This window comes from Joostella sp., from assembly GCF_048266025.1.
Lineage (GTDB): Bacteria > Bacteroidota > Bacteroidia > Flavobacteriales > Flavobacteriaceae > Galbibacter > Galbibacter atrarenae.
In genome coordinates this window covers 57,672-288,357 of the sequence record NZ_JBLXAF010000002.1, presented here as the reverse complement: position 1 = coordinate 288,357, position 230,686 = coordinate 57,672, and the positions used below count along the sequence as shown (strand labels likewise).

The following is a 230,686-nucleotide window of genomic DNA, read 5'->3' as shown; positions in this document are numbered from 1 at the left end:
AGTATTTAAAAATCCTTTAGCCTCGTTTTTATAACCTTCTACAGCGGCATTCTTTAGATTTATAAAGGCATTGGTATTTCTTCCAATTTCAGATCGCCATGTAGAAGTCCCTGGGCAAACGTAAAAATCTAGGCCCGCTTCTTTAAATTTGGGAAGGTTTTTATCAAAAGGGTAAACGTCATCGTAACCCCAAACAACAGCGGTCATGTTTTTTGGAATGTCTTTTATTAACTCAGGATGATTTAATATTATATCTCCCCAAAACTGAGCTTTAAACCCTTGTTTATTAACTTCCGTATTTAGCTTTTTTAAGTAGTTTAAATACACTTGTCCTTTGCCAATTTTCTCGCATTCTTCTTTTGATCTACCTTCGCATAATTCTACGGTTTCGTCTCCACCAATATTAAAATATTCACTAGAAAAATTAGGGAGTAATTCTTCATAGAGGCTTTTCATTAGCTCTAAGGAGGCAGGATCTGTAGGATTTAAACTTGTACGATTTCTATTTCCCCATATAGTTTTACAGTCGGTTGGACACTCTGCAAGGTCTAAGTATTCATCATGCTTCAACCAGTTCTCCATATGCCCAAAAGAGTTCTGGTTAGGAACTAGGTCTATGTGTCTTTCTTTACAATATGCATCTAAGAGCTGGATTTCTTCAGCAGTAAGAGGGCTAGCATCTTTCCATACTTCCTTATGATCTTTATACGCAAAAGTATGTTCTATATATAATTGGAGTTCATTTTGCTTCCAAAAAGCAAGTTTGTCGATTAACTGATACAAAGTTTCCATAGTTGGAACTTTATCGCGACTTACATCAAGCATAACACCACGACGAACAAAATTTGGCCAATCGTTTATTTCTAGACAAGGAAGCGCCTTCTTTTCTGTAGTTGAATAAGAGAGAAGTTGTAAAAGTGTTTGTTTTCCGTAATAAAGACCTGCGGTATTCTGTCCAGTAATAGAGATAACACCTGGTTTAATTTTTAGAGTATATCCTTGAGGCTTTATATTAAGAGAATCAATTGTAAAATCTAAATCTAACTTTGGAGCTCCTACTTTAGGGAATAGCTTTAGATTTCCAGTAAAATCTTGATGCTCCAAGAGAGTTACTATTTTTGATATATAATGAGAGTTACTATCAGAATACGCAGCACAAGTATCACTAATTGTTATTTCTTGAGGCGGATTGATAAGATACTTTTCTAAATCTTGTGAAGAACCATAGAAAAAAGTAAAACAGATAAAAAAACTTAGTAAGATGCTTTTCATAATTTTAAATAAACATTGAGGTTAGTAAGATACTAATTAAACATAAAAGTAGTAATAGTATGACTCTTTTGTAGTAAGATATTCTATTTTTGACTTTTAATTATGGCACGAGAATTGACTATACAGAGTGAAATAAACGATCTCGGCTTTAGTTTGAACACGAACTCGCAGAGTTTTAAGGCAATGAGATACTACTGAAAACAAGAATCGAACTCATTCTGAATGACAGAATGACTTATAAAGAACTATGAGTAAAAACAAATTTATAAATATGGACAGTTTGTCATTGCAAAATATTGATGATGATGCTGAGTTAATCCCATTGATGACTCCAGAAGATGAAGAAGAGATAAACAATGAGACGCTACCTGAAACACTACCTATTTTACCATTAAGGAATACCGTACTTTTTCCAGGGGTTGTAATCCCAATTACAGCTGGAAGAGATAAATCTATAAAGCTAATAAAAGACGCTTCTAATGGTAGTAAAGTTATAGGAGTTGTTTCTCAAAAGGACGAAAATGTTGAAGATCCAGAAATTGGAGATCTTAATACTACAGGAACAGTAGCTAGAATACTACGTGTTTTAAAAATGCCTGATGGGAATACTACTGTTATAATTCAAGGGAAAAAGCGTTTTGAAATAGAGGAGGTTACAAGTACGGAACCTTATTTTACAGCTAAAATAACAGGGTTGCCAGAGGAAAAGCCTGAAGCTGATAATAAGGAGTTTGCAACAATAATAGATTCTATAAAAGAACTAGCATTGCAAATTATTAAGGAAAGTCCAAATATCCCTTCAGAAGCTTCATTTGCTATAAAAAATATTGAAAGCGATTCGTTTTTGATCAACTTTATTTCTTCAAATATGAATTTGGAGGTAAGTGATAAGCAAAAGCTCCTTGAAAATAAAAACTTACATGAAAGAGCGCTTGCGACTTTAAAATTTATGAATGTTGAGTTTCAGAAATTAAATTTAAGAAACGATATTCAGTCAAAAGTACGTTCTGATTTAGATCAGCAACAACGTGAGTATTTTCTTCAGCAACAAATGAAAACCATCCAAGAAGAATTAGGAGGGGGATCTTATGAAGAAGAAGTGGAGCAAATGCGTGTTAGAGCTAAGAAAAAGAAATGGGACGCAAAAGTAAAAGAGCATTTCGATAAGGAGCTAGCAAAGTTACAGCGCATGAATCCGCAGGTAGCAGAATATTCTATTCAGCGTAATTATTTAGATTTATTTTTAGATCTTCCTTGGAATAAATTCTCTAAGGATAAATTCGACTTAAAAAGAGCTGAAAAAATACTAGAAAAAGATCATTACGGATTAGAAGACGTTAAAAAACGTATCATAGAATACTTAGCTGTATTAAAGTTAAGAAACGATATGAAATCTCCAATATTATGTCTTTACGGACCTCCAGGAGTTGGTAAAACATCATTAGGGAGATCTATAGCAGAGGCCTTGGGGAGAGAATATGTGCGTATTTCTTTAGGAGGATTGAGAGATGAAGCAGAAATAAGAGGACATAGAAAAACGTATATTGGAGCAATGCCAGGAAGGATTATTCAATCCCTAAAAAAGGCAGGGACTTCAAATCCTGTATTTATTTTAGATGAAATAGATAAACTTTCTTCAAGTCATAATGGTGATCCTTCTTCTGCAATGTTAGAAGTTTTAGATCCAGAGCAGAACAAGGAATTTTATGATAATTTCTTGGAAATGGGATACGATCTATCTAAGGTTATGTTTATTGCTACTGCAAATAATCTTGGAGGGATTCAGCCAGCATTAAGAGATCGTATGGAGATCATTAATGTTACTGGTTATACTATCGAAGAAAAGGTTGAGATTGGTAAACGTCATTTACTTCCTAAACAATTGGAAGAGCATGGACTTACTAAAACAGACCTTAAAGTAGGGAAGAAAGAGCTTGAAAAAATAGTTGAAGGATATACTAGAGAATCTGGAGTTAGAGGTTTAGAAAAGCAGATCGCTAAGATGGTACGTTATGCTGCTAAATCTATTGCGATGGAAGAGGAGTATGATGTTAAAGTAAGTGTTGAAGATGTAGAGAAAGTATTAGGTGCTGCTCGTTTAGAAAGAGATAAATATGAGAATAATGATGTTGCAGGAGTTGTTACAGGACTAGCTTGGACAAGTGTTGGTGGTGATATTCTCTTTATAGAATCTATACTTTCTAAAGGTAAAGGAACGCTTTCTATTACTGGGAATTTAGGAAAAGTAATGAAAGAATCGGCTACCCTTGCCATGGAATACATTAAATCGAATGCAGAAAGTTTAGGAATAGATCCAGAAGTTTTTAGCAAATACAATGTACATATCCATGTTCCGGAAGGGGCAACTCCAAAAGACGGACCTAGTGCTGGGGTGACGATGTTAACTTCTTTAGTTTCGTTATTTACTCAGAAAAAAGTTAAGAAGAGCATTGCAATGACTGGAGAGATAACACTTAGAGGTAAAGTGTTGCCAGTAGGTGGAATCAAAGAAAAAATCCTTGCAGCAAAAAGAGCTCGTATTAAAGAGTTAATTTTGTGTAATGAGAATAAACGTGACATTTTAGAGATCAAAGAAGAGTATTTAAAAGGACTTACCTTTCATTATGTAAATGAAATGAGTGAAGTTATTGATCTTGCAATCACGAATCAGAAAGTTAAAAATGCCAAAGAATTATAATAGGTATTAAGACAACTCCATTGGGTAGTATCCATTTACTATCCAATGGAGTTTTCAAAATAATAAAGCTCAACAGATGAAAAAGATAACCATTGCCATAGACGGATTTTCATCCACAGGTAAAAGTACAATAGCAAAACAATTAGCTAAAAAGTTGAACTATGTGTATGTAGATACAGGAGCAATGTATCGTGCGGTAGCATTATACGCGCTTAATAATGGTTATATTGATGAAAAGGGGAAAGATCTAACTGGATTGCTAGTAAATCTCTCAAATATTACCTTAAATTTTAAGCTTAATGAAGCTACAGGTAATGCAGATATGTATCTTAATGGTGAGAATGTTGAAAAAGAAATACGCACGTTAAGAATTTCTAATGTTGTGAGTATTGTAGCTGCAGTTTCTGAAGTCCGTAAAAAGTTGGTAGAACAGCAAAAGAAAATGGGAGCAGAAAAAGGAGTTGTAATGGATGGAAGAGATATTGGAACTGTTGTTTTTCCTGATGCTGAATTAAAATTATTTATGACAGCTTCTGCTGAAACTAGAGCTCATAGACGTTATAAAGAGCTTGTTGATAGAGGAGAAGATGTGAGCTTTAAAGATGTTTTAAAAAATGTTCAAGAGCGAGATCATATAGATTCTACACGAGAAGATTCTCCGCTTTTAAAAGCAGATGATGCTATTGAGTTTGATAATAGTGATATGGGATTGGAAGAGCAATTTGAACGTGTTTATAATTTCTCTCTTCGTATTATAGAGAAGCAGTAGTCTAGGTTCTTCTTGATATCTGGCAAGGAATGTTTATGGATCAAAATCAGAAATTACCTAAATCTTTGCTCTATTTGATGGCCTTTGGAGCCGGGCTCATCGTTGCAAATAATTATTACAATCAACCTTTATTAGGTTTAATAGCTAAAAGTTTTCAGGTTTCAGAATCCGAAGTAAGTAATATTCCTCTATTTACTCAAGTTGGATATGCTTTTGGATTACTATTTCTAATTCCGTTAGGAGATAAATTCAACAGAAAGAAACTAATGTTAGTAGATTTTCTACTGATCATAGTTTCATTGATTATTGCTGCCACTTCATCTTCGCTAATAATTCTGATAATAGCCAGTTTTATGATTGGTTTTTCTTCAGTTATTCCTCAATTTTTTGTTCCTATGGCTGCGCAGCTAGCTAATCCTAATGAGCGAGGAAAAGCGATAGGAATTGTTATGAGTGGTTTATTAATTGGGATACTTGGGAGTCGCTTTATTAGTGGCTTTGTTGGAGAATATTTTGGTTGGCGTGCTATGTATTATATAGCAGCTGTAGCAGTATCACTATATGGTATTTTGATTTATTTTAAGCTCCCTGCTATTACTTCAGAATTTAAAGGAACTTATAAGGAGTTGATGAAATCTATTTGGTTTTATTTTAAATCTGATAGCACTTTACGTTTAGCTTCTTTACGTGGAGCTTTAGGTTTTGCTGGATTTAGTGCTTTTTGGACCACTCTTGTTTTTTTATTAGAAGATGTGTTTAATTATGGTAGTGGCGTAGCTGGAGCTTTTGGCGCCTTGGGTATCTGTGGAGCTTTAGCAGCGAATGTAATGGGGAAATTGAGCGACCGAATGAATAAGAATAAAGTAATCCTTATTGCTATTATAATTATGATATTCGCATGGTTGGTATTTTACTTTTCTACGGCATCTATTATAGGTTTGGTAATTGGCGTTATTTTACTTGATATGGGACTACAATCATTGCACATTACGAATCAAAGTATCATTTTATCTGGTAGCCCTGAAGCAGGAAATCGGATCAATACAATATATATGGTAATCTACTTTATTGGTGGAGCACTTGGCACCATAACTGGAGCTCAGATATGGGAAATGTTCCATTGGAAAGGAGTAGCAGTGCTAGGAATGACCTATACCGTATTCATATTGTTTTTTCATGTATTGTATAAAAAACCAATCAATACACAGTCTTAAGATGATAAAGATTGATTTTTGTCTTCCTAATTATTTGAATATCAAAAATTAAGTTGTAAATTTGCACTCCTTTTTAGCAAACCAAAGAGAAAAAAAGGGTTTTTAAATAATTTATATATAAACATCTTCTGTGTTTAAATTTTGCTAATCTCTTGATTTAATACAGAATACAAATCTTAATCAGCAAACATGGCTGAATCTAAAGAAACACAAAAAGAGCAAGTTGCAGAAACTAAATCTGCAGAAGCTACACAAGAAGTAAAAGAAACAGTTTCTCAGGAAGAGTTTCTTAAAAACTTTAACTGGCACAATTACCAAGAAGGTATTGACCAAGTTGAAGATTCTAAATTACAAGAATTCGAAAACTTAGTTGCAGAAAACTTCGTAGACACCGCTGATGAAGAGGTTGTTGAAGGAACTGTAGTTCACTTAACAGACAGAGAAGCGATTATTGATATCAATGCGAAGTCTGAAGGAGTTATTTCTTTAAATGAGTTTCGTTACAATCCAAACTTAAAAGTAGGAGACAAGGTTGAAGTTTTAATCGACGTTCGCGAAGATAAAACTGGACAATTAATATTATCTCACCGTAAGGCTAGAACTATCAAGGCTTGGGATAGAGTTAATGCAGCTCACGATAAAGCTGAAATCGTTAATGGTTTTGTTAAGTGCAGAACTAAAGGTGGTATGATTGTAGACGTATTCGGAATCGAAGCGTTCTTACCTGGATCTCAAATTGATGTGAAGCCAATTCGTGATTACGATGCTTATGTTGGTAAAACAATGGAATTCAAAGTGGTTAAAATTAACCATGAGTTCAAAAACGTTGTTGTATCTCACAAAGCTCTAATCGAGGCAGATATCGAAGAACAGAAAAAAGAAATCATCGGGCAGCTTGAAAAAGGTCAAGTTCTTGAAGGAACCGTTAAGAATATTACATCTTACGGGGTATTCATCGATCTTGGTGGCGTAGATGGTCTTATCCATATTACAGATCTTTCTTGGTCTCGTATCAACCATCCAAATGAGGTTGTTGAATTAGATCAGAAATTAAATGTTGTAATCTTAGACTTTGATGATAACAAGTCTAGAATTCAATTAGGTCTTAAACAATTACAGAAACACCCATGGGAAGCTTTAGGTGATGAAGTAAAAGTTGGTGATCAAGTTAAAGGTAAAGTAGTTGTTATTGCAGATTACGGTGCGTTTATCGAAGTAGCTGACGGTGTTGAAGGTCTTATCCACGTTTCTGAAATGTCTTGGTCTACACACTTACGTTCGGCTCAAGATTTCGTGAAAGTTGGAGATGAAGTACAAGCAGTAGTGCTTACTTTAGATCGTGAAGATCGTAAAATGTCTCTTGGTATCAAGCAATTAACGCCAGATCCATGGACAGATATTACAACTAAATATCCTGTAGGTTCTAAGCACACAGGAATCGTTCGTAACTTTACAAACTTTGGAGTTTTTGTTGAGTTAGAAGAAGGAATTGACGGATTGATTTATATCTCTGATCTTTCTTGGACTAAGAAAATCAAACACCCATCTGAATTTGTAAATGTTGGTGATAAGTTAGAAGTTGAAGTTCTTGAACTAGATGTTGATGGACGTAAACTAAGCCTTGGTCACAAACAAACTACTGAAAACCCATGGGATAAGTACGAAACAGAATTTGCTGAAGGTACTATTCACAATGCGGAAATCGGAGAGATTGTAGATAAAGGTGCTACTATCGATTTCAATGAAGATATCGTTGCTTTCGTTCCTTCTCGTCATTTAGAGAAAGAGGATGGTAAGAAGTTGAAAAAAGGAGATACTGCTGATTTCAAAATCATTGAGTTCAATAAAGAATTCAAAAGAGTAGTTGCTTCTCATACAGCTATCTTCAAAGAAGAAGAAGAGAAAAATGTAAAAGCTGCTACAAAACGTAGTAACCAAGCAGAGAAAACAACTCTTGGTGATGCTAATGCAGAGCTTCAAGCATTGAAAGATAAAATGGAAGGGAAATAATAATTTTCAATTCATTTAAAAATTAAACCCTCCAATTTGGAGGGTTTTTTTATGCTTAAACTTTAAATTAAAGTCTGAATATTCACTTGATAATTAATTTCTGTTTCGTTGTGTAGTTATTAACTCACTGCTTCTTTGTATACTTTTAAGCAGCGTTCTCTCGCTTCTTTATGGTCCACAATAGGATCCGGATATGTAAGTTCATTTAAATCTGTCACCCATGTATTAATATATTTTAAATCTTTATCGAACTTTTTAATTTGAGTGGTAGGATTAAAAATTCTAAAATAAGGAGCAGCATCAACGCCACTTCCTGCGGCCCATTGCCAATTACCAACATTACTAGAAAGTTCGTAATCTAAGAGCTTTTCTGCGAAATAAGCTTCTCCCCATCGCCAATCGATTAGCAAATGTTTGCACAGAAAACTAGCAACAACCATTCTAACTCTATTATGCATGTATCCAGTGGTATTCAATTCTCGCATTCCAGCATCCACTAATGGATAGCCAGTTTTCCCTTCACACCACTTCTTGAATTCAGCTTCATTATTTCTCCATTCTATTCGATCATATTTCTCTCTAAAAGCATTATTAACTGTTTTAGGGAAGTGCCATAGAATCTGCATAAAAAACTCTCTCCAAATCAGTTCATTCCAAAAAGTTTGCTCTTTAGCTTCTAGCGCTTTTTTTAATATTTTTCTGATACCTACTGTCCCAAATCTTAAGTGTACACTTATGTTAGAAGTTCCATTTTCAGCAGGAAAATCTCTGTTCTCCTTGTAGTTATCAATCAGTGTAGGAGTAACATCGTAGTCTTTTACTTCAATTGTAGATTTTGTAAAACCTATTTCAGATAAACTAACCTGTGGTAAGCGTGTATTCTTAACTAAATTGTTTAAATGCTGACTCGTATAATGAACGTTTAAATTATTTTTACTGAAGTGTTTTTTCCATTTTTTCATGTAAGGAGTATATACAACATAAGGGTCTCCGTCGTCTTTTACTACTTCATCCTTTTCAAAAAATACTTGGTCTTTATAAGTTTCAAATTCTATTTTTTTACTAGCTAACAATTCCCTTATTTCTTCATCTCTTTTTTTAGCGTATGGCTCATAATCACGGTTTGTAAAAACTTTATTGATATTATATGTAGATGAAAGTTCCTTAAATATTTCTTTAGGTTCCCCGTAGAATAGTGCTAAAGAACTATCGTGCTTATCTTGTAGTTCATCTCTCATATTTTGTAGAGTTTTAAAAATAAAACTTACTCGAGCATCATTTTTTGGGAGATCTTCAAGTATTTTTTTGTCGAATATGAAGATTGGCATTACTGGATTTTCAGCTTTTAAAGCTTCCAAAAAGCCCACATTATCGTCTAATCTAAGATCTCTACGGAACCAAAAAATATTAATATTATTTTCCATCTGAATAGTTTTCCATACAAAAGTAGTATAATTTTGTTTATTATTTATTGATTTTCATTAAACAATATTGACTCTATTATTTAAGATTTTGTTAACATTTCAACTTTACTTAATACGTAAATTCGTGTGATAAAAAACTAATTAAAAACAAACAATGAAAAAATTAATCTTACTAATTTGTGCTGTTTTAGGGTCTTATACTTTAAACGCACAGGTAACAACGCCGCAGCCAAGTCCAACTTCAAAATTGGAGCAGAAAGTTGGTTTAACAGATGTTACAATAGCCTATTCAAGACCATCTATGAGAGGTAGAGCTATTTTTGGAGAATTAGTGCCTTTTGGTGAAATCTGGAGAACTGGAGCTAATCAGAATACAATAGTTACTTTTAGCGATGATGTGAAAATAGGAGGAAAGGATGTTAAAAAAGGGAGTTATGCGCTTTTTTCTAAGCCTAACAAAAATAGTTGGGATGTATACTTTTATAATGATACTAATAACTGGGGAAATCCTGAAAAATGGGATGACAGTAAAGTAGTAGCCAAAGTTACAGCTACACCTTATGAATTACCTTTTGAAGTTGAAACTTTTACTATCGATGTAGATAACTTAACTAATAATGGTGCTTCTCTAGGAATCGTTTGGGAAAATACATATGTGGGAGTTCCTTTTGAAGTTCCAACTAAAGAGAAAGCAACAGCAAGTATTAAAAAGGTAATGAATGGACCGCAATCTGGCGATTATTATGCTGCAGCTGTTTACTATTTACAAGAAGGTCAGGATTTAGATCAAGCTCAAGAATGGATGGATAAAGCTATTTCTGAACAAAAAGAAGCTCCTTTTTGGATGTTAAGACAGAAATCACTTATTCAAGCTAAACAGGGAGATACTAAAGGAGCTATTGAGACTGCGAAAAAGTCTTTGGCTGCTGCTGAAAAAGCTGGTAATAAGGACTATGTAAAGCTTAACCAAGATTCTATAGCAGAATGGGGAGCTAAATAGTTTTTATATTATAAATGAATTTGAAAAAGACTGTTTAAATGCAGTCTTTTTTGTTTTTAAATGAAATTTTTTAGTTTTTTGACAAGGTTTAATTTCCCTTCATAAGGGGCATATTTCAATGGGATATCCAACCATGTTCCTCTTCTTACAACCGACTTATGATGTGAGAAAACATCGAAAGTTAGATTTCCATGATAGGCTCCAATACCACTTTGTCCAACACCACCAAATGGGAGTCTCTTGTTTACAAAATGCACAATAGTATCGTTTATAGCACCTCCTCCATAAGAGAATTGGTTCATTACTTTATTAGAAAAGTTCTTGCGACTCGAAAATACATATAAAGAAAGGGGCTTCTCATATTTGGAAATAACATCACTAATTTCTTCTTCAGTATTATAACTGATAATCGGTAGCAATGGTCCAAAAATCTCCTCTTTCATAACATCACTATCTAAACTAGGTTCCGTTATTAAAGTTGGAGAAATATAGCAATCAGTTCGATCAATTTGACCTCCAAAAGTGACTTTTTCATAGTCGATTAAATCGGCTAGTCTGTCAAAATTACGTTGGTTTACAATTCTAGGGTAATCAGGAGAATTCTTCGGGTTATCAGAATATGCAGCGATTATTTCTTCCTTTAAAAAGGCTATCAACTTATCTTTAACTTCGGAAGCTACCAGAATATAATCTGGAGCGATACAGGTTTGTCCACCATTTAAAAACTTACCCCAAACAATTCTTCGTGCTGCTTGTTGTAACTTAGCTGTTTCATCAATAATACATGGGTTTTTTCCTCCTAATTCCAAGGTTACAGGAGTAAGGTTATTAGCTGCAGCTTGGTAAACAATTTTTCCCACTTGCGGACTCCCAGTAAAAAATATATAATCCCATCGTTCTTTAAGCAGTGCTGTAGAAACATCTTTGTCACCTTGAATAACATTTACATAGTTTTCAGGAAATACTGCACTGATAATTTCTGAAATTATATTAGCCGTATTTGGGGTTAACTCCGAAGGCTTAATCACTGCTGTATTTCCCGCTGCAATGGCTCCAATTAAAGGGGATATGGCTAATTGAAACGGATAGTTCCAAGGAGCAATAATTAATACTGTTCCATAAGGTTCTTTAATGATTTTAGCAGAGGAGGGGAAGTTGATTAGCGAAGGTGACACCGCTTTTGGCTTTGCCCAAGAATAGATCTTTTTTATGGCATCCTTGAGTTCTCCTAAAATATATTGTGTCTCACTTAATAATGATTCAAATTCTGATTTTTTAAAATCTGAATACAAAGCATTGCAAATGTCTTTCTCACGAGTTTCTATCTCAGATTTTAATTTTCTTAGAATATTTTTTCTCGCTTTTAAATCTCTTGTAGTCCCTTTGCTATAGTAAGCTTTCTGCTCTTCTAAGACCTGTTTAATTTGATTTTCCATTTGCAATTAAAGTAAAAATGTTTTTTCAAGTTAGAAATTATATCTAATATTGTAGTAATGAAAACGCAAATAATTAATATCATTTCTATTCTAGTCGCTGTGATTATTTCACGGGGATAGGAAGGAGTGTATATTATATCAATATAGCAAGCCTTCCTTTTTGGAAGGCTTTTTTAGTTTATGGCAATACCTAAAAACTATATTGTTATAGTAAAATAGCTAGCTTAAGATTGATTGATAAAGTAAATAAACGCTCTTAAAAAAGGTAAATAAAAGCGTTTGAATGTCCTAAAAATATACATTTAAACAACTGTATATCAGTAATGTAGTTATTTATTAAGGGTGTTGGATTTAAAGTTAAAAAAGAAATGCTTTAAAATTTATAAATACAATAGTATATTTTTGAATAAAATTAGATAATACTTTAAAATTTAACATATAAAGTGAATTTAAAAAAATTTAGTCACCAAGTAACACAAGACCCAACGCTTCCAGCTGCACAAGCTATGTTACACGCATTGGGCTTAACAGATGAAGATTTACAAAAACCTTTTATAGGGATTGCAAGTACAGGTTATGAGGGAAACCCTTGTAATATGCATCTTAACGACCTAGCAAAGCATGTTAAAAAAGGAACTGCTAATGCAGACACGGTAGGATTAATTTTTAATACTATAGGAGTTAGTGATGGTATTTCTAACGGAACACCAGGAATGAAGTTCTCACTACCTTCTAGAGATATTATTGCAGATTCTATGGAAACTGTAGTAGAGGCTATGAGCTATGATGGTTTGATTACAGTAGTAGGTTGTGATAAAAATATGCCAGGAGCTTTAATGGCGCAATTGAGGTTAAATAGACCGTCTATTTTAGTGTATGGAGGAACGATTGCTTCTGGATGCCATAATGGGAAAAAATTAGATATTATATCTGCATTTGAGGCTTATGGCCAAAAAGTAGCAGGAACTATAGATGAATCAGAATACAAAGAAGTGATTCATAAAGCATGTCCTGGAGCTGGAGCTTGTGGTGGGATGTATACTGCAAACACAATGGCTTCTGCAATAGAAGCTTTAGGGATGTCATTGCCTTTTAACTCTTCAAATCCTGCGATTAGTAATAATAATCTAAAAGAAGAAGAGTGTGTAAAAGCAGGAGAGGCGCTTCGTTTATTATTAGAAAAAGATATTAAGCCTTCTGATATTGTTACTAAGAAATCTTTAGAAAATGCCTTTAGATTGGTAACAGTTCTTGGAGGTTCTACGAATGCCGTTCTTCACTTTTTAGCAATTGCCAAAGCTGCTCAGGTAGAATTCACTTTAGACGATTTTAAAAAGATAAGCGATAATACTCCATTGCTAGCTGATTTAAAGCCTAGTGGTAAATATTCAATGGAAGATTTGCATGGTGTAGGAGGAATTCCTGGAGTGCTTAAATATATGTTAGATAACGATATGCTTCATGGAGATTGTCTAACCGTAACAGGTAAAACTATAGCTGATAATTTAAAAGATGTTCCAAATTTAATTGCGAATCAAGAGATTGTAAAAACTTTAGATAAGCCTATTAAAGATACAGGACATATTAGAATATTATTTGGAAATCTAGCTACAGAAGGTGCAGTTGCTAAAATTACAGGTAAAGAAGGTTTGTCTTTTAGAGGAACTGCAAATGTTTTTGATGGAGAAGATGCTGTAAATGAAGGGATAAAAACTGGAAAAGTAAAAAAAGGAGATGTCGTCATTATCCGCTACGAAGGGCCAAAAGGTGGACCAGGAATGCCGGAAATGCTAAAACCGACTTCTTCAATTATGGGAGCTGGTTTAGGTAAAGAAGTAGCTTTAATTACAGACGGGCGTTTTTCTGGAGGATCTCATGGTTTCGTAGTGGGACACGTAGCACCGGAAGCACAAGTTGGAGGTAATATCGCTTTAGTAGAAAACGGAGATATTATTGCAATCGACGCTGTTAATAATACTATTAATATCGAGATTTCTGATGAAGAGCTTGCAAAAAGAAAAGAAAAATGGAAAGCTCCAGCGTTAAAAGTACAAAGAGGAGCATTATATAAATATGCAAAAACAGTTTCATCAGCTTCAAAAGGTTGTGTAACTGACGAGTTTTAGAAAAAATCCAATACTGTTTTATTATTCAGCAATAAAAAAACTAGAATACTAAAACGTCAATTTGATAATTGCGGACTCGATTCGTAACTAATAGATTGTTACTTATGGAAGTAAAGACATTAAGAAAAGAAGAAAGTAAAACCGGAACTAAGATAAGAGTTACGGGAGCAGAAGCAGTAATCCACTGTTTACTTGCAGAAGGGGTAGATACACTTTACGGTTATCCGGGAGGAGCTATTATGCCAATTTATGATGAACTTTATAAGTTTAAAGACAAACTTCATCATGTATTAACAAGACACGAGCAGGGGGCAACTCACGCTGCTCAAGGTTACGCTAGAGTCTCTGGGAAAGTAGGTGTTGCTATGGCTACATCTGGACCTGGAGCTACAAATCTGATTACTGGTATTGCAGATGCTCAGATAGATTCAACCCCAATGGTTTGTATTACTGGGCAAGTAGCACGTCATCTTTTAGGTTCGGATGCATTTCAAGAAACAGATATTGTTGGTATTTCAACACCAGTAACAAAATGGAATTATCAGATTACAAATGCTTCGGAAATTCCGGAGGTAATGGCAAAAGCTTTTTATATAGCTAGATCTGGTCGTCCAGGACCTGTGTTAGTAGATATTACTAAAAATGCACAATTTGAGGAGTTTGATTTCGATTATCAAAAATGTACAGCTATCCGTAGTTATACTGCAAATCCAACTGTAGAAACTTCAAAAATAGAAGAGGCTGCAGCTGCTATTAATAATGCTAAAAAACCTATGATTGTATGGGGGCAAGGTATTATTTTAGGAAAAGCAGAAGCAGAATTAAAAGAATTAGTAGAGAAATCTGGTATTCCTGCTGCTTGGACAATTTTAGGAGCCTCCGCTTTACCATCTACGCATCCTTTAAATGTAGGGATGGTTGGTATGCATGGTAATTACGGCCCTAATGTTTTGACTAACGAATGTGATGTTCTTATTGCATTGGGAATGCGTTTTGATGATCGTGTTACGGGAGATTTATCTACGTATGCTAAACAAGCTAAAGTTCTTCATTTTGAAATAGATCCTGCAGAAATTAATAAAAATGTGCATGCAGATGTTCCTGTTTTAGGAGATGTAAAAGAGTCTTTAAAGCAATTGCTGCCACTTATTAAAGAAAATAAGCATGAAGCTTGGCACAATGAGTTTAAAGAAAAATATAAAGTAGAATTCGATCAAGTAATAAATGGTGACCTTAATCCGACTACGGAAGGAATTACCATGGCAGAAGTTATTGAGCAGATTAATGTTTGCTCCAATCATGATGCTGTAATAGTTTCGGATGTTGGGCAACACCAAATGATAGCTTGTAGATATGCTAAATTCAATAAGTCTAAAAGTAACATTACTTCTGGAGGATTAGGAACAATGGGATTTGCTCTTCCAGCAGCAATTGGTGCTAAAATGGGAGCTCCAGAGAGAGAAGTTGTTGCTATTATTGGAGATGGTGGTTACCAAATGACAATTCAGGAATTGGGTACCATTTTTCAGACACAAGTTCCAGTAAAAATTGTTGTTTTAAATAACGAGTTTTTAGGAATGGTACGCCAATGGCAACAGTTGTTTTTTGACAAACGTTATGCATCCACAGAAATGATAAATCCAAATTTTGTGGCTATTGCTGAAGGATATCATATTCAAGCTAAAAAGGTAACTAAGCGAGAAGATTTAGAGGACGCTATTAAAGAGATGATAGCTTCTCCAGACGCATATTTCCTTGAAGTTTGTGTAGAAAAAGAAAATAATGTGTTCCCGATGATTCCTACAGGAGCTTCGGTTTCAGATATTCGTTTGAGTTAATATAAATCAGTTTAAAAGTTGTAATGTAACTATGGATGTTATCTTTTTCAGGGGTAATAAACATTGTAAAACATTCGGATAATAGCATGTAAAATGGAAGAAAATAAATCATATACAATATCGGTTTATTCTGAAGATAATGTGGGTTTATTAAATAGAATATCAGGAATATTCTTAAAAAGACACATTAATATAGAGAGTTTAAATGTATCTAAATCAGAGATTGACGGAGTATTTAAATTCACAATAGTTATTTTTTCTACGGAAGATTGGGCTCGTAAAATTGTAGGACAGATCGAAAAACAGATCGAAGTAATTAAAGCATATTACCATACAGATGATGAGACTATTTTTCAAGAATCAGCGCTTTTTAAAATAGCATCTAATTTATTATTTGATGAGCGTAAGATTCAGAATATTATAAAAGATAACCATTCAGAAATAGTAACAGTTTCTCCAGAGTTTTTCGTGATTTCAAAATCAGGAAGACGTGAAGAAATTGAAGAAATGTACGAACAGTTAAAACCATATGGAATTATGCAATTTGTTCGTTCAGGAAGAATATCAGTATCAAAATCAGAAATGAAAATTTCGAGTCTATTAAAGGACTTCAATTAAAGAATTAAACAACTAAAATTTATAATTAAAAATGGCAAATTATTTTAATACACTTTCACTTAGACAGCAATTAGAGCAATTGGGAGTTTGTGAATTTATGGATATTTCAGAATTTAGTGACGGTGTAGAAAAGTTAAAAGGCAAAAAAGTAGTTATCGTGGGATGCGGTGCGCAGGGTCTTAACCAAGGTCTTAATATGAGAGACTCTGGATTGGATGTTTCTTATGCATTGCGTGAAGGAGCTATTAAAGAAAAAAGACAGTCGTTTGTAAATGCATCAGAAAATGGATTTACGGTAGGGACATATAAAGAATTAATTCCTACTGCAGATTTAGTTTGTAATCTTACGCCAGACAAGCAGCATACAGATGTTGTGAGTACGATTATGCCACTTATGAAAAAGGGAGCTACTTTATCTTATTCTCACGGTTTTAATATCGTTGAAGAAGGGATGAAAGTTCGTGAAGATATTACAGTTATTATGGTGGCTCCAAAATGTCCTGGTTCTGAAGTTAGAGAAGAATATAAAAGAGGATTTGGAGTACCTACACTTATAGCTGTTCACCCAGAGAATGATCCTGAAGGAAAAGGATTAGAGCAAGCTAAGGCTTATGCCGCTGCTACTGGTGGACATAGAGCTGGAGTTTTACGTTCTTCTTTTGTTGCTGAAGTAAAATCTGACCTTATGGGAGAGCAAACCATTTTATGTGGATTGTTACAAACAGGTTCTATCTTGAGTTTCGATAAGATGATAGAAAAAGGAATTGATGCTGGATATGCTTCTAAATTAATCCAATACGGATGGGAGACAATTACTGAGGCTCTTAAATATGGTGGGATCACTAATATGATGGATCGTCTATCAAATCCAGCTAAAGTAGAAGCTTTTAAAATTTCAGAAGAATTAAAAGTAATAATGCGTCCTCTTTTCCAAAAACATATGGACGATATTATGAGTGGTCACTTTTCTAAAACAATGATGGAAGATTGGGCTAACGATGATAAAAATTTACATACTTGGAGAGCTGCAACTGGAGAAACTGCTTTTGAGAAAACACCTGCAGGAGATGTTGCTATTTCTGAGCAAGAATACTTTGACAATGCGGTGTTGATGGTAGCATTTGTAAAATCTGGAGTTGAATTAGCGTTCGAAACGATGACTGAAGCTGGAATTATTGCCGAATCTGCGTATTACGAATCTTTACACGAAACACCGCTTATTGCTAATACAATTGCAAGAAAGAAATTGTTTGAAATGAATCGTGTTATTTCAGATACAGCAGAATATGGTTGTTACTTATTTGATCACGCTTGTAAGCCTTTATTAAAAGACTTCATGAAAAATGTAGATACTAATATTATAGGAAAAGCTTTTTCTGATGATAATGGTGTTGATAATAAAGAACTAATAGAAGTAAACAGTCAGATTCGTAACCACCCTGTAGAAGAGGTTGGAGCATGGCTACGTTCTTCTATGACTGCCATGAAAAAGATTGTTTAATTCTTATGGGAGGATTTTAGCCTTGTTTAATACAGGCTTTAAAATTCCTAATTCTATATAAAATTATGCAGACAAAAACAGTTTACATACCAAAATTAGAAGATGTTAGAAAAGCTGCTGCAACCCTAAATGGGGTTGCAGCAGTTACACCTTTAACCTATAGCTTGCGCTATTCTAAAGAGTTTGAGGCTAATGTTTTACTTAAAAGAGAAGATTTACAGGTAGTTCGTTCATATAAGATTCGTGGTGCTTATAATAAAATAAGTTCGCTTACCGAAGAAGAAAGAGCAAAGGGAATTGTTTGTGCTTCCGCAGGAAATCATTCCCAAGGAGTTGCATATTCTTGTAAAGAGTTAAAAATTAAAGGTACCATTTATATGCCTTCTCCAACACCAAGGCAGAAGATTGAGCAGGTAAAAATGTTTGGTGAAGATTACATAGACATTGTTTTAGAAGGTGATACTTTTGATGATGCCTATAAAGCCGCAATGAAAGAATGTACACGCGTTGGAAAGACTTTTGTTCATCCTTTTGATGATGAAAAAGTTATTGAAGGTCAGGCAACTGTTGGATTGGAAATTCTTGAGCAAACTAAAAAGAGAATCGATTATGTGTTTGTTGCCGTTGGTGGTGGCGGACTAGCTTCTGGTTTAGCGAGTGTTTTTGATGTACTTTCTCCTCAAACTAAAATAATAGGAGTGGAGCCTCAGGGAGCCCCTTCTATGAAAACATCTTTAAAGAATAAAGAAAATACGGAACTTAAAGAGATAGATAAATTTGTAGACGGCGCAGCAGTACAGCGTGTTGGAGACAGAACATTTGCTATTTGTCAGTATCTCTTGGACGAAATGGTAACCGTTCCAGAGGGTAAAGTTTGCCAGGAGATTTTAGATCTTTACAATAAAGATGCAATTGTTGTAGAACCAGCAGGTGCTTTAACATTATCTGCTTTAGAGCAATATAAAGATAAGCTTAAAGGTAAGAATGTTGTATGTGTGGTAAGTGGTAGTAACAATGATATTACTAGAACTGCGGAGATAAAAGAACGTGCATTGCTATATGCTAACCTTAAGCATTATTTTATAATCCGATTCCCGCAGCGTGCAGGAGCTTTAAAAGAGTTTGTTGCTGAAATATTAGGACCATCTGATGATATTACTCATTTTCAGTATACAAAGAAGAATGCTAAAGAAAATGCTCCAGCGGTGGTTGGAATAGAACTAAAATCGGAGGCCGATTTAGAACCGCTAATTGCACGTATGAAATCTAAAAACTTCTTTGGTGAATACTTAAATAACAAACCTGATCTTTTTCAGTATTTAGTATAAAATAAAGGATCATGTTTAACATTTTTAATTTCCCCCTAAAAATCACGTACTTTACTATTTAGTGTATAAAAATATAAAGCAGTATTTCCTGCTAAAAAAGGATACAAACTATGGAAACTAAGACTAAAAATTTTCAAGAAATACCAGAAAAATATCAAATAAAAGAGCTTGTCCATCAAAACAAGTTTTTGGTTGGGGGACAACTAAAACCGTGGACAGGAAAAACTACGGAGGTATATTCTACAATTTCATCTACAGAAGATTATAAACCTACACTTTTAGGAACGATTCCATATATGACAGAGCCAGAGGCTAACGAAGCTTTAGACGCTGCTGGAGTTGCTTTTGATAAAGGTAAAGGTTTATGGCCTACAATGAAAGTTGGAGACCGTGTTGCTTGTATGGAGAAATTTGTAAAGCAAATGGAAACCAAGCGTGATGAAGTTGTAAAACTCATTATGTGGGAGATTGGGAAAACACTTCCTGATTCTGAAAAAGAATTTGATAGAACTGTAGAGTATATCTATGACACTATCGAAGATTTTAAGCAACTGGATCGTGATTCTGCGAACTTTAAAAAGCGTGATGGTATTTATGCTCATATCCGCAGAGGACCATTAGGAATTGTTCTTTGCTTAGGACCATATAATTATCCGCTGAATGAAACTTTCGCACTTTTAATTCCCGCTTTAATTATGGGGAATACGGCTATTTTTAAGCCTGCAAAACACGGTGTTTTATTGATTACTCCTTTATTAGAAGCTTTTAAAAATAGTTTTCCAAAAGGAGTTGTTAATATTGTTTACGGCAGAGGTAGAGAAGTAGCTGCACCGATTATGAAATCTGGGAGAGTAGATGTTTTAGCTCTTATTGGAAATAGTAAATCTGCAGTAGCACTTCAAGATCAACATCCACATAAAAACAGACTTCGTTTGGTTTTAGGATTGGAGGCAAAAAATCCAGCGATAGTTTTGCGAGATGCAGACTTAGATTTGGCAATTAATGAGTGTATTGCAGGGACATTGTCATTTAATGGTCAGCGTTGTACAGCTCTAAAGCTTGTTTATGTTCATGAAGATGTTATTGAAGAATTTAATAAGCGTTTTTCTAAGCGTGTAGACGAATTAAAGTTTGGAAATCCATGGGAAGAAGGTGTGAAATTAACGCCATTACCAGAGGAAGATAAACCTAGTTATATCCAAGAGCTTATCGATGATGCGAAAGCAAATGGAGCTAATATTATAAATGCTAAAGGAGGAGAAGTTACAGATAATTATATCTTCCCTGCGGTTTTATATCCTGTAAATAAAGAGATGCGCGTGTTTAAAGAGGAGCAATTTGGACCTGTTATTCCAATCGTTCCTTTTAAAGATATTGAAGAACCTTTAAATGATGTTGCGAATTCTAATTACGGACAACAAGTAAGTCTTTTTGGAGCAGATATTAGAACGCTAGCACCGCTAATAGATACTTTGGTAAATCTTGTTTGTAGAGTTAATTTGAATAGCTCTTGCCAGCGTGGACCAGATGTGTACCCATTCACGGGGCGTAAAGATTCTGCTGTTGGTACATTAAGTGTGCACGATGCTCTGCGTTCTTTCTCTATTAGAACTTTTGTAGCTTCTAAAGATAATGAGTATAACAATCGTATTTTAAATGATTTATTGGGTAGTAAAGCCTCTAACTTTATAAGTACTGACTATATTTTATAAATTTAAATCCTGCGCCCAATAAAACGTTGGAGAAAGTAGGGTTTAAATTTCTGAAGAAGTATAAAACTATTCCAGGTTCCTTAAATTTTGAGCAAGAAGTAAATCGTTGGGTTTTAACAAAAACTAATTATATAAAGTTGAATGCTTTATAACCCAAGTGAAATTCATTGTATAAAAGAAACCCCAAAGATTTAATTTCTTTGGGGTTTCTTAAATTATAAAATAAGTCTTTATTCTTCTGAAAATTCTTTTTCTATTCCTGTTAAAATTTCTAGCGCTTTGTCATGTTCATCTTTGTGGACAAATAATTGCACCTGATTGATAACAGAAGGACCAAAACCAGCCAATCGTGCTGATTCTGTTTCATTTTTAATCACAGGACTTATAGCGACTTCTTCAAGTCTGCTTTGTAATAACCCTGCTTGAATACTACTTCCAGTAAATATTCTTATGTAATCTTTATTTTCCATTACATAAAGTTAAGCAATAAAATGCATACTTTTTCATATAGTATGGTTAAAATTCATGGTGTAATTCTGGTATCGTGATAGTTTGATTTAAATAAATAATTCTTTTCTATTGATGTTTTTTCGATTCCAATACGTGCTATTTTCCCATGATTCATTTTTTTTTGGCATTCTGAATTATAAACTGTTATTAAATTATATAGTCCAATTGATTTGATGTTAGTAGTTTATAAAAATATTTGAAATCTTTTTTCACATTAATACAATTAAAATAAAACCCTACCAGATAAACTTGCGTAAGTGATTGTATAAAACAAAAAATAGTCACTATGAAAAGTAACAGTATTAAAAACGGAATCTTAATAGCGGTTTTTGCATTAACTTCTATGTATGCTTCGGCACAAGACACAAAAATAGTTGGAGGTGCAGAAATGTATCCAACAAAAAACATTGTAGAGAATGCCGTAAACTCCAAAGACCACACGACGCTTGTAGCTGCTGTAAAAGCCGCAGGTTTGGTAGAAACTTTGCAATCGGAAGGTCCATTTACAGTATTTGCACCAGTAAATAAAGCTTTCGAAGCGTTACCAGAAGGAACGGTAGAAACATTACTAAAACCTGAAAATAAAGAACAATTACAGGCAGTTTTAACGTATCATGTAGTAGCAGGTAAAATGGATGCTGAGGCATTGATGGAAGCTGTAAAAAAAGGAATGGGGAAAGCTAAACTTAAAACTGTAAATGGAGAAGAGTTAGTGGTAATGCAAAAAGGAAAAAAACTTTGGGTAATGGATGCTAAAGGGAATAAAGCTAAAGTAACTATTGCAGATGTTTATCAATCTAATGGTGTTATCCATGTTATAGACACTGTTTTGTTACCTTAATTAGGGAATTAATTGCTAGAGAAAAAGAAAGCGCCCTTCTGTTAAAGAGGGGCGCTTTCTTTTATATTAAATTAGAGAGTGGTCTAATCTATTACAGTAACTAAATCTTCAGTACTTTTTCTAACCTTAACTAAGTTTACCAACCAGTCTTTTTCAGTTTCACGGTAACCCAATGGTAATAAAACTGCACTTCTAAGGCCTTTTTCTCTTAATCCTAAAATCTCGTCAACAGCAGTAGGATCAAACCCTTCTAAAGGAGTTGCATCTACGCCCTCAAAAGCTGCTGCAGTAATAGATTGTGAAAATGCTATATAAGCTTGTTTAGCGGCGTGATTAAAGTTTTCTTCAGCATCTTTCTGAGGATAAGAACTTAATAACATTTGTCTGTAGTTCTCCCAACCTTCATTTTTAAATCCTCTAATTTCATTGGTAAGATCAAACATCTTATTAATTCTTTCTTCAGTATAAGTGTCCCAAGCAGCAAAAACCAATAAGTGTGAGCAATCAGTAATAACCGACTGGTTCCAAGCTACAGGCTTGATTTTTTCTTTTATCTCTTGATTTGTAATTACAAAAATTTCAAAAGGTTGTAACCCACTTGATGTTGGAGCTAAGCGTGCAGCTTCAATAATTCGATCGATTTTATCTTGATCAACCTTTTTGCCATTCATTGCTTTTGCAGCATATCTCCACTTTAATTTATCTAATAATTCCATGTTTGTTATTTTATCTAATATATGTAAACTTTCATTTTGAAATCTGGTTATCTACATTAAATGCTTTACATATTTATATAAGAATCATTCTTTATAAATAACAACTAATTTCAGCCTACAAAGTTATATTATAAAATGAATGTTCATTCTCTTTTATGAATCTTTAACAAGAATATAATATAGCTTAATGCTAGGGCGATTATCACTTATTTTTTAACTTTAGCATATTCAAATTAATTTAGAAACAAAGTTGTGAAGAGCAGTACAGCGCATTTAGAAGATCATAAGATAAGACCAACGGCAATGCGAATTCTAATTTTAGACTTTCTTAAGAATAATACCTATGCAGTTAGTTTAAGAGATATTGAAGATAATTTTGAAAAATCAGAAAGAACAACTTTATATAGAACATTAAAAACATTTGAAGATAGTGGTCTAGTGCATCAAATAAACGATGGCTCTACCATTCCTAAATATGCACTTTGCGTACACGAAAATCACTTAGAAAAGCATACAGATTTGCATTTACACTTTTACTGTACTAAATGCGAGAATACAATGTGTTTAACAGAACATAAAATCCCACAAATAGCGCTTCCAAAGGGGTATATACCAGATGATGTAAATATGATTGTTAGAGGAATATGCGATGACTGTAATCAAGAATAATGCACATACTGTGCATTAGGTATTGTTTTATATTTGGGTAGTATAAAAAGCAATATTGATGAGTAAGCATGAACATAAAAACTCTTCAGAGGGATGTAACCATGAGCATAACCATGGTATCTTCGGAAGAAACACAGAATTATATTTTTCTATTTTAAGTGGGATCTTTTTAATCATTCCTTTTATAATCAGTAAAATGGTTTCTTGGGATGGGTATGTATATTTTTACATGATAGCCTATTTCTTCGGTGGCTATTTTACTTTAAAAGAAGCTATAGAAAAAATTGCTAAAAAGCAGTTTGAGATAGATTTCCTAATGATTGTTGCCGCTTTAGGAGCTGCATACATTGGGAGTTGGGCAGAGGGAGCTTTATTATTATTTTTATTCAGTTTGGGGCATTCTTTAGAGCATTATGCTATGAATAAAGCTAAAAAATCTATTGAAGCTTTGGGAGAATTATCTCCAAAAACAGCACTTTTAAAAGAAGGAAACACTACTAAAGAAGTTTCTATAGAAGCACTTAAACTGAATGACATAATTGTCGTAAAACCAAATAGTAAAGTGGCAGCAGATGGTGTTATTATCAAAGGAAATAGCAGTGTTAATCAGGCTTTTATTACTGGAGAGAGTATTCCTGTGGATAAAACAGCTATCGTCGATAATAGTCAGGAGTTAGATTTTAATACTTTGGATAATCATCATTTGGTATATACGGGATCTTTAAATGGGAATAATGTTTTAGAAGTTCAAGTTTTAAAGTTAAGTGAAGATTCTTCTATCTCTCGTTTGATAAAAATGGTTAGTGAAGTAGAAACTCAGAAATCACCAACACAACGCTTAACTAAGAAATTCGAAAAGTGGTTTGTACCTGCAGTAATTATTTTGGTAATAGCATTGTGCTTTGCATATTTAGTAATAGATGAAACTTTTAAAGAAAGTTTATACCGTGCTATTACGGTATTAATCGCAGCAAGTCCATGTGCATTAGCAATTTCTACGCCAAGTGCTGTACTTAGTGGTGTTGCAAGAGCAGCAAGAAGCGGAGTGTTGATTAAAGGAGGAAGGGCTTTGGAAGATTTAGGCAGCCTAGACACCATAGCTTTTGATAAAACAGGAACTCTTACAGAAGGGAAACCTAAACTTACAAACATCATCTCTTATAATGGTTTTGATGAACAAACTCTCAAACAATTGGTTTTAGATGTTGAGAACTTAAGTAATCATCCGTTGGCAAAAGCAATTTCAAAAGATATTATTTCTAAATATGACTTGGAGGTTAGTAACAGCGCTGCAGAGATTGGGGTCATTCAAGGAAAGGGAATCCAAGCATTATATACTTCAAAGAAAGTTTTTATAGGAAATGAAGCGTTGATGAGCGATCAAGGAATTATTCTTTCTGAAGAGGTTAAAACTAAAATGTACGATTTATTGGCTAATGGGCACACGGTTATGATAGTAGCTTTAGATAACGAGCTCATAGGATTAATTAGTGTGATGGATATTTCAAGAGAGACTGCAAAAGGCACTTTAGAAAAGTTGCAAGAAATAGGGATAAAAAATATGATAATGCTTACTGGGGACCACCAAAATGTTGGCGATGCAATAGCTAAGCAAATAGGACTTACGGAAGCTAAAGGAGGATTGTTACCAGAAGAAAAGGTAAAAGCAATTCAAGAACTAAAAAAGGGAAATAGAAAAATCGCCATGGTTGGAGATGGGGTTAACGATGCTCCTGCAATGGCAAATAGTACTGTTGGAATTGCAATGGGCGCAGCTGGAAGCGATGTTGCTCTGGAGACTGCAGATGTAGCCTTAATGTCAGATAAAATTGAAATGCTTCCTTTTGTAATAGCATTAAGTCGCGAGTCTAAACGTATTATTAAGCAAAATTTATTTATCAGTTTAGGGATGGTAGCTATATTAATTCCAGCTACATTATTCAGCTTTGCTAACATCGGTATAGCAGTGGCTATGCATGAAGGATCTACTTTAGTTGTAGTTTTAAATGCTTTAAGATTATTAGGGTTTAAACTTAAATAGGACTTACTATTTATCTATAATTAATGCCCATTTTAAGCTCATTACAACGAAATAGACGTTAATGTTTGATTTTCATACTTTATATTTAATAGATTTTTATTAAATTAATCAAAAAAGAAAGTATGCCTAATTACAAACTTAATATTAATGGGAAATCGCATAGTATAGATGTAGATGCTACTACGCCTATGTTATGGGTTTTAAGAGATCATCTTCGTTTTGTTGGAACCAAATTTGGTTGCGGGATTGCTCAATGTGGCGCTTGTACTATCCATATTGAAGGGGTCGCTGTTCGTTCTTGTCAGCTTCCAGTTTCTGCAGTTGGAGAGCAAAAAGTAACTACAATAGAAGGATTGTCGGAGAAAGGAGATCATCCAGTTCAAAAAGCATGGTTAAAACATGATGTGCCGCAATGTGGTTATTGTCAAGCAGGGCAAATTATGTCTGCGGCTTCTTTGTTGAATAACAATCCTAACCCTACAGACGATGATATAGACGATGCCATGAATGGTAATATTTGCCGTTGTGGTACTTATACTCGGATAAAAGCTGCTATTAAAACAGCTGCTACAGAGTTGTAAAAGCCTCTATTAATTAATCTCTAAAACAAAACTTGTGACTCTTATAAAAACATCATACGGTAGAAGATCATTTTTAAAAACCTCTGCATTAGCAGGAGGTGGTATCGTTATTGGCTTTAGTTGGCTTGCGTCCTGTAATCCATCTCCTGAGCAAGTAGCAGATTTACCAAAAGAATGGTTTGAAATAAACGGATATCTAAAAATTGGCGATAATGGTATGGTTACTATTATGTCTCCTAATCCTGAAATTGGGCAGAATGTAAAAACTTCTATGCCAATGATTGTTGCTGAAGAATTAGATGTAGCTTGGAAAAATGTTATCGTAGAACAGGCTCCTTTAAACACCACAATATTTACACGTCAATTGGCTGGTGGAAGTCAGTCTATTCGCCAAGCATGGGACGGTCTCAGAATGGCTGGAGCAACAGCTAGGCATATGTTAAAAGCTGCTGCAGCGCAGAAATGGGAAGTTCCTATTGAAGAAATTACTACGGAAGAAGGAATTATATATCATAAAAAAAGCGATCAATCGATAGGATATGGAGAAGTAGCTTCATTGGCTGCTACATTGGAAACTCCAGAGGAAGTAGCGCTTAAAGAGCTTGATGATTTTAAAATAATAGGAAAGCAAACTAGAAATGTAGATGGAGAGAATATTGTAACAGGAAAACCATTGTTTGGAATTGATCAATATTCCGATGATATGCTGATTGCAATGATTGTTCATCCTCCTGCTTTCGGGATGAAATTAAAATCTTTTGATGCTGCGGAAGTGAAGAAAATGCCTGGAATTAAAGATGTTTTCAGTATCAATACCTATGAAAAGGGTTATCTGAAAAATATGTTTGATGCTGATGCTTTTCCTGAACTTGTTGTGTTGGTAGGTAATTCTACTTGGGAAGTGATGAATGCTAAGAAAGCATTAAAAGTAAATTGGGAATCTTTTGAAGGTTATGACGAGGAATACACCAATTTTTCTGGAAATGGTAGTTTTAAACAATCAATTCCTGCGGGTGGGGAAAATACATCTTCTCACCTCGAAGAAATGAATAAACTTTCTGGAAAGCTTTCTAAGGAAGTCAGAAAAGATGGAAATCCCGCTGAGGCTTTTAAAAATGCAGATACAATCATAGAGCGTAGTTATACAGCTCCATTTTTAGCGCATAATACAATGGAACCTATGAATTTCTTTGCAAATGTTACTGCAGAGAAAGCCATGTTAAGTGGACCTATTCAAACTCCAGAATTTATGGAGAAATCTGTTTCTGCTAGAATCGGATTACCATTGGATAAAATAGAATTAGATATGACCCGTCAGGGTGGTGGCTTTGGAAGACGACTCTATGGACATTTTGTAGTAGAGGCTGCTGTGATTTCACAGAAAATGAAAGCTCCCATAAAATTAGTTTATACGCGCGAAGACGATATGACTTTTGGAAATTATCGTCCTGCATACCATGCTACGTATAGAGCAGCATTAGATAAAGACAAAAATTTAATAGGCTTTCATGTGAGAGCGGGAGGAATTCCAGAAAGTCCTCTATTTGCAAATAGATTCCCAGCTGGAGCAATAGATAATTACTTAGCTGAGTCTTGGGAATTAAAATCTAATATTTCAATTGGGGCATTTCGTGCACCTCGATCAAACTTTATTGCTGGAGCAGAACAGTCTTTTTTAGATGAACTTGCAGAGAGTATGGGGAAAGATCCTATTGCATTCCGTTTGGAGCTTTTAGAAAAAGCAACTAATAATCCAGTTGGAGAAAATAACGATTACGATCCTAAGCGTTATGCTGGCGTCTTAGAATTAGTGCGAGATAAATCTAATTGGTCACCTAAAGATAATAGTAACGTATTCCGTGGTTTTTCTGCTTATTTTTGTCATAATTCTTATGTAGCTAATGTATTAGAGATGGTCATGGAAGAAGAAACTCCTGTTGTTCAAAAAGTATATTGTGCTGTAGATTGCGGAATCGTAGTTAATCCTATCGCAGCAACAAATATGGTAGAAGGGGGTACTGTAGATGGAATTGGACAAGCAATGTACGGGGGATTAACATTTAAAGATGGTAAACCTCAGCAAACAAACTTCGATCGCTACAGAATGATTCGTCATAGAGAAGCACCAAAGAGTATAGACGTTCACTTTGTGCAAAATAAAGAACATCCAACTGGTTTAGGAGAGCCACCTTTCCCACCAATAATGGGTGCTCTAGCAAATGCTTTATATAAAGCTACTGGGCAAAGACATTACAATCAGCCATATATTACTCAAAAGGAAATTGTTGGCTAATAGCTTATAAATAAACAATAAAATCGTCATTAGAAATAATGGCGATTTTTGTTTTTAAGAACTTTATGATTACCACCAAACAACAAAAAATTTCTTTGTTAATCCATTCGGGAATTTGATCCAACAAAGGGGAGACATTTTCTGTTCGGTTAGTATATTTATTTGCTCAGAAAACTGTTTATAAACCATCCAATCAACTTGTAAATGTACTTCTGATAACCAGTTCTTTTTCGATGGAATATAAAACTTGCAATCGTGAAACTGATTAATGTCAGAAACGTTCACATAGAATCCCTTTAAACAGTCTTTATTTAAGTTTTCGAATCCAATGGTTTCTTTATAGGGTGTGAATAACTGTGCTTTAAATAAAACAGCTTGCGATATTTCTTCAGACTTAAGATGGAGCTTATCTAAGATTGGCTCTGTGTATTCATTATAAAGTAAAGGAAGTTGTTTTTCTTTTAGTTTGGATAATTTTTTAATAAGGGTGTCATTTCTATTAGGACCAATCCAATGTTCAATTTCTGTAGTTCCGACATTTTCATCATATAGATAGAACTTATAAACAACTTCTAAATGAATAGGCTTGTTTTCATGCAATAATATGCAATCAATCTCTCCAATAGTTTGCTTCCCATTTTGAACTTGATAATTTTCGAGTAATATTTTAATATCACTATTTTGCGATAATTCGCTGCTAACAAAGAACTCTACAAGTTTTCCTAAGCGAAGGTTCTTTGGAGTTTCACGATTAAAAACAGTTATTACTTGTTTAGGGATCTTAAATTGATGGAGCCCAAAAACAGGAACATTCTCCCATAAAATTGGCGTTTGTAAATAGCCCTCGTATTGCTGTTGGATATGTTTTGATTTTATGTCCATTACTGCTAAAATACAGTATTTAGATTTCATTATTAGAGTTCTTCTTTTGAAGCTTTATAAATTCCTTAACTACATTTCTTATCAATAAGTTTTTTAAGACTAATATATCGTAGTAATTTTGCATCCTTAAATTTCTAAAGAAACAGATGAATAAAAAGAATGAAACGCTACTGATCCTAATTCTAGGGTTAATAACGGCCATTGGTCCATTATCTATAGATATGTATTTACCAGCTTTTGCAGATATAGCGAAAAGCCTAAATACCGATGTAGCAAAAGTCTCTTTATCGTTATCTAGTTTTTTTGCTGGACTCGCAATCGGTCAGTTAATGTATGGACCATTATTAGAGCGTTTTGGGAGAAGAACCCCCATTTTTATTGGCTTAATAATTTATATGATAGCTTCCATTGGTTGTGCTTATGTAGATACTATTTTTGGACTAATACTTTTAAGATTTTTTCAAGCAATAGGCTCTTGTGCAGGATTAGTAGGGGGAAGAGCTATAGTAAGAGACTTATATAAAACAAAAGAGGTAGCGCGTAAATTTTCAATGCTGATGATGGTAGTTGCGGTATCTCCAGTTATTGCACCTACGTTGGGTTCTTTTATCACCACTTCTTTTAATTGGCAGTTTATATTTATTACCCTTACAGGATTTGCACTAGTGTTACTGGGTGTTGCCGCTGTGTTTTTACCAGAATCGGCTGCTCCTAATAAGAGCTTTTCATTAAAACCAAAAACTGTAGTTAGAAATTATATCAATATTCTTAAAGACCGTCAGTTTTTAATCTTTTCTTTTGGTGGAGCTATTGCTTATGCTGGGTTGTATGCTTATTTAAGTGGTTCTCCACATTTGTATTTAGAAATTTTCAATTTAAATGAAGCTCAATACGGAACCGTGTTTGCAATAATTGCAGCTGGGTTATTATCTGCAAGTCAGATAAACAATATAATATTAAAGAAGCATTCAGAAATGAAAATCATCTACATTGCATTAATTGCCCAATGTGTTGTTGCTACTTTGTGGGCTTTGGTAACTTATTTTGAGCTCTCAAACCTTTATATCACTACATTTTTAATCTTTAGCTATTTATTCTGTTTAGGTTTTATCTTTCCTAATGCTTCTGCATTATCATTAGAAAGATTAGGGCACACAGCAGGAAATGCTTCCGCATTAATGGGAGCTATTCAAATGCTAATGGGGTCTGTAGCCTCCAGTATGGTCGGAATTTTTCAGAATGAAACTGTTTTTCCTATGATTATTGTGATGCTTTTTTCTGCTCTTATAGCAAGTACTATTCTATTGAGAAAGAAGAATCATATTATTGCAGCCAAACTGAAGTTTAGTTAATTACATTATTTAATAGCTATACTTTTCTAATTCATAGCCATTTATAGTATTAGAAAAAGTCAGCTTTGTATTGTTAAATTAATGCTAATTTAGGCGGAATCTTTTCATCATCTAGAATAAAATGTATCTTAGAATGATAACCCATTTAACTTAAAAGTCTATGAAAAAAATAATTTATTTACTAGCCATACCAATTGTACTAGCTAGTTGTAAGGATCAAAATACGGATACTGCTGAGGCTACTCCAGATGAAGTAGCTAAAGATACAACCACTGTTGTAGAAACTGCTATTGGTAGTCTTGAGTTGCCAGCTCCTTTTTCTACAAAATCTGTAGCTAAATCTAGTACTGTAATCGATTGGCCTGAAGGTAAAACTCCTGAAGCATTGTCTGGTTTTACAGTTACAAGATATGCAGGTGATTTAAAACATCCACGTTGGACATACATTGCGGATAATGGAGATGTTTTTGTTTCTGAAGCAAATACAGGTAAAGATACAGCAAATAGAATTACTTTATTAAGAGATACTAATGGTGATGAAGAAGTAGATGAACGTCATGTTTATTTAGAAGGATTGCACCAAAACTTAGGAATTTTAGTTGTAAACGACTATTTCTATGTGGCAAATACTGACGGACTTTATAGATATCCGTATGTTGAAGGTGCAGATAAAATCACATCAGAAGGGGAGAAGATAGTAGATCTTCCTGCAGGTGGATATAATAACCATTGGACCAGAAATATAATTACGAATAAAGAAAAGAATAAAATATATATTTCTGTTGGTTCTGCAAGTAATGTAGGGGAACATGGAATGGAAGAAGAAGAAAGACGTGCGGCTATTTTAGAAGTTAATTTAGACGGTACTGGAGAAAAAATTTATGCTACAGGAATTAGAAATCCTGTTGGAATGGATTGGAATCCTGCTAACGGAGAACTTTGGACAGCTGTTAATGAGCGTGATGGACTGGGAGATAATTTAGTACCAGATTATATTACAAGCGTTAAAAGAGGAGGTTTTTATGGTTGGCCATTTAGTTATTATGGGGCTATTAACGATCCTCGTTGGGAAGAAGATCCACATCAAGAAATGGTAGATAAAACAATTATCCCAGATGTGCCAGTAGGAAGTCATACCGCTTCTTTAGGTCTTACTTTTTATACTGCAGATCAGTTTCCTGCTAAATATAAAAATGGTGCTTTTGTTGGGCAACACGGTTCATGGAATAGAGCTAAATTTGCTGGATATAAAGTAATTTTTGTTCCTTTTAGTAACGGAAAACCACAGCAACCAGAAGACTTCTTAGGTGGTTTTATTGCTAGCGATGAGAGCTCAGAAGTATACGGACGTCCTGTGGATGTTACTGTAACTCCTAAAGGATCTTTATTGGTAAATGATGATGATTCTGGAATTATCTGGAAGGTTTCTGCCGATAAATAATAATACATTTGTACTTTTAAAAGAGGTTTTCAAAAGAGTAGTATTTACTGTTTTGAATGCCTCTTTTTATATTTTAATAAATTAGTTATGAAAAAGATTGTTGTACTTTTTGCGTTCTTAATCACTACGTTTTCTTTGGTTGCGCAGAAGCATCAAAAGGCTTCCGATTTTAAAGAGTATTATCCAATTGCAGAGAGACCGTACGTAATGGGGGGAGTGGGAAACAACCCTTATGAAACCATGCTTTTTGATGCCAAACCTGTTGTGTATTATAGTATATATAATGATATCAGACGTTCGTTGAGTGCAGATACAATTACTCCTGGTTATGCTATATATGCTTCATTCCAGCCTCAATTGAGAATGTATAATGAAACTTCAAAGCCTATAAAAACACCTTCTTATAAGATATTATTTGGATGGCAACCAATTATTAAAACTGCTGAAAATAACTTCCTAACATTGGCTATTGAAAGTGGTCATTACTCAAACGGGCAGTCTAAAAGTGCCTTTAGTGAAGAGTTTGATGATGAGTCTGAAGAAAGTAAAGAGATTTACGCTACCATTACAGACGATACCGATCTGGCAGCAATGCTGAACAGAACCAGTGGAAATTACTCTACAAACTTAACTAGGCTTTCCTTTAATTACCGCATTAATGATCTCGATTTGGATGATTTCCCTCACCGAATTCACTCCTTTACTTTTACTTATCAGTTATATCACAATCGCTTTTTTGGATTGTTTGATTTTGGTGGTTACAATGATGAAGATATCGACTTATATGGGAGGCATCAGTTAGAGTTTAAATACGAATATTCTGGGTATATAAATAATAAGATTAGGTATGTAGTGGGGCAAGATTTATACCTTCATTTAGGGGCGCATCCTTCTACAGATCCCTACCGAGTGCAAACTAGAGCTATGATATTTCCTTGGGATACAGATTTAGGGTTTATAGCGCAGTTTTCTGCTGGTTTTGATGATTATAACTACCGTTTTGTAGATAGCTATGCACGGTTTTCTATCGGGGTAACTTGGGATTGGTTTACTCCTTTTGTTATCAAGCCTGTAAAAGCTAAAGCCAAGAAATAAAAAAACGTCTTACCTTTTTAAGAGTAAGACGTTTTCAGCTTAAAGTGTGTGTTAATTTTAAACTGTATTATTCGTTAGAAGCCATCAATGCAAAGAATTTATTGATATTCGGTAAAATAACAATTCTCGTTCTTCTGTTTTTAGCTCTATTTTCTTTTGTATCATTAGAAACTAATGGCTCAAAGCTACTTCTTCCTGAAGCAATTAGTTTTTCTGGACTTACATCAAATTCATTCTGAAGTTTTCTAACCACAGATGTTGCTCTTAAGACACTTAAATCCCAGTTATCTTGAACTCTCTCATTATGGATGCTTCTTGCATCTGTATGCCCTTCAACCATAACCTCAATACTAGGCTCAGAATTAATTACATCTGCAAGCTTTTGGAGAATATCATCAGCCTTGTTACTTACTCTATAACTAGCAGTGTTAAATAAAAGCTTATCAGAAATAGAAATCATAACAACAGTTTCTTCAATATTAATAGCGATGTCTTCATCTTCATTTAAGCTGCTATTATTCATTGATTTTTGTAGGTTATAAGAAACCGCCAGATTCATAGAATCTTTCAATGTCTTAGCCTCACTAAGTTTAGAAGGATCTACATTTTGAAGTGTAGTACGCATTCCTCTTTTAGTTTCTTCAGAAATTACAGCCACATCACCAACAGTTACCAATTTACTGTCGTTCTCTTCTGTTAGGCTGTTTATCTTGCTATTGTATTCATCAACACGATTTTGTATTGCAGAAAACTTTGTCTCCAATTCTTCTTTTTCTACTTGTGTTTTTTGAAGCTGACTTTGGATTTCTCCTTTTTCATGCTCTAACTCCACATACTTTTTCTTCGATACACAAGAAGTTAATAAGGCAATTGTAAATAATGTTATTGCTGTTTTTTTCATCTGTTAATAAGTTTAAATTTTTTAATTCTTATTGAAAAACCCATTTAATTTTCTGTTTCTGAAACGTACTTTTAAAAGAGGCATTTCACGATTCAATTTTAAGTGGTTTTGTATTATCTACGGACGCATTTCTGAATTAGATCATATGTAAATGTTAAAATTTTGCATTTCATCGTAAAAAATTAGCACATAATCGACTGAAATTACCTTTGGAGGATTGGTTCTCAACTGGTTGTGACTTAATTATCATTGCCGATAAAACCGTTTAAAAATTTCAGAGATATCGTTACCTTTGATTATCCATTAACAAGAATTGGATATAAAACCAACTTCAAATAATCCTACTTTGAAAAAAAACGATCCGTACGCAGCTTTACGTTTTAGAGAGTTTAATATATTTTTAATTGTACGTTTTGCCATGGTTTTTGCATGGTCTATGCAATTTGTGGTAATAGAATGGGAAGTATATAGCATTACTAAAGATCCATTATCATTGGGAATAATTGGTTTAATGGAGGTAATTCCTGCCGTTTCTTTAGCGTTATTTGCTGGTCATATTGTAGATCAGAAGGAAAAGAGAGGACTCTTATTAAAATGTATTCTTGGGTTTTCGGTAATTAGCTTCGGACTCTTTCTCTTAACGTGGCCAAGAGTTGTGGGGGCATGGTCAACAGATATTGTATTATACTGTATTTACTTTTTAGTTTTCCTTGGAGGGATTGTACGAGCTTTCCTCGGACCAACAATTTTTTCTTTATTCTCCTTAATTGTACCTAAAAAAATATATCCAAATGCTGCTACTTGGAGTAGTTCTGTTTGGCAAATGGGGGCTGTTTTAGGTCCTGCATTAGCGGGATTTAGTATTAATTGGATTGGCGTCCATTGGTCTATGTGTTTAATATTTGCCTTTTCTTTAATTGCTATCATTAATTTATTGCAAATCCCCAAGAAGCCTATTTTAAATCCTAATATAGGGGAGAATGTGTTTAAAAGTCTTCGCGAAGGTGTAAAATTTGTCTTCAATACTAAGATTATCTTAGGAGCTATTACTTTAGATATGATCGCTGTTCTTTTTGGGGGAGCAGTAGCCTTATTACCTGTTTTTGCTCAAGATATTTTGCATGTAGGTTCCCAAGGTTTTGGAGTATTAAGGGCAGCACCAGCTGTAGGTGCCTTAATAACGATGTTCACTTCTGCCTATTTTCCTCTTAATAAAAATGCGGGATTAAAACTACTTGGTGCCATCTTCGGATTTGGAGTTTGTATTATCATCTTCGGTTTATCAACATGGTTCTGGGTTTCTGTATTGGCATTATTCTTTAGCGGAATGTTGGATGGAATCTCTATGATTATCCGTCAAACAATATTACAATTACGTACGCCAGACCATATGCGTGGGCGTGTAGCTTCTGTAAATTCTATGTTTGTAGGATCTTCTAACGAGCTTGGTGCTTTTGAAAGCGGATTAACAGCAAGACTTATGGGAACTGTTACTGCCGTTGTTTTTGGTGGTACCATGACAATAATTACTGTGGTTGCTACAGGAATTATATCTCCTGCTTTTAGAAAACTAGACCTTAGAAAAGATATTGAAGAGCATGAGCAAGATAATGCTTAGTAGCTAGTATGAACTTTAATAAAAAGGTGTCATTTTTAAATATTTCCTGGACCTAATTCAGAAGAAAATATGCTTCCTCTTTGTTGTGTCTATATGTTTGCTATAATGTAAGTTATTAGTCTTATTTCCGACTATTATATTGAAAATATACTCACCTTTAAAATTGTACTATGAGAGATAAAAAACATAGTATTTTCAATAACTTAAATCGAAGATTATACAAGCATTTATTTTCTGTTTGTATACTCTTATTAGGAGGAAATATGATAGCGCAAACAAAAACCAATGTAAGTAATCAACCTGTAGAATTAGGAAAAGTAAGCTGGTTTCGAGATTATAACGAAGCTTTGCAAGAAAGTAAAAGCACCGGTAAACCTATCTTTATGCTTTTCCAAGAAGTGCCTGGTTGCAGCACTTGTGTAAATTATGGAAATCAAGTGTTGAGTTTCCCATTAATGGTAGAAGCTATAGAAAATAGTTTTGTGCCTTTGGCAATTTATAATAATAAAGGAGGTAAGGATAAGGAGATTCTAGAACGCTATAAGGAGCCGAGTTGGAACAATCCTGTGGTTCATTTTATAAATAGTAGCGGAGATGATATTATTCCAAAGGTAGCCAATACCTATCATCCTATAAGCATCTATAACGCAATGCTTAATGCGTTGGAGACTGCTCAAAAAGAGATTCCAGCTTATGTAAAAGTTTTGGGGTATGATTTGGTTCATAAATATGGCGCTACTAAAGAAGCCGTTTATACCATGTCTTGTTTCTGGACGGGGGAGTCTGTTTTGGGGCGTCATCCGGGGGTGTTGGTTACAGATCCTGGGTGGATTGGTTCTTATGAGGTGGTAAAGGTTTTGTACAATCCAGAAATGGTAACCAAAGAAGAGTTAGATGGTTATGCTTCTAAAAGGCATATAAAAACATTTAGTAAATCTGATGCCTATAAAACAGATAGAGACCCTCAATATTATCTTAAAAACAGCTACTTTAGGTATATGCCATTAAGTATGGTGCAGCGTACAAAGGTAAATGCTGCTATTGCAGATAATGAAGATCCTTCCATTTATCTAAGTCCAAAGCAATTGGAACAGTATAATGAGCTTAAAAAATCTGGAGGTTTGCCTTCTGCTGAATTATATAGCTTGCCTTTTGAAACACTTTGGAATATTAATTAGAAATAGCTCTTAAATAACGAATAGCCATCGGTATCTATAACAAAGGTGCTGATGGTTTTTTTATGTAATTAAGTCATATTTGATAGTATATTGTTTAGATACTATAATTTTTAAACTGTATTTGTATTGATTAATCTTATAATTTATTAAGTTTACTTTTTTCAATTTTAAGACACATATCCATGCACACAGGAAAACAATATACAGCAAAAGAGTTTTTAGTTTGGACACGAAGAGCCATATATTGGTTGTTTTTTATCGCCACCATTCCCACTGTTATTTATGCAGTATTCGATATTAAATGGATTGCACTCCCATGGGTTCCAATTGCTTTAATAGGTACTGCCGCCGCTTTTATTGTAGGGTTTAAGAATACGCAAACCTATAATCGACTATGGGAATCTCGGAAAATATGGGGCGCTATTGTTAATGATAGTCGCAGTTGGGGTATTATGGTGAAAGATTTTGTAAACGACCCCGCTTCAGCTTATAAAATAAATGACGATCATAAGCGATTGGTATACCGACATATTGCTTGGTTAACGGCACTTCGTTTTCAATTACGTACTCCAAAATCTTGGGAGAATATGGAAGATTATAACTCCAAGGAATATAGAAAACACTATCCTGTGCCAGAGTGGGAGAGCAATTTGGAAGAAGAATTAAGGCCTCTTTTAAGTGAAGAAGATTTAGCTTATGTTTTAAAGAAGAGCAATAGAGCAACGCAACTTTTAAGTTTACAATCGGCAGATTTAAGACGATTGAAAGCTAAAAATGAAATCGCAGATTACCCATATGTTAGTTTAGAAAGTTGTTTAAAAGATTTCTTTACACACCAAGGAAAGGCAGAACGAATAAAGAATTTTCCATATCCTAGTCAGTTCTCTAGTATCAACTTATTTTTTATACATATTTTTGTAACGTTATTACCTTTTGGACTATTGGCACCATTTGCTAACATAGGCACATATGGAGTTTGGTTTACCATACCATTTAGTGTAGTAGTAGGTTGGGTTTTTGTTTCTTTAGAACAAGTAGGGCAGCATACAGCAAATCCGTTTGAGGGTGGTCCTAATGATATCCCTATGGCAGCACTTAGTAGAACTATAGAAATAGATTTACGAGAAATGCTAGACGAAACAGATATTCCACCATCTTTAGCACCTATAAACCATGTATTAATGTAATAGGTTTAGATTTCTATATGTCTAACCTCACCAGGTTGCATACCATCTAAGGTAATTTCACCAATTCTAACTCTTACAAGTCTAAGGGTAGGAAAACCTACTGCGGAGGTCATTTTTCTTACTTGATGAAACTTTCCTTCCGTAAGGGTAATACTAACCCAGCTTGTAGGGCCATGGCGTGCATCTCTAATTTTCTTTTTACGCTCGGGGAGGTTAGGGGTGTCAATTTTTTTGGCAGCACAAGATTTGGTTTTATATTTTCCTCTATCCAAGCCTATAGAAATTCCTTGCTGAATTTTATCAATAGCCTCTTCTGAAATATCACCATCAACCAAAGCATAATATTCTTTTTCCATTCCGCTTCTGTTAATGGTATCGCTAAGCTTTCCGTCGGTAGTCATCAGTAGTAATCCTTCAGATTTTTCATCCAATCTACCAATAGGCATAATTCCTTCAGGAAAATCATAAAGTTCTTTTAGAAATCTTTTCTTTCGAGCTTGCCGTTCGTCATTACTGTGTGTCTGACTGATAATGCCGTAAGGTTTGTAAAGTTTATAATGTATCTGCTCGGTCGCCATTGCTCATTCTTTAAAGTGCGAATATAACTATTCAGATTAAAAATAGAATTTGATATGGTGTCAGTTTCATAAAAACTTCTCTAAATATTCTTTTCACCCATTCAGATACGTCTTCCACGCCAACGGATACGTCATGGCACGTATCTGGATACGTCTTTCACGCCAACGGATACGTCATGGCACGTATCTGGATACGTCTTTCACGTCAACGGATACGTTATGGCACGTATCTGGATACGTCTTTCACGTCAACGGATAGGTCATGGCACGTATCTGGATACGTCTTTCACGCCAACAGATACGTCATGGTACGTATCGGGATACGTCTTTTACGCCAACGGATACGTCATGGTACGTATCGAGATATGTTCTTAACCCCTATGGATAGGTACTTTACGTATAATTACCTATAAACAACCCCAACAGACACCCAGTGGCACCTATCTGGAGGGATATTTAACCTCTCCATATGGATGTTTACTGTATAAAGAGCGCTGTTTCACCCCGTAATACACGTATTAATTAGATTTAAGCGCATAAAAAAAGCCTTGAAACACAATTGCTTCAAGGCTTTAGTACTTAAATTGAGGGAAGGTTTTCTATTTCTCGATCTCGTTTTTACTTTTTATGAAGAACTGTTTTAGCTCATCTACTTTTTTCGAGTATCCACTAACTTTAGCATTCTTTTTGTACTGAGAATAGCTATAATCGATTAATGAATCTTGGTAATTATCAAAATCGTGAAGTGTTTTTGTACTTTCTAATTGATAGACAATGCTTTTAAGTGATTGGATTTGCTTTTCTAAAAATACCCGAGTTTGATAATCTTTTTTATACTCATTCCAATCTACCTCTGGAGCACTAAGCTCTGGATTTTCAGCGTGTATAGCGTGAGTTTTATTAACAAACAACTTATTAATCTCGTTAATAGAGCCGTATTTTTTGCGCTCACTTTCATTCAATGCAGTTACTTTTCCGCTAATAAGTCGCTCAATATCTTTAATATTCTTGGTTATAGCTTGTTCCTCTTTTGGAGTGAACTTATTCGTAATTAAGTTTTTCATATAATATGATTTAGGATTAAAGCAGTAAGATAGAGTAAAAAAGTTCAATAAGGCGCTTTAACTTGTAAACTTTAAAATATAATTTATTAATAATCAGTAAATTATATTATGAGTACCTATGGAGCAGCTACTAGCAGCCAGTCATTCAGAATAAAACATACAATTTTAATACGCGCTACTATATTTTATAGTTTACAACAGTTATGTTTGTAAAAGATATGGATTCACTCACGCAAATAGTATTAGGAGCCGCCGTTGGTGAGGCTGTTCTCGGAAAGAAGATAGGCAATAAGGCTATGTTATATGGCGCTATTGCTGGTACTATTCCAGATTTCGATGTTTTGGCAAGTAATTTTACAGATACCGTAACAGCCTTAGAAATGCATCGTGGGTTTACACATTCTATTTTATTTTCCGTCATTTTTGCTCCCATTTTCGGCTGGTTAGTTTCTAGGTACGAGTCTTATAAAGATTTTAAAGGGTGGAGTTTATTGTTTTTCTGGGGGTTTCTTACGCATCCACTTTTAGACGCATTTACCACTTGGGGAACGCAACTGTTTTGGCCTTTTGAGTATAGAGTCGCCTTTAAATCCATATTTGTAATTGATCCGCTGTATACCGTACCTTTTATAGGGTTCTTAGTACTTACGATGTTTCAGAAGAGAACCACAAAAAAACGTCGTTTTTATAATAAAATGGGACTCATTATAAGTACTAGTTACTTGGCATTATCTTTACTTTTAAAATGGGTTTCTTATGCTAAATTTAAAGAAGCTTTAGCAGAGCAAAACATAAGTTATTCAGAAATAGACACACGTCCTTCGCCTTTAAATACTATTTTATGGAACGCCAATGTAGCTACAGAAGACGCTTTTTTATTGGGAAGCTACTCTTTATTCGATTCGCAACCCATTACTTTTAATAGTCGTCCTAAAAACCATGAGTTGATTGCAACTATTATTGAAAAAGATAAGATGCAACGGATGATTAAGATCTCCAAAGGATGGTATAGTATTACAGAACACGAAAATGATTTGTTCTTTAATGACCTCCGTTTCGGATTGATGAGTATGGATCCCGATGCTCAAGATTTTGTATTTCAGTACAAAATAGAAACCGATCCCAATGGACGTTTAAAGTTCACAGAAACTGAAAAGGGAAGGGAAGATGCTCAGAAACTCATGAAAGAGCTGTGGATAAGAGTAAAAGGGAATTGATTATCATAAGGTAATTAATAGGAATTCTTCAATTATTAGGGCTTATTTAGAAGTCAATTATAAGATTTTTTCAGTTGAATAAAACACATAAGATATAGCATATATTACTTACATTGTTGTTCTGTTTTAAGGGTTATTATGCCAATTTTACATTGTTTCAAGACTTTTTTAAATGAAATTAAAGGAGGTTCGCTGAGAATATTACCACTTTCGCTGAATATGTCTTTTTTGTTTGGTTCTAATAGAGATATTTGATCCTATATAAACTTAAAAAAATTCAACAACAATGAAAAAAGCAAGCATATTATTTTTTATAGCAATGCAACTTGCCGTAGTTTTTTCTTGCTCTGATGATGATGTAGCAACAACAGAAGACGTAACTGAGGAAACAACAACAGAAGATGATTCAGATTTTGAAGCATTAGATTGGACGGAAGCAACCCATAGTAATGATGCAGATCCTAATTTTGACGAAGTATTTGAGGATGAAGCTGTAAAACGTATAGATATCGTAATTACGGAAGAGCGTTGGCAGAGTATGTTAGACGATATGACAGCTACCTATGGTTCGTTTGGAAGTTCTTCTGGTGGCGGTCCTGGAGGCGGAGGAAATAGTTTGGTAACTACAGATGAAGATCCGATTTTTGTTCCTGCCGAAGTATTTTATAATGGGATAGAATGGTACCGTGTTGGAGTACGCTTTAAAGGAAATTCTAGTTTACAATCGAGCTGGTCTTCTGGAATCTTGAAACTATCTTTTAAGTTAGATTTTGATGAGTTTGAAGATGACTACCCACAAATTGATAATCAGCGTTTCTACGGATTTAAGAAATTGAGTTTGAAAAATAACTATAATGATAAATCTATGCTTAGAGAAAAAGTAGCCGCGGATGTATTTAGAGATGCAGGTTTAGCAGTTTCGCATACAGCTTTCTATACTCTTTATGTAGATCATGGAGATGGACCAGAATATTTTGGCGTGTATACTATGGTTGAGGAAGTTGATGATACGGTGATAGATACGCAGTTCTCTGATGACGACGGGAATTTATATAAGCCAGATGGTGATGGTGCTAGTTTTGCTGAGGGGACTTTCTCTGAAGATGTATTTGTTAAGAAAACAAATGAAGACGAAGCAGATTTCTCTGATATAGAAGCTTTATTTACAGCCTTACATGCCGATAATAGAACTACAGATCCAGCAGCATGGAGAGAAGAATTGGAGACCATTTTTGATACTGATACATTCTTGAAATATTTAGCAGTGAATACGGTTATTCAGAATTGGGATACGTATGGTAGAATGACGCATAATTATTTCCTTTATAATAACCCAGATACCGATAAATTGTCGTGGATTCCTTGGGATAACAATGAAGCCTTGCAACAAGGGAATAGAGAAGGAGCAGTGGCAATGGATTTCTCTGATGTTAGCGATTCTGAATGGCCATTAATTGGATACTTATATGAAGATGAGACATATAAAGCAAAGTATGATGCTTATGTTGAAGAAGCCATAGCTAATGAGTTTAATGTTAGTACAATACAATCTAAGTATTCTACATATTCTTCTTTAGTTGAGCCTTATGCAACAACAGAAGTTTCGGGATACACTTTCTTAAACTCTAGTTCCGATTTTCTAACCGCTATTAGCGAATTAAATAGACATGTGGAAGAGCGTACTTCAACTGCAAATTCATATTTAAGTAACTAAATATTAAGTTTCCCCCTCAGAGGACTTTAATTTCTTATCACTTTATGATTGCTGTTATTTATTGAGAATTAAAGTTCTATGTATAAAAGGTTGCCTGATAAGGGCAACCTTTTTTATATCTGAATTTTTATTTTGAATTGAAACGACTAATTATCCTACATAGTTCTATTTTTTTTCGTCTGAAAAGCCTTATTTAACATGTGAAACTTATCCTAATTATATCGAAATGGGCTGTTAAAAAGGTATCTTTACAAAATAACAAAAACACAGAATATAAAGCCAATGAGCGAAGAAAAAAAGTATCCTATTGACAAAGTTACCTACCCAATTCAAAAATTTATTCAACAAGAAAAAGCAGGAGGGATCGTGCTTGGAATCAGCGTTATCATTGCACTGTTTTTGGCAAACTCCCCATGGTCGGATCAATATTTTGAATTTTTTCAACATAAAATAGGACTCCAGTTTAACGGAGAATCTTTTTTAAACTATAGTTTCATTCATTGGATTAACGATGGATTAATGGCCATTTTCTTTTTTGTACTTGGATTAGAACTGAAAAGAGAAATTGTAGGAGGAGAATTATCCAATCCAAGAAAAGCATTATTGCCCATTGCAGCTGCATTTGGAGGAGTTGTTGTTCCTGCAATTATATATTTAATATTAAATCCCACAGGAGAAGTGAGTAGTGGATGGGGAATTCCAATGGCTACAGATATAGCTTTTGCTTTGGGGGTTTTATACCTCTTAGGAAGTAAGATTCCATTATCATTGAAAATATTTTTAACAGCATTAGCGATCGTAGATGACCTGGTAGCTGTATTGGTAATCGCCTTTTTCTATACTTCAGAAATTTCATTTGTAAGCTTATCTATAGGATTAGGATTTGTTCTGATAATGTTTATCGGGAATAAAATGGGCGTACGAAGTATTTTTTTTTATGCCTTTTTTGGAATTATAGGGGTGTGGATTGCTTTTTTACTTTCAGGAGTTCATGCAACTATTGCAGCGGTTCTTGCGGCATTTACAATTCCTGCAGATATGAGAATTGGGGAGAATGCATATATAGATAAGATTCAGCATTATCTAAAGAAATTTAAAGCCATGGATGCCAATGATGAAATCCCAACTCTAACTAATGAACAGTTACATATTTTAGATAAAGCAAAAGAAGGAACAAAAGAAATCATACCTCCATTACAGCGATTGGAGCATGCAATGCATCCATTTGTAACCTTTATTGTAATTCCGCTATTTGCCTTAGCTAATGCAGGAATTTCTTTATCAATAGACATCGAGCAGTTATTTAGTACAAACGTTGCAATGGGAGTTACATTAGGACTTTTATTAGGAAAAGTAATAGGTGTTGTGGGAGTTACATTATTATTAGTTAAACTTAAAGTAGCTCCTTTCCCCGAAGGGATGAATATTAGAAACCTCTTTGGAATAGGATTGTTAGCTTCAATTGGATTCACTATGTCTTTGTTTATAACGTCGCTAGCATTCACGGAAGAAGTTTATATGACTCAAGCTAAAATCGGAATTTTTACAGCTTCATTAATAGGAGGTGTTTTAGGTTATATGCTATTAAACAAGAAAAATTAAGATAAATACATATTTTTAGTTAGGCCAGAGGAATTTTATTTCTCTGGCTTTTTTATATAAAATATTGAAGTGTTTTTATGAATTATAGCTAAATGTTGAATATAATTGAAGGAGGAATTATATCTTTTTGTATTTTAGATTGATAAGTTTGTTTTTTTTAACCCTAAAGTATGACTAGTTTAAAAGTTACTCTTCCCTCAAACTATGTTTTATTAGGAATAATTTTTATGTTTTCAATGCAGGTGTCAGCTCAAATTTCGCCAATGCATAAACGAGAACTAAAAGATAGTATAGGTAAAAGAGAGTATCCTTATCTATTTCCCATTTTTGCAGAAAAAATAGAAAGTATGGGGCATAGATTGCCCTTACCTTTTGGACTTATGTTTAATTATGTGCATCAACAAACACGTTTAGATATAACAAAATTAAAAGTAGGTTTTGGAGATTCTAATTTAGAGCAATTGGATTTTGTGGAATTTGATCCTGTCCAAAATTCAGCAAACGTTTTTAATATACGTGCCGATGCATGGATTTTTCCTTTTTTAAACCTGTATGGAATTTATGCGCATTCTGAAGGTAATGCTAATATTGATATAAGGTTTCCAGTTAATTTAAATATTGCAACAACGCCATCTGTAGATACCTATGGAGGTGGTATTGTTTTGGCATATGGAAGGAATAATTATTTTGGAGCTGCAAATTTAAACCTTTCGTCATCCCATACTTCAGCTTTAGATGAGCCTGTTTTTGGAGTGGTGTCTTCATTGAGGGTTGGTAAGGTTTTTGATTTTTATAATTCAGATAATAGTATAAGTTTTAGTGTTGGAGCTCAAAATCAATATATAGAGCGTTTGTCTGCTGGTTCTTTAAAAATTAGTGATGGTTTTGCAACGCTCGATCCCGATAAGTTGGATGATATAAAACAGCAAATTGGAGATTCAGCTCAAAATTGGTATGATGATTTATCTCGCCCCCAAAAGGTGGTTGTAGATAGATTGGTGGATTATATGGAAGATTGGTTGGATGGGAAAGATATTGGAGATACAGTAATTAGATACGAATTTGAAAAAGAAACTATAGGGGATTGGACCTTACAGCTTGGGGTACAATTTATGCAAGGGGACCATTATTGGTATCGATTAGAAGGTGGTTTTGGTAAAGGACGTACTCAATTGCTATTATCTTTTAATTACCGCTTTGGTCTGTAATTATGCTATTAAAAAACTATATACTTATATTATTCCTATTAATAGGAAGTTTTTCCTTGGCTCAAGACAAGGGTATAAAGAAATGGTTTAAAGAAAGGCAAGCTTTAAAAGCTCAAAAAATTGAAGCAGGAGAGCCTTTTTTATCACCTTTGTTAGGTCCTGGGTATACACCAGAGAATGGTTTTTTGATTGCAGGAGGAATGCTTTATACATTTAAAACAAATCCTAAGGACTCTTTAATTCAACGTTCATCGTTGCCTATCACAGCATTTATAAGTACACGGGGTAATATTGGAGTGAATGTAAAGTTACAATCGTTTTGGAGAGAAGATCGCTTTCGGTTAAATGTTGTCGCCAAATATTCTGATGCAGACGATGATTATTTTGGTGTCGGAATGGAAGAGAATCAAAATATAGAAAAAGGCGATACTACATCTCTTTATCACCGCCATCAATGGTTTTTGGCTCCTGGATTTTTGTTTAGAATAATACCCAATTTATATCTCGGAGTAAATTTCAATTTAAATAAAACAAAGGTTACAGAAGTTAATCCGTTGATGGAGCAAGATGCTAATTACCTACAGTTTGGTTCAGAAAATTTTAATAGCGCGACAGGTCTATCTCTAGCTTATGATAGTAGAGATATCACTGTAAATGCTTGGAAGGGAATGTATCTCCGCTTTGCTTCTCTTTTCTATGGAAGTTACCTCGGTAGTGATAATGATTATGAAACTTATGAGTTAGACTTTAGAACCTATCATCAAGTTTATAGAGAAGGAAATGTTATTGCCACAAAGTTATATATGAGAGCAGCTTATGGAGATGTTCCTTATGAAGAATTGGGTAGAATTGGAGGAGGAGCGGCTCTACGTGGTTATATAAAAGGACAATATCGCGATAAAACAGCTATTTATTTTATGGCAGAATGGAGACATATGTTTTTAAAATCAGATGGCTCGTTAAGTAAGCATGGCCTAGCAACTTGGTTGGGAACAGGAACAGTTGCTCCTAGTTTGAGTGATGTTTCAGAATGGGTTCCAAATCTAGGTGTTGGATATAGATTGGAAGTACAACCAAGAATGAACCTCAGAATAGATTTCGGAATCGGCCGAGAATCTTCAGGTCTTTATTTTGGTTTCAGTGAGGCTTTTTAAGAGTGGGGAAACAAAATCCTTACTTCCCCCAATACAATAAGTAACTCTTGCTTTGTATAAGGGTGTAAGAGAATAAGAGGTGAAAAATAGGTGTACTGTCTTGATGTTTTTAATCAATTTTTTACTTCCTATTTTAAAGATCAATTTATATCTTAATAGGTAATAGTATGATGCAAAAATAAATAATTATCTTCTTGTGTCAGAACCCAATTCCAATATTATTTTCTTAAGTTTTTTGCTTTTTATATGCATTTTGAATATATAATCATATTTATATATGTCATACATAATACATTTTTAAGATAATTTATTATATTAGCCATCTGTTATATCGCATCTAGAAATGTAATTTTGGAGTTAAAAGTAATTTTTGAGTATGTCTAAATTTTGGAGTTTTATTGGCTTAACTTTTATGTTTTGTAGTTTTTTTTATTCATTTGGTCAAGAAACCCCAAAACTAAATATTTCAGATCTACCTAGTTTACCAGGAGAATATCCAAGTATAGAGTCTCTAGGATACGCGGGGATGTTGGGAGGTAAAACAAATAATGTCATTTTAGCAGCTGGTGGGGCTAATTTTCCTGAAGGAAAACCTTGGCAAGGAGGTAAGAAAATATGGAGTGATAATATTTATGTATTTGAAGATGAATCGTGGAGCTTATCTAATAGCAAGTTGCCATTTAGGATAGCTTATTCTGCATCAGTAAGAATAGAAAATGGAATTTTATGTGTAGGTGGAAATAATGAGAAGAAAGCTAGCAATAAAGTATTTTCTATTAGTTATAATTCTAACTCTAAAGAGGTAGAGATTCAAAGTTATCCTGAATTGCCAGAAGCATTGGCATATGCATCAGCTGTTGTTGTTGATGATTATGTATATGTTGTAGGAGGAAAAAATAATTCGCAAACCACAAATTCATTTTATAGGTTAAGCTTGATCGCTAAACAGAGGTGGGAAAAATTAAAAGATTTCCCAGGACCTCCTAGAATGCTTCATTGTGTAGCTGTGCAAGAGACATCTACAAACAAAAAATTATTTTTATTTGGAGGAAGAAATGAAAAGAAGTATCAAAAGTCCGAAACTATTAATAGCTATTTGTCTTATGATTTAAAAAATCATACTTGGCAGGACCAAAAAGAAATAGTTGTTAATAATAGTTCCCGTGTATTGATGGGAGCTTCAGCAGAGGCTATGGGGTCTATGCATATTATGATTTATGGGGGAAGTGATCAAATTATTTTTGATGAGTTAGAAAAAATTGCATTAGAACTTAAATTAAATAAAGACACTTTATTTAAAGAATTATTAATAAAGAGACGAGATAGTATTTTAAATAATCACCCAGGTTTTTCAAAAGAGATATTAGCATTTAACACTATTACTGAAAAATGGTTTATTTATGATAAACTTGATACACAGATTCCGGTTACTGCACTTTCATTCAAAATGGATAATGATTTTATTATTATCTCTGGTGAGATATCTCCAGGTATTAGAACGCCAAAAGTAAAGGCATTTAATATGTCTAACACAGTTCGACCGTTTGGCTTTATAAACTATAGTGTATTGTTTTTTTATTTATTGATATCAGTATTAATAGGTGTTTATTTTTCAAGAAAGCAAAAGTCTACTGAAGATTATTTTGTAGGTGGTGGTCGAATACCTTGGTGGGCCTCGGGTTTAAGTGTTTTTGGGACACTATTGAGTGCAATAACATTTATGGCTATACCAGCAAAAGCATTTATAACTGATTGGTCTTTCTTTTTTTTAAATATTGCAGCAATTCTTATAACTCCATTAATAGCTTTTATTTTTATTCCTTTTTTTAATAAATTAAAAATTAAAACTGCTTACGAATATTTAGAAGATAGATTTAATTATACAGCTCGTGCTTTTGGTAGTTTGTCTTTCATCCTTTTTCAATTAGGAAGAATAGGAATTGTATTATTACTCCCTTCATTAGCAATATCAATAGTTACTGGAATTTCTGTAGAAACGAGTATTTTAATAATGGGAATTCTTTGTGTTTTCTACACAACTTTCGGAGGTATCGAAGCTGTCATATGGACTGATGTTCTTCAAGTAATAGTTCTTATGGGAGGTAGTATTTTGGCTATAGTATGGATCATGTTACATACTGAAACTTCGTTTGTAGAAATGATTTCTTATGCTTCAGATAAAGATAAGTTTAATGTTGCAAATATGGATTTTAATTTTACAGAATCTACATTTTGGGTAGTACTCATTGGAGGATTAGCCTCAGCATTAGTAACTCAAGGAACAGATCAAACGATTGTACAACGATATCTTACAAGCTCGAGTGTTAAAAGTTCTCAAAAAACACTTTATACTAATGCTGTTCTAACACTACCAGCAACAATAATTTTCTTTGGAATAGGAACACTATTATTTATTTTTTACACAGAAATGCCTAATAGATTATCACCAGGGATTTCTAATAATGATTCAATATTTCCATGGTATATAGTACGTGAACTTCCTATTGGAGTTTCAGGTTTATTAGTTGCTGGTATTTTTTCTGCAGCAATGTCTAGTATAAGTAGTAGCCTAAACTCCGTTGCAACAGCATATTGCAACGATTTTTACACACATTTTAATCCTAAAGTTTCAGATTTAAAATTATTACGAATTGCACGTTTAGTTACAATTATTACAGGAATTATAGGCGTGCTCTTTGCTCTTTGGATGTCAATTTCAGATATTAAATCATTATGGGATCAATTTTATAGATTTTTAGGCCTTTTTACAGGAGGTTTGGGCGGAATGTTTCTTTTAGGCATGTTAACAACAAAAGCCAATGCAAGAGGTACACTCTTAGGTTTGTTTGTAAGTGCCATATTGGTTTGGCTTATTAATTCCTTTACAGATATAAACTTTTTATTATTTTCATTTATTGGTGTTGTGTCTTGTTTTGGCTTTGGTTATCTCTTCAGTATTTTAATTCCTAATAAGAATATAATTTAGTATAAAGTACAATTACAATAATTATCAGTTCTTCTTAAGATTAATATTCTCTTATAATGAATGCGTTGTTTAATTAGCAATATTTCATTTTTTCTTTTTCATCAGAAAGTGATCTTTTTTCCTTTTTAGATTAATTTTCACAATGATTATATGTCTTTTTTATCAATATTATTTTGATATGTTAATTATTTGTTACAATATTGTATTATGTATTACATAATACAATAACAACAAAAACTAATCAAATGAAAAAAAAACACCTTTATGCCATAGTTATGGTTTTTATTTTGTTTTTATTTTTACCTATCCAAAGTCACGGGCAGGTAAAAACAATTACGGGAACAGTTGTTTCTAGTGAAGACAATATGCCTCTACCTGGAGCTTCGATCGTAGTTAAGGGAAGTTCGTCGGGTACAACTACAGACTTTGATGGGAAATATACAATACAAGCAAGTTCAGGAGATGTTTTATTGTTCAGTTACATCAGTTTTCTAAAGAAGGAAGTTTCTGTTACTAATAATAATGTATTAAATGTCACTCTTGAACCTGATGTTTCTATGCTTGATGAGATAGTAGTAACTGGGTATGGAAAGCAAACTAGAGCTACCTTGACAACATCGGTATCAAAACTTGATACTCAGGTATTTGAAACTTCAACGAGATCCAATGCTGCAACTGCTTTGCAAGGCTCAATTGCTGGACTTAGGGTAACAAATACTACAGGACAGCCTGGTGCTAGTCCGCAAATTGTACTTCGTGGAGGGACTAATTTTGATGGAACTGGTTCTCCCTTAATTTTGGTAGATGGTGTATCTAGTTCATTTTATGCATTAAACTCTGATGACATAGAGTCTATAGAGGTTTTGAAAGACGCTGCAGCGACCGCCATTTATGGAGCTAGATCTGCTAATGGTGTAATATTAGTAACAACAAAATCGGGAAAAGTTGGTAAATCATCTATTAATTATAAATATAAGTATAGTTTCAATAACGAAAGGGATGATCAGCAATATCTAAATGCAAAAGATTTTATAAATTATAATAGGCAGGGGCATGCATATGCTGAACAGGTACTTGATAATCCTAACTATATTCGTCAATTTTTAAATGGTGCAAATTCTTTCGCAACAGGAGGAAATACAACTGATTCTCCTTTTACAACACAGCTACTTACTAATGATAACCAATATCTACTAAACCAGCCTGGTTGGCAAGCTATTCCTGATATTTTAGACCCAACTCAGAATATTCTTTTCTATGATAATAGAAATGTTGGTGATAGAATATATCAGAGTAGTTATACAAAAGACCATTATTTGTCCTTTGATGGAGGTAATGAGAAAGGAACGTATTATTTGGGATTAGGTCTTTTAGATAATGATGGTTTAATATTAGGCTCTGGATTTGAAAGATATTCAGCTAAGTTTAGTGGATCATATAATATTAAAGAAAACTTAAGGATAAATTCTAATGTTTTGTATTCGCATTCAAATCTTAGTTTAAGCCCGTTAGGTGGTGAAGATACCGTGTTTAGAAGATTCCAAGGTCAAGCTCCAACTTCTAGAGACTATGATAATAATCCTGATGGGACTTGGTCAGATGTTTATGCAGTAGGACAAAATCAAGGATTTGGAAATCCTCTTTATTATCAAGATAAGTTTGTAAGAAATAACTTGGAACAGCGTTTATCTATGGCAATTGGACTTGATTGGGATATTATTAATGATTTAACCTTGTCAATAAAAGGAAGCCACTTTGCAATAAATAATCATAACGAAAGTTTTGATAAAGCCTATCGAACTGGTAGTACTTCTGGACCAATACAAAAGGCTAGAATAGCATCTGTGAGTTTAGACAGGACTCTTAGAAGCCAATTGACAGGAACATTAAATTATACAAAAAAGTTAGGCCTTCACAATTTTAACGCATTATTAGGAGCAGAATATTATAAAGATAATTTCTTTACTACTGCAGCTGCGACTAGAAATTCACCTTCTGATTTAATACCTACATTAAATGCAGGAGCAGAAGCAGAAGGAGTTCCTTTTAGTTTTGAATCTGAATATGTAATATCATCAATGTTTGGTAGGTTACTATATGATTTTGATAATAAGTATCTATTGAGTGCTAGTTTTAGAAACGATGGTTCTTCCAGATTAGGAAATAATAAATTTGACTTTTTTCCAAGTGTATCAGCTGGATGGAATATTCATAATGAGGAGTTTTTTATGGAATCATCATTAAGTAATATTATTAGCAAATTTAAGCCTAGGTTGAGTTATGGTGTTAATGGTAATCAAGATGTATTAGGTGGGTCGCAAACTATAAATGGATATAGTGTACCAATAAATTATAGAGTTTATGGAGCATATGGTGAGCAAGGAGTTTATGATGGACAAACTGGATATGCTAATTCTTTGTTGCAAACATTAGATCTTACTTGGGAGAAATCAACAACTTTAAATGCAGGATTAGATATTTCTTTCTTTAACGATAGACTTTCATTTATTACAGATATATACTCAAGAGACATAAAAGATAAGTTAGCAAATTTAACATTACCTTATTATACTGGGTTTAGCAGTATCTTGACTAATAATGGAACCATTAGAAATAAAGGTTTTGAGATGCAGATTAATGGTGATATTATTAGAAATGAAAACGTAACGTGGAATATTGGAGCTACATTTTCATCCAACAAAAACTATGTAATAAAGCTTCCAGACAATGAAAATGAACTTAATAGACAAGGAGGTACATTAATTTGGAATGCAAATACAGATCAAGAAGAATGGGTTGGTGGATTACAAGAAGGCATGAGATCTGGTAATGATTTAGTAGTTGCTTTTGAACAAGCAGGAATTTATGAGTCTCAAGAAGAAGCAAATATCGATAATTCTATCACAGATGATTATATGCCTCTTGCTAGTAGGAATCAACGTTGGGCAGGAGATGTAAAATGGGTTGATCAGAATGAAGATGGTGTAATCAACAGCTTAGATAGAAAGGTCATAGGTCGTACAACGCCAGATTTTGTAGGTGGTTTTACTACTAACTTTAGATACAAAAATTTTAATCTTTTTATTAAAACAGATTTTGCAACAGGACATTTGGTATGGAATCACATAAGAGCTAAGGGATACGCTCAAACACAAGGAAATTTAAATCAACCAATAGAGGTATTAGATTCTTGGACTCCTGACAATACGGACACTAATTGGCCAAGAATGGTCTTTGTTAATGCGGCTAAGAATGTATGGAGAGGAGATGAATCTGTAAGTAGTTTACAGAACTTTGGGAATGAACAATTTTGGGAAAAAGGAGACTATTTAGCTATTAGAGAAGTTACTTTGAATTATAGTATACCTACAAAATACTTTAATGAAAAGATTAGTAGATTAAATTTATTTTTAACAGGTTCTAATCTACACTATTTTAAGAGTATGAGTGGTGATACACCAGAAGTAGGAGGTGTACAGTACGGAGAATTTCCATTGCCAAAAACGATAACTATCGGTCTTAATGTAATATTTTAAATAGGTAAAAAAATGAGAAAATTTGTTATTTATATGATAGCTGTACTTGTACTAAGTGCATGTGAAAACGAACTAGAGTTGTCTAGTAGAAGTGAGTTAACATCTTCAGGATTTTGGGATAATGAAGAGGGAGCAAAAACGGCACTCACAGGGCTGTATGCTAATTTAAGATCTTCAGCTCAGAATCTATGGTTATTAGGTGAAATGAGGAGTGATATTTGGGGAGGGCGTACATACGAATCAGCTTCAAACCTTAATTTAATAGAATCTAACATAACTATATCAACAGCTCCATTTAACGGTTGGGCAGATTTATACAGTAGAATTCACCGATTAAATGATTTCTTAGAAAATGTACCAAATATTGATTTTGTTAACCCAGAAGAAAAAGATCATTTATTAGGTCAAGCATATGGCTTAAGGGCTTTTTATTACTATACACTTTTAAAAACTTGGGGAGAAGTACCTATCATATTGGAACCATTAGGCACAATTGATCCTTTAAATATAAGTAAACCAAGATCCTCAGAAGAGGAAGTAATGGGTGTTATTAAAGCAGATATTTCTCAATCGTTGACAGCTTTCGGTGGTGATGATTCATTTTGGCAAGACAGTAAGGTTTATTGGTCCAAAGCAGCAACACTAGCTCTAAAAGGAGATGTTTTTATTTGGTCAGGTAAAGTTCTAAATGGAGGACCGAATGATTTTCTAGAGGCAAAGACTGCACTCCAAAAAATAGCATCTTATGGAATAAGTTTAGAGCAAAATTTTGATGATCTCTGGGGAGTTGATAATGAAAATAATAGTGAATTTATTTTTGTAATTCAATATAATCAAGATGAAGCAGAGAATTTTTTTAACTCACTAACAGGTAGAAGTACCGAAATAAACCCTCAGTTTAATGATGATGGAGAATCTATGATTGATTTTGTTATAGCAGGAGCGAATAGATACGGTCAATCCGAAAAGACTATTTTGTTGTTAGATGATGAAAATGACGCTCGTAAAGATGCTTCATTTATAAGGTTATACACTGATGATAATAATGGGAATGGATATCTAACTTATACTGATGATAAGTACTTTGGCTCTATTTTTAATAAATTCCTAGGAGTTGTTAAGGGAACAGAAAGAATTTTTGAAAATGACTATCCAGTTTATAGATATGCAGATGTTATATTACTTATGGCTGAGGCTAAAAACCTTTTAGGGGAAGATCCATCTACAGAAGTTAATCAAATTAGAGCTCGTGCTTATGGTGCAAATTATGATTCTAATCTTCATGCTTATAGTAATAATTCAATGATGGAGAATACACGTGCTATTCTGAATGAGCGCTATAAAGAATTTATAGGAGAAGGTAAACGATGGTGGGATTTAAGAAGAGCTGGTGATAATTATGTAATAGAGAGTATAGAGTTTCTTAATACAGGGGATGAATATAAGCTTCTATTGCCTATAAGTGAGGATATGATGGGGAGAAATGTTATGTTAGAGCAAACACCAGGATATACAAATTAATTTAATTATTACGCTATTATTAGAGTTTAGTTAAAAAGAGGTGCGGAAAACCTCCCACCTCTTTTTGTTAAAAATGATAGTTAATACATACAAATAAAAATAATGAAAGAAAAAAAATTAATAGCAGCTACATATGCACCAATGCATAATGATGGATCTTTAAATTCAGAAATCATCAATGAGTATTCGAGCTTTTTAGTTAGAAATAATGTGGCGGGTGTTTTCATGAATGGATCAACTGGAGATTTTGTGTCATTATCAACAGAAGAGAGAAAAAAAATCACTTTAGGCTGGGCTAAGGTAAAATCTTCAAATCTGTATTTAATAGATCAAGTGGGGGACCCTAGTATTAATGTGGCAAAGGAGCTTGCAACATACGCATCAGATAAGGTTGATGCAATAGCAGTGTTGGCTCCGTTTTATTTTAGAATTAATACTTTAGAAAAATTAGTTGAATACTGCAAAGAAATTGCAGAATGTGCACCAAATCTTCCTTTTTATTATTATCATATCCCTGTACTAAGCGGTGCTAATTTTAAAATGTTTGACTTTTTAAAGCTAGCCCCTAAAGTGATTCCCAATTTTAAAGGAATTAAATTTACCAATAATGATTTGATAGATTACCTACATTGTAAAAATTATAACATGGGTAAGTATGATATTTTATTTGGATTTGATGAAATATTTTTGTCAAGTCTACCGCTTGGAGCTGATGGATGGGTTGGGAGTACATATAATCATTTAGCTCCTATATACCATGAAATTAGATCATTATTTGAAAAAGGAAATATGGCTGACGCAGCAACACTTCAAAGAAAAGCTATAAGTTTTGTAGAAACCTTAGATAGTTATGGAGGCTTTAATGGAGTAGCTAAAGGGTTTATGAAGTATTATGGTGTAGATTGTGGGCCAAGTAGATTTCCACATAGTACAATAAATAATGAAATATATGAGAACGTTAAAAAAGAAATGGACAATTTAGGTCTTATTCAATATTTGTGTAAATAATTTTTTTTGCAGTTTAAAACCAAGTTTAAAAATGATTAAGCTTGGTTTTGTATTGATTTAACTTTACAACAAAAATTAATATAAAATCTCATATAGTGATGTTTCTAAGTTTTACAATTATCATATCTATAAAAATAATCAAAAATTCAATTTGGATCAAAATTTTTGATTATTTAAGACGCGATTAAAATGTGGTTCTAAATGTTGAGCCATACCCTTTCTAAACCCCTTAATATTGTCTTCTTTTAAATAATTTAATAGTTCGCGATGTGTTATGAATTTTTTTGAATACATATATTTTTTAGCATCATTTAATTTATATTCATGAACATACTCGAATACAGGTAATAATAAGTTTTGAAACCTTTGTAAGGTTTTATTTCCTGACATTTCATATAGTTTTCCATGAAAAGCGATTTCATTTTCTAAACTAAAAACAGTAGACTTAGAGTCGTCTTCTTCCATTTTTGAAACTATTATATCCAATTCTTCAAGATCTTTTTTTGTTTTTCTAGCAAATAGAATATCAATCATCCCCATTTCTAAAATTAACCGAAGCTCAAAAATGTCTTTTAAAGTTTCATCTCCTAGTAAATTTGTATCTAATACCTTTTCAAAGTTGTTAATGAAATCTGGTTGAGATAATACAATTCCTTTATGTTTTTTTGACTCAATAATTCCTATTGTCTTTAACCGCGTGAGCGCTTCTCTAATTACTGTTCTACTTACACCTAAAGCTTCAGCAAATTCCATTTCTTTAGGTATAGGATCACCAACTTCAAGCTTATTTTTTTTAATAAAGTCTGTGATACGTATTTCTACCTTATCTACCAAGCTCAAATTTGATAACGGGGTTATACTTATTTGTTTTTTCATATTATTTTATTTCTTACAAATGTAATTTATAATTTTAATTTCATTAAGTTTGTATTATGTCATACATAACAAACAAAAGTACACTCTTTTTTATTATGATACTTAAATTTAAAGAAATATTTAGTAGATGAATTATAGTAAACTTTATAAAGACACATTATTGAATGATATAGTTCCATTCTGGGAAAAAAATTCGATAGATCATAAACATGGAGGTTATTACACATGTTTAGATAGAACCGGTAATGTATATGATACGGATAAGTTTATGTGGCTTCAAGGAAGACAATCTTGGACATTTGCTATGCTCTATAATAAAGTTGATGATAATGATAAATGGTTAAAAATAGCAAAACATGGTGTAGACTTTATTTTAAAATATGGTATGGATGAGAACAACGATTTTTATTTCTCAACAACTCATGACGGAAAACCATTAATTCAACCTTATAATATATTTTCTGATTGTTTTGCAGCAATGGCATTTAGTCAATATTCTAAAGCTTCGGGAGAATTTAATATTAGGGAGTTAGCTAAAAATACTTACAACAAGATTTTAAAGAAAAAGGATAACCCTAAAGGAGTTTATGAAAAGTCAACAGGGGAAAGACCTTTAATTGGTTTTGCGTTACCAATGATTCTATCAAACTTGGTATTAGAACTGGAAGATGTTATTGATGAAGAGGAAGTTAATTTAACATTAGATGAATGTATTCAACAGGTAATGGATGTTTTTCTGGATAAAGAATCTGGACTTATCTATGAAAATGTTCGTCCTAATGGTACACACGAAGACAGTTATAGTGGACGCCTTTTGAATCCAGGGCATGGTATTGAAGCTATGTGGTTTATGATTGATATAGGTGTCAAGAGAAAGGATAATGCACTTATAAAAAAAGCAACAGATACTATTTTAAAAATTTTAGAACATAGTTGGGATCCCATATACGGAGGCATATTTTATTTTATGGATGCTCAAGAAAAACCTCCATTGGAATTGGCATGGGATCAAAAGTTATGGTGGGTTCATTTAGAAACACTAGTTGCTTTGGCTAAAGCATATGAATGTACTGGAAGACAAGAATTAATGGATTGGTATGAAATAGTACATAATTATAGTTGGTCTCATTTTTCAGACCCTATAAATGGTGAATGGTACGGTTACTTGAATAGAAGGGGTGAAGTGTTAATTGATTTGAAGGGAGGTAAATGGAAAGGATGCTTTCATGTTCCTAGAGCAATGTTTCAATGTTGGAAGTCATTTGGGAAAATTGAGTCATTAGAATTATGATAGTGTAATATAGAAAAAAGCTTTTAAATAATGTGAAATTTAAAAAATGTAAAATATAGATGAAAAAATTAATTATTATAATGCTTACTTTATGCTGTTTTGGATGTGTTATTAAGAAAAATACCATTAATAAAAATGTTGATGAGCTAGTATTCCAAGACCTTTTTAATACTTCGATGAATGATACTGTAAATTGTTACCGAATTCCAGCGTTGGCAACTGCTCCAAATGGAGATTTGATAGCAGCAATAGATCAACGAGTGCCTAATTGTGGAGATTTAAAATGGAGTAAGGATATTAATATTATTATTAGAAGAAGCTCAGATAATGGAAAATCTTGGTCGAATATAGAAACAGTAGTCGATTTTCCTTATGGTAAATCAGCATCTGATCCTTCTATGATAGTTGATAAAATTACTGATAAAATATTTTTGTTCTATAACTATATGGATTTAGAATCCGAAAAGGACATTTATTATTTACATGTAGTAGAAAGTTCTGATAATGGGAAAACTTGGAGTAAACCAAGAGATATCACTGCAGAAATTACAAAACCTGAATGGCATAAGGATTTTAAGTTCATAACCTCAGGGAGAGGTATACAAACAAGTTCTGGAAGTTTATTGCATACTATTGTTAACTTGAATAGTGGACTTCATATGTTTGGTAGTGATGATCACGGTAAGAGTTGGTATTTTATTGATTCAGCTATACAACCCGCTGATGAATCTAAAATTGTAGAACTTTCAGATGGGTCACTAATGATTAACGCTCGTGTAAATAATAAAGGTGTTCGTTATAAGCATGTATCAACTGATAATGGTATTACATGGAAAACACAACCTGTACCAGAACTAATAGACCCTGGTTGTAATGCAAGTATTATTAGGTATACATCAGTAAAAGACGGTTTTGAAAAAAACCGTTTACTTTTTGCAAATGCAAAATCTGAAAAGGGTCGTGTTAATATGACTGTTAGAATTAGTTATGATGAAGGTAAGACTTGGTCAGATGGGAAAACAATTTACAAAGGACCATCAGCATATTCATCATTAACTATACTAAAGGATGGAAGTATAGGTTTATTTTTTGAACAGGATGAATATACCAAAAATCCATTTGTGAGTTTTTCTTTAAAATGGCTTACAGATGGGAAAGACATCTATAAAAGTCCAAAAACTAAAAAGACTAACCAATAATGGTATTTATTATGGGGTCTAGAACTTTATATACTACTATAGTTTTATTTTTTTTTGTAATAATAGTTTGCCAAGCAAAGAATATTAAAATAGCGTGTATTGGTGATAGTGTAACTTATGGTTTAGGATTAGAAAATAGAGAAAAAGATTCTTATCCTAGTTTACTACAAAATCTTTTAGGAACAGAATATAACGTTAGAAATTTTGGTGTATCTGGCGCTACCATGCTTAGAAATGGGCATAAACCTTATTGGGAAAGTTTCGAATATAAAGAATCATTAGAATTTAATCCTGATATTGTAATTATTCATTTGGGGTTAAATGATCAAGGTAATAATAATTGGCCATCGCTTAAAAATGAATTTGAAGGAGATTATTTAAAAATGATCTCTATTTATAGAAATTTACCTTCGAAACCATTAATTTTTATTTGCAAAATGAGTCCGACACTATCAGGTCATCATTGGTTTGAAGAAGGAATGCGGGAAAATTATCAAGAAGTACAAGCATCTATAATACAAGTAGCAAAGAAAACTGATATTAAAATTATTGATTTACACGAACAACTTTATAGATATCCTGATTTCTATATAGATGATTTACATCCAACTAAAGAGGGTACAAAGGTTATAGCAAAACATGTTTATGAAATTATAACTGGAGACTTTGGAGGATTAAAATTACCAGTTCTTTATGGTGAGAATATGGTTTTACAAAGAGATGAGTCAATAACATTTACTGGAAAAGCAAATTATAAAGAAAAGATATGGATTGAGTTCGCTAATGAAAAAAAGTTTACTAAAGCAGATTATTTGGGTAATTGGAAGATTGAATTCGATGCCAAAGAAGCTGGAGGTCCGTATTCATTAAATTTCGTTACACGTAACAAATCAGTTAAATTTAAAAGAGTATTTGTTGGAGAAGTATGGCTTGCTTCAGGCCAGTCCAATATGGAATTTCCTTTATCTCAAATGGAAAGAGGGTCAAGTGTATTAAAGGACTCTTTAGTCGAAAACATTTTTTTATATTCATTAGATGGTAAGGTTTTATCTAATAAAGAATTTGACAAGAATCAATTAGAATCATGTAGTGTAGATTCTTATTTTGATTTTTCGGGATGGTCACCCTCAATTGCTGAAAGTTCTAATGACTTTTCAGCAATTGCATATTCTTTTGCATATAATCTACAAAAAAAGCTTAAGGTTCCTGTTGGAATAATTTGTAATGCTATTGGAGGATCACCAATTCAGAGTTGGGTGAGTAGGAAGTCAATGGAGCAAGATCATGAGACAATTAGTTTGCTAAATGATATTCATTTGAACCCTTTAGTAGATTCTTGGGTGGCCAAAAGAATAGAATTGAACATGAAAAATATAGATCAAGTAGGAGTGAAGTCTAGACATCCATATCAACCTACTTTTTTATTCGATTCGGGAATCATCCCTTTAATAGATTACAATATTAAGGGGGTTATATGGTATCAAGGTGAATCAAATACAGAACATCCAGAATTATATTCTAAATTATTTGGGATGTTAGTTGAAGACTGGCGAAATAGCTTTAAGAATTTACAACTACCCTTCTATTATGTTCAATTAAGCAGCATGAACAGACCTAAATGGGGTGAATTTAGAAATGTTCAACGAAAACTCCTAAATATAAAATATACAGGAATGGCGGTTTCATATGATCATGGGAATGCAACAAATGTTCATCCTAAAGAAAAGTGGGTTATAGGAAATCGTTTATCTAAAATTGCATTAAACAAAAATTATAGTTTTAACATGGCTTATTCAGGTCCATTATTTGACTATATTAATATAAATGGAAATAAACTTGAAGTTCATTTTAAATATGGCGATGGTCTAAAAACTATAGACAACCAGTTTTTGAAAGATGTTTATATTGCAGCATCAGATAAAGTTTTTGTGCCAATAGAATCATTTAACATAGTAGATGACACACTCTTAGTATGGTCGTCAATCATTGAAAATCCAAGATACATAAGGTTTGGTTGTACATCAAATTCTGACGCAAACTTAATAAACCAATACAACTTACCTGCTTCTTCTTTCTCTAATTAGATTATTATGAATAAAATTCTAACTACGTATTTAAAATTATTTTTTATCATAACATTTATAAACAACGCTTGTTATGCACAAGAAATAATTAAAATTGAGGATAAATATCCTATTATACCAACACCAAAAGAAATCGATTTTCAAGGAGGAGAGATTTCTTTTAATTCCATAAATATAAAGGGTACATCTTTTTTTAATGAAAGAAGTTATCTAGAATCGTTTTTTTCAAATAAAGGAATTAATAATTCTGCAGAGGGACTAAAAATAGTTTTTAAAAAATCATCAAACCTAAATGAAATATCTGATGAGACATATGGTTTGATTATTAACGATGGAATTTATATTTCAGCAGCATCTCAAAAAGGAGCTTATTATGCAATTCAAACATTAAAACAGATTTTTAGAATAAATCAAGGCGAAGGGATTTTACCAGTTTTAAAAATTAAAGATTGGCCAGTATTTCAAATAAGAGGGTTTTTACATGACACTGGAAGAAACTTTCAATCTATAGAACAATTAAAAGATCAGATCGAGGTTTTGGCTCAATATAAATACAATGTTTTCCATTGGCATTTAACAGATGACCCAGGATGGCGTTTAGAGAGTAAGTTATATCCACAATTACAATCTGAAGCTTATACATCTAGAAACAAAGGTAAATATTATACCCAAGCTGAATTTAAAGATATTATATCATTTTGTAAAGAACGTAACATTACAGTAATTCCAGAGTTTGATATTCCTGGGCACTCAAAAGCATTTAGAGGAGCAATGGGCTATGACTCTATGAATAATAAGAATGCCCTTAAAGTTTTATTGGATCTTTTTGATGAATTATGCTCATTAGCAAGCCCAGAAGAGATGCCTTATATTCATATAGGAACGGATGAAGTTCGTAATAAAGAAGAATATGTTTCTGATGATTTTATTCTTAAAATAATAGAAAGAATAAAACAGAATAATAGAGATGTGATTGTATGGGAAAAGGGAGTTTCAGTCAAAGAAGATACAAGTTCTATAAATCAATTGTGGGCAATGCATGAACCAAGAAAGGGTCATCGCTTTATAGACTCTAGAGCAAATTACATCAACCATTTGGATCCCTTAGCAGGTATGGTGAGACTTTTTTTTCAACAGCCTTGTAGACAACCTCAAGGTGATTCTTTGGCTTTGGGAGGTGTTCTATGTGCTTGGCCAGACAATAGAGTTGCTAAAGAAGAAGATATCTTAATGCAAAACCCTATTTATCCTTCAATACTATTTTATTCTGATGCTATTTGGAATGGTAGAAAAGAAAATAACAAAGAATACTGGGCTAAGCTACCTTCTATTAAAACTAAGGAGTATGAAGGTTTTAAAGCTTTTGAAAAAAAGGTGCTCTTTCATAGAGACTCATTTTTTAAGAATAAATCATTTCCATATATAAAACAAAGTGAAACTTATTGGAATGTAATAGGACCATTCAATCATCAAGGTGATTTTTCTAAAAAATTTCCCATAGAAGACACCCTAAAAAATAATTACAAGATTAATGGAGATAAATATCAATGGTCTAATCCAATTGCAGGTGGTACAATTCATTTTAAACATTTTTTTGGTTTTCCAGCATTAACAGAAAAGGGTTCAGGTACCTATTATGCTGTTACGGAGATTTTTTCACCTAATGATCGTGTTCAAGATTTTTGGATTGGTTTTCAAGGCTGGTCACGTTCAGGAGGTCGGCGTGGTGGACCGTTTCCTAATCAAGGTCAGTGGCATACTACTCAGTCTAAAATTTGGGTCAATAATAATGAGATTGATCCTCCCTCTTGGAAACAACCTAATGTAAAAGAAAAGTCTGATGAAATTCCTTTTATTGATGAAGATTATTTTTACAGAGCTCCAACAAAAATACATTTAAATAAAGGCTGGAATAAAATTGTTCTGAAAGTACCACATGGTGGAAATTCATGGAAATGGATGTTTACCTGTGTTCCAATAAATTTTAAAAACAATAATATTTCTGAAGTATCAGAATTAAAATTTAGACCAATTTTTAATAGATAATGAATATTAAAATAGTTATTCTGACCCTTATTATTTACTCCAGTAAATTATTTTTTTATTATGATGAAGTAAATATGAACTTTTCATTTTTGTCAGAATCAAAAGAGCAAATAACAATAACATCTTTTCCTGAAAATTATCAATTTTTCGCAAGAGGTGACGATAATAAAGCAAATATTAATATTTCAGGTTTTGTAAATAGTTCCATTGATAGTGTAATAATCAAGGTATACCATCCTGAAGGAATTATTAGACGAAGTGCAACTCTCTCAAGAAAGAACTTTTCTATAGACATTAAAATTGAAGCTATAAAGCACAACTATACTATGGAACTATATACTAAATCAAAAAATCAACTAGGAAAAGAATGTTTGGTGAAAAAAGCTACTCACATAACAGTTGGCGATGTTTATGTAATTAATGGACAATCTAATGCATGGGCAATAGATTATGATAATATTTATAAGGATTCATTGGTATCCTCATATGCTAAATGGATTCGTACAATTGGTGCAATGCATGTTTATAACAAACCAGCCGTTAGTCCTGAGGCATCTGATACTCATTGGTATATAGCAAATGGTAAAGCCCCTGATATTCGAAATGGAGCTGAGTTAGTAGGTAAGGGAATGGTTGGTGTTTTAGGAATGAATATAGGCCTAAACCTAGTTGCCTCTCAAGGTATACCTATTGCAATTATAAATGGGGCAGGAGGAGGAGGAGGAATTTCATTTTATCAAAAAACTATAGATAATGATTTAAATACTCCTTATGGTCGACTTTATAATAGGTTAGAGGCATCAGGGTTAAAACATAAAATAAAAGCCTTTATTTGGAACCAAGGAGAGAATAATGCAGGAGATAGTGTAAATAGTTATAAAGATTCCCTTAATAAGTTGTATTCAAACTTTAAATTGGATTATACTTTTGAAAAATTTTATCTAATACAAACTCCACCTGGTTGTAATTCTAAAAGCGGACATCAAACTGTCAGAGAAGCTCAACGTCAATTCGCAGATGAAAAAATGGATGTGTGTATCTTAACACGTCATGGATTTACAGAAAATCCGCATACTAAAAATGGAAGCTATTTTTTGGATGATGGATGTCATTACCATGCACATGGGTATAAAGTTTTAGCTAGTTGGATTTCAAGTCAAGCAGAATTTGATTTTTATAAATCTAAAGTTAATTTTGAAGCCCCAAGATTAATTAATGTAAAATTAGAGTCATCAAAATCTTTAAGTATTGAGTTTGATAAGCAAATAATAGTTAAAGGAGGAGGTGTTGAAAAATATGCAATGTATTCTGCAAAAGATTATTTATTTGCATCTAATAATAAACGTTTAACTACAATAGAAGAGTTGGTTATTGACTCATTGAATCCAAGAAAATTAACATTGATATCTTCTATCCCAATTTTTAATAAAGGTGACAAAATCACCCACATATTGTCTGATAATTATCCATTAACCCAAGATGCTTATCAAGGACCATGGCTTATTAATCCAGAAACAGGAGTAGGAGCAGTAGGATTTACGGTTACAATAAAATAGTTATTGTTACTATTTTCTTAATAACTTTTTTCGTCTTGTTTGATAAGACTGGATGTAATTGCGTTTTGTTTTTTTATTGAGATAAGAAATCTTAATGAGATTTAATACTTTATCTTCATTGTCAATTACAGTATTAAATACCTTAGAAGCTTGCTTTTTAGAAACATTAGCTAATTCAGCTAATTTAAAAAATTGTTCTGTAATTTTTCCTTGTGCAATATTTAGGGGTAAAAGTCCATCCTCAAGTGCAAAATCTCTATCCTCAATATGGATTCTACTATTTAATAGATCATAAGCTGGACTTAGTTTAAAATCTCCTTGTGGTGTTTCTATCAATGAAAAGTTTTTATAATGCGCATCTCCATTAGAAATTAAATAATTGAAAAGTATTACTTTGAATAATTTTATAGCCTCAATTTGATAGGCTGGAACATATTTTTTTAATAGATCGAATAATTCTAAATAGTTACCCAAATATTAATAGTTTTCACCATGAGTTTGTGGTGTTCTTTCTGCTAGTGAGGCAAAATCTTCTTGTGCTAACTTTTCACCGTTATCCAGAACATCAAATCGTTTTGTAATGTAAGCAGGATCTCCATTTTTAAAGAACATTAAAGCATTCTATGCAATTTCTATATCAAACACCTGACTAGCAATTTGCATAGTTAAATGCTCATTAGCGGGTATCTGATCTGTATTTTTTCCTACATTGGGAATAGGTTTTAAAATATATAATCCCTGTTCATTTTTGTCTATTAATCTAATTAGGTTTTTATCTAGCGTTACCGAGAATTTTTCTTGAACTCCCGAGATAGATATTCGCTTTCTGTTATCTGTAAAAATAGAACTATCTATTGTACTTGATGGTGATTCGTAGGGGAGTAGTGGACTCACTTTTCTTCCGAAAAACATTTTTTTTAGACACAGATTACTATAGGCATCATTACTTACTTTTAATGTTCCTGGGCAATATTTAATGATAGGTTTATTCATGCAGCTTAAACTTTTTGAATCTTAATAGCTCCTATGGTATCATTTCCTGCTACTGAAAGTAAAATACCAAAATAATCATCTGGATCTAATCGTAATTCATAACAAACCACTTGTTTGTTAGAACCTTCAGGAAGCATATTATAAAAAAAAGGGAATAGATGTTTTGATGTGTATTCTTGCTCATTTTTAGAAAGGGTTAAGCTAATAGCTGGTTTACTCGAATCGTTATACCAACTATCGCTGTAACTAAATTGGAAAGCTCCATCATCTTTTTGAATTAGTAATCCAGCTACTTCATCTTTATATAATACTTCTGCTTGCCTCATTAATTATTCTATATTTTCTTAATTTGAAATGTTAATTCTAATCCAAGAGCATCTCCTAGTTTAGTTAAGGTTTGCACTGTTGGATTTCCTTTTCCACTTTCAAAAGATTTAAGCGTTCTTAATCCAACACCAGAGATATCAGAAAGAATTTCTTGAGTAACTTGTAGTGTTTCTCTTCGCTCTTTTATTATATAGATTAATTTGTCAAAGTGCATTATATGGCTCTTTTATTGTAAAAGTAATTAAATATATTTATAAAATCATAGAATAGTGCGATATATTACACTTTTCCAGTAGTTTTATTTATTGTGGGTCTTAAGGTTTATGATTAGTGTATTATATTACACTTTGGATTAGTAATGTTATAATGTTGGTTATATCATAATACTAATAAATAAAGTGATTCAGGAGTAACAGAACGTAAATACAATAAGTATAATTTCAATAAATTAAATATCAGTTAAAAGAAGGTAATGTGCGATTAAAAAAAACTACACTTACTTCCCGATACAAAAATTAGCAAAAATATTTCCTAATAGATCGTCTGTGGTTATTTCTCCTGTTATTTCTCCGAAATGGTAAAGTGCTTGTCTGATGTCGATAGCGAGAAGATCGCTTGAAATACCATTTGCCATTCCATCTTGCACGCGGTCTATTTCTTCTAGAGCTTTAAGTAGCGAGTCGTAATGGCGAGAATTAGTAATTATGGTTTCATTATTTCTTAATGCTCCTGTATTTACAAATTCTAGGAGTATATTTTTTAATTCTTCAACACCTATTCCTGTTTTTGCAGCAATAAGGAGTGCTTTAGTTTTTACATTAGCTGCAGCGATATCTTTTATTTCAGCAGCAATAAAATCTGTTAGATCCTTAGAAATAGTATCCGTTTTATTGGCGATAATCACCAATGGTTTTTGTGGAAATCTATTTTTTATCTTTTCGAGTTCTACTCTTATTTGAGAGATGTTTTCTCTATTATTAACAAGCTTAATACTGTCTATTATATAAATGACTACTTGTGCTTGCTCAATTTTTTCGAAGGTTTTTTTAATCCCGATACTTTCTACAACATCTTTAGTTTCTCTAATCCCAGCGGTATCAATAAATCTAAAACCAATGCCTCCAATACTTATTTCATCTTCAATTGTATCTCTTGTAGTTCCTGCGATATCACTTACAATTGCTCTTTCTTCATTTAAAAGGGCATTTAAAAGAGTGGATTTACCAACATTTGGCTCTCCTACAATAGCTACTGGAATTCCATTTTTAATAACGTTTCCAACGGCAAAAGAATCGATTAATCTTTTTAATACAAGCTGAATTTTGTTTAGGAGTTCTATAAACTGGGTCCTATCTGCAAATTCTACATCTTCTTCCGCAAAATCTAACTCTAATTCTATTAAAGAAGCAAAATTTAATAACTCTTCTCGAAGCTTTTTTATTTCACTACTAAAACCACCACGCATTTGTTGCATTGCTATTTGGTGACTAGCTTCATTATCTGAGGCGATTAGATCTGCAACAGCTTCTGCTTGACTAAGGTCTAATTTGCCATTTAAGAAAGCTCTAAGTGTAAATTCTCCTGCATCTGCAACTCGGCATCCATTTCTTAAAAAGAGTTGTAATATTTCTTGCTGAATAAATGGAGATCCATGGCATGATATTTCTATGACATTTTCTCCAGTATATGAGTTTGGTCCTTTAAAAATAGAAACCAATACTTCGTCTAATATTTTATTACCATCTACTATATGTCCTAAGTGGATGGTATGGGTTTTCTGCTCCGATAGTTTTTTTCCTCGAATAGATTTAAATAAAGGTTCTACAATTGTAATTGCATCTTTACCTGAAACTCTTAAAACAGAAATGGCACCAGCTCCAGATGGAGTAGCTAACGCTATAATATTATCTTGGATTTTCATACACAGAATTTGCTGCAAAAATACAAATTGTAAATGAAGATAACTTGTAAATAAAAACTTATTAATATGCTTAACAAAGAGAGTTAAACCTTGTTAAAATATTGTAGTAAGCCTACATTATTTGTACCTTTAGAATATAATCTTAAAATAAAAACTATGATTAATTATTTAAATTTAGATAAAGATAAAACAGCAGATACAGTTAAAGAACTTAATACGCTTTTAGCGGATTATCATTTATATTACCAAAAGTTAAGAAATTTCCATTGGAATATATTTGGTAAAAATTTCTTTGATTTACATGAAAAATTTGAGGAACTTTATGATGATGCTAAATTAAAGGTTGATGAGATTGCAGAGCGTATTTTAACGCTAAGACATCAACCAGTTAGTAATCTATCTGATTATCTAAAAACTTCTAATGTTAAAGAATCCGATAGTGATAAAACGGATATGGAAATGATAGAAATCTTGTTAGAAGACCACGGTATCATTTTAAAACAAATGAGAAAAGTAGTGGAAACTGCTGGAAACGGTGGAGATGAAGGTACTATCGATTTAATTGGAGCATATATTAGAGAGTTAGAAAAAACTTCATGGATGCTAGATGCTTGGAGATTAAAAACTACAGGCGGATTAAAATAATATTATAATTAATTTCACGTAATTCTATGGAAGAGAGATTAGAATCTGCGTGGGATAAAATGTTAGAACAGTTAGGCTCATGGCTAGATGCAATAGTTGTGGGCCTTCCTAATGTTATATTGGCAATTGTAGTTTTTGCCGGTTCTTTTTTTATCTCACGATATGTTAACACATTAATGTTAAGACTCCTTGCAAAATCTTCAATGCAAGGAACTGTAAAAAAGGTTACCGCTAGACTTGTTTCTATAACTGTAATATTAGCGGGACTTTTTTTAGCACTTGGAATCCTTAATCTAAATAAAGTTCTTACTTCGCTCCTTGCTGGTGCTGGAGTTGCTGGTTTAGCTATTGGTTTAGCTTTACAAGGTACTTTAGCCAATACTTTCTCTGGAATCGTACTTTCTTTTGTGAAGTATGTAAAAATGGGCGATTGGATAGAAAGTAATGACTACACAGGAGAAGTTATAGATATCGACCTTAGAACGGTAACTATAAGACAGGCCGATAATAATATGGTTTGTATTCCCAATAAAATGGTGATTGAAAATCCTGTTAAAAACTATTCTGTAACCTCACAATCTAGAGTAATGCTTACGTGTGGTGTTGCTTATAATTCTGACCTTGAATTTGTGGAAGATTTAGTAAAGCAGACAATCGCAGATAAGTTCGATGCCGTAAAAAATAAGGATAATGTCATCTTTTTTTATACTGAATTTGGTGATAGCTCTATTAATTTTGAAACTCGTTTTTGGATAGATTCTACATCTGGATTACAAATTTCTAAAGCTAAAGGGGCTGCAATTATTGCTATTAAAAAGGCTTTTGATGCGAATGATATTAATATTCCATTCCCAATCCGTACAATAGATTTTTCAAATAATTTATCGTTAAATAACGAGGGAGAAGAAAAAAATGAATAATTTCTTGTAACAAAAGTAATTTAGGCTCGTCTATATAGTATAACCATCAATCATAAAGAAATTATGCAACGAACAGACAGTCAATTATTAGTAGTTACCCATTTAAGTCAGTTATTAACTTATGTTACCGGATTTGGAGGACTTATAGCTCCGCTAATTCTTTGGTTATGTAATAAAGATAATGTGATCGATATGGATCAAAATGGAAAGAATATTATCAACTTTCAATTAAGTATTTTGATATATTCCATTTTAAGCATTCCATTAATTTTATTCTTTGGATTTGGAATCCTAACACTAATTGCAATAGGAATTATAGCTTTTATTTTTCCGATTATAAATGCAATAAAAGTAAGTAATGGAGAAGTGGCAAATTATCCACTAAGTCTACAGATTATAAAATAAGAATTGCGTAGGAGGGAGAACCCGAAAAATATAAAAACCCCGTGCTAAAATTAACACACAATTTAGACGGGGTTTAATTATATAAAATCATTAGCTCTTGCTATCTTCTTTTAGTTGTTAAGCATTACTGGCATAACAAGCATCGTAACATGTTCTCCTTCATCTAAACCATCAATAGGAGTTAAAATCCCTGCTCTATTTGGCAAGCTCATCTCCAAAGATACATTATCTGAAGTTAAATTGTTAAGCATTTCGTTTAGGAATCTAGAATTGAATCCAATTTCCATATCATCTCCTTGATAATCACAAGTAAGACGCTCTTCTGCTTTATTACTGTAATCAACATCTTCCGCAGAAATATTTAGCTCAGCACCTGCAATTTTTAAACGTATTTGATGTGTTGTTTTATTCGAAAATATAGAAACCCTTCTTACAGAACCGAAAAATTGAGAACGGTCTATTGTAAGTTTGTTTGGATTCTCTTTAGGAATTACTGCTTCGTAGTTAGGGTATTTCCCATCGATTAATCTACAAACCAATTCAATATTATCAAAAGTAAATTTTGCATTACTCTCGTTATAATCTATAGTAACGTCACTTTCGTTTCCAGCTAAAATTCCTTTCAGTAAAGTTAAAGGCTTTTTAGGCATAATAAATTCTGCAACTTGACTTGCCGTAACATCATGACGTTGGTATTTTACCAATTTATGAGCATCTGTAGCAACAAAAGTTAAATTCTCAGGAGAGAATTGAAAGAATACTCCGCTCATTACTGGACGTAAATCGTCATTTCCAGAAGCAAAGATTGTTTTACTAATAGCTGTTGCTAAAATATCTCCAAGAATAGTTGTAGAACTTGCATCTGCCAACTCTACAGAATTAGGAAATTCCGCTCCATCAGCATATGCCAACGCATATTTACCATGATTAGAGCTTATTTCTATGGTGTTATTATCTTCTATTACAAAAGTTAATGGCTGCTCAGGAAAAGTTTTTAACGTGTCTAGCAATAATTTTGCAGGCACCGCAACACTTCCTTCAGAATCTGAATCTACTTCTAGCACAGCACTCATCGTTGTCTCCAAATCTGATGCTGATACAGTAAGTTTATCTTGGTTTAATTCAAATAAAAAATTATCAAGAATTGGTAGTGTATTGCTATTATTAATAACGCCACCTAAGACTTGAAGTTGTTTTAATAAATATGAACTTGATACTATAAATTTCATTGAATTCTCAGTTTTCTAACACTTACAAAGATATCTTAATTGATTTTTTTAATGAAAATAACTTATTAACATTTATAGGGTGTATTTTTTCCTTTTAAGAGTTGTATATAACCACCCGAAAACAAGTATTAAAATTACGGGAACCACTATGTTTATTAGCTTCCATAGTGTTTTCTCTTGATACACTTTTTCTTTATTCAGAAAAGATAAAGCAATCTCTTTAGATCGAATGTTTATAAGTCCGCCATCATCTAATAGGTAATTAACGCTATTAATAAGGAAATCTTTATTTCCATACACTTGTTTTGTCCATTTGTCAATTCCGTTAATTAATGGCTTCTTATTTGCATAATTGTAATTTATAATATCACCATCTGCAATAACAATCATTTTATTTTCTTGAAGCGCTTCTTCTTTATTGTTGGCGCTTTTAAAAGGTTTAACTCTATTTTTAAATGCAGAGGCAAATTTACCTTCTAATAATACACCTAATGTTTTATTTCCATCATTAAAAGTAGCAATGTCTTGCTGTGTATCAAATTCATCTAAACTATATCCTTTTGGAACTCCAACTTCTTTAGATTGCGGCGAACTCTTTAATAGTATGGTTTTATCAATTCCATTTGGCAATGTATCGATAGTATTTGTAAACTCTAATTTTACAACATTTACGCCTTTTGTAATAGGGTGATTATTTCCTGGAGCAACCATAGGAGAATAAAACCAATTGATAGGAATCTCTCCATTCTGATCGGTTACTGTTACTGGCGTAGAAATTAAATCTTGAACTAGTTTTTTATTGATTCGCACCCCATAACGGAAAAGCATATCGTCGAGATTTAAATCTTGAGGATAGGCAAAAGATGAAAATGTTTCATTCTGTAGGCTGTCCAAATCTGCCACCACTTGGTCTACCATCCAGAGAGTCTTTCCGCCATTTACTATATATTGATCTAAGATATATTTTTCAGTTTCAGAAAAGGGCTCTGTAGGCTTAGCAATAATTGTAGCATCAAAGCGATTTAAATTTTCTAATACCTTTTCAGGATTACTAGCCAAAGAGTCCATATTAAATTCTCCGAGCTGGTAATAGTTACGTAAATTCATTATAAAATCTACCAGATATTTATCCTGAACTTCTCCATTTCCTTTAAGAATAGCGATTTTCTTTTTATCAGTAATCGTTAACTGTTTAAAGGCATCAGCAAAAGCATATTCTAATTGTTGTACCGAGTTATTAACGCGTTGCTCACTATTGGCACCCAATTTATTCTGTAAGAGAGATACTTTTACAGTTTTCTGTCCCATATTAACCAATGCCCAAGGAAAAAGCACTTCTCGAGACATACTATTACCTTCTTCAATAGTAATAGAAGCAGGGGTGAGGCCCAGTTCTTGTAACGCTTGGATATTCTCTTCTTTAGGATTATTATTATCTAATGGATCGATATAATTTACACGAATCTGGTTATTAACCGTGCCAAATTCTTCTAGAAGTTGTTTGGTTTCCGTTTGTAGTCTTTTAAATTCTGTAGGTAGGTTCCCAGAAAGTAAAACATCAATAATAATAGGTTGTGTAGCATTGCTAACGGTAGCTTTAGAAGCATCAGAAAGGGTATAGCGTTTATTTTTTGTAAGATCAAACCTTACATAAAGCTGTGAAGCTATCAAGTTAATTCCAATAAGAATTAGAATCAATACAACTATTTTTGTAGCGTTATTTTTGGGAGATTTCAAAACAGTTACTTCAATTTAAAAATGGTTACTACTAGAAAAAATGTAGAAATACTTATAAAATAGATAATATCTCTAAGGTCTATTACCCCACGGCTAATACTATCAAAATGATGTTTTAAGCTGAAGTTTTCTAAAAAAGAGAGATTTGCCATGTCTGAAAACCCCGAAAACCCATAATAAACAATAAAACAAATAAGCACAGCTCCTATAAAAGCAATAATCTGATTGTCGGTAATAGAAGAAGTAAAAACCCCTATCGATGTGTATGCAGCAATTAAAAATAAGAGTCCGAAATAAGAACCTATAATACTTCCGAGGTCGATATTTCCAATGGGATTGGCAAGTTGCCATATGGTAACTACATATAATAAAGTGGGGATAAGCGCTATAACTACTAATATAAAAGCACCAAAGAATTTCCCCAATACAATTTTAGATTTGCTAATTGGTCTGGTGAGGAGGAGCTCTAAAGTACCTGTCTTTTTTTCTTCTGAAAAGCTTTTCATAGTCACAGCAGGAATCAAGAAAAGTAGGATCCATGGTGCCAATTCAAAAAATGGATTAAGATCTGCAAATCCACTTTCTAAGATATTAAAATCACCTTCAAAAACCCAAAGGAATAGTCCGTTAAGGACTAAAAACAAGCCGATAACTAAATAGGCTATCGGAGTGGAAAAAAAACTACTGATTTCTCTTTTTATTATTGCAGTCACTTAAGTTGTTTAAATTTTAAAAGTTGTTGAATCAAGAAATATAAACATTATAATTATTTAGCATTCTTTAGGTTCAATACGTATTCATTTATAAAAAATTCACTGTAATAGTATCTCTATAACTCAATCCTAATAGGGTAGAGGCACCGCCAACAGTATCTAAATTACTTCTGTAAATTGCGAGTTCTATAAGAGAAGAGGAGTTAAAAATAGCTAGTTTCTCTCCATCTTTATTAAGAATCTCTGGTGCAGTGAAGTTAATAATATCGCTATACTTTTTATTGATTTTAGTAAATTTATGATTGCGAGCCCATAATTCAAACTCGCGACCTCTTTTATAACGATCAAATAATTGCTTAGGGATATTAGTAATTACATTGCCATAATTATCAATATAAATAACGGTTCCGGTAATTTGATTCTCCTCATTGTTAATAATTGGAGATAAACCTTTTAACATTTTCAGTTCAGAAATAGGCTTCCCAATAACCTCCAATGTTCCTCCACGAGAAATATGTCCCGCTACTTTTACAAAAACATCCATCACAGGGAAAACACTCTCAATATGGTCATGGATATTAATCTCCACCATTTTCTCAGGATTAATTTCTTTAGCAAGAAAAGAAAGGATTCCGTTATCGGCACCAATAAAATAATGACCGTCTATTTTTACAGCCACATGTTTATTTTTAGGCGTAAGCTCAGAATCTACCCCAATAATATGGATACTTCCTTCAGGAAAAGTTTTGTAAGCATTTTTTAAAATATATGCCGCTTCAACAATATTAAAAGGATTTACAAGGTGTGAGATGTCAACAATAGTAGCACTTTCTATTTCGCTAAGGATATATCCTTTTATGGCCCCTACAAAGTGATCCCGCTCTCCAAAATCTGTAGTCAAAGTAATTATAGCCATTTTATAGAAATGTTGATGTTTTTTTAATTTAAGAAAGTGTTTTTTTGTTTAAGTTTGTTAGAAATGGTAACAAACTTAGGTTTGGAAAAATGTTTAACACAAACCTACTAAAAAGTAATAGATTTTCCATTTTTATATGTACTTTTTAATGCGAATACTTTTAGATGAATAATCACTTAAAATTAAACATTTGAACGAACTGATCATAGAACTTACAGAAATCAATCCAAAAGACTTTTTTGGACCTAGTAATACGAACATAGATTTATTAAAAAAATATTTCCCGAAGCTGAAGCTTGTAGCCCGCGGAAATAAGATAAAAGCCTATGGCGATGAAGAGATGTTGGAAGAATTTGACAAGCGATTGGATATGTTGGTTACCCATTTTGGGAAATACAACAAGCTCGATGAAAATACTATAGAGCGAATTCTTACCAGTGATAACGGTCAAGATGAAATGGACGCCAAAATTAATGGCGAAGTACTTTTACACGGCGTAAATGGGCGTTTAATAAAGGCACAGACTGCAAACCAACAGCGACTCGTAGAGCTGATGCGTAAAAACGATATGGTTTTTGCCATCGGTCCAGCAGGAACAGGAAAAACATATACAGGAGTTGCGTTGGCTGTAAAAGCATTGAAAGAAAAGCAAGTAAGAAGAATTATTTTAACAAGACCAGCGGTAGAAGCAGGGGAGAACCTAGGTTTTTTGCCAGGAGATTTAAAAGAAAAATTAGATCCGTACATGCAGCCGCTTTATGATGCATTGCGAGATATGATTCCCGCAGAAAAATTGGCCAATTACATAGAGACAGGAGTAATCCAAATTGCACCGATGGCCTTTATGCGTGGGAGAACACTAGATAATGCATTCGTTATTTTAGATGAAGCACAAAATACGAGTCATGCGCAAATGAAAATGTTCCTTACCAGAATGGGGAAAAGTGCTAAGTTTATAATTACCGGAGATCCTGGGCAAATAGATTTACCACGAAGAATAACTTCTGGTCTTAAAGAAGCCATTTTGGTACTTAAAGATGTACAAGGAATTGGTATTTTACATTTAGATGATAAAGATGTAATCCGACATAGATTGGTAAAAGAAATTATTAAGTCTTACAAAAAGATAGAGCATCATACTTCTTAATATTATTTTTAAGTTTTAATACAGATTTGCAAATGCACGAATCTGCAAATCTGTATTAAATACTTATCTGTACTACTCTCACAACCACTGTAGCGCTATTTTACTCCAACCGTTGCTATATACTCTATACCCTATAAATGGGAGTCTCTCCATTGCTATGCAATTCCAAAACGTTTAGATTTTTCAGTTAAAATTTTAGGTGTTTTACAGAACAGTTTAGCAGTATTCATTAAAACTTTAGCTTTTCTGCTGATGTATTTAGGGTTATTACTAATGCTTTTAATTACCAAGTAGCAGTATTTAGCTTGTTACCTTAAACTTTTAGGTCTGGAGACCATGCTTTTAGGTGTTTTAATGATAAGCATCATTAGTATCATAAAGAGTTTAGGAGCGCTACTACAGTGTTTAGGTCTTTTAAAGATGTTTTTAGCTCCTAAGGCGCAACTTTTAGGTTCGGCACCTAAAACTTTAGGTGCCGAACCTAAAGTTTTAAGCACTTTACTTAAAGGTTGAACCATATTTATTAAAGTTTTGGATTACTTAAAGTTCCACTTGAGTGTTTTAATGATATTTATGAGTAAAAAATAGATGTGTTTAAGCTCCGACCCTAAAACTTTAGGTCTGGAGGCTAAAAAATTTAACCTTTTAAGCTAAAATTTTAGGGAGTTTGCCTAAAGTTTTAATCGATGTGTTTAAAGTTTTATTTAAAAGACCGAAAAGCATCATTAAAAGACCTAAACGGGACACCTTTTGACCTAAATGGAGGTTTATTGTGAAGTTGCTAAGTTGCAAATTTGTAAAACTGCCAATTCGCGAATCTGCGAAACTGCGAAACTGTAAAACTGCGAATCTGCCAATTCGCTAATCTGCAAATTGGCAGAAGACATTTCTCTATTCTGTACTCTTTTATCTATGCTCTTTTTTTCTTATTACGGATTCCCGTAAATATTTTATTAATTGAATTGTTATATTTGGAAGAGAAATAAACGTGAGTGCGTTTATCTAATAGTTAGCTACCATTAACAAATCCAACTTCGAATAAAACATGCTATACATAAGTAAAGAAGATGAAATCCCATTGGATAAAAAATTTCACAGAATTCATAATCTTTGCGCAATAATTTATGATCAACTTACTGAAATATTTAGTGGAGATGACTATTCGGAATTGAACAGTACCAAGTTTAATTTAGACCATGACAAGCACAAGGACATAGAAAAGTTTAATAAAGGTGAAATCCATGCTTTAGAATGGCTTAAAATCAATAATTTAAATAAAGAAATAAGTCAAGTTCTGGTTAAACATGTGACAATGTCAGTTCTGTCGGACTTTGTAAATTTCATTTATGAGTCTTTGAGTTGTGCAATGAGAGGTAAAATGACTATTGCTTATGCTCTTTTAAGGAAACCATTCACGGATGAACTCTTAATTTTTGAACAGATATTGGATAATCAAGATGACTTTGTTAATAGATTTTTTCATGATGGAGACCCTTTAACTTACGACCCAAGTGATAGAAAAATTGATAAAAGAAAAATAATAGAAAATGCGCTTAAAAAATCAAAACCAAATATTGTTTTTACTTCAGACTTAATATATGACTTGAGATATGAGAAAAGTTTAGGAAAAGGTATTAACGGAATGTCAAATCACGCACTACATATCGTAACGAGAGATAAAAATTACAAAACAACTAAACAAAATCTAAATTTCGTCTTTTCAACGAAAGAAGATATTAAGAGTTATTGGGAAAATTATTACTTCTTTGTGCCGTACCTCTTAATTTACTCTGTTTCAGTAGTTGACAATATACTTTCGCAATTCCTAACTGAAAAGAAAAATAAACACCTACTGAATACTAAAGTAATGATACGATTTATCAGTATTCTTTTATGGAGCGAATTTCAAGGTGAAAAAGAAACAAAAAACAAGAAAATATTTCAGGTTTTAACACAAAATTTGAATTTAATATGTGATAAATGTAATTCAAATGTTGAATTGGAAAGAGCAGATTTTGAATTATTTGTAGAGACAAGTACATTTCTCTGTCCAAAATGCTTTAATAGTTTAATTAATTCATCTTCAGCAATTCAAGAATTAAATCGATTTGTTGAATTATTAAAATCATAAAAAAACGGTAGCTAACAAAGTACTGTGGTAAAAAACAATCGAAATAGTAAAAGGGTTAGATAAAACATATTTAGCGAAAAACATTACTGGTAACAATGTATCCTATGAAAAGCACTAGTTCAGTTTTTCAAAGTTAATGTATAGCATTGTAAAGTTGTAAAACTGCAAAGTCGCGAATCTGCAAATTTGCAGAAGGCATTTCTTTTATCTATACTCTTTTTTTCTGATTACGGATTCCCGTAAATATTTTCTTAATTGAATTGCTATATTTGAAGGAGAAATAAACGTGAGTGCGTTTGTTTGATAGGTTGGCGGTAATTTGAAGAAACTTTGGTAGGACAAGTAAAACATATAATAATTATAGAAAGTCTTGCTAATGAAAGATTAACTGGAAAAGAAATCTACGACGACTGCGTAAGGAGAAGAATAGATTTGTATGATAAACCTATGACCCATAATTATTATAGTGTTTCTACAAAAGAAGAATTAACTGAATTACTCAAATATTATCAAATAAACGCAACTTATATGACTGGTGGAATATTGATCCACTTGGAAATGCACGGTTCTAATAAACTGGATGGATTAATATTATCAAACGGAACTTTAATAGAATGGTCTGAATTAATAGAATTATTTCGACCAATTAATTTGATAACGTGTAATAAACTATTTGTAACCATGGCTACTTGTTATGGTCGTCATCTATATAAAGGCGTTGACCCAACTCAAAAATCACCTTATTCAGGTTATATTTCAGCGAGTATAGCTGTAAATCCAATTGAGATAGTCGAAAAATACAGCTTTCTTTTTGAAAAGCTAATAGAATATGGGAATTTAGTTGCTGCTTATTTGGAAATGGAAAAAACCGAATCGAATTTTTACTACAAAGATTCTGAAGCTACTTTTAAAGAAGCCTACCAATCATTTTATGATAACCAAGCAAACAACTCAGAATTTAGAGCGAAATTTAATTTAGAAACAAAAAAACAAGCTGAACAATTAGGAAGACCTTTTAATGAAGAAATGGCTGATTACTTTTTTGAAAAATCCTTAAAAGAAATTTATGCTAAACAGAAAGAAGCATTTGATTTTTCAGGTTGCGAATAAAAAACTATTGCCAATACCGTATAAAATTAATTGCTAGTGCAAGCCTACTTACGAAAATCCTCGCGGACTTTCTATCTGTGATTTATTTGCTAAATTTAGTGCTTAAACCACGCAACTAACCATACACTAAACGTTAGGGCAAATTTGAAAGAAACTATGATAAAACCTCAAATTCTTACATTAAATCTTACAGAAAAAGCTAACAAGGCTTTAGAAGAAAAGGGTTTTAATATATATAATGGAAGTTTAGGAAAACTGATTGATACAAAAAACAAGAAGTACGAACACAAATATTGTCTATTAAATCATGATTTCCCACCAAACATTCATGAATTTGATATCGTAATTATTGACCTTTCAAATGAAGAAACGACTGAATATATAAAAGATGAAAATATTCGGGTAAAAAATAAATCAGGAAATAATACTTATTTACTTTCTAAATATCCTCAAACAATTTTTGACCCTAGAGGCTTGTCATCTCACATTTTAATAAAAGGAATAAAAGAAATTATTCATAATGAAGCTATGATAATTGTCTTTCAAAATGAAAATATTGAAATTGAATATGAAATTGTAGAAGAAAATGGAGACCATCCAAGAAGTAAAGGTTTGGAAGTCCATTCTATATATGGATTTATGCCACTTTTCCCATTTTCAAAAAACAAGTATGGTGAAATAACAGAAGTAATACTTAAACATAATGAGATAGCAAATTTTTTAAATAAATATAACGACGACTTCATTTATGAAAACATATTTTATCATCCCACAATATGGAAAGATGAAGAACAGATACCAAATCCATGTTTTCATCCAATATTAAAAAATGCAAGTGATGAGATCATTTCGTTTATTTATTTGGACCGAACTTATGGTCTTTACACTTTTCCAATTCTCAAAGACAATTCTAGCTTTATTGTGGAGTTTTTAGAAAATATAGCACCTACAATTCATCCTAGTTTATTCCCTAATTCAACTCAAAAAAAATGGACAAAGTCCAAAGAATATTCTTTACCAAATCATCAAAAATTATTAGCAGAAAAAGAAGTCATTCGTAAAGAATATGAATTAAAAATAAAACAGAAAGAAACTGAAATTTTAGACAATACAAAAAAGTATAGCTTTCTACATGATATTTTAACAGAAACTGGAGATGATTTAGTTACTTCCGTTATTAAATTTTTAAAATGGTTAGGCTTCCAAAACGTAGTAGATATGGATGAAAAAGCTGAAACTATAAAAGAAGAAGATATTCAAATTGAAAACACAAAAGGTCTCTTAGTAATTGAAGTTAAAGGAATCGGAGGAACATCAAAGGATACTGAATGTAGTCAAATATCGAAAATCAAATATAGAAGAACTAAGGAAAGAGAAAGTTTTGATGTATTCGGATTATACATAGTTAATCATCAAAGACACATTCCTGCAAAAAAAAGAGAGAATCCACCATTTACTAAAGAGCAAAAACAAGATGCAATTAATGATGAAAGAGGACTCTTAACAACTTGGCAATTATTTAATCTTTATCATGACATACAAGAGGGAATTATCACTAAAGAAGAAGCTCAAGAGTCTTTATACGAATATGGCTTAATCTCTTTTAAGCCTAAAAATATAAAGTTGTTAGGAACGATAGATGAAATCTTTTTAAAAGGAGAGGTTTTTATTCTCAATTTAGACGGAACCGAAATAAACACAGGTGATAGTATATTTATTGAAAAAAACAATAAATTCCAACAGCTTAGTATTTTAGAAATTAAATTAGATGATAAGGTTATTAATAAAATAAGTAAAGGAGAAGTAGGAATAAAAGGAAACATATTAGTTAGTAAAAAATCAAAAGTTTGGATAAAAAACTTGCCCTAACAAAGTACTGTGGTAAAAAACAATCGAAATAGTAAAAGGGTTAGATAAAACATATTTAGCGAAAAACATTACTGGTAACAATGTATCTTATGAAAAGCACTAGCCCAATTTTTCTATGTTAATATTCAGTATTGTAAAGTTGTAAAACTGCCAATTCGCGAATCTGCAATTTTGCAGAAGGCATTTCTTTTTTCTATGCTCTTTAATCTCTTCTCTTTTTTTTCTGATTACGGTTTCCCGTAAATAGTTTCTTAATTGAATTGCTATATTTGGAGGAGAAATAAACGTGAGTGCGTTTGTTTGAGAGTTGTAATTAATTTTTAGTTAATGCAATTTTTATTCCCATCAGAATAAATACTAATCCACTTAATTTATTTAACCAAAGTCCAGCACTTGGATTGTTCTTAAGTTTTTTAGAAAAAGCACTTGCAAAAATGGTTAAAATTAAAAACCAAACAATTCCAATTATCGCATAAGTAAGACCTAGTATAATAAAAGGAACAGGGTTTTCCATTTGTGTTGGGTTGATAAATTGAGGAAAAAATGCCAAGAAGAATAATGCAACTTTTGGATTTAATGTATTAGTCAAAAATCCAGACCAAAAATCATTTTTCCCCTTTTCTAGGATTTGTTTCCCATCATCTGTTGGCAAAAAAGTCTTCCTGTTTTTAAACTTCAAAAACCCCAAATAAATTAAATAGAAAGCGCCTATATATTTTATTATTGTAAATGCGTATACTGAATTAGCAATAATAACAGATAATCCCAACGCTGCAAATAGAGTATGTGTTAAAACCCCTGTATTAACGCCTAAAGTGGCGTAAATACCTGACTTCCGACCTTGAGCTATAGACTTATTCAGAACAAATATCGTGTCGATTCCTGGCGTCATTATAAAAAATAACGCCGTTACCATAAAAGTGAATATATTTTCGATTCCCATCATTTCCTTTTTTTTAAATTGTGTTAAAACTTTCAACAAATAAACTACTTGGGATTCAATTTTAAAATACATATTTTTGATTGATTAATGCAAAAAACGCATTACTCATGACGATACAACAAATTAAATACTTTTTAGAACTTGCTAAAGAACTTCATTTTTGGAATACGGCAGAGAAGGTTTTTATATCGCAGTCCTCATTGAGCAGACAAATCCAAGCTTTGGAAGATGAATTACAAATACAACTTTTTCAAAGGGACAAAAGAAATGTCAAGCTTACCAACGCAGGTAAATTTCTTCAAGAGCATTGGACAGAGAAAATCAAGGAGTTTGAACAAATAATAAGGCAGGCAAAAAAAATTGAAGATGGAAAAGTAGGAACTATTTCAATAACTTATCCAGGTTCTATCGCTTATGAGTTTTTGCCAAAATTCTTGGAGGTTTTAAGCAATAATATGCCTGATTTAAAAACAGAATTAACAGAACCAACAGACGAAAATCATGAAAAGCTTTTATTGGACTTTAAAACCGATATAGCATTTAGTAGAGATGAAATTAAGAATGCAAATATTGACACTCAAAAACTTTATTCTGAGCCAATATGTTTGGTCGTTCCTAAAAACCATAGGTTAATCAAGAAAGAGATTACTGGATTAGAGAATGAAAAGTTCATTATTTCGGGTTTGCACCAAACAACTTTTTTTGCCTCATTATTAAGGTCGTGGTTTTCAAAAAAGGGAATAGAACCTAAGACTATAATTGAATCGGATTTTGGAGGAATGATAATAAACCTCGTATCAAAAGGACTTGGAATCTCTATTTTGCCATTGTCGTTTAAATCGGCGCAAGTAGAAAATGTTGAGTTTATAGAATTAGAAGAAAAAATAGATTTATACATAAATTGGCGAAAAAAGGAACTGAATGACACAATTAAAAAAGTAATTGAACTTGCTGAAAATATTGCGGTAAAATAAAAACTGTTCTAACAACGTACTCTTTATAAAGTACTAACTTATTATTCTATTATCTAGATTTTTAAATTCATGAATGAACTAATCTGCAAATTGGTAGAACACATTTCTTCTATCTTCACTCTTTAATCTCTTCTCTTTTTTGCTGATTATGGATCCTCGTGAATATTTTCTCAATTGAATTGCTATATTTGAAGGAGAAATAAACGTGAGTGCGTTTGTTTGGGAGTTGTAAACAATTTTGCTTAAAAATAATTCGATCATAAATTAAAAAAACAAAATGAAAAAAGTTTACCTATTAATAATTGGAATTGTTCTAATTGGATGTGAAAAAGATGAAATCAATGATATTAACTCGGAAATAATTGGAACTTGGGAATGGAAAGTAAGTATATTACCTGGAGAAGTAGAGGGGTACAATGAAGATGGCTACTACAATATCAGAGAATATAAATTTAACTCCAACAAAACTTATGAAAGCAAATTATATTTCTTTAATGAGAATACTCAAGAAATTGAAGGGTACCATTCTAAAGAAATAGGAACCTATCGGATAGTAAATGATACAATTTTTAGAGAATTCGATTTATATTACTCTAATGGAACTGCAGAATATGAAGTCGTAACAGAAGATAGCTTATTATTCGAAGAAAATGTGGAATACAGGCATTACTTTAAATTAAAAGATAACGATTCAAAATTGACTTTTAAATTTAGTGTGGATTTCGAAAGACCAGATCCAACGACGGAAATAGATTTTATTAGAATAAATTAATAAAAACACTTGTTATCCTAGTTATCCTAACAGTATATAGGAATGCAAAACTTGTAAGAACAACGTTTCATTACCAATAAGAGACACCATTAGAAAGAAAATAATTAACTTGATCAACAAACAAATACTAATCAGACAAGTCCGCGTACCTTACTCTGCCAACTGGAGATAACCGATGCCGTTAGCTGCAATTAGACCATACGAATACAAATGAAGAAGAAGCAGATAAAAGAATTAACTGACGAAGAATTATTAAAAGAATCTAAAAAAATAAAATCTACCCAAATTATTGATGCAACTTTAATTGGGATTTTAATTGGTATTCTAATTTTCAGTGCCACAGCAGGTAGCTTTAATTACTTTTTTGGTATAATTATTTTGTGTGTAGTTTATAAATTGGTGAACAAGGACAAATACAAAAGATCGGAAATTTAAAGCCTTTTGAAAGAACGAAATTTAAAGTAATGACTGAGGGAATTTGTAAAAATTGTAAAACTGAAATCACTCAAAATTATTGCCCGAATTGCGGTATTCCCAAATCACTTAAACGGATTGATGGAAAATATATTGCTAACGAAATAGGAGGTGTTCTAAACTTTGACAAAGGAATACTATGCACAATTAAAGAACTGATAATAAGACCTGGAAATACAGTAAAAGAGTTTATTCTCAATGATAGAAGCAAAATTGTAAGACCAATAATTTTTATCATCATTTGTTCGCTAATATATTCGGTTTTAGAACAATTCCTGAACTTCGAGAAAGGATATATTTACTATGACGAATCCATAAAATCTACGTCAATGTCAATTTTTGGTTGGGTTAAAGAAAATTATGGATATGGAAACTTAATGATGGGAGTTTTTATTGCTTTTTGGACTAAAGTATTATTTAAAAAATATAGTTATAACTATTATGAAATCCTTATTCTTTTATGTTTTGTGATGGGGATTGGAATGTTGATTCTAGCTATTTTTGGAACAATCGAATGGATTACAAAATTAAAAATATTGCAATTTGGAGGAATGTTATTTGTAGTGTATTCTACATGGGCCACTGGACAATTTTTTGACAAAAAGAAGTTTTCAAGTTACCTAAAAGCATTTGTCTCATACTTTTTGGGTATGATAACTTTTATTATAGGAGTGTTTGTAGTAGGAAAAATAATTGATTTAATAATATAAAAATAACAGCAGCTAACCATGTATCCTATGATAAGCACTAGCTCAGTTTGCCAAAGTTAATATTTAGCATAGCAAATTCGCTAATTTTGCAAAACTGCAAATTTGCATAAGGCATTTCTTTTTTCTTCACTCTTTTTTACTGATTACTGATTCCCGTAAACAGTTTCTTAACTGAATTGTTATATTTGACTGAGAAATGAGCGTAATTGCGTTTGTTTGGGAGTACTGCATAATATGAAAAAAACGAAATTACTACTTATAACATTGAGCCTAATCGGATTAAATTCTTCCGCTCAAAAGTTAACTTGCTCTGACTTTAAAATTGGAACTTTTTATATTCCAGAAACTAAAGAAATGAGTAAATATACAATCGAAGTGAATGATAGTATAATGGAAATGACTGACAAACAAGATTTGTCAATTAAAAAATGGATTGTAGTTAGAGAAAAAAACACTCAAATTGAATGGAAAAACGGGATCGGAAATGGAATTCCTGAATATGAAATTATTGAATGGATTGACGACTGCTCTTACCGACTGACTTATGACGCTTCAAAATCGGAATTGGATGAAGAAAAAAAATGGGTAAATGATAATAACGGAATTGTTATCTCGAAAACCAAAATTGAAAATAACTGTTTGTATTATACAGCAGCAATGACAACAAATGACGGACAAAAAATTTCGCAAGATGGAATAATATGCAAGGAATAAAAATACTATGCACAAAATGTATAACCGCAATTCCGAGTGGATTCGACTACGTCCGAATCCACTCGGAATTGCTAACGTCTGTGACAAACCGAAAATTAACGCATATTTACCCGTAACTGACGGTTATACTAGACTGCTGTAGCACATTTTAAAAATGACAAATCATATATACAAAACAATAATCTAATAATATTAAATACTATAATTGAAATGAAGTTAAATATTACCTTACTTTTAAATTTATTATTCTTGTGTCTTATTTCATGCAATAAAGATGATGAGCCAACAACAGTTATTGTAGATGATTTTATAACAGAGATTAATGAGTTTCCTGAAAGCAATCAAGTCATTGGTACTATTCAAACATCACCCAGTAATGGAAATTCAACATATACCGTTACATCGCAATCTCCTGTCGATGCATTTTCTATAAATCCAAAAACAGGGGAATTAAAGGTCTTAGATAAAAGCAAATTCAATTTTGCTATTAATCCTGTAATAGTTGGAACCATTGAAGTAAGAAATGGTGATAATCTTGTTTATTCGTCTGTAACTATAAATGTAAAAGATGTAGAAAGAGTCTTCGATGGAAGTATTACCGTTGAAACTCAAACTCAGCTTGATGATTTTGGAGAAAAATATTATGATAGAATTAATGGAGATGTTTATTTATCTGGAAAGAATATAGTAAGTACAAATAGCCTTAATAGTATTAAATTTATTAATGGGTATATCTTAATTTTAGGAACTAATTTGAAAAATGTTGATGGTTTTTCTAACGCCAATCTTGCAGACGGTACAGTCATTCAAATTGTTAATAATCAACTTTTAGAGAATTTAAATGGTTTGCAAAGTGTTACAGCCAAACTAATGAATTTAGAGATTTATAATAATCCAAAAATAAATAATATCGATGGATTAGAAAATATCACGAGTGTTACTGATAAAATTGTAATTTCTGATACTGAAAACCTTGAAAATCTAAATGGACTTTCTGGAATTAACAATCCAGTCAAGATGCTTTCAATAAGAAATAATATAGGACTTATTGACACAAATGGTTTATCGAATATTCCTAAAATAACAATGAGTTTCCAGTTTACAAATAATGATTTAGTAGCTTCTTTAAATAATATGTCTAACCTTAAGGAAATTAATCGTTTTTTTCTGGATAGAAATGCTGGATTAAAAAATATCGATGGCTTATCTAAATTAGAGACTTGCTTGGAATTGGTAATACAAAATAATGTTTCCTTACAAAACCTTAACGGGCTTATTAATTTGAAAAAAGTAAATTATGGATACATGAGAATAACAGACAATACTTCTTTGAGAGATTTTTGTGGCCTTAGTTTAATTGCCTCAACTAGTACCGTTGGTTATAATATCAGGGATAATTATTATAATCCGACAAAAGATGATATTAAAAACGGTAATTGTAGTTTATAAAAAAATGTGCTACAACAAGGCGGAATTTTAACAAGTTAAGGATAGAACTGACAAACGGAATGTAAAAAACCGGCCACAACAACGTATCCTATGAAAAGCACTAGCCCAATTTTTCTATGTTAATATTTAGTATTGTAAAACTGCCAATTCGCTAATCTGCAAATTGGCAGAAGGCATTTCTCTTTCTATACTTTTTAATCTTCTCTTTTTTTCTGATTACGGTTTCCCGTAAATATTTTCTTAATTGAATTGCTATATTTGAAGGTTAAAAAGCAAGGAATTTAAAAATTCGGCTAGTGTTTAAAGACAACATTAACAAATTATTTTTAGCACTACTTTTCATATACGAGCCGTTGTAACCAATTAGAGGAATGAGTTTCCTAGTGATTTTTATTAATTATTCTGACTTTTGGAAGTTGTTCAAAATCTGAAGAGAGCCTTTTTTGGATTGCTGAAACGAATGGGCAGAATAATGATTTTCTCTTTATGGTTGAATCTGCTATTGTGGAGACCAATAACAGATAGTCTTTCTTATTACTTGACCAGTAAAGAAATTTTACAAGCAAAAAAAGTCACTTATAAAAATTTTATGGAAATTTATAAAAACACTAACTCTAAGGTGAATATCATTTTACGTACTGGTAGTAAAACTGGACGTGATTACAAATTTATAGTTAGAACTTTCAAAAATAATGGTGGAGTGATTGACTCATATGTACTTGCTAAATGAAATGAGCAAGATGGCAAGCATTGTTTTGGGGCAATAAATAAAGAGCTGATTATTAATAAAAGTTGCAAGAAAGTAAAAGATGTAAAGCAAATATCAAATGACGGGCGAATATTTGCTACCTCTTATCATGGACGATTATAATAAAAGCTTACAACACGGTATAAAAACCATAGACCATTTGTGTCTAATCGAAAGGTTTTTGAATATTGACAAAGTGCTTGAAATTAAAATTTGGTATTTTTTGAAAAAAAATAAAAGCAAGTACTTATATTTAGGTAGGTAATAAATCGAAACGAAAGTGCTTATCATTCGCCTTACGTTTTTTATACTTAAAGTTTTAGAATATTATGAAAATACTACTAATAAATATATTTTTCTTTGCAACTTTGACTTCTTATACTCAAAAAAAAGAAGTTAAAAATTTTATGTTTAATGATACAAAAATTGAATATACAAGAGTTGATTACTCGAAATACGGGATTGGACAATTCTTTATTACAATGTATGCTAGAAGTCCTGAAAATAATCTAATCGAAAAACAATCTATTAACTGCTTAACTAATAAGAACAGGCTTTATCATACGTTATATTTCTTTTTAAGTATCCCGACGGATATTAAAAATGAAAACATAAAGAATGAATTGTTTTCTAAATTTGTGACTCATCTTAAAAAAGAGGAAAATCTAGATACATTCAACTTATATTTAAATTTTGATTATGATTATTCAATTTCTTATCAAAAATCCGAAAAAAATGTTAAAAGAGTAACAACTAAAATTAGATCAAAAGAGATTTGTAAAACATTAACTGTAAGATAAAAGAGCTCTAAAAAAACTCCAATCAAAAGCACTAGCTCAGTTTACCAAAGTTAATGCTTAGCATTGCAAATTCGCGAATTCACAAATTAGCAAACAGTATCTTCAAACCTCATTTCCATATAGGGGAGGAGTCTTTCATTAATGTTACTTTCTATGTACTTAGTGGTTTTAAATCCAGATTTTATATAGAAAGGCTCGGCATTTGGATCTGCTGTTAAAAACACACGGGAGTAGTTTAATGACTTTACTCTTTCTAGAAAATGATTCATAAGTAAATGCCCATATCCTTTACCAATACAACTTTCAGAAATAAAGAAATAATCTAATTCTATGTTGTTGTTATCTCTAATTAAATAAGCATAAAAACCAAGAATAGTCCCGTTCTTTGTAAGCTTATATACGCTATTCTTTTTGAGATAATCGGAAGTAATGGTTAACTCATCTTTCCATGATTCTATTTGTGCATGAGAATAACCCCAATAAGATTTTGATTGAATAGTTAACTCCGTAATTTCCCTATTATCATCACTTGAAGCAATAATTATTTCCATTTAAAACATCAAATATTACTCGTAATAATTTAGTCCAATAATCTCTTTTACTTTATCCATGGTCTCCATCAGTTGGTGACTGAATTTATGTGTCATAATAGGACTTTCAGTTTTACCATTTCTTAGTAACTCATTAAAATGTGTTGCTTCATAATTATACCCTTCCGTAGTAACATCGAAATCTTTTGTAGTTTCTTTGCCTTCAGCATCTGTAAAAGTAACTTTTGTAGGTTTATGGAATTTAGTGTGGAGTTTTATAGTTCCTTTTTCGCATTTAATAATAGCTTCTGTTGGTGTTTCTTCTAAAAGTGTAGAACGTAGATTTGCTTTTACACCGTTTTCATAAGAGAAAACCATATGGCAAGAAGAATCGGCTCCAGTTTCGAAAAAAGTAGCATTTGCTTGAATCTCTTCTGGAACTCCCAATATAGATAGTGCAGCAAAAATTGGGTATATTCCAATGTCTAATAAACTACCGCCTCCCAATTGCTTATCAAATAGGCGAGAGGTGGCATTAAAAGTTGGATGAAACCCGAAGTCGGCATCAAGACTAATTACCTTTCCGTAGCTTCCCTTTTTAATAAAATCTAACACATATGTATAATGCGGTAAAAAATATGTCCACAAAGCCTCCATAAGAAGCACATCTTCCTTTTTCGCAATTTGTAACATTACATCAACATCTGCACTATTTAAGGCGAGTGGTTTTTCGCAAAGCACCGCTTTTTTATTCAGCATACAATCTATAGCATACGTTTTATGGAATGTATGCGGAGTAGCAATATAAATGGCATCTACATTTGGGTCTGTCATCAATTCCATATAATTACCATAGGCAACAGCAGCTCCATATTTATCTTTAAAATCTGTTGCTTTCTCCAAAGAACGCGATGCAATTGCATATAACTCTGCATCTTTTGTGGTGAGTAAATCTTTTACAAACTTAGTAGCGATATGTCCAGGAGCAAGAATACCCCATTTTATTTTTCTATTTTGTGATAGCATTCGTCGTTCTATTTAGTAATTCTAGAATAATAGCAATAATAATTACCATTGCACACCCGATAAAATTAAGCCAAAGGTAGCCTAGTTTTTCATCTCCAGCATCGTATTGGTGAATGGCAAAGTAATAGATTAGTACAATTGCTATTTGTGTGATTATTGCGCTTATAAAAACAGCATTCCCTCGGATAAATTTAATAAAGAAAGCGATTAGGAAAATCCCTAATACATTTCCGTAGAAAATAGAACCGATAATATTTACAAGCTGAATAAGATTGTCTAATAAAGAGGCAAAATTGGCAAAGAGAATGGCAATAATTCCCCACGCTAACGTAAACCAACGTGTTGCATTTAGGTAATACCTTTCGTTATGCTCTCGCTTATTATTCCTTTTAAAGAGATCGATAGTTGTAATAGTTCCCAACGCATTAAGTTCTGAAGCGGTCGAAGACATGGCCGCAGAAAATATCACTGCGAGTAATAAGCCCATAAGTCCTGTTGGAATCTTATTCAGAATAAAATGTATAAAAACGTAGTCTTTATCATTTGTTTCTAAGTCGTCATCAACTTTTTGAATTAGTTCTTTAGCTTCCAAACGACTTTGTACTTCTCTTTTATTAATCTCTTGGATGTGTTTTTTAGCAGAGACAATAAGGTTATAATCTTTTACATCTAATACCGAAGAATAACGTTCTTGAGCCATCTTCTTTTCTCTTTCTAAAGCCAGATGTTGTTTTTCTAACTTTTTATATTCATCTGCATATTCCGACTGCTCCACAGCTTCTACAGCAGCAGGATTAAAATTTAGCGGCGAGTGATTGTATTGATAAAAAACAAAAACCATAACCCCTACAAGCAGAATAAAAAACTGCATCGGCACTTTAAATAATCCGTTAAAAATAAGCCCTAACTGACTCTCACGGATAGATTTACCAGAAAGGTAACGCTGCACTTGACTTTGGTCTGTACCAAAATAGGCGAGTGCTAAAAAGAGACCTCCAGTAATACCACTCCAAAAAGTATATCTACTTTTGGGATTAAAGGAAAAGTCTAGAATATTTAATTTATCGTTGGCACCAGCTATTTTTAAAGCTTTTCCGAAAGTAATATCTTCTGGGAGGTAGCTCATTACCAAATAAAAAGCAGTGAACATTCCTGTCATTATTACAAACATTTGCTGCTTTTGGGTAACGCTAACAGCCTTTGTTCCTCCAGAAACAGTGTATATAATTACCAATATTCCGATAACTATATTCAAGGTTTTTGTTTCCCATCCTAAAACAGCAGAAAGTATAATAGAAGGGGCGTAGATGGTAATTCCAGCAGCCAATCCACGTTGTATTAAAAAGAGAATAGCAGCTAGCGATCTTGTTTTTACATCGAATCTATTTTCCAGAAATTCGTATGCTGTATATACTTTTAATCGGTGGTAAATAGGGATAAATACAATACAAATAATAATCATTGCTAATGGCAATCCAAAATAGAATTGCACAAAGCCCATACCATCATGAAAAGCCTGCCCAGGGGTAGATAAAAAGGTAATAGCACTGGCTTGTGTTGCCATTACAGACAAACCTACCGTGTACCATTTTGCTTCTTGACCTCCAAGAATGAAGTCGTTTACATTTTGACTTCCTCTGGTTTTCCAATAACCATAGGCTACAATAAATAATAACGTTCCAACTAATATAATCCAATCGATTACCTCCATAGAACTATTTGTTTGAAATCATAATTAGATAAAAAACAAAAATGTAAATAGCATTCATAATTAGTACAATAGAATACTCTCTTTTCCACACAAATTTACTCAGCATGATTATCCTTTAATGTTAGTATTGGTATTCTCCTTCTTTCCTACAGAAAGCATATTCGCAAATATTTTATAAGCTCCAGGAACTCCCGCTGGAAGTTCTCTAAAAAAACTTAAACCAGAGTAAATATAATAACCTTTTCCATAAGGTGCTATTAGTAGGCTTCCATCTTTTTTAGATTCTCCTTTATCATGCATAGAAAGCACCGATGTAAACTCATCTCCCCATGTATTTGGAAAATATAAACCTCGCTCTTGTACCCAACCTTTAAAATCACTTTGCGAAATTTTATTTGGAGTATTTAATAGCGGATTATTAGGAGCATTTAGCGTTACTTCTGCATTTTCATCGGTTACACGGTCTCTAGATAATTCTAGCTTATAAGGAGCTAAATTATCGATCCCAATTCCTCTTCTACCAGCAGTATTGTATTGTACAATTAGGTTACCGCCATTTTTAACGTAATCTAATAATATATGTTGTTTAAATTTTAATGATTCGTGGATGTTATAGGCTCTAATTCCCATAACTACAGCATCGAAATTCTTTAGATAAGCAGTATTTATATTTTCTGGTTGAATAACCGTTACTTTATAACCTATCTGACGTAAACTTGTAGGAACATCATCTCCAGCACCTGCAACATAGGCTATATTTTCTCCTGTTTTCTTGATGTTTAAACGTACCACCTTAAAATTAGCAGGCAGTAATACCGATTGTGTAGGAATATGATCGTACGCTATGGTTACCAATTCTTGATCGTATTCTTTTCCATTAACTGTTACAATTGGAGTTATATTTTCTTGATTTTCTTCTGAAGGGGGAGTTACGGTAAAAATTACTGTCTTTGTATCTCCTTTTTTAGCAATTGAAAAATCAACTTGCTGCGGACTCACTTTCCATCCGCTGTTATATTTTAAATGAATTTTTCCAGTAACGTTGTCCGTTCCAGATTTTATAGTAACAGGAATTTCCTTTGTTCTTTCATCTGAAAAAATGATGACTTTATTAGCTACCGAAACACCTACTTTAGGAAGGATTTCGAATGGTTGATAAATTTCCCCTTTATCAGGTCTTGAAAATTTATAAACTATATTTTTTTCAAAAGGAATGGTAACTCCTTCCACAGTAATATTAAAAGTTGCCTTTACGAGTCTTGGTGTTTCTGGTTTCCCTCTTAATTCTTGTGGTGCTTTGTACATTCCTAATGTGCCTTGCTCTTTTAACCAATATGGAGCTGTATAATCACTATTTTCAGGAATCTTAATTGTAGCTGTGGTATTTATAAACTCGTTATTTTCGAGTTGTTTGTTTACGCTAGCAACTTCATTTGTTGGTGTGATGGTAATGTTTTTAAGCGACATATTTGCATCTGACCTGTTTAAAACAGCACTTTTTACACTGATTTTCTCTCCAGGAACAGCAGAAGCATTTTCAGCAGTAGCCTCAATAAAGAGTCCGCTACAAGCTTCTATAATTTTCTTTATTTCTTCTAATTTTACTTCACGCCAATAATCATCTTTTAAATCGGAAATTAAAGTATATGCCTTTACTAATTGAGGAATATGTTGAGAAGGGTCTTTAAAATTAAAATTAGCTTCGATATCTAATAAAATTTCAGCAATTTCTTCTCCACCTTCTACACGTCCCCAAGTGGTATTGATCCCATCAAAAATATTATTAGTATTATCTCTTGGGAAACTCCCTTTTAGTAATTCTATATATTCTTTTTCGGAACCACGAGAAGAAATGCCTCCAAACCCTTGACTTAAATGCTGACTTCTAGCAATGGAAGCAATTTCATTATTACTCATTCCCAGAGCAGGGTAGTAGGTACCAATATCAAAGCTCATCATCTTTGATTTATCTGCTGATTCAAATTTATCTTGACTTCCGTAGAACCACCATGAGGTATTAAAAAACATACGCTCTGGTTGCCAAGGTTGTGTATATTCTAATTGCTTCGGATAGCTATTTTTATCCGCTGCAAGATCAAAAGCTTCTACACTAAGCATCGCAGAAGATGTATGATGACCATGAGTAGTACCAGGACTTCTATGGTCAAAACGATTGATAATTACATCTGGTTTAAAGTTTCTAATCACCCAAACAACATCTGCTAATACTTCTTCTTTATTCCAAATTTCTAGCGTTTCATCAGGGTGTTTTGAGTATCCAAAATCATTAGCTCTAGAAAAGAATTGTTTTCCGCCATCAATATTCCTTGCAGCAAGCAACTCTTGTGTTCTAAGTACTCCAAGAAGCTCTCTTAATTCAGAGCCAATTAAATTCTGTCCGCCATCACCTCTGGTAAGCGATAAATAGGCAGTTCTTGCTTTCACTTCATTCGACAAATAAGAAATAAGTCTAGTGTTTTCATCATCGGGATGCGCAGCGATATAGAGTGCTGTTCCTAGGAAGTTCAGCTTTTGTACTGCTTGATAAATATCTGCGGAAGGGTATGTTTTAGGCTTCTGCGCATAGATAGAAAAAGTAAATACTAATCCAATAAAAAGAGAGGATAATATTCTTTGCATACTTTAAGTTTTAGGTGTTACGTCAAATATAGAAATAAATGTTGGTTGCCGCCGATTGTTTTTATTTCTTTAACTATGTTTTTGCACGTGTTGGAACGTTTTATTAAATAGAATTTTTCTTAGATCTAGGTTTTTAATTTTTCACGAAGATATTTTTATATAGGTATAAAAAGTTCTGAAAACTAAGCTTCGTATAGTTCTATTGGGAGATTATCTGGATCAGCAAAAAATGTAAATCGCTTTTTAGTAGTGTCATCAATCCGAATAGGTTCTGTGGCAATATCAAAAGAAGAAAGTTTTTCTATTGCAACTTCAATATTATCTACCTGAAAGGCTAAATGGCGTAAACCTGTAGCTTCTGGACGAGAAACTCTTTCTAGAGGCGTAGGAAAAGAAAATAGCTCTATGATATATTCTCCATTTAATGCCAAATCTAGTTTATAAGAATTACGTTCCTTTCGGTATATTTCTTGAATAATTTCTAAGCCTAATATCGCAGTATAAAAATGTTTCGAAACCTCATAATCCGAACAGATAATAGCAATATGATGGACTTTTTTAAGCATGTTTTATAGGTTAGAGGTGCAAAATTAAAAGTGATTTTTAGTTTAGATATATTCCATTATCATCAACTGTAAACCCTTACAGAACCCGGCAACTCTTTTTCAATAGTATTAAACTCTTTCTTTAAGCCATCTTTGTAATGAATAGAAATTCTGTGGCGCTACACCGTGTCCTACAGGAAATTCCTCATAAACATGATTTATGTTAAGCGACTTCAATGCTGGAGCTGTTTTTCGAGCCCAATCTACAGGAATCACTTGATCTACACTTCCGTGGGAGCAATAAAAACTTAAATTCGAGAAATCGTTATTTTGATATCCTTCTTTAAGGATCTTTTCATTTAAATAACCACTTAAAGCGATTACATTTTTAACCTTTTCAGGATAAGAAAGAGCTACAGCATAACTTAAAATAGAACCTTGACTAAAACCTAATAAAGTAACATTATTAGCATCTAAATGATACGCTTTACAAGCCTCTTCAATGAAGTTAACAATCAATTCTCTCGATTCAATAGCTTGTTCATCATCGCTCCATTTTCCATCTTCAGCATCAAAATGAATAGCATACCAAGCGTGGCCGTAAGGAATTAAATCTTGTGGAGCCCTAACAGAAATAATACAAATATCTTCTGGTAATTCTGAAGCAAAAGAAAATAAATCTTCCTCATTGCTTCCATATCCATGTAACATGAATAACACAGGAGTGTTGTCTTTTTGTTCTTTAGCAGCTCTTATAATATGATGTAGTGAAAGCGTTTGTGTTTGCAAGTCTATGTGATTTTATTATTTAATGAATGTAAACCATTTCTGAAAATATTTTCCAACTAATGGCACTTCGATATATTTTTCTTGAAGCATTGTAACAAATGCATACGTCCAAAGGATAGAAATAAAAATATAGAAAGCAAAAGAAATCATCCAAGAATCAAAATTCCCTATAAAAATTGCGATAACAATAAACATAAGGCTTAATCCAAACCCCTGACGGATATGAAAACGAGCAAATGGATTCTGCTTTTCTAAATTCATCATAATAGCAATAAGCGATCCTACAAGCATTAAATAACCAATAATAGCTGTTGTTTTCCCTTCTCTTTCTGGTTTAATTTCCATCTTTTTTGTGTGTATTATTAAAGTATTTCTACCTGTCCGTTTGCAATAATTCCATAGGATTTACCTTTTAATTCTTCCCCTAAAAAAGCACTATTTTTAGTTGATGAAATAATGTTTTTAGTGCTAAAAACATATGCTTCTTCTGGATTAAAAAGGCTTAAATTGGTATTGCTACCTACTTTTATGGTTTCTGTAGGGATTCCGAATCTAGATTTTCCATTGGTAAGAACTTCAACAGTTTTTTCTAAATCTAATATTTTATGAAGTGCTCCAAAGGCACTCTCTAATCCAATACTTCCGTACATGGCATGGTCGAATTCTACATTTTTTTGCTCAACATCTAACGGATTATGGTCACTAGTAACAAAATCTATAGTTCCATCTTTTAATCCATTAATTAGGGCTTGCGTATCTTTTTTAGTACGTAGAGGCGGTAATAACTTATAATTAGTATCGAATTCCTCTAAAGCATCATCCGTAAGAATAAGATTGTGTATGGCAACGCTGCAACTTACATCTAGACCTTTATCTTTTGCTTCTTTTATAAGTGAAACAGATTTTTCAGTAGAAATTGTTGGGATATGAATTTTACCACCTGTATATTCTAAAATGAATAAATCTCTCGCTATTTGTAGCTCCTCAGCAAGAGCAGGAATTCCTTTTAATCCGAGTTTTGTACCGTTAGCTTCTTCATTTACAATACCTTTCCCTGCGATTTTATTTTCCTGAGGAAAAGAAAGTACCAATCCATCAAAATTCTGAGCATATTGCAATGCTATTTTTAAAAGATTAGGATTTGAAATTGGTTGCTGATAATCTCCAAAAGCTACAGCTCCTGCATTTTTCATATCGAAAAGTTCAGCAAGATCTACACTTTCACTTTTTATAGTTAAAGCGCCGATAGGGTATAGAGTAGTAGCTTTTCCAAGCGCTTTGGCCTTTAAAAATCCAATATCAGCATTGGTATCTGCAATTGGGTTTGCATTTGGATTTACTGCAATTCCTGTAAAACCACTTAATGCAGCGGTTTTCAAACCATTTTCTATGGTTTCTCGCTCTTCATAACCTGGCTCTCCAATACTAACACTGCTATCAAACCAACCTTCAGAAACATGGAGATTTTTTAAATCGATAACCTTCGTATCTTCCGAAGAAGTTATAGAATCTTCGATTTTTGAAATGATTCCATTTTCAATAAAAATGTCTTTTGTTTGCTGATGAAATTCGCTGTTTGGAGCTATTATTTTAGCTGATTTTAAAAGGATATTCATTTAAAATATTTTAAGATGAGCATTTCGATACATAAAAATATTAGTGCAAAAATAACAAACCATTTCCAAAGCTCATCGACATTGTTTTTACTTTTTACATTTTTAAATGCATCAGCAACACTGCTAAAGTTATTATTATTTACAATCGTGCTTATATCGAGATAGTTTAAGAGACTTTCACTTCTATTATAATTAAAACTAACATCGATTAAAGGTAGATTTCCTTTTGTAATATTATAAATCCCAGCATTAGTCGGCAACTCTTTGGTAGTAATACTTACCCGATTATTATATGTCTGCTGAAGAGGGATAAAAGATTCATTTTTGTTTGCAATTGTAACAATTTCATCATTTTCTAATTGTGCTTTGATGTCGAAAGTATTGCTAGTTCCTATCGTAAAATAGAGGTTAGGTAGCGCAAGACTATGCTTTGCCATATTGTAAAATGCAGGAACAATAAGTGGAGAACTCTGAAAATTACTATTTTCCTTGTTTAGCGGCGCATTAAAAAGATATATGTTATTTGTTTCCGCTAGAAAAGAAGTGTTATTAGCATACTTTATTACGCTCGTATAATTTCCCGATAAACTATAAGAAGCCTTTGTTGTTGGATATTGAAAATTGGTAACTCGCTCTTCAAAAACATTCGCAAATAGTGGGTGGTCAAAAGAAATATCTGTAATCTGTTTCACATCCTCTTTATCAAAACTTACCAAAGAAGTATTGTTGAAACTCCCTAAAAATTGATTGTAACTAGGTATTGAAATATCATTTCCGAGAATAATAATAATGCTAATTCCTCTTTTGGAAGCATCAATTAAAGCAGTTTTTAAAGCATTGGAAATCGTGTTTACTTCATTTAAAATAATGATGTTTTGCTGCTGAATACTATTAAAATCGGTTGCTTTGCTGTTTGTAGAAGTATAGTTAAACTCATCTTCAGTATAGATTTTCCTTAAGAAATTATCATCTGATTCGTTTATAGAAAGTACATTGATTTTATCTTCTTTATTGATTGAAAAAAATAGAGTATTGTCATATTGCAATCCATTATCATCAAGAGAAATAGTGCCTTTTATAGTTTCTTTAGGAATAGAGAAGCTAGCTTTCCCTTGGTTACCTTCAAAAGTGGCAGCCGTTTTTGCAATTAATTGAGTGTCGTTATGAAGAGCAATTGGAATATTATTGAGCTCGTAATTATTAGAAACTCGGACTTCAAGATTGTAATTTGAAAGATCTTTTTTACTGATAAAAACGCTGTCTATTGCGATGTTGTTTTTTGTGGCAGGAGAGAGCTTTACCAGATAAGGAGTTGTATTTTCTTCTGGGAATGTTACAGACTTACGTTGTTGGAAATCTGAAACGATAATAAAATTATGGATTGCATTTTTATCAGAAAACAAACTATTCCCTTTTAGTAAGATCTCATTGAAATCGAGCTGTTCAGCGGTGTATGGAGTCGATAGCAGCTCATTTTTAATATCAGAAATCTTTATGCTTTTATAGCTTTTAGTATTGGTAAATAAAGAGAATACTTCGTTTTCAGGAATATTTTCAATTAATTGATTTACTGCTCTTGGAAGAAGTTCACCTTCGCTACCTTGGAGCTGCATGCTAAAAGAATTATCTAAGTAAATAGTAGTCTCTTCCTTAGTGATTTCGATATTTCTATTTGCGAAATAGGGCTGCGCAAAAGCGATAATAATAGAAGCAAATGCCAATAAACGTGCTAATAAAACGAGCCACTTTTTAAGTTGAGAGCTCTTACGCGTCTTTAAATTAATCTGCTTTAGAAATTCTACGTTAGTAAAAGGGATTTCTTGAAACTTACGTAAATGGAATAAATGAATGATAATAGGAATGATAAGTAGAAAAAGAGCCCAAAGAATTTCCGGATGTTTAAACTGCATTCCTGATAGTTAATTATATAATTTCAAATATACGATTAAAGAAGTATTTTAGGTATAAATTAATTAAGAGTTATAAAAAATAAGCCGCTAATACATAAAATAAAATGTAATAGCGGCTATATATTCTAATTGGTATTACCGAGAATTAATATCAGCAATGGATAGTTTTAGTATTTAGCAGGCTTTCCTTGATTTGAAGTTGAAAGAATAAAGTTTCTTATGTCGTCGTTAGACGTTTTTAAATCTTCATTTCTTAAATACATCATGTGTCCGCTTCTATACCCTTTAAACTGGATTCTATCTTTCATTCTTCCAGAAGGATCCATTTGCCACATGCTGTACTTAGTATTAAAGTAAGTACATGCACCGTCATAATAACCAGCTTGATATAATACATTTAAATAAGGATTTTGTGCCATTGCTTGTCTTAAATTATCACGCGTATTATCTCTTTCATTATCCCAAGGATGCACATCTCCAAACATTTGGTATGGAATATCAGTTTTAAACTTCAATTCTTCTTGTAAATAGTAATTAATAGCTGGTGTAAAAGAGTGTAACCAAGAAGTAAGTTCAGCATTATAGTCTGGGCTATCTCCTGCAGCCATTTTATCAATTCCTAGGTAACGAGAGTCTAATCTTCCTACAGTATATCCTTCATCTCTTAATAACTCTTTCCAATAAAAAGAGGTAGGAACATCTAAATTATGATCTAGAATAGATTCTTTTGAAAGTCCAGAATACTTAGCCATTTTTGTAGCTACTGCTTCCTTTTCAGTATTGGAAATGCTCCCGCCTTTTGCTAGCGCAGGAATTAATGTGTTTATCGTATAGTTTTCTACCTCAGGAAGGACTTCCAAAAGGTCTTTTTGCTGTAAATCTGAGTCTAAAGCTTTTTGATGCCATGCTGCAGCTGCATAATAAGGTAAATTAAGTGCCGAAGAAACAGGTCCACCTACACGAATTACTTTATAATCTGCTGGAGAAACCATAATCACTCCATTTAAATACATCCATTCTTTATTCTGAAGAGCTAAAGATAAACCGGCAACACGTGTACCTCCATAACTTTCTCCAATGATATATTTTGGAGATTTCCAACGGTTATTTCTTGTAACGAAAGTGGTAATCCATTCTGCTAAATATTTTATGTCAGCATTAATTCCGAAGAAATTTTTTCTCTCTGGCATTTTCCCTTCTTTATCAGCCACCATTCTAGAATAACCAGTATTTACAGGATTTACATAAACGATATCTGCAACATCGAGAATAGAATTAGGATTGTCTTTTACGCCGTATGGTTGCACAGGGTATCCTTCATCATCGATGTTTAATATTTTAGGTCCGGTATACGCTAAATGCATCCAAACAGAAGCAGAACCAGGGCCGCCATTAAAAGAAATTACCAACGGACGTTCTGTATTTTTATCAACGTCAGTTCGGTAATAGTACGTATGAAAAAGAGTAGCGATAATATTTCCTTTTTTATCCCAAACAGGAAGTGTTCCCGTATTGGTATTGTAGGAAACCTTCTTTCCTTTTATAGTAACTTGGTGTGAGGAAGTAATAATGCTATCTACAGGAATCTTTCGATCTTGGGCTTGTAGAACTGTAATAGTAAGGATAAATAATAATGAGAGTAACTTTTTAAACATTTAGGTAAGGTTTTTAATTTTAAAAGGCACTAAAATAAGACAAAAAAATAGTTTTTTTATCGGATTGTAGTAGTTTAACTAAAACTTCTCGAAAACTCCTAATCCAAATAGGGCAAAGTCGTATTTAACAGGATCGCTGGCGTCTAATTTCCGTAAACTAGTATCTAATTCTGCCAATGCTTTTGCATCGTTTTGCTTTCTTTTAAGGAGGTTCAATTTTCTAGCTACATTTCCAGAATGTACATCTAACGGACAAGAAAGTAGGGAAGGAGAAATAGTCTTCCAAATTCCAAAATCTACACCACAGTCGTCGTTGCGTACCATCCAACGCAAGAACATATTTATACGCTTAGCAGAAGACCCTTTTAAAGGATTAGATACATGCTTTTGTGTTCTTGGGAGGTGCTCGATTTCAAAAAAAGTACTTTTAAATGCAGTGATTGCTGGCTGTATGGAAGTTTTACTCGCATTCTCTTGAAAGAGAATTTCCATGCCGCCATAGTTTTTATAGATATGCTGTAAACTTTTTATAAACTGAATAAAGTCGTGTCCATTGAAAGTTCTATGAACAAAGCTGAGGAGTGGTTCTAAGTCTTTCTCGGAATGATTCATGACAAAATCGTAAGGGCTATTTCCCATTAAATCCATCATTGAGTTAGCATTTTTAATAATGCTTTTACGATTTCCCCAAGCAATAGTAGCTGCGAGAAAACCAGAAATTTCTATGTCTTCTTTTTGCTGAAATAAATGAGGAATCTGAATAGGATCGCTATCTATAAAATCGGGATTGTTATAAAACTCTACTTTTTCATCTAGAAATTCTTTTAATTCTGATTGCTTCAAAGGGATTTTATTTTTTAATTATTTTATTTCGAAATAATTTAAGAGGGAGTCTAAAGCTTTATCATTATTGTTAACTAACAACATTCCCATCGACCATTGTGAGTTTTCTATCTGCCATATCTGCCAACTCTTCGTTATGGGTAACAATAACAAATGTTTGACCAAATTGCTCACGGAGCTCAAAGAATAGATTATGAAGTCGGTCGGCACTTTCTGAGTCTAAATTCCCACTAGGCTCATCAGCAAAAACAATTGAAGGGTTGTTTATTAAAGCCCTAGCCACCGCTACACGCTGTTGTTCTCCTCCAGATAATTCATTGGGTTTATGATCTATTCTATGGGATAACCCTAAGAAATCCAACAACTCTTTAGCTCTCTTTTCTGCAGCAGCTTTAGGTGTTTTTTTTATAAAAGCTGGAATACAAACGTTCTCTAATGCTGTAAATTCTGGTAACAACTGATGAAACTGAAAGATAAATCCGATATGTTCATTTCTAAACTTCGCTAAATCCTTATCATTTAGTTTACTAACTTCTGTATCATTAATATGAAGTTTTAGTTCTTTATTTTTATCAGGTTTATCCAGGGTTCCTAAAATCTGTAGTAAGGTAGTTTTCCCTGCACCAGAAGCACCAACAATAGAGATAACTTCCCCTTTATTTATTTCAACATCAACTCCTTTTAATACTTCAAGAGAACCGAATGTTTTGCGAATGTTTGTAGCTTTTATCATAAAAGATTGTAAAGTGCTAAGTTACTTATTCAGCAATTAAAACAAAAGTATATGCTAATTCTATTTTTGAGGTATAAATTCTGCTCTATGTACTTATTTTTTCTGTTAATAGCGAAGAGAATGATAAATTTTAAGTATATTTTTGAATTGAAATCAAATTTATAGACAGAATGAGTTACCATAATTTTGAAGAATATAATATAAAAGTAACCGATAAGATTCGAAACCAATATAGCAATATAATTAACGAAGTTGGAGAAGATGCTGCTAGGGAAGGTCTTGTGAAAACTCCAGAGCGTGCTGCAAAAGCTATGCAGTTTTTAACACAAGGTTATCAGCAAGATGCTGCAGAAATATTAAAGGGAGCTATGTTTAAAGAGGATTACAGTGAAATGGTAATCGTTAAAAATATAGAATTATACTCGTTATGTGAGCACCATATGTTACCTTTTTTTGGGAAGGCACATATTGCATATATTCCAAACGGACATATTGTAGGATTGAGTAAATTACCACGTGTAGTAGATGTATTTGCAAGAAGACTGCAAGTGCAAGAGCGACTTACGCACGATATTTTGGAGTGTATTAATAACACTTTAAAGCCTCAAGGTGTTGCCGTTGTTATAGAAGCTTCACATATGTGTATGATGATGCGCGGTGTTCAAAAGCAAAACTCTGTTACTACAACTTCTGGTTTTAGAGGTCAGTTTGAAAAAATAGAGACTAGAAATGAATTCCTAAAGTTAATTAGTTCTGATTTAGGATAATATTTTGGCATCCTTCTTGTTTTATAGTTATTAAAAACTACTTTATGATTCAAACAAATGATAGTAAATACAAGAAATTATTTTTAGGGTTGCTTTTTGATGCCTTAGGAATGGTCTCTTATGCTATTCCGGGAATTGGAGAGTTTTCTGATATCATCTGGGCACCAATTTCTGGCTGGTTAATGACGCGTATGTATAAAGGAAGAATAGGGCAAGGAGCTGGTGCAATCTCTTTTATCGAAGAGTTGATTCCAGGGATGGATATTATTCCCACATTTACTTTGACATGGATTTATAAGTATGTTATAAAGAAAGAAAAAGCTTCTGAAACAATTACGATTTCATAGGTTCATAATATTATTTGAGATATTAAAAGGCTAATAAAATGGCTATTACATAAAAAACCCTCGAGAAGAATTCTCGAGGGGTTTTGGTTTTATATAATTATTGGAACTAGTTCTTAAAAAGGAACGGAAACCCCAATATTTATGTTTCTTCCGATGTTATAAATTCCATCCGTTTTTAATCTTGATAAATGAGAAACATACTCTTTATCAAACACATTGTTAGCAGATAGCTTAATATCAAATGGTTGGTTACCAGCATGAATAGTAGCTCCAAGACCTAAGTTTACTAAAGAATAGCCACCTGTGCGTGTTTCAAAATCACCTACATTATTTTTATCAAATATATTCTGAAGTGTAACAAAAGCATACTTTTTCGATACGTGCTCTCCTTCAAATTCTACTCTAAAAGTATTTGAAAGTTTGTTTGCAGGAATAAGAGGAAGGTATAGATCTGAGTCATCTAATTTACCAGTAACCGTTTCAAAACTACTTTCAAAATGTAACCAATCTAATGGATGTGGATGTAAATGAAAACCAACTTCACCACCATATAAATTACTATCGTCTTGAACGTATTGATATACTGGGTCTTCATCAATAAAATCGCCTGTAGGTTGCAAATAAATATAATCGCTAACGCTATTATAAAAACCATTTACAAAGAATTCAATATGTTCATTTCCATATTCTAAAGAAAGGTCAGTTTGAAAATTTTGTTCATTTTCTAGGTTTTCATTTCCTATTTCATATCTGTTAGCGCCACTATGCCCGCCATTAGATGTAAGTTCTGCTAAATTAGGAGCTCTAAAGCCTGTAGCAAGATTTATACGTGCTATAATTCTCTTAGCAATCGTAGCTCTGTATCCTGCAGAAACATTGAAACTATTAAAACTTCTATCTAAAGCTGCTATATAAGATTCGCTATTTGGCTCGCCTGTTTCTTTAGCTTCAATATCTCTAGTGTCATATCGTAAACCGAATTGGATATCGCTATTTTCCATATGATAATGAGTTGTAACCATAGCACCAAAATCTACAGTTGTAGCATCTGGAATCAGCACTTCTTCCCCCGAGTTTTCATTGGTTTGATGCATTCCTTGAACTCCAAAAATTGTTTCGAATCCACCTAATTTTGGCATATGGTATTGGATGTTATAACTCAATGTATGAAGTTTCATATTTAGTGCAGCTTCCTCACCATGCTCATGCTCATCATGTTCGTGCTCTTCATCGTCATGATGATCTTCATCTTCATGCTCTTCGTGATCATCATGATCTTCTTCTTCTCCATGGTGATGTTCGTCTTCAAACTCTTTACGGTTATTGGCAACATACCCCAAAGTAATATCAAGGCTACTTTTATCAAAAAAGAGAGTGTTTTTAGAACTTATAATATGATTATCAATTTCTTGGTACGGAAGTAAAGGGTCACGATCTCTATTTTGTTCTTCAATTTCTTCTGGAATTCCTAAGTTTGACCTATTAAAATTATATCGTAATTCTGTTTTGAAATTAGTGTCTTGGTATCCAAAACCAGATTTTAAGTCGTATTCATTAAATCTTGAGTTTGTAGTATAAGTACCATTTCCATCTTCATAATCTGCATGAGAACCATAGGCACCGCGCACTAAAAATTTAACTTTATCACCTGAAGTTTTAAAACCACCATTAGCAGTAAACCCTTCGGTGTTTGTAAAGTAATTCATATTTACATCGCCTTCAGTACTATTTTGTGCCGCAAATTTTTCAGGATTTAAATATAAAACACCTCCAAGGGCATCAGAACCATAGAGTAGGGAAGCAGGGCCTTTTATAACCTCTACACTTTCTATACCAGCATCGTTAACACCAAGACCGTGTTCACCACCAAACTGCTGGTTTTCTAATCGAACTCCTTGTGTGTAAACCAAAACCCTATTCGAACTTAGTCCTCGGATTACAGGTTTTCCAATTCCAACACCAGTACTCACACTTTCCACTCCACTTATTTCTGTGATTCCATCGGAGAGCGTCATTGCACCTTTCGTTTTTAATTCTTCGATGCTTTGACGTTCTACTTTCATTACATTCTCACTTTGCAACTTATGGAATGGAGTAGAAACGATAACTTCTTCCATCTCTATTGCAGAAGGTGTTATTTGTATATCAAGGCGTGTGTTTTCTTTGATATAAATGTCTTTTGAAAAAGTTTTAAAGCCAACATTAGAGACCACTATTTTATAAGTTCCTTGCGGAAGATCTTCTAGTAGATAAGTCCCGTTTTCCGTTGTACTTGTACCTTTTTCTAATTGAGGGAAATATATAGTTGCAAAAGGGATAACTTCATTTGAATTTGCATCGGTTATAGTTCCGTTGATACTGTTTTGTGCGCTTATAATAGACGTTATACTCACTAAGAGTATAAGCAAGATGCTATTTTTCATAAATATAATTTATTCTATAGTAGCTCCTTTTTTTACTGAATATTCTTCAGCAGAAAAAGAAACTATTCGCTATTTTTTAAAGTAAGTTTAAATTGAATGTAATTACTACCCAGGTACTAGTGTATGCTTAAAAGCAACGCAATGGCATATGAAAATAAGGTAGTTAGCTGAAAATAAATTATACGATAGGAGGACCCCGAAGCGAGAAGTGTAAAGCTTGATATTCGCTTAAGAAATTATAGTAATTGAAATTTTGTACCGAAGGAAGGGTAATAATATTAAATGTAACTTCTTCAGGAGTAAAATTTATCTGATATGTGTGATGAAATTTAAAAAGTTGACACTCAAAATCGGATTCATGGAAGTGTGTTTTTAAATGTTCGTTACATTCAACATGACCATCTTCAATAAAAAAATGAGAAAACTTTAGCGCAGAAGGAATCAGTATTGCTGAAATAAGCAAAAATGAAAAGAAGCCAATAAGAAGATTCTTTATGGATACCACACTACTTAATTTTTATTCCCATTCTGTTGAGCATCTTTTTTTCAAATTCCCAGAAAAATTTAAATTGCCCAAATAGCCAGCCAAAGAAAACCAATAACACCTGATAAATAGGGAAGATTAACAAAATTCTAACAATCCAATATAAAACAGGATGTAGAGAATCGGGATGTAAACCAATATATTCCGTAATAGGTCCTGCAATCTTTGCTGCTGTAGATCCAGTGATCGCAAACACAATAAAGATTATAGTTAATTGAAAGTTCGAATCTATTCCCCAGCGTTTTTTTAGTTTTTCCATCTGCACGTATTATTTACAAATATAAATTAAATTTTTAGGTTGCGTAAATTGTTGAGAGTTACTTTCTCGACAGGGTATTTAAAATGGTTAAACATACAATGTACCTTTAAAATTTTTATATTTGTTTTACTTAACGATCCAATACTATGCAAAGACGAGATTTTATCAATAAAACAATCCTAGCTTCTGCAACTTTGGCAGCAGGAACTTCTATTGTTTACGGAAAGTATTTACCAAAGGACTATACGCCATTAATTTTACAAGATCCAGATCCATTTACTAAGTTTGGTAAGGATAAGGATATGATTGTTTTAAATGATAAACCTTGGAATATAGAATCTAAGGCACATTTATTAAATGATAAAATCACTCCTAATAAAGCCATGTTTATTCGTAATAATGGCTTGCTTCCAGAAAATATAGATGTAGATAATTGGACACTTACTATTGATGGAGAGTCTGCTAAAGCATCAAAAACATATAGCTTAAGCGAGTTAAAAAGTAAGTTTAAACATTATACGTACCAACTAACATTAGAATGTGGTGGTAATGGTCGTAAAGAATTTAATCCGCCTGCAAAGGGAAATCAATGGGGACTAGGAGCTGTACATTGTGCAGAATGGACTGGTGTACGTTTAAGAGATGTTTTAGAGGACGTAGGTATAAATAGCGACGCTGTGTATATTGGATATCATGCAGCAGATATTCACCTAAGTAGAAGTCCAGATAAAGAGCCTATTTCTCGTGGGTGTCCAATGGATAAAGCACTTCAAGATGAAACGCTTATAGCTTTTAAAATGAATGGCGAAGACATACCAATTGCTCACGGATATCCATTGCGTTTGGTTGCTGGTGGATGGCCAGCATCGGTATCTGGAAAATGGCTTCAAACAATTAGTATTCGTAATATAGTCCATGATGGTCCAAAAATGACAGGGCAAGCCTATCGTGTACCATGTAAACCTGTTGCTCCTGGAGAGAAGGTAAAAGATGAAGATATGTGTATTATTGAATCTATGCCTGTAAAATCTCTAATTACCTATCCTAAGACTGGTGCAACCCTTAAGTTAGGAGAAAAGCTTTCTTTTAATGGGCATGCTTGGGCAGGAGATTTGGAAGTTAAGAAGATGGAATACTCTATAGATTTTGGAGCTACATGGCATGAATGTAAGTTGGAGGCTCCAAAGAATAAATTAGCTTGGCAACATTTTTCTGGTTCTACAGATTTTCCTGAAGTTGGATATTATGAAGTATGGGCTAGAGCAACCGATAGTAATGGCAAAGCACAACCTATGGTGCTTCCAGGTTGGAATCCAAAGGGATATTTAAATAATGCATGTCATAGAATTGCGATTAAGGTAAGCTAAGATGGATAAAAAAGAGCATTTTTTAAAAGCAGTAAATGTATTTTCTCAGAGCCTAGCTTTATTTTGCGCCTGTATATTTATTTTAGGAGGTTTTTTATTGTATTTGACATTTAATCCTGATTCTGAATTATTCAAAAAATCTTTTGAAGTTGCAGAGGAGAATAGTGCAGAAGTTGTAAAGGATAAAGCTCCTGAAGAAGCAGAAGTAACTGGAATTAAAGATGGAATCCATGTGGAAACTGGATTTGTAGAAGGGAAAGGGCTTCAAGCTGTGATAAATAATTGTACCAATTGCCATTCTTCAAAGTTGGTTACTCAAAACCATATGACTAAAGAAGGTTGGCTTACTACCATACGTTGGATGCAAGAAACTCAAAATCTTTGGGATCTTGGAGATCAAGAAGACATTATTTTAGATTATTTAGCAACTAATTATGCTCCAAAAAATAAAGGGAGACGAGAAAATTTGGTTGTTGATGAATGGTATGAGTTGAATTAACCAAAATATTTTAGTTCAATCTAGGGTAGAAAGGTCCTAAACGTTGATTGTATTTTCGTTGAAAGTATAAGAAGTAATTGTAAAGTTTATAATTAACTTCATAACCGTAATCTATATTTGGACTGTAATCTATCTGCATTTCATATAAATTTGGGTCATACAACATAGGATTCATTGCCCGCTGATTCCAGTTTATAACATAGATATTATTTCTATTCTCTAAATATTCTTGAGAGTAATATCCTTCAGGATGCGCGATACTATTTAGCCAACTATAATATCCTGGATCGATAATTATTATTTCATATTCTGTCTTGTCATCTGCTATCCTAACGGTGTCTTGTGTGTCTTTTGCATTAAAAGCGTTTTTTTCCTCTTCAGAAATGTTTAAGTCCATTTCCTCTTGATTATAAGAACTTGTTTTTTGTGTTGAAGAGCAAGACAAAAATAATAGGAGTAAGGTAGTTAGTGTGATTATATATTTCATAATATCAATAGCTTTAGGTTTACTGCTTAAAAATGAGATCATAATTTAAAAATTACTCATTATGTTACTTATAAGATATAAAAAAATCCCCAATATATAATATGGGGATTTTTGTGCTATAATATTGAATTATTATGTTCTATATTTAATTTTTGGTTTAGCTATTTAAAAAGTTACCCAATAAACCTCCTAGGCCTCCTTTTTTCTTATTAGAACCTACAACCATATCGGCAACATCGTCTAAAACACTTCCGTCACCGTCACTATCTATTAAAGAAGTAATTAAACTTTGGTTGTCTTGAGACTGACCTCCAAGCATACTTCCTAGTAGGCTACTCATATCATTAGAACCACTTACATTATTTTGTTTGGTTTCTTTCCCAAGATATCCCAATATTAATGGAGCAGCCATTTTTAGGATCTGACTAACAGTACCTGCGTCTATTCCTGTTTTGCTACTAAGAGTATTTTCAACTGAAGCCTCTTTTCCTCCGAGAAGGTGACCGAGAATTCCAGCACCATCACTTATTACAGAATCATCTACGCCACCATCAAAGAATCCTCCTAAGTTATCAAGGATACTTCCATCATGTTTAGTATTTATAGCATTCATAAGTCCTTCTGCTCCTTCGGGAGTAGATGCGTTCTTTTTCATGGCTCCAGTAAGTAGTGGTAAAGCCATACTCAATAAGTTTGAAGTTTGACTTTCTGAAGTTCCAGATTGACTACTAATCCCTCCAATTATTTGACGACCCATTTCGCTATCTAATAAACTTGCTAATCCTGACATTTTTTATATTTGTTTTAAAGTTATAATTTCTTACAAGTTACAAAAAAAAGTTCTTCATTTCTGAAGAACTTTTTTAAATGTATAGAAAATATAATCTTATTACTTAAGCAATGCTGCAATTTGATCAGCTAATTCTACACCGATTCTATCTTGTGCTTCACTAGTTGCTGCACCAATATGCGGTGTAAGAGAAACGTTTGGATGCATAAGTACTTTTATTGCTGGAGTTGGTTCGTTTTCGAAAACATCGATTCCAGCAAATGCTACTTTTTTACTATCCAAAGCGTTTATAAGTGCTACTTCATCAATAACACCACCACGGGCAGCATTAACAATACCAACACCATCTTTCAACAATTCGAATTCTTTCTTACCAAGAACGTATTCTTTTTGTGCAGGAACGTGTAGCGTTATAAAGTCAGCTTGTTTAAGAAGCTCTTCTTTAGATATAGTTTTGATTTTGAAGTCTACTTTCTGACCATCAAAGAAATTAAGTCCAATAGTTACTTCATCCATAAAAGGATCAAAAACAACTACTTTCATACCTACACCTAAGGCTATTTTGGCAGTTTCCTGACCAATTCTCCCGATTCCGATAATTCCTAGTGTTTTACCTCTTAATTCTACTCCAGAAGCATATGCTTTTTTAAGTTGACCAAATTTACTTTCTCCTTCTAAAGGCATATTTCTGTTAGAGTCATATAAAAAACGAACTCCACCGTATAAATGAGCAAAAACTAACTCTGCAACAGAAGCAGAAGATGCAGCAGGAGTATTGATAACATGCAGTCCTTTTTCTTTTGCATAGGCAACATCGATATTATCCATACCAACACCACCACGACCAATAAGTTTTAGGGATGGACACGCATCAATTAATTCTTTACGTACTTTAGTGGCACTACGTACTAAAATAGCATCTATTTGGTTCTCGTTTATATAACTTTCAAGTTGTTCTTGAGCAACTTTTGTAGTGATGATATCAAAACCTTTGCTTTTTAAAGCGTCAATTCCACTTTGAGAAATACCATCGTTTGCTAATACTTTCATCTTATTTTATTTTTCAATTTGTGATAGATTCTTATCCATTATTTAATAGAAACCTATCTACTTTTATACTTTTTTCTCTAATGCTTGCATAGTATCTACAAGTACTTGTACGCTTTCAATAGGAAGCGCATTGTACATAGAAGCTCTATATCCACCAACGCTACGGTGTCCGTTTATTCCATTAAGGCCAGCTTCTTTTGCTAATGCATCAAAAGTTTCTTTATGTGCTTCGTCAACCAAATTAAAAGTAGCATTCATTGCAGAACGATCTTCTTCTTTAGCAAAACCTTTAAACAAAGGATTACGATCAATCTCGCCATAGATTAATGCTGCCTTCGCATTATTACGCTTTTCGATTTCAGCAACACCACCTAAATCTTTTAACCATTGTAGCGTCAACATAGATACATAAACAGCAAAAACAGGAGGTGTGTTAAACATACTATCTTTTTCTGCATGTACACGGTAATCTAACATAGAAGGAATAGCCCTTTCTACATTTCCTAAAACAGACTCCTTAACAACAACCAATGTAGTTCCTGCTGGACCCATATTTTTCTGTGCACCCGCATAAATAATGTCGAATTTAGAAAAATCTAATACACGAGAGAAGATATCTGAGCTCATATCGCAAACCAATGGAGCTTTTACTTCTGGGAATTCTTTTATTTGCGTTCCAAAAATGGTATTGTTGGATGTACAATGGAAATAATCAATATCCGAAGGAATCTCATATCCTTTTGGAATATAATTAAAGTTAGCGTCTTTTGAAGAAGCAACTTCTACAACTTCTCCGAACAATTTAGCTTCTTTTATTGCTTTAGAAGACCATGTTCCAGTGTTTAAATATGCTGCTTTTTTATTTAATAGGTTGTAAGCTACGTTTAAAAATTGTGAGCTTGCTCCACCTTGTAAAAATAACGCTTTGTAGCCTTTATTTTGAAGTCCTAAATGCTCTAACGCTAATTCTTGCGCTTGATCCATTACAGCAATAAAATCTTTGCTACGATGAGAAATTTCTATTAGTGATAAATCTAAACCGTTAAAGTTAACAACGGCTTCTGAAGCTTTTTTTAATACCTCTTGAGGTAAAATGCAGGGACCTGCACTAAAATTATGCTTTTTCATAAAAATAGTTAGTTGTGTTTTATGTTTACAAATTTCCAAATTTCTTATAGAAATACTGTTATCAAAAGTATAATAATTTTGTTGAAATGCTAACAAAAACAAAGGAGTTGTTAAATACTCATTGTTGTATTTGTTAAATACTTACCAAGTTGACACGTGTTTACAAATAAACATATATTTATTTTGCATTTAAATATGGTAAAAAAGCAAAATATTAAGAAGATTATATATTGAAAATATTATTTAGACCACTACAAATAGGGAGTTAAAGCTTTAATAAAAACTTAATCGTATCTACTCCATCTGCATAATCCCAAAGTTGAGGATACTGTGTTTGTCCAAAATCAACTTCATTATCAAAAAGTCCGTCGGCAACTATACATTGAATTTTTTCTTCTTCAGCATTTAGCTTTTTCTTTAATGCATCTGTTGTTTCATATTTTTCATAAAATACGGTAGCAATAGGAGAAGCATAATTTTCGTCTTCCTTCAGCATTAAAAAACCATTATCTAAAAGCTTATAGAGGCTCATTAGGTAAACAGCTTTGTTATAATCGTAATTGTTTGCATATTTATGTTCGTGGATAATATCTCCATAGCTAAAAATAGCATTGAAAAAATCATCAAAATTATAATCTTGAGGAACATAAAGTTTAGAAACACTTCTGCAACCAAGTCCATAATAGGTGAAAATATCTTTTCCGAGTGATTTTAATTGTTCTGGAGATTCATTTCCAGTAAGAACAGCAACAGAATTTCTATTTTTACGGATTATATTAGGTTTGCTTCCAAAGTAATATTCAAAATAACGAGCAGTGTTATCGCTTCCTGTTGCTATTACAGCATCAAAACCTTCCATTTTTTCATCAGTAAAGGTTATTTTTCCTTTAAAACTAGGTTCTATATGTTCTAGATATTTTGATAAATAGGGGAGTAGATGCTTATCATTTTTAGACTGTTTTATTAACACATGGTGTCCTGTAATTAATACAGATATAAAATCATGAAAACCCACTAATGGAATATTACCAGCCATTATAATAGCTACTTTTTTTGGAGACACTTCATCTATAAGATAACCTGAAAGCCATTTCTTTATGTTTGAAGTTGTCAAAGCATCAGCCCAACTTTGTAGTGAAAACTGTAAATTCTCTTTTGTAAACCAATTATTATGTTCTTGTGCTAGTTTCATTTGATGTTTAAATCCGTCGATAAATTCGGATTCTATCTCATTAGCTTTAACTTCATTCTCTTCATTAGAGGTAAATTGAGCTATAAAAGCACCAAGTTTAACAAAAGCAGTAATTCTGTTGTGAATGTCACTCATTATATTTGGTTAAGATTTTGTTTGTCTTTATTTTTGACATGGCAAATTTACACAATAGAACTGAGGAGTAGTTTTATTCTTTCTAAATTTATTTAAAATGAAAGGAAAAATATATAAATACGACCTCATAGAAAGTGCTTAACTTTGCAACTAGTGCAATTTTAATAATGAAAAAGAAGAGTTATGGCTATTATAATTACTGATGAATGTATTAATTGTGGCGCTTGTGAGCCAGAATGTCCAAATACAGCAATATATGAAGGAGCAGACGATTGGAGATATAGTGATGGTACTTCGCTTAATGGAGATGTAGTTCTTCCTGATGGAAAGGCTGTGAATGCAGATGATGCTCAAGATCCAGTAAGTGACGAAATATATTATATCGTTCCAGATAAATGTACTGAGTGTAAAGGTTTCCATGAGGAACCTCAATGTGCTGCGGTATGTCCTGTTGATTGTTGTGTACCAGATGACGATCACGTAGAAAGCGAAGAAGTATTATTAGGGAAGCAAAAATTTATGCATCCAGAAGACTAACAAAACGGTTAGTTTAAACAATAAAAAAAGGGATTCAATTTTATTGAATCCCTTTTTGTTTATAAATAGGTTATTAATTATTGTTTTGTATAAACACGCTTAATAATTTTATTTTCGTCTTTATTAAAGTATTCAATTACAAAATCTCCATTCTTGTCAAAATATCCAACACCGTTTCCGTTGTTAGTAGTTACTTTATATTGATCATCTGCCGTGTTAGAAATAACAGCTGTTAGATTTTCATCATCAGAATTTATTGTAAATCCATCTGTTTCTGGAGAAAATTCACAAGTAGTGCCATTACACATATAAGTACTTACCGAATCTAATGTAACATCTCCACTAACTACAGTTTCCTTTTTTGTAACCTTCATTGGAGATGCGGCTCTACTTTGATCAATTTTATTTTGATCTTCTTCACTTAATTCAATATTCTGTTCTTGTCTAACTTGAACTTGTTCTTTTAGCTCTTGTTCTCCTTTATTAGTTTTTACTTTAGTTGTCTTAGTAATTGTTTCTTCTAATACTTCTTTATTTTGAGCAAAAGCAAATGTAGTTGTCAAAATAAACGCTGATAACATTATTAATTTTTTCATGTCTTTTTTTGTTTTGATTATACAATAATATACGTCTTAATGCTTGCTCAGGATGTTAACAGACTACTAAGAAGTAATAAGAAACTGTTAATGATTCAGTTTTTTCGTTCATTTATGACACTTTGTCATTTTTATTTTCATGGCATAATGATTGACTTTTACAAAGCGAATAAAAAAATTGATTTTTCAAACACTATAAAAACATAAACATGAGTAAAATTATTGGAATTGACTTAGGTACTACCAACTCTTGTGTTTCCGTAATGGAAGGGAACGAGCCAGTTGTAATACCTAATGCTGAAGGAAAAAGAACAACCCCTTCTGTAATTGCTTTTGTTGAAGGCGGTGAAATTAAAGTAGGGGATCCTGCCAAGCGTCAAGCAGTAACAAACCCAAATAAAACGATTTATTCTATTAAGCGTTTTATGGGGAATAAATTTTCTGAGTCTGAAAAAGAAGCAGGAAGAGTACCATATAAAGTAGTAAAAGGAGATAACGATACACCAAGAGTAGATATTGATGGTCGTTTATATACACCTCAAGAATTATCAGCTATGATTCTTCAGAAAATGAAGAAAACTGCTGAAGATTACTTAGGACAAGATGTAACCAGAGCGGTAATTACTGTTCCTGCTTACTTCAACGATTCTCAGCGTCAAGCTACAAAAGAAGCTGGTGAGATTTCTGGATTAAAAGTAGAAAGAATTATCAATGAGCCTACTGCAGCAGCATTAGCTTATGGATTAGATAAAAAAGGAGAAGATCAAAAAATCGTTGTTTTTGACTTTGGAGGAGGAACACATGATGTTTCTATCTTAGAGTTAGGAGATGGAGTTTTTGAAGTATTGGCTACAGATGGAGATACACATTTAGGTGGTGATGATGTTGATGAAAAAATAATCGATTGGTTAGCTGATGAGTTTAAAGCAGATGAAGACATCGATTTAAGAAAAGATTCTATCGCTCTTCAACGTTTAAAAGAAGCTGCAGAGAAAGCTAAGATTGAATTATCTTCTGCAAATCAAACAGAAATCAACTTACCATATGTTACCGCTACAGCAAGTGGACCTAAGCACTTGGTAAAAACACTTTCTAAATCTAAATTTGAGCAATTAATTGCAGATTTAGTAGAGCGTACAATCAAGCCTTGTGAAAAAGCATTGAAAGGTGCAGGTCTTTCTAAGAGCGATATTGATGAAGTAATTTTAGTTGGAGGATCTACAAGAATCCCTGCAGTTCAAGAAGCTGTTGAGAAGTTCTTTGGTAAGAAACCATCTAAAGGAGTTAACCCAGACGAGGTAGTTGCTGTTGGAGCTGCAATTCAAGGTGGAGTACTTACAGGAGATGTAAAAGATGTATTATTATTAGACGTTACACCACTTTCCTTAGGTATTGAAACTATGGGTGGCGTAATGACAAAATTAATTGAAGCGAATACAACTATTCCTTCTAAGAAGTCACAAGTATTCTCTACAGCTGCAGATAATCAGCCTTCAGTAGAAATCCATGTTCTTCAAGGGGAAAGACCAATGGCTGTTGATAACAAAACAATCGGACGTTTTCATTTAGATGGAATTCCACCAGCACAAAGAGGTGTTCCACAAATTGAAGTTACTTTTGATATTGATGCAAACGGGATTATAAACGTTTCAGCAAAAGATAAAGGAACTAATAAAGAGCAGAACATTCGTATTGAAGCTTCTTCAGGATTAACAGATGAGGAAATTCAAAAAATGAAGCAAGAAGCTGAGGCAAATGCTGATGCTGATAATAAAGCCAAAGAAAAAGTAGATAAGCTTAATGAAGCTGATGGAATGATTTTCCAGACAGAAAAGCAATTGAAAGAATTTGGTGAGAAGTTACCTGCTGAAAAGAAACAGCCTATTGAAGATGCTTTAGAAGAATTGAAAAAAGCATACGAAACTAAAGAAGTTGAAACAATTCAACCAGCTTTAGATAAAATCAATGAGGCTTGGAAAGTTGCTTCTGAAGAGATGTATAAAGCGCAAGCTGAAGCTCAACAAGGAGGAGCACCTGGAGGTGATGCACAAGATAGTGCAAATGCTGAAGGTCAAGCAAAAGAAGGTGATGATGTACAAGACGTAGATTTCGAAGAAGTTAAATAATTCGGAATATCACTATAACCAAAAAAAGCCCCAAGATTTAAATCTTGGGGCTTTTTTATTGGTAAAATTTTACTTTGAGACTGTTTTGTAGATTTCGATAAATAAAAATATAATAAAACCTAAAATTGCAGAGTAATAACCAATCATGATTAACAAATCATCCATAACTCAGTACATTTATATTCTAAAACGAAATTATGTAAAGCATATTATGTAATTGTTAATTATAATACACTAATTTATTGTATTGTAGTAACCTATTATTGTATAGTGTGTAATTATAGATTTTTATTATGCTTCAAAATATAAACACCAATTTCTTTAATTAGTAAAATTATAATTCCTAAAACAGCCGCTAATTTACCTATCTGTATTAATAAAATGTCAGATTCCATATCTATTCTTTGTTTTAACATTGCAATTATATGATGATAGATACGTGCAAAGGTTGCCTCTTAGATTTGGTTTTAAATTAACTTTAACAATTATACTTTTTCTTTATTTTCTAAGATATTGAGACATAGTCGGATAGTCCAATAGTCGATTGCCTCTTCAAAATATTCAAAGTATGTTTTTAACTGAGCTGGATCGTCTAAAGTAACTTTTGCTTTTTTTACAGCCTCTAGGTCGCTTGCGTTTACAAAATCCATTAAGTCTACATCTTTTCCGTCATCATTTAGTTTCACCAAATGAGAATATATAGTTGTAAGACTAAGTTTTCTTTTTTCAGCAATCTCAGCCACCGATAGACCTTCTTTATACAAAGAGTATGTTTCTAAATGAGTTTTTCCTTTTTTAGCTCCTTTTTTTGAAGCTTTATCTTTGTTAAAAGCAATAATTTCTTTTATAAATTGATATCCATAATTTTCCATTTTTCTCCTTCCAACACCATTTATTCTCATAAAATCATCATCAGTTACAGGACGTTCTATTTCGATTTCTTTTAAGGTAGCGTCATTAAAGATCAAATATGCAGGGATGTCTTCTTCTCTAGAGATTTCTAAACGTAATTGTCTTAAACGCTCAAAGAGACTGTCTTTTACTTTTTTCTGCTTTGTAGCAGCAGTCTTCTCTGGAGTTATATTTTCTTGAGGTTTTGTAAGTGCTACTTTTTTATGATTAAATAACACTTCTTTAGCTTGTAGCGTAAGCTTTAAAACATTTTTCTGATGAAATGCTATTTCTAAGTACCCTAAATTTATCATCTGCACCAAATAATACTGCCAATCTTTCCAAGAGACATCAGTAGCAATACCATAGGTTTTCAGGTTTTGATATCCATTTTCTATTACATGTTGATTATGAGATCCTCTTAAAACATCGATAATTACACCAATATTTTCTTGCTCTTTTAATCGCGCTACACAAGACAGTGCTTTCTGCGCTAAAATAGTTCCATCAAAAAACTGAGGAGGGTTTTTACAGACATCACAATTCCCACAATCCTTTTCTATATATTCTCCAAAATAGCTAAGGAGTATTTTTCTTCTACAGGATAGCGCATCTGCATATTGCTTCATGCGCTCCAGTTTTGCTAGCTGAACCTCACTATTACCTGCGCCATCAGCAAATTTTTGTAGTTGTACAACATCGGCATAACTATGAAATAATATTGTATTAGATGGCAATCCATCTCTTCCTGCTCGTCCAATTTCTTGATAATAGCCTTCAATATTTTTTGGTAAGTTATAATGGATTACCCAACGCACATTAGATTTATCTATTCCCATTCCAAAAGCAATTGTAGCACATACAATTTGGATTCTATCATTAATAAAATCCTCCTGAATCTTAGATCGATCTTCATGGTTTTTTCCTGCGTGGTATGCTTCAGCATTAAATCCAGCTTGTTGTAATTTTTCTGAAATCGATTCTGTTGTTTTTCTACTTAAACAATAGATAATACCGCTTTCTTCAGGGCGTTTATTCAGAAATTGAATAATTTGTTTTATTCGTTCATTTCCTGGACGTACTTCAAGACTTAGGTTTTTTCGATCAAACGAAGCAACAAATTTCTTAGCATTCGGAATATTTAACTGTGTAGCAATATCCTCTCTTGTTGCTTTATCTGCAGTTGCAGTAAGTGCAATGAGTGGTGTTTTAGGAAATCTATTTTTAAGATATCCTAATTGTGTGTATGCAGGTCGGAAATCATGACCCCAAGAGGAAATACAATGCGCTTCATCTACAGCAATTAAACTAATCTCAACTGAGCTAAAAATGTTTTCGAGATAAGAAAGACTTTCAGGAGCAACATAAAGGAGTTTTACTTTTCCACTTTCAATATCTTTAAATATTGTTTGCTGTTCTTCTGCAGTCTGACTACTGTTAAGAAAGCAAGCAGGAATACCATTTACATTAAGTCCGTCAACCTGATCTTTCATTAAAGCTATAAGCGGAGAAATAACAACGGTAAGTCCCTCTTGTAATAATGCAGGTAACTGATAACAAATAGATTTACCGCCACCAGTAGGCATAATAACCAAGCAGTCTTCTCCATTGAGAACAGTATCTATAATCTCCTTTTGAAGGGGTCTAAACGTATCGTAACCAAAATATTCTTTTAGTGTACTAAAAATGGTAGTTTCTTTAATCATGATTTGCAAAGTAACAGAATACAAATCACTGTTGAAATTTAATTGTATTTTTTATTTATGAAATCGGCTCCATTCTTCTTTTAATATCCCGTAGCAGCAGGTATTTCTTTTAAAACCATCAGATAAGTATATATTTTTTCTAAGCGTTCCCTCTAATCGGGCTCCCAGTTTCTCTACAGCTCTTCGCGATTTTAAATTTCTTTCATCGATTCTAAACTCTACTTTTTCAAAACCCATTTTATAAAATGCATAATCGAGCATTAGGTATTTCATGGCAGTGTTTAGTCCGGTTCCTTGAAACTCATTTCCAATCCAAGTAGCACCAATATGTAACACTTTATTATCCCAATCAATGTTCATATAGCGAGTAGTGCCAGCATATCTTTCTGATCTTTTATCAAAAACTATAAATGGAATTGCATTATTTTCTTCCGCATTTTTAAGTGCAGTTTTTACATATGCTGTAAGTGTTTGTAGTGTAGAAATATTTGAGGGTGAATACTGTACTAAATTTTTTTCAGATGAAATCGCGTATAGATTCTTGAAATTATCAAGGCTAAGCGGCATCAATTTTACAATTTCATTTTCTAAGGTCGGGATATTCATCGTTGTTGTTGTATTTTTACACCTCAAATGTAGAGATATGAATCCTGATAAAGAAAAAATATTATCAATTATCCACGAGCGATGTAGAAATACGCTTATGGAAACCTTGAATATAGAGTATACGGAGATTGGAGATGATTATTTAATAGCTAAAATGCCTGTTACTCCTAGAGTGCATCAGCCGGATGGAGTTCTTCATGGAGGAGCAATGGTCGCTTTAGCAGAAAGTGTTGGAAGTGCAGCTTCTTATATATTTTTAAATACGGAAGATTTTTTTATCCGTGGTATTGAAATTTCTGCTAATCATTTAAAAAGTATAAAAGAAGGAGATGTTTTTGCAAAAGCTACTTTTATTCACAAAGGAAAAACAACTCAATTATGGGAAATTAAAATTACAGATGTAGAAGGTAATTTAATTTCCTTATCTAAGTTAACAACAATTGCGTTACCAAAATCTAAATAAGTAGATGGAGTGCTCTTCAGAATCTTTTTTTAGTGAAGTATTGAATCACTATAAAGAGAGAAAACCATTTGTAATATACCGTAAACCTGACGCTAGTAAAATTAGTGGTTTATTGCAAATGAACGATGTAGTTTTTTACAGCAAAGAATATAAAGAATCGGGCTTTATTTTTTCTCCTTTTGACTCTAGAAAAGAAAGTGTTCTAATCCCATTTGATAACTCAAAGAGGTTAGAATGTTTAGCAGAAATTAGTTCAGATAAAGTACAGTCGGTATCTATTTCTGAAGATGATTTAGCTCAAAACAAGCATATAAACCTTGTAGAAAAAGGAATAGAAAAAATTAAAACGTCTAGTTTAGAAAAAGTTGTACTTTCTAGAACAAAAGAGGTAGCTGTAAAAGATTTGGATTTTATTACTATCTATAAAAAGTTAGTTGATAAATATCCACAAGCATTCTGTTATGTTTGGTTTCATCCTAAAATTGGATTCTGGATGGGAGCAACGCCAGAAACATTGCTTACCATTTATAATGAATCTTTTAAAACCATGGCATTAGCAGGAACTCAAAAGTTTAAAGGGACTACAGATGTAATATGGGGAGAAAAAGAAATTATAGAACAAGAATTGGTAACTAAGTCTATATTAGTAAGTTTAAACGATATTGCTTCAACTGTTTCTGTGTCTGATGTGAAAACTGTAAAAGCTGGGTCTTTACTTCATTTAAGAACAGATATTAAAGGTGAAATAGCTAATACTTCTTCCGTAGCAAAATTTATAGAAAGCTTGCATCCAACACCTGCCGTATGTGGACTCCCGAAGATGATGGCTAAAGATTTCATATTAGAAAACGAAAACTACGATCGTGAGTTTTATACAGGATTTTTAGGGGAATTAAATAAAGAAGTAGAAGAGGACACCCGCACTGAATTGTATGTTAATTTACGATGCATGCAATATAAAGAAGATAGTTTATTATTGTATGTGGGTGGAGGAATTACAAATGCTTCAAATGCAGAATTAGAATGGCAGGAAACGGAAAATAAAACGCAAACTATGTTAGATGTACTTCTTAAATAAACATAGCTTTTAACGAGAAAGCACTCTTATTTATTTAATTTTGTACTGTTATTCATTTTGGCGTTATTCTAAGCGGAATAACACAAAGACTAAAAACACTTTTTCGGAAACTTTTATTGTATTGATTACCGATTAGTTATCATTTAAAAGGATTAATAAGCACGTTATTTTAATGAAGTATTCAGATATTCCTTTAGCTCAAACTGTAGTGGCTTTATGTAAAGCCAAGGAAATAGAACATATTATAATATCTCCAGGAAGTAGAAATGCTCCGTTAACTATTACTTTTACAGAAGACCCATATTTTAAAACATACAGTGTTGTAGACGAACGAAGCGCTGCTTTTTTTGCAATGGGAATTGCTCAGCAGTTAAAAAAGCCAACGGCTGTAGTGTGTACTTCTGGTTCTGCATTATTAAATTATTATCCAGCTATAGCAGAAGCTTTTTATAGTGATATCCCATTAATTGTACTTTCTGCGGATAGACCATCTTATAGAATAGATATTGGTGATGGGCAGACGATAAGGCAAGATGATGTTTATGCGCGTCATATTTTATATAATGCAAATCTAAAACAAGATATAAGAGGGGGGGATTTAAAGGTGTTAGGAGATGGTAAAAATCCTGCTAAGCTTGATAAATATATAGATTCTATAAAGCTTCAGCAGGGAATTCAAGAATTTAATGAACAGGAAATTAATGCTGCAATAAACACTTCTATTGAAGAAAATGGTCCTGTGCATATAAATATTCCTTTTGAAGAGCCATTGTATAATAAGGTGTCAGAACAGTTTGTTAATCCAAGTGTAATAGCTCCAAATAGTAAAAAGGAAACGTATACAAAAGAAGATTTACAGCCTTATATTGATAGATGGAATAAAGCTGAAAAGAAAATGATTTTGGTAGGTGTAAACCCTCCGAATACGATTGATAATGAGCTTTTAGAACTCTTAGCTAAAGATGAATCTGTAGTGGTGTTTACAGAGACGACTTCCAATCTTAATAATTCGAGATTTTTCCCGAATATAGATAAAATAATAGCTCCGATAGAGAAGTTAGAAAATTCAGAAGAATATTTTAAAGAATTACAGCCAACTATATTGTTGACTTTTGGAGGGATGGTGATTTCAAAAAAGATAAAAGCTTTTTTAAGATCACATCAGCCTAAAGAACACTGGCATATAGATTCTAAAAAAGCATACGACACTTTTTATTGTTTATCAAAACACTTTAAAACTACACCAACAGATTTCTTTAAGGTCTTTTTAAATGAAATGTCACCTAAGAAAAGTGATTTTCAACCGAGTTGGTTGTCTATTAAAGCACAACGAAGCAAGGCTCATAAGCAATATGTAATGCAAATTCCATTTTCTGATTTTAAAGCCTATGAGCGTATATTAAAGACAATTCCAGATAATTACCAACTTCAGTTAAGTAATAGTTCTACAATTCGTTATGCGCAATTATTTCAGCTAAACGATTCTTTAAAAGTGTATTGTAATCGAGGTACTAGCGGTATAGATGGAAGTACAAGTACAGCAATTGGAGCGTCTATAATCTCTAATAGCCCTGTGTTATTCATTACGGGTGATCTTAGTTTCTTTTATGACTCTAATGCTTTGTGGAATAACTATATAAAGAATGATTTTAGAATTATAGTTATCAATAATGGAGGAGGAGGGATCTTTAGAATTCTTCCTGGAGATAAAGATTCTAAGAATTTTGATGATTATTTTGAAACAACACACCATCTTAACGCAAAGGGGATTTGCGAGACATATAATATTAATTATCAGTCTGTAGACTCAGAAGAATCACTGGAATTAGTATTACACGAATTTTATAAAAGTAGTGGTAAGCCTTCATTATTAGAAGTATTTACGCCAAGAAAGCTAAATGATGAAATTTTACTCAATTATTTTAATTTTCTCAACAAAAATTAATAATTTTAAGACAACTTATTAAAATTAAAAAATAATTATGAGTAAAAGAGATGAATTAATAGAGAAATACGCTGCAGATCTTAAAGATAAATGCGGTGTTACTGCAGATAAAGATCTACTTACAAAAGTAGTAATTGGTTTAGGGCCATCCGTGTACAATGCTGATGCTTCTACTGTATCTGGTACCGATGAGAAAGAGTTGGCTACCGTTAAGAATAATTTTTTAATTAAGAAGTTAGGTCTTTCAGAATCTGATGATTTAGATGGAGCTATTGATTCAGTAATTGAAAAATACGGAAAATCTAACCGTAACAAGTACAGAGCTGTTGTTTACTATTTATTAGTGAAACATTTCAAGAAAGAATCTGCATATTAAGTCAATTCTTAAAACAATATCATAAAAAGGCATTCTAGGATGCCTTTTTTTTATGCAATCTATTTTGGAAGAAGTATATTTTTGCTATTATTAATGTGATAATGTAAGTAGAATGTATGCAAGCTATACATTGATAGTTTTAGAATTAAATTTGAATAGTTATTTTGAGATTAAATAACGTCCTTTGCAAATGCATTTCTGCAACATAGTTAATAGAATTTAAGATGATACAAATAGGAGAATACAATACATTAGAAATATTAAGAGAAACTTCAGTAGGGCTTTTTTTAGGAGATGAAGAGGATAATGATATTCTTTTACCTAATAAATATGTTCCCCAAGAGTATGAAATTGGAGATACAGTAGCTGTATTTTGCTATTTAGATCATGAAGAAAGACCTATTGCTACTACGTTAACACCTAAAATAACCAGGAATAAGTTCGCATTATTGCGCGTTGAAGAAGTGAATGATATTGGCGCTTTCTTGGATTGGGGATTGGAGAAACATCTTTTTGTTCCTTATAAAGAACAAGCCCGTAAGATGGAAAAGGGAAAACGTTATTTAGTTTATGCTTTTTTAGATGAGAAAACAGACCGAATGGTAGCCTCTAGTAAGACTAATCAATATCTTGATAATGAGATATTATCGGTAGATGAGAATGAGGAAGTAGAGCTAATTGTATCTCGTTTTACGGAGTTAGGTGTAGAGATGATTATTAATGAAAAGCATAAGGGTTTAGTTTATAATGATGAAATTTATAGCGATCTTAAACTAGGTCAACGTCTTGTTGGTTATATTAAAAAGATTAGAGATGATCACAAAATAGATCTTAGTTTAGAACCAATAGGATTTAAAAAAATAGAGCCTTCTTCCAAGAAAATATTAGATGCGATTCAAGCAAATGATGGATTTCTAGGCTTACATGATAAAAGTGATCCCGATGATATTAGAGATATCTTGGGGATGAGTAAAAAGAGCTTTAAAAAGGCTATCGGATTGCTTTACAAGGAGAAGCAAATTATTATAAAAGAAGACGGAATTACACTCGTTTAGGGTGTTTTTTAGCTGAAAAACATTAATAAAACTACATATTATCCAATTTTTAAACGGAAGCCTTTAAAAAAGCTTCATATTGTTTAATAATAAAAGGATATCTTTTTACTTTTGAATAAAATACATAAAACAATGAACTCACCTCAGTGGAAAACTGCCAAGGAATTTGAAGATATTACCTATAAAAAAGCAAATGGAGTTGCTAGAATTGCTTTTAATCGTCCGAATGTAAGAAATGCATTCCGCCCAAAAACTACAAGCGAATTATATCAAGCATTTTATGATGCTCAAGAAGATACAAGCATAGGTGTAGTTTTATTATCAGCAGAAGGACCTTCTACCAAAGATGGAGTGTATTCTTTTTGTAGTGGTGGAGATCAAAAGGCACGTGGAGAAAAGGGGTATGTTGGAGAAGATGGTATGCACCGATTAAATATTTTGGAAGTTCAGCGTTTAATTCGCTTTATGCCAAAAGTAGTTATTGCTGTTGTGCCAGGTTGGGCTGTAGGTGGCGGTCATAGTTTACATGTTGTTTGTGATATGACTTTAGCTAGTAAGGAACATGCTATTTTTAAACAAACAGATGCCGATGTTACAAGTTTCGACGGAGGTTATGGTTCTGCATATCTTGCCAAAATGGTAGGACAGAAAAAAGCTAGAGAGATATTTTTCCTCGGAAGAAATTATTCAGCTCAAGAAGCTTTTGAGATGGGAATGGTAAATGCTGTTATCCCACATGAAGAATTAGAAGATACTGCCTATCAATGGGCACAAGAAATTTTAGAAAAATCGCCAACTTCTATTAAGATGTTGAAATTTGCAATGAATTTAACTGATGATGGAATGGTTGGACAACAAGTTTTTGCAGGAGAAGCAACACGTTTAGCTTATATGACGGAAGAAGCTAAAGAGGGGAGGAATGCTTTTCTAGAGAAGAGGAAACCTAATTTTAAAGATATTAAATGGATTCCTTAGCAAAAGCATATATGTGTAATTAAAAAAATATATAATATGCCTTATATCGATGAAAATCATTTAGTTGGTTTACATAAAACAATAGAATCTAAGGAAATATCTGAAGCTCGTCTTTTAAGAGAGTTACAGAAATATAGAACAGAAAAAGAACAAATTTCAAAGCGTAAAAACATTTTTAAATGGACTTCACTATCATTAGTGCTTGTCTTAATGATAGGTGTTGCGCTATATTTTGTAAAACCTTCTGTTTTTGTAAATGATGATTATTTGCAGTCTGAAAATAAACTTTTAATAGATAAGAGTGAACTTCTAAATTATGAAGACCAAGTTTCGTTATTACGTACAGAAATAGAGTCGCTTTCTTCAGAAGAAATGGAAGATATCGATTTAGTAGATTTAAATTCTAAGGTTATTTATGCAGTTCAGATTGCAGCTTTAGAGAACAGAGATTTATCATTATACTCAGAAGACTTAGAAAACATCAATCAATACAAGGAAAAGGCTTTTAATAAATATTCGTTAGGTAATTTTACATCTTTAGATGATGCAAAGAGTTTTAGAAAAGAGCTTGTAGCATTAGGGTTTCAAGATGCATTTGTAGCATCTTACAAAGGAGGAAAACGATTAAAAATAGAAGAGGCCTTTTAATTTTCTTATATGACAAAAGCTAAAACGTTACTTTCGGCGGCCCGCCTAAGGACATTACCATTATCGATTTCTGGAATTATTGTAGGTACGGCGATCGCTTCTTCAGAAGGAAAATTTAATATTTATATTTTAATATTTGCGCTTATCACTACAGTTGGTTTACAGGTGCTTTCCAACTTTGCTAACGATTATGGAGATGGTGTTAAAGGTACAGATAACTTAGAGCGAGTAGGGCCGATGCGAGCTATACAAAGTGGAGTTATTTCTGACAAGGAAATGCTAAAAGCAATAATAGTAACCACTATATTAACTTTAATAGCAGCAGTTTTACTTATATATATATCTTTTGGAAAGGATAATATTTTATACTCTCTGTTTTTCTTCTTTCTAGGAATTGCTGCAGTTATAGCAGCTATAAAATATACAGTTGGAAAGTCTGCATATGGTTACAACGGATTAGGAGACGTATTTGTTTTTATTTTCTTTGGATTGGTAAGTGTAATTGGTACATATTTTTTATATAGTAAAGAATTTAATATAGAAATTCTTTTACCAGCAATTACAGTTGGATTATTAAGTGTTGGAGTTTTAAACCTTAATAATATGAGAGATGTAAATAGTGATAAAAAATCCAATAAAAATACATTAGTAGTCAAAATTGGTATTGTAAAAGCTAAACGATATCATATTTCAATTTTAATAACAGCAATGGTTTCTACTGTTTTATATGCATTGCTAAATTATCAATCTCCATTAAATTTTCTCTTTCTCATTTCATATGTCCCAATTATACTTCACATAAAAAGAGTGATTCACAATAATAACTCATCTGAGTTGGACCCTGAATTAAAAAAATTAGCCTTAAGTAGTTTTCTATTTGCGCTCTTGTTTTTGCTTAGTTATAATAATTTTTCGTAGATTTAAATCTGATTTTAACTAGTAATAATTTTGGACCAACTTATAAAGATTCTTATTGTCGAAGATAATGTGATTATTGCAGATGATATGCAGTCAATGCTTGAAGATATTGGATACAATATCGTAGCCAATGTAGTTGATTATGAAGGGGCTGCAAACGCATTAGCTACTTTAGATATCGACTTAGCTCTTGTAGATATTGTCTTAGCCTCAAAGAAAAGCGGAATAGATTTAGGAAGACACATTAGGGAAAACTATAATATTCCTTTTATTTTTGTCACCTCCAATTCAGATAAAGCAACTGTGGAGAATGCAAAGAGTGTGAAGCCTAACGGATATCTTGTAAAACCTTTTGAACAGCAAGACCTTTTTACTTCCATAGAAATAGCGTTATCTAACTTTAATGCTGAGACTGTAACGCTCACTAAAGAGGTAGAGGAGGATAAGAATGATGAAGGGAAACTTGTTTCTAATTCTGTATTAAGGAATTCAATTTTTGTAAAAAAGAATCAGCATTACTATAGAATCCCATTTGATGATATTAAATATGTGAAGGCAGATAATGTATACTTAGAGGTATACACTGTAGATAGGACTTTCTTAGTGCGTTCTGCTTTAAAGGATTATTTAGAGAAATTACCTTCTGAGCAGTTTTATAGAGCTCATAAATCATATATCGTGAATATAGATCAGATAGAAGCTATAAACACAAAAGATATTCTTGTTAACGGAAAGAACATTCCAATATCTAAAGAATTTAGAGAGTTTATATTATCTAATATGAATTCATAATATAAAAAACCACAAGACTGGTAGTTTTTACATCAATAAGTTAAGTGTTTACAACATATGTTTTTTTTGATGAGTAAAGCATTGTAAGTTTGATCTGTTGCTTATAAATGGTTGATATAGCCCCAAATATTAATCGCAGTAACAACCCCAAATTTATAATGTCCTACTACTATTGCTACCAACTTAAAATGGTATTTAAAAAGAGTTTTAAAGTAATTTAAAACTCTTTTTTCTTTTCTGAATTTTTTAAACACAAAATGCTTAGATCATAATTCATTTTTCACCATACTTACCACATAAAATAACTGTTATACAACAAAAATTTAGTTATTCAGCTTGTATACGGTAAGTTTACCTCGCTGTTAAGATGTTAATTGTATAATAATGCTTATTGGAAAATAAATTATTATATTTTTACCTAAAGCCTAAGCGTTATGTTTAGGCTTTTTTATCAGAATAATTTATGAATATATAACTGTGTTGCAATTATTAGAAAAAATCAAGTTTAGGATTATTGTATGTCTCGCGATACTGTTTTCTACAGTATTGCATTCTTCAATTCAGCATACTGCTTCATTTGGAAAGGATCCTTTGTATGAGTTTACAACCATGTCTTCTGCACAAGAGCGTTTTGACTTTTTTTTTAATACTCCAAATAGATATAAAGTAAGTTCTGTTTATAAGTGGTTAGAAGCAATAAACACTCCGTTAAAAAAAGCAGCTGAAGAAGAAGATTCTGAAAGTGTTTTTAGGTATAAAACAATATTAATGCGTTTATATTATGATATTGGAAATTATGATAAAGGTGCATTAATAGGAGAATTATTGTATTCTGATGAGAAGAAGCTAGACCAAAATGTAAAGATTAAGATTCTAGAAACACAAGATCTTATATATAAAGAGTTACAGTTGTATGATAAGCAATTGGAAGTTCGTAGGGAGCAGAAAAGTTTAGGTTTAGATGTTTCTTTGTATGATATTTATGCAGAACTAGGCTTGTATAGACAAGCGATGATGGAATATGTTATCTCTAATAAACCAGAGTTAGAAAAAGGAGATGATAAATTATATGCTGCAGAATACTATAATAATCTAGGAAGTTATTTGCTTAAAGATGGCTCTGTTTATACTGCTTATAAAGATATAAGAATAGCTAAAAGTAATATTGATCAGTATTTAAAAAATAGTGATAAAGCTTCTGTCGCAGAGTTCAATAAGGCAGTTTTTCTAAAAGGGAAAATAGAGAGTAATCTTGGAAAATGTAAAATGTTCCAAAGTAAATATGCAGAAGCAATTCCATATCTAGAATCAGGGATTTCCGCTAGTAAAGCTTTTGATAAAGGTAGGTATTCGAAAACAACGGTAGATTTATGGGGAAGCATTGCAGAATGTTACCTAGAGATAGGGAATTTAGATATTGCTGGGAAGTATCTTGACAGTATTGTAGATGATCAAAAAACGGTTAAAGCAAATGTTGTAAACTACAATAGATTGAGGGCAGATTTTTACTTGAGAGATAGTAATCCTGAAGCTGCATCATTGTTTTTTAAAAAGTATGTAAAGCTTAAGGATTCTATAGATTATAGCAGTAGAAAAAAACAGCTTTTAAGTTTACTTGTTCAGTTTGATCTTAGTAATCAAAAGGAAACAATAGAACGTCAGCGTTTAAATATTGAGAAGAGTAAAACAGAAATTTTAGAACGTGAAAAAACCATTTACCTTAGTGTTTCTGCACTAATATTATGTTTTATATCGGTATTAGGGCTAATAATTGCCTATTTAAGAAGTACAAAAAATAAGCGTCTAATTGAGAATCAGAAGAGAATAATAGAAAACTCTTTGGTGGAAAAAGATTCGTTACTTAAAGAAATTCATCACCGTGTAAAAAACAATCTTCAAGTAGTTTCTAGTCTATTAAGTATACAAACTAAAAACACCAAAAGTAAAGATGCTGTAAATGCATTAGAAGAAGGGAAGAGCAGGGTAAAAGCGATGGCTTTGATTCATCAGAAATTATATCAAAATGAAGATCTTTCAGTAATTAAAATGCAAGAATATATTGAGTCTTTATCTGCAAGTATTCAATCTGTATATAAGAAAAAAGGATTTAAAATAGATTTGCATATAAATGCAGCTACAACAGAATTGGATGTTGATAGAGCGATTCCTATTGGATTAATTCTGAATGAATTGATATCAAACTCTTTTAAGTATGCTTTTGATGACCATAAAGACGGAAATATCTATATAAATCTTATAAAAGAAGAGGAACAGGTTCTTTTTGAATATATAGATGATGGCGTTGGACTCCCTGAAGATTTTGATGTGAATGTTTCTGGATCTATGGGGATGAATCTTATTAGACGTTTAGCTAATCAACTTCGTTCAAACTTGAATATAGATCAGGATTTACAAGGAGTTCGTTTTTGGTTTTACTTCAGCTAAAAAGTTAGCAAAATGTAATATTTATTGTTGCTCTCATACTTTTATAAATTAAATTTATGGCAATCAATATAATTTAACTCTTAATACTTAAATTTGAGAGTTAGAGAAATAGATTATTGTAAAATAAAAAAATAAGAAGATGAAAATTACATTTTACGGTCACGCTACTTTAGGAATTCAAGTTGAGGATGTACATATTTTGGTAGATCCTTTTATTTCAGCAAACGAAAAAGCTTCACATATAGATATTGATGCGATTAAAGCAGATTATATATTAGTAACGCACGCTCACCAAGATCATGTTTTAGATGTAGAACGAATAGCTAAAAATACTGGTGCAGTGGTAGTTTCTAATGCAGAGATAGCAGGTCATTATAGTAAAATGGATATTGAAACGCATCCTATGAATCATGGTGGAAGCTGGGATTTTGAATTCGGATTAGTAAAATATGTAAATGCAATCCATTCCTCTTCTTTTGCGGATGGTTCTTATGGAGGTAATCCTGGTGGATTTGTGATTGAAGGTGAGCATAAAAATATTTATATCGCAGGTGATACAGCACTTACAATGGACATGAAATTTATTCCTCTTCGTACAAAGTTAGACCTAGCAATTCTACCAATTGGAGATAATTTTACAATGGGAATAGAGGATGCTATTCTGGCATCAGATTTTGTGGAGTGTGATAAAGTGTTAGGTTATCATTTCGATACCTTTGGGTATATCGAGATAGATCACGAAGAAGCAAAAAAACAATTTTATAACTCCGGAAAAGATTTAATGCTACTTGAAATCGGAGAAAGTATAGAACTGTAAATGGAGGCACATTATCAAAAATACATGCTTGAGTTTAAACGCCCTAGCGGAACCTCAAGAGGTGTATTAACAACTAAAGAAACGTGGTTTATATTTATTAAGGAAGGTGCTAACTTCGGGATTGGGGAATGTGGAATTCTTAGATCTTTAAGTATTGACGATAGAGCTGACTATGAAGAAAAACTAAAATGGGCATGTGCCAATATTAGTTTAGGAGTTGAGACCCTTTGGGAGGCATTAATTGAGTTTCCTTCTATACAGTTTGGTTTAGAACAAGCCTTTTTATCTTTAAAAAGTGAGAATCCTTTCAAACTTTTTGATTCAGCATTCATAGAAGGAAATGCTGAAATTCCTATCAATGGATTAATTTGGATGGGAGCAGAGGAGTTCATGAAAGTACAGATTAAAGAAAAAATGAATGCTGGCTTCAATTGTATTAAAATGAAAATTGGAGCTATAGAATTTGATAATGAATTTAAGTTGTTAAGTTCTATTAGAGATAAGTTTTCAGAAGAGAAAATAGAATTGCGTGTAGATGCTAATGGTGCATTTTCAGCTGAAGAAGCTATGGGGAAATTAGAAAAATTAGCAACACTAAAGTTACACTCTATAGAACAGCCAATAAAGCAAGGCAATTGGGATGAAATGGCCTTACTATGTAGGCAAAGTCCATTGCCAATAGCTTTGGATGAAGAATTAATTGGTGTTTTTTCTGTAACAAAAAAGAGGGAATTGCTACAAACAATACAACCGCAATATATTATTCTGAAACCTAGTTTGGTAGGTGGATTTCGAGGTTCTCAGGAATGGATTTCACTTTGCGAAGAATTAAATATAGGTTGGTGGGTTACAAGTGCTTTAGAGAGCAATATAGGTCTCAACGCGATTGCTCAATGGACAGCAACATTAAATAACTCGATGCCGCAAGGTCTTGGAACTGGAAGTTTATATACCAATAATATTGAAAGTCCTTTAGAAGTTGATGGTGGAGCATTACATTATAGAAATACTATAAATTGGGACTTAAGTCCTTTAAAATTATAATAATTTGAAATATATAGAACAAGGGTACAAAGGGGAATTAGGTTTATGGAAATATATAATAATTCCATTTTGCTTTATTGGTTTAATGGCTCTCAATTATTTAGCAGTTGTTTTGTTGAATATAGATGTCGAAAAGCTTATGGCTCTAGAGATAGAGAGAAAAGGTGAACTGAGGGTGTTTATAGATTTAATGTGGCCAATGGGGATTGCTTTAGTTGTATTGCTGGTTTGGGTCAAGTATATTCATAAACAAAGCATTGTTTCATTGACAACGAGTAGGGATAAAATTGATTGGAAGAGGGTATTTTTCTCATTTTCACTTTGGGCTATAATTACATCAACTTTAATTTTTGTTGATTATAAGCTTAATCCTGAAGATTATCAATGGAATTTTGAGCTTTCTTCTTTTTTAGGTTTGTTAGTAGCTGCGCTTATATTAGTGCCTCTACAAACGAGTTTTGAAGAATACCTTTTTCGAGGGTATTTAATGCAAGGTGTCGGTATAGCTACAAAAAGTAGTTTAGCAGCTCTTTTATTTACGTCCTTTCTTTTTGGAATTATGCATATTGCTAATCCAGAAGTAGAAAAGATTGGTTATGGTATTATGGTCTATTATATTGGTACAGGTTTATTTTTAGGGATTACAGCTTTAATGGATGATGGAATAGAATTATGTTTAGGTTTTCATGCAGCAAATAATTTGGTTACAGCTTTATTAGTAACTTCAACATGGACAGCTTTACAAACTCCTTCCGTATTAAAAGATACTTCAACACCAGGATTAGGTTGGGATGTATTTGTGCCTGTTTTAGTAGTTTTTCCAATATTACTATTTATATTTTCCAAAATTTATAAATGGACTGATTGGAAGGAAAAATTAACAGGGAAAATAGAGAAACCTGTTACAATTCAGTAAAAATCAGAAACTATTTACTCAGAAACTTTTTTATCAGAAGAAACCGTTTTAATTTTATATCAGATTGTTTCTTAAATTGAAAACATATTAAAATTAGCTATGGAAAATACTCCAACTTTTGATAAAGTACATTTAAAATTTAAACTCAACGGAACCTATTACAATAGGGAAGACCTAAAAGAGGTAGCTTATAGCTTTGTAAAAGAGGGAGAGCCTTTTGAGCAATCTATGGGAGATTTTTTAATGGATTGGTTGAATGATAAAGATCATTTATATGTAAGAACTTCTGGGTCTACTGGAACTCCAAAGCATATTCGTATTCAGAAGCAATTTATGGTAAATTCATCTATCGCTTCTGGAGATTTTTTCAATATTTCTGTAGGGCAAACTGCATTACATTGTTTACCGGCAGCATATATTGCAGGTAAAATGATGATGGTGCGTGCTTTAATACTTGGGTTAGAGATCGATTTGGTTGCTCCAAACTCAAATCCAATGGAAAAAATAACGAAGAGTTATGATTTCTCTGCTATGATTCCGCTTCAAGTGTCTAATTCATTGTCTAAACTGAATCAAATAAAACAGCTTATTGTTGGAGGTGCAGTTATGAAGCCAGAGTTAATAGAACAACTCAAGGATAAACCCACTTTTATATATGAAACTTATGGAATGACCGAAACGGTTACCCATATTGCAGCGAAACAAGTTAATAATTTTAAATCGGAGGCAGAGCGAGCGTCTGCTCACTTTACAACCTTGCCGAATGTTACTATTTCTGTAGATAATCGTAGTTGTTTGGTTATAGATGCTCCATATATTGCTGAAGATACTATTGTTACAAATGATATTGTTGAGTTAGTATCGGAAAATGAATTTGAATGGAAAGGTAGATATGACACCGTTATAAATTCAGGAGGTGTTAAACTTATTCCAGAACAGATTGAAAAGAAACTAGCAAAACAAATTGAAAAACGATTTTTTGTTCATGGAGTTGAGGATAATGAATTAGGAGAAAAACTTGTTTTGGTTATTGAAGGAGATAAGATTCCTAAATTAGAAGAAGTATTGAAAAAGAATACTAAACTTGAAAAGTTTGAAGTTCCTAAAGAAATATATTATACGAAAGATTTTTTAGAAACTGAAAATGGTAAAATAATAAGAGAATCTAGTTTGCAAAAAGCTATTAAAGATTCATAATTTAACTGAAATATATTTAAATAAATGCTTCTAGGGGAATTAACCTTTAGAAGCATTTATTTTTGAATAAAGGACTTCATTTTCCGTAGTCACATTATTTGTATAGTCTTTTATATTGTTAAGAGTAACCATTGTAATTTGTTCAAGAGCTTCTTTAGTAAAAAAGCCCTGATGCGCAGTAATCAATACGTTAGGGAAGGAGATTAATCTTGAAATAAGATCATCTTTAATGATACTTTCTGAAAGGTCATTAAAAAACAATTTCTCTTCTTGCTCATAAACATCAATACCTAAATATCCTACTTTACCATCTTTTAAAGCTTCGATAGTGTCTGCAGTATCAATTAAAGCACCTCTACTTGTATTTATCAGCATTACTCCGGTTTTTAAGCCTGCAATAGTGTTTTTATTGATGATATGTCTTGTACTATCCGTTAGCGGGCAATGTAAAGAAATAATATCACTTTCTTTTAAAAGCTTCTCTAAGGGAAGATATGTAACACCTTTGTCTTTTAAAGCTTCGTTTTCATAGGTGTCAAAAGCAATTACTTTACAACCGAAGCCGAGCGTGATATTACAAAATGCAGTTCCTATTTTTCCAGTTCCAATAACACCAACCGTTTTTTTATAAAGATTGAAGCCTCTTAAGCGTTCTAAAGAAAAATTACCTTCTCTTACTCTGTTATAGGCTTTGTGTGTTTTTCTGTTTAAAGCTAATATAAGAGCAACGGCATGTTCTGCAACTGCTTCAGGAGAATAGGCAGGGACACGGTAAATCTTAATACCTAATTCTTCTGCAACTTCAAGATTGATATTATTAAAGCCAGCGCAACGAAGTAGGATTAATTTGATTCCATTGTCTTTTAAAATCTTAAGGGTATCTTCTCCTAATTTATCATTAACAAAAACACAAACTCCGTCAAAGCCACTAGTTAGGTTTGCGCTTTCTGCTTTTAATGCGACTTCAAAATATTTTAGAGTTAACTCATCATCATTGTTATAGGAGTCAAAAAACTCTTTATCGTATGCTTTGGTGCTAAAAACAGCTATTTTCATAACATCATTTTTTATAATTAAATAAGACCTTAGGTTTGAATAACTCCCATATTAAATTGCTTTTCTATTGGAGCATGGTTAGCTGCTTCAATCCCCATACTGATCCATTTACGTGTGTCTAATGGATCTATTACGGCATCTGTCCATAAGCGGGCAGCAGCATAATATGGTGACGTTTGCTCGTCGTATCTTGATTTAATTTTGTTGAATAACTCGTCCTCTTTTTCCTTGGTAATTTCTTCTCCTTTTTTCTTTAGAGAAGCTGTTTCTATTTGGAGGAGGACTTTTGCAGCCTGCGAGCCACCCATTACAGCTAGCGCAGCACTTGGCCATGCAAAAATAAGTCTAGGATCGTAAGCTTTTCCACACATGGCGTAGTTTCCAGCTCCATAAGAATTACCTATAACCACCGTAAACTTAGGAACAACGGAATTACTAACAGCGTTTACCATTTTGGCTCCGTCTTTAATAATGCCACCATGTTCAGATTTACTACCTACCATAAAACCAGTAACATCTTGTAAGAAAACTAATGGGATTTTCTTTTGATTACAATTAGCAATAAAACGGGTTGCTTTATCTGCAGAATCAGAGTAAATCACTCCTCCAAATTGTAATTCCCCTTTTTTAGTTTTTACAACTTTACGTTGGTTTGCAACAATACCAACAGCCCATCCATCTATTCTAGCATATCCAGTGATAATAGTTTTTCCAAATCCTTCTTTATATTCTTCAAAAGAATTAGCATCTACTAATCGTGCAATAATAGCATTCATATCGTATTGCTCTGTTCTACTTTTTGGAAGTATTCCGTAGATATCTTTTTCGTTTTCTAAAGGCTTAATTGATTTTATACGACTGAATCCCGCCTTATCAAAATCTCCAATTTTATCCACTATATTTTTAATGGTATCTAAAGCGTCTTTGTCATCTTTAGCTTTATAATCCGTAACACCACTAATTTCAGAGTGTGTAGTTGCGCCTCCTAGCGTTTCATTATCTATGTTTTCTCCAATTGCAGCTTTCACCAGGTAACTCCCAGCAAGGAAGATACTTCCTGTTTTATCTACAATAATGGCTTCGTCACTCATTATAGGAAGGTAGGCACCACCGGCAACACAGCTTCCCATAACAGCAGCTATTTGAGTTATTCCCATGCTACTCATGATTGCATTATTTCTGAAGATGCGTCCGAAATGCTCTTTATCAGGGAAAATCTCATCTTGCATCGGCAGGTATACACCAGCGCTATCTACTAAATAGATAATTGGAAGTCTATTCTCTATTGCTATTTCTTGAGCTCTTAAATTCTTTTTTCCTGTAATAGGAAACCAAGCACCAGCTTTAACGGTAGCATCATTTGCAACGACAATACATTGTTTTCCGCGAATGTAGCCAATCTTAACAACCACTCCGCCCGAAGGGCAACCTCCGTGCTCTTCGTACATGCCATCGCCAGCAAAAGCACCTATTTCAATACTGTTTGTATCTTTATCTAGAATGTAATCAATACGCTCTCTTGCAGTCATTTTTCCTTGACTATGGAGTTTCTCAATACGTTTTTCACCACCTCCAAGCGCTACCTTAGCAAATTTTCTTTTCAAATCTGCTACAGAAAGCTTATTAAAATCTTCGTTCTGATTGAATTTTAAATCCATCTATTGTGTTTATTTCAAATGATTTTTGAGTCTATAAATAATTGAATTGTTCAGAAAATAAGTAATTCAATCATAAACTCCTAACGATACAGCTAAAATACAAAATCAACCGTTACATAATTCTTTAATAATTTCTTAAATTGCACCAGATTTACTGAGTGTTTAGTAGATTACCCTAAAACCTAAATTAAAGTTACACAAAATGGGAATGAATAAGAATACAGTTTTAGCATGGGCCACATGGATAATGATAGTGGTAGGGCTTGGATTAATTGCCTTAGGAGCCTTCCGATATAATGAAGTCGCTGGCTATGGTTTTGCTTCTGTTGGAGTAGGATTTTTTGCTATCGCTTGGGTTTTTAACGCTCTTAAAGGAAGAGTGTAGTACTTAGAGTGCTAGTTCCATTAAACGTGGGAGTTAGGATTAATAATCGATTATTAAATTTCAATAAAAAATAATATATGTCTGATGATAAGAAAGTGATATTTTCCATGTCGGGAGTATCAAAAACGTACCAAAGCTCAAATAAGCAGGTGCTTAAAGATATTTATTTAAGTTTCTTCTATGGTGCAAAAATTGGAATCTTAGGTTTAAATGGATCTGGTAAATCTACTTTACTAAAGATTATAGCTGGTGAGGAAAAGAATTATCAGGGTGATATTTCTTTCTCTTCAGGATATTCTGTTGGGTATTTAGAGCAAGAACCGAAATTAGATGAGTCTAAAACTGTTATTGAAATAGTAAAAGAAGGAGTAGCAGAAACAGTTGCTGTTTTAGATGAGTACAACAAGATAAACGATATGTTTGGGTTGCCAGAGGTTTATGAAGATGCAGATAAGATGCAGAAACTGATGGATAAGCAAGCCGAGCTTCAAGATAAAATTGATGCTACTAATGCTTGGGAGTTAGATACAAAACTAGAAATTGCAATGGATGCTTTACGTACTCCAGAGCCAGATACGCCTATTAATGTGTTGTCTGGAGGGGAGCGTCGTAGAGTTGCATTGTGTAGATTGCTATTAAAACAACCAGATATTTTATTGTTAGATGAGCCTACTAACCACTTGGATGCAGAATCTGTATTATGGTTAGAGCAACATTTACAGCAATATGCGGGTACTGTAATAGCTGTTACACACGACCGTTATTTCTTAGATAATGTTGCTGGGTGGATTTTAGAATTAGATCGTGGAGAAGGGATTCCTTGGAAAGGAAACTACTCTTCTTGGTTGGATCAGAAATCGAAACGTTTGGCACAAGAGCAAAAACATGCTTCTAAGCGTCAGAAAACATTAGAACGAGAGTTAGAGTGGGTTCGTATGGCTCCTAAAGGAAGACAGGCGAAGCAGAAAGCGCGTTTAAGTAATTACGATAAACTATTAAGTGAAGATCAAGCGAAATTAGACGAGAAGTTAGAGATTTATATCCCTAACGGACCACGTTTAGGAACAAATGTTATAGATGCTAAAGGTGTATCTAAAGCTTTTGGAGATAAATTACTTTATGAAGATTTAAATTTTAAACTTCCGCAGGCAGGAATTGTAGGTATTATAGGTCCGAATGGAGCTGGTAAAACAACAATTTTTAAAATGATAATGGGAGAGCAAACTCCAGATAATGGTTCTTTTGAGGTTGGTGATACTGCAAAAATTGCATATGTAGATCAGTCGCATTCTAATATAGATCCAGATAAATCTATTTATGAAAACTTCTCCGATGGTCAGGAATTAGTAATGATGGGAGGGAAGCAAGTAAATTCTAGAGCTTATTTAAGTAGATTTAATTTTGCTGGTAGTGAGCAGAACAAAAAGGTGTCTGCTTTATCTGGTGGAGAACGTAACAGACTTCATTTAGCGATGACGCTTAAGGAAGAAGGGAATGTTCTTTTATTAGATGAGCCTACGAATGATTTGGATGTAAATACATTAAGAGCTTTAGAAGAAGGTTTAGAGAACTTTGCAGGTTGTGCCGTAGTTATTTCTCACGACCGTTGGTTCTTGGATCGTATATGTACACATATTTTAGCTTTCGAAGGGAACTCTGAAGTTTATTTCTTTGAAGGAGGCTTTTCTGATTATGAAGAAAACAAACGTAAGCGTTTAGGTGCAGATGTAACTCCAAAACGTATTAAATATAAGAAGCTAATAAGAGATTAGTTCTATTATAAGTATGGAAATACATATTTGATATTTTCATGAAACTGTAAAAAAGTCGTCTTGAATTAAATTTTAAGACGACTTTTTCATTGAAATAACATGATGAAATTTATTAATTTATTAGATTAAGTAAGTTTATTTAAGGTGCATTATATTAGTTAGTTATTGTTTTATTTTTACTGAAGTAAGAAAGATGGTTTTACTTATAAAGAGCGTGACATCTAATGGATTATCTTTCAAGTGTAAAACGCGATAATTTAATTAATTAGCTTCAGTTGAGATATACATAATTAAATAGCTTCTTTTCATATAGATACAATATCTTTGCCGAAATTATAATCATGTCCACACAGTTCTCAAAACTAGGGGTTATAGAACCTCTTCAGCATAGTTTATTCGATCTAGATATAAACACTCCCACTGAAATTCAAGAAAAAGCGATTCCTATTATTCTTAATAAAAAGGATGATTTTGTTGGACTCGCAAAAACGGGTACTGGGAAAACTGCAGCCTTTGGTTTGCCAATATTGCAACTTATAGATGTAGAAAAAACGAATATACAGGCTGTTATTGTTGCTCCAACGCGAGAATTAGGTCAGCAGATATATAATAACTTGGTTTCTTACGCTAGTAATCTACCTGCTATTTCTATTGCCTCCATTTGTGGAGGAATCCCGATTAAACCACAAATAGAGAGACTTAAAGAGAATACGCATATTGTAGTAGCAACGCCAGGTAGGTTGATAGATTTAATAAAAAGAAAGTCTATAAATATTAAGGAAGCTAACTACTTGGTGTTGGATGAAGCAGATGAAATGGTGACTTCTCTTAAAGAAGGGTTGAATGAGATTGTTGCTGAACTTCCTAAGAATAGAAGAACCCTGTTATTTACAGCTACTCTTCCTGGAACTATAAAGCAGCTGATTCAAAACTATATGTCCAAGCATGTAATCCAGGTAGCTGTAGATATGAATACTGCTGGTCATCAAGGGATAGATCATAGTTATGTTGTAGTGGAGCCTATCGAGAAATTAGATGTTCTGATGCATTTTTTAAATAGTAAAAATGGAGAACAAGGTGTAATTTTCTGTAAGACAAAAGCTGCGGTTAATAAATTAGCTAAGAATCTGGCTATAAATAAGTTTTCTTCCGGAGCTCTGCATGGAAGTCTTACGCAGGGAATTCGAGATAGAATTATGGGGCAATTCCGCGAAGGACATATAAATATTCTGGTTGCTACAGATTTGGCGGCAAGAGGGATTGATGTAAAAGATATAGCTTACGTAATTAACTATCATCTTCCAGATACTTTTGAGGCTTACGTGCACAGAAGTGGTCGTACAGCTAGAGCAGGAGCCAAAGGGTTGGCGTTAACCGTTCTTCAAGAGGAAGAAGTGAAAGAGCTTGCTGAGTTTGAAGATGAATTAGGAATTACTTTTAAGAAGTTTCAAAAAGCAGATGCTAAAAGTATAGAGGAAAATAATGCTTTGTTATGGGCTAGAAAGATATTTAAAACAAAGCCTAATCATAATGTTTCTGCTGAATTTAAAGAAAAAATACATACTGTTTTTCATCATTTAACGAAAGAAGAGCTTATAGAAAAATTATTTGCAGATTATGTAAATAAGCAGACTACTCCAGTGGCAGAGGTTAATGTGAAGAAACGAAAAAGAAATAATTAAAGGTGTTTTAAAAGGATTAAAGGGTTTTTAATAATTAACGTTTTGATCCTTATTATAACATCAATAGACTCATTCAGTGAGTAAAAAGTAGCAGATGGCAAATACAATAAAAGAACAACAAGAGATTCTTGAGAAGTTGAATATCTTTCAACTAAATGAAATGCAAGAAGAATCTTTATCAGTAATAGAAAAAACAACTAATACTGTAATCCTTTCTCCAACGGGAACAGGAAAAACACTAGCTTTTTTACTTCCTTTAATAGAGCGTCTAGATCCAAATTGTGAAGATGTTCAGGCTTTAATTTTGGTTCCGTCTAGAGAGCTTGCTATTCAAATCGAGCAGGTTATTAGAAATATGGGAACTGGTTACAAGGTGAATGCTGTTTATGGAGGTAGAGCGATGTCGAAAGATAAAATTGAATTAAAGCATACTCCCGCTATTTTAATAGGAACTCCAGGTAGAATGTCGGATCATTTTTTGCAAGAAAGGTTTTCTACTGAAAATATAAAGACATTAGTTTTAGATGAGTTTGATAAGTCTCTTGAAGTAGGTTTTGAAGAAGAGATGAAAGATATAATTATTGAACTTAATAATTTAAATAGACGTATTTTAACTTCTGCAACACAGAGTGTTAAAGTTCCTAAATTTGTTAGATTGGAAAATCCTGTGGTTATTAATTATTTAAATGAAGGTGGAAATAAACTGAGTATAAAAACGGTGGTTTCTCCTTCTGAAAATAAATTAAATACGCTTTTTGAATTATTGGAATATATAGGAAACGATCCAGGAATTATTTTTTGTAATTTAAAAGATAGTATTCAAGACGTTAGTGATTTCCTAACAAGAAAAAATATTTCTCATGGAGCTTTTCATGGTGGAATGGAGCAGAAGGACCGTGAGCGATCTCTTATAAAGTTCAGAAATGGTACGTATAACGTATTATTGGCAACAGATTTAGCTGCTCGTGGAATCGATATTCCAGAGATGAAATACATAATCCATTATCAATTGCCGTATAAAGGGGCAGAGTTTACGCATAGAAATGGGAGAACGGCACGAGTAAATTCTAAAGGAACTGCTTATGTGCTTAAGTGGGAAAAGGAAAGTTTACCAGATTTTATAACTGATGCTAAGGTTGTAAATATCTCTAAAAAGACTGCTTTAAAGCCTAATCATTGGAAAACGTTGTTTGTTTCTGGTGGACGTAAAGATAAAATTTCAAAAGGAGATATTGCTGGTTTGTTTTTTAAGCAAGGAAAACTCAATAAAGATCAATTGGGGGTTATTGAATTAAAACAAGATTGTACTTTTGTGGCTGTTCCAGCTACAGAAGCTAATAAGTTAGTTTCTTTACTGAATAACAGTAGATTAAAAAAGAAAAAGGTACGTATAAGTATCATTTAATAATATATTTACAGATGTGTTTGTAGTGATAACATCGGTAAATAAGAATGTTTTAAGTCGTTAATAGCGCGGTAGTAATTTAGTCCTAAAGAAAGGGATAGTAGTAAAATATAAGTAAACATGAAGTCTTTCGAAGAATTTAATATATCTAATCAGTTACGTTTTGCAATAGAAGATTTAGGTTTTGTAAATCCAACGCCAATCCAAGAGAAGGCATTTCCGGTTGTAATGTCTGGAAAAGATGTGATTGGTATCGCTCAAACGGGAACAGGAAAGACTTTTGCTTATATGCTTCCTATTTTACAAGGGTTGAAATTTTCTAAGCAAGTTAACCCACGGGTACTAATTATGGTGCCTACAAGAGAATTAGTGGTGCAAGTGGTAGATGAAATTGCGAAGTTTAGTAAATACATGAATATCCGTGTGGAAGGTGTTTATGGAGGTACTAATATTAATCGTCAGAAGCAAGCGTTGGCGCAAGGAACAGATATTATTGTAGCGACTCCTGGAAGATTGTACGATTTAGTTATCAGTAGAGCTGTTCAGTTAAAAGAAGTTAGGAAACTGGTTATAGATGAAGTTGATGTGATGTTAGATCTTGGTTTTCGTTTTCAGTTGAATAATATTTTTGAATTGCTGCAAGAGCGAAGACAGAATATTATGTTTTCTGCAACGATGACAGATGAAATTGAAACACTTATAAACGATTTCTTTAGAGGTACAGAGAAAGTTTCTGTTGCAGTAAGTGGTACGCCTTTAGAGAATATTGAGCAGACATCGTATAGTGTGCCGAATTTTTATACAAAAATCAATCTCTTACATCATATTCTAAAAGACAAAAATGTTTATAAGAAGGTTTTGGTGTTTGTTTCTAATAAAAAAAGCGCCGATTTATTGTTTAGTGTCCTTACAGAGAACTTTAAAGACGACGTTTGTGTAATCCACTCAAATAAAACACAGAACTACAGATTGCGTTCTATTGAAGAGTTTGAACAAGGGATACATAGAATATTGGTCACTACAGATGTTATGGCGCGTGGATTGGATCTTAATAAGATTTCTCACGTATTTAATTTTGACACACCAGGCTTCCCAGAGAATTATATGCACCGTATTGGTAGAACTGGTAGAGCAGAAGAAAAGGGGAGTTCTGTTTTATTTTTTACTGAAAAGGAACAAGAAAATAAGATTGCTATTGAAGAATTGATGAAGATGGAGATTCCACTTTTACCAATCCCTGAAGAAGTGGAGATTTCTACACGACTCACTTCGGAAGAGCAACCTAGAATAATAGAACCAGATAATCCACATAAGAAGTCTGAAGATGACGTTCCTGGACCTAGTTTTCATGAAAAGAAAGAGAAGAATAAAAAAACAAATCAAGGGGGATCTTATAAACGTACTATAAAACTTAAATACAAGAAGCCTAAAACCCGTGGTGATAAGAATTATAATAAGCGTAATAAGAATAAAAAGAGGTAGTTAGGAATATGAAAAAATCTTCCAATGCAGTACTTATAGTTCTTGCTTTTATTGCTATTTACGTTATTTGGGGATCTACATATTTCCTTAATAAAATTGCTGTATCAGAGCTGCCACCTTTTATGCTTGCTGCTACAAGGTTTATAACAGCAGGTATCCTAGCATTTATAATTGCTAAAATTGCAGGTTTGGATGTTAAAATTTCAAAAGAGCAATTTAAAAATGTTTCGATAGCTGGTTTTTTGTTCCTAACCCTAGGAAACGGATTTGTTGTATGGGCATTAAAGTATGTAGATAGTGGGTTTGCAGCTCTAGAAATCTCGGCGCAACCATTGGTGGTTTTACTGTTATTACGAATATTAGAAGGTAAGAAAATTAAGTTAATGTCTTTTATAGGTGTTTTTCTTGGTATTGTAGGTATTTACCTTTTAGTAAGTCAGCAATCATTAATGGATCAAGGAAATAGTGCTTTAGGAATTGGAGTTATCTTTTTATGTATGACAAGTTGGGCTTATGCAAGTATCTTTGTTTCTAAAGCCGAACTCCCTAAGAATTTCTTTGTTAATTCGGCATATCAAATGCTAATGGGCGGTGTTTTTCTGCTGATATTTAGTTTATTTGCTGGAGAGGAGTGGGTGGTTCCTATGCAATGGAGTGGGCAAGTTCAAATTGCTATGTTAGCTTTAATTCTCTTCGGAAGTATAGTAGCATTCACTTCTTTTAATTATTTACTCCGAGTAGTTTCTCCAGAGAAAGTTGCTACTTCCACTTATGTAAATCCTATTATTGCTTTGTTTTTAGGTTGGTTTTTATTGGATGAATATGTGTCAATGCAATCTATTATTGCAGCGATGATATTATTAACAGGAGTTTATTTTATAAACACGAAAAAAACAATCATGATATTTTCTAGATTTACCAATAAGATAGATAAGAAATATCATGATAAGTTATAATTCTTTATTTCTTAACTGAATTAAACCTTTTTTATTCTACGTGGTCTAAATGCTATTAAAATAATTATAGCCATGACTAAAAAAAATATCAGAACTGTTGCTTTTATAGCTATTACGATGATTTCTGTAAATTCTTTTGCGCAAGATAGACAGCGTGGAGGTGGAGAAAGAAGAGAACGTCTTTCACCGGAAGAGATGTTTGAGAAATTAGATGCCGATGAAAATGAATTGGTAACTAAAGAAGAGCTTTCAGAAAATAAAATGGGAGAGCGATTGCTTGAAAATTTTGATGCTATCGATACAGATGAAAGCGGAGATATCAAATTAGAAGAATTAAATGCTTTTATTGAAAAACGTAAAGCTGAGAGAAGAAAATCTTAATATTCTTCATTAAAAAAACTATAAAGCTAGCATTATATTCAGTAGATACTATTACTTTTGTTTATAATGTTAGCTTATAAACTTCACATTTTCAATACGGTTGCTATGCGCTTGAGTTTCTCAAAAGCCGCAGAAGAGCTTCATATAACGCAACCAGCAGTTACAAGACATATAAAACAATTAGAAAGTCACTTTAAGCAAAAGCTATTTGAGCGTAAAGGGAATAGTATTGAACTGACAAAGGCGGGCAATCTGTTATTGGTTCATGTTAAGGAGCTTTTAAAGTTGCACAGAGCTCTTGAATTTGACATGAATGCTTTGAATGACAATACAGAAGGGCGTTTACAGATTGGGGCAAGTACTACAATTGCACAATATGTATTACCAGAGGTATTAGCGGGTTTTCATAAGATGTACCCTAAGACAAAAGTCACGCTTATAAATGGTAATACAGAAGCTATTGAGCAGAAAGTATTAGATCAAACAGTGGAGATTGGTTGTATTGAAGGTCATTCTAAAAACAGGCAACTGTCATATCATTCATTTTTAAAGGATGAAATCGTTTTTGTAGTCGCTAAAGGACATTCGTTGTATAATAAGTCAGAAATAACATTAAATGAAGTAAAAACACAACCTTTAATTATACGAGAGCGTGGTTCTGGTACTTTGGAATTTATATTGAAAGCACTAGAGGAAAAAGGAGTTTTTGAAAAAGATCTAACTATAGAAATGCAATTGGGGAGTCCAGAAAGCATCAAGTCATACATTAAAGACAAAAGAAGTGTTGCATTTATGAGTGTGAATACTATTTTGGATGAATTAAGTAATGGGAGTTTAAGAATTATTGATATCCGTGATTTTTATATTAAACGAAACTTTAGTTACATCGTAAAACAAGGGAATCAATCTTCATTATCACAACTCTTCATTAACTATCTTGAAAACCATTATAACATTTTGTTATAGTAGATACATATTTATCATTTGACTTCGCTTACTAATGACAGTACTTTTACATCAGTTAAAAATGAAAACTGATGATAGAAAGAGTATTATTATTTATTGAAGAACACCCAGTTATTAATAAGTTTATATTCATAGCCTTAGCTTTGTTATGTTTATCACCTATTGTAAGTCCAACAATAGCTTTAGCTTTGGGGATAGTTTTAGCACAATTAATTAAAAATCCGTTTGAAGAGGTAAGTAGCAAAGGAACGCAATGGATGTTGAAAGCTTCTGTTGTAGGTTTAGGATTCGGAATGAATGTGAATAGCGCACTATCCGCAGGGAAAGAAGGATTTTTATTAACAGTAGCTTCTATAGGTCTTACACTGACCTTAGGATTGTTACTAACAAAATTTCTTGGAATTGATAAAAAAATAGGAAAGCTCATTAGTTCTGGTACTGCTATTTGTGGAGGAAGTGCTATTGCAGCAGTTTCACCGATTATAAAAGCCAATTCAAAGCAAATTTCGATAGCTATTGGAATTGTTTTCTTGTTAAATTCTATCGCCTTATTTATTTTTCCAAGTATAGGGCATTATTTTAATCTTACACAGCATCAATTTGGGATGTGGAGTGCTGTTGCAATTCATGATACTAGTTCTGTTGTAGGTGCAGCAGACATCTATGGAGACGAAGCTTTAAAAGTGGCAACAACAGTAAAATTAGCTAGAGCATTGTGGATTCTTCCTCTCTCTGTAGTATTTGCAGCAATAGGAAAACGAGGAGCAGGAAAAGTAAAGATCCCTTATTTTATAGGACTCTTTATACTTGCTATTATTGTAAATACCTATATTCCTGCTTCAGAAATTATAGCTCCGTATATGGTAATCATTTCTAAATTGCTGCTAACATTAGTGCTGTTTTTAATAGGAACTACTTTAAATTTCAGTTCATTGAAGCAAGTGGGAGCAAAGCCATTACTGTTAGCTATTAGTATCTGGGCGTTTGTATCTGTATTTTCGTTATTTATAATATTGCATTCTGCTTAAATAGAGTTGTTAGGATTATCGTAAAAAAAAGAAAACCCCACTGTTTGAATAAACAAACGATGTGGAGTTTTCTCAACTAACCAACCAAAAAAAAATTCAACTATGAAATTTAATGTCCACATTTTCAGTGGTATTAAACTATATTATAGTATTCAAACAGCGTGCCAAAACCCACTGATTGAGTATTTTAACTATTTATTTGCTTTTAGCGCATTAAGAATTTCTTCTGTATCTGCTCTTTTTGTATAATCTTCATTTACAAATCTGTAAATAACTTTACCTTCTTCATTAATTACAAATGTTGCAGGCACTGGTAATTCATAATCATCGTTATTATTATGCTTTTTAATATCAAGTCCAAATTGCGAATAAATTGCTTTTATTGACTCTGGAAGTTGAAAAACTAAACCTATTTTTTTAGCAAATGCATTGTCAATATCGCTTAATACTTCAAAAGACAAATTGTTCTTTTCTGAAGTAGATAATGAATTATCAGGTGTTTCAGGTGTAATAGCTATCAATTCAGCACCATTTGCTTTAAATTCAGTAATTGAATTTTGTAATGCCTTTAATTCAAGGTTACAATAAGGACACCATCCGCCTCTATAAAAAGATACGATGAGTTTCTTACCATTATTAAAATCTTTCAGGTTTACTTCCTTTCCTTTAATATTTAAAAGAGTAGCATCTGGAAATGAATCTCCAACTTTTAGAGTTTTATCAGCAAAATGATCCTTCTTTAAGTCCGAAGTAGCTTTGTCCATTACTTCAAGAACTTCATTTGGAATTTGCTCTCTATTTTTATCGTTTAATGTTTTTAAATCTGTAGTCAATGACATAATAAATACTTTTTATGCTCATTAAGTCGTAACCAATATGAATATCTTACAAGGAGTAAATTAAAGAGATTATCAATCTAAATAAGTAGCTTTTTCGTAAACCAATCCTGGTCCATCACAAGCGTTCCAACCACTTATTAGCTGAGAAGATTCGTTAAAAAAGAGTGTTTCACTATTATCAGAAGTGCACGAACCTATAATCTTATTATTGTCATTGTAATTAAGTTGAAGGTAAGCTTCGTTGTTATTTTCAACATACAAATAGGTTCCTGAACCTTCTAACGTTGATTTACTAGTTTTAAGATATCTAGTCTTTGTAAATGTACTGTCCTGATTAAAAGTATAAGTTTCTTGCCACTCCATATCTTGGCCAGTAGTAGTTGTGTTTGGAGCGCTTCCGCGCATTTCAACCAAATACCAATTATCTACAATAGTTAAAAGAGTAGGATTGCTATCACTAGCTTCAAGATTGTCATTATCGCTACTACAAGCGAAAACAAAAAACAGTCCTATTAAAATAATAAAGTGCTTCATAAACAGGGTTTTATTGCTACTTATTTATAAGATTCAAAATCTTTGAAAAGGTTGCTTAGAAACTTATAATTTTTCTTTTAAGTAGTTGCCTGTGAAGCTCTCTTTTACTTTACTTACTTGTTCTGGAGTTCCTGTAGCTACAATATTTCCGCCTTTTTCACCTCCATAAGGACCTAAATCTATAATATGATCAGCACATTTAATGAGATCTAAATTATGCTCGACAACAATAATAGAATGTCCTATTTCTAATAAAGCATCAAAAGATTTTAGAAGCTTTTTGATATCGTGAAAATGAAGTCCTGTTGTAGGTTCATCAAATATAAAGAGTGTTTTATTTTTTGTTTGCCCTTTTACAAGGAAAGAAGCTAGCTTTATACGTTGCGCCTCTCCACCAGATAAGGTTGAAGAAGATTGACCTAAATTAACATACCCCAGTCCTACATCTTGTAATGGTTGTAGCTTATTAGCGATTTTAGTTTCATTATGCTCTCTAAAAAAAGCTACAGCATCATCAATAGTCATTGTTAAAATATCATCGATATTCTTATCGTTGAATTTAACTTCCAGAACTTCCTTTTTAAAGCGTTTCCCGTTACATGTTTCACATTCTAAATGCACATCTGCCATAAACTGCATTTCGATAGTTACTTCCCCTTCTCCTTTACATGTTTCACAACGACCAGCGTCTACATTAAAAGAAAAATGTTTAGGTTGATACCCTCGAAGTTTAGATATTTTTTGTTTAGAAAACAAAGATCTTATATCGTCGTAAGCTTTGATATACGTTACAGGATTCGACCTAGAAGAACGGCCAATAGGATTCTGATCTACATATTCTACCGAAGTTAAAGAGCTGTATTTACCTTCAATTCCAGAGAATTGTCCTACCTTTTCTCCATATCCACCGGTTTCTTTTAATATCGCAGGATATAATATTCGCTTTACAAGTGTACTTTTTCCGCTTCCAGAAACACCAGTAATCACGGTGAGTGAATTCAAAGGGAAAGTAGCATCAACATTTTTTAAATTGTTTTCTCGTGCTCCCTTTACTTCAATATAATTTTTACTAGTTCTTCGTTTTTTAGGAACAGCAATTTCTAGCTCACCATTTAAGTAATTTGCTGTAAGCGTATCAGCCTTTAAAATTTCTTTAAAAGTACCTGTTGCAGTAACAGTTCCTCCCAAAGTACCAGCTTCAGGACCAATATCTATAATTTCATCGGCAGCCTTCATTATATCCTCATCATGCTCTACTACAATGACAGTATTTCCGAGGTTTCTAAGTGATTTTAATACTTCTATAAGCTTCTCCGTATCTTTTGGGTGTAAACCAATGCTAGGTTCGTCCAAAATATACATAGACCCAACTAAGCTACTCCCAAGAGAAGTTGCAAGGTTTATTCGTTGAGATTCTCCACCAGAAAGTGAATTTGATTTTCTATTTAGCGTAAGATAATCCAAGCCAACGTTACTTAAAAACTCTAATCTACTATTAATTTCTTTTAATAATCGGTTAGAGATCTCTTGATCACTTTCATTAAGTTTTAATTCATTAAAATGAACTTGTAATTTATGTAATGGCATTTCCACCAACTCTGTGATCGTTTTATCATCAACTTTTACGTAGTTAGCTTCTTTTCGTAATCTTTTACCTTTACAGAGGTCACATTTTGTTTTTCCGCGGTAGCGAGAAAGCATTACACGATTTTGGATTTTATAGCTCTTTTCTTCCAATTCTCCGAAGAAAGCAGTTAATCCAGTAAAGTATTTATTTCCTTTCCAAACAAGTTCCTTTTGTTCCTCTGTTAATTCAAACCAAGGTTTATGAATGGGGAAGTCAAATTTATATGCATTATTAACCAATTGATCTCGGTACCAACTCATACTATCACCCCGCCAAGCAAATATCGCATTGTCGTATATCGATAAACCAGTATTAGGAACAATCAAGTCTTCGTCTAAGCCAATAACATCTCCATAACCTTCACAGCGAGGACAAGCTCCGTATGGATTATTAAAGCTGAAGAGATGTACATTAGGCTCTAAAAAAGACATCCCGTCCAATTCAAATTTATTGCTAAAATGTGTCTGTTTATTGGTACTTAAATCTTCAATGATACATTCTCCTTTACCTTCAAAGAAAGCCGAGTCTATAGCATCTGCCAATCGGTTATAAAAGTCTTCATTATCGGTAACAATTATACGGTCTACAACTAAGAAAAAGTCATTTTCTATATCCTCTTCAATCTCTTCAATTCTTAGAACTTCATCTTTATATTTTATACGTGCAAATCCTTGTTGAGCCAATATTTTCAGCGTTTTCATAACGCTTCTGTCTTCAGAGATATGAACTGGAGCTAATAATAAAAGTTTACTGCGCTCTTCATGTGTTTTTACAAAATTGATAACATCTGTAACGGTATTCTTTTTTACTTCATTACCAGAAACAGGGGAGTAGGTCTTTCCGATTCTCGCATATAGTAACTTTAAATAATCGTAAATCTCTGTAGTTGTACCTACTGTAGATCTAGGATTTGTAGAGTTTACCTTTTGCTCGATGGCTATTGCAGGAGCAATCCCTTTAATATAGTCTACTTTTGGTTTGTTTAATCTTCCTAAAAATTGTCTGGCATAGGAAGATAAGCTTTCTACATAGCGGCGTTGTCCTTCAGCATAAAGTGTGTCGAAGGCCAATGAGGATTTTCCACTTCCAGATAAACCTGTTAAAACCACTAATTTATTTCGTGGGATAACAACGTCTATGTTTTTAAGGTTGTGGAGTTTAGCTCCTTTTATAATTATATTTTCTTTCGGATTAACTGTCGTAATATCTGTCATAGCAATAAAACAAAACACAAAGATAAGAATCTCTACCTAGCTTTTAGAGGTGGCTATCGATAAGAATTCGTCTTATTTTTAAAATTCATATATGTAATTGATTTATAGAGAGATGATATTCGTTCGATAAAGTCTTTTTTTCTATACGTTTATATTCTCAAGATTTGATTTTCAGCATATTAATCACTGTGTTATTGTTTGATTTAGCTCCTTTTTATTGCATAATTCTAATCTATTATAGATAAATTGTTGAGAATTGTTTTTAAAATTTGTTTTTTAACAAAGAATTATCCTATATTTGAATCCGAATCAATAAAAGAGAACGCCTATTTCATAAAATTACTTTTAAACTAATGTATTAACTAACAGCTGCCTATTTAATAGGTATAGCTAGCATTTAAAAAGTAATTGTATGGAGCAAACTCTTCAAGACTCTGCCTTAGTGGCACAGTATATAAAAGGCGATGAAAAATCTCTCGAAATATTAATCAATAGACATTCACAACGTATTTTTAGTTTTATCATTTCTAAAGTTTATGATAAAGATGTTGCTGAAGATATCTTTCAAGATACTTTTATTAAAGTGATAAAAACGCTTAAGAAAGGGAATTATAATGAAGAGGGGAAGTTTCTTCCATGGGTAATGAGAATCTCTCATAACCTAGTAATAGACCATTTCAGAAGAAATTCTAGAATGCCTAAATTTGAAGGGAGTGAAGACTTTAATATCTTTTCTGTTTTAGGGGATCCTGCTTTAAATGCAGAACGACAGATTATAAAAGATCAAGTAGAAAACGATGTAAAAAAGCTTATTGAAGGGCTTCCTGATGATCAAAAGGAAGTTTTATTGATGAGATTGTATAAAGACATGAGTTTTAAAGAAATTTCTGAACAAACTAATGTAAGTATTAATACAGCTTTGGGTAGAATGCGATATGCAATTATTAATTTGCGGAAAATGGTAGAAAAGAATAATATTGTTTTAACTAATTAGCACAATATAAATACAATAGCTCCGTTATTTTTATATTAATATTAAAAATTGGGGCATGGCAAAAATTTACACTTTTCAAAAATCAAAATCAGATCCATTAAAACCCAAAGAATCAACTATTGAATATTTGCTTAGTTATTCTAAGGCTTTAAGTGTTATGAAGTACAAAGAGTTAACTTTTGAATCTATTTTAAATTAAACTCTTTCTGAAAAGACCTGTTGATATTCAACGGGTCTTTTTTGTTTCTGTTCAATAGAAGTTATTTCTTAGCGTTGTAGTCCTTAATCACAGACTTTCTTCCAATAGTTTTTGTGATAATATCCTTATCTAAATTCCATCCGCGAGCAGGAGAATATTCTCGGGCATAATAGATTATCTGTAAATGTAATTTATTCCATAATTCCTTTTTAAAAAGTCGTTTCGCATCTTTTTCAGTCTGAACAACATTCTTCCCATTAGATAAACCCCATCTATACATGAGTCTATGAATATGAGTATCTACGGGGAAAGCTGGAATACCAAAAGCTTGAGACATTACAACACTTGCAGTTTTATGCCCTACGGCTGGCAGTGACTCTAATGCTTCAAAATCTGCAGGAACTTCTCCATTATATTTGTTTATTAATATTTCTGACAATCCATGAATTCCTTTTGACTTCATTGGTGACAGTCCTACAGGTCTTATAATATCTCGAATTTCCTCTACAGTTAGTTTTACCATTTGATACGGGTTTATAGCTCTATCAAATAGTAATGGAGTAATTTGGTTTACTCTTGCATCTGTGCTTTGAGCAGATAATAATACCGCAATTAATAATGTATATGGATCTATGTGATCTAACGGAATTGGAACGGTTGGATAAATCTCTTCCAAAGTATCTACAACAAAATCAACTTTTTCTGCTTTGGTCATTTTTATGTAATTTTAAACAAAAATAGTCGAACAAAGTTCAAATAAAAAAAATGTTTATGAATACACTAAAAGTAGGAGATAAAGTACCAGATTTTACGGTTCCAGATCAAGACGGAAATAATGTTTCTTTAGCTGATTATAAAGGGAAGAAATTAATTGTTTTCTTTTATCCTAAAGCGAGCACACCCGGTTGCACAGCGGAAGCGTGTAATTTAAGAGATAATTATGAGGTTTTACAGGAGCAGGGGTATAGTTTGCTGGGTGTAAGTGCTGATTCTCAAAAAAGACAAACTAATTTTAAAAATAAAAATGAATTTCCTTTTCCTCTTTTGGCAGATGAAAACAAAGAAGTAATTAATGCTTTTGGCGTTTGGGGATTAAAGAAATTTATGGGTAAAGAATATGATGGGATTCACCGTAAAACTTTTATTGTTGATGGCGACGGAATTGTTACCCGAGTTATCGATAAGGTAAAAACTAAAGATCATGCTGCCCAACTGCTTGAATCTTAAGCATAAAAAAAGAGGCTGTTATTAAATAGCCTCTTTTTTTATATTTTTTCTTCAGAATGTAATTCTTACGATTGTTTTTCTCCTATCGCTTTCTGAGAGTTATAATCAAACAGTCCTTTTTCTTTAATCAGTTCTGCAATTCCTTTAGGAAGCATTTCTTCCCATCCTTCATCACCTTCTGCAATCTTTTTAAGAACTTCTCTAGAGAAAATATCTAGGATAGAATCATCATAATCAAATATGTCAATCACTTTTCCATTGTATTTAAAGAACTTATAAAGCTCCTTCATACGAGGATGTACTTTTAGATTATTACTAGTTGTGGTTAATCCAGTTTCATGATCTATCATTGGATATAGATAAACTTTCAAATCTTTGTAGAATAACTTTCCAAAAGCTTCAAGAATACCTCCACTTAAATGGCGGTAATATTTCTCATCAAATATATCTACAAGATTGTTAACACCCATTGTAAGGGCCATACGCTCTTTAGTATATTCAGAGAAATATTCTACTAATTTATAGTATTCCTGGAAGTTTGAAATCATTACAGTCTGCCCAAGAGAACATAAAAGGCGAGCTCTATCCATAAAGTCTTCTTCATCAATCTCCCCTTCGGCACGTAAATTTGATAATGTAATTTCAAAAACAACAACGGTATTATCTATATCTACCTTATTCTCTCTAATAAATATATCATAAGATTTTTTATACATATCCATATTTACCATGGTAACAGGTCTGAAGCTACCACGAAGTGCCAAGATATTTTTCTTATATAAAATAGAAGCAGGAAGGATATTATTTCCGTCAGGACCAAACATAATGGCGTCGGTCATGTTATTTTTAACAAGCTGTAAGCTCATCAAACGGTTATCCACATTTTCGAAACGAGGACCAGTAAAATTAATAGTATCAATTTCTATGGTATCGTTATCGATATGATCATAAAGATATTTTAATAGTTTTTTAGGCTTATGGTGTTTGTAGAAAGCCCCATAAATAAGGTTTACACCAACAATCCCTAATGTTTCTTGTTGTAAACGCGCTTCTGTTTGCTTGAAACGAATGTGAAGGTTTATTTCATTATAATCTTCATTCCCATCCAATTGAAAACGAATTCCTAGCCAACCATGTCCTTTAAATTTCTTAGCAAAATCTATAGTAGCTACTGTATTGGCATAAGAGAAAAATATCTTATTTGGGTTCTCGCTTCTAGGAATACGCTCTTCCATGAGTCGCATTTCATGAGATAACATTTTCTTTAAACGCGCTTCGGTAACATACCTTCCGTCGTCTTCAACACCGTAAATGGCATCACTGAAACTCTTATCATAGGCACTCATAGCCTTTGCAATTGTTCCAGAAGCTCCACCGGCTCTAAAAAAATGCCTTACCGTTTCTTGTCCAGCACCAATTTCAGCAAATGTTCCGTATATATCCTCATTCAGATTTATTCGTAACGCCTTGGATTTTAGCGAAGGAACATTCTCAAAGCCTTTATCACCTTTTAAAACTAATGTCATTACAATTTTATTATTTACCGCAAAGTTAAAAAGTTTAATGAAGCTATTCGGAATATAAATGATAAATTTGATAAAAAATTACAGTTTTGAAGATTACATTCCTCGGTACAGGAACATCTCAAGGGATTCCTATTATAGGTAGCGACGATCCAGTATCTAAAAGTACAGATCCAAAAGACAAGCGTCTTCGGGTTTCTGTAATGATAAACTGGGGGGCTTATTGCTATATTATAGACTGTGGCCCAGATTTTAGACAGCAGATGTTAAGGCATGATGTTAAAAAAATAGATGGGATTCTATTTACTCATGAACATGCAGATCATATTATGGGACTAGATGATATTCGACCTTATTTTTTTAGACAAGGTGACATTCCCATTTATGCCCATCAGAGGGTTTTGAAATCCTTAAAAATTAAGTTTGATTATATTTTTGCTACTGAAAATAGATATCCAGGAGCGCCAGCCGTAAAAGAAGAAGAGATTGTAAATAACCTTCCTATTTCTTTAGGAGATAAAAAAGTAATTCCAATCAATGCTTTTCACAATAGATTGCAAGTTTTTGGATTTAGATTTGATAAATTTGCATACCTAACGGATATAAAAAGTATTGAGAAGGAAGAAACTGATAAGCTGAAAGGAGTAGAGGTGCTAGTTGTAAATGCACTTAGAAAGGAGAAACATCATTCTCATTTTAATATTGAAGAAGCTCTTAGCTTTATAGAGGAAGTAAAACCTAAAAAGGCATATCTTACACATATCAGTCCGATGTTAGGCTTTCATGAAGAGGCTCAAAAGGAATTGCCTCCTCATGTTTTTATCGCTTATGATAATTTAACTATTGAAATATAAAATTTAGTAAAACCCCACTATGAGACGTAATATTTTTTTATACCTATTCTTATTCACAGCCCTTTTCGTTATTTATCAATACGTAAGTGCTAAGAAATATTTTGAAAAAGAAAATATCAGAATAGAACGCTTAACCGCAGAGAATGAAAAGTTAACGGATTCCATAAAAACATTGACTCTAAATAATCTTGATCTTCAGTATTTTTCTTTGGATAATAATGACGATGCTCTTGCTTATTATGACGATTTAGATATAAAAAACCCTGCTCGTTATATTGCTGATAAATTATTGGAAACAAATGAGCAAAAAGGAAATAATCCCTTAGTTCCTTATGATGGAATGTCTGGAGGACCGATGAAGATTAATAAAATAAAAGTTTTAAATCATAAATGGATAATCGCCGATTTTTCTGATGGTAAATATTGGGGAGAACTTTTTATAAAATATGAGTTAAAAGAAGATATGGGAGTAGACTTCACATTATTAGATCATTTATTATACACTAGAAGTTAATTAGTATGACAGTTTGGATATCATTTATTGTTCTGATAACAATTTTCTTAGCGTTAGATCTTGGGGTTTTTAATAAAAATCCTCACGAGATTACCAATAAAGAAGCTAGTAAGTGGACTGCAATATGGGTTAGTATTGCATTGTTATTCTCCATAGTTGTATTTTTCATATTTAAACACGGTTGGGTAGAAAATGTAGATAATCTATCGCCTACCAATGCTTTTATGAAATATATTACGGGGTATTTAATCGAGTTATCGCTTAGTGTAGATAATATCTTTGTGATAGCTGTCATTTTTACTTCTTTTAAAATTCCTAAAATCTATCAACATAGAGTTTTATTTTGGGGAATTATTGGAGCTATTGTATTCCGTGCATTGATGATATTCTTTGGAGTATTTCTAATTAAAAAGTTCGATTGGATAATCTATGTTTTTGGGGTTTTCCTTATTTATACAGCTATTAAATTGGCAATGGAAAAGGATGACGATTCTTATGATCCTAAACAGTCTTTTGTTTATAAAGCAATAAGAAAGGTGATTCCTGTGACTCCAGTTATTGAAAGTGAACATTTTTTTGTTAGAAAAAAACACCTTTTAGTAGCTACACCATTGTTTATAGCACTTATTGTAATAGAGTTTACAGATATTCTTTTTGCCTTAGATAGTATTCCGGCAATATTAGCGATTACATCAGATCCATTTTTGGTTTTTAGTTCCAATATAATGGCAATTTTAGGACTCCGGTCTATGTATTTCTTTTTGGCAAATATGATAGAGCGCTTTGGATATTTAAAATACAGTCTTGTTGTAATACTTACTTTTGTGGGTATAAAAATGATACTTTCTCATCATGTGGAAATACCAGAATGGTTATCGTTAGCCGTTATTGGAGTTTCTTTGGCTGCAGGTGTATGGTTTTCATTACATAAAGAGAAGAAGGCTGAAATTAACTAGCATAGTAATATATAGTGCCTTCATTTATAAATTAAGCACCTTGTTCTATTTGTTTTTCTTTGTTGAAAACTACATATGAATATATAATAGGGATGACTGTGATTAGTATGGTAACGCCTAAGAATATTCTGAAATTAGTAGGTTTATCTGAGATTAAGCTAGATAATACAACAATAATTCCTCCGATAAACCATAATATACCGCCTAATTTATGAGTTTTCTTCCATACATTATCATTTTCTAGTGTCCATGGAGTTCTTATTCCTATAAAGTAATTTGCTTTTATTGTTTTAAAGTAATTCCCGAATATAATATAGAGTACACCTATTAACAATACTATATAATTAGGGTTTGAGAGCGATTGATTTTTTATGGAATAATTATATATAAAGCCAATATCGACATCAATATAGTTAGCAATGTTTTTAACGACTGAAGCTTATTTCCCATCTTAGTTAGGTTCTTTTTAGGGCCGATTATAGGTATAATTAAAAACGTTATATATATAAGTAGCGGTAATAATATGGGTATCATTATAATTTCAATTCTATCGCCATACCTATCTATCTCACCTTTATAATTCCAGTGCATTGGGACTTTTGCAGGTAATTCAGGCCAGATATAGGCTAAATAAATAAAGGGTAATAATACAATTCCAATTAACGATAGTTCTTTTTTTAGTTTCATTTGGTTAATTTTTTAAGTTAACAATCCAATTTATTAAGTCTTCTAATATTGTAGTGTTTAAAGAGTATTCTACAAACTGACCCTTTTTCTCACTCGTTATTAAGTCTGCTCTCTTTAAGATATCCAAGTGGTGAGAAATACTAGGCTTTGAGATATTAAAACGATCTGCAATTTCTCCAGCATTCATATCTTTTTCTTTCAATAACTCTACAATTTTCCTGCGAGTTTCGTCATTAAGAGCTTTAAATAGCGAGTTCATTCATTAGATTTAGTTATTTAGACAAATATCTAAATATTGTTTGTAAAATACTAATAAACAAATAATTATTAGAATTTTAATTGAACTGTACAGTAGGAGGTAGCACTATTTATCAATAGTTTGATAAATAAAAAATAGACTAAAAGCTAATCACTTCACCATCTTCAGGAATACATACTTTACTAATTAATCCTTTTTTAGTAAATATATTTTTTAATTCCGTTCTTGTAGTAGGGCAGTGGTTAACAGCTTCTAGGTGATTCACAATAACTTTATTAGGTGCGTTTTCTGCAAACTTTATAATATCCTCTTTTGTCATTAAAAGTGGCTTTAATAAATCCAATTGCGCTGTTCCACCCGCAACTACACTAATAGTAGGATTGTATTCTGCAAGAACCTTATGCACATCTTCTGTATAAATGGTATCTGAACTTAGATATATAGAGTCTCCGTTAGATAGTTTAATGTAATAACCCATCACATTTCCCATGGGTTTAGCTACTAATCCATAACCATGTCTTGCAGGAACTCCCTCTATAGTTCCATTTAGAAAAGGGGTTTGCTTCCAGTATTCTATAGAGTTGACTACATTAAGTCCTCTTTTTTTAAGGTCATTTACATCTTTATAGCTACAAGTAACAGGGATATTATTATTAATTAGAAATTCTTCTCCCATTTTATCCAAATGATCTGGATGTAAGTGCGTAATAACACAGTGTGTAACTTTATTTAGTATTTCTAGACAACTTTGTGGTAATTCTACAATCGGGTTTTTCTGTGCTTTAAATCTAAAGAAAGTAAAAGTTGGTTGTGTTCCTTTAGCGCCTAACATTGGGTCTACAAGGATAACCTCATTCTCTGTTTCTATAACCATTGTAGCATTTCTGAAGTGATGTATTGTTGTCATTGTTACTAAATTTTAAGTTACTGATGCAAAATTAATGCAGCAATGATTGCTATACATTGATTGAAATCAAGAAATTCTCTTCCGAATTCTGCTTAGGGTTTCGGGAGTGATATTTAAATAAGAGGCAATATGATATTGTGGGATATTTTGTAACCAGTGTGGTTTATAAATCAGTAATTCGCGATACAAATCTTCAGGAGATTTTGTGATTCTATTATATTCTGTAAGCTCTTTATGTTTAAGAAGTTTTTGAAAAGATTGCTCTATAAATGATTTTCCACATTGATATTTTTCTAAAAGTGCTCTAAAGTCACTTTTTTGTACCGCTAGTAGAGAAACATCAGTTAAGGCTTCTTGATTCTTTTTAGTTTTAATGTCTCCTGTAAATGAAGATAAATCAGTAATAAATTGAGGTTTCGTGTAAAAATTGATGTTGGTTTCTTTACTTTCTGAAGCATAATATTCTCTAATAATACCGCTATTTAAAAAACGAAGCTCCTTTTCTTCCGTATCTGATTGTAGGATAGAAGTTCCCTTTGCTATATCTTTATTTACAAAAAGCGACATCAAAGCAGCTAATCCTTCTTTATTTAAAGGATATTCAGTTTCAAAAAACTTAGCTATTTGGCTATAATCTATCATAACTGTTTATGATTTAATTTTAGTCAGTGGTTTTTTCTTAATCATTCCCCCCTTAGTGTCTTTCACAGAATTCATAATTATAAATGCATTTTTATCAATTTTATCAATTTCCGTTTTTAATGTAGACATTTCTAAACGTGTAATAACAGTATATACAATGTCGATATTTTTCAAGGGAGAACTGTCAACAGAAAAGCCTCTTTGTCCTTTATAAATAGTACAACCACGTCCCATGTTATGAATAATCACTCTTCGTACTTCATCACATTTTTCAGAAATAATAGTAACTCCTATAAATTCTTCAATACCATCAATAACAAAATCTACGGTTTTAGATGCTGAAAAATAAGTTAGAATGGCATACAAAGCGATTTCTGTTGAAAATATATAAGCAGCCGCCATGAAAATGATGACATTAAAAATCATAATTACATTCCCAACACTGAGGCTAGATTTTCTACTGATATAAATAGCCAGTACCTCTGTACCATCAATAATGGCGCCTCCACGAATTGCCATACCGATTCCAAGACCTAAAAAGAAACCTCCAAAGGCAGCAATTAGGATTTTATCATCTGTAATAGTTGGAAAAGGTATAAAATGAACAGAAAGGGCTAATAAAAAGATACCAATAATACTATTTATGGCGAAACGCTTACTAATAGCAACATAGGCAAGGATTACAAACGGAAGGTTGAGTCCAAATATTAAAAGGGATAATGGTAACTCTGTTAATTCTCGAACAATTAAGGAGATTCCAGTAACTCCACCATCAATAAAAGAACTCGGTAAAAGAAAGCCTTTTAAACCAAAGGAAGCTGATAATACACCGATTAATAAGTAGATAATATCTTGAATTTCATGAGAAATTTCCACTTCAAGATCGTTTACCTGCTTTTTAAAGCTCTTTTCTTTATCAGTAACTTCTTTAGGTTTGCTGCGATATTGTTTTCGGACTCTATCTACAACGATTTTCTTAAAAAATAAATTCATGCTTTCTTTTTTGGCTATGATAAAGATAAAATTTTTCTCTAGTAAGCTACCATTAATTCAGTTTATGAACTTTTTAAATACTATTAATTATATAAAGCATCAGATACATTATTTTTTGGAGTAGAATTAATTATATTTGCACTCGAAAAAATTTACAAAATACAACGCATGAAAGCTGGAATTGTAGGGTTACCAAATGTTGGAAAATCAACATTATTTAATTGTTTATCTAATGCTAAAGCACAAAGTGCTAACTTCCCTTTTTGTACTATAGAACCTAACTTAGGAGTCGTAAATGTTCCTGACGCTAGATTACAAAAATTAGAATCTTTGGTTAATCCAGAGCGTGTATTACCTGCAACAGTTGAGATTGTAGATATTGCTGGTTTGGTAAAAGGAGCGAGTAAAGGAGAAGGTTTAGGGAATCAATTCTTGGGAAATATCCGCGAGTGTAATGCGATAATTCATGTACTTCGTTGTTTTGAAGACGACAATATTGTTCACGTAGATGGAAATGTAAACCCTATCCGCGATAAAGAGACAATAGATATTGAACTTCAATTAAAAGACCTTGAAACGGTAGATAAACGTTTAGAGAAAGTAAATAGAGCAGCAAAAACTGGAGATAAAGATGCGCAGACGGAGCAAGCACTATTACTTCGCTTTAAAAATGCTTTAGAAAGTGGTATTTCTGCTAGAGCAGTAGAAATTAATGAGGATGAAGCTGAATTCATGAAAGGATTCCAATTGCTTACCGCTAAGCCTATTCTTTATGTATGTAATGTAGACGAGTCTGCTGCTAAAAACGGAAATGAGCTTGTAGAAAAAGTAAAGGAAGCTGTAAAGGATGAAAATGCTGAAATTATTATTCTAGCTGTAGCTATCGAAGCAGATATTGCTGAGCTTGAAGATTATGATGAGAGAAAAATGTTCTTAGAAGATATAGGTCTTGATGAGCCTGGAGCTGCAAAACTTATCCGTGCTGCTTATAAATTATTAAACTTACAAACGTACTTTACTGCAGGAGTTAAAGAAGTAAGAGCTTGGACAATTCCTGTTGGAGCTACGGCGCCACAATCTGCTGGAGTTATCCATACTGATTTTGAAAAAGGATTTATTCGTGCTGAAGTTATTGGTTATGATGATTATGTAGCTTATGGAAGTGAGAATAAAGTGAAGGAAGCTGGAAAAATGAGGGTAGAAGGGAAGGAGTACATCGTTAAAGATGGTGATGTAATGCATTTCCGTTTTAATGTTTAAACTAACATTACGATTATAATATATCAAGCCAATAGTTGTATAAGCTATTGGCTTTTATATTTCTATTGATTTCTTAAGTAAGTGGGATTTAGCTTTATTGAAAAGCTAATTATAGATTCATTGATCTTTTAATGTCATCCATAATAATTCCTGGAGCTGTTTTGTAGTCAAACCATAAAATAGTATCGTCTTTCCGTAGCCATGTAAGTTGACGTTTTGCAAATCTTCGTGTATTTTTTTTGATTTCAGAAACAGCAAATTCTAAAGTCCAGTCTCCATCAAAATATTTAAACAATTCTTTGTAGCCAACGGTTTGTAATGCATTAAGCTCTTTATGTTCATATACAGCCTTTGCCTCTTTTAAAAGACCGTTATTCATCATAATGTCTACACGTTGATTAATACGATCATAAATAATTTCGCGGTCTGCTGTAAGTCCAATTTTTATAGTTTTAAAAGACCTGTTATTTTTCTGCTGATTTAAAAACGAAGAGTACGGCTTTCCTGTTCCAATACATATCTCTAACGCTCTAATGATACGATGTGGGTTCTGAATATCTGTATTTTTGTAATGTAGTGGATCCAATTCTTCTAATTGTTGCTGTAGCGCTTCTATACCCTCAGTTTCAAGAAGTTTGTTGAGTACTTTTCTAATATAAGGATCTACATCTGGAAAATTGTCCAATCCTTCAATCACGGCATTATTATACAAACCACTTCCTCCAACCATAATTACAGTATCATGGTCTTTATATAATTCATCTATAAGAGCTATCGCATCTCTCTCAAAATCTCCAACAGAATATGGATCAAAGATGCTTTTATGCTGAATAAAATGGTGGGGAGCAGCAGCCAATTCTTCTGCATCGGGAACAGCAGTTCCAAGTTTCATTTCTTTGAAAAATTGTCTTGAATCTGATGAAATAATCTCAGTAGAGAACTCATTAGCTAAAGCAATAGCTAGAGAAGTTTTTCCAATGGCAGTAGGGCCTACAACGGTAATAAGATGCTTAGTGTTCATTCAAATAATTTCCACATTCATAACAAAATTTAGCATTGTTTTGATGGTTTTCGGCGGTACAATGCGGGCAACTCTGCGTATTGGTATGAATCTCTTTAACGTTTTTATCTTTTTTATTAGCAGTAGAGCCTTGTTTAGCAAATTCGACGGTAACAATTCCTGTTGGAACAGCAATAATCCCATAACCTAAAATCATAATAATGGCTGCAATAATCTGACCGACTGAAGTTACTGGGGCTATATCTCCATAACCAACGGTAGTTAAAGTAACGATAGTCCAATAAATACTCCTCGGAATAGAAGTAAATCCAGCTTCTGCTCCTTCAATTAAGTACATAACTGTACCCATAATCACAGAAAGAATAAGAACCGTATAAATAAAAACTGCAATTTTAGCTCTACTGGATTTTATGGCTTCCTTAAGTTGGGAAGCTTCCCCCATAAATCTCACTAATTTTAAAATTCTAAAAACACGTAGCAATCGCAATGCCCTTACGGCAAGGAAAACCTGAGACCCTGCAAAAAAGAATGATAAATAAAGTGGAATAGTGGAGAATAAGTCAACAATCCCATAAAAACTAAAAATATATTTAAGAGGCTTCTTTATGGATATTATTCTGGCTATATATTCTATGGTGAAAAAGACTGTTATTACCCATTCTGCGGTATATAAGTAATCATGATATTTGGCATCAAAAGACTTAATACTCTCTAGCATTACTAATACTATACTGAGTATAATGATGATAAAGAGTAGAATATCGAACGATTTACCCATAGGTGTATCAGCTTCATAAATGATTTCATGAAGTTTATGTTTCCACTTTGGTATTGTCTTATTTTCAGGCTTCAATATTAATAATTTTGTACGATTTCTTTTTTCTTAAATACGCATGAATAATATGTCTAGCATCTGGAGTATTATCTAGCGGTGTAATTAATGACTCTAAGATACTTAATTTATTAACTTGATGGTTTAACTCATAAAACCCAAATCCTTTAAAGTCACCATTTTGTATCAAGATAACACTTCGTTCGTGAATTTCCCTTCCTCTGTCGGAAATAATAAAACTACGATCTTGAAAACTAAGCTTATAAAGCGCTTGTTTTACTCTTTTATTATATGTTTTAGGAGGCTCTTCATTCAGACAAGCTCCATTACATTTATCAACTGTATAATTATAGCAATTCTTCTTAGCTTCAGATAAACCATTTAATTTATTACATAAGTTAAACTCTTCGTCGATAGCATGTAATATATTATATGCCTGTTGATAATTGGAAAAAGTGGTGATATATTTTTTCCTATTGTCCGATTTACCAATTTTTAAAGTTAAATAGCCTTCTTTATCTTCTTTTACATACAATGCATGAGTAAATAGCTTTTTACTTTTCGCATTATATTTTGGCTTATTCTTTTTTACTTCTGAATTTTCTTTTAAAAGAGCAATTAGTTCATTTCCCGTTTCTTCATAAGTAACAGCTTTTACTTCCTTTTGAAGCCGTTTATTCTTTTTTGAGGAAGAAGCGAATATTTGGTTTACTCTCTTCTGGATATTTCCGCTTTTTGCTAAAAACATTACTTCACCATCACTATCGTGCATATAATAAACACCAACAGATGTTGGAAGTTGCGCTACAATATCCATTAATTTTGGATTTAATTGTCCAATATCTTCAGCTCGGATATTACTTTGAACTATTTTCTTTGTAGTGTCTTTTGCTAAAAGCATTTTAAAAAGCTTCACTGTAGCTTGTGCATCCCCATTTGCTCTGTGACGATCACTAACAGGAATCCCTAAGGATCTTACAAGTTTTCCTAAGCTATAAGAGGGCTGATCTGGGATCAGCTCTTTGGATAGCTCTACAGTACAAACAGATTTACGTTGATAATCGTAACCGAGACGGCGGAATTCTGTTTGTAAAATCCTATAATCAAACTGTGCGTTGTGGGCTACCAATGTTGCTCCATCGGTTATTTCTACAATCCTTTTTGCTACCTCATGAAATTTAGGAGCAGTTTGCAACATATTATTATTAATTCCAGTGAGCTTTACTACAAAAGGTTGTATCTCTTTCTCTGGGTTTACAAGGCTTATAAACTGGTCTACAACTTTATGCCCGTCAAATCTGTAAATGGCAATCTCGGTAATCCCTTCTTCATTATATTTTCCTCCTGTTGTTTCTATATCGAGTATTGCGTACATTAATTTTATTGTTGGAGATTATTAAACTCTCTTTTTTTTGGGGCTATTGTTTTAGCCCTTATTATACTTCAGAACGGTTATAATATTGTCTAATTATAATTTCTAGCTCCAAATATACTACTACCAATTCTAACCATATTACTACCACATTCTATGGCTAACGTATAATCGCCACTCATTCCCATGGATAACGTTTTAAGATCTAGATTTTCCGTAGTATTATGATTGCTCTTTATAGAATCAAATAAAGCTTTTAATGAAGAAAACTCTTCTTTTATTTGTTTTTCATCCTCAGTAAAAGTAGCCATTCCCATGAGTCCAATCACTTTTACGTGCTCCATTTTTTTAAACTCTTCAGAAGTAAGGAGCGCTTTTACCTCATTTTCATCCATACCGAATTTAGTTTCTTCTTTAGCGATATGCATTTGAAGTAAACATGAGATGGTACGTTCATTCTTTTTGGCTTGTTTTTCTATTTCTTTGAGTAGCTTTAAACTATCAACACCATGAATTAAGCTCACAAAAGGAGCCATATATTTAACTTTATTTCTTTGTACATGGCCAATCATGTGCCACTCAATATCTTTAGGCAATGCTTCCCATTTATCAGTCATTTCTTGAATCTTATTTTCTCCAAACACACGTTGTCCAGCTTCATAAGCTTCAATGATTGCTTCATTGGGTTTTGTTTTAGAAACAGCTACCAGCGTAACATCTCCTGGTATTTCTTTTTTTATATGTATTAAATTTTCTTTTACAGACATTTATAGTAACTTTTTATTCCCAAAAATGGGTTTTTCTCACTAGGTGAGTTTCTATGTTTCCTTTTAACAGTTGAAACATAATTAATTAAACTTATTATATGAGCTAAAAGTGCTTACCCTTATTAAAATTCATAAATAGTAAGACCACTTTTAAGCTTAGGTTCGATATAGGTTGTTTTTGGAGGCATTTTAAGTCCTTCATCAGCAATTTCTTTCATCTGAGAAACTTCTACAGGAAAAAGACTAAAGCCAATCTTAAAGTCTCCTTTATCAATTAAATCTTTCATTTTTATGGTATTATATTTACCATAGCCATATTCAATTCTACTATCGTTTCTCAAATCCTTAATCCCTAAAATAGGTTTTAAAATTGTTACAAACAAAATTTGAGTATCAAGTTGACTTAAAGAGTCGGTAAAAGGATAATTTTTCCTCAAATATAAAGAGTAAAACTCTCCATCTAAATACATTCCAAAATGATGAATAGTAGAAGGTTTGTATAAATCCGCTCCACGGTTTTCTATCCTAAAATGAGTGTCTAATTGAATTAAAAATTCCTCCTTAGTTAAGCCATTTAAGTCTTTAACCATTCTATTGAACTCGTAAATCTTTAAATTAGACTCCGGAATAAGGTAGCTCATAAAGTAATTATACGACTCTTCACCTGTGTGTTTAGGATTCTCTTTCTGAAGCTCTTTCGATAATAAATTCGAAGAGGCAGAACGATGATGCCCATCTGCAATATACAGGCAATCTAATTTTTTAAAAGCAGCTTGAATACCGTTTATTACCTTTTGATCATCTACTTTCCATAAATAATGACTAGCCTTATCGGTAGTAGCAAATTCATATTCAGGAACTCCAGCTGTTACATCATTTATAATAATATCAATCTCTTCCGTATCTGGATAGGTGAGAAGTACTGGTTCAGCATTAAACCCTACAGTTTTTAAGTAGTCTTTAAATAACTTTTCTCTCTTTTGTAAGGTAGCTTCGTGTTTTTTAATCTTATTTTGTTGATAATCAGCGATGCTAGCACCAGCAAAAATCCCACAGAAATCTCCCTTTCTAGTTTTTATCTTATAAATATAAAAAGCAGGGTTTGGATCTTTTATAAAAACAGATTCTTCGATAAACTCCAGATAACGATTTTTAACTAATGAAAAACGTCGTTCTCCAGAAATATCATGATGAAATTTATAGCCCGGATTTACGATGTGTAAAAAAGAAAATGGATTATAAGAAAGGGTAGTGTTTAATTCGTCTACAGGGTAATCTTCATACGAACGAGAAACTACCAAACCCACTTTATCTTTTGTAGGACGTACAGCTGCAAACGGAATTATTTTAACCATTTCTATATTTATATTCTTTTAGGAGTTATTTTTACTTCTGAAATTGTTTAGCGATAACTTCTGCTTTTCTATTTTCTGAATAGTCGTAGAAACCTTCGCCAGATTTAACTCCTAATTTACCTGCGGTTACCATATTTACTAATAACGGACAAGGAGCATATTTTGGATTTTTAAATCCGTCGTACATTACATTTAAAATTGAAAGGCAAACATCAAGCCCAATAAAATCAGCCAATTGAAGCGGTCCCATTGGATGAGCCATTCCTAATTTCATAACGGTATCGATTTCATATACCCCAGCTACGCCGTTATATAAAGTTTCAATGGCCTCATTAATCATCGGCATTAAAATTCTATTGGCTACAAACCCAGGGTAATCATTTACTTCAACAGGGACTTTATCAATATTTTCCGATAGTTTAAATACAGTATCTAAAACTTCGGTACTGGTATTATAACCTTTTATAACCTCTACTAATTTCATGATCGGAACAGGATTCATAAAATGCATTCCAATTACACGAGCAGGATTATTAACCGCAGTTGCAATCTTTGTTATCGAAATCGAAGAAGTATTTGTTGCTAAGATAACATCATCATTACAGGAATCACTAAGATCTTTAAAAATTTTAAGTTTTAGAGATTCATTTTCAGTAGCAGCTTCTACAACAAGTTGCACCTCTTTGACACCATTTTTAATGTCTGTATGAGTGGTAATATTACCTAGCGTACTTTCTTTTTCAGCTTGAGAAATTTTCTCTTTGGATAACATTCTATCAAGATTCTTCTCAATAGTATTTATCCCTCTAATTAGAGAATTTTCAGAAACATCTATAAGTTTTACATTATATCCGTTTTGAGCAAACGTATGAGCAATACCATTTCCCATTGTTCCTGCACCAATCACGGCTATATTTTTTATATCAGTCATTTATTAACTAGTTTTTAATTTTTGAAGGTTTAAAAGGCATAAGGCGATTCTTATCCTTCTACAAGTTTTACAATTTGCATAGCTACTTTTAAGGCTGCAGTTCCATGTTCTAAACTCACTGCTGTTTCTGTATTATTAGCAATAGCATTTGCAAACGACTCTAACTCGTCTAAAATAGCATTGTTTTGGGTCACTTTAGGGTTTTCAAAGTAAATCTGCTTTTTCTCTCCTTCTGCATTTTGTAAAACCAACGCATATTCGTCCGGTTTTTTAGGAGCATCTTTCATTTTTACAACCTCTACTTGCTTTTCTAAAAAGTCAACAGAAATATAGGCGTCACGTTGAAAAAACCTAGACTTACGCATGTTCTTCAATGAGATTCTACTAGCAGTAAGATTGGCAACACATCCATTTTCGAACTCTATTCTAGCATTTGCTATATCTGGAGATTTACTAATTACAGAAACACCACTAGCATTGATATTCTTTACAGGAGATTTTACAACACTCAATATAATATCGATATCATGAATCATTAAATCCAACACCACAGGAACATCAGTTCCTCGAGGATTAAATTCTGCCAAACGATGGGTTTCTATAAACATAGGGTTTTCAACCTTTTCTTTTACCGCAATAAAAGCTGGATTAAAACGCTCCACATGTCCCACTTGTCCTTTTACATTATTTTCTTTTGCAAGACTTATAAGTTCATCTGCCTCTGCAACTGTTTTAGTTATCGGTTTTTCTAAAAAAACGTGTTTCCCTTTTTTTATAGCTTTAAGAGCGCATTCATAATGAGAAAGGGTAGGAGTAACAATATCTACCACATCTACAGCTGCAATTAAATCGTCTATTGATGAAAAGTATTTATAACCGAATTCTTTAACTATTTTCTTAGCGTTTTTCTCGTCTGGATCGTAAAAACCAACAAGTTCGTATTTATCAGATTGATTGATAAGTCTTAAATGAATTTTTCCAAGGTGGCCGGCACCTAGAACACCTGCTTTAAGCATATAAAATGTTTTTAAACAAAATTAAGGTTATTGATGCATTCTTTCAACCTTAACCACTTGTTTTTATAAATGATTTTAAAGCTGAGAATGAAAGTCTAAAATACGGAATATTATTTTATTTGATGATATACTTAAAGTATTTAGCAACTCTAGATACTGTTTATTGAATACTAATCAAGGTTTTATATATATGTATTAAATTTATGCATCACAATTTTATTAAAGAGAATAAAGTAATGTTGATAACTTATCAGGACTTTAATCCTCTCAAAGACAAGAATCTATTTTTTAAAGCATTTTTTGAGGGGAGAAAATCGTTATAAAAGTTATAATTTTGCATTGCTAAAAAACACCTATACTTGAAAGATACCTATAGACACCAAGGAATGCGTAATAATCTGGCTGAAGTCCTTCAGAAAAAAGGGATAACAGACAAGAATGTTATTAAGGCGGTAAAAAAGATCCCTAGACATTTGTTTATGGATAGTAGTTTTGAAGACCATGCGTATCAAGACAAAGCTTTCCCTATTGGTGCAAGTCAGACTATTTCACAACCTTACACAGTAGCTTTTCAGTCCGAATTATTAAAGATTAAGCGAGGGGATAAGATTCTAGAAATTGGTACTGGTAGTGGTTATCAAACAGCTATGCTATTGGAATTAGGTGCTGTAGTGTATACGATTGAAAGACAAAAAGAGCTTTTTAAAAAAACCAATCTTTTTCTTCCTAAGTTAGGATATAAAGCAAAGCGTGTAATATTTGGAGACGGTTATAAAGGTTTACCTGCTGAAGCTCCTTTTGATGGAATTATAGTTACTGCTGGAGCTCCATTTGTTCCTAAACCGTTAATGGCACAGCTTAAAGTAGGAGGTAGATTAGTGATTCCTGTTGGTGAGGAAGTCCAAGAAATGACGCTTTTTATTAGAAATTCACCTAAAGAATTTGAAAAACATGAGTTTGGAGAATTTAGATTTGTACCATTATTAGAAGATAAAAATTAATAGTTTTATGTTAGATCGATTATTTTTAAGCAAGCTTACCAGAAAAGGGGTTTGGGCATATTGGATTATTCAATTAACGCTAGACATCATTCTAGGAATTGTTCTTTTTGGAGTATTGAACTACACACTAGATCAAGATAATGCAGGAAGAAATCTCCTAATAGGGGGAGTTATAGTAAGTGCTTTAATCTCTGGAAGTGTTTGTTTACTATTTTGGAAAAAACCTAAAGAAGAAGTATCAGATTCAGCCTCTAAAAGCTAAATTAACTATATGCTTTTTTAACTCTATCTAGATTTCGTTTATTATCACGATCTTTAATAGTTTCCCTTTTGTCGTAAAGTTTCTTCCCCTTTGCGAGTGCTATTTGCATCTTTGCTAGTCCTTTTTCGTTAACGAATAATCGTAATGGGACGATAGTGTTTCCAGAAACTTTTACGGCTTTATGCCATTTTTTAAGTTCTCGTTTATTCAATAATAATTTACGCTCGCTCTTTGGACGATGGTTAAAATGAGTAGCATGTGTGTACTCTTCGACCGTCATATTAATTACGAAGAGCTCTCCCTTTTCATTGAATTCGCAAAAGCTTTCAGCAATAGAAGCTCTGCTTTGACGAATAGATTTTATTTCAGTACCAGATAAAACAATACCTGCTATATACTTATCTAAAATCTCATATTCAAAACGAGCTTTTTTATTCTTTATGTTAACATTATTCTGCATACGCGTCAAAAATAAGAACATTTCTCGAATAGCAGTATTTTATTCTTCTATTTTAAGAGGATTTTATATTTGTTAAGTAAGTAAAAGGATATATTTGCGACCTATTTTCAAAATTAAATTGTTCTTTATGAAGAAAAGCTATTACATACTACTGCTACTTATTACTATATTATTCACATATTGTACTCCTAAAGAAGATGCATCAACTATTATAGGAAAGTCTATTAAAGCATCTGGAATGAATAATTTAGACAAAAAGAATATTTCTTTTGTTTTTAGAGGGAATACATATGAATCGTATCGTGACGGTGGAAGTTTCAGCTTAAAAAGAATACATCAAGACTCTGTAACTACTACAGATGTTATTAACAATAATGATTTTACAAGATATATTGATGGCGATGCTATAAAATTAGCAGACACTACCGCCAATAAATATAAGAATAGTGTAAACTCTGTTCATTACTTTGCTTATTTACCTTTTGGACTAGATGGAGACGCTGTTAATAAGGAATTACTTACTGAAGTTACTATTAAGGATACACCTTATTACAAAATTAAAGTCTGGTTTGATCAAGAAGGTGGAGGTGAAGATTTTGAAGATGTTTTTGTGTATTGGGTGAATAAAGAAACATATATAATCGATTACTTAGCATACGAATATCATGTGAATGAAGGAGGTATGCGTTTTCGCGAAGCCTATAATCGTAGAACAATTGAAGGTGTAGATTTTGTTGATTATAATAATTACAAACCTAAATCCAAATCTGCTAAACTTATAGCGTTAGATAGTTTATTTGATGCTGGAGCATTGGAATTGTTATCTAAAATAGAATTAGAAAACGTATCAGTAAAGTAACCTTCCTACTTGATGGTAAGAAGGTTAACAGAAACAACCTCTTGATTGGTTAGCGTAACAATATATACGTTACCATTATTGTTGTCTTCTATGTCTTCATATCTATCTTCCTTAAGAAGCTTATTTACTAGTTTAGGCACTGTGTTACTGTGTCCAACTACCAATACATTTTCATAGCCCTTTTTAAAAATCTCTATTGTATTTAATTCTTCAGGTTCATATTTAATAATGTCTAGATTATTGGTATATGCCGTTGGTGAAGCTGTTTCTATAGTTCTTGTATAGTCTGTGGAATAAATAGCATCAAAGGTGATGTTTTTAAATATTTCACTCCATCTTTTTGCTCTAGCCAGTCCTTTTTCTGTAAGTGAAGGGTTCTTCTCGCTAGGCTCCGATCTATCTTTTTCAGCGTGTCTTATAAAGTATATTGTTGTGGTTTGGTCTTTAATTTCTGGAGTTGCAGTATTGCAATTCATCAGTAAGACACCCATCATTAGAATTAAAAAAGTCCTCATTTATATATTTTATTTATCTAAATATTATTCCTTCCTCAAAATTATAATATTGATTCTATTCAGCAACTAAAAATTGTTGTAAAACTGTTTCTCTTTCTAAATATTACTTAACCGACTGTTTTTAAAGGCTTTTATATGATTTTTTAAATGTATTAAAAAGACTACATATTTCATTGAATAAAAAAATACTATGCATTTCATCGAATAAATATGTTTTTAAACGATTATTATTCTTGTTTTAATATATTTGATATATGCAAAATCAATGAAAAGTATGAGTTTTTGATTGAGGACTGCAAAAATGGATTTTAGGAAATACCCAAACGTTTTAAAATCGACTACTTATGAAAAATATTACTACAACAATCGCAATCATTTTTTTACTGTTTACGGGAAACAGTTTTAGTCAGAAAATTAATGCCCCTCAATTATCATTTGAATATGCATGCTTAAATGAGGCATTTAATACTTTCGAAGCTACATTTACATTTAATGAAAAACCATTTGCTGCAGATAATAAGTTTTATATAGAATTATCGAATAGTGATGGGTTATTTGATACTCCAACAATTCTTAAAACTGTTGAAGGGGAGAACTATTCATTTGAGTTTAAAGAATCTTTCTCTCTTCCTGAAGATGTATACGGTGAAAACTATAAAATAAGATTAAGAGCAACTTCACCAGCAATTATAGGGGAGTCAACTCAAGCTTTTGATGCTTTTTTTATGCCAAATGAAGAAGTTGTTTTAAATAATTATAACGATGTAAGTCTTTGTAGTCAAGCAGGAACAAAAATTAGTTTGGATAATGATATTGCTAAAGAATATGTATGGTATAAAAATGGAGATATTCTTAAAGTAACTTCAGAAAACTACATCAGTGTAACAGAACCTGGAGAATATTATGCAGAACCTTACTATGGAAATTGTACTGGAAGTATATATTCAAATTTGGTAATCGTAAATAAAGGGGAGGCTTTTGAAGTTTCTATTTTGGGGAATAAAAGTATAGAGCCTTGTTCTGATGCTGCAATTGTTTTACAAGCATCAGTAGATAATGAGAATTACATTTATACTTGGTTTAAAAATGAAGAAAAAATCAGTGAATTAGATACGTATGCTCCAAAAATAGAATTAGAAAATAAAGAAGATAATTTTGGATCTTATCGCGTTGAAGTTACTAATAGTGGTGGGTGTACGTCTTCATCAGAAGAAGTGAGTATTGTTCAAAATAAATCGACAATCGTAGAAGTTACTTCGCCATTAAATGCGGTTATTATAGGCGAAAATACGGCAACTCTTTCCATAGAAACTAATAATAAAGGTGCCAATATAAACTGGTATAGAGACGGACTTCTATTAAAAGAAGGTTATAACAATACTCGTTTGATAGTGAGTGAAGCTGGAGAATATTATGCAGAAGTGTCTTCTTCTGCAGCTTGTGAAGGAAATATTAAATCTCCAAGTTTTAAAATATATGAACCTGTTTCTTTTTCAGCAACAATAAAGCCAACATCAAATTATGATGCTTGTGTTTCCATGAATACCGAGTTAACGATTGCCTCACTTACAGGAAAACTAAAAAATGGAGATGTATTGTCTATTGATAATGAGTTCTTTCATAACTTTAAAATGAAGTGGTTTAAGGACGGTATTTCTCTTAAGAACACAAGCGCTTCTTTACCATTAGATTATACTGATAACGGGGTTTATGAGTTGGCAGTAACCTATAAAAACATAGATTTTATTTCTAATAAGCAAGAGATCGTTTTAGGGTTGCCAGAAGTAGCTTTAGAAGTAGTAACACCAATGAGTTGTACTAATTTGGAAGGTGAATTAAAAGCAACAGTTTTAGCAGGAGCAAAATACGATTGGTATAATGGTGATAAATTAGTAGCATCTGGGGTAGAAAATACATTTGTTACAACAAACACAGGTGATTTTAAAGTTGAAGTTAGCTTGGGAGGTTGTGCAATTACTTCTCGTTCAGTTTCTTTGAATCAAGATTCTGAAGGTCTAATAGATATTTATCCAGGTGAAAAAATAACAATCTCTCCTGATAGAATTATCGAAGCCAATGCAACGGGAGGGGAGAGTTATGAGTGGCTTGATGAAGCAGGAAATATCCTCAGTAAAACAGCTACATTTTCTATTGCTGAAGAAGGAAATTACACCTTATTTGCAAAAATAGGTGGGTGTATCGTTGAAAAATCTGTAGAGGTTGTTTCTAACGATGTAGTCGAAATTCCGAACCTAATTAGTCCAAATGACGATTCTGTGAATGATAAATGGACACTTCCACAAAAATTTATTAACGACCCAGAGATCGAGGTAGTAATATGCGACTCGTATGGTTCAACTGTCTTAAAAACAACTAAATATGACAATAGTTGGCCTAATTCTTCAATGAAAATGAATGCAGAAATTCCTGTTTTCTACTACTTTGTTAACAAAAAAGGTAAGAATATTAAAAAAGGTTCTATTACATTAGTGAACTGAAACTAAAGTTAACCCCAAATAGTTTAGTTCTCTATGATTAAAAGATGCCTACTTGCAATTGGATTGCTACTAAACACATATGTGCTATTTTCTCAGGTTGAAAATACGAGCACAATCGTAGATTGGAGACAACACAATCTCACCAAATACAATAAATTTTTGGTGAATCCCACATACAGTTACGTTCGAAATGACTCTAAAGCAGTTAGCTTTTGGAGTAGGATTCAATGGACAGGAATTGAAAACTCCCCACAAACATATTTATTAAGTTATTCAGGGAAAGTTTCTGAGAATTCTGGTGCTGGTCTTGGTTTGTATCAACAAAATTTGGGGTTGTTGGTAGATTCAGGTTTGTTGCTTAACTATTCTTACGGAGTGCAGTTAAGTGATAATACAACGCTTTCTGTGGGTATGAATACTACACTTTTTAGAAGAGGTTTAAATAAAAATGCCATAAGTTCTACAGAACCAGATCCTGCAATTTTAGACGATCAAGATGATTTTTTAGTTTTGGTAATGCCTGGAATAAATTTTTCTGTATCAGATTTTGATATAGGTATTTATGCTGAGAATTTATTTGACTATAATTTTAATGATTCAAATACGGTTACAGACTTCTCTGATAAAATCTTTTCTGGTCAAGTAGGATACACAAAATCTTTTGATGATGCTATTGGTTTTATGGAAGATGCGAAGTGGAGAAATCTTGTGTACGGAAAAACGTTACCTAATGAAGATTTTCAGTTTGGTTTTAACTCTATGATAGATTTACCATACACAGGATGGTTTCAAGCTGGTTATAATACAACTTTTGGTATTTCTGGAGGAATTGGTGTAAAAATTGGTGATGGAATTAGTGTTGGAATCACTTATGAAACAGGAACTAGTAAAACCAATAATTCTTTTGGAGGAACATATGAGGCAATTGCTTCTATTGATTTAGGTCCTAAGAAAATGCGTAAAAATCCTGCGCCAAGTGGAGGAAAAGCAGTTACTACTAAAAATGTAAACGAAGAGTCTTTTGTTTCTTCAGAAGATATAAGAAGAAGACGAGAAGAGGATGCCAATAACATTATAAATTCTTCTGAAAAGACTGTTGTTGCTGAAGCTGCAGAAACGACTAAAGACAGTACTTCTAAATATGCTTTATACGGCGGTTCTGCTGCTGTAGCAAGTAAATCAAATGAAGATGAAAAGGAACAAGTATCAAATTCAGAAACAAATAACGAAGCTAAAAGCACATTAGACACCAATGATGAAGCCGAAGCGGTAGTTTCAAATGAAAAAATTCATAAAGAAGAATTAATTAAAGAAAATAATATTGCTAAAGAAGAGCCTTCCGTAGCAATTTCAGAATCAGTTGTAGCATCTAAAGCGCCTGTTGAAGATGCTGTTCAAGCAGTAGAGAAACCTACTACATCTACTTATGCGGTATATGGTGGTGGTGATAAGGAGGAATCAATCGTAGAAAAAACGGAAGCTGTAGAAAGAACACAAACTGCAGTTGAAGAAAAAGCAGCCGTTAAAGTATATGAAGAAGATGCTGAAGATTATGCTAAAGCAGCACAAGAAGAGTTTAATAAAAAAATGAGTCCAGAAGTTGCTACTGTTCCAGAAGAGGCTAGTGCTAATGTGCAGCAAACTGAGCAAACGGAAGCAGAAAAAATAGAAGCAGATTATCAAGAGTTTTTAAGAAAAAGTGATTCAATAGCTAATACCGTAGATAAGAAAGTAGTTGATACCACTGCTGTTACTTCTGCAGTGTTTGGAGAAGATACCAGCTATAAAACTATAAATAGTGCTCCAGGAATAGAAAAAGGTTTTTACTTAGTTGTGAATGTATTTTCACAAGATAATTACTTTAATAAATTTATTAAGAAGTTAAAAGACAATGGTTTTGAACCAAAATACTTTATTAACCCTGAAAATAAATATTACTACGTATATTTGTATAAAGCTAATCGTTATCTGACGATTAAAAGCTTGCAAAAAAACAATATCAATAATACTTATTTTGATGAAAAATGGGTGTTATGGGTAAAGTAAAAGCCTTTCATAATAGATAGATAGATAGATAAAAATTGTAAGGCTTATGGTCCCTCAAGGTTTAAACCCAGAGGGACCTTTTTTATTAGTATAATTTAGTAGTTATCCTAAAGTTTTTTATAAGTTTAAGAAACTGTAATACCGTCTAAAACTACTTCTTCTATATTTGAGTTACCAAAATCATAAGGCAGGTATCCGTATGAAGGAATTTCTTTAGTAATAATTAGGTTTGCTTTTTTGCCTTTTGTAATACTTCCATGGGTGTCAGAAAGTCCCATTGCATAAGCTCCATTTATTGTAGCGGCATTAATAGCTTCTTCTGGGGTAATTCGCATTTTTATACAAGCTGTTGCTACAACTAAGTTCATATTTCCGCTAGGTGAAGATCCTGGGTTATAATCCGTAGCAATTGCAAATGGAAGTCCGCTATCGATCATTTTTCTAGCAGGAGCATAAGGAATACTCAAAAAGTAAGAGCAGAGTGGGAGTCCTACAGGCATAGTGTCCGTATTTTTTAGAGCCTCAATATCTTCATCTTTCATAACCTCCAAATGATCTACACTAAGAGCATTATTAGCAACTGCAGCTTTTATCCCTCCAATAGCATTGAACTGATTAACGTGAACTTTAGGTTTTAAATCAAATGAATTTGCAGCTTTAAGAATAGCTTCCATATCTGCTACAGAAAAATAACCATCCTCACAAAAGACATCAATATATTCAGCAAGTTTTGCGTTAGCTACTTGAGGGAGAATTTCTTCAATTATTTTTTTAACATAAGCATCTTTATCCGTTTTGTATTCTTTAGGTACTGCATGAGCTCCTAAAAATGTGCTCTTTATGGCAATTGGATAGTTTTGCTTTAAACGCTCTATTACTTTGAGCATTTTCAATTCAGCTTCAGCGGTAAGTCCATAGCCACTTTTTATCTCGATAGCGCCAGTTCCACTCTTAATAATTGTATCCAATCGTTTTTTAGATTGCTCATAAAGATCCTCTTCAGAAGTTTCTTGAAGTGTTTTTGCAGAATTCAGAATTCCACCTCCTTTATTAGCAATTTCTTCGTAAGTGAGTCCGTTAATTCGATCTACGAATTCTTGTTCTCGATTTCCAGCATAAACAAGATGTGTATGACTGTCGCACCAAGATGGAAGGATAGTTTTACCACTTGCATCAATAACTTTATCGATCGCTTCTTTAGGAGCATCTTCTGTAGCGCCAAAATCTTTTATTAAATCATCTTCAATAAGCAGGTAAGCATTTTTTATTGTAGGTAGAACTTTCATGTTTTTTCCACTTACTTTATTGATATTTTCTTCTCTTACCTGTAATAATTCTTTTATATTTATGTATAATGTTCTCATAAAATCGATTTGAGCGATAAAGGTATTAAAACATTTAGGAAAGGTCTTTTTTATAGCTTAATTTTGTAGAATATTTATATAGAATTGATAAATAGTTCCCTCGCTATATATAAGAACCATAAAATATTGGCATGAATAAAGGTATTTATATTGCAACCTTAGAGTCGGATAGTGGAAAGTCTTTAATAACGCTAGGCCTTATGCGTACACTACTAGGGAAAACTGCTAAAGTGGGTTACTTCAGACCTATAATCAACGAGGATAAAAAGAATAATAAAGACAATCACATTTCAACGGTATTATCTCATTTTGATGTGGATCTTTCATATGAAGATGCATTCGCTTTTACACGTAATGAAATAATTCAGAAGAGAAATACAGGTAAATCCGGTGAGATTATTGATACGATCATTCAGAAGTATAAACGTTTAGAAGAGCGCTTTGATTTTATTTTAGTTGAAGGTTCTGATTTTTCTGGAGAGGGAAGTGTTTTTGAATTTGATGTGAATGTTTTAATTGCAAAAAACCTTGGAATCCCTGCCATATTGGTAGCTAGTGGTGTTAATAAAACAAAAGAGGAACTAGCAGGAAGCTTACAATTGGCATACAATACATTTATAAATAAAGATGTAAATGTAATGGCGATGATTGCCAATAAAATAAATCCAGAAAATCTGGAACTTATAAAAGAGGAGTTACGTAATTTCTTACCAGATGAAATAGATGTTTTTGCGATTCCGAGTATTGAGACTTTAGCGAATCCAACTATAAAAGAAATTGTTGAAGCATTGGATGGAGATGTTTTATTTGGAAACGATTTTCTAGACAATCAAACAGGAAGTTTTGGAGTAGGAGCGATGCAGCTTAGAAATTACATCACCAAATTAAGACATAATAGCTTGGTTATAACTCCTGGAGATCGTGCAGATATTATTCTTGGAGCCTTACAAGCTAACATATCTAGTAATTATCCACGTATTTCAGGTATTATATTAACGGGAGGTCTTATTCCTGAAGAACCCATTTTAAAACTGATAGAAGGACTTTCTCAGGTAGTTCCTATAGTTTCTGTGGCTGGTGGAACATTTAATGTTACCAATCAAGTAGGAAGTATAAAGTCTAATATTTATGCTGATAGTACACAAAAAATAGAAACTTCTATAAGTACTTTCGAGAAATATGTATCTATAGAAACGCTTGCAGAACGTTTAATAAATTTCAAACCTAAAGGAATTACTCCTAGAATGTTTCAATATGGTCTAGTTACTAAAGCACGCCAACAGAAAAAGCGTATCGTTTTGCCTGAAGGTACAGACGAACGTATTTTGCATGCTGTAGCGCGTTTGGTAGCAATAGATATTGTTGACATTACATTATTGGGAGACAAAAATAAAATACTAGAAAAGATTACCAATCTTGGAATTCTATTAGAGCTTGATAAGATTGAAATTATCAATCCAACAGAATCGGAGCACTATGATGATTATTCAGAAACCTTTTATGAGCTTAGAAAACATAAAAATGTAAATATGGATATGGCTCGCGATTCTATGAGCGATGTTTCATATTATGGAACCATGATGATTTATAAAGGCCATGCTGATGGAATGGTTTCTGGAGCGGTTCATACCACGCAACACACCATTAGACCAGCATTGCAGTTTATAAAAACCAAACCAGGAGTTTCTGTGGTATCTTCTATATTTTTCATGTGTTTAGAAGACCGTGTTTCTATTTTTGGTGATTGTGCAATTAATCCTAATCCTACTGCAGAGGCACTTGCTGAAATTGCAATTTCTTCAGCAGATAGTAGTCAAGCATTTGGAATAGAACCTAAAATAGCAATGTTATCTTATTCTTCAGGAAGTTCTGGAAAAGGGGAAGATGTTGATCGTGTACGTCGTGCTACCGAAATTATTAAGGATTTACGTCCCGATTTAAAAGTAGCTGGACCTATACAATATGATGCAGCTGTAGATATGACGATAGGAAAAAGTAAAATGCCAGATTCTGATGTTGCAGGACAAGCAAGTGTGCTTATTTTTCCTGATTTAAATACTGGTAATAATACATACAAGGCTGTGCAAAGAGAAACGGGAGCTTTGGCTATCGGACCGATGTTACAAGGATTAAATAAACCTGTAAATGATTTAAGTCGCGGTTGTACCGTTGATGATATCTTTAATACGGTGATTATTACTGCTATCCAAGCACAAGGAATATAAAATATAAAAAAGATAAGTTAAGATCTAAGAAGAGTAATTTCTTCTTTACAATAATCAATAATAGAAATGAAAAAAATATTAGTCATAAATTCTGGGAGTTCTTCAATAAAATTTCAACTCATAAAGATGCCAGGAGAGATTGTAGTTGCTTCTGGGTTAGTGGAAGCAATAGGATTAGATAATGCAGCTCTTCATTATAAATCTAAGAAAATGAATTTTTCTGAAGTGATGCCTATTGAAAATCATGAAATCGGTTTAAAAAAGGTAGCTGCTTTATTGATGGACAAAGAAAAGGGGGCTATTGATAAAATTGAAGATATAGATGCTATAGGACATAGAGTTGTACATGGAGGAAAAGATTTTTCTGATACTATTGTTATTGATGATGCTGTAAAGAATACTATTAAAAGGTTATTTTCATTAGCACCGCTTCATAATCCTCATAATTACACTGGGATTGAAGTTGCAGAAGAAGTATTTCCAGGTATCCCGCAGATTGCTGCTTTTGATACTGCTTTTCATCAAACATTACCTGAAAAGGCATATAGATATGCTATTCCAAATAAATTATTAGACGAGAATTATGTTCGTGTTTATGGTTTCCACGGAACAAGTCATAAATATGTTGCAGAAAGAGCTAAAGATTTTATCAGTAAAAAGAAATCTAAACTGATTACGATTCATTTAGGGAATGGATGTAGTATTACCGCTGTAAAAAATGGTAAAAGTATAGACCATTCCATGGGATTTGCTCCAGTAAACGGACTTATAATGGGGACGCGAAGTGGAGATATTGACCAGTCTGTGATTTTCTATATGGTTAATACATTGGGATATTCATTAGAGGAAGTGAACACTATTTTACATAAGAAGAGTGGGATGTTAGGATTAACTGGACATAGTGATCTTAGAATTATCGAAGAAAAAGCTAACGAAGGTAATAGAGAATGTCAGCTTGCTCTTGAGATGAATGCATATCGTATCAAAAAATATATTGGAGCATATGCCGCTGCACTTAATGGGGTCGATGCAATTGTATTTACTGCTGGTGTTGGAGAAAATTGTAGCGTTTTAAGACGTTTAATCTGTGAAGATATGGGTTATCTAGGAATTGAGCTAGAAGACTATAAAAATAATGTACGCTCTTCTGAAAATAGAATTATTAGTAAAGAAACTTCTAAGGTAATGGTTCTTGTAATTCCTACTAAAGAAGAATTAGAGATAGCTAAAGATAGTTATAGATTGATAAGTTGATAAAAAAATCCCTCGTTAAATTAATAACGAGGGATTTTTATTTATTCTAAAATCCACATTTCCCCATTTGTAGTATCTCCGTTTGGATATTGTCTGGTAATAGCAGCAGTCAAATTTTCATTATTGTTTGTAGCCTCATTTGCAGGATACATCCAGCGTTTAGGAATGTTACCACTATTTAAAATACCAGAACCATCTGTATTAAATTCAGGAAATCCGGTTCTTCGTTGTTCAAAGAATATTTGCCAACCTGTGTTTAAGAACATTGAAATATGCTTTTGAGTTAAAATGGTTTCAATTTCATTACCTGAACTTAATTGGATTTTTTCGTTGTTTAGGTATACTTCTGTTTCAAAAATATTATAGAAATTTAATGAAGCTTCGATACCTTTTTTATAATGCGTTTCAGAATTGGAGTTTATCCAACCTCTTACTGTAGCTTCAGCTAATATAAATTCTACTTCTGCATAACTTATAAGTAAGCTAGGTTCATTTTCTGGATCGGTAAAATATCTTGGATGGACTCTTGAAGCATCTCCGTTAACAGCTTTAGAAACATTAGTATTTAAGTCTCCACTTCCATAAAGTCCACCATAAGCGCTAAAATCATCGTTAGAAAGATTATCGGTATTAGGTGTCTTTTCAGCAAAAGTAAAGAGTCTTGGATCTTCAAGATCTTGTAAACGCTTAACAAAACTTTCTTCTAAATAGTAGGCAGTTTGTAAATCATTATCATTTTGTAGTGGATATCTATTATCTTGAATATCATAAAAATATAATGCTCCATTATCTTCGTTGGATTCGAATATAGGATATTTAGAAGGGTTACTGTAAACTTCATTAAATCTGTTTTTAATGTTTAGTTCTGTAACATTTTCCTTTTTTGATAAATTCATTAAGACTCTTAAATAATATGAATTTATAAGCTTTCTCCATTTTAATTTGTCTCCATCATAGATAACATCTCCTAAGATAACTTCATTATTATTGATTAATTGATCTGACGCACTTTTAAGATCGTTAAGCACTTTTATATATATTGCCTTTTGTGTGTCGTATACGGGAGTATAATTATTTTCAGAAGCTTTAGTTGCTTCTGAATATGGTACATCTCCAAATATTTCTGTAAGGGAAACAATGAAGTACGAGTTGAAAAACTTTGCTAGAATCTGATATACTTCTGTTTCAGTTCTTATAGCTTCTTCCGTCATTTTACTAACCTGCTTTAGATTGTCATAAGTGCTATAATCTGATCTTTGCCAACTATAATATTGATTTGAATTGACACCATTGGTATTAGTAAGATAGCGAGACGCAAGTCCAGAACTTAAACTAATATTATTAAAAGCTGAAATTTCTATATTAGTTAATATTAATTCTGGACTTACAGCTGTGGCTCTATTTTCATCATCCTGTAAATCTTCAGTTTTACTACAACTTAGCACTAAAAAAGCTAATAAGAGGTATAGATTATGTTTTATTATTTTCATTTGTTTAAAATTTTGCATTGATATTAAATCCGATGTTTCTTGTTGATGGAGCTTGTAAGTTATCAGTTCCAGAATCGGGGTCTACATTTGGAATATCTGATGATAACCATAAATTTCTACCTACAAGAGAAATACTTAAATCAGTGAAAGGAGAATGGTCTAATACATTTTCTCCAAAATTATATGTGAGAGTCACTTCTCTAAGTTTTATAAAGCTTTCTTTATAGTAGTGGTAGTTTTTATTATGTCCGTTACTTGTAGTTTGCATAAAATTAATGTAGTTAGCAGGAATATCGTTAGGTGCGTAAGTACGAGTATCGTTTACAATATTTCCATTTACATCATATGAAACATCTCCGCTCACAACTTTGACACCAGACCCTATGTATGTACTTTCCCCATTGTTAGCGTCATCTCTGTATTGATTAACAGTACCAGGAGATGTACCTCCCCACCACATTTTTTGATTGGTAGTAGAATACATTAATCCTCCAATACGTCCATCAAACAAGAATGAAAGGTTAAAATTTTTATAGCGAAAATTATTAGAAATTCCATACGTCCAATCTGGCTCGTCATATCCAATGTAACGGCTATAAGGATCTGTAACAGGAAATCCGTTTTCAAAGATAACGTCTCCATTTTCATTAGTTTGATAAACGGAAGCATAGATTTCGTCTGTACGATCCCCAACATTGATGAAGTTCTCTGTCTGTTCTTTACCACCATATATCTCTTCTTGATATCTTCGATATTGACTTAAATTTATTTGTGCATTCCATTTAAAATTGTCATTTCTAACAGGAGTTAAGTCTAATGTAAATTCGATACCTTTTCGTTTATAAATGTCACCATTTAGTAATAAGCTGTTGTATCCTGAAGTTTCAGAGATAGGGCTATAGATTAAGTTGTTATAATCTCTAGATTGGTAATATGCTATGTCAAATCCGATACGATTATCTAATAAACGTAGGTAGGTTCCTATTTCCCAAGCATCAGATGTTTCAGGGTTTAAATTTTTATCCAGCAATGAGCTTCCAAAGTAAGTAGAAGGGGTTCCGTTCCAACTTGTTCCTTTTTCATAAGCTTGGATATGACTGTATGGGTTATTCTCATCGATTTTACCTTCAGATACTCTTGACCATGATCCCCTTAGCTTTGCAAAAGAAAACCAAGATGGTAGGTGGAACAAGCTTGATAATACTACTGAACCAGAAATTGAAGGATAAAAGAAAGAATTATTACTCTCTGGTAGCGTTGAAACTTTATCGTTTCTTCCTGTAAATGTTAAATAAAAAGCCTTGTAGAACTCTAAATCTACAAATCCATAAAAGCTATGAATTGTTTCTTTTTCAACTATGTTTTCTCCGAATAGGGTAGAGCCAGCGTTATTATCTAAATTATAAAATCCAGGGATATTTAATCCATCGGTAGCTGATTGGTGAAAAGTGTAATTTCTATAATAATTAGAATATGCTACTTCAGCATTAATAGTGATATCTTCCGTAAGATTGTTATTATATTTAAAACCTATATCACTAGTGATATCAAAATAATTAGTGTCTTGTAAGGAAAAGTTTCCTCTTGACTTATTTCCATATCCAATATAACTTTTAGGTTCTTTATAAGTTCTGTATAAGCTGTAAACATTAACACCACTTCTACCTTTAAAACTTAATTCTGGAGTTATATTGTACTCGAAGTTTACATTTCCAAAAATATTATCTTTATTGTATCCTCTTAAATATTCATAAGCTTGAAAGTATGGATTGTTATAATATGATACATTGAAGTGTCTTTGTTGATACCCTTCTTCTCCTTCTCGCCAATAGTTTTTTAAATCATTTACATCGACATCCACACCAGTCCATAATATAAGATTGTATAGGTAGTTTGTTGGTCCGTATCCAACCTCTGGGAAGTTGTTGGTATATTGTTTATTATAGGTCAAGGTCGTGTTTATATTAAATTTTTCTGATGGTTTTAACGAGCCTCCTACTGTAAAAGAGGTATTCTTTAAATCAGTGTTAGGAACAATTCCCTTTTGATAAACATTAGCTATAGACATTCTGTAGCTAGCTTTTTCACTTCCCCAGTCGACACTTATATTATTTGACTGAATCAATCCAGTTCTAAAGAAATTTTTAATATTGTCCTTTCCTCTAGAAGTATAAGGTAAAGGAATAAGTTCTCCTGTTTCTGGATCCATTGGACTATTATATTGGGTAGTTTCAAAATATCCGCTAGGATTAGTTGGGTCTAATTGATCCAGTTTAGGTCCCCAAATCCAACCACCTCCTTCTGTTCCAGATCCGCTACCATTTACATAAGCATAATTTCCTTGATTACCATTTCCGTATGTGGTTTGCACCTCGGGAACTTTAATAAATGAAGGCTGAAACATAGTAGAATTACTTACGGAAATAGTAAGTCTTCCTTTTTTTCCTTTTTTAGTAGTAATCATGATAGCTCCGTTTCTACCAACAGACCCATAAAGTGCAGATGCAGTAGCTCCTTTTAAAACACTTATATTTTCTATATCATCTGCATTTATTTTCCATATATCTGTAGTTCTATCAGGAATTCCATCAATAACTAATAAAGGGCTTGCTCCTCTTAAATTTATTTCTGGATTTTGAAATAAATCGGTAGAGTTTTTTACTGTTAAACCAGCTACTTTTCCCGAGAGAGAGTTAACAAAGTTGGGTTCTTTGGCTTTTTCTAAACTTTCACCATCTACTTCTTGAACTGCATATCCTAAAGCTTTTTTCTCTTTTTTAATGCCTAAGGCAGTTACAACTACTTCACTTAGTTCTTCTGTATTTTCTTGAAGTATAATATTGATAATTGTTTGATTATCGGCATGCTTTTTTTGAATTAAAAAACCTATATACGAAAAGATTAAAGTATCCGTACTATTGGCTTCAATTTCATAATTCCCATCAAAATCTGTAACAGTTCCTTTTTGAGTGTTGAGTATACTTACGCTTACACCTCCCAAAGGAACATTGTTAACATCTGTAACGGTTCCACTAATCATTTTTTGAGAGAACCCAAGTGAGGTTAGTAAACCAAATGCTAATAAAATAATTATTTTTTTCATTGCTAAGCTAGTTGTTTGTTATCCAAGTGTTAAGAGTGTTATTTTTAGTTTTTAAAACCATTTTGTAAAAATTATTTACAGGAGTTTTTAGTGTTGTTGTAAATTTTTCGTTAGAAAGTCTCGTAGTACCTACCGAAATATATTTATCTACACCACCAGTTTTATAATCATTAGTAGTGCTTAATAAAATTTCAGCTTGAGTATTGCTATTAGAAATATTCTTCCAGCTAACTTCTAAAATATTATTATTTATTGTAGCACTAAGATTTATTGCATCTACAGGGCTTATTAAAGAGACACCATCCCATTCGTATTGAGTGTTCTTTGGAGCTTTAATATTTAAAAAATCTGTTATGGTTGGTAATATATCTACCACAGTTGGAGTGTAGTTTTTAAAATATTTGTTAGTGTAGACATAATTGGTTGCAATCCATGTACTACGTTCTCTATATGATTGCCCTCCATGATGCTTACCATCTTTAGCAGTTCTACCATGGTCGGTAGTCACAATAAGAAGCCATTCTTCTTTATATTTTGTTTCTCTATAATGTACTGCTTCCATAATTTTTCCAATTAAATCATCCTCAAAAGTAATAGCATCATAGAGTTGCTTGCTATCTCCAAAGCCATGTCCCATATCATCAGAAAATTCTAAATAAACCCATGATAAATCTGGAGCACTCTCTTTAATATAGTCAGCTGCTTTTTTAGCAACTTTTGTATCTATATTTTTTATAAACTCTCGCTTACTATCATGTGGAAAATTAATAGTGTCTAACTCATGTCCATCAAAAGCATAATCAATTTTTATACGTTGAGTTTCTTCTAAACCTTCTCCTATTAACTTTGTTCTATTATCTAACCAAGTTGAAAATATTGCAGTTTGCTTGTTTGGGTATTGATCTTTTAAGAGTCTATAAATGGTAGGATAGTTGTAGTTTGGATTTTTTATGCTATTTCCAAAAACATTATGCTTGTTAACCCAGGTTCCAGTAAGTAAGCTATTGTAACCAACAGCAGATATGGTTGGTGTTTCGCTGTAAGTACCTTTTGTTCCTCCAACAGATGCTTCTGTAAAGCTTCCCTTTTCTTTCAGCTTATCTAGGCTAGGAGTCGATGTTTTCTCCAGCATGTCAGGAGCTATTCCATCTACAATAATAAAAACTACTTTTCTATCCTGTGCAGTTGATAAATTTACTGTTGTACAGCATATAATAAATGCTAATACAACCATTTGCTTTATTTTCATTATGAATTAAGTTTTTAGTTGTTGTAAAATTATTTTTTTGAATTATAAATTGAATGAACGTTCAATTAATAAAACTTTATATTAATGTATATTTAGTGTTATTGAATTATAGACAAGATATTTACGTTTTGTAAATCTTATATTTGTAAAAAAATAATTGTGTGGGAAGAAAAAAAATGACAGACCAACGTAGAAAAGAAATCATAAAGTCTTTTTATAACGTAGCTAAAAAAATAGGGTTAGAAAATGCATCCATAGCTAAAGTAGGGGAGGAAATGGGAATTAGTAATGGACTTATAATGCATTACTTTAATACAAAGGATGATTTGTTAATTGGTCTTAATGAATATATTTTAGAACAGCATTTACAGATGGTGAGTTCAAAGAACAGTGGTGTTATGGACTCAAAAGAACAATTATTTGATTTTATAAGAAATTTATTTTCAAGAAAATGGAATCGTTATTTTGATGATGGAGTATTTTATAGTTGCTATGCTTTAATTTACAGAAAACCTGCATTTAAAGAAAGCTTTAAACGTTATTTAGAGTCACTTCATGAGGTATTAAGAGATAAATTACATGAAGCGTATAAAAATGAAGTAATTAAAAATGATGATATTGATGAGGTTACTGAAATTATATTTGCTTTGATTGATGGAGGATATTATTATCTTGGATTATTTAATGAAAAAGAAGAGTCTTATAAAAAACAAGTTGATATTTATTCTTCGTATGCTATAAATTTATTAGAATTAAATTTATCTACTTAAGAGTTTTATTATAGCATAAATAGCTATTATTCCCCAAATCAAATTTACTACCACATTTGGAAAATCTGATAAATATATTCCGTTAATAACTAAGCATATCGCACCGATAATGTTAAGAAAATGATAAGTTTTATTTTTAGCTGAAAGCTTATTAATGCTTAAAAGAAAATAAGCAATAATGAAGAATAAAGCTCCAATCCAACCTACAACGTTGTGAAGTTCCATTTAAATTAGTTAGATTGTTCTATGAACTTTTTTTTCTGCTCATTAGTAGGGAGAGGGCAATTTTCTTTTTTACCAAACCATTTATAACGATTTTTAGCTATAAAATTGTAGATGCTATCTCGTATACTTTCTGGTAGAATATAATTAAACACACTTAATAAACTCCACAAACCTCCAATTTCCTTAGCTATTTCTATAGCTGCTGAAGATCTTGTGTAATAAGCAACATTGGGTTCAATAAGAACAATAGAATCAGTTTGTGCTGAATCAATACTTCTCTCTTTAAGCATTCTTTGTCCAACTTCACTTTGTAAAGAAGCAAATCTAAAAATATCTTTTTTATCTCTTTTGATTACAAATTGCACACTGCTATTGCATAAGTTACAAACGCCATCAAAGAGAATTATTTTTTTTCCAGCTTCCAATGTTTCCATTTTTAAATTTAAAAAAATATAATTCAAATATAGTTTAGTTCTTGTTAAGATCTTATTATAAATGACATTTATAAAGTGTAAGAATTATAATATTAACTTCTATAAAAAATCCGTAAATTACTGCAGATTTAATTCAGTAAATACTAAGTGAATGATTCCAAACTCTAAAATGATAGAAAGTAAATTTAATATAGCCGTTTTAATAGATGGTGATAATGCTCAACCTAAATTGATAAAAGAAATTTTAGAAGAGGTTTCTAAATATGGAAAGGCTACTATAAGAAGGATTTACGGAGATTGGACTTCACAACAAATGAATAGCTGGAAGGCGATTATCAATCAACATTCTATAAGTCCCATTCAGAAGTTTTCATATACTACAGGTAAAAATTCTACGGATGGATCTTTGATTATTGATGCTATGGATATTTTACATGGTAAGAATATTGATGGTTTTTGTATTGTCTCTAGCGATAGTGATTATACAGGGCTAGCAAAAAGGATTCGAGAAGAAGGACTTTTTGTTATGGGAATTGGAGAGAAGAAAACTCCACAAGCATTTGTGAAATCTTGCGAGGTATTTACATTTACTGAGAATTTGGTAGCAAGAGATGCTTCAGAAAAGCACAAATCCAAACCAAAACAAGAAGAACACCATACAGAAAAAGCTAAGCCCGTAGCTTCCAAACCTAAATTTTCTAAAGAAGATTTGGCAACTATAGCAAAGGCTTTTGAAATTTCTTTAAATGAAGAAGAAGAGGCACATATTTCTAAGTTAGGAGCTAACATTAGAAAGATAGATCCTAGTTTTGACCCTCGAAGTTATGGTTTTAAAAGTTTAACCAAGTTATTTGAGAATTTAGATAAATATGAGGTTCTCAAGAATGAAGTAGGAGGGTTAAACCACCCGCTGATAAAGATTAAATAAAAAAATAGGAGGGGTTTTAAAGCCCCTACCTGATTTCTGCTTACAAGTTTTATAACACTAAAATAATTATTTTTTCTTTTTAGAAAGTCCTTTTGCTTCAACCAATTCTAATTTATCTAAGTCAGAACTAGTTGTAAACATACCATAATTAACAAGTGCTTTTCCCTTTTCTATTTTATCGAGTGTACCAACAGATTTACTTCCAATTAAGCGTACCCTATCTCCAATTCTTAAAATGTGTTTTGGTTTTTCGGGCTCTTTAGCTTTCTCTATTTTTTCCTTTTTCTTTTTCTCGCGAATTACTTTAACTTCCTTCTGAACTTCTGCTTCAACAGCCATTTTCTTAGCGCGCTCTTCTTTTTTCTTAGAAGCAGACTCTCTCTTCCGTTTGGAATTTTCCGTTTCTACAATTCTTAGGAATTCTGATACCAACGGACGTTTCTTTTTATTGATAAAATAACTTTCAGAAATATCATTGATCTTATTTCCTAAATAAATCATTCGCTGATTATGATCATATAATTGCTGATAGTTCTCCAGTTTAGCTTTAATTTTAGCATTTAGTTCTTCTAAACGCTTAGCCTCATCTCTGGCTTTAACTTCTTCCTCTTTAAGATTTGTAGAAGTTTTTTCCATCTTATTACGCTGCTTTTGAAGCTTAGCAATAGTTGCATCAAAACGAACTTTTCCGCTTTCTACTTTCTTTTTAGCACGATTTATTAAACTATATGGGATTCCATTTTTTTGAGCTACTTCAAAAGTAAAAGAACTTCCAGCTTCTCCAAGAACAAGCTTAAATACAGGTTCTAGAGTCCGATTATCAAATCTCATATTTGCATTAGTAGCATGGGGAAGTTCGTTTGCTAGTAATTTTAGATTCGCATAATGAGTGGTAATAATACCAAATGCCTCACGTTCATAAAAAACCTCTAAAAATATTTCGGCTAAAGCACCTCCCAATTCTGGATCACTTCCCGTTCCAAATTCATCGATTAAGAAGAGTGTTTCTTTATTACATTTCCGCAAAAAGAAATTCATATTCTTTAATCTATAGCTATACGTACTTAAATGGTTTTCTATGGATTGATTATCACCAATATCAGTCAATACATTATCAAAAAGACACATTACACTGCGCTCATGAACGGGAACTAATAATCCACTTTGAAGCATAACCTGTAAAAGGCCAACCGTTTTTAGCGTAATACTTTTTCCTCCTGCATTAGGCCCAGAAATAACGATAATTCTATTCTCTTGGTGTAATTCTATCGTCTGCGGATAGGTCTTTTCACGCTTTGCTTTATTTGTTAAGAAAAGGAGTGGATGGTAGGCATCAATAATATTAAAATAGCGTTTCTCTGTAATTTCAGGTAATAACGCATTCATTTTATCAGCATATTTTGCTTTGGCAGCAACAACATCTACAAGACATAAAAACTCTTGGTAGTCGATTAATAGTTTTCTATAGGGGCGAAGAAAGTTGGTGAGTTCTTTTAATATTTTATGAATCTCTTCTTTCTCATCATACTCAAGATTATTAAGATCTCTACTGTATTGTCTTGTAGCTTCTGGCTCTATATATACAATGCTTCCAGTTTTGGAATTCCCCATAATAGCGCCTTTAACACGCTTTCTATACATTGATTTTACCGCTAAAACACGGCGATTATCAACAACGGTTTCTCTAATATCATCCAAAAGCCCCGCTGAAGAATAACTACTCAAAGCACTTGCAAAACTTTGATTAATCTTTGCGCGTACACTATTCATTTCTCTACGGATATTATATAATGCAGGCGTAGCGTCATCTTTAATCTCCCCAAAACGATCTATAACTTCATCTACTTTTTGCTGAATCTCTTTTGTAAAATGAATTTTTTGAGCAGTTTTGTTTAAAGTAGGGTAGTAGTCATTAAACTTTTTATAAAACAAAATATGAGTGTTCACAGCAGTAGAAATAGCTGATACTCTTCTAAAACCCTCAACTTCAATAAGTGTGTTCTCAATTTTTAAGAGTTGAATCTCTTTTATGATAGCTTCAAAATAATGATGAGGAATGCTATTATTATTTTCAAAAGAAGCTAGATATTCATTTGTTAAATGAAGCGACTCTAATAAAGATTCTTTTGTTCTATATGGAGTTATTTTTAAAGCACTTTCCTTTCCTAAATCTGTACTACAAAGTTCTGATACTTGTGCTAGCACTTTAGAAAATTCAAGGTCTTGTAATGTCTTCTTATGTATTTTATTCATATAATTTAGATCCGAATACTTTAGGATTTATGCAAATTTACATACTAATTTGGATTTATGGTCTAGATTAAAAATAGATATAGGATTTAAACATTTATCTATTTTTTAAGATTATTGTATTATTCAACAGAAAAAAAGATTTTTTTATAAAAACTGCGTATATAAAGATTAAAAAACAATGTTTCAAATATTAAAAGCTTATTAATTCTTATATTTTTGTTGATCTAATTAAACCACCTTACATGAAAATATACTTATTGCCACTACTAATCTTACTATCTTTTAATTTATCAGCTCAACAAGATTCTGATATTATAATGACTAATATTAGAAATGAGAATAGAAATAGTATAAAAAGTATTGATGAATTGGATCAATCCGTTGCTGAGTTATTAAAAAAAATTAAGAGTGATGGTACTTGGGATGATATCGATTATAAAATGATTGAAAGAACGAAATGGCAGCCAGTACAGCATATAGAACGAATTGCAGTATTAAGTAATGCTTATACTATTCCTGAGAGTACTTATTTTGAAGATGTAAAGCTTTTTAATACCATAGAGCTAGCTTTAAAATTTTGGGATAATCTAAATCCAATAAGTAAGAACTGGTGGTTTAATGAAATTGCTGTTCCTAAAAAATTAGGTCACTTATTAATTGCTTTAAGAAAAGGATCAAGACAAATTGATGAGTCACTTGAAGCAAGATTAATTAAAAAATTAAATAGGGGAGATGTTTTTAAGAAAACTGGCGCTAATAAATTAGATATTGCCTTGCATTTTATCTATCGTGGGTGTTTATTAAACGACCCTGAAATTATTAATATTGGAGCCACACAGTCATTTATTCCTTTGGCATTCACTAATAAAGAAGGAATTCAATATGATTATTCTTATCAGCAGCATGGACCTCAAATATATATTGGAGGTTACGGTTCGGTTCTTGTAAATACTGAGTTGCAGGTAGCTTCATATTTACAAGGCACTTCTTATGCTTTATCAGGAACAAAATTGAAGATCTTATCTAAGTTTGTTTTGAATACTTATGCAGGTGTTCACAGAGGAAAATATATGGATTTTAGTGTTACAGGAAGAGGTATTGCAAATAAAAATACCTTGAGCAATGAGGGTTTTACTGGTACATTAGAGAAATTAAAATTAATTGATGCTGAAAATGCTAATAAGTATGATGTATTGATTTCGAGATTCAATGAGTCTCAACCTCCAAGTTATGATGTTAAAAAACGACATACTCAATTTTGGGAATCAGATTTTACACTTCATAACGATCCGTCGTATGCATTTTCTGTGCGAACTTCTTCTACCAGAACGTCAAAATCGGAAAATGGAAATAAAGCAAATTTAAAAGGTTATTTTTTAGCTGAAGGAGCCACTTCTATCCGTGTAGATGGTGATGAATATTATAATATTTTTCCTGTTTGGCAATGGAATAAAATACCTGGAGTCACTGCACCTCAAGTTTCTAATATTCCAATTCGTCATCAATGGTCTGTTTTGGGAACTTCTGAGTTTACCGGAGGTGTTACAGATAGTATTTATGGCGCAACAACATATATTATGAAGGATTTTAATACTGAAGCTAAGAAAGGTTGGTTCTTTTTTGAGGAGGAAATCGTATGCTTAGGAAGCGGAATTAATGCTACCGCAGATGAGAAAATTCTAACCACTATAAATCAGTGTTATTTAGATGGTTCTATTATTATATCAGAGAATAATAAAACTTCCACTGTTCCAAATGGAAACAATAACACGTACGATAACATAGATTGGATACTGCATGATAAAATCGCTTATTTTTTTCCTGATCATGGAAACGTAAGATTTACTAATGGATCTCAAACTGGAAATTGGTATGAGATTAATAAAAATCGGTCTAAAGATATGGTTAGTGAGACTGTTTTTACATTATGGTTGGATCATGGAGTGAAACCTAAAAATGCTACTTATAGCTATATTGTTATGCCTAACAAGGATATTAATTCAATACAGAAATATGATAGCGAGAATATAGTTATTGTTGAAAATTCTAAAGATATTCAGGCAGTTTATAATAAGAAACTTGATGTTATGGAAGTAATATTTTATACACCAAATAAATTAAATTATAAGGATGTAAATATAGCGGTGGATAAGCCTTGTGTATTATTGCTAAAGAATATTAAAACTCCTTATGTAAATATTTCTATTGCTGACCCTAGTCAGCAACAAGCAGCAATTAAACTGATAGCAAAGCTTCCTGAAATTAAAAAATCTAGAGTATTAACCTTAAATTTACCTACAGGAAATTACGCGGGTTCAAGTTTACCGTTTGTAATAGATAGTAATACTCCTGTGTTTTTCTAATAAGAAAACTTCAAAAATTATCTAACTATGGAAATAGCTATTAACGATACTTGGAAAGAGCAATTAAAAGGGGAGTTTAGCAAAGAATATTTTAAAGAATTGGTTTCCTTTGTGAAAGAAGAATATGCTAACCATGTTTGTTACCCAGCAGAAAATGAGATTTTTGCAGCTTTTAATTATTGTGCTTTTAATGATACTAAAGTAGTAATTATTGGTCAAGACCCTTATCATGGACCAAATCAAGCAAATGGACTCTGTTTTTCGGTTCATGATGGAATAAAACATCCTCCTTCGTTAATAAATATTTTTAAAGAGTTAGAAACAGACATTAATAAGGATTATCCAGAAAGTGGAAATCTAGAATCATGGGCTGAGCAAGGAGTATTGTTATTAAACGCTACGCTAACCGTGCGAGAGCATGATGCTGGAAGTCATCAGAAAAAGGGATGGGAAGTTTTTACTGATACTATTATAAAAACTATTTCAGATAATCGAGAGGATATTATTTTTTTACTTTGGGGAGGTTTTGCTAAAAAGAAAATAAAACTCATCGATACTAAAAAACACCATGTACTTACTTCAGGACATCCCTCCCCATTAAGCGCAAATCGCGGGTACTGGTTTGGGAATCGTCACTTCAGTAAATGCAATGAAATTCTTCTTAAAAATGGTAAGAAACCTATTATTTGGTAGCTATTTGAGAATAAGGCAGGCTTTTCTCTATAATAGTCAATCGCTGTAATTGTTCTTGTACATTTTTGACCGTAATCGGGTTTATAGCTTCTTGACTCCAACGTGTAATGGAAAGCCATTCTTGGATATCTTCAATTTTCTGCTCATATCTATTGGCTAGCATTCTATCGATACTTGGTATATCTTTAAAATCTTCAGTATAAACATTTATTACCTCTAGAATATGCTCCACAATCGAAGGATTCTTTTTTAAAATCTCATCAGTAGCAGCAATTACAAAGCAAGGCCATGGAGTAGGGCAGTCTCCAATTCTTTTAAAAATCCCTTTATCAACAATAGGCTTCGTTGTAAAATGCTCCCACATAAAATAATCGACAGTACCATTTGATAGAGCTTCAATAGCACCATCTAGATTATTAACTACTTCAAATTTTAAATCGTTGGTGTTCCAACCATTATTATCTGCGTTAACATAGGCCATTAAGTGACTCCCACTTCCATATCTAGAAATAGCGGTAGTTTTCCCTTTTAAATCTTCGATCTTTTTATAAGGAGCTTTACCAGCTGTATGAATTCCCCAATACAAAGGTGATTGTACAAAAACTTGTACTATTTTAGATGGATTTCCACCTACAATATCTTTGATGATCCCTTCAGTTAGAATAATGGCAATATCAGTTTCTCCTTCACGAAGCATATTACACATTTTTCCAGTCCCTTCAGGAATATCTGTCCATTCTAAATCGATCCCTCTATTTTCAAAAGCTCCGTCTTCGATAGCAAGATGCCAAGGCAAGTTGAAATGTTCTGGAACTCCTACAATTTTTACTTTTTTCATCTTAAAAATCCTTTACGTTATGTTCTAATAATTTTGCATAAAGCATGTAACTAAAAATAGGCGGTGTGATTTATTGTTGGTGTAAATGTAATATTTGTTTTTATTCCTTCAGAAAATAAAATTGATAAACTAGGAAATAAGTGCTTTCTAGTTGAAAACAGTAGTTAAACTAAAATACTTGTTGAGTTATAAAGAGAGTTTCTCTAGTGTATATTTAATTAAATTTTCTGTAGCTAGCGTAGGATTCTCAGAAAAGCTTCCATTTGGTCGATTCGCAATAATACAATTCATAGAAACTGCTTTATGACCTAATAATTGTGCTAACCCGTAGATTCCAGCAGTTTCCATTTCTAAATTTGTTACCCTAAATCCTTTATAGTTAAAGGAAGCAAGTTTGTCATTTAGCAACGGATCTTGAGTATCTAAGCGTAATTTTCTTGATTGTGGACCATAAAAACCTACATTGGTAGCTGTAAATCCAAGATGAATTTTATCACTCATAAGTTTACTCCCTAATTCTTTGTTATAAGCAACAACATAGGGAGTAGACTTTTGATCTGACCAATCTGTATGTTTTATAATTTCTTGCTGAATATCTGGATGCTGAATATGTTCACTTCTATAAAAGTGAAGTAAACTATCGAAACCAACTGCATACTCACTCATTAAAAAGCTGTCTGTAGGAATCTCAGTCTGTATAGATCCACTAGTTCCAATCCTTACAATCTCTAATGATTGCAGCTTGTTTTTAACAGTACGAGTTTTAAAATCGATATTTACTAAAGCATCTAATTCATTGAATACAATATCTATATTATCTGTTCCAATACCTGTAGAAACTACTGAAATTCTTTTATTATTAAGATACCCCGTATGAGTTACAAACTCTCTCTTTCCTTTTTTTAATTCTATACGATCAAAATATTGGGAAACGGTAGCTACTCTCTCTGGGTCACCAACAGTAATAATTGTATTTGCAATATCTTCTGGAAGTAAATTTAAATGGTAAATACTACCATCTTCATTTAGTATTAATTCAGATTCAGCAATTTTACTCATTCTATAATTTTAGTAATTGACCTTCCTCTTCTAAAAACAAAAAGGAATATTTTGGTGTTCCTCCTAAATACTCCTTATCGCTTCTTATGTTTGGATAGTAATTCTCTATTTTTTCAGCTACTTTAACGCCTGTTTTGGTAAGTTTTACTGGATTAAAAGATCTAAATAATGGTCTTAAATTATTTGCCATTTTAGTAAACTGCATATCTCCAAATCCATAAATACCTTGGCTACGTAGCATTTCATTGACTATTTCTTCTTTAGAAGCTAACTTGGTATCAATACTTTTTTGAAGCATCAAGTTCTCTAATTCGTTTAAACCATTTTTTAAACTCGGAAATCTATGAATATGAGCTTCCATAGCTTCAGAAAGAAATATAAGCTGACTCTTATTTTGTTTTATAGCATTTTGAAGTCGGATAGGATTGTTCTCGCAATAGAGTTGCCAAATATAATCACCATACTCAATATCATCTTTAGAGAGCAGAACCTTATTCTCGTATACTTCTTTTAGCTTGTCATTGCTCAATGTAGAAAGTCCGTTAAGAGAATCTATATTATCATCTGGATAGGCTAAGAAAATAGCTGCTTCTTTGCGGTTTTTCTTAAGCCAACTAATAACAGCAATCATATTTACCTGACAAAAGAGATCGCTATCAAACCACAATACAATTTCTTCTTGACTTTTCTGATTACAAAGATTTCTGTACTCTTTTAAAGTCCTATTTATAAAAGTGTCTTTCGTGATTTTATAAGCCCTATTAAGATACTCATATCGGTGACGCCAAAAGGTTTCACTACCAACTTCATTAGTAGTTTTTCCTTCACATAGCATTTCTCGCCATGTAATAATATCACCAGAAATATTTAACTTATTTAAAACAGCAGTAAAGCTGTCTCCGTTTGTAATATGTAGTGTATTTGCCATTTTAATATAGGTTAGAGGAATGTAAATGTATTAATTAAGGGTTAAAAAACAATAAAATATGTATTAATTCTATAACGTTAGAACTAACATATTATTTGATATAGAAATACATTTTACGGTAAGTACTGCTATTGCTAAAGTTATCGATAAACTGCTAACCACCAACACGTTTAACCTTAAAGCCTTTTTCTTTTAGCATAGTCATTATTTTATCTCTATAGTCTCCTTGGATAATTATTTTATCATCCTTAAAGGAACCTCCAACACTCAATTTTGTTTTTAATTCTTTGGCCAATTTTTTAAAATCCTCGGTAGCGCCAGTATAGCCATCAATTATAGTGATAGGTTTTCCTTTTCGCTTTTCGTATTTACAAAGCAACGGTTCATCTTGCATCCAGATCTCATCTTTTCCATCTTCTTTTTGTGGTTCTTCTTGAAACTCATGATCTGGAAATAAGTTTTTAAGCTGATCTTGTATGTCCATTATAATATTGTATTCTTAAAAAATTACTTTTTAATTAATCCCAATTCTATTAAACGCTCATGAAGAAATTCTCCAGAAGTAATATCATCATATAATTTAGGATGGTCTTCATCTATACAGTTTTCCAAAACATTTAAAGGCATGTCGCTTACAGGATGCATAAAAAATGGAACAGAATATCTAGAAGTACCCCAAAGTTCTTTAGGCGGGTTTATTACTTGATGAATTGTAGATTTCAACTTGTTGTTAGTATGTCTAGAAAGCATATCCCCAACGTTAATCATTAATTCGTCTGGCGCTGCAATAGCATCAATCCATTCTCCTTCATGATTTTGAACTTGCAATCCTCTTCCTTGCGCACCCATTAACAAGGTTATTAAATTTATATCCCCATGAGCTGCTGCTCTTACTGCATTTTTTGGTTCTTCTTTAATTGGAGGATAGTGGATTGGTCTGAGAATAGAGTTTCCATTCTTAATATATTTATCAAAATAAACTTCGTCTAAATCTAAATGAAGCGCCAAAGCTCTTAAAACATACTTTGCTGTTTTCTCTAACTGCTTATAAGTTTCTTTCCCTACTTCATTAAAACTTGGAAGCTCTTTTACTTGTACGTTATCTGGATATTCCTCTGCTAGTTTAGCATCATCTTCTACATATTGTCCAAAATGCCAAAACTCCTTTAAATCGCCTTCTTTTTTTCCTTTAGCATGTTCTTTTCCAAAAGAAGTATATCCTCTTTGTCCTCCAATACCTTCAATCTCATATTTGTCTTTAACTTCACTCGGGAGGTCAAAGAATTTCTTTATCTCAGCATATAAGTTGTCAATCAACTTTTCAGACAGGAAATGACCTTTTAAAGCCACAAAACCTATCTCTTCATATGCTTTACCTATTTCAGCTATAAATTTCTGCTTACGATTTGGATCTTCAGAAAGAAAATCGCCTAAATCTACACTTGGTATCTTATTCATTTTTATACAATTTTATACGGCATAAGCCTGAGATATCTAACAAATGTAGCGAATTATGATTATTTAATAATTCGGCTTAGTATTTTTTATAGAAATCAAGGTTTATTAATTGTTGAATTGTTTATTGCTGATTGTCTTTACTATCCTTGAAATTATGCTTTTTGAGAATTAAAATTTATAGGATGCTTATTGTTATTTTTCTACATTTGATACAAATGTGTTTAATATGAATGATACATCCATGAGTACCTTTTTTGATTATAATAGACAAGACATAGATTCTGAAACGCTTCTTTTATTGTATCGAAATATGTTGAAGTCTAGAATGATAGAAGAAAAGATGCTGGTTTTGCTAAGACAAGGAAAAGTTTCTAAGTGGTTTAGTGGAATAGGGCAGGAAGCCATTGCTGTAGGTGTAACAATGTCTTTAAATACTGATGAGTATATTCTTCCGATGCACAGAAATTTAGGGGTGTTTACAACAAGAGAGATCCCTTTAAACAGGCTTTTTTCACAGTGGCAAGGAAAAGCAAATGGTTTTACCAATGGGAGGGATCGTAGTTTCCACTTCGGAACTCAAGAATATAAGATTGTTGGAATGATTTCTCATTTGGGGCCACAATTAGGTGTTGCAGATGGAATTGCTTTAGCACATAAATTAAGGAATGAAAAAAAGGTAACAGCTGTTTTTACGGGAGAAGGGGGTACAAGTGAAGGTGATTTTCATGAGGCACTGAATATTGCTTCCGTTTGGTCGTTACCTGTGATGTTTTGCGTTGAAAATAACGGTTATGGACTCTCAACGCCCACTTCAGAACAATATAAGTGTATAAATATTGCTGATAAAGGTGTAGGTTATGGAATGGAATCTCATATAATTGAAGGAAACAATATCTTAGAAGTTTACAAAAAAGTCAAAGATATTGCCGAAAGCATAAGAAATGAACCACGTCCTGTTTTATTAGAGTTTAAGACTTTTAGGATGCGTGGACATGAGGAAGCAAGTGGAATTAAATATGTGCCTGAAGATTTAATTGCTGAATGGGGAACTAAAGACCCATTATTAAATTATAGAGAATACTTATTTAATGAAGAAGTTTTATCTGTTGCTACTGAAGAATCTTATCGAAGTAAAATACAATCGGAAATAGATGAGAATTTACAGATTTCAAGCGCAGAAAAAGAAATTTCTTCTACTGAATCAAAAGAATTAAGTAGTATATTTCATACGTTTCAAAATGAAGAAGTTAATCCGAATCAGACTAAAAAAAATATCCGATTTGTAGATGCTGTTTCAGATGGTTTAAAGGAGAGTATGCTAAAGCATAATGACCTCGTTATTATGGGACAAGATATCGCCGATTATGGAGGAGTTTTTAAGGTTACAGAAGGTTTTGTTGAGCAATTTGGAGCAGATAGAATAAGAAACACGCCAATTTGCGAATCTGGGATTGTTTCTACCGCTATGGGACTCTCTATTAACGGGATGAAGGCTGTCGTAGAAATGCAGTTTGCAGATTTTGCTTCTAGTGGCTTTAATCCAATAGTAAATTACTTAGCAAAATCATATTACCGATGGGAACAGAAGGCAGATGTTGTTATCAGAATGCCCTGTGGCGGTGGTGTGGGAGCGGGACCTTTTCATTCACAATCTAATGAAGCTTGGTTTACAAAAACACCTGGATTAAAAGTAGTTTATCCCGCTTTTCCAGAGGATGCAAAAGGATTATTGATTTCAGCAATAAACGATCCCAATCCTGTCATGTTTTTTGAGCATAAAGGATTGTACAGAAGCATCTCTCAAGAGGTTCCAGAAGGATATTACAATACTCCAATAGGGAAAGCTAAAATAGTGAGGGAAGGCGATAAAGCAACAATTATAACCTATGGAAGTGGTGTCCACTGGGCCTTAGATCTTTTAGAGGGTGCTAATGATTTATCAGTTGAAATTATTGATTTACGAACGCTTTCGCCTTTAGATACAGAGACTATATATAATTCAGTTAAAAAAACAGGACGTGCACTAATTTTACAAGAAGATACCTTGTTTGGTGGTATTTCTAGTGATATTTCAGCAATGATTACAGAAAATTGTTTTACTTATTTAGATGCTCCCATAAAAAGGGTCGCTAGTTTAGATACTCCGATTCCATTTGCTAAGTCGTTGGAAAATCAGTTTTTAGCTAAATCTAAGCTTGAAAAATCACTGTATGAACTGCTAGATTTTTAGAATATTTACGAATTAATGTTTTGTTAATTTAACAAGATAATACTTATTTTCAACAGCATTTTTATTATCTTAGTAAATAGATAAATTATTATATACTATAAACTAAAACAACATGAAAAATAAGGCGTATATTTTTATACTATTGATGTCTTTCGTTTTAACCTCATGCGGGAGCTTGAGCAAAGAAAACAGAGATAATCGTAAATCCTTAGATGGTACTTGGAAATTGACCAATATAGATTATCAGAATAACGAAGGGTATTTTAAATCTATATTATTTAACGATGTTTCAGCAAAGTGCTTCAGAGGTAGCGAATGGTTTTTCCGTTCTAATAATAGCACAGGATTTTACAATATCTTAGAACCCGGAAGTTGTGCTCCTGGTCAACGTAATATCCGTTGGTCTATTCAAGACGACGCGAATGGAAATCCAACAAAATTTCAATTTAAATTTACTGATGAGAAGAAAAATGATATTGGAGGAGGATATGGTTATGTATTCCAAATCAATTCTTTATCACCAGAAAAAATGGTAATCTCAGCCGATGCTGCTGTAGATAATGGTTCCGTAACTGTAGTTTACGAATTCACAAAAATAGCATCACTTAGATAATTAATAAAAAAACTATATCAACATCATTATGAAAAGAATCATATTAAAAAGTAGTATTGTATTAACTTCATTATTAATGCTAGTTAGTTGTGAGGCTATACAGAACTCCAATAATAAACAGAGAGGAACTGCAATAGGGGCTGGTTCTGGTGCTGCAATTGGAGGAATCATTGGAAATAACGTAGGAGATGGAAATAATTCTGTCTTAGGAGCTATTATTGGAGCAGCCGTTGGTGGTGCTGTTGGTAATAGAATTGGGAACAAAATGGATAGAAACGCAGAAGCTATTGAGGAAGCAATTCCTGGTGCTGAAGTTACTAGAATTGGAGAAGGTATTAATGTTACTTTTGATGAAAATAGCGGTGTTAAATTCCAATTGAATTCTGCTGATATCTCTGCTGAAGGTCAAGAAACACTTAGAAAAATGGCTGAAGTATTTGTAGAGTATGATGATACAAATATTTTGATCGAAGGACATACAGATAGTTCTGGAGCCGATTCATACAACCTTTCTCTTTCTGAAAAAAGAGCTAAGTCTGTAGCTAGTTTTCTTCAAGCTAATGGAGTTTCTTCATCTAGAATGACAACAAAATGGTACGGAGAAACACAGCCTAAATTTGATAATAATACTGAAGAAGGACGTGTTAAAAACAGACGTGTAGAACTTGGTATTGTAGCAAGTGATGAAATGATTCAGGATGCTAAAACTCAGTAATCATATTATATTATAATTTTAAGTCCGATTTTAAGTAATCGGACTTTTTTGTTTTGAAACTAATTTAAAACTTAAACTTCATGAAGATTAGAAACATTAGAATTTTAATACTCATCGGTATAATAATTGTCGCGTTGGGTTGTAAAGATCAAAAGAAAGAAAAAGAAGGGGTAATAAATGAGCCTGAAATAGAAATTCCTCAAGATGAACCTAAAGCTACAGTAGTGCAAGGGGAGGAAGTAAGTTATAAAACCGATTCCACAACAATGAAAGGGTATATTTCTTACAATCCAGAATTAGAAGGAAAAAGGCCTGGAATATTGGTTGTTCACGAATGGTGGGGACACAACAAATACAGTCGTGAAAGAGCAGATAAATTAGCAGAATTAGGATATGTAGCATTGGCTGTAGATATGTATGGAGATGGTAAACAAGCCCAACATCCAGATGACGCAGGGAAGTTTGCAGGAATGGTAATGAAAAATATAGATGTAGCTAAAGCTAGATTTGATGCTGCTTTGTCTGTGCTAAAAAACAATCCTCATGTAGATCAAGAGAAAATTGCTGCGATAGGTTACTGCTTCGGAGGAAGTGTAGTTTTAACAATGGCAAACATGGGCGAAGATTTAGATGCTGTCGCTGCTTTTCATAGTGGAGTTCAACTTCCTGTAATGCCATCAGAAGATATAAAAGCAAAAATATTGGTGTGTAATGGTGCCGAAGATCCTTTCGTTTCTGAAGAGTCTATTATTAATTACACAAAAGCAATGGATAGTGTGAATGCCGATTATGAGTATATAGCTTATGAAGATGCTGTACATGCATTTACAAGCAAAGATGCAGATTCTTTAGGTAAGAAATTTGATTTGCCATTGGCGTATAATAAACAAGCTGATGAGAAATCTTGGGAGGAACTGAAGAAGCTCCTAAATGAAGTTTTTTAATCTTTAGAATTAAAGTTTAATACAAACACATTAACAATCATTAAATCCGAGTTCGCGCTCGGATTTTTTGTTTTACATTGAATTGATTCTGTTAAAAAATCTTAATCCTCGTTAAAGTCCATTAAAACATATGGTTACCTCTTAAAACAATTGTAACTTATAGGTTAGATAAATCAAATAAACCTAAAAATTCAACTAATGGATAAACCCTTAAATGTAGCTCAGAAACTCATAAAGTCACATTTGCTTCAAGGAGAGATGACTCCAGGGAGTGAAATAGGAATTAAGATAGATCAAGCGCTACTTCAAGATGCCACGGGAACATTGGTGCAACTTGAATTAGAAGCCATGGGTTTAGATACTGCCAAAACAGAAGTTGCCGTTCAGTATGTAGACCACAACCTTTTACAAACAGATTTTAAAAATGCAGATGATCATCTCTTTCTACATTCTGCAGCTCAAAAATTCGGAATATGGTATAGCCGTCCAGGAAATGGAGTGAGCCACCCTGTTCATATGGAACGTTTCGGTAAACCTGGTAAAACTTTAGTAGGTTCAGATAGTCATACCCCAGCAGCTGGTTCTTTAGGGATGCTAGCTATTGGTACTGGTGGACTAGATGTGGCTGCTGCCATTGCTGGCCAGCCTTATTTTGTTAAAATGCCTCAAGTTATGGGAGTAAAGCTAACCGGAAAACTCCCTGATTGGGTCAGCGCAAAAGATGTAATTCTAGAGATGTTAAGACGTTATGATGTTAAAGGTGGCGTCGGAAAAATCATAGAATATTATGGTGATGGATTACAACACCTAAGCGCAATGGATAGACATGTTATTGCCAATATGGGTGCCGAATTAGGAGCCACAACAACGGTTTTCCCTAGTGATGAAGAAACCAAACGCTTTCTGAAATCTCAGGATCGAGAAGATGATTGGAAGGAATTAATTGCTGATGAAGGCTGTGAGTATGATTCTGAGGATGAAATTATTCTAGATGAATTAGTTCCTCTTATAGCTTTACCAACTAGTCCTGGGAATGTAGTTCCTGTACGAGAAGTTGAAGGGAAAAGTATTAGTCAGGTAGTAATTGGATCTTCTGCAAACCCTGGATTAAGAGACTTTTGGATAGCCGGAGCTATTGTAAAAGATAAATCTATAAATCCAGAGGTGTCTTTTGATATCAATCCTACTTCTCGACAAATTATTCAGAACATGATTGATAATAGAGCTTTTGCCAATTTGATAAAAGCTGGCGCTAGATTTCATCAATCGGGTTGTATGGGATGCATCGGAATGGGACAAGCTCCTGCAAGCGGAACGATTAGTTTGCGAACGATGCCTCGTAATTTCCCAGATCGCTCTGGAACCAAAGACGATCAAGTACACCTATGTAGCCCAGAAACTGCTGCAGCTTCAGCATTAACAGGAAAAATTACAGATCCTAGAGATATAGAGAAACTATACAATATGAAATATCCTATTTATGAGGCTCCAGAAATGGATATTATAAATACAGATATGTTGGTTGCTCCTCCAGAAAATGGGGAGAATTTGAGTCTTAAAAAGGGACCAAACATTAAGGCGCTACCGCATATTGAAGCTTTAAAAGATAGTTACAAGATTCCTGTAGTTTTAAAAATGAAAGATAATGTTTCTACAGATGAAATTTTAAAAGCAGGAGCAGAGGTATTGCCATTTAGAAGTAATATTCCAGAAATCAGCAAGTTTTCATATACTGTGATCGACGAAACATTCTACGACCGCGCTATGGAAGCTAAGAATCAGTATGGCGGACATATAGTGGTGGCTGGAGAAAATTATGCGCAAGGAAGTAGTAGAGAGCACGCTGCAATAGCACCAAAATATTTAGGTCAAGTAGCTGTAATTGCTAAGAGTTATGCACGTATAGCATGGCAGAATCTTGTCAATTTCGGGATTTTACCACTAGAATTTATCAATCTTGATGATTATGACAAAATCCATCAAAATGCGATGGTAACTTTTAAAAACTTAAAAGAAGATGTTCAAAATAGAAACCCTATTCGGGTTATTGTTTCCTATGAAAATAAGGAAGAAGAATTTCTTGTAAAACATACAATGAGTGAGCGTCAGATTAATTTAATCCTTAAAGGAGGGATTATAAACGATTTTAAAGAAAAACTAGCATCATAAAAAAATAACTATGACACCATTAGAACAATTACATTTAGATAAAATTGCCAAAACAAATCATGAGATTTATGCGCTCTTAAAAATGCGCTGGAGTCCAAGAGTGTTTAAAGAAGATAAATTGCCTGAAAGCGAAATAAAACAGCTTTTTGAAGCTGCTAGATGGGCGCCAAGCTCTAATAATATGCAGCCTTGGCGGTTTATGTATGCCGAAAAAGGAAGTGATACTTATGATAAAATAGTAGATTGCTTAAGTGATTTTAATAAAAGTTGGGTGGTAAACGCTCCTTTATTAATGATTACAGCTTATAAAGAAAATACCGATGATGGAAAACCGAATTTTCATGCATTACACGATTTAGGACTTGCGGTAGGGAATATGTGCGTACAAGCACAATACATGAATATAGGAGTGCATCAAATGGCTGGAATCGATTGGGAGAAAGCTCAAAAAGTTTTTAAAATTCCAAAAGGCTACCACGTTTCTACGGCTATTGCATTAGGATATTACGGGGGAGACTTTAGTAAATTAAATGACAATCTGCTAGATATGGAAAAAAGTGAGAGAACACGTGTTCCTCAAAAAGATTTTGCCTTTAAAGACAGTTGGAAGAAATAAATAGAATAATTGTTTTGTAAACGCTATAAAATCCTGAGAAATATAATTCTCGGGATTTTTTTTACACTATATTTAAGTAATTCAAATAAGGCAAATTACGTGCGAAAAATAGTTGGTACACAAATATATGATGTAATTGTAATCGGTGGGGGATTGGCGGGCTTAACAGCAGCTATTCACTTATCAAAACTGAATTATAAAGTGCTTGTCTTTGAGAAAAATACTTTTCCTCATCACAAAGTATGTGGGGAATATGTCTCGAATGAAATTCTTCCTTATTTAGAATACTTGAATGTTTCTTTTAAAAATATGGAGTCAAAAACAATTGAAAGACTTCAAATAACAACAGAAAACGGGAGTCGTATTGAAACTAAGCTTCCTTTGGGTGGTATAGGTATCAGCAGATATGCCTTTGATGATTTACTCTATAAAAAAGCAATCTCCAATAATGTAGACTTTCTTTTTGAAGCGGTTAAATCAGTAACTTTTAATTCAAATACTTTTCAAGTCACCACAAAATCAGGCACCTATAACTCTAAAATTGCTATTGGAGCGTATGGGAAAAGAGACTATTTAGATAAACAACTGGATAGAAGCTTTATAAATAAAAAATCTTCATGGTTGGGAATCAAAGCGCATTATAAATATGATGTTTTCCCAGATGATTTGGTTGCTTTACATAGTTTTAAAGGTGGATATGGCGGATTGTCTAAAACAGAAACAGGAGCCGTTAATTTTTGTTACTTAACTACTTATAAAAGCTTTAAATGTGTAAACGGAGTTGAAGAGTTTAATAAAAACATAGTTTCTAAGAATAAAAATCTTGCAACCTTTCTAAAAGATGCTGAACCCATTTTTGAACACCCAATGAGTATCGCGCAGATTTCATTTTCAGAAAAAGAAAGTGTTTACAATCATATTTTAATGTGTGGAGATACAGCTGGATTGATTCATCCTCTTTGTGGTAACGGAATGGCAATGGCTATACATAGCGCTAAAATTGCTTCGGAATTAATTGATACATTTTTTAAGAATAATAGCTTTAATCGTAATGAATTAGAGAGAAGTTATCAGAAAGAGTGGAATAAACAATTTAAATCTCGATTATGGATGGGAAGGCAGCTCCAAAAGATACTTCTAAATAATCATATCGCCCCTGCAAGCATGAAATTGATTACTAATTCTCCGTGGTTGCTGAATAAAATGATTAAACAAACACATGGAAAACCAATTTTATGATGCTTAACTTTTCAAAAAGATGTGAAGATCCAGAATCCATGGACAATCCAAACTTAGACGCTTCTATGCTTCAAGAAGTTTTAAAAGACTTGTCTACTGTAAACCGATTGTTAAGTGGGAATAAAATAACAATTAAAGCAATAGAAACACTTATGCAACAGTATTCTAAAGATCATTATGTAATTGTAGATATGGGATGTGGTGATGGAAAAATGCTTAGGGATATTGCAAAATACTTCAGTAATAAGAAAACCACTTTAACACTTAAAGGAGTGGATTTAAGCGAAAAAGGGATTGAAATCGCTAGAAATTTATCTGAAGAATATTCCAATATTTCATATTCTTGTCAAGATATTTTAAAGTTAGATTCCAAAGATTTTCCATGTGATATTTTATTATGTACGCTTACCATGCATCATTTTAAAAACCCTCAAATTCCTATTTTTTTAAATCAGTTTCTAAAGCTTGCTAAAATTGGGGTCATTATTAATGATTTACACAGAAGTAAACTCGCTTATTATCTATTTAAATTGTTTAGTGCTATTTTTATAAAGACCAAAATAGCTAAAGAAGATGGTTTAATTTCCATAAAAAGCGGCTTTATAAAGTCCGATTTACAAGATTTCGCAAATAACTTACCAGATACAACCAATATTATTAAATGGAAGTGGGCATTCCGATATTTATGGGTGATACGTAGAACCAAACCAATTTAAATTTATGAAAGAAGTAAAAATAGTAACTGTAGCCAAAGAATTACCCGCTTTTCAGCGTAGAACGGAAGATATTTTGCCTTTAGTTGAAGTTTGGTTAGCAAATCAAGAGGAGCGATTTAGACGTAAGGTTATTAAGATTTTTGAAGGCGCTGCGGTAGATAAGCGTTATGCTATTATGGATGCCGAAGATGTGTTTACAAACACTTCTTTTGAAGACAAAAACAATATTTATATCCGAGAAGTAAAAAAACTAGGTACAAATGTGCTTAAAAAAGCTTTAGATAATGCTTCTTGGGAAGCAGCTTCTTTGGATTATATTATAACTGTTAGCTGCACAGGAATTATGATTCCGTCTCTAGATGCGTATCTTATTAATAACTTGGGGTTACGCCAAGATGTTGTTAGACTTCCCGTTACAGAAATGGGTTGTGCCGCTGGTGTAAGCGGACTTATCTATGCTTCTAATTTCTTAAAATCCAATCCTGGTAAACGTGCTGCAATTGTTGCTGTAGAAAGTCCAACTGCTACTTTTCAGTTAGATGATTATTCGATGGCAAATATGGTAAGTGCTGCTATTTTTGGTGATGGAGCTTCTTGTGTGTTGCTTTCTTCTGAAGAAAATGCAATAGGTCCAAAAATAATGGGAGAAGAGATGTATCATTTTAAAGATGCAACTCATATGATGGGTTTTGATTTAACCAATCATGGATTAAAAATGATTCTCGATCCAGCTGTTCCAGATACTATTGCAGCTCATTTCCCTTCAATCATACATCCATTTTTAGAAAAACATGGAACTTCAATTGAAAAAGTAGACCATCTTATTTTTCATCCTGGAGGAAAGAAAATTGTGCAAACTGTAGAAGAACTATTTGGTAAACTTGGTAAGAATATAGATGATACACGAGAGACACTTCGCCTTTATGGAAATATGAGTAGCGCAACGGTTCTCTATGTTTTAGAACGCTTTATGGATAAGGACATTCAACCTGGAGAACAAGGATTGGTTCTAAGTTTTGGTCCAGGGTTTTCTGCACAAAGGGTATTGTTAGAATGGTAAAAAAAGAAAATTATGAAAGAGTATTTAAATAAAAAACCTCAATTCTGGGCGCTAATTCTTGGAGGGAGTAGTGGCTTAGGACTCGCTTCAGCAAAAAGGCTTGCAGAAGATGGCTATAATATCATTATTGTTCATAGAGATAGGAAGTCTGATTTCCCTAAGATTGAATCGGAATTTGATAAAATCCGTTCTCACAATATTCATTTTAAAAATTTTAATATTGATGCTACTAATACAGAAAAGAGAAATAGCACCGTTCAAGCAATTAAAGAATTAATTAAGAATGGGCAAATAAAAGTGCTTGTAAATAGTATTGCAAAAGGGAATTTAAAACCTATGATTTCTGATGATTCTCCTACCTTAAAGAATCAAGACTTTCATCTAACAATAGATGCCATGGCAATTTGTGTGTACGATTGGACAAAGTTGATAATTGATTTAAATCTCTTTACAGAAGACACTCGTATTATCTCTTTTACTAGTGAAGGGAATGCTAGAGCTTGGGCAAATTATGCAGCGGTATCTGCTGCCAAAGCTGCTTTAGAGGCTATTCATAGAAATATGGCTTTAGAATTTGCTCCTTTAGGAATCAAAGCAAATTGTATACAAGCGGGAATTACAGAAACTAATTCTTTTAAAATGATTCCTGGAAGCGATGTATTAAAGAAGAATGCTATTGAAAGGAATCCAAATGGACGATTAACCACCCCTAAAGATATTGCGAATGTAGTTTCACTACTTTGTAGAGAAGAAGCTAAATGGATTACTGGAACTATAATTAAAGCAGATGGAGGCGAGAGTCTTCAGTAAATATATTCTGAACCATGAGAAAGGAACAAATCATAAAAAAAATCCTTGAAAACCTACCATATCAAGAGCCATTTTTATTTGTAGATCAAATAAATAATATCTCTGAAAACATTGTAGAAGGAACTTACACATTCTCTAAAGAAGCTTATTTTTATAAAGGTCATTTTAAAAACAACCCTGTAACCCCTGGAGTTATTTTAACTGAGTGTTGTGCGCAAATTGGATTGATTTGCATGGGTTTATATAATTTTATATCAACTAATACTTTAATAGAAAATGATTCACTTGCTATTGGACTTAGTAGTTCTGAAATGGAGTTTTATAAGCCTGTGCTTCCTTCGGAAAAGGTTCGTGTTACTTCTTCAAAAATATATTATCGCTTTCATAAATTAAAATGTGAAGTAAAAATGTATAATCAAAAAGAGGAACTCGTTTGTAAAGGAACGATTGCAGGGATGATAAAATATAATACGGATGCAAAATAGAGTTGTTATAACAGGTATGGGCGTATGTGCTCCTAATGGGATAGGGCTTGATGACTTTACTAATTCGCTCGTTAATGGAGAAAGTGGAATTACTTTTCATCAAGAACTATCAGATTTGAAATTCGGTTGTCAAATTGCTGGGAAACCAACTGTTAGCCAGGAGTTATTAAAGGAATATTTTACAGATTTACAGCTTCGAGGACTCAATGCTAGTGGAATTGTATATGGCGTGATTGCAGGGACTGATACATGGAAAGACGCTGGATTGGAGTATTCAGAGGGCGATGCTCCTAATTGGGATGATGGAATTATATTTGGAACCGGAATTTTAGGAGTAGATAAGTTTAGAGATTCCATCAACTTAATAGATCAAGGCAATGTAAGGCGATTGGGAAGCACTACCGTTTTACAAACAATGGCGAGTGGTATAAGCGCCTATTTAGGTGGTATTATAGGAGCAGGAAATCTAGTCACAACCAATTCATCTGCCTGTACCACAGGCACAGAAGGTATTTTAATGGCCTATGAACGTATTAAATTGGGAAAAGCTAAACGAATATTAACGGGAAGCTGTTCCGACAGTGGGCCTTATGTATGGGGCGGTTTTGATGCAATGCGAATCTTACCAAGAAAATTTAATGATAATCCTATGCAAGCAAGCCGCCCGATGAGTGAAAGTGCAGCGGGATTTGTTCCAGGAAGTGGAGCTGGAGCACTAGTAATTGAATCTTTAGAAAGTGCGTTGGAACGGAATGCAACAATCTATGCCGAAATTCTCGGAGGTAATGTTAATAGCGGCGGACAAAGGGGAGAAGGGACTATGACGGCTCCAAATAGTATCGCAGTACAAAAGTGTATTACTGATGCTATAAAAGATGCTAACATTAAGAGTAATGACATTGATGCTATCAACGGACATCTTACTGCAACTGCAAAGGATTCGCTCGAAATTGAAAACTGGAGCATGGCATTAGAGCGCGTAGGAAAAGATTTTCCGTATATAAACTCATTTAAAAGCATGTTTGGACATTGCTTGGCTGCCGCAGGTAGCATTGAAAGCGTGGCTACCGTATTACAATTTAAAGAAGGGAAGATTTTTGGAAATATTAATTGCGAAGACTTGCATCCTGAAATAGCGAAAATAGTAGAGTCTAAGCAGGTTTTGCAAAAAACAATATCATACCAGCCAAATATTATTGCAAAAGCTAGCTTTGGTTTTGGTGATGTAAATGCATGTGTTATCTTTAAAAAGTATATAAAATAATTCCTACGCTATGAATAACGAACATTATGAAAAGTTAAAGGATATCGTAAAGGTATATCTCCCTGAAGATGTTTCTGTAAACGATATTACTGCGGAAAGTAATTTTACTAAAGAACTTAATATCAACTCGGCAAATCTAGTAGATATTGTATTGGATGTAGAAGACACTTTTGATATCATGCTTGAAAATGATGATATGAATAATATGGAAACAGTAAATGATGCTTTGTTGATTATCGATAAAAAACTGCAAGAGAAGCAGTAATAGCTAGCCTTTTACAAATAAAAAAAGCGAATCCTAATTGGTTAAGATTCGCTTTTATAGATGTTTTACATAATACCTTATGGTATATTAATGTCGGAAGAGTCTGGCTTAATAAGTTTTAATATATCAGAAAAGGTATGTGCCATAACCGCTTTATCTCCTCTAATAGCTATTGGATATACTAATGTTTCTGGGTGTTTATTCAACACTTTCAATGCATCTGTATCGTCCAATTCGACGTTTTCACCAAATAAGTTTGTAAATGCTGGGTGTTCTTTAGAAATAAGTTCTGGAACGGTTTTTCCAACTCTATTTGCAATTTCTACCCATTCGGTATCTGCAATTTTAGTCTTAGTTAAATCGATTGCCAGTACTTTTGCCTCCGAAGAAACTGCATACGCTTGGCATTCTCGACCTAGTTTTGTGCTAGGGTCGAATATAAATGTTATTTGTCGGTCGTCTGTTGCTATGATACTCATCTCTTCCACGTAATGTTATTTTTATTGTTTAGCCTGCATTTTTTCTTTCTTCTTTCTCAGTTGTTTATCGAGATCGTCAGTGGCTTCTGCTATAGACATTTCGAATATCTCATGAGATGCTTCTGCGAATAATCTTGGTCCAGGAACGCTCACACGAATGTTACATATTTTCCCAGTATTTTTAGAAGAGGTATTTTCTGTCTTAAAAAATACATCAGCTCTAACCATAAAATCATACTTATCTAAAAGCTTATTGATTTTTTTTGTTGCCAATTCTTCTAAACGGCTGCTTGCAGCTACGTTGTCGTATTCAAAATTTATCTGCATAGTTATTAGTATTTATTCACGAAAGTGAAGTTAATATTCCTTCAATTCTTTCTCTTGAAGTAACCTTCTTAAAATTACTAAAATTAACGATGCTGATGAAGTAAACTTTGCGTTTTAATAAGAATTTATGAAATCGTTACGCTTGGCAACAAATTAATGGGTTCCTAATTATAAGATTACTTTTAATGCGACTATAAAAAACATTCCTTCTACGGAAGAATTATAAATGTTCTGTAAGTTTTTTTACCAAGTCATTTTTAGAAATCATTCCCGATTGACGCCAAACTGAAGCTCCGTCTTTAAAAATCATAAAAGTAGGCACTCCACGAACTTGAAATCTGCCTGCTAATTCTTGATTCTTATCAACATTCACTTTAATAATATTGATATTGTTTCCCATAGCTTGTTTTACTTCATCTAAAACAGGCATCATTGTTTGACAAGGGCCACACCAATCGGCATAAAAATCTATTAATACAGGTTTATTAACTTCTATAATATCTTTAAAACTACTTTTCATTTTAAGGTCTTTTGTATTTATACGATTAAAACAAACTTTTAGTCGGCAGAAATCTAATTTCCTTGCACTTTATCAGGATGCAAATACTTCTTTTCCATCCAAAATGTACCGAATGGAATAATAGAACACAGTAAAACAATAAATAAGGTTTTATACGACCATTTTAGTCTTTTGAAAAATACGAAAGCCATTACTACATACGTAACGAACAGGATTCCATGTATGTAACCTACAATTTTATTTGGACCTCCCATATCCATTAAATACTTTAATGGCATCGTAATTCCAAATAATAATAAATAAGAAATCCCTTCTAATATACTGATAAGTCTAAAATTCTTGATATTCATTTGTTTGATTTTAATACAAAAATAAAGCACCGAGACGAGTTTCGGTGCTTTAAAGTTGTTAAAGGTATGTTTATTTCTAAATAACCGTTGCTTTATTCGGTCTTAGTAAGAAATTAATGATCAAGCTTGTAAACATTAAGCTTCTTCCTGTATTTTTTTGGCTACTTCTTGTACTTCATCTAAAACACGAAGTAGGTTTCCACTCCATAATTTTTCAATTTCCTCTTTACTATAACCACGTCTAACTAACTCTTTTGTAACATTCAAAGTTTCAGAAGCATCATTCCATCCATATATTCCTCCGCCACCGTCAAAATCGGAGCTGATTCCAACATGATCAATGCCAACTTTTTCAATCAAATAATCGATATGATCTACAAAATCTGCAACATCAACAGGGTTTTCATTTGCTTCAAAAGCAGCCACTTTTTCTGCTAGTCCCTTTTTAAAATCTTCATATTTGTCAAAATAAAGGGCACTATCATTTTCAGATAAACCTAAAGCATTTTTACGCTCTGCTTCTGTATAACCCGCTTTAGCTCTAGCTTCTTTCTTAAAAGCCTCTAATTTTGACTTATAAATACTGTCTTTTATAACATTTACATACGGTCTAAAAGCTACGGTTTGCACTACGCCACCATTTTCTTTAAGCCACGCTAATTGCTCGTCATCTAAATTTCTGCTGTGATCACTTAAGCCTCTAGCAGAAGAATGAGATGCTATAATTGGAGCTTTGGTAAGCGCTATCATCTGTTTCATAGCTTCTTTTGAAGGATGAGAAACATCGATCATCATTCCATATTTATTCATTTCTGCAATTACTTGCTTCCCTAATTCACTTAAACCATTATTAGGCCATGTATCATCTTTCTCTCCTGTATTAGAGTCTGCTAACTGACTGTGACCTTGGTGAGCAAGCGACATATAACGGCCTCCCAGATCGTAAAATTTCTTTACATTATTAATATCTGTACCGATAGGATATCCATTCTCAATCCCAATCATAGCCACCTTTTTACCTTTTTTATGAATTCTTCTAACATCATCAGAAGTTAAAGCCAATTCGATTTCATTGGGAGCAATTTCCTCACATAACTTATGGATTGCATTGAACTTAGCCATTGCATTTTCATAAGCTTTCTTATAACCGCTTTCTGTTAGTGAATCTTGCCCTGTGTAAACGATGAACCAAGCCACATCTAAACCACCTTCTTTCATCTTAGGAAGCGTAATCTGTGTATTTAGGTTTTGTGTATAATTAATAGAATCGGTGAAATTATTAACATTGAAATCACAATGTGTGTCTAGCGTGATTACCTCTTGCTGAATAGCTTTTGCCTTCTCTGTAATTTCAGCTTCTGATAAGGATGATTTAGGGGTCGGATTTTCTGCTTTTTTACATGAAAATGATAGTGCAATAAGTAGCGCTAAGAGGGATTGTGTAGTTTTTATCATTAGTTTTAGTTTTATAGCTCCGTAAATTAAAATTATAAACTTAACCTACCAAATCTTCCGTAGAAAGAAAGGCTACTTATAAAGAAAATGTAATTTTTAAAGCACTATTTTAAGAGGATAGAAATTCTGGACTTATATATTCAGGATTGTTAAATCGTTCTTTATGCCCTACAAATTACCCTTAATTATATGTTAAATGGGGTTTAGTCTGTTGATTTCTATGGCTTTTAGTGTAAGTTCATTAGATAATCAAATTAAAAAAGTATAGTATGTTAATTCCAACAAAGAAAGTACCTAATTTAAAAGTAGCATTAACAAATGGTGATCAATGGGAGTTGAGTTCTCAATTAGGAGAGAATTTTACGATGATTGTTTATTACAGAGGGTTACATTGTCCAGTTTGTAAAAACTATTTGGAGGATTTAGCGAAGAAACTAGAAGATTTTAAAGAGCGTGGAGTGAATGTAATTGCTGTAAGTGCAAATACTAAAGAGCTTGCTATTGAAACTACAGAAAAATGGAAAATTCCGGGGTTAACTCTTGGATATGGAATGAGTATTGAAGAGGCTCGAGAATGGGGTCTTTATGTTTCTAATGGTATTTCAGACAAAGAGCCGAAAACATTTTTTGAGCCTGGATTGTTTTTAATTCTTCCAAACCAAACATTATACGCATGTTCTTTACAGTCTATGCCGTTTGCTAGACCTGAATTTAAAGATGTTCTAAATGCGATTAGCTACGTAAATAAAACTGGATATCCAGCAAGAGGTGACGCTTAAAAACATTTAAATCCAATCAGAGCACTTATTTACGCATCGGGGAGCATATTTCCGAGTAGGAGCGAGGCTACAATCCATAAGATTATAGACAACATTCCTCCAATAATTAAAAAGTGCTTGAACTTATAAAGTCCGAGTCCGTAAATAAGTGTATTTGTTTGGTAACCTAAAGGTGTAAAAAAGCTAAAGTTTGCCGAAAATAATACAGCTAGTATAAAAGGTTTCAGTGGTAAATTACTGGCTGTGGCTAATGAAATAGCTATTGGAGTCATTATTATTGCCGTGGCATTGTTGGAGATAATTCCACTTAAAAGCATGGTAAATAAAAAGATGAGTCCGATGATAATGGTAGGCTGCTTTCCTGAAATTAATTCTAATAACTGAGTAGAAACCCAAACATCGGCACCGCTATTATTCATTGCAATTCCTAAGGGAATCATTCCCGCTAATAAGAAAATTATCTCCCAGTTTATATTTTGATATACTTTGCTGAGCTCTGTACAATTAAACATCAGCAGAAGAAAACACCCTGTTAAAGAACTCGCCAAAATAGTAAGCACTCCCGATGCTGCTAAACCAATTACAGTTAAAAGGATACAAAGAGTAAGTACTTTTTTATAGTTTGGAACGGATGCATAAGAAGTGTGTTCCTGTAAAACAGCCATATTATCTATCGTAGAAAAGTCTGCTAAACGATCTTTTGGAACCTCTACCAATAAACGATCGCCAACTTTGAGTTTTATCCTATCTGGATTTGTATTTAATAATTTATCCTTTACATTCTGAATATTCTTTCTTCGTTTTATCGCCAATGGTAAACCTCCATTGATCATTTTTCCTTTTAGTTCGTTTATAGAACGCTTTAATAGTGGAGCTCCAGGAAGCATTAATAACTCTACAAAAGCATTCTGCTTAGAATCAAATTCATTGCTATTTTCTTCATCTTCTGAAATTTGATCGTTGGAAACCTTATAATTATTGATGATAATCCCTTCTGTATCTTTAATTTTCACCAAGCTATCCATATTACAAGAGAGTAGGAGCTTATCTCCTTTTCTTAAGGTTATATATTTTCCTGGCGATTTATTGGAAATACCATTCCTAGTGAGTTTTAATAATGAAATTCCGGGATCATCAAATAAAAAGGTATCCATAATCTTTTTATCGATTAATTCTGAAGAAGCATCAAACTCTATACTCGTAAGATATTGATCCAATTCATATTCTTTATTCAAGTTATTAGAAGTATCCCACGGAAGGAGGAAAGAAGTTAGTGTTACAAATACAATTCCGATAGCCAGAAATATTAGTCCATATTCAGAAAATTCGAAAAAAGTAAAGCGTTCTGCTCCAAATTTCGCAGCTACAGAATTCACTATTAAATTGGTAGATGTCCCCATTAGAGTGCAACTCCCTCCTAAAATTCCCGCAAAAGAAATAGGAAGTAACAGTTTGGAGCGTGGAATATTATATTTTATAGAAAGCTCTGTTAGAATCTTAATAAATACAATTACCACGGCTGTGGTGCTTATAAATGCTGAAATAGTTCCAGAAATAGTCATAAATACAGGGATCAGCAGTAAAACAGGTAATGTTTTGAATCTTTTGAGTCCGTTTGCCAGCCAGTTAATAATTCCATTTTGCTCCAAAGCAATGGCAATAATCATCAAACAGAGAACTGTAATTGTGGCGCTATTGGAAAACCCACTTACCGCTTCTTCTGGCGAAATCACTCCAAATAATAATAAGCTTACGATTATAAAAAAGGCGATCTTATCTACCGGGAAAATTTCAAAAGCAAAAAATATTACTACGAGAAGTAATACTGCAAAAACATATATAATTTCGATAGACATCAATAAGTGTGTTAAGTTGGTTACTTAAAGATATTTCAATTTCTGATTCATATCTCTACCCTTTTTATAATTTTAACAATCTTTTATTTAATTTTCATGTAAACTAATACTACATTTAGTTCCAAGCCATCTAAATATAAAACATGAGCGAAGAAGAGAAGAAGAAACAAGAAGATATTGATAATGAGCTGCATAATTCTAAGAAATCCGATGATAATTCTGCAAAGAGTCATGGTGAGATTTTGGTAGAACAGATCTGCGAAGGACAAGAAATATACAAAAGAAGTACTAGCAGTATTCTCTTGAGCTCCTTAGCAGCGGGACTTGAAATAGGTTTTAGCTTTTTAATGATCTGCTCTGTATTTTATTTTTTCGATGGAAAAGTAGCCGAAGATTCGCTTTTTAAAATAATAGCTTTAGTATATCCGATAGGATTTATATTAGTCGTTCTGGGGCAATCGATTCTATTCACCGAACAAACATCGCTACTTACATTACCAGTACTTAACAAAAAACATTCCGTAGGAAGCTTAATGCGACTTTGGGGACTCGTAATAATAGGTAACTTAGTTGGAGGATGGATTATAGCCTTGTTTTTAAGTTGGATAGGTCCGGAATTAGGTATTTTCGATACAGCTACAATCAATAAAATAGGGGAGCATGTTACAGATTTCAGCGGACTCGTAATTGTATCTAGTGCTGTGTTAGCAGGATGGTTAATGGGATTATTATCTTGGCTCATTACATCTTCTAAAGACACCGTAAGCAGAATAATTATTATTTATGTAATTACTTCCATGATGGCCTTTACAGGGCTTCACCATAGTATTATTGGAAATATCGAAGTCTTTTCTGGTTTATTAAGTTCCCCTAATATTCATTTTTATGATTATTTTAAATTTCAAAGTTTAGCATTATTAGGAAATGCTTTAGGAGGTGCTTTTTTTGTCGCGCTTTTAAAGTATAGAGCATTTGTATATAATGTATAATTCTTAAACCTAAATAGTTTAATCTATGATTTTCATACATTAAACTATTTTGTTTAACTTTTTTAATGATTTAGTTAAACAATTTTATAACTTTATAATGACATTATATAAATAAGTTTTCGTTATGAAGATTCTAATCACTGGAACAACGGGATATATAGCAAAGAGGCTAGTGCCAAAGCTTATAAATGCTGGGCATAATCTTGTTTGTTGCGTTAGAGACCTAAATAGGATTCCAGATGATATGACTCATAATAAGCAGATTACATTTCTGAAAGTTGATTTCACAGACATAGAAAATGTAATCATTCCTAAAGATATTGATATAGCCTATTATCTGATTCACTCTATGAGTGCTGCCACAGATAATTTTAGTGATTTAGAAGAACAATGTGCTAAAAACTTTAAAACGTTATTACAACAAACTAACTGTAAGCAGGTTTTATATTTAAGTGGAATTGTAAATGATGCTACTTTATCAAAGCATTTAAAATCTAGACTAAAAGTAGAAGAAACATTAGCTTCAGAAACATATGCATTAACCACCTTTAGAGCTGGGATTATTGTAGGAAGTGGAAGCGCATCCTTTGAAATAATAAGGGATATTGTAGAGAAACTACCAGTAATGGTAGCTCCAAGATGGTTAAATACCAAAACACAGCCTATAGGAATTCGAGATGTATTAAACTTTTTAGAGAAAGCTATTGCCCGTAAAGAAGTGTATAACAAATCTTTCGATATCTGCGGACCAGAAATTCTTACTTATAAAGAAATGCTCTTAAAATTTGCGGAAATCCGTGGTTTTAAACGCTATATAATTACATTACCCGTTTTAACCCCAAAACTATCCTCTTATTGGTTGTATTTTGTTACATCTACCTCTTTTAATTTAGCAAAAGCCTTGGTTGATAGCATGAAAGTAGAAGTGATAGCCAAACCAAGCGATATAAATTCAATATTAGATATCGATCCTTCTTCTTATGAAGTAGCTGTAGTTTTAGCCTTTCAAAAGATTGAGCAAAATGAAGTTGTTTCTAGCTGGAAAGATGCGATTAGCAGTGGTTTATTCCACGATCAGTTGAGTCAACACATTCAGATTCCAAAATATGGTTGTTTTACGGACCTTAGAGTTAGAGAAGTTCATGACGAAGCATATACAATGGATAAAATCTGGTCTATAGGCGGAAAAAATGGATGGTACAGCTATAATATGCTTTGGAAAATACGTGGTTATATTGACAAAATTTATGGGGGAGTGGGGCTCCGACGTGGCCGAACAAACGATCATTACTTAGAAGCTGGAGATGCACTGGATTTTTGGCGGGTTTTATTAGCTGATAAACAAGAAAAACGCTTGTTGCTATATGCAGAAATGAAACTTCCAGGAGAAGCTTGGTTGGAATTTAAGATTGCAAAAGGGAAGTTATATCAAAGAGCAGTATTTAGACCAAGAGGAATTTGGGGACGTTTATATTGGTATTCTGTATTGCCATTTCATGCTTTTGTCTTCAAAGGAATGATAAATAATCTAGTTAATTAAACACTTTTATAAGATTGTAACTATATCAATCGATTAAATAAATATATTATGAAAACAATATTAGTTATTGGCGGCAGTAAAGGAATAGGGAAAGCCATTATAGAATTACTTATTGAAACACATAAAATTATAAATTTTAGTAGAAGTGAACCTATTTTACATAATAATCTAACACACCACAATCTAGATGTGCTTACAGATGAATTGCCAACGATTGAAGCGTTAAACGGATTGGTATATTGTCCAGGAAGTATTCAGTTAAAACCGTTTAAAAGGCTTGATATGGAAGCTTTTAATGAAGATTTTAGAATTAATGTGCTTGGAGCTGTGCGATGTATCCAAGAATATTCAAATGCTTTAAAGCAAGGTTCAGGGAGTGTTGTTTTATTTAGTACCGTAGCCACAAAATTAGGAATGCCATTTCATGCGAGCGTATCGGCTAGTAAATCTGCCGTAGAAGGATTATCAAAATCTTTGGCTGCAGAATATGCAACACAGATTAGATTTAATTGTATTGCGCCAACAGTTACAGATACACAATTAGCAGAAAAGTTATTGCGTAATGATAAGCAACGTGAATCGATGATGATGCGCCATCCTTTAAAACAATATCTGCAACCAAAAGAAGTGGCCGAATTAGCGGCGTATTTATTATCAGATTCTTCTAAAGCAATTTCAGGACATGTTTTTCCAATAGACGCAGGATTATCCAGTTTAAAGATTTAATTGTAGTTTTCTATATAAAGTAGGGGTTTCAAATAATTCTATTTTACATAATATAAATTATAAGACAAAAAAAGACCTTAATATGAGGAAAACCGTAAAAGTTTAGAATTGTAGTTTAATATATTCGCCACCCGTTTAAGGTGCTTTCTTTTAAAGAAGAAACCACCGACCATAGCATCGAAATTATGGTAAACGGTGGTTTAATTTAAATAAATCTATGAGTAAAATTACGCAAACAAAACGTGTTGTGCAATCTTGCACGTTAAAATCACGAAAAAAATCGTTAAAATCAAATCATTTGGTTTTTAATGCTGACAATATCAGCAAGTTACGAACAACACCTTTAGATAGTAAAAATTTCCAAAGAATTGCCAGGCAGTTTTTTAAAACTTCATCATTAGGAAATTTAATCTTATTAAAATCAGAAAAATCTTCATTAAGAATTGATTTCAATTTAGACCAATTTGGCTATATATCAATTACTAATACCCACAGAACAATAAACTTTGAAACAAAAGTATCATCGAATAAAGACCTTTTTATAAAAATCCATAACTATAATTTATTATGATTTTAATACTAGATGATTCTCGTGAAAACTGTTCAAATTGTATTCATGCTAAAGATGTTAAAGAGGATAATTTTAAATATTGTACATGGCATTTAGAGTATATAAATAAAAGGCATCAATGCGAGGTTTACGAGTCTATTGACGAACCAATGCTACAAAATTTATCTCCTACTCAATTAGATGATTATAAGAAACGTATTAATTATGTGCAGAAAGTCTATGATATGCCCGAGAAGTTTTTAAAGCATTTCGGTTATAAAACTAGAGAGGATATTTATAATGATAAATCCTTTCTAATCATGAAAAATTTATGTTCTAACCTTTATTAATGATATTATGAAAAACTTACAAAAAATCACATTTAAAAATATCTATTTGGCATTTTCTATAATTAATGCTTTAGTTTTTTTAATTGCTTTAGTTGGCTTTTTTACTTGCTTTGTTATTGCGGTTTAATTGCGTAGCTATTTACTAGACTAATAAAACATATAACGATGCTATTAAGATGATAAAAGGCGGTTTAAAACATTCTCACCCGTTTCTACCGCCTTTATCTTTTAAACATTGTATTAGAATCAATTACACAAATTATAACCCTTTTCAATAATTATATCTTATGCTTACAATTAATTCCAATTGCGAAAATACAGAAAAAAAAGAAAAAAATCCCATTAAATGTAATGGGATTCAACTCGACCACTCACAGTCAGCTTGGTTCGGTGTTGATTACCTAGTATTGAGTTTTAAAGGCTCTCCCCTATTAAAAGGGCAAAAGTCTTTAAAACTTGATATGCATCAGTACGGTAATAGGACTTATAAGAAAATGGTTGATGTTTATTATTCTCCCTCTACAGATAAGCCAAAAGAAAAATATTTTATAATGAATTTTGAACCAAAAAGCGAAATAATTGAGAGTGATTTAGTTCAAATTAAGTTAGAAAATCATTTATTCTATACTCGTAGTATGCAGGATTTAAAAAAAGAGATTGAAACTATTACCGAGTTGTTAGGTATATCTTTTCACTCTTGTAGTCGTTTGGATTTAGCCTTAGATGTTCATGGTAATTCTCATGGTATTTCTACGAGTTTAAAACAATTAAATCAAGGTACTTTATTATTTGCTGGTCGACCAAAAGAGATAGCGTTTTATACTAAAGTTAAGAAAGGTGTTGTTACTTGTAATGGTGTTGGTATAGGTAAAAAATCAGCTTATAAATATTGTCGTATATATAATAAAACTAACGAAATTCTAATAGGTAAAAATTCAAAACCTTATATACTTGATGCTTGGCGTTCTGTTGGCTTTGATATAGAATCAATGAATATTTTAAATTATGATTATGCAACCAATGGACAAAAGAAAAATTTTAATCGTGATACTAATAATGATATTTGGAGATATGAGTATCAGTTAAATAGAGCATATTTAGCCAAATTAAAAGATTTCACTTTTGATAATATTTTTGATAAACATTTTCTTTTTTCATTATTGGAAGAAGCAAAAAAAAATCATTCTGAATTAAAATATAATACGGGTAAATCTGAAATTAATAAAGAAAAGGATTTTCTTATGTTGGATTTTAAAAAGATTGCTCAAAGGATAAAAGCTGTTAGAGGTGTTATTGAGCGTTTACCTCGTACAATTAAAGATACTTTTATAGGTACTCAAAGGCTTATAAAAGGAAATCTACGAAATTACTTTTCATACGGTCAGAAATTAGAGTTTTTAATGCCTATTAGACAAATATTAGATTCAAATCCAATATTAAAAGATTGGTATTATTCAAAAGTCAGCAATTATATATACGAATTTAAAAAAGATACTAAAATTAATTTTATAAATGAGAATCTTTATAATTCTCATTTTGAATTGTATTGTTAATAAATCCCTTAAACCTTTACTATTATGAAAATTTTAAAAACTCAATTAGCTAATTATTTAGGTGTTTCATATCCTACAGCTTTAAAACATTATCAGACTTATTTAGATATTTTAGAATTAAAAAGAAATTACTTAACACCTTTCGATATTGCTAAAGTGGATGCAATTCCTATTGAAATAGTATGTAAAAGAATGTCAATTAATATTAATAATAGTTAATTAATGTAAAGCATTGTTAAGTTATGTAAAAGCTACTTTGATATAGTTTTAATATTTGCATCAACATTGTAAAAGAATTAATTGTATTAAATATGAAATTGTATAATTTAACGGGTGCTACTACCCAGATTTTGGAGATAGACCAAAATTCACAAGGTATTTTATTTTCAGCTATAAATAAAACAGCCAAAATTAAAGTAGACCAAGTGGGTAATAATATTGCGGATTCAAACCGCATACCCGAAATGCTTGTATCAAGTTTAGCGGAAATTATGGCTGTTGTTTCTGATGGTTCATATCAGATTAGAGAAAGTACTACTGAACTGATTAACTTTAAATTATTATTTTCTACTCGTGGTATTTTGCCATTAAATGAAGATAGTAAATATAGAGTTACTATAACTCTGCTTGATGATTCAGCTTCTTACGATGTCTTTAATTTAGACCATGCTAACCAAGTATCAAGAGGTTTAATTATCTCTAAAGCAGAGGTAAGAAGTACTTTTAGTGAGAAAGTTGTTAATACTACTGGTGTTAGTTTGCTTTATTTCCCTAATGTTTCCCCTTTAAAAGTTTCCTATTTTAATCGTACTAATAATAGAAAAGTAGATTATTCTATCGAGCAAATAAATGCTTCCTCTTTAAAATTAGTTACACAAACGGGAAGTTTGCCGGCTTCGGCATATTTGGGTCAATCAAAACCTAGTTTAAAAGTTGGCGGAATTTCGGAATTAACTGTTCATCATGATACAGCATTAGAACAGGATTTAATTTACTACATGGTTAGTACTCTAGTTGGTTAATAGTTGTTTTTTGTTATGTGTTTTAAAAGATTCCCTATAAATGGGTAGGGAATCTTATTTTAAAAAATTAAAATTATGAGTGTATTATTAACGGTTGCGGGTTTACTTGCTTCAACTAGTGGCGGTTCTGAAAGTTCGGGTATTGGTGGAATTTTAGACGGTTTAGAGGGTTTGCTCGATAAAATAAAATGTTGGGGTTCTACTTGGGATGCTGGAAAAGCCAAAGATTTTATTGAGAATCTTGCTACTGATTATACAAATAGACTTGATGCTATTTTGCCAACTATGGACGATACGTCTAAGTCTACTTTAAATGGTTTCCTTTTCGATTTCCAAATGGCTTATGCGGGTGAAAAGAATTGGTATTTATACGGTAAAAAAGAGGGTTGTACTGAAAAGGCTTTAAATGAAATGATTCCCGCGTTAGATGCTATTGCTAAAAAGTTTAAAATGGCTATTACTGAGGGTTTTAAACAATTGGGTTATACTGTTACATGGGAATCTATTACTTACGACCATTATTATAATGGTCAGCATAGACCTTGGCAATATGATACTATAAAAACTATTTCTAAAGATAGTATTTTTAGTAATGTTGGTGGTACGTCAAATGCTTCTGCATGGTGGCTTGTCCTTTTTATTCCTTTCGGTTGGTTTGCAGGTTTAAACTTCTTCGGTAAAAAATCAAATAAAAAAAGTTCTAAAAGATATTATTAAATGGAAAATATTAAAGAATGGTTAGCCTATCCATTATATAAAGGCTTTACGGTAATGTGGGCAATTGTTGTTGTTGCTGTTGGTGTAATTACTTATTGGTATTACAAAAAATAACTAAATAAATTTTCAAATTATGAATTATAGAAATAATTACAATAGAGTTTATTCTAATCAAAATTATTCTAATAGAGGTTATTCTAATAGAGGTTATCAGCAAGCACCTCCTCCACCCGCTAAAAAAAGTGGTGCAACTTACTCTATAATTAAGAAAGGTAAATATGAGGGCGGTACAATTGTTAATGCTTGGAATGTATCACGTTCAAAGGGTTTAATAAAGGCTACTGTTGCGCCTTACTCTGGAACTACTGAAAGTACTTCACAATCGGGTAATGTTTATCAAACTATGATAGCTTCGGTTTTTTATGAAAAATCAGGTGTAAAGAAACTTATGCCATGTCTTATGAATGTAAAGACAAAAAAGATTGCTCTATCTGAAATAAACATGGTTATTAGTCCTAATGGTAGCGGTGTTACTTCTTCGGGGAAAAGGGTTTCGGGTTATTTTGGTTCAATGCAAAAACGTTAGAACATGGCTAATGTATTAAATAAGGGTGCAAAGATTATTGGCTTTGCATCCAAATTTTTAAAAAAGGCTGAACAGATTGACAAATATGCAAAAACTGCTCAAGTAATAGCAAAAGCAATGAAGCAAGTAAATTTGGAATTAGAAGAAATTTGGAACAATAAAAAAGTTATAAAAGATGTGGCAGAACATTAAAGAAAATAAAGGTTTTTACATATTTATGATTCTTGTAATTCTTCCTTTTTTATTGGTGGTATTTAAACCTACAATATTAGAAAAATAAAATGTTATTAATATTAATTATACTTATTCTCCCTTTTATTATGAAACATGAATTTACTTCTATTAATGGTACGGGTTTGTTAAGAAAATGCGACCCTAAAGGATGCGGTAATTTTGGTGCTAGTAGAGGAAATCATACACATAGAGGTATAGATTTTCACGTTATACCAAATCAGCAAATTAAAGCTCCATTTCCTTGTACTGTTAATCGTTATGGCTACCCTTATTCAGATGATAGTAGTTATAAATTAATTGAGATTGTAGGTACTGGAGCATACTCTAATTATAGAGCTAAAATAATGTATATAAATACTTTTTTAAGTATTGGCGATAAAATTGATAAAGGCGATTTACTGTGTACTGCTGATGATATTACTCAAAAATACGGTTCTGAAATGACACCGCATGTACATTTTGAATTATATGTAAATAATGAATTAGTAAATCCAACTAATTATTTTAAAAATTTAGTATGAAAAAGAAACTAACTAAAAAGCAAAAACAAGAACGTTTTAAAAAGATTCTTAAATATGTCTTAGTTCTTGGTATTGGAATTATTGCGGGTTATATGATTTTAAAATCTTTAAAATCTGATTGCACTTGTTCAGATGATGCAATTACGGATGATAACCTAGCGGGAAAAGGTGGTACTTCTACCGATGATACTTCAAATGATAATGATAGTAATAATAATGAATCTTCATTTCAAAATGATGACCATATTATTAATATAAATGTTGCTTCAAACGGTTGCGGATGTTAACTGTTCTAACAAATGAAAAGGTTTTAAGGTTTTTAAAAGTTATTCTTTTAGTTATAATAGGTGTTATTGTTAGCTTCATTCTTAAAGAATATATTGCCAAATCTTGGGAGTACTTAAGAAATAAATTTTTATCTGTAGGTTCTAATTTATCCAATGAAAATGCAGAAGCTATTTCAACATCTTTGTTAAATGAAATAAATAAAGCTTTTACAGATGAGGACGTAATTATATCGCTTTTAGTTCCTTTATCATTAGCAGATTATTATAAGGTAAAAGCTGAATTTGGTTTACAAAGCTACTTGCCTTTAACTGATGATTTTGGACCACTTGGAAGCCTTAGAAACTTAACGGAAATTTTAAATTTTACTTTATCAGAAAATGACAAAAAAATACTCAAAGAAAAGAACGAAAAGTTACCTATCGGTTAGTATGATTGTTTTTGCTTTAGTTCCATTAATAGCAACTTTTATATATGGTTTTATTGGTTGGTTATATACTTTATTATTTGACTTTAATACAAGTATTGATAGTTTATTTGATAAAGAGAAGCAAAAGCAAGCACGAATATTTTTTCTTATGCTTTCAACTCCTTTTTATCCTAAACAATCTATTTTAAAAAAGTATGATTCTTTTGATTCATTGACGATAAAATTAATTGGCTCTCATTATGGAAAAAAACGTTTTTATACTAAATGGAAGTTTTACGGATATATAGGCGGCGATAATTTAAGCTTATATCAAACTATTGAATTATTAAGATAATGCCCTATTCAATGAATAACCTATTAAATGCAATGCCTTTTTTGGGAACAATGGCAGTATATTTAGCTAATGTTAAAGATGTTTTTGCTATTGTTTTAATGGTTGTAACTATTATCTATTACATTGTTAAAATTAGAAAATTATAAATATGTTTGAGAAAATATTTAATGTAGTAAAATCTCTTTTTTCTACTTCTGATATTGGTAAAGAGATAGTTCAATTGTTTAAAGGAAAAGAAACTAAATTAAGAGAGTTTCAATATCTTCTAACTGAACAATTGTATAAAACTCATGAGTTACAAGTAAAAGACTTGGAGAGAGCAACACAAATGCAAATATCAGCTTTAAAACAAAATGATACTTTAAGTAAAAGATATATTTATTACTTAGCTTCATTTGTTCTTATTGCGTCTGTTGTTTTGCCTTGCTTACCTTTGTTTATAGATATACCTAATGAGGTTTTAAATACATTTGAACGAACTACGGATTTTTTTCATTCAGTTGTTACTAGTGTAATAGCTTTCTTCTTCGGAACAAAATTTAATAATATAAAAATACCCTTTAAAAAATGATTGATTTTAGTTGTTGTGAGGTTAAATCCTCTGTTACTAATTATATAAATGATTCTTCAGCAAAAGTAACTCCTATAATACGAACATCTGCAAAAGAATTTTTATTTCAAAATAATGTTGTGTATTATGCTATATTTACAAATCCAAAAGAATTGGTATTATATTTTAATGGTGTTTCATATGATGTATTGCCAAATGTTCCGTATTTTTTTACTCAGTTAATTAGTGGTTCTTTTGACTTTATGCAAGGTTATGAGGTTAAAACTTCTTTAAGTTATTCAAAATTTGTTGAAACTGGTGTACTTGTTCTAAATGGAACTATAACAGTTAATAATATGTTTTATGAACAATCAGATATTATAACTTTAAAATTATCCATTTTTGATAATAACGATAATTTACTACAAGTAATTGAAAAAAATGAATATTCTTCAAATGGAGAGGATAGTTTTATATTTGATTATTACGATTCTAGAGCTTTACAATATGAAAAATTTATTAATGCTTCTAAAGCATCGAAAATTAAAGCTGCTATTTATATGAATGGTAGTCTTTATCCTTATTTTTTTGAAAATGATTTATTTATTTCCGTTAATGCTAATAGTTTTCCTCAAGGTTATGTTTTAAATTTTGATCACGTTTTTAATAGTGCATCTTAATAGCGTTTAATTGCGTAGCTTATGCGTGTAGGTGGTTATATTCAAAACGGTTATATTAAAGGAACTGCATTAATTTTAATAGTTTATGCGGACGGTGGTAAAAAATGGTATAGAACGGGAGATAATAGACGATTATATAAAGTTGTTGATTATTTTCGTTCTGTGCCAACCTTTAAATATGGTAAAATATTTTCTTACGATAAAGAAAATAAAATAGTGCTTAATAAAATATATTGGTTTAATTTCCAAGCCGACGGTTATTAATGTGTTAACATTTTTCGTAAAAATATGTTAATAATATTTGATTGATTTTCTTAAATTTATTCGTATATTCGCTTTATAATTCTTCTTTTTAACGTCTTGTATTTATTCATACTATAAATTATAGAACAAATGTTGTCATTGGTATTTTATGAGAGAAGTCCATTTGATAGCTATAATGTAGTATTATGTAAAAAATCCCAGAATCATTGTATTTCATTAGAATAATTGGAACTTGGGTC

The 230,686-nt window shown here is 32.5% G+C and carries 215 protein-coding genes (1 of these 215 running past the window's edge); 131 read left to right on the top strand and 84 right to left on the bottom strand.

The window, feature by feature from the left end:
* A protein-coding gene (locus ACN0TY_RS07025) for a beta-N-acetylhexosaminidase (RefSeq protein WP_417443917.1) crosses the window boundary here: on the bottom strand, positions 1-1,272 show its 5' portion. The gene continues 627 nt to the left of window position 1, outside the view; only the first 1,272 of its 1,899 coding nucleotides appear in the window; its start codon is at positions 1,270-1,272; its stop codon lies off the left edge, out of view.
* Between the two features lie 247 nt (positions 1,273-1,519).
* Here ACN0TY_RS07025 and lon point away from each other — a divergent pair, with 247 nt between their 5' ends.
* The 4 genes from lon (at position 1,520) to rpsA (ending at position 7,963) form a co-directional block, all read left to right on the top strand.
* Entirely contained in the window at positions 1,520-3,970 is a 2,451-nt protein-coding gene (lon, locus tag ACN0TY_RS07020) for an endopeptidase La (protein ID WP_236958197.1), read from the top strand.
* 76 nt (positions 3,971-4,046) lie between these two features.
* Entirely contained in the window at positions 4,047-4,739 is a 693-nt protein-coding gene (gene cmk / locus ACN0TY_RS07015; protein ID WP_417443916.1) for a (d)CMP kinase, read from the top strand.
* Between the two features lie 35 nt (positions 4,740-4,774).
* Complete coding sequence (locus ACN0TY_RS07010; RefSeq protein ID WP_417443915.1) at positions 4,775-5,953, top strand: MFS transporter; 1,179 nt, start codon at positions 4,775-4,777, stop codon at positions 5,951-5,953.
* Between the two features lie 189 nt (positions 5,954-6,142).
* Positions 6,143-7,963: a 30S ribosomal protein S1 gene (gene rpsA, locus ACN0TY_RS07005; RefSeq protein ID WP_236958200.1), complete on the top strand. Its 1,821-nt coding sequence runs from the start codon at positions 6,143-6,145 to the stop codon at positions 7,961-7,963.
* A gap of 119 nt (positions 7,964-8,082) precedes the next feature.
* Here the strand turns inward: rpsA and ACN0TY_RS07000 are convergent, their stop codons facing one another.
* On the bottom strand, positions 8,083-9,387 hold the full coding sequence (locus ACN0TY_RS07000) for a cryptochrome/photolyase family protein (RefSeq protein ID WP_417443914.1): 1,305 nt from the start codon (positions 9,385-9,387) through the stop codon (positions 8,083-8,085).
* 154 nt (positions 9,388-9,541) lie between these two features.
* Between ACN0TY_RS07000 and ACN0TY_RS06995 the strand changes: the two genes are divergently transcribed.
* Positions 9,542-10,387 carry a DUF2911 domain-containing protein gene (locus ACN0TY_RS06995; RefSeq protein WP_417443913.1) on the top strand — a complete coding sequence of 282 codons (846 nt, stop codon included), beginning with the start codon at positions 9,542-9,544 and terminating at the stop codon, positions 10,385-10,387.
* 56 nt (positions 10,388-10,443) lie between these two features.
* Here the strand turns inward: ACN0TY_RS06995 and ACN0TY_RS06990 are convergent, their stop codons facing one another.
* Positions 10,444-11,823 carry an aldehyde dehydrogenase gene (locus ACN0TY_RS06990; protein WP_417443912.1) on the bottom strand — a complete coding sequence of 460 codons (1,380 nt, stop codon included), beginning with the start codon at positions 11,821-11,823 and terminating at the stop codon, positions 10,444-10,446.
* 443 nt (positions 11,824-12,266) lie between these two features.
* Here ACN0TY_RS06990 and ilvD point away from each other — a divergent pair, with 443 nt between their 5' ends.
* The 6 genes from ilvD (at position 12,267) to ACN0TY_RS06960 (ending at position 20,946) form a co-directional block, all read left to right on the top strand.
* Positions 12,267-13,949, top strand: coding sequence for a dihydroxy-acid dehydratase (ilvD, locus tag ACN0TY_RS06985; protein WP_417443911.1), 1,683 nt, complete (start codon positions 12,267-12,269; stop codon positions 13,947-13,949).
* 104 nt (positions 13,950-14,053) lie between these two features.
* Positions 14,054-15,787, top strand: a complete 1,734-nt coding sequence (gene ilvB, locus ACN0TY_RS06980; protein ID WP_417443910.1) for a biosynthetic-type acetolactate synthase large subunit — start codon at positions 14,054-14,056, stop codon at positions 15,785-15,787.
* Between the two features lie 93 nt (positions 15,788-15,880).
* The gene (gene ilvN, locus ACN0TY_RS06975) at positions 15,881-16,405 is read left to right on the top strand and encodes an acetolactate synthase small subunit (RefSeq protein ID WP_417443909.1); all 525 of its coding nucleotides are present in this window, start codon (positions 15,881-15,883) and stop codon (positions 16,403-16,405) included.
* Positions 16,406-16,436: 31 nt separating this feature from the next.
* Positions 16,437-17,906, top strand: a complete 1,470-nt coding sequence (gene ilvC / locus ACN0TY_RS06970) for a ketol-acid reductoisomerase (protein WP_236958207.1) — start codon at positions 16,437-16,439, stop codon at positions 17,904-17,906.
* A gap of 65 nt (positions 17,907-17,971) precedes the next feature.
* Positions 17,972-19,234, top strand: a complete 1,263-nt coding sequence (gene ilvA, locus ACN0TY_RS06965) for a threonine ammonia-lyase IlvA (RefSeq protein WP_236958208.1) — start codon at positions 17,972-17,974, stop codon at positions 19,232-19,234.
* Positions 19,235-19,344: 110 nt separating this feature from the next.
* Positions 19,345-20,946 carry an NADP-dependent glyceraldehyde-3-phosphate dehydrogenase gene (locus tag ACN0TY_RS06960; RefSeq protein WP_417443908.1) on the top strand — a complete coding sequence of 534 codons (1,602 nt, stop codon included), beginning with the start codon at positions 19,345-19,347 and terminating at the stop codon, positions 20,944-20,946.
* A gap of 230 nt (positions 20,947-21,176) precedes the next feature.
* Here ACN0TY_RS06960 and ACN0TY_RS06955 read toward each other — a convergent pair whose 3' ends face one another.
* Positions 21,177-21,416 carry a putative signal transducing protein gene (locus tag ACN0TY_RS06955; protein ID WP_417443907.1) on the bottom strand — a complete coding sequence of 80 codons (240 nt, stop codon included), beginning with the start codon at positions 21,414-21,416 and terminating at the stop codon, positions 21,177-21,179.
* A gap of 326 nt (positions 21,417-21,742) precedes the next feature.
* Here ACN0TY_RS06955 and ACN0TY_RS06950 point away from each other — a divergent pair, with 326 nt between their 5' ends.
* Complete coding sequence (locus ACN0TY_RS06950; protein ID WP_417443906.1) at positions 21,743-22,297, top strand: fasciclin domain-containing protein; 555 nt, start codon at positions 21,743-21,745, stop codon at positions 22,295-22,297.
* 83 nt (positions 22,298-22,380) lie between these two features.
* Here ACN0TY_RS06950 and ACN0TY_RS06945 read toward each other — a convergent pair whose 3' ends face one another.
* The gene (locus ACN0TY_RS06945; RefSeq protein ID WP_417443905.1) at positions 22,381-23,013 is read right to left on the bottom strand and encodes an NAD(P)H-dependent oxidoreductase; all 633 of its coding nucleotides are present in this window, start codon (positions 23,011-23,013) and stop codon (positions 22,381-22,383) included.
* 252 nt (positions 23,014-23,265) lie between these two features.
* Here ACN0TY_RS06945 and ACN0TY_RS06940 point away from each other — a divergent pair, with 252 nt between their 5' ends.
* The 4 genes from ACN0TY_RS06940 to ACN0TY_RS06925 all read left to right on the top strand — a co-directional run bounded on the left by ACN0TY_RS06940 (position 23,266) and on the right by ACN0TY_RS06925 (position 28,597).
* Entirely contained in the window at positions 23,266-23,682 is a 417-nt protein-coding gene (locus tag ACN0TY_RS06940; RefSeq protein WP_417443904.1) for a Fur family transcriptional regulator, read from the top strand.
* Between the two features lie 58 nt (positions 23,683-23,740).
* Positions 23,741-25,723 (top strand): heavy metal translocating P-type ATPase, encoded by a 1,983-nt coding sequence (locus ACN0TY_RS06935; protein WP_417443903.1) that lies wholly within the window; start codon positions 23,741-23,743, stop codon positions 25,721-25,723.
* A gap of 122 nt (positions 25,724-25,845) precedes the next feature.
* On the top strand, positions 25,846-26,304 hold the full coding sequence (locus ACN0TY_RS06930; protein ID WP_236958214.1) for a (2Fe-2S)-binding protein: 459 nt from the start codon (positions 25,846-25,848) through the stop codon (positions 26,302-26,304).
* A 34-nt stretch (positions 26,305-26,338) separates the two neighbouring features.
* Complete coding sequence (locus ACN0TY_RS06925; protein ID WP_417443902.1) at positions 26,339-28,597, top strand: molybdopterin cofactor-binding domain-containing protein; 2,259 nt, start codon at positions 26,339-26,341, stop codon at positions 28,595-28,597.
* 69 nt (positions 28,598-28,666) lie between these two features.
* Here ACN0TY_RS06925 and ACN0TY_RS06920 read toward each other — a convergent pair whose 3' ends face one another.
* Positions 28,667-29,509 (bottom strand): DUF1853 family protein, encoded by an 843-nt coding sequence (locus ACN0TY_RS06920; protein ID WP_417443901.1) that lies wholly within the window; start codon positions 29,507-29,509, stop codon positions 28,667-28,669.
* A gap of 116 nt (positions 29,510-29,625) precedes the next feature.
* On the opposite strand from ACN0TY_RS06920, the gene ACN0TY_RS06915 reads away from it, so the two are divergent.
* The 3 genes from ACN0TY_RS06915 to ACN0TY_RS06905 all read left to right on the top strand — a co-directional run bounded on the left by ACN0TY_RS06915 (position 29,626) and on the right by ACN0TY_RS06905 (position 33,367).
* Positions 29,626-30,831: a multidrug effflux MFS transporter gene (locus tag ACN0TY_RS06915; protein ID WP_417443900.1), complete on the top strand. Its 1,206-nt coding sequence runs from the start codon at positions 29,626-29,628 to the stop codon at positions 30,829-30,831.
* Between the two features lie 160 nt (positions 30,832-30,991).
* Positions 30,992-32,272 carry a PQQ-dependent sugar dehydrogenase gene (locus ACN0TY_RS06910; RefSeq protein ID WP_417443899.1) on the top strand — a complete coding sequence of 427 codons (1,281 nt, stop codon included), beginning with the start codon at positions 30,992-30,994 and terminating at the stop codon, positions 32,270-32,272.
* 87 nt (positions 32,273-32,359) lie between these two features.
* Entirely contained in the window at positions 32,360-33,367 is a 1,008-nt protein-coding gene (locus ACN0TY_RS06905) for a hypothetical protein (protein WP_417443898.1), read from the top strand.
* Positions 33,368-33,434: 67 nt separating this feature from the next.
* Here ACN0TY_RS06905 and ACN0TY_RS06900 read toward each other — a convergent pair whose 3' ends face one another.
* Entirely contained in the window at positions 33,435-34,268 is an 834-nt protein-coding gene (locus tag ACN0TY_RS06900) for an OmpA/MotB family protein (protein WP_236958220.1), read from the bottom strand.
* Between the two features lie 346 nt (positions 34,269-34,614).
* Between ACN0TY_RS06900 and ACN0TY_RS06895 the strand changes: the two genes are divergently transcribed.
* The 3 genes from ACN0TY_RS06895 to ACN0TY_RS06885 all read left to right on the top strand — a co-directional run bounded on the left by ACN0TY_RS06895 (position 34,615) and on the right by ACN0TY_RS06885 (position 38,251).
* Positions 34,615-35,886 carry an MFS transporter gene (locus ACN0TY_RS06895; RefSeq protein ID WP_417443897.1) on the top strand — a complete coding sequence of 424 codons (1,272 nt, stop codon included), beginning with the start codon at positions 34,615-34,617 and terminating at the stop codon, positions 35,884-35,886.
* A 170-nt stretch (positions 35,887-36,056) separates the two neighbouring features.
* Positions 36,057-37,064 (top strand): VPGUxxT family thioredoxin-like (seleno)protein, type 2, encoded by a 1,008-nt coding sequence (locus tag ACN0TY_RS06890; RefSeq protein WP_417443896.1) that lies wholly within the window; start codon positions 36,057-36,059, stop codon positions 37,062-37,064.
* A 182-nt stretch (positions 37,065-37,246) separates the two neighbouring features.
* The gene (locus tag ACN0TY_RS06885; protein WP_417443895.1) at positions 37,247-38,251 is read left to right on the top strand and encodes a bestrophin family protein; all 1,005 of its coding nucleotides are present in this window, start codon (positions 37,247-37,249) and stop codon (positions 38,249-38,251) included.
* A 5-nt stretch (positions 38,252-38,256) separates the two neighbouring features.
* Here ACN0TY_RS06885 and ACN0TY_RS06880 read toward each other — a convergent pair whose 3' ends face one another.
* Both ACN0TY_RS06880 and ACN0TY_RS06875 read right to left on the bottom strand, forming a co-directional pair.
* Positions 38,257-38,829: a pseudouridine synthase gene (locus ACN0TY_RS06880; protein WP_417443894.1), complete on the bottom strand. Its 573-nt coding sequence runs from the start codon at positions 38,827-38,829 to the stop codon at positions 38,257-38,259.
* A gap of 599 nt (positions 38,830-39,428) precedes the next feature.
* Positions 39,429-39,893 carry a hypothetical protein gene (locus ACN0TY_RS06875; protein WP_417443893.1) on the bottom strand — a complete coding sequence of 155 codons (465 nt, stop codon included), beginning with the start codon at positions 39,891-39,893 and terminating at the stop codon, positions 39,429-39,431.
* Between the two features lie 218 nt (positions 39,894-40,111).
* On the opposite strand from ACN0TY_RS06875, the gene ACN0TY_RS06870 reads away from it, so the two are divergent.
* The 9 genes from ACN0TY_RS06870 to ACN0TY_RS06830 all read left to right on the top strand — a co-directional run bounded on the left by ACN0TY_RS06870 (position 40,112) and on the right by ACN0TY_RS06830 (position 55,839).
* Complete coding sequence (locus tag ACN0TY_RS06870; protein ID WP_417443892.1) at positions 40,112-41,110, top strand: metal-dependent hydrolase; 999 nt, start codon at positions 40,112-40,114, stop codon at positions 41,108-41,110.
* 286 nt (positions 41,111-41,396) lie between these two features.
* Positions 41,397-42,824, top strand: coding sequence for a CotH kinase family protein (locus ACN0TY_RS06865; protein ID WP_417443891.1), 1,428 nt, complete (start codon positions 41,397-41,399; stop codon positions 42,822-42,824).
* 282 nt (positions 42,825-43,106) lie between these two features.
* Complete coding sequence (gene nhaA, locus ACN0TY_RS06860; protein ID WP_417443890.1) at positions 43,107-44,426, top strand: Na+/H+ antiporter NhaA; 1,320 nt, start codon at positions 43,107-43,109, stop codon at positions 44,424-44,426.
* A gap of 170 nt (positions 44,427-44,596) precedes the next feature.
* Positions 44,597-45,634, top strand: coding sequence for a hypothetical protein (locus tag ACN0TY_RS06855; RefSeq protein ID WP_417443889.1), 1,038 nt, complete (start codon positions 44,597-44,599; stop codon positions 45,632-45,634).
* A gap of 56 nt (positions 45,635-45,690) precedes the next feature.
* Positions 45,691-46,788, top strand: coding sequence for a BamA/TamA family outer membrane protein (locus ACN0TY_RS06850; protein WP_417443888.1), 1,098 nt, complete (start codon positions 45,691-45,693; stop codon positions 46,786-46,788).
* A gap of 376 nt (positions 46,789-47,164) precedes the next feature.
* Complete coding sequence (locus ACN0TY_RS06845) at positions 47,165-49,774, top strand: sodium:solute symporter family transporter (protein WP_417443887.1); 2,610 nt, start codon at positions 47,165-47,167, stop codon at positions 49,772-49,774.
* Between the two features lie 245 nt (positions 49,775-50,019).
* Positions 50,020-53,310, top strand: coding sequence for a SusC/RagA family TonB-linked outer membrane protein (locus ACN0TY_RS06840; protein ID WP_417443886.1), 3,291 nt, complete (start codon positions 50,020-50,022; stop codon positions 53,308-53,310).
* A 12-nt stretch (positions 53,311-53,322) separates the two neighbouring features.
* Positions 53,323-54,831: a RagB/SusD family nutrient uptake outer membrane protein gene (locus ACN0TY_RS06835; protein ID WP_417443885.1), complete on the top strand. Its 1,509-nt coding sequence runs from the start codon at positions 53,323-53,325 to the stop codon at positions 54,829-54,831.
* 102 nt (positions 54,832-54,933) lie between these two features.
* On the top strand, positions 54,934-55,839 hold the full coding sequence (locus tag ACN0TY_RS06830; RefSeq protein WP_417443884.1) for a dihydrodipicolinate synthase family protein: 906 nt from the start codon (positions 54,934-54,936) through the stop codon (positions 55,837-55,839).
* A gap of 156 nt (positions 55,840-55,995) precedes the next feature.
* Here the strand turns inward: ACN0TY_RS06830 and ACN0TY_RS06825 are convergent, their stop codons facing one another.
* Complete coding sequence (locus ACN0TY_RS06825) at positions 55,996-56,715, bottom strand: FadR/GntR family transcriptional regulator (protein ID WP_417443883.1); 720 nt, start codon at positions 56,713-56,715, stop codon at positions 55,996-55,998.
* A gap of 127 nt (positions 56,716-56,842) precedes the next feature.
* Between ACN0TY_RS06825 and ACN0TY_RS06820 the strand changes: the two genes are divergently transcribed.
* The 5 genes from ACN0TY_RS06820 (at position 56,843) to ACN0TY_RS06800 (ending at position 64,891) form a co-directional block, all read left to right on the top strand.
* Positions 56,843-58,006, top strand: coding sequence for an AGE family epimerase/isomerase (locus ACN0TY_RS06820; RefSeq protein ID WP_417443882.1), 1,164 nt, complete (start codon positions 56,843-56,845; stop codon positions 58,004-58,006).
* Positions 58,007-58,065: 59 nt separating this feature from the next.
* A complete protein-coding gene (locus ACN0TY_RS06815; RefSeq protein ID WP_417443881.1) occupies positions 58,066-59,205 on the top strand; it encodes a sialidase family protein in 1,140 nt (379 codons plus the stop codon).
* An 11-nt stretch (positions 59,206-59,216) separates the two neighbouring features.
* Entirely contained in the window at positions 59,217-61,289 is a 2,073-nt protein-coding gene (locus ACN0TY_RS06810; RefSeq protein WP_417443880.1) for a GDSL-type esterase/lipase family protein, read from the top strand.
* A 6-nt stretch (positions 61,290-61,295) separates the two neighbouring features.
* Positions 61,296-63,335, top strand: a complete 2,040-nt coding sequence (locus ACN0TY_RS06805; protein ID WP_417443879.1) for a family 20 glycosylhydrolase — start codon at positions 61,296-61,298, stop codon at positions 63,333-63,335.
* Positions 63,336-63,409: 74 nt separating this feature from the next.
* The gene (locus tag ACN0TY_RS06800; RefSeq protein ID WP_417443878.1) at positions 63,410-64,891 is read left to right on the top strand and encodes a sialate O-acetylesterase; all 1,482 of its coding nucleotides are present in this window, start codon (positions 63,410-63,412) and stop codon (positions 64,889-64,891) included.
* Positions 64,892-64,900: 9 nt separating this feature from the next.
* On the opposite strand, the gene ACN0TY_RS06795 is transcribed toward ACN0TY_RS06800, so the two are convergent.
* The 5 genes from ACN0TY_RS06795 to mnmE form a co-directional block, all read right to left on the bottom strand.
* Positions 64,901-65,365: a HipA domain-containing protein gene (locus tag ACN0TY_RS06795; RefSeq protein ID WP_417443877.1), complete on the bottom strand. Its 465-nt coding sequence runs from the start codon at positions 65,363-65,365 to the stop codon at positions 64,901-64,903.
* Between the two features lie 147 nt (positions 65,366-65,512).
* On the bottom strand, positions 65,513-65,884 hold the full coding sequence (locus tag ACN0TY_RS06790) for a hypothetical protein (RefSeq protein ID WP_417443876.1): 372 nt from the start codon (positions 65,882-65,884) through the stop codon (positions 65,513-65,515).
* Between the two features lie 5 nt (positions 65,885-65,889).
* Positions 65,890-66,210 (bottom strand): HipA N-terminal domain-containing protein, encoded by a 321-nt coding sequence (locus tag ACN0TY_RS06785; RefSeq protein ID WP_417443875.1) that lies wholly within the window; start codon positions 66,208-66,210, stop codon positions 65,890-65,892.
* Positions 66,211-66,218: 8 nt separating this feature from the next.
* Positions 66,219-66,425 (bottom strand): helix-turn-helix domain-containing protein, encoded by a 207-nt coding sequence (locus tag ACN0TY_RS06780; RefSeq protein ID WP_417443874.1) that lies wholly within the window; start codon positions 66,423-66,425, stop codon positions 66,219-66,221.
* Positions 66,426-66,707: 282 nt separating this feature from the next.
* A complete protein-coding gene (gene mnmE / locus ACN0TY_RS06775; RefSeq protein WP_417443873.1) occupies positions 66,708-68,132 on the bottom strand; it encodes a tRNA uridine-5-carboxymethylaminomethyl(34) synthesis GTPase MnmE in 1,425 nt (474 codons plus the stop codon).
* A 159-nt stretch (positions 68,133-68,291) separates the two neighbouring features.
* Here mnmE and ACN0TY_RS06770 point away from each other — a divergent pair, with 159 nt between their 5' ends.
* The 3 genes from ACN0TY_RS06770 to ACN0TY_RS06760 all read left to right on the top strand — a co-directional run bounded on the left by ACN0TY_RS06770 (position 68,292) and on the right by ACN0TY_RS06760 (position 70,102).
* Complete coding sequence (locus ACN0TY_RS06770) at positions 68,292-68,777, top strand: Dps family protein (RefSeq protein WP_236958468.1); 486 nt, start codon at positions 68,292-68,294, stop codon at positions 68,775-68,777.
* Positions 68,778-68,803: 26 nt separating this feature from the next.
* Complete coding sequence (locus ACN0TY_RS06765; protein ID WP_417443872.1) at positions 68,804-69,697, top strand: mechanosensitive ion channel family protein; 894 nt, start codon at positions 68,804-68,806, stop codon at positions 69,695-69,697.
* A 63-nt stretch (positions 69,698-69,760) separates the two neighbouring features.
* The gene (locus tag ACN0TY_RS06760; RefSeq protein ID WP_236958236.1) at positions 69,761-70,102 is read left to right on the top strand and encodes a DUF4870 domain-containing protein; all 342 of its coding nucleotides are present in this window, start codon (positions 69,761-69,763) and stop codon (positions 70,100-70,102) included.
* A gap of 110 nt (positions 70,103-70,212) precedes the next feature.
* Here the strand turns inward: ACN0TY_RS06760 and dnaN are convergent, their stop codons facing one another.
* The 4 genes from dnaN to ACN0TY_RS06740 all read right to left on the bottom strand — a co-directional run bounded on the left by dnaN (position 70,213) and on the right by ACN0TY_RS06740 (position 74,697).
* On the bottom strand, positions 70,213-71,331 hold the full coding sequence (gene dnaN, locus ACN0TY_RS06755) for a DNA polymerase III subunit beta (RefSeq protein ID WP_236958237.1): 1,119 nt from the start codon (positions 71,329-71,331) through the stop codon (positions 70,213-70,215).
* Between the two features lie 72 nt (positions 71,332-71,403).
* Complete coding sequence (gene gldG, locus ACN0TY_RS06750) at positions 71,404-73,068, bottom strand: gliding motility-associated ABC transporter substrate-binding protein GldG (RefSeq protein ID WP_417443871.1); 1,665 nt, start codon at positions 73,066-73,068, stop codon at positions 71,404-71,406.
* A 5-nt stretch (positions 73,069-73,073) separates the two neighbouring features.
* Entirely contained in the window at positions 73,074-73,781 is a 708-nt protein-coding gene (gene gldF, locus ACN0TY_RS06745; protein ID WP_417443870.1) for a gliding motility-associated ABC transporter permease subunit GldF, read from the bottom strand.
* Positions 73,782-73,869: 88 nt separating this feature from the next.
* Positions 73,870-74,697 (bottom strand): SAM hydrolase/SAM-dependent halogenase family protein, encoded by an 828-nt coding sequence (locus ACN0TY_RS06740; protein WP_236958240.1) that lies wholly within the window; start codon positions 74,695-74,697, stop codon positions 73,870-73,872.
* Positions 74,698-74,887: 190 nt separating this feature from the next.
* Between ACN0TY_RS06740 and ACN0TY_RS06735 the strand changes: the two genes are divergently transcribed.
* Entirely contained in the window at positions 74,888-75,844 is a 957-nt protein-coding gene (locus tag ACN0TY_RS06735; protein ID WP_236958241.1) for a PhoH family protein, read from the top strand.
* A gap of 308 nt (positions 75,845-76,152) precedes the next feature.
* Here the strand turns inward: ACN0TY_RS06735 and ACN0TY_RS06730 are convergent, their stop codons facing one another.
* Entirely contained in the window at positions 76,153-76,362 is a 210-nt protein-coding gene (locus ACN0TY_RS06730; RefSeq protein ID WP_417443869.1) for a hypothetical protein, read from the bottom strand.
* A 527-nt stretch (positions 76,363-76,889) separates the two neighbouring features.
* Here ACN0TY_RS06730 and ACN0TY_RS06725 point away from each other — a divergent pair.
* From ACN0TY_RS06725 to ACN0TY_RS06715, 3 genes are all read left to right on the top strand, one after another.
* A complete protein-coding gene (locus ACN0TY_RS06725; RefSeq protein ID WP_417443868.1) occupies positions 76,890-77,975 on the top strand; it encodes a hypothetical protein in 1,086 nt (361 codons plus the stop codon).
* Positions 77,976-78,305: 330 nt separating this feature from the next.
* Complete coding sequence (locus ACN0TY_RS06720) at positions 78,306-79,085, top strand: hypothetical protein (RefSeq protein WP_417443867.1); 780 nt, start codon at positions 78,306-78,308, stop codon at positions 79,083-79,085.
* A gap of 156 nt (positions 79,086-79,241) precedes the next feature.
* The gene (locus tag ACN0TY_RS06715) at positions 79,242-80,954 is read left to right on the top strand and encodes a hypothetical protein (protein WP_417443866.1); all 1,713 of its coding nucleotides are present in this window, start codon (positions 79,242-79,244) and stop codon (positions 80,952-80,954) included.
* Between the two features lie 313 nt (positions 80,955-81,267).
* On the opposite strand, the gene ACN0TY_RS06710 is transcribed toward ACN0TY_RS06715, so the two are convergent.
* The gene (locus tag ACN0TY_RS06710) at positions 81,268-81,969 is read right to left on the bottom strand and encodes a LysE family translocator (RefSeq protein WP_417443865.1); all 702 of its coding nucleotides are present in this window, start codon (positions 81,967-81,969) and stop codon (positions 81,268-81,270) included.
* Between the two features lie 35 nt (positions 81,970-82,004).
* Here ACN0TY_RS06710 and ACN0TY_RS06705 point away from each other — a divergent pair, with 35 nt between their 5' ends.
* From ACN0TY_RS06705 to ACN0TY_RS06670, 8 genes are all read left to right on the top strand, one after another.
* Positions 82,005-82,871, top strand: coding sequence for a LysR family transcriptional regulator (locus ACN0TY_RS06705; protein WP_417443864.1), 867 nt, complete (start codon positions 82,005-82,007; stop codon positions 82,869-82,871).
* Between the two features lie 277 nt (positions 82,872-83,148).
* On the top strand, positions 83,149-83,643 hold the full coding sequence (locus ACN0TY_RS06700; protein ID WP_417443863.1) for a hypothetical protein: 495 nt from the start codon (positions 83,149-83,151) through the stop codon (positions 83,641-83,643).
* A 210-nt stretch (positions 83,644-83,853) separates the two neighbouring features.
* On the top strand, positions 83,854-84,078 hold the full coding sequence (locus tag ACN0TY_RS06695; protein ID WP_417443862.1) for an FUSC family protein: 225 nt from the start codon (positions 83,854-83,856) through the stop codon (positions 84,076-84,078).
* Positions 84,079-84,107: 29 nt separating this feature from the next.
* Positions 84,108-84,827 (top strand): DUF3667 domain-containing protein, encoded by a 720-nt coding sequence (locus tag ACN0TY_RS06690; protein WP_417443861.1) that lies wholly within the window; start codon positions 84,108-84,110, stop codon positions 84,825-84,827.
* A gap of 234 nt (positions 84,828-85,061) precedes the next feature.
* Positions 85,062-85,541: a hypothetical protein gene (locus ACN0TY_RS06685; protein WP_417443860.1), complete on the top strand. Its 480-nt coding sequence runs from the start codon at positions 85,062-85,064 to the stop codon at positions 85,539-85,541.
* A gap of 210 nt (positions 85,542-85,751) precedes the next feature.
* Entirely contained in the window at positions 85,752-86,990 is a 1,239-nt protein-coding gene (locus ACN0TY_RS06680; protein ID WP_417443859.1) for a cadherin repeat domain-containing protein, read from the top strand.
* Between the two features lie 409 nt (positions 86,991-87,399).
* Positions 87,400-87,720: a hypothetical protein gene (locus ACN0TY_RS06675; RefSeq protein ID WP_417443858.1), complete on the top strand. Its 321-nt coding sequence runs from the start codon at positions 87,400-87,402 to the stop codon at positions 87,718-87,720.
* A gap of 347 nt (positions 87,721-88,067) precedes the next feature.
* Entirely contained in the window at positions 88,068-88,538 is a 471-nt protein-coding gene (locus ACN0TY_RS06670) for a hypothetical protein (RefSeq protein ID WP_417443857.1), read from the top strand.
* A gap of 86 nt (positions 88,539-88,624) precedes the next feature.
* Here ACN0TY_RS06670 and ACN0TY_RS06665 read toward each other — a convergent pair whose 3' ends face one another.
* From ACN0TY_RS06665 to ACN0TY_RS06610, 12 genes are all read right to left on the bottom strand, one after another.
* Positions 88,625-89,089 (bottom strand): GNAT family N-acetyltransferase, encoded by a 465-nt coding sequence (locus ACN0TY_RS06665; protein ID WP_417443856.1) that lies wholly within the window; start codon positions 89,087-89,089, stop codon positions 88,625-88,627.
* A gap of 15 nt (positions 89,090-89,104) precedes the next feature.
* Positions 89,105-90,094 (bottom strand): Gfo/Idh/MocA family protein, encoded by a 990-nt coding sequence (locus ACN0TY_RS06660; protein ID WP_417443855.1) that lies wholly within the window; start codon positions 90,092-90,094, stop codon positions 89,105-89,107.
* Positions 90,078-91,805 (bottom strand): sodium:solute symporter family transporter, encoded by a 1,728-nt coding sequence (locus ACN0TY_RS06655; RefSeq protein ID WP_417443854.1) that lies wholly within the window; start codon positions 91,803-91,805, stop codon positions 90,078-90,080. The genes ACN0TY_RS06660 and ACN0TY_RS06655 overlap by 17 nt, the downstream gene beginning before the upstream one ends.
* Positions 91,806-91,913: 108 nt before the next feature.
* Positions 91,914-94,445, bottom strand: a complete 2,532-nt coding sequence (locus ACN0TY_RS06650; RefSeq protein WP_417443853.1) for a PIG-L family deacetylase — start codon at positions 94,443-94,445, stop codon at positions 91,914-91,916.
* 182 nt (positions 94,446-94,627) lie between these two features.
* A complete protein-coding gene (locus ACN0TY_RS06645) occupies positions 94,628-95,011 on the bottom strand; it encodes a VOC family protein (protein ID WP_417443852.1) in 384 nt (127 codons plus the stop codon).
* 108 nt (positions 95,012-95,119) lie between these two features.
* Positions 95,120-95,779, bottom strand: a complete 660-nt coding sequence (locus ACN0TY_RS06640; protein ID WP_417443851.1) for an alpha/beta hydrolase — start codon at positions 95,777-95,779, stop codon at positions 95,120-95,122.
* Between the two features lie 15 nt (positions 95,780-95,794).
* Positions 95,795-96,124: a hypothetical protein gene (locus tag ACN0TY_RS06635; RefSeq protein ID WP_417443850.1), complete on the bottom strand. Its 330-nt coding sequence runs from the start codon at positions 96,122-96,124 to the stop codon at positions 95,795-95,797.
* Between the two features lie 17 nt (positions 96,125-96,141).
* Positions 96,142-97,395: a dihydroorotase gene (locus tag ACN0TY_RS06630; protein ID WP_417443849.1), complete on the bottom strand. Its 1,254-nt coding sequence runs from the start codon at positions 97,393-97,395 to the stop codon at positions 96,142-96,144.
* Entirely contained in the window at positions 97,392-99,305 is a 1,914-nt protein-coding gene (locus tag ACN0TY_RS06625) for a BatA domain-containing protein (protein ID WP_417443848.1), read from the bottom strand. Before ACN0TY_RS06625 ends, ACN0TY_RS06630 begins: the two co-directional genes overlap by 4 nt.
* A gap of 167 nt (positions 99,306-99,472) precedes the next feature.
* On the bottom strand, positions 99,473-100,960 hold the full coding sequence (locus ACN0TY_RS06620) for a S10 family peptidase (protein WP_417443847.1): 1,488 nt from the start codon (positions 100,958-100,960) through the stop codon (positions 99,473-99,475).
* A gap of 78 nt (positions 100,961-101,038) precedes the next feature.
* Positions 101,039-101,803, bottom strand: a complete 765-nt coding sequence (locus ACN0TY_RS06615; protein WP_417443846.1) for a TIGR02757 family protein — start codon at positions 101,801-101,803, stop codon at positions 101,039-101,041.
* Positions 101,804-101,873: 70 nt separating this feature from the next.
* Positions 101,874-102,536 carry an ABC transporter ATP-binding protein gene (locus ACN0TY_RS06610; RefSeq protein WP_417443845.1) on the bottom strand — a complete coding sequence of 221 codons (663 nt, stop codon included), beginning with the start codon at positions 102,534-102,536 and terminating at the stop codon, positions 101,874-101,876.
* Positions 102,537-102,706: 170 nt separating this feature from the next.
* On the opposite strand from ACN0TY_RS06610, the gene folE reads away from it, so the two are divergent.
* Entirely contained in the window at positions 102,707-103,303 is a 597-nt protein-coding gene (folE, locus tag ACN0TY_RS06605; protein WP_417443844.1) for a GTP cyclohydrolase I FolE, read from the top strand.
* A gap of 44 nt (positions 103,304-103,347) precedes the next feature.
* A complete protein-coding gene (locus ACN0TY_RS06600) occupies positions 103,348-103,650 on the top strand; it encodes a hypothetical protein (RefSeq protein ID WP_417443843.1) in 303 nt (100 codons plus the stop codon).
* Positions 103,651-103,763: 113 nt separating this feature from the next.
* Here ACN0TY_RS06600 and ACN0TY_RS06595 read toward each other — a convergent pair whose 3' ends face one another.
* The 3 genes from ACN0TY_RS06595 to ACN0TY_RS06585 all read right to left on the bottom strand — a co-directional run bounded on the left by ACN0TY_RS06595 (position 103,764) and on the right by ACN0TY_RS06585 (position 106,876).
* Complete coding sequence (locus tag ACN0TY_RS06595) at positions 103,764-106,073, bottom strand: TonB-dependent receptor (RefSeq protein ID WP_417443842.1); 2,310 nt, start codon at positions 106,071-106,073, stop codon at positions 103,764-103,766.
* Positions 106,074-106,251: 178 nt separating this feature from the next.
* A complete protein-coding gene (locus ACN0TY_RS06590; RefSeq protein ID WP_417443841.1) occupies positions 106,252-106,578 on the bottom strand; it encodes a hypothetical protein in 327 nt (108 codons plus the stop codon).
* A gap of 1 nt (position 106,579) precedes the next feature.
* Positions 106,580-106,876, bottom strand: coding sequence for a DUF6787 family protein (locus ACN0TY_RS06585; RefSeq protein WP_417443840.1), 297 nt, complete (start codon positions 106,874-106,876; stop codon positions 106,580-106,582).
* 146 nt (positions 106,877-107,022) lie between these two features.
* On the opposite strand from ACN0TY_RS06585, the gene ACN0TY_RS06580 reads away from it, so the two are divergent.
* Both ACN0TY_RS06580 and ACN0TY_RS06575 read left to right on the top strand, forming a co-directional pair.
* Positions 107,023-108,243 (top strand): sulfite oxidase, encoded by a 1,221-nt coding sequence (locus ACN0TY_RS06580; protein ID WP_417443839.1) that lies wholly within the window; start codon positions 107,023-107,025, stop codon positions 108,241-108,243.
* A gap of 1 nt (position 108,244) precedes the next feature.
* Positions 108,245-108,742, top strand: coding sequence for a monoheme cytochrome C (locus ACN0TY_RS06575; RefSeq protein ID WP_417443838.1), 498 nt, complete (start codon positions 108,245-108,247; stop codon positions 108,740-108,742).
* Between the two features lie 10 nt (positions 108,743-108,752).
* Here ACN0TY_RS06575 and ACN0TY_RS06570 read toward each other — a convergent pair whose 3' ends face one another.
* From ACN0TY_RS06570 to ACN0TY_RS06550, 5 genes are all read right to left on the bottom strand, one after another.
* Positions 108,753-109,229, bottom strand: coding sequence for a DUF6146 family protein (locus ACN0TY_RS06570; protein ID WP_417443837.1), 477 nt, complete (start codon positions 109,227-109,229; stop codon positions 108,753-108,755).
* Positions 109,230-109,386: 157 nt separating this feature from the next.
* Positions 109,387-110,019 carry a DUF937 domain-containing protein gene (locus ACN0TY_RS06565; RefSeq protein WP_236958274.1) on the bottom strand — a complete coding sequence of 211 codons (633 nt, stop codon included), beginning with the start codon at positions 110,017-110,019 and terminating at the stop codon, positions 109,387-109,389.
* A gap of 99 nt (positions 110,020-110,118) precedes the next feature.
* Positions 110,119-111,069, bottom strand: a complete 951-nt coding sequence (locus ACN0TY_RS06560) for a D-2-hydroxyacid dehydrogenase (RefSeq protein WP_236958275.1) — start codon at positions 111,067-111,069, stop codon at positions 110,119-110,121.
* A 63-nt stretch (positions 111,070-111,132) separates the two neighbouring features.
* Complete coding sequence (serC, locus tag ACN0TY_RS06555) at positions 111,133-112,197, bottom strand: 3-phosphoserine/phosphohydroxythreonine transaminase (RefSeq protein WP_417443836.1); 1,065 nt, start codon at positions 112,195-112,197, stop codon at positions 111,133-111,135.
* Positions 112,198-112,462: 265 nt separating this feature from the next.
* Positions 112,463-113,524, bottom strand: coding sequence for an acyl-CoA reductase (locus tag ACN0TY_RS06550; protein WP_236958277.1), 1,062 nt, complete (start codon positions 113,522-113,524; stop codon positions 112,463-112,465).
* A 183-nt stretch (positions 113,525-113,707) separates the two neighbouring features.
* On the opposite strand from ACN0TY_RS06550, the gene ACN0TY_RS06545 reads away from it, so the two are divergent.
* On the top strand, positions 113,708-114,061 hold the full coding sequence (locus tag ACN0TY_RS06545; protein WP_236958278.1) for a 4Fe-4S dicluster domain-containing protein: 354 nt from the start codon (positions 113,708-113,710) through the stop codon (positions 114,059-114,061).
* 77 nt (positions 114,062-114,138) lie between these two features.
* Here the strand turns inward: ACN0TY_RS06545 and ACN0TY_RS06540 are convergent, their stop codons facing one another.
* On the bottom strand, positions 114,139-114,657 hold the full coding sequence (locus tag ACN0TY_RS06540) for a hypothetical protein (RefSeq protein ID WP_236958279.1): 519 nt from the start codon (positions 114,655-114,657) through the stop codon (positions 114,139-114,141).
* Positions 114,658-114,866: 209 nt separating this feature from the next.
* Between ACN0TY_RS06540 and dnaK the strand changes: the two genes are divergently transcribed.
* A complete protein-coding gene (gene dnaK, locus ACN0TY_RS06535) occupies positions 114,867-116,783 on the top strand; it encodes a molecular chaperone DnaK (RefSeq protein ID WP_236958280.1) in 1,917 nt (638 codons plus the stop codon).
* A gap of 485 nt (positions 116,784-117,268) precedes the next feature.
* Here dnaK and recQ read toward each other — a convergent pair whose 3' ends face one another.
* Both recQ and ACN0TY_RS06525 read right to left on the bottom strand, forming a co-directional pair.
* On the bottom strand, positions 117,269-119,380 hold the full coding sequence (recQ, locus tag ACN0TY_RS06530) for a DNA helicase RecQ (protein WP_417443835.1): 2,112 nt from the start codon (positions 119,378-119,380) through the stop codon (positions 117,269-117,271).
* Between the two features lie 51 nt (positions 119,381-119,431).
* Complete coding sequence (locus ACN0TY_RS06525; protein ID WP_236958282.1) at positions 119,432-119,986, bottom strand: GNAT family N-acetyltransferase; 555 nt, start codon at positions 119,984-119,986, stop codon at positions 119,432-119,434.
* Positions 119,987-120,023: 37 nt separating this feature from the next.
* On the opposite strand from ACN0TY_RS06525, the gene ACN0TY_RS06520 reads away from it, so the two are divergent.
* The 14 genes from ACN0TY_RS06520 (at position 120,024) to ACN0TY_RS06455 (ending at position 134,655) form a co-directional block, all read left to right on the top strand.
* Positions 120,024-120,449: a PaaI family thioesterase gene (locus ACN0TY_RS06520; protein WP_417443834.1), complete on the top strand. Its 426-nt coding sequence runs from the start codon at positions 120,024-120,026 to the stop codon at positions 120,447-120,449.
* Between the two features lie 4 nt (positions 120,450-120,453).
* The gene (locus tag ACN0TY_RS06515; protein ID WP_417443833.1) at positions 120,454-121,527 is read left to right on the top strand and encodes a chorismate-binding protein; all 1,074 of its coding nucleotides are present in this window, start codon (positions 120,454-120,456) and stop codon (positions 121,525-121,527) included.
* A 172-nt stretch (positions 121,528-121,699) separates the two neighbouring features.
* On the top strand, positions 121,700-123,472 hold the full coding sequence (gene menD / locus ACN0TY_RS06510; protein ID WP_417443832.1) for a 2-succinyl-5-enolpyruvyl-6-hydroxy-3-cyclohexene-1-carboxylate synthase: 1,773 nt from the start codon (positions 121,700-121,702) through the stop codon (positions 123,470-123,472).
* Positions 123,473-123,509: 37 nt separating this feature from the next.
* Entirely contained in the window at positions 123,510-123,848 is a 339-nt protein-coding gene (locus tag ACN0TY_RS06505) for a DUF2853 family protein (RefSeq protein WP_236958285.1), read from the top strand.
* A gap of 224 nt (positions 123,849-124,072) precedes the next feature.
* Positions 124,073-124,903 (top strand): S1 RNA-binding domain-containing protein, encoded by an 831-nt coding sequence (locus tag ACN0TY_RS06500; protein WP_417443831.1) that lies wholly within the window; start codon positions 124,073-124,075, stop codon positions 124,901-124,903.
* Between the two features lie 132 nt (positions 124,904-125,035).
* Positions 125,036-125,878, top strand: coding sequence for a 1,4-dihydroxy-2-naphthoyl-CoA synthase (locus ACN0TY_RS06495; protein WP_236958287.1), 843 nt, complete (start codon positions 125,036-125,038; stop codon positions 125,876-125,878).
* Between the two features lie 36 nt (positions 125,879-125,914).
* Positions 125,915-126,526 (top strand): SPOR domain-containing protein, encoded by a 612-nt coding sequence (locus ACN0TY_RS06490; RefSeq protein ID WP_417443830.1) that lies wholly within the window; start codon positions 125,915-125,917, stop codon positions 126,524-126,526.
* A gap of 9 nt (positions 126,527-126,535) precedes the next feature.
* Entirely contained in the window at positions 126,536-127,444 is a 909-nt protein-coding gene (locus ACN0TY_RS06485) for a 1,4-dihydroxy-2-naphthoate polyprenyltransferase (RefSeq protein ID WP_417443829.1), read from the top strand.
* A 30-nt stretch (positions 127,445-127,474) separates the two neighbouring features.
* Positions 127,475-128,236 carry a LytR/AlgR family response regulator transcription factor gene (locus ACN0TY_RS06480; RefSeq protein ID WP_236958290.1) on the top strand — a complete coding sequence of 254 codons (762 nt, stop codon included), beginning with the start codon at positions 127,475-127,477 and terminating at the stop codon, positions 128,234-128,236.
* A gap of 477 nt (positions 128,237-128,713) precedes the next feature.
* The gene (locus ACN0TY_RS06475; protein ID WP_417443828.1) at positions 128,714-130,681 is read left to right on the top strand and encodes a sensor histidine kinase; all 1,968 of its coding nucleotides are present in this window, start codon (positions 128,714-128,716) and stop codon (positions 130,679-130,681) included.
* 139 nt (positions 130,682-130,820) lie between these two features.
* The gene (locus ACN0TY_RS06470) at positions 130,821-131,498 is read left to right on the top strand and encodes a metal-dependent hydrolase (protein ID WP_236958292.1); all 678 of its coding nucleotides are present in this window, start codon (positions 130,821-130,823) and stop codon (positions 131,496-131,498) included.
* Positions 131,499-132,542: an o-succinylbenzoate synthase gene (locus ACN0TY_RS06465; RefSeq protein ID WP_417443827.1), complete on the top strand. Its 1,044-nt coding sequence runs from the start codon at positions 131,499-131,501 to the stop codon at positions 132,540-132,542.
* Between the two features lie 4 nt (positions 132,543-132,546).
* Positions 132,547-133,458, top strand: coding sequence for a CPBP family intramembrane glutamic endopeptidase (locus tag ACN0TY_RS06460; protein ID WP_236958294.1), 912 nt, complete (start codon positions 132,547-132,549; stop codon positions 133,456-133,458).
* Positions 133,459-133,557: 99 nt separating this feature from the next.
* Positions 133,558-134,655: an AMP-binding protein gene (locus ACN0TY_RS06455; RefSeq protein ID WP_417443826.1), complete on the top strand. Its 1,098-nt coding sequence runs from the start codon at positions 133,558-133,560 to the stop codon at positions 134,653-134,655.
* Between the two features lie 39 nt (positions 134,656-134,694).
* On the opposite strand, the gene ACN0TY_RS06450 is transcribed toward ACN0TY_RS06455, so the two are convergent.
* Entirely contained in the window at positions 134,695-135,711 is a 1,017-nt protein-coding gene (locus ACN0TY_RS06450; protein ID WP_417443825.1) for a 2-hydroxyacid dehydrogenase, read from the bottom strand.
* 29 nt (positions 135,712-135,740) lie between these two features.
* A complete protein-coding gene (locus tag ACN0TY_RS06445; RefSeq protein ID WP_417443824.1) occupies positions 135,741-137,369 on the bottom strand; it encodes an acyl-CoA carboxylase subunit beta in 1,629 nt (542 codons plus the stop codon).
* Between the two features lie 208 nt (positions 137,370-137,577).
* Here ACN0TY_RS06445 and ACN0TY_RS06440 point away from each other — a divergent pair, with 208 nt between their 5' ends.
* From ACN0TY_RS06440 to ACN0TY_RS06400, 9 genes are all read left to right on the top strand, one after another.
* Positions 137,578-137,754, top strand: coding sequence for a CAL67264 family membrane protein (locus tag ACN0TY_RS06440; protein ID WP_236958298.1), 177 nt, complete (start codon positions 137,578-137,580; stop codon positions 137,752-137,754).
* A 77-nt stretch (positions 137,755-137,831) separates the two neighbouring features.
* A complete protein-coding gene (gene ettA / locus ACN0TY_RS06435) occupies positions 137,832-139,526 on the top strand; it encodes an energy-dependent translational throttle protein EttA (protein ID WP_417443823.1) in 1,695 nt (564 codons plus the stop codon).
* A 341-nt stretch (positions 139,527-139,867) separates the two neighbouring features.
* Positions 139,868-141,208, top strand: coding sequence for a DEAD/DEAH box helicase (locus tag ACN0TY_RS06430; protein ID WP_417443822.1), 1,341 nt, complete (start codon positions 139,868-139,870; stop codon positions 141,206-141,208).
* Positions 141,209-141,302: 94 nt separating this feature from the next.
* Positions 141,303-142,613: a DEAD/DEAH box helicase gene (locus ACN0TY_RS06425; protein WP_417443821.1), complete on the top strand. Its 1,311-nt coding sequence runs from the start codon at positions 141,303-141,305 to the stop codon at positions 142,611-142,613.
* Positions 142,614-142,733: 120 nt separating this feature from the next.
* Positions 142,734-144,095, top strand: a complete 1,362-nt coding sequence (locus tag ACN0TY_RS06420) for a DEAD/DEAH box helicase (protein WP_417443820.1) — start codon at positions 142,734-142,736, stop codon at positions 144,093-144,095.
* 8 nt (positions 144,096-144,103) lie between these two features.
* Positions 144,104-145,051 carry an EamA family transporter gene (locus tag ACN0TY_RS06415; RefSeq protein WP_417443819.1) on the top strand — a complete coding sequence of 316 codons (948 nt, stop codon included), beginning with the start codon at positions 144,104-144,106 and terminating at the stop codon, positions 145,049-145,051.
* A 72-nt stretch (positions 145,052-145,123) separates the two neighbouring features.
* Positions 145,124-145,432, top strand: a complete 309-nt coding sequence (locus tag ACN0TY_RS06410) for a hypothetical protein (RefSeq protein WP_417443818.1) — start codon at positions 145,124-145,126, stop codon at positions 145,430-145,432.
* Positions 145,433-145,498: 66 nt separating this feature from the next.
* Positions 145,499-146,398, top strand: a complete 900-nt coding sequence (locus ACN0TY_RS06405; RefSeq protein WP_262911744.1) for a LysR family transcriptional regulator — start codon at positions 145,499-145,501, stop codon at positions 146,396-146,398.
* Between the two features lie 71 nt (positions 146,399-146,469).
* On the top strand, positions 146,470-147,426 hold the full coding sequence (locus ACN0TY_RS06400) for a YeiH family protein (protein ID WP_417443817.1): 957 nt from the start codon (positions 146,470-146,472) through the stop codon (positions 147,424-147,426).
* 191 nt (positions 147,427-147,617) lie between these two features.
* Here the strand turns inward: ACN0TY_RS06400 and ACN0TY_RS06395 are convergent, their stop codons facing one another.
* The 3 genes from ACN0TY_RS06395 to uvrA all read right to left on the bottom strand — a co-directional run bounded on the left by ACN0TY_RS06395 (position 147,618) and on the right by uvrA (position 151,640).
* Entirely contained in the window at positions 147,618-148,265 is a 648-nt protein-coding gene (locus ACN0TY_RS06395) for a peroxiredoxin-like family protein (protein ID WP_417443816.1), read from the bottom strand.
* A 72-nt stretch (positions 148,266-148,337) separates the two neighbouring features.
* On the bottom strand, positions 148,338-148,799 hold the full coding sequence (locus tag ACN0TY_RS06390; protein ID WP_417443815.1) for a hypothetical protein: 462 nt from the start codon (positions 148,797-148,799) through the stop codon (positions 148,338-148,340).
* Between the two features lie 63 nt (positions 148,800-148,862).
* Positions 148,863-151,640: an excinuclease ABC subunit UvrA gene (uvrA, locus tag ACN0TY_RS06385; protein WP_417443814.1), complete on the bottom strand. Its 2,778-nt coding sequence runs from the start codon at positions 151,638-151,640 to the stop codon at positions 148,863-148,865.
* Positions 151,641-152,052: 412 nt separating this feature from the next.
* On the opposite strand from uvrA, the gene ACN0TY_RS06380 reads away from it, so the two are divergent.
* Both ACN0TY_RS06380 and ACN0TY_RS06375 read left to right on the top strand, forming a co-directional pair.
* Positions 152,053-152,634, top strand: coding sequence for an RNA polymerase sigma factor (locus tag ACN0TY_RS06380; protein WP_236958310.1), 582 nt, complete (start codon positions 152,053-152,055; stop codon positions 152,632-152,634).
* A gap of 55 nt (positions 152,635-152,689) precedes the next feature.
* A complete protein-coding gene (locus ACN0TY_RS06375; protein WP_236958311.1) occupies positions 152,690-152,833 on the top strand; it encodes a hypothetical protein in 144 nt (47 codons plus the stop codon).
* 61 nt (positions 152,834-152,894) lie between these two features.
* Here the strand turns inward: ACN0TY_RS06375 and ACN0TY_RS06370 are convergent, their stop codons facing one another.
* Positions 152,895-153,548, bottom strand: a complete 654-nt coding sequence (locus tag ACN0TY_RS06370; protein WP_417443813.1) for an endonuclease III domain-containing protein — start codon at positions 153,546-153,548, stop codon at positions 152,895-152,897.
* Between the two features lie 56 nt (positions 153,549-153,604).
* Between ACN0TY_RS06370 and bcp the strand changes: the two genes are divergently transcribed.
* Positions 153,605-154,060 (top strand): thioredoxin-dependent thiol peroxidase, encoded by a 456-nt coding sequence (gene bcp / locus ACN0TY_RS06365; protein WP_236958313.1) that lies wholly within the window; start codon positions 153,605-153,607, stop codon positions 154,058-154,060.
* Positions 154,061-154,125: 65 nt separating this feature from the next.
* On the opposite strand, the gene ACN0TY_RS06360 is transcribed toward bcp, so the two are convergent.
* Positions 154,126-155,586: a TonB-dependent receptor gene (locus ACN0TY_RS06360; RefSeq protein WP_417443812.1), complete on the bottom strand. Its 1,461-nt coding sequence runs from the start codon at positions 155,584-155,586 to the stop codon at positions 154,126-154,128.
* A gap of 86 nt (positions 155,587-155,672) precedes the next feature.
* Between ACN0TY_RS06360 and ACN0TY_RS06355 the strand changes: the two genes are divergently transcribed.
* From ACN0TY_RS06355 to ACN0TY_RS06345, 3 genes are read left to right on the top strand one after another with little or no spacing between them, the layout of a single operon-like run.
* Positions 155,673-156,437 (top strand): MBL fold metallo-hydrolase, encoded by a 765-nt coding sequence (locus ACN0TY_RS06355; RefSeq protein ID WP_417443811.1) that lies wholly within the window; start codon positions 155,673-155,675, stop codon positions 156,435-156,437.
* 19 nt (positions 156,438-156,456) lie between these two features.
* Positions 156,457-156,951 carry a hydrolase gene (locus ACN0TY_RS06350; protein WP_236958316.1) on the top strand — a complete coding sequence of 165 codons (495 nt, stop codon included), beginning with the start codon at positions 156,457-156,459 and terminating at the stop codon, positions 156,949-156,951.
* Positions 156,952-156,956: 5 nt separating this feature from the next.
* Entirely contained in the window at positions 156,957-157,907 is a 951-nt protein-coding gene (locus ACN0TY_RS06345) for a TerC family protein (protein ID WP_236958317.1), read from the top strand.
* 31 nt (positions 157,908-157,938) lie between these two features.
* Here the strand turns inward: ACN0TY_RS06345 and ACN0TY_RS06340 are convergent, their stop codons facing one another.
* From ACN0TY_RS06340 to ACN0TY_RS06315, 6 genes are all read right to left on the bottom strand, one after another.
* On the bottom strand, positions 157,939-158,241 hold the full coding sequence (locus ACN0TY_RS06340) for an SdpI family protein (RefSeq protein WP_417443810.1): 303 nt from the start codon (positions 158,239-158,241) through the stop codon (positions 157,939-157,941).
* A gap of 35 nt (positions 158,242-158,276) precedes the next feature.
* Entirely contained in the window at positions 158,277-158,594 is a 318-nt protein-coding gene (locus ACN0TY_RS06335) for a DUF1648 domain-containing protein (RefSeq protein ID WP_417443809.1), read from the bottom strand.
* Positions 158,595-158,598: 4 nt separating this feature from the next.
* A complete protein-coding gene (locus ACN0TY_RS06330; RefSeq protein WP_417443808.1) occupies positions 158,599-158,853 on the bottom strand; it encodes an autorepressor SdpR family transcription factor in 255 nt (84 codons plus the stop codon).
* 139 nt (positions 158,854-158,992) lie between these two features.
* Positions 158,993-159,760 (bottom strand): MBL fold metallo-hydrolase, encoded by a 768-nt coding sequence (locus ACN0TY_RS06325; protein ID WP_417443807.1) that lies wholly within the window; start codon positions 159,758-159,760, stop codon positions 158,993-158,995.
* Positions 159,761-159,826: 66 nt separating this feature from the next.
* Positions 159,827-160,402 (bottom strand): Crp/Fnr family transcriptional regulator, encoded by a 576-nt coding sequence (locus ACN0TY_RS06320; RefSeq protein ID WP_417443806.1) that lies wholly within the window; start codon positions 160,400-160,402, stop codon positions 159,827-159,829.
* A 6-nt stretch (positions 160,403-160,408) separates the two neighbouring features.
* Complete coding sequence (locus ACN0TY_RS06315; protein WP_236958322.1) at positions 160,409-161,395, bottom strand: YitT family protein; 987 nt, start codon at positions 161,393-161,395, stop codon at positions 160,409-160,411.
* 168 nt (positions 161,396-161,563) lie between these two features.
* Here ACN0TY_RS06315 and ychF point away from each other — a divergent pair, with 168 nt between their 5' ends.
* Positions 161,564-162,655, top strand: coding sequence for a redox-regulated ATPase YchF (gene ychF, locus ACN0TY_RS06310; protein WP_236958323.1), 1,092 nt, complete (start codon positions 161,564-161,566; stop codon positions 162,653-162,655).
* A 109-nt stretch (positions 162,656-162,764) separates the two neighbouring features.
* Here the strand turns inward: ychF and miaA are convergent, their stop codons facing one another.
* The 7 genes from miaA to ACN0TY_RS06275 all read right to left on the bottom strand — a co-directional run bounded on the left by miaA (position 162,765) and on the right by ACN0TY_RS06275 (position 169,949).
* Positions 162,765-163,676: a tRNA (adenosine(37)-N6)-dimethylallyltransferase MiaA gene (miaA, locus tag ACN0TY_RS06305; protein ID WP_417443805.1), complete on the bottom strand. Its 912-nt coding sequence runs from the start codon at positions 163,674-163,676 to the stop codon at positions 162,765-162,767.
* On the bottom strand, positions 163,666-164,529 hold the full coding sequence (locus ACN0TY_RS06300; RefSeq protein WP_417443804.1) for an ion transporter: 864 nt from the start codon (positions 164,527-164,529) through the stop codon (positions 163,666-163,668). Before ACN0TY_RS06300 ends, miaA begins: the two co-directional genes overlap by 11 nt.
* On the bottom strand, positions 164,519-165,883 hold the full coding sequence (locus tag ACN0TY_RS06295; protein WP_417443803.1) for an exonuclease domain-containing protein: 1,365 nt from the start codon (positions 165,881-165,883) through the stop codon (positions 164,519-164,521). Before ACN0TY_RS06295 ends, ACN0TY_RS06300 begins: the two co-directional genes overlap by 11 nt.
* An 89-nt stretch (positions 165,884-165,972) precedes the next feature.
* Positions 165,973-166,647, bottom strand: a complete 675-nt coding sequence (locus tag ACN0TY_RS06290) for a YggS family pyridoxal phosphate-dependent enzyme (RefSeq protein WP_417443802.1) — start codon at positions 166,645-166,647, stop codon at positions 165,973-165,975.
* Positions 166,648-166,769: 122 nt separating this feature from the next.
* Positions 166,770-168,002, bottom strand: a complete 1,233-nt coding sequence (locus ACN0TY_RS06285) for a DUF1015 domain-containing protein (protein ID WP_417443801.1) — start codon at positions 168,000-168,002, stop codon at positions 166,770-166,772.
* A gap of 31 nt (positions 168,003-168,033) precedes the next feature.
* Complete coding sequence (locus ACN0TY_RS06280) at positions 168,034-168,924, bottom strand: 3-hydroxyacyl-CoA dehydrogenase family protein (RefSeq protein ID WP_417444007.1); 891 nt, start codon at positions 168,922-168,924, stop codon at positions 168,034-168,036.
* Positions 168,925-168,983: 59 nt separating this feature from the next.
* On the bottom strand, positions 168,984-169,949 hold the full coding sequence (locus tag ACN0TY_RS06275; RefSeq protein ID WP_236958330.1) for a Gfo/Idh/MocA family protein: 966 nt from the start codon (positions 169,947-169,949) through the stop codon (positions 168,984-168,986).
* Between the two features lie 359 nt (positions 169,950-170,308).
* On the opposite strand from ACN0TY_RS06275, the gene ACN0TY_RS06270 reads away from it, so the two are divergent.
* Positions 170,309-170,950: a protein-L-isoaspartate(D-aspartate) O-methyltransferase gene (locus ACN0TY_RS06270; protein WP_236958331.1), complete on the top strand. Its 642-nt coding sequence runs from the start codon at positions 170,309-170,311 to the stop codon at positions 170,948-170,950.
* Between the two features lie 7 nt (positions 170,951-170,957).
* On the top strand, positions 170,958-171,212 hold the full coding sequence (locus ACN0TY_RS06265) for a hypothetical protein (protein WP_417443800.1): 255 nt from the start codon (positions 170,958-170,960) through the stop codon (positions 171,210-171,212).
* A 1-nt stretch (position 171,213) separates the two neighbouring features.
* Here the strand turns inward: ACN0TY_RS06265 and smpB are convergent, their stop codons facing one another.
* Positions 171,214-171,672 (bottom strand): SsrA-binding protein SmpB, encoded by a 459-nt coding sequence (smpB, locus tag ACN0TY_RS06260; RefSeq protein ID WP_236958333.1) that lies wholly within the window; start codon positions 171,670-171,672, stop codon positions 171,214-171,216.
* A 127-nt stretch (positions 171,673-171,799) separates the two neighbouring features.
* Between smpB and ACN0TY_RS06255 the strand changes: the two genes are divergently transcribed.
* Positions 171,800-172,531, top strand: a complete 732-nt coding sequence (locus ACN0TY_RS06255) for a DUF6503 family protein (protein WP_417443799.1) — start codon at positions 171,800-171,802, stop codon at positions 172,529-172,531.
* A gap of 5 nt (positions 172,532-172,536) precedes the next feature.
* Here the strand turns inward: ACN0TY_RS06255 and ACN0TY_RS06250 are convergent, their stop codons facing one another.
* Positions 172,537-173,046: a phosphoglycerate mutase family protein gene (locus tag ACN0TY_RS06250; RefSeq protein WP_417443798.1), complete on the bottom strand. Its 510-nt coding sequence runs from the start codon at positions 173,044-173,046 to the stop codon at positions 172,537-172,539.
* A gap of 344 nt (positions 173,047-173,390) precedes the next feature.
* Between ACN0TY_RS06250 and ACN0TY_RS06245 the strand changes: the two genes are divergently transcribed.
* Positions 173,391-175,544, top strand: coding sequence for a gliding motility-associated C-terminal domain-containing protein (locus tag ACN0TY_RS06245; protein WP_417443797.1), 2,154 nt, complete (start codon positions 173,391-173,393; stop codon positions 175,542-175,544).
* Positions 175,545-175,577: 33 nt separating this feature from the next.
* Positions 175,578-177,590, top strand: a complete 2,013-nt coding sequence (locus ACN0TY_RS06240) for a PorP/SprF family type IX secretion system membrane protein (protein ID WP_417443796.1) — start codon at positions 175,578-175,580, stop codon at positions 177,588-177,590.
* 125 nt (positions 177,591-177,715) lie between these two features.
* On the opposite strand, the gene hutI is transcribed toward ACN0TY_RS06240, so the two are convergent.
* Positions 177,716-178,954 carry an imidazolonepropionase gene (hutI, locus tag ACN0TY_RS06235; protein ID WP_417443795.1) on the bottom strand — a complete coding sequence of 413 codons (1,239 nt, stop codon included), beginning with the start codon at positions 178,952-178,954 and terminating at the stop codon, positions 177,716-177,718.
* A 131-nt stretch (positions 178,955-179,085) separates the two neighbouring features.
* Here hutI and pta point away from each other — a divergent pair, with 131 nt between their 5' ends.
* Both pta and ACN0TY_RS06225 read left to right on the top strand, forming a co-directional pair.
* Positions 179,086-181,179 carry a phosphate acetyltransferase gene (pta, locus tag ACN0TY_RS06230; RefSeq protein ID WP_417443794.1) on the top strand — a complete coding sequence of 698 codons (2,094 nt, stop codon included), beginning with the start codon at positions 179,086-179,088 and terminating at the stop codon, positions 181,177-181,179.
* A gap of 66 nt (positions 181,180-181,245) precedes the next feature.
* A complete protein-coding gene (locus tag ACN0TY_RS06225) occupies positions 181,246-182,433 on the top strand; it encodes an acetate/propionate family kinase (RefSeq protein ID WP_236958340.1) in 1,188 nt (395 codons plus the stop codon).
* 41 nt (positions 182,434-182,474) lie between these two features.
* Here ACN0TY_RS06225 and ACN0TY_RS06220 read toward each other — a convergent pair whose 3' ends face one another.
* Genes ACN0TY_RS06220 through ACN0TY_RS06210 form a run of 3 tightly spaced genes read right to left on the bottom strand, consistent with a single transcriptional unit; the run spans position 182,475 to position 188,275 of the window.
* Positions 182,475-183,923 (bottom strand): SusD/RagB family nutrient-binding outer membrane lipoprotein, encoded by a 1,449-nt coding sequence (locus ACN0TY_RS06220; RefSeq protein WP_417443793.1) that lies wholly within the window; start codon positions 183,921-183,923, stop codon positions 182,475-182,477.
* Positions 183,924-183,927: 4 nt separating this feature from the next.
* Entirely contained in the window at positions 183,928-187,026 is a 3,099-nt protein-coding gene (locus ACN0TY_RS06215; RefSeq protein ID WP_417443792.1) for a SusC/RagA family TonB-linked outer membrane protein, read from the bottom strand.
* Positions 187,027-187,033: 7 nt separating this feature from the next.
* Entirely contained in the window at positions 187,034-188,275 is a 1,242-nt protein-coding gene (locus ACN0TY_RS06210) for an alkaline phosphatase family protein (protein WP_417443791.1), read from the bottom strand.
* 161 nt (positions 188,276-188,436) lie between these two features.
* Between ACN0TY_RS06210 and ACN0TY_RS06205 the strand changes: the two genes are divergently transcribed.
* Complete coding sequence (locus ACN0TY_RS06205; protein WP_417443790.1) at positions 188,437-189,045, top strand: TetR family transcriptional regulator; 609 nt, start codon at positions 188,437-188,439, stop codon at positions 189,043-189,045.
* Here ACN0TY_RS06205 and ACN0TY_RS06200 read toward each other — a convergent pair.
* Both ACN0TY_RS06200 and ACN0TY_RS06195 read right to left on the bottom strand, forming a co-directional pair.
* Complete coding sequence (locus ACN0TY_RS06200) at positions 189,034-189,270, bottom strand: CBU_0592 family membrane protein (RefSeq protein ID WP_417443789.1); 237 nt, start codon at positions 189,268-189,270, stop codon at positions 189,034-189,036. The genes ACN0TY_RS06205 and ACN0TY_RS06200 overlap by 12 nt on opposite strands.
* Before the next feature lie 5 nt (positions 189,271-189,275).
* Positions 189,276-189,704, bottom strand: coding sequence for a thiol-disulfide oxidoreductase DCC family protein (locus ACN0TY_RS06195; protein ID WP_417443788.1), 429 nt, complete (start codon positions 189,702-189,704; stop codon positions 189,276-189,278).
* Between the two features lie 151 nt (positions 189,705-189,855).
* On the opposite strand from ACN0TY_RS06195, the gene ACN0TY_RS06190 reads away from it, so the two are divergent.
* Complete coding sequence (locus ACN0TY_RS06190) at positions 189,856-190,632, top strand: NYN domain-containing protein (protein ID WP_417443787.1); 777 nt, start codon at positions 189,856-189,858, stop codon at positions 190,630-190,632.
* 66 nt (positions 190,633-190,698) lie between these two features.
* Here the strand turns inward: ACN0TY_RS06190 and ACN0TY_RS06185 are convergent, their stop codons facing one another.
* Positions 190,699-192,885, bottom strand: coding sequence for an endonuclease MutS2 (locus ACN0TY_RS06185; protein WP_417443786.1), 2,187 nt, complete (start codon positions 192,883-192,885; stop codon positions 190,699-190,701).
* Between the two features lie 242 nt (positions 192,886-193,127).
* On the opposite strand from ACN0TY_RS06185, the gene ACN0TY_RS06180 reads away from it, so the two are divergent.
* Both ACN0TY_RS06180 and ACN0TY_RS06175 read left to right on the top strand, forming a co-directional pair.
* A complete protein-coding gene (locus ACN0TY_RS06180) occupies positions 193,128-195,248 on the top strand; it encodes a polysaccharide lyase 8 family protein (protein ID WP_417443785.1) in 2,121 nt (706 codons plus the stop codon).
* 27 nt (positions 195,249-195,275) lie between these two features.
* Positions 195,276-195,941, top strand: coding sequence for a uracil-DNA glycosylase (locus tag ACN0TY_RS06175; RefSeq protein WP_417443784.1), 666 nt, complete (start codon positions 195,276-195,278; stop codon positions 195,939-195,941).
* On the opposite strand, the gene ACN0TY_RS06170 is transcribed toward ACN0TY_RS06175, so the two are convergent.
* From ACN0TY_RS06170 to ACN0TY_RS06150, 5 genes are all read right to left on the bottom strand, one after another.
* On the bottom strand, positions 195,931-196,779 hold the full coding sequence (locus ACN0TY_RS06170) for a substrate-binding domain-containing protein (protein ID WP_417443783.1): 849 nt from the start codon (positions 196,777-196,779) through the stop codon (positions 195,931-195,933). The genes ACN0TY_RS06175 and ACN0TY_RS06170 overlap by 11 nt on opposite strands.
* Before the next feature lie 186 nt (positions 196,780-196,965).
* Positions 196,966-197,838 carry a nucleoside phosphorylase gene (locus tag ACN0TY_RS06165; RefSeq protein ID WP_417443782.1) on the bottom strand — a complete coding sequence of 291 codons (873 nt, stop codon included), beginning with the start codon at positions 197,836-197,838 and terminating at the stop codon, positions 196,966-196,968.
* Position 197,839: 1 nt separating this feature from the next.
* Positions 197,840-198,766 (bottom strand): DUF1835 domain-containing protein, encoded by a 927-nt coding sequence (locus ACN0TY_RS06160; RefSeq protein ID WP_236958348.1) that lies wholly within the window; start codon positions 198,764-198,766, stop codon positions 197,840-197,842.
* 154 nt (positions 198,767-198,920) lie between these two features.
* Complete coding sequence (locus ACN0TY_RS06155; RefSeq protein ID WP_236958349.1) at positions 198,921-199,250, bottom strand: translation initiation factor; 330 nt, start codon at positions 199,248-199,250, stop codon at positions 198,921-198,923.
* A gap of 23 nt (positions 199,251-199,273) precedes the next feature.
* On the bottom strand, positions 199,274-200,224 hold the full coding sequence (locus ACN0TY_RS06150; RefSeq protein ID WP_417443781.1) for an isopenicillin N synthase family dioxygenase: 951 nt from the start codon (positions 200,222-200,224) through the stop codon (positions 199,274-199,276).
* 226 nt (positions 200,225-200,450) lie between these two features.
* Between ACN0TY_RS06150 and ACN0TY_RS06145 the strand changes: the two genes are divergently transcribed.
* From ACN0TY_RS06145 to ACN0TY_RS06085, 13 genes are all read left to right on the top strand, one after another.
* Entirely contained in the window at positions 200,451-202,454 is a 2,004-nt protein-coding gene (locus ACN0TY_RS06145) for an alpha-ketoacid dehydrogenase subunit alpha/beta (RefSeq protein ID WP_417443780.1), read from the top strand.
* 112 nt (positions 202,455-202,566) lie between these two features.
* Complete coding sequence (locus tag ACN0TY_RS06140; protein WP_236958352.1) at positions 202,567-203,067, top strand: lipocalin family protein; 501 nt, start codon at positions 202,567-202,569, stop codon at positions 203,065-203,067.
* A 28-nt stretch (positions 203,068-203,095) separates the two neighbouring features.
* The gene (locus ACN0TY_RS06135; protein ID WP_236958353.1) at positions 203,096-203,782 is read left to right on the top strand and encodes an OmpA family protein; all 687 of its coding nucleotides are present in this window, start codon (positions 203,096-203,098) and stop codon (positions 203,780-203,782) included.
* Positions 203,783-203,862: 80 nt separating this feature from the next.
* Positions 203,863-204,726, top strand: a complete 864-nt coding sequence (locus ACN0TY_RS06130; protein ID WP_417443779.1) for a dienelactone hydrolase family protein — start codon at positions 203,863-203,865, stop codon at positions 204,724-204,726.
* Between the two features lie 198 nt (positions 204,727-204,924).
* Entirely contained in the window at positions 204,925-206,895 is a 1,971-nt protein-coding gene (locus ACN0TY_RS06125) for an aconitate hydratase (RefSeq protein WP_417443778.1), read from the top strand.
* 10 nt (positions 206,896-206,905) lie between these two features.
* Positions 206,906-207,511 (top strand): nitroreductase family protein, encoded by a 606-nt coding sequence (locus ACN0TY_RS06120; RefSeq protein ID WP_417443777.1) that lies wholly within the window; start codon positions 206,906-206,908, stop codon positions 207,509-207,511.
* A gap of 99 nt (positions 207,512-207,610) precedes the next feature.
* Positions 207,611-208,750 (top strand): NAD(P)/FAD-dependent oxidoreductase, encoded by a 1,140-nt coding sequence (locus ACN0TY_RS06115; protein WP_417443776.1) that lies wholly within the window; start codon positions 207,611-207,613, stop codon positions 208,748-208,750.
* Positions 208,747-209,466, top strand: coding sequence for a methyltransferase domain-containing protein (locus ACN0TY_RS06110; RefSeq protein WP_417443775.1), 720 nt, complete (start codon positions 208,747-208,749; stop codon positions 209,464-209,466). Before ACN0TY_RS06115 ends, ACN0TY_RS06110 begins: the two co-directional genes overlap by 4 nt.
* Positions 209,467-209,470: 4 nt before the next feature.
* Entirely contained in the window at positions 209,471-210,526 is a 1,056-nt protein-coding gene (locus ACN0TY_RS06105) for a type III polyketide synthase (RefSeq protein ID WP_417443774.1), read from the top strand.
* 12 nt (positions 210,527-210,538) lie between these two features.
* On the top strand, positions 210,539-211,336 hold the full coding sequence (locus tag ACN0TY_RS06100; RefSeq protein ID WP_417443773.1) for an SDR family oxidoreductase: 798 nt from the start codon (positions 210,539-210,541) through the stop codon (positions 211,334-211,336).
* Between the two features lie 14 nt (positions 211,337-211,350).
* Positions 211,351-211,821, top strand: a complete 471-nt coding sequence (locus tag ACN0TY_RS06095) for a 3-hydroxyacyl-ACP dehydratase FabZ family protein (protein WP_417443772.1) — start codon at positions 211,351-211,353, stop codon at positions 211,819-211,821.
* Positions 211,811-213,085 carry a beta-ketoacyl-[acyl-carrier-protein] synthase family protein gene (locus tag ACN0TY_RS06090; RefSeq protein WP_417443771.1) on the top strand — a complete coding sequence of 425 codons (1,275 nt, stop codon included), beginning with the start codon at positions 211,811-211,813 and terminating at the stop codon, positions 213,083-213,085. The genes ACN0TY_RS06095 and ACN0TY_RS06090 overlap by 11 nt, the downstream gene beginning before the upstream one ends.
* Before the next feature lie 10 nt (positions 213,086-213,095).
* Positions 213,096-213,350 carry a phosphopantetheine-binding protein gene (locus ACN0TY_RS06085; RefSeq protein WP_417443770.1) on the top strand — a complete coding sequence of 85 codons (255 nt, stop codon included), beginning with the start codon at positions 213,096-213,098 and terminating at the stop codon, positions 213,348-213,350.
* Between the two features lie 77 nt (positions 213,351-213,427).
* On the opposite strand, the gene ACN0TY_RS06080 is transcribed toward ACN0TY_RS06085, so the two are convergent.
* From ACN0TY_RS06080 to ACN0TY_RS06060, 5 genes are all read right to left on the bottom strand, one after another.
* The gene (locus tag ACN0TY_RS06080; RefSeq protein WP_236958364.1) at positions 213,428-213,829 is read right to left on the bottom strand and encodes an arsenate reductase family protein; all 402 of its coding nucleotides are present in this window, start codon (positions 213,827-213,829) and stop codon (positions 213,428-213,430) included.
* 21 nt (positions 213,830-213,850) lie between these two features.
* A complete protein-coding gene (hpf, locus tag ACN0TY_RS06075; RefSeq protein WP_417443769.1) occupies positions 213,851-214,156 on the bottom strand; it encodes a ribosome hibernation-promoting factor, HPF/YfiA family in 306 nt (101 codons plus the stop codon).
* 220 nt (positions 214,157-214,376) lie between these two features.
* On the bottom strand, positions 214,377-214,676 hold the full coding sequence (trxA, locus tag ACN0TY_RS06070; RefSeq protein WP_236958366.1) for a thioredoxin: 300 nt from the start codon (positions 214,674-214,676) through the stop codon (positions 214,377-214,379).
* Between the two features lie 53 nt (positions 214,677-214,729).
* Positions 214,730-215,026, bottom strand: a complete 297-nt coding sequence (locus ACN0TY_RS06065) for a DUF3817 domain-containing protein (protein WP_236958367.1) — start codon at positions 215,024-215,026, stop codon at positions 214,730-214,732.
* 135 nt (positions 215,027-215,161) lie between these two features.
* On the bottom strand, positions 215,162-216,481 hold the full coding sequence (locus ACN0TY_RS06060; protein WP_417443768.1) for a dipeptidase: 1,320 nt from the start codon (positions 216,479-216,481) through the stop codon (positions 215,162-215,164).
* 269 nt (positions 216,482-216,750) lie between these two features.
* Between ACN0TY_RS06060 and ACN0TY_RS06055 the strand changes: the two genes are divergently transcribed.
* Complete coding sequence (locus tag ACN0TY_RS06055) at positions 216,751-217,260, top strand: peroxiredoxin-like family protein (RefSeq protein ID WP_417443767.1); 510 nt, start codon at positions 216,751-216,753, stop codon at positions 217,258-217,260.
* A gap of 29 nt (positions 217,261-217,289) precedes the next feature.
* On the opposite strand, the gene ACN0TY_RS06050 is transcribed toward ACN0TY_RS06055, so the two are convergent.
* Positions 217,290-219,116, bottom strand: a complete 1,827-nt coding sequence (locus ACN0TY_RS06050; RefSeq protein WP_417443766.1) for an SLC13 family permease — start codon at positions 219,114-219,116, stop codon at positions 217,290-217,292.
* A 143-nt stretch (positions 219,117-219,259) separates the two neighbouring features.
* On the opposite strand from ACN0TY_RS06050, the gene ACN0TY_RS06045 reads away from it, so the two are divergent.
* The 19 genes from ACN0TY_RS06045 (at position 219,260) to ACN0TY_RS05955 (ending at position 230,447) form a co-directional block, all read left to right on the top strand.
* A complete protein-coding gene (locus tag ACN0TY_RS06045; protein WP_236958371.1) occupies positions 219,260-220,105 on the top strand; it encodes a formate/nitrite transporter family protein in 846 nt (281 codons plus the stop codon).
* Positions 220,106-220,229: 124 nt separating this feature from the next.
* The gene (locus ACN0TY_RS06040; protein WP_417443765.1) at positions 220,230-221,645 is read left to right on the top strand and encodes an SDR family oxidoreductase; all 1,416 of its coding nucleotides are present in this window, start codon (positions 220,230-220,232) and stop codon (positions 221,643-221,645) included.
* Positions 221,646-221,693: 48 nt separating this feature from the next.
* Positions 221,694-222,371, top strand: a complete 678-nt coding sequence (locus ACN0TY_RS06035; RefSeq protein WP_417443764.1) for an SDR family NAD(P)-dependent oxidoreductase — start codon at positions 221,694-221,696, stop codon at positions 222,369-222,371.
* Between the two features lie 217 nt (positions 222,372-222,588).
* Positions 222,589-222,942 (top strand): hypothetical protein, encoded by a 354-nt coding sequence (locus tag ACN0TY_RS06030; RefSeq protein WP_417443763.1) that lies wholly within the window; start codon positions 222,589-222,591, stop codon positions 222,940-222,942.
* Positions 222,939-223,271, top strand: coding sequence for a hypothetical protein (locus ACN0TY_RS06025; RefSeq protein WP_417443762.1), 333 nt, complete (start codon positions 222,939-222,941; stop codon positions 223,269-223,271). The genes ACN0TY_RS06030 and ACN0TY_RS06025 overlap by 4 nt, the downstream gene beginning before the upstream one ends.
* Before the next feature lie 287 nt (positions 223,272-223,558).
* Positions 223,559-224,824 carry a hypothetical protein gene (locus ACN0TY_RS06020; RefSeq protein WP_417443761.1) on the top strand — a complete coding sequence of 422 codons (1,266 nt, stop codon included), beginning with the start codon at positions 223,559-223,561 and terminating at the stop codon, positions 224,822-224,824.
* Positions 224,825-224,848: 24 nt separating this feature from the next.
* Complete coding sequence (locus ACN0TY_RS06015) at positions 224,849-225,043, top strand: hypothetical protein (RefSeq protein ID WP_417443760.1); 195 nt, start codon at positions 224,849-224,851, stop codon at positions 225,041-225,043.
* 92 nt (positions 225,044-225,135) lie between these two features.
* Complete coding sequence (locus ACN0TY_RS06010) at positions 225,136-225,846, top strand: hypothetical protein (RefSeq protein WP_417443759.1); 711 nt, start codon at positions 225,136-225,138, stop codon at positions 225,844-225,846.
* Positions 225,847-225,921: 75 nt separating this feature from the next.
* Positions 225,922-226,563 carry a hypothetical protein gene (locus ACN0TY_RS06005; protein ID WP_417443758.1) on the top strand — a complete coding sequence of 214 codons (642 nt, stop codon included), beginning with the start codon at positions 225,922-225,924 and terminating at the stop codon, positions 226,561-226,563.
* A 133-nt stretch (positions 226,564-226,696) separates the two neighbouring features.
* Positions 226,697-227,149 (top strand): hypothetical protein, encoded by a 453-nt coding sequence (locus ACN0TY_RS06000; protein ID WP_417443757.1) that lies wholly within the window; start codon positions 226,697-226,699, stop codon positions 227,147-227,149.
* Positions 227,150-227,152: 3 nt separating this feature from the next.
* A complete protein-coding gene (locus ACN0TY_RS05995; RefSeq protein ID WP_417443756.1) occupies positions 227,153-227,341 on the top strand; it encodes a hypothetical protein in 189 nt (62 codons plus the stop codon).
* Between the two features lie 128 nt (positions 227,342-227,469).
* Positions 227,470-227,904, top strand: coding sequence for a peptidoglycan DD-metalloendopeptidase family protein (locus tag ACN0TY_RS05990; protein WP_417443755.1), 435 nt, complete (start codon positions 227,470-227,472; stop codon positions 227,902-227,904).
* Positions 227,901-228,191: a hypothetical protein gene (locus tag ACN0TY_RS05985; protein ID WP_417443754.1), complete on the top strand. Its 291-nt coding sequence runs from the start codon at positions 227,901-227,903 to the stop codon at positions 228,189-228,191. The genes ACN0TY_RS05990 and ACN0TY_RS05985 overlap by 4 nt, the downstream gene beginning before the upstream one ends.
* Positions 228,185-228,619 (top strand): hypothetical protein, encoded by a 435-nt coding sequence (locus ACN0TY_RS05980; protein ID WP_417443753.1) that lies wholly within the window; start codon positions 228,185-228,187, stop codon positions 228,617-228,619. The genes ACN0TY_RS05985 and ACN0TY_RS05980 overlap by 7 nt, the downstream gene beginning before the upstream one ends.
* A complete protein-coding gene (locus ACN0TY_RS05975) occupies positions 228,570-228,953 on the top strand; it encodes a hypothetical protein (RefSeq protein ID WP_417443752.1) in 384 nt (127 codons plus the stop codon). The genes ACN0TY_RS05980 and ACN0TY_RS05975 overlap by 50 nt, the downstream gene beginning before the upstream one ends.
* Before the next feature lie 11 nt (positions 228,954-228,964).
* Complete coding sequence (locus ACN0TY_RS05970) at positions 228,965-229,099, top strand: hypothetical protein (RefSeq protein WP_417443751.1); 135 nt, start codon at positions 228,965-228,967, stop codon at positions 229,097-229,099.
* A gap of 2 nt (positions 229,100-229,101) precedes the next feature.
* Positions 229,102-229,524, top strand: a complete 423-nt coding sequence (locus ACN0TY_RS05965) for a hypothetical protein (protein WP_417443750.1) — start codon at positions 229,102-229,104, stop codon at positions 229,522-229,524.
* On the top strand, positions 229,521-230,183 hold the full coding sequence (locus ACN0TY_RS05960; RefSeq protein ID WP_417443749.1) for a hypothetical protein: 663 nt from the start codon (positions 229,521-229,523) through the stop codon (positions 230,181-230,183). Before ACN0TY_RS05965 ends, ACN0TY_RS05960 begins: the two co-directional genes overlap by 4 nt.
* 21 nt (positions 230,184-230,204) lie before the next feature.
* Positions 230,205-230,447, top strand: coding sequence for a hypothetical protein (locus ACN0TY_RS05955; RefSeq protein ID WP_417443748.1), 243 nt, complete (start codon positions 230,205-230,207; stop codon positions 230,445-230,447).
* Positions 230,448-230,686 lie beyond the last annotated feature (239 nt).

Excerpts from the sequence above, each read along its gene's own strand:
- lon (WP_236958197.1), top strand. The coding sequence starts at position 1,520 with ATGAGTAAAAACAAATTTATAAATATGGACAGTTTGTCATTGCAAAAT.
- cmk (WP_417443916.1), top strand. The coding sequence starts at position 4,047 with ATGAAAAAGATAACCATTGCCATAGACGGATTTTCATCCACAGGTAAA.
- ACN0TY_RS07010 (WP_417443915.1), top strand. The coding sequence starts at position 4,775 with ATGGATCAAAATCAGAAATTACCTAAATCTTTGCTCTATTTGATGGCC.
- rpsA (WP_236958200.1), top strand. The coding sequence starts at position 6,143 with ATGGCTGAATCTAAAGAAACACAAAAAGAGCAAGTTGCAGAAACTAAA.
- ACN0TY_RS07000 (WP_417443914.1), bottom strand. The coding sequence starts at position 9,387 with ATGGAAAATAATATTAATATTTTTTGGTTCCGTAGAGATCTTAGATTA.
- ACN0TY_RS06995 (WP_417443913.1), top strand. The coding sequence starts at position 9,542 with ATGAAAAAATTAATCTTACTAATTTGTGCTGTTTTAGGGTCTTATACT.
- ACN0TY_RS06990 (WP_417443912.1), bottom strand. The coding sequence starts at position 11,823 with ATGGAAAATCAAATTAAACAGGTCTTAGAAGAGCAGAAAGCTTACTAT.
- ilvB (WP_417443910.1), top strand. The coding sequence starts at position 14,054 with ATGGAAGTAAAGACATTAAGAAAAGAAGAAAGTAAAACCGGAACTAAG.
- ilvN (WP_417443909.1), top strand. The coding sequence starts at position 15,881 with ATGGAAGAAAATAAATCATATACAATATCGGTTTATTCTGAAGATAAT.
- ilvC (WP_236958207.1), top strand. The coding sequence starts at position 16,437 with ATGGCAAATTATTTTAATACACTTTCACTTAGACAGCAATTAGAGCAA.
- ilvA (WP_236958208.1), top strand. The coding sequence starts at position 17,972 with ATGCAGACAAAAACAGTTTACATACCAAAATTAGAAGATGTTAGAAAA.
- ACN0TY_RS06960 (WP_417443908.1), top strand. The coding sequence starts at position 19,345 with ATGGAAACTAAGACTAAAAATTTTCAAGAAATACCAGAAAAATATCAA.
- ACN0TY_RS06955 (WP_417443907.1), bottom strand. The coding sequence starts at position 21,416 with ATGGAAAATAAAGATTACATAAGAATATTTACTGGAAGTAGTATTCAA.
- ACN0TY_RS06950 (WP_417443906.1), top strand. The coding sequence starts at position 21,743 with ATGAAAAGTAACAGTATTAAAAACGGAATCTTAATAGCGGTTTTTGCA.
- ACN0TY_RS06945 (WP_417443905.1), bottom strand. The coding sequence starts at position 23,013 with ATGGAATTATTAGATAAATTAAAGTGGAGATATGCTGCAAAAGCAATG.
- ACN0TY_RS06935 (WP_417443903.1), top strand. The coding sequence starts at position 23,741 with ATGAGTAAGCATGAACATAAAAACTCTTCAGAGGGATGTAACCATGAG.
- ACN0TY_RS06930 (WP_236958214.1), top strand. The coding sequence starts at position 25,846 with ATGCCTAATTACAAACTTAATATTAATGGGAAATCGCATAGTATAGAT.
- ACN0TY_RS06920 (WP_417443901.1), bottom strand. The coding sequence starts at position 29,509 with ATGAAATCTAAATACTGTATTTTAGCAGTAATGGACATAAAATCAAAA.
- ACN0TY_RS06915 (WP_417443900.1), top strand. The coding sequence starts at position 29,626 with ATGAATAAAAAGAATGAAACGCTACTGATCCTAATTCTAGGGTTAATA.
- ACN0TY_RS06910 (WP_417443899.1), top strand. The coding sequence starts at position 30,992 with ATGAAAAAAATAATTTATTTACTAGCCATACCAATTGTACTAGCTAGT.
- ACN0TY_RS06905 (WP_417443898.1), top strand. The coding sequence starts at position 32,360 with ATGAAAAAGATTGTTGTACTTTTTGCGTTCTTAATCACTACGTTTTCT.
- ACN0TY_RS06900 (WP_236958220.1), bottom strand. The coding sequence starts at position 34,268 with ATGAAAAAAACAGCAATAACATTATTTACAATTGCCTTATTAACTTCT.
- ACN0TY_RS06890 (WP_417443896.1), top strand. The coding sequence starts at position 36,057 with ATGAGAGATAAAAAACATAGTATTTTCAATAACTTAAATCGAAGATTA.
- ACN0TY_RS06885 (WP_417443895.1), top strand. The coding sequence starts at position 37,247 with ATGCACACAGGAAAACAATATACAGCAAAAGAGTTTTTAGTTTGGACA.
- ACN0TY_RS06880 (WP_417443894.1), bottom strand. The coding sequence starts at position 38,829 with ATGGCGACCGAGCAGATACATTATAAACTTTACAAACCTTACGGCATT.
- ACN0TY_RS06875 (WP_417443893.1), bottom strand. The coding sequence starts at position 39,893 with ATGAAAAACTTAATTACGAATAAGTTCACTCCAAAAGAGGAACAAGCT.
- ACN0TY_RS06870 (WP_417443892.1), top strand. The coding sequence starts at position 40,112 with ATGGATTCACTCACGCAAATAGTATTAGGAGCCGCCGTTGGTGAGGCT.
- ACN0TY_RS06865 (WP_417443891.1), top strand. The coding sequence starts at position 41,397 with ATGAAAAAAGCAAGCATATTATTTTTTATAGCAATGCAACTTGCCGTA.
- nhaA (WP_417443890.1), top strand. The coding sequence starts at position 43,107 with ATGAGCGAAGAAAAAAAGTATCCTATTGACAAAGTTACCTACCCAATT.
- ACN0TY_RS06855 (WP_417443889.1), top strand. The coding sequence starts at position 44,597 with ATGACTAGTTTAAAAGTTACTCTTCCCTCAAACTATGTTTTATTAGGA.
- ACN0TY_RS06845 (WP_417443887.1), top strand. The coding sequence starts at position 47,165 with ATGTCTAAATTTTGGAGTTTTATTGGCTTAACTTTTATGTTTTGTAGT.
- ACN0TY_RS06840 (WP_417443886.1), top strand. The coding sequence starts at position 50,020 with ATGAAAAAAAAACACCTTTATGCCATAGTTATGGTTTTTATTTTGTTT.
- ACN0TY_RS06835 (WP_417443885.1), top strand. The coding sequence starts at position 53,323 with ATGAGAAAATTTGTTATTTATATGATAGCTGTACTTGTACTAAGTGCA.
- ACN0TY_RS06830 (WP_417443884.1), top strand. The coding sequence starts at position 54,934 with ATGAAAGAAAAAAAATTAATAGCAGCTACATATGCACCAATGCATAAT.
- ACN0TY_RS06825 (WP_417443883.1), bottom strand. The coding sequence starts at position 56,715 with ATGAAAAAACAAATAAGTATAACCCCGTTATCAAATTTGAGCTTGGTA.
- ACN0TY_RS06820 (WP_417443882.1), top strand. The coding sequence starts at position 56,843 with ATGAATTATAGTAAACTTTATAAAGACACATTATTGAATGATATAGTT.
- ACN0TY_RS06815 (WP_417443881.1), top strand. The coding sequence starts at position 58,066 with ATGAAAAAATTAATTATTATAATGCTTACTTTATGCTGTTTTGGATGT.
- ACN0TY_RS06810 (WP_417443880.1), top strand. The coding sequence starts at position 59,217 with ATGGGGTCTAGAACTTTATATACTACTATAGTTTTATTTTTTTTTGTA.
- ACN0TY_RS06805 (WP_417443879.1), top strand. The coding sequence starts at position 61,296 with ATGAATAAAATTCTAACTACGTATTTAAAATTATTTTTTATCATAACA.
- ACN0TY_RS06800 (WP_417443878.1), top strand. The coding sequence starts at position 63,410 with ATGAACTTTTCATTTTTGTCAGAATCAAAAGAGCAAATAACAATAACA.
- ACN0TY_RS06790 (WP_417443876.1), bottom strand. The coding sequence starts at position 65,884 with ATGAATAAACCTATCATTAAATATTGCCCAGGAACATTAAAAGTAAGT.
- ACN0TY_RS06785 (WP_417443875.1), bottom strand. The coding sequence starts at position 66,210 with ATGAGGCAAGCAGAAGTATTATATAAAGATGAAGTAGCTGGATTACTA.
- ACN0TY_RS06780 (WP_417443874.1), bottom strand. The coding sequence starts at position 66,425 with ATGCACTTTGACAAATTAATCTATATAATAAAAGAGCGAAGAGAAACA.
- mnmE (WP_417443873.1), bottom strand. The coding sequence starts at position 68,132 with ATGAAAATCCAAGATAATATTATAGCGTTAGCTACTCCATCTGGAGCT.
- ACN0TY_RS06765 (WP_417443872.1), top strand. The coding sequence starts at position 68,804 with ATGGAAGAGAGATTAGAATCTGCGTGGGATAAAATGTTAGAACAGTTA.
- ACN0TY_RS06760 (WP_236958236.1), top strand. The coding sequence starts at position 69,761 with ATGCAACGAACAGACAGTCAATTATTAGTAGTTACCCATTTAAGTCAG.
- dnaN (WP_236958237.1), bottom strand. The coding sequence starts at position 71,331 with ATGAAATTTATAGTATCAAGTTCATATTTATTAAAACAACTTCAAGTC.
- ACN0TY_RS06740 (WP_236958240.1), bottom strand. The coding sequence starts at position 74,697 with ATGGCTATAATTACTTTGACTACAGATTTTGGAGAGCGGGATCACTTT.
- ACN0TY_RS06730 (WP_417443869.1), bottom strand. The coding sequence starts at position 76,362 with ATGGTTCAACCTTTAAGTAAAGTGCTTAAAACTTTAGGTTCGGCACCT.
- ACN0TY_RS06725 (WP_417443868.1), top strand. The coding sequence starts at position 76,890 with ATGCTATACATAAGTAAAGAAGATGAAATCCCATTGGATAAAAAATTT.
- ACN0TY_RS06715 (WP_417443866.1), top strand. The coding sequence starts at position 79,242 with ATGATAAAACCTCAAATTCTTACATTAAATCTTACAGAAAAAGCTAAC.
- ACN0TY_RS06710 (WP_417443865.1), bottom strand. The coding sequence starts at position 81,969 with ATGTATTTTAAAATTGAATCCCAAGTAGTTTATTTGTTGAAAGTTTTA.
- ACN0TY_RS06705 (WP_417443864.1), top strand. The coding sequence starts at position 82,005 with ATGACGATACAACAAATTAAATACTTTTTAGAACTTGCTAAAGAACTT.
- ACN0TY_RS06700 (WP_417443863.1), top strand. The coding sequence starts at position 83,149 with ATGAAAAAAGTTTACCTATTAATAATTGGAATTGTTCTAATTGGATGT.
- ACN0TY_RS06695 (WP_417443862.1), top strand. The coding sequence starts at position 83,854 with ATGAAGAAGAAGCAGATAAAAGAATTAACTGACGAAGAATTATTAAAA.
- ACN0TY_RS06690 (WP_417443861.1), top strand. The coding sequence starts at position 84,108 with ATGACTGAGGGAATTTGTAAAAATTGTAAAACTGAAATCACTCAAAAT.
- ACN0TY_RS06685 (WP_417443860.1), top strand. The coding sequence starts at position 85,062 with ATGAAAAAAACGAAATTACTACTTATAACATTGAGCCTAATCGGATTA.
- ACN0TY_RS06680 (WP_417443859.1), top strand. The coding sequence starts at position 85,752 with ATGAAGTTAAATATTACCTTACTTTTAAATTTATTATTCTTGTGTCTT.
- ACN0TY_RS06670 (WP_417443857.1), top strand. The coding sequence starts at position 88,068 with ATGAAAATACTACTAATAAATATATTTTTCTTTGCAACTTTGACTTCT.
- ACN0TY_RS06665 (WP_417443856.1), bottom strand. The coding sequence starts at position 89,089 with ATGGAAATAATTATTGCTTCAAGTGATGATAATAGGGAAATTACGGAG.
- ACN0TY_RS06660 (WP_417443855.1), bottom strand. The coding sequence starts at position 90,094 with ATGCTATCACAAAATAGAAAAATAAAATGGGGTATTCTTGCTCCTGGA.
- ACN0TY_RS06655 (WP_417443854.1), bottom strand. The coding sequence starts at position 91,805 with ATGGAGGTAATCGATTGGATTATATTAGTTGGAACGTTATTATTTATT.
- ACN0TY_RS06650 (WP_417443853.1), bottom strand. The coding sequence starts at position 94,445 with ATGCAAAGAATATTATCCTCTCTTTTTATTGGATTAGTATTTACTTTT.
- ACN0TY_RS06645 (WP_417443852.1), bottom strand. The coding sequence starts at position 95,011 with ATGCTTAAAAAAGTCCATCATATTGCTATTATCTGTTCGGATTATGAG.
- ACN0TY_RS06635 (WP_417443850.1), bottom strand. The coding sequence starts at position 96,124 with ATGGAAATTAAACCAGAAAGAGAAGGGAAAACAACAGCTATTATTGGT.
- ACN0TY_RS06630 (WP_417443849.1), bottom strand. The coding sequence starts at position 97,395 with ATGAATATCCTTTTAAAATCAGCTAAAATAATAGCTCCAAACAGCGAA.
- ACN0TY_RS06625 (WP_417443848.1), bottom strand. The coding sequence starts at position 99,305 with ATGCAGTTTAAACATCCGGAAATTCTTTGGGCTCTTTTTCTACTTATC.
- ACN0TY_RS06620 (WP_417443847.1), bottom strand. The coding sequence starts at position 100,960 with ATGTTTAAAAAGTTACTCTCATTATTATTTATCCTTACTATTACAGTT.
- ACN0TY_RS06610 (WP_417443845.1), bottom strand. The coding sequence starts at position 102,536 with ATGATAAAAGCTACAAACATTCGCAAAACATTCGGTTCTCTTGAAGTA.
- folE (WP_417443844.1), top strand. The coding sequence starts at position 102,707 with ATGAGTTACCATAATTTTGAAGAATATAATATAAAAGTAACCGATAAG.
- ACN0TY_RS06600 (WP_417443843.1), top strand. The coding sequence starts at position 103,348 with ATGATTCAAACAAATGATAGTAAATACAAGAAATTATTTTTAGGGTTG.
- ACN0TY_RS06595 (WP_417443842.1), bottom strand. The coding sequence starts at position 106,073 with ATGAAAAATAGCATCTTGCTTATACTCTTAGTGAGTATAACGTCTATT.
- ACN0TY_RS06585 (WP_417443840.1), bottom strand. The coding sequence starts at position 106,876 with ATGGAAAAACTAAAAAAACGCTGGGGAATAGATTCGAACTTTCAATTA.
- ACN0TY_RS06580 (WP_417443839.1), top strand. The coding sequence starts at position 107,023 with ATGCAAAGACGAGATTTTATCAATAAAACAATCCTAGCTTCTGCAACT.
- ACN0TY_RS06575 (WP_417443838.1), top strand. The coding sequence starts at position 108,245 with ATGGATAAAAAAGAGCATTTTTTAAAAGCAGTAAATGTATTTTCTCAG.
- ACN0TY_RS06570 (WP_417443837.1), bottom strand. The coding sequence starts at position 109,229 with ATGAAATATATAATCACACTAACTACCTTACTCCTATTATTTTTGTCT.
- ACN0TY_RS06565 (WP_236958274.1), bottom strand. The coding sequence starts at position 110,019 with ATGTCAGGATTAGCAAGTTTATTAGATAGCGAAATGGGTCGTCAAATA.
- ACN0TY_RS06560 (WP_236958275.1), bottom strand. The coding sequence starts at position 111,069 with ATGAAAGTATTAGCAAACGATGGTATTTCTCAAAGTGGAATTGACGCT.
- serC (WP_417443836.1), bottom strand. The coding sequence starts at position 112,197 with ATGAAAAAGCATAATTTTAGTGCAGGTCCCTGCATTTTACCTCAAGAG.
- ACN0TY_RS06550 (WP_236958277.1), bottom strand. The coding sequence starts at position 113,524 with ATGAGTGACATTCACAACAGAATTACTGCTTTTGTTAAACTTGGTGCT.
- ACN0TY_RS06545 (WP_236958278.1), top strand. The coding sequence starts at position 113,708 with ATGGCTATTATAATTACTGATGAATGTATTAATTGTGGCGCTTGTGAG.
- ACN0TY_RS06540 (WP_236958279.1), bottom strand. The coding sequence starts at position 114,657 with ATGAAAAAATTAATAATGTTATCAGCGTTTATTTTGACAACTACATTT.
- dnaK (WP_236958280.1), top strand. The coding sequence starts at position 114,867 with ATGAGTAAAATTATTGGAATTGACTTAGGTACTACCAACTCTTGTGTT.
- recQ (WP_417443835.1), bottom strand. The coding sequence starts at position 119,380 with ATGATTAAAGAAACTACCATTTTTAGTACACTAAAAGAATATTTTGGT.
- ACN0TY_RS06525 (WP_236958282.1), bottom strand. The coding sequence starts at position 119,986 with ATGAATATCCCGACCTTAGAAAATGAAATTGTAAAATTGATGCCGCTT.
- ACN0TY_RS06520 (WP_417443834.1), top strand. The coding sequence starts at position 120,024 with ATGAATCCTGATAAAGAAAAAATATTATCAATTATCCACGAGCGATGT.
- ACN0TY_RS06515 (WP_417443833.1), top strand. The coding sequence starts at position 120,454 with ATGGAGTGCTCTTCAGAATCTTTTTTTAGTGAAGTATTGAATCACTAT.
- menD (WP_417443832.1), top strand. The coding sequence starts at position 121,700 with ATGAAGTATTCAGATATTCCTTTAGCTCAAACTGTAGTGGCTTTATGT.
- ACN0TY_RS06505 (WP_236958285.1), top strand. The coding sequence starts at position 123,510 with ATGAGTAAAAGAGATGAATTAATAGAGAAATACGCTGCAGATCTTAAA.
- ACN0TY_RS06500 (WP_417443831.1), top strand. The coding sequence starts at position 124,073 with ATGATACAAATAGGAGAATACAATACATTAGAAATATTAAGAGAAACT.
- ACN0TY_RS06495 (WP_236958287.1), top strand. The coding sequence starts at position 125,036 with ATGAACTCACCTCAGTGGAAAACTGCCAAGGAATTTGAAGATATTACC.
- ACN0TY_RS06490 (WP_417443830.1), top strand. The coding sequence starts at position 125,915 with ATGCCTTATATCGATGAAAATCATTTAGTTGGTTTACATAAAACAATA.
- ACN0TY_RS06485 (WP_417443829.1), top strand. The coding sequence starts at position 126,536 with ATGACAAAAGCTAAAACGTTACTTTCGGCGGCCCGCCTAAGGACATTA.
- ACN0TY_RS06470 (WP_236958292.1), top strand. The coding sequence starts at position 130,821 with ATGAAAATTACATTTTACGGTCACGCTACTTTAGGAATTCAAGTTGAG.
- ACN0TY_RS06465 (WP_417443827.1), top strand. The coding sequence starts at position 131,499 with ATGGAGGCACATTATCAAAAATACATGCTTGAGTTTAAACGCCCTAGC.
- ACN0TY_RS06455 (WP_417443826.1), top strand. The coding sequence starts at position 133,558 with ATGGAAAATACTCCAACTTTTGATAAAGTACATTTAAAATTTAAACTC.
- ACN0TY_RS06450 (WP_417443825.1), bottom strand. The coding sequence starts at position 135,711 with ATGAAAATAGCTGTTTTTAGCACCAAAGCATACGATAAAGAGTTTTTT.
- ACN0TY_RS06445 (WP_417443824.1), bottom strand. The coding sequence starts at position 137,369 with ATGGATTTAAAATTCAATCAGAACGAAGATTTTAATAAGCTTTCTGTA.
- ACN0TY_RS06440 (WP_236958298.1), top strand. The coding sequence starts at position 137,578 with ATGAATAAGAATACAGTTTTAGCATGGGCCACATGGATAATGATAGTG.
- ettA (WP_417443823.1), top strand. The coding sequence starts at position 137,832 with ATGTCTGATGATAAGAAAGTGATATTTTCCATGTCGGGAGTATCAAAA.
- ACN0TY_RS06430 (WP_417443822.1), top strand. The coding sequence starts at position 139,868 with ATGTCCACACAGTTCTCAAAACTAGGGGTTATAGAACCTCTTCAGCAT.
- ACN0TY_RS06425 (WP_417443821.1), top strand. The coding sequence starts at position 141,303 with ATGGCAAATACAATAAAAGAACAACAAGAGATTCTTGAGAAGTTGAAT.
- ACN0TY_RS06420 (WP_417443820.1), top strand. The coding sequence starts at position 142,734 with ATGAAGTCTTTCGAAGAATTTAATATATCTAATCAGTTACGTTTTGCA.
- ACN0TY_RS06415 (WP_417443819.1), top strand. The coding sequence starts at position 144,104 with ATGAAAAAATCTTCCAATGCAGTACTTATAGTTCTTGCTTTTATTGCT.
- ACN0TY_RS06410 (WP_417443818.1), top strand. The coding sequence starts at position 145,124 with ATGACTAAAAAAAATATCAGAACTGTTGCTTTTATAGCTATTACGATG.
- ACN0TY_RS06405 (WP_262911744.1), top strand. The coding sequence starts at position 145,499 with ATGTTAGCTTATAAACTTCACATTTTCAATACGGTTGCTATGCGCTTG.
- ACN0TY_RS06400 (WP_417443817.1), top strand. The coding sequence starts at position 146,470 with ATGATAGAAAGAGTATTATTATTTATTGAAGAACACCCAGTTATTAAT.
- ACN0TY_RS06395 (WP_417443816.1), bottom strand. The coding sequence starts at position 148,265 with ATGTCATTGACTACAGATTTAAAAACATTAAACGATAAAAATAGAGAG.
- ACN0TY_RS06390 (WP_417443815.1), bottom strand. The coding sequence starts at position 148,799 with ATGAAGCACTTTATTATTTTAATAGGACTGTTTTTTGTTTTCGCTTGT.
- uvrA (WP_417443814.1), bottom strand. The coding sequence starts at position 151,640 with ATGACAGATATTACGACAGTTAATCCGAAAGAAAATATAATTATAAAA.
- ACN0TY_RS06380 (WP_236958310.1), top strand. The coding sequence starts at position 152,053 with ATGGAGCAAACTCTTCAAGACTCTGCCTTAGTGGCACAGTATATAAAA.
- ACN0TY_RS06375 (WP_236958311.1), top strand. The coding sequence starts at position 152,690 with ATGGCAAAAATTTACACTTTTCAAAAATCAAAATCAGATCCATTAAAA.
- ACN0TY_RS06370 (WP_417443813.1), bottom strand. The coding sequence starts at position 153,548 with ATGACCAAAGCAGAAAAAGTTGATTTTGTTGTAGATACTTTGGAAGAG.
- bcp (WP_236958313.1), top strand. The coding sequence starts at position 153,605 with ATGAATACACTAAAAGTAGGAGATAAAGTACCAGATTTTACGGTTCCA.
- ACN0TY_RS06360 (WP_417443812.1), bottom strand. The coding sequence starts at position 155,586 with ATGACATTAGTTTTAAAAGGTGATAAAGGCTTTGAGAATGTTCCTTCG.
- ACN0TY_RS06350 (WP_236958316.1), top strand. The coding sequence starts at position 156,457 with ATGAGACGTAATATTTTTTTATACCTATTCTTATTCACAGCCCTTTTC.
- ACN0TY_RS06345 (WP_236958317.1), top strand. The coding sequence starts at position 156,957 with ATGACAGTTTGGATATCATTTATTGTTCTGATAACAATTTTCTTAGCG.
- ACN0TY_RS06335 (WP_417443809.1), bottom strand. The coding sequence starts at position 158,594 with ATGAAACTAAAAAAAGAACTATCGTTAATTGGAATTGTATTATTACCC.
- ACN0TY_RS06330 (WP_417443808.1), bottom strand. The coding sequence starts at position 158,853 with ATGAACTCGCTATTTAAAGCTCTTAATGACGAAACTCGCAGGAAAATT.
- ACN0TY_RS06325 (WP_417443807.1), bottom strand. The coding sequence starts at position 159,760 with ATGACAACAATACATCACTTCAGAAATGCTACAATGGTTATAGAAACA.
- ACN0TY_RS06320 (WP_417443806.1), bottom strand. The coding sequence starts at position 160,402 with ATGATAGATTATAGCCAAATAGCTAAGTTTTTTGAAACTGAATATCCT.
- ACN0TY_RS06315 (WP_236958322.1), bottom strand. The coding sequence starts at position 161,395 with ATGAATTTATTTTTTAAGAAAATCGTTGTAGATAGAGTCCGAAAACAA.
- ychF (WP_236958323.1), top strand. The coding sequence starts at position 161,564 with ATGAAAGCTGGAATTGTAGGGTTACCAAATGTTGGAAAATCAACATTA.
- miaA (WP_417443805.1), bottom strand. The coding sequence starts at position 163,676 with ATGAACACTAAGCATCTTATTACCGTTGTAGGCCCTACTGCCATTGGA.
- ACN0TY_RS06295 (WP_417443803.1), bottom strand. The coding sequence starts at position 165,883 with ATGTACGCAATACTCGATATAGAAACAACAGGAGGAAAATATAATGAA.
- ACN0TY_RS06290 (WP_417443802.1), bottom strand. The coding sequence starts at position 166,647 with ATGTCTGTAAAAGAAAATTTAATACATATAAAAAAAGAAATACCAGGA.
- ACN0TY_RS06285 (WP_417443801.1), bottom strand. The coding sequence starts at position 168,002 with ATGGTTAAAATAATTCCGTTTGCAGCTGTACGTCCTACAAAAGATAAA.
- ACN0TY_RS06275 (WP_236958330.1), bottom strand. The coding sequence starts at position 169,949 with ATGCTTAAAGCAGGTGTTCTAGGTGCCGGCCACCTTGGAAAAATTCAT.
- ACN0TY_RS06265 (WP_417443800.1), top strand. The coding sequence starts at position 170,958 with ATGTTAGATCGATTATTTTTAAGCAAGCTTACCAGAAAAGGGGTTTGG.
- smpB (WP_236958333.1), bottom strand. The coding sequence starts at position 171,672 with ATGCAGAATAATGTTAACATAAAGAATAAAAAAGCTCGTTTTGAATAT.
- ACN0TY_RS06255 (WP_417443799.1), top strand. The coding sequence starts at position 171,800 with ATGAAGAAAAGCTATTACATACTACTGCTACTTATTACTATATTATTC.
- ACN0TY_RS06250 (WP_417443798.1), bottom strand. The coding sequence starts at position 173,046 with ATGAGGACTTTTTTAATTCTAATGATGGGTGTCTTACTGATGAATTGC.
- ACN0TY_RS06245 (WP_417443797.1), top strand. The coding sequence starts at position 173,391 with ATGAAAAATATTACTACAACAATCGCAATCATTTTTTTACTGTTTACG.
- ACN0TY_RS06240 (WP_417443796.1), top strand. The coding sequence starts at position 175,578 with ATGATTAAAAGATGCCTACTTGCAATTGGATTGCTACTAAACACATAT.
- hutI (WP_417443795.1), bottom strand. The coding sequence starts at position 178,954 with ATGAGAACATTATACATAAATATAAAAGAATTATTACAGGTAAGAGAA.
- pta (WP_417443794.1), top strand. The coding sequence starts at position 179,086 with ATGAATAAAGGTATTTATATTGCAACCTTAGAGTCGGATAGTGGAAAG.
- ACN0TY_RS06225 (WP_236958340.1), top strand. The coding sequence starts at position 181,246 with ATGAAAAAAATATTAGTCATAAATTCTGGGAGTTCTTCAATAAAATTT.
- ACN0TY_RS06220 (WP_417443793.1), bottom strand. The coding sequence starts at position 183,923 with ATGAAAATAATAAAACATAATCTATACCTCTTATTAGCTTTTTTAGTG.
- ACN0TY_RS06215 (WP_417443792.1), bottom strand. The coding sequence starts at position 187,026 with ATGAAAAAAATAATTATTTTATTAGCATTTGGTTTACTAACCTCACTT.
- ACN0TY_RS06210 (WP_417443791.1), bottom strand. The coding sequence starts at position 188,275 with ATGAAAATAAAGCAAATGGTTGTATTAGCATTTATTATATGCTGTACA.
- ACN0TY_RS06200 (WP_417443789.1), bottom strand. The coding sequence starts at position 189,270 with ATGGAACTTCACAACGTTGTAGGTTGGATTGGAGCTTTATTCTTCATT.
- ACN0TY_RS06195 (WP_417443788.1), bottom strand. The coding sequence starts at position 189,704 with ATGGAAACATTGGAAGCTGGAAAAAAAATAATTCTCTTTGATGGCGTT.
- ACN0TY_RS06190 (WP_417443787.1), top strand. The coding sequence starts at position 189,856 with ATGATTCCAAACTCTAAAATGATAGAAAGTAAATTTAATATAGCCGTT.
- ACN0TY_RS06185 (WP_417443786.1), bottom strand. The coding sequence starts at position 192,885 with ATGAATAAAATACATAAGAAGACATTACAAGACCTTGAATTTTCTAAA.
- ACN0TY_RS06180 (WP_417443785.1), top strand. The coding sequence starts at position 193,128 with ATGAAAATATACTTATTGCCACTACTAATCTTACTATCTTTTAATTTA.
- ACN0TY_RS06175 (WP_417443784.1), top strand. The coding sequence starts at position 195,276 with ATGGAAATAGCTATTAACGATACTTGGAAAGAGCAATTAAAAGGGGAG.
- ACN0TY_RS06170 (WP_417443783.1), bottom strand. The coding sequence starts at position 196,779 with ATGAAAAAAGTAAAAATTGTAGGAGTTCCAGAACATTTCAACTTGCCT.
- ACN0TY_RS06165 (WP_417443782.1), bottom strand. The coding sequence starts at position 197,838 with ATGAGTAAAATTGCTGAATCTGAATTAATACTAAATGAAGATGGTAGT.
- ACN0TY_RS06160 (WP_236958348.1), bottom strand. The coding sequence starts at position 198,766 with ATGGCAAATACACTACATATTACAAACGGAGACAGCTTTACTGCTGTT.
- ACN0TY_RS06155 (WP_236958349.1), bottom strand. The coding sequence starts at position 199,250 with ATGGACATACAAGATCAGCTTAAAAACTTATTTCCAGATCATGAGTTT.
- ACN0TY_RS06150 (WP_417443781.1), bottom strand. The coding sequence starts at position 200,224 with ATGAATAAGATACCAAGTGTAGATTTAGGCGATTTTCTTTCTGAAGAT.
- ACN0TY_RS06145 (WP_417443780.1), top strand. The coding sequence starts at position 200,451 with ATGAATGATACATCCATGAGTACCTTTTTTGATTATAATAGACAAGAC.
- ACN0TY_RS06140 (WP_236958352.1), top strand. The coding sequence starts at position 202,567 with ATGAAAAATAAGGCGTATATTTTTATACTATTGATGTCTTTCGTTTTA.
- ACN0TY_RS06135 (WP_236958353.1), top strand. The coding sequence starts at position 203,096 with ATGAAAAGAATCATATTAAAAAGTAGTATTGTATTAACTTCATTATTA.
- ACN0TY_RS06130 (WP_417443779.1), top strand. The coding sequence starts at position 203,863 with ATGAAGATTAGAAACATTAGAATTTTAATACTCATCGGTATAATAATT.
- ACN0TY_RS06125 (WP_417443778.1), top strand. The coding sequence starts at position 204,925 with ATGGATAAACCCTTAAATGTAGCTCAGAAACTCATAAAGTCACATTTG.
- ACN0TY_RS06120 (WP_417443777.1), top strand. The coding sequence starts at position 206,906 with ATGACACCATTAGAACAATTACATTTAGATAAAATTGCCAAAACAAAT.
- ACN0TY_RS06110 (WP_417443775.1), top strand. The coding sequence starts at position 208,747 with ATGATGCTTAACTTTTCAAAAAGATGTGAAGATCCAGAATCCATGGAC.
- ACN0TY_RS06105 (WP_417443774.1), top strand. The coding sequence starts at position 209,471 with ATGAAAGAAGTAAAAATAGTAACTGTAGCCAAAGAATTACCCGCTTTT.
- ACN0TY_RS06100 (WP_417443773.1), top strand. The coding sequence starts at position 210,539 with ATGAAAGAGTATTTAAATAAAAAACCTCAATTCTGGGCGCTAATTCTT.
- ACN0TY_RS06095 (WP_417443772.1), top strand. The coding sequence starts at position 211,351 with ATGAGAAAGGAACAAATCATAAAAAAAATCCTTGAAAACCTACCATAT.
- ACN0TY_RS06090 (WP_417443771.1), top strand. The coding sequence starts at position 211,811 with ATGCAAAATAGAGTTGTTATAACAGGTATGGGCGTATGTGCTCCTAAT.
- ACN0TY_RS06085 (WP_417443770.1), top strand. The coding sequence starts at position 213,096 with ATGAATAACGAACATTATGAAAAGTTAAAGGATATCGTAAAGGTATAT.
- ACN0TY_RS06080 (WP_236958364.1), bottom strand. The coding sequence starts at position 213,829 with ATGAGTATCATAGCAACAGACGACCGACAAATAACATTTATATTCGAC.
- hpf (WP_417443769.1), bottom strand. The coding sequence starts at position 214,156 with ATGCAGATAAATTTTGAATACGACAACGTAGCTGCAAGCAGCCGTTTA.
- trxA (WP_236958366.1), bottom strand. The coding sequence starts at position 214,676 with ATGAAAAGTAGTTTTAAAGATATTATAGAAGTTAATAAACCTGTATTA.
- ACN0TY_RS06065 (WP_236958367.1), bottom strand. The coding sequence starts at position 215,026 with ATGAATATCAAGAATTTTAGACTTATCAGTATATTAGAAGGGATTTCT.
- ACN0TY_RS06060 (WP_417443768.1), bottom strand. The coding sequence starts at position 216,481 with ATGATAAAAACTACACAATCCCTCTTAGCGCTACTTATTGCACTATCA.
- ACN0TY_RS06055 (WP_417443767.1), top strand. The coding sequence starts at position 216,751 with ATGTTAATTCCAACAAAGAAAGTACCTAATTTAAAAGTAGCATTAACA.
- ACN0TY_RS06050 (WP_417443766.1), bottom strand. The coding sequence starts at position 219,116 with ATGTCTATCGAAATTATATATGTTTTTGCAGTATTACTTCTCGTAGTA.
- ACN0TY_RS06045 (WP_236958371.1), top strand. The coding sequence starts at position 219,260 with ATGAGCGAAGAAGAGAAGAAGAAACAAGAAGATATTGATAATGAGCTG.
- ACN0TY_RS06040 (WP_417443765.1), top strand. The coding sequence starts at position 220,230 with ATGAAGATTCTAATCACTGGAACAACGGGATATATAGCAAAGAGGCTA.
- ACN0TY_RS06035 (WP_417443764.1), top strand. The coding sequence starts at position 221,694 with ATGAAAACAATATTAGTTATTGGCGGCAGTAAAGGAATAGGGAAAGCC.
- ACN0TY_RS06030 (WP_417443763.1), top strand. The coding sequence starts at position 222,589 with ATGAGTAAAATTACGCAAACAAAACGTGTTGTGCAATCTTGCACGTTA.
- ACN0TY_RS06025 (WP_417443762.1), top strand. The coding sequence starts at position 222,939 with ATGATTTTAATACTAGATGATTCTCGTGAAAACTGTTCAAATTGTATT.
- ACN0TY_RS06020 (WP_417443761.1), top strand. The coding sequence starts at position 223,559 with ATGCTTACAATTAATTCCAATTGCGAAAATACAGAAAAAAAAGAAAAA.
- ACN0TY_RS06015 (WP_417443760.1), top strand. The coding sequence starts at position 224,849 with ATGAAAATTTTAAAAACTCAATTAGCTAATTATTTAGGTGTTTCATAT.
- ACN0TY_RS06010 (WP_417443759.1), top strand. The coding sequence starts at position 225,136 with ATGAAATTGTATAATTTAACGGGTGCTACTACCCAGATTTTGGAGATA.
- ACN0TY_RS06005 (WP_417443758.1), top strand. The coding sequence starts at position 225,922 with ATGAGTGTATTATTAACGGTTGCGGGTTTACTTGCTTCAACTAGTGGC.
- ACN0TY_RS06000 (WP_417443757.1), top strand. The coding sequence starts at position 226,697 with ATGAATTATAGAAATAATTACAATAGAGTTTATTCTAATCAAAATTAT.
- ACN0TY_RS05995 (WP_417443756.1), top strand. The coding sequence starts at position 227,153 with ATGGCTAATGTATTAAATAAGGGTGCAAAGATTATTGGCTTTGCATCC.
- ACN0TY_RS05990 (WP_417443755.1), top strand. The coding sequence starts at position 227,470 with ATGAAACATGAATTTACTTCTATTAATGGTACGGGTTTGTTAAGAAAA.
- ACN0TY_RS05985 (WP_417443754.1), top strand. The coding sequence starts at position 227,901 with ATGAAAAAGAAACTAACTAAAAAGCAAAAACAAGAACGTTTTAAAAAG.
- ACN0TY_RS05980 (WP_417443753.1), top strand. The coding sequence starts at position 228,185 with ATGTTAACTGTTCTAACAAATGAAAAGGTTTTAAGGTTTTTAAAAGTT.
- ACN0TY_RS05975 (WP_417443752.1), top strand. The coding sequence starts at position 228,570 with ATGACAAAAAAATACTCAAAGAAAAGAACGAAAAGTTACCTATCGGTT.
- ACN0TY_RS05970 (WP_417443751.1), top strand. The coding sequence starts at position 228,965 with ATGAATAACCTATTAAATGCAATGCCTTTTTTGGGAACAATGGCAGTA.
- ACN0TY_RS05965 (WP_417443750.1), top strand. The coding sequence starts at position 229,102 with ATGTTTGAGAAAATATTTAATGTAGTAAAATCTCTTTTTTCTACTTCT.
- ACN0TY_RS05960 (WP_417443749.1), top strand. The coding sequence starts at position 229,521 with ATGATTGATTTTAGTTGTTGTGAGGTTAAATCCTCTGTTACTAATTAT.
- ACN0TY_RS05955 (WP_417443748.1), top strand. The coding sequence starts at position 230,205 with ATGCGTGTAGGTGGTTATATTCAAAACGGTTATATTAAAGGAACTGCA.